Below are 230,686 nucleotides of genomic sequence, written 5' to 3'. Positions count from 1 at the left end.
CCACAGGCGCGTAATACCAGGAGCCGCCCAGCGCGGCCAGCCACACGCCGCCTGCCAGCAGCACGGCGCCCAGCACTCCAATCACGCCTCCCAACGTCGCCAGCGCCCAGTGGCCGCGACGGGAAGGACGATGCAATGTCGTCATCAGTTGTTCCTCTTCGATCTGCGGCGACGCAACGCCGCCGCACCACCCCCAACCTTCGACCCGCCGCGGTGAAAAAACCGCGTTCTTTGCGAACGCCGCCGAAAAACACTGCGTTGCAGATGTCACCGCGTGCAATAAAAAACGCCGGCTGTGCGCCGGCGTTTTTCTTCAGCTGCGTTGCTCGCCAGATGCGATCACGCTTCGGTCGGTGGCAGGTCGCCTGCACTTGCTGCCGGTGCAACCGCTGCATCGTCCAGCACGTCCTCGGCCTCATCCAGCGAGGCATCCAGGCGTTCGACCGCCTGCAGCTTTTCGCCCTTGGACAAGCGGATCAAGGTCACGCCCTGGGTATTGCGACCCACGCGCGAGATCTCCGAACCGCGGGTGCGCACCAGCGTACCGCCATCGGAAATCAGCAGCACTTCGTCGGTGGCGCCCAGCAGCACCGCACGCACCAGCTTGCCGTTGCGCTCGGTGGTCTGGATGCCGATCACGCCCTGCGTGCCGCGGCCCTTGCGCGGGTACTCGGTCAGCGGGGTGCGCTTGCCGTAGCCGTTCTCGGTGGCGGTGAGGATGTAGGCCATGTCGTCGCTCTCGGCGACGTCGATCACTTCCGCCTCGACACCGTCCGTGCTCTCCACCACGTCCTCGACACCCTCGTCCTCGACATCGCCTTCGATGCCGCCGGCGCGCTCGGCCACGATCAGGCTGACCACTTCTTCGCCCTTGGTCAGACGGATGCCGCGCACGCCGGTGGCGGTACGGCCCATCGAACGCACGGTGGATTCGCCAAAGCGCACGGTCTTGCCGTTGGAGGCGAACAGCAACACGTCGCGGTCGCCATCGGTCAAGGCCACACCGACCAGCGCATCGCCCTCGTCGAGGTTGATCGCGATCTTGCCGCGTGCCAGGCGGAACGCGAATTCGCTCAGCGGGGTCTTCTTGACCGTGCCGTTGCGCGTGGCAAAGAACACATAGCGGTTGTCGGCGTATTCGCGCACCGGCAGCACCGCCTGCACACGCTCGCCGGGTTCTAGCGGAATCCAATTGATGATCGGACGGCCACGCGCATTGGAGCCGGCCTCCGGCAACTGGTACACCGGCAGCCAGAACACCTTGCCGCTGCTGGTGAAGGTCAGCAGCGTGTCGTGCGTATTGACCAGCCACAGCTGGTCGATGAAATCCTCTTCCTTGGTCGCCGCCGCAGACCGGCCACGGCCACCACGGCGCTGCGCACGATACGCGCTGACCGGCTGGCGCTTGGCATAGCCGGCATGCGAGAGCGTCACCACCACGTCTTCCGGCGAAATCAGGTCCAGGATGTCCAGATCTTCTTCGCTGTGACGGATCTCGGTGCGGCGTTCGTCGCCGTACTCCTCACGGATGTTGATCAGCTCGTCGCGGATCACCTGCAGCAGCACGTCGGGGTTTTCCAGGATGCGGATCAGGCCCTGGATGACCTCTAGCAACTGCTTGTACTCGTCGGTCAGCTTTTCCTGCTCCAACCCGGTCAGGCGATGCAGGCGCATTTCCAGGATCTGCGAGGCCTGCACTTCACTGAGCTGATAGAAGCCATTGGCCAGGCCCACGCCCGGCGCCAGATCTTCCGGCTTGGAGGCCTCGGCACCGGCGGCGCCCAGCAGCGCACCGACCAGACCCGGTTCCCAGGTCTTGGCCAGCATGCGCTCGCGCGCTTCCTGCGGGTTGGCCGAGGTCTTGATCAGCTCGATCATCTCGTCGATGTTGGCCAACGCGACGGTCAGGCCTTCCAGCACGTGCGCACGCGCACGCGCCTTGCGCAGTTCAAAGATGGTGCGGCGGGTGACCACTTCGCGGCGGTGGCGGATGAACGCCTGCAGCATCTGCTTGAGGTTCATCAACTGCGGACGGCCGTCGATCAGCGCCACCATGTTGATACCGAACACCGACTCCATCTGGGTCTGCTGATACAGGTTGTTGAGCACAACCTCGGCCGACTCGCCGCGCTTGACCTCGATGTAGATGCGCATGCCGTCCTTGTCGGACTCGTCGCGCAGCTCGCTGATGCCTTCGAGCTTCTTTTCCTTGACCAGCTCGGCGATCTTCTCGATCAGCCGCGCCTTGTTCACCTGATACGGAATCTCGGTGACGATGATCGCTTCACGGCCGTTGTCGGCCACTTCCACATCGGCCTTGGCGCGCATGCGCACGCGGCCACGGCCGGTGCGGTAACCGGCAGCGATGCCGGCGGTGCCGTTGATGATGCCGGCGGTGGGGAAATCCGGGCCGGGGATGTATTCCATCAGGCCTTCGACATCCAGCTCCGGCGTGTCGATCAAGGCGATGCAGGCGTTGATCGCCTCGGTCAGGTTATGCGGCGGGATATTGGTGGCCATGCCCACCGCGATACCGGCCGAGCCGTTGACCAGCAGGCTCGGGAACCGGGTCGGCATGACCGTCGGTTCCTGTTCCTTTTCGTCGTAATTGGGCTGGAAATCGACGGTTTCCTTGTCGATGTCGGCCATCAGCTCATGCGCCAGCCGCGACATGCGCGACTCGGTGTAACGCATCGCCGCGGCGGAGTCGCCATCGACCGAACCGAAGTTACCCTGGCCGTCCACCATCATGTAGCGCAGCGAGAACGGCTGCGCCATGCGCACCAGCGTGTCGTACACCGACTGGTCGCCGTGCGGGTGGTATTTACCGATGACGTCGCCGACGATACGCGCCGACTTGAAGTAGGCCTTGTTGCTGTGTGCGCCCAGCTCGTGCATGGCGTACAGGACGCGGCGGTGCACGGGTTTGAGGCCATCACGGGCATCGGGGAGTGCGCGGCCCACGATCACGCTCATCGCGTAATCGAGATAGCTCTTGCGCATCTCGTCTTCCAGATTGACCTGGATGATTTCCTTGGCGGTTTCTGCCATTCGGGTTCCGTAAGTGAGGTGGCGGGCGAGCCGGAAAGCCGCGTCGGGGGCGCCCTGACAACAGGCTGCCGACCCCACGCTCCCGCCGATCGATTCAAGCCCCGGATTGTATCACGAAGGGGCACCACGATGCCGCCGGTTTACCGGCCAGAAACAAGCACTTGCAGGATTTTGACGGGACGATGCGGCGATAGTGCGCCGCACTGGCCTCAGCCGCCGAACGCCGCCTGCATGCGCGCCAGGTCCGGCTGCGCGATCACCCCGCGTTCGGTGACGATCGCATCGATCAGGCTGCCGGGGGTGACATCGAACACCGGGTTCCAGGCGTTGATGCCATCGGCCACCGTGCGCACGCCGCCGACCCCGAACAATTCGCCCGGATCGCGCTGCTCGATCTCGATCTGATCGCCGCTGGCGGTGTCCATGTCCACCGTGGACGACGGTGCCACCACCATGAACTTGACGCCGTGGTGGCGCGCGGCGATCGCCAGCTGATAGGTGCCGATCTTGTTGGCGGTATCGCCGTTGGCGCAGATGCGGTCGGCACCGACGATGACCCACTGCACCAGCCCGGACTTCATCAGATGCGCGGCGGCCGAATCGGCGATCAGGGTCGCGTCGATGCCGTCCTGCTGCAGCTCCCACACGGTCAGGCGCGCGCCCTGCAACCACGGCCGGGTCTCGCCGGCAAACACCTTGGCGATGCGCTGCTGCGCCATGCCGGCACGGATCACGCCCAGCGCGGTGCCAAAGCCGGCGGTGGCCAGCGAACCGGTATTGCAATGGGTCAACACGCCGCTGCCGGTCTCGATCAACGACGCACCCAGCGCGCCCATATGCCGGTTGGCCGCCAGGTCTTCATCGGCGATGGCCTGCGCCTCGCGCGCGATCACCTCGCGCCAGTCGGCGCCGGCAGCGCCCAGCACGCGACGCATGCGCATCAGCGCCCAGGCCAGGTTGACCGCGGTCGGACGCGCGGCATTGAGCCGCAACAGCGCCGGTTCGAGCTTCTGCAGGGCCGCACTGCCGTCGTCGGCAGCGACGTCGCGCGCGGCCAGCACCACGCCCCACCCGGCCGCAATGCCGATCGCCGGCGCGCCGCGTACGGCCAGCGAATGGATCGCCTCGGCCACGGCATCGCTGGTGTCGCAACGCACATGCTCGACCACGAAGGGCAGCTTGCGCTGGTCGAGCAGTTCCAGGGCATCGCCCGTCCACAGCAGCGGGCGGATATGGTCGTAGCGGGCGTAATCGATATGGGCGCTGTCGTTCATCCGGACATTGTAAGGCGCGCGGGCAGCCCAGTCAGTGGCCGCATCGCTCGGCCCGCCGGCGATGCCGCAAACCGAGCTGGTCGAGTGCGCGGTGCCCGCACCGCGCCAGAACGTTGGCCGGCCGCTTCTTGGAAGCCCGTTGCGCAGCCTGCGCGAGGCGGATGAGAAGTTGGCAGGTGGCGTGTTGAACGCCTTTCAGTTGCCCGGCTTGCAATGGCAAGGCAAAGAGAAACTGGCCGACGCACAGTGATCCAACCAGCGCACGTCATGCCCAGCTTGCACCACGCACACCGACCACCCCGACGGGTCCTTGCCCGCCTACCGTCGCGGGACCTTACGCGGCATGGATGCCGCGTAAGAGCCTACAAGGACGTACTCGCGGCGTGTCCCGCGATGGTGGGCGGGCAAGGGCCCTGCAGAAAACCCGCAGATCGCCCGCTCCACACCCGACGCATCCGCAACCCGTTCAATCACATCTCAAGACAACTGGGAGCTTGAGCTTCAGCGTGGTCTGGATGTTCCAAGCAGAGCTGGTTGAGGGCTAGACACCCTCACCAGCCTGGTCGCGTGCTGACGGGGCCACGGCGCCGGCTACGCCCACCTATGCGATGGAGAGCAGCGGTTTCGTCAGTCCATCAGTCGACGATGAACTCGGCGCGGCAGCCGTCGTTGACCCACACGCCGTCGCGGCTCCAGCCCCAGGTCTGGCCTTCCACGCATTCCTTCTTGGAGATCTGCCGGCCTACCCGCACCTGGCGCTCCACCGAGATCCCGCAGGTGCGGCGCGCGCCCTTCTTCGATTCGCAGGTCACCATGCGTGGCATGGCCACGAACCCGGAACCGTCCTCGGCAGCGACCTCGAATTCGCCATCGCAGCCGCGCGAGACCCAGATTTCGTTACGGCGCGCGCCCCAGCTGCGGCCTTCCTTGCACGGCCACACCGAGCGCTGGCGCAGCAGGCGCACCGGCGCACCACGCAGCACCACCGGGCACACCACCTTGCCGCCGTTGGAATCGCAGCGCACCACGCGGCGCATCTGCGGAGCGCTCAGCGCCCGTGCGGTCGCAAACTCTGCACGGCAGCCCTGTTCGACCCAGACGCCACCGCGTTCGATGTCCCACTCGCTGCCACGGATGCAACTGGTCTCGGACAGCTGGCGTACCAGCTGGACGCCGTGCTCGGTATCCATCGCACAATGCACGCGCGCCATGTCCTTGGACTCGCAGCGCACCACGCCGGCGGCGCGATCCGCTGCACGCGCATCGGCCAGCATCAGCAGCGGCAAGCACCACAAACCGCATAAGCTGATCAGCCACTTCATGCCGACAATCCTCACCCAAACACACTCTGCGCCGCGCCCCCGTGGACGCAACGATGAGAGCATCATCGATGTGAAGATAGCAATACGGTGGCGATGACAGCGGGATGGCACCGGGCGCGCGCCCGGTGCCGCGCAGACACTGGGTACCGCCGTGGGTCAGGCGCGGGCGAAGGCGAAGGCCAGCACATCGGCAATCTGCGTGGTGCCACGCATGGCCATCAACAGCCGGTCCACACCGACCGCCACCCCCGCGCAATCGGGCAGTTGCGACAACACCGCCAGCAGCCGCTCATCCACCGGCAGCTGCGGCAACCCGCGCGCCGCACGCACCGCGTTATCGCGCATGAAACGCGCCCGCTGCTCCTGCGCATCGTTGAGCTCGTGGTACCCGTTGGCGACCTCGTAAGCGCCCAGATACAGCTCGAAGCGCTCGGCCACCGGCGGCTCGTCGGGGCGGATGCGCGCCAACGCGCACTGGCTGGCAGGCCAGTCGTGCACTACGGTCAGCGTGTCGCTGGCAAAGCCCGGCTGGAGGCGATGGGTCATCAGCAGATCCAGCCAGTCGTCGCGGGTCAGGCCATCCGGATCGATGGCGATGTCGTGTAGCGGTGCGCGCAGCGTTTCGATCGGATCGCGCAACGGGTCGATGCCCAGCGCCTGCACGAACAGCGCGCGATAGCTCAGCACCTGCACCTGCGCCTGGCGCCCGACCAGCGCAAGCGCGCGGCGCACCAACTCAACGGTCTCCTGCGCCAGGGCGCGATCGTCCCAACCCACCCGGTACCACTCGAGCATGCTGAACTCGGGATTGTGGCGGCCGCCGGCCTCGCCATTGCGGAACACCCGCCCCAGCTCGTAGCAATCGCCCACCCCAGCTGCCAGCAGCCGCTTGAGCGGATATTCCGGCGAGGTGCGCAACCAGCGCACCGGCGCGCCGGCATCGACATGGCCGCTGAAGCGCGTGCTGAAGCTCTCGATATTCGGCTCGGTGTTGCCGGCCTCCGACAGCACCGGCGTCTCCACTTCCAGCACGTCGCGCTCGGCGAAGAAAGCGCGGATCAGCGCGTTGAGCCGCGCGCGCAACCGCAACGCGTCCAGATCGACCTGCGTCGCGGTCATGGTTGCTGGCCGTGCTCGCCGAGGAAGGCCAGCAAGCGCGCCTCGTCCCAGATCTCCACGCCCAGCGACTGCGCCTTGTCCAGCTTTGAGCCGGCTTCTTCGCCGGCCACCAGAAACGCGGTTTTCTTGGAGACGCTGCCGGCGACCTTGGCACCCAGCGCTTCCAGCCGTTGCTTGGCCGCATCGCGGGTGAGCGCGGCCAGGGTCCCGGTGATCACCACGGTCTGGCCGTCGAGCGGGCCGGTTTGCAGCGCGTCGGCGTCGGGCAGACGCGACAGCACCGTTTCCATCGCCTGCTGCGCAGCGCTTGCCAAGGCCGCATTTTCCGGCCGCTCCAGCCATTGCAGCAGCGACGCCATCACCGGCGCGGGAACGCCGGCCTGCAACAAGGCATCGGACCCGGCGCTGCGCAGCGCATCGAAGGAGGCCACCGCGGCAGCCAGCTGCTGCGCACGCACCGGCGTCACCTTGGGGATATCCATGTCCTGCAGCACGCTGGCAAAGCTCAGCGCCTCGCGCAGTTTAGGTGATGGCGGATGCGCATCGCCGATGCGCACGCCACGTTGCAGCAGGTCGTCGATGGCCTGCTGATTGCCGGGCTGGTCGAAGAAGTGCCCGAGCGAGCGCGCCACCTCGCCACCGATGTCGGGCACGCGCTTGAACAGCGGCCACGGCAGATGGCGGATCAACTCCAGATCGCCGAACCACGCCGACAAGGCCTTGGCGGTGCTCTCGCCGACATGCTCGATGCCGAGCGCAAACAAGAAACGCTCCAGCGTGGTATCGCGCGATTGCTCGATCGCCTCGATCAGGTTTTCCGCCCATTTGGTGGCGATCTTCTTGCGGTTCCAGTCGAACGCCGGCAGCCCGGCGCGCAACAGATCCGCCTGCCAGGTGTGCGGCGCCTCGCGCTCGCCGGCCAGGTCCACACCGATGCCGACCACGGTATTTTCCAGCTGGCCGTACGCACCGCTGGCCAGATGCTCGCGCGCCTCGCGCAGGAACGCGTGCGGGCTTTCGGCGGTGCTGATCATGCGCAATTGCAGCAGCTGGTCCACGTTGAGCAGATACAGATCGGCCACGCCCTGCACCACGCCGCTGTCGACCAGCACCTCGATGAATTTTTCGCCCAGGCCATCGACATCCATCGCGCGGCGCGAGACGAAATGCCGGAACGCTTCCTTACGCTGCGCCGGGCAGGTCAGCTCGCCCGAGCAGCGCCACACCGCCTCGCCTTCCTCGCGCACGATCTCCGACCCGCAGACCGGGCAGTGCGTGGGCATCTGCCATGGCTGGGTGCCGGGCGGCCGTTGCTCGGCAACCACGCCGGCCACTTCGGGAATCACATCGCCGGCACGCCGCACGATCACCGTATCGCCCACGCGCACATCCAGCCGCGCGATCTGGTCGGCGTTGTGCAGCGTGGCGTTGGTGACGATCACCCCGGCCACGTGCACCGGCTTGAGCCGCGCCACCGGCGTGGCCGCACCGGTGCGGCCGATCTGGATCTCGATCGCCTCCACCGTGGTGGACTGCTCCTGCGCCGGGAACTTGTGCGCGATCGCCCAGCGCGGCGCGCGCGAGACAAATCCCATCTCGCGCTGCCCGGCCAGATCGTCGAGCTTGTAGACCACGCCGTCGATATCGAAGGGCAAGCCGTCGCGCGCCTCACCGATGCGTTGGTAGTACGCCAACAGGCCGTCGCTACCCTGCACCACCTCGACCAGGGCGCTGACCGGGAAACCCCATGCGCGCAACTGCGCCAGGATCGCCGAATGCGTCTGCGGCAACGCACCTTCACTCACTTCGCCCACGCCATACGCAAAGAAACTCAACGGGCGCTGCGCAGTGATGCGCGCATCCAGCTGACGCAGCGAACCGGCAGCGCCATTGCGCGGATTGGCCAGCACCTTGCCGCCCTGCAGGCGCATCTGCGCGTTGTAGGTCTCGAAGGCGGCGCGCGGCATGTACACCTCGCCGCGCACCTCCAGTACCTGCGGCCAGCCTTCGCCACGCAGGCGCAGCGGAATCGCCTTGACAGTGCGCAGATTGGCGCTGACATCCTCACCGGTGGCGCCGTCGCCCCGCGTTGCGCCCTGCACGAACTCGCCGTTTTCGTAGCGCAGGCTGATCGCCAGGCCATCGAGCTTGGGCTCGGCCGAGAACAGCGGCTGCTTCACCTCCAGCCGCTCGCTGATCCGCCGTACGAACTCGGTCACTTCCTCGTCGCTGAAGGCATTGCCCAACGACAGCATCGGCAGGGCATGCCGCACCTCGGCAAAGCGCGACGCGGCCAGGTGGCCGACGCGCTGGGTCGGCGAATCGGCGCTGGCCAGCTCCGGGTGCGCAGCCTCCAGGGCTTCCAGTTCACGCATCAGGCGGTCGTAGTCGACGTCGGCCATCTGCGGCTCGTCGAGCACGTGATAGCGGTAGTTGGCGTCCTCGATACGATGACGCAGGGCGTCGATGCGCTGAGCGGGATCCGGGCTGACAGTCATACGATCGCTGGGCTGGCTCTGGGCCGCCCATTCTAACGGGCCGTGCCGGTGTGCAAGTGCTGCCCGACCGCCGACCAAACCGCGCGACAGCGAGCCCGGCAGCGATTTCCCGATAGGCAGACAGGCACAAACCCGCTAGCGTGGCGCCCTCTTTGCCTGCTCGCCTGGAGCTCACCGTGCCGTTGCCCGTCTCGCGCCGTTCGTTTCTCAGCCTTGCCAGCGTTGGCGTGGCGATCTCCGCACTGGGACTGGCACCCGCGGCCGAGGCAGCCCGCAAGCGTGCCGCTGCGCCGGCCAAGCCCGGTGTGGCGCCGGCAACGGGCGCGGTGTTTCTCAATCTCAACGAGCATCCGCTCGGCCCCTCGCCCGCCGCAGTGGACGCGGCAACGCGTTCGCTGGCACGCGCAGGCCGCTATCAGTTCGAGATGGAGCAGGACCTGCGCAACCTGATGACCGGCGAGCTGCAACTGCCCGGCGACCATCTGGCCTTCTTTCCTGGTTCCAGGGACGCACTGCTTCGTGCCGGCAGCCTGTTCACCTCGGCACGTGCCGGGCTGGTGGTGGCCGACCCGAGCTTCGACCCGATCATCGACAGCGCCACCGCCCGCGGCGTGCCGGTACGCAAGGTGCCGCTGCGGGCCGATGGCGCGCACGACGTCAAGGCGATGGCCAAGGCCGACCCGTCCGCCGGCCTGATCTACCTGTGCAACCCCGGCAACGCCAGCGGCGCCATCACCCCGCGCGCCGATATCGAGTGGCTGCTGGCCAACAAGCCGGCCAGCGCGGTGCTGGTGGTGGACGAGGCGTATATCCACTACAGCAACGAGCCGTCCATGGCGGACCTGGTGCGTCAGCGCCAGGACCTGATCGTGCTGCGCAGCTTCTCCAAGCTCTACGGCATGGCCGGCCTGCGCCTGGGCGCCGCGCTGGCGCCGCCGGGGCTGCAGACCAAGCTCGCCAGCCTGGGCAGCAATCCGTTGTCGGTACCGGCAATGGCCGCCGGCATCGCCAGCCTGCGCGACCCGCAACTGGTGCAGACCCGCCGCGCGGAGAACGCCCGCGTGCGCGACGACACCATCGCCTGGCTCAAGAGCAAGGGCTACACCTGCCTGCCCACGCAGGCCAATTGCTTCCTGCTCGACGTCAAGCGCGACGCCGGCGTGTTCGCCGACTCGATGCAGAAACAGGGCGTCATCGTCGGCCGCAGCTGGCCGATCTGGCCCAAGCGTGTGCGTGTGAGCGTCGGCACCGAAGCGGAGATGCTGCGCTTTCGCGAGGCCTTTACCAAGGCCAAGCGCTGATCGCCAAGCACAGAGTGGCCATCACTTCCCCTCTCGGGAGAAGGTGCCCCGAAAGGGCGGATGAGGGTGCGCCTAAGAGATCTACCATCACCTGTAATGACAAACGCGTCGCCACGCGCCATCAGACCTGAATCACCGACTGCTGCACTGCTTCGCCTCCGTACCCTCACCTCAACCCCTCTCCCGCCGGAGAGGGGCTTTGATTTCCTATCGCGTGGGAGCTGGAAGCGGCGCGGCAGCATTCGGACGCAACATGCGCCGGATCCACACGTAGCTGAGCGCAAACGTCAGCGCCATCGACACCGCAATCCACACCAGGAGCTGGCGCAGCATCGGCGGGCCCTGAAAGATGCGCGCGTAGTAGCTGGCATCCAATAGCGCGATCGCATGCGGCAGGAAGACAGTGACGATAGGCGTTGGCACTGGCGCAACCAGCAGCGTCACCGCAACAGCAAACCCGATCGAGCTCCATTGCGCGCGACGTGGGCTTGTCGACGCGCCTTTGCGCAAACGCAGCGCAATCCGCGACACCATCCATAGCAGCGGTGCGGCCAGGATGGCCCACACCGCCAGCAACATCAGCACCGCCAGCGCGCCCTGCAAGCTCCACATCGTTCACCTCACGCTAGAACGCGTCCTGCGGCAGGTCGCGACTCAGACTGCGTATGGATGACTCGCGGTCGGGATGGCTCACGGTCAACGGCTCGTAATCACTGACTCAGCGACGCTCGATCACCAGCGGTGCGCAATCACCACCCACGCACATCACCAGCAGCGCGCACTTAAAAGCAATACGCACTCACCAGCGCGGCGACTTGGTCAGCGGCGGTGCCTGGTGCTGGCGATCGTAGGCGCGCAGTTCGTCGCGGATATGCGCCACGCGCTGGCGGCCCAGCGCATTGCGGCTGTCGTCCAGCACCACGCCGTCGAGCAGTTCGGCCATGCGCTGCACGGTCGGCAGCATCTTTTCCCAGGCATCCAGCGCGGTCATCGGCGCCGGCAAGGTGAGGAAGAACGCAATCGCCGGGGTCTGCATCTCGCGGATGTTGGCCATGTCGAAGCTGCCGGGCTTGAGGATGCTGGCCATGCTGAAGATCGGCCCGCGCTCCGGGTGCCCCTCCACCAAACGGTGGAAGACATTCATGTGACCGAACACCAGCCCGGTCTTCTCCGCAGCGACCACCACATCTTCGCCGCGCAGCACCTGGCCGGCCTTGGCGGCCACGAACAGCGAGACGATCTTGTCGAAATCCTGGTTGGGCCGCTTGCCGACATCGTTGCCGCCGGCCGTATCGGCATCGTCCAGGTTCAGTTCGCTTTGCTCGGCGCCTTCATTGCGCTCGAACGGGTCGCCCTCCACGCCAGGCTCGCTGGAGATCACCGGCTCGCGGCGCTCGCGCGGTTGCCCGTCGTCCTTGTCGACCCGACGCCCTTGCGGCGATTTTTTCGGGCGACCAAACAGGAAGATGGCCGCGACCAGCAGCAGTCCAGCGATCAGGATCCCGATCCGGATCATGGCCATGTCGGACATTCAGCGTGCCTCCGCATAAGAGTGACAGGTGTCGATATTCCGACAAGCATGGCACGTCATGCCGCACCCGCCAAACGTGCGGCCTCTTCCAGGTCCACGCTGACCAGGCGACTGACGCCCGGCTCGCGCATGGTCACGCCGGAGAGCTGGCGCGCAGCCTCCATCGTGGCCTTGTTGTGGCTGACGAACAGGAACTGCACCTTCTCGCTCATTTCCCGCACCATGTTGGCCAGGCGGCCGACATTGGCTTCGTCCAGCGGCGCGTCCACCTCGTCGAGCAGGCAGAACGGCGCGGGATTGAGCTGGAAGATCGCAAACACCAGCGCCACCGCGGTCATCGCCTTCTCGCCACCGGACAGCAGCGAGATGCTGGACACGCGCTTGCCCGGCGGGCGCGCCATGATGGTCACCCCGGTATCGAGCAGGTCTTCGCCGGTGAGCTCCAGATACGCGTGGCCACCGCCGAACAGGCGCGGATACAGCGCCTGGACCCCGGAATTGACCCGGTCGAAGGTGTCCTTGAAGCGGCCGCGGGTTTCGCGGTCGATCTTGCGGATCGCCTCTTCCAGCGTCTCCAGTGCGGTGTTGAGATCCAGATTCTGCGCGTCCAGATATTCCGAGCGCTGCGCCGCTTCGCCGTACTCCTGGATCGCGGCCAGGTTGACCGGTTCCAGCCGCCGCATGCGGCCGTCGATCTGGCCGACTGCGGCTTCCCACTCGGCCACGTTCGCGGCTTCCGGCAATCCATTGACGACGTCCTCGAGCACGAAGCCGGCTTTCACCACGGCGGCCTCCAATTGCTCTGCGCTGAGCACCAACGCCTGCTGATCGAGCTTGCGCTGGGAGATGCGCTCGCGCTGGGCCAGCGCCTGTTCGTCGCGCTGCTGGCGGGTCTGCTCGTAGCTGCGCAGCTCGCCATCGATGCTCTCCAGCATGGTGCGCGCTTCGCTCAGCACGCGCTCGGTGCGCACACGCTCACTCAACGCGGCCTGGTGCTCGTGCTCCAGCGTTTCCACCGGCGAATCGCCGTCGCTGAGCTGGGCGACCAGGTCCTCCAGGCGCGTATCGAGCTGGCCGCGCTGGCTGTCCATGCGCTCCAGCGTCTGGCTCAGCGAGGTGATCTGTGTGCGTTGCGATTCCAGCGTCAGTGCCAATGCATGCATCGCATCGCGCACGCCACGTGCGGCATCGCGGGCCTGATCGCGCGCATCGGTGAGCTGACGGCGTTCGTTCTCCAGCGCCTCGCGCGTGCCTTGCAGGTCGCCCATCAGGGTCACCGCGTCTTCGAGCTTGGCGCGTGCCTCGCGTGCCTGCTCGCGGCTGGTGTCCAGTGTTTCCAGCAGCTGCGACAATTCGTTTTCGATGCGTTCGATGCGCGTGCGCGCGGCATCGACCTTGCCCTGCTGACTCTGCAGCTGGCCGGCCAGCTCGGACACGCTGCGGTGCGCCATGTACAACTGGCGCTGCGCATCTTCGCGTTGCTGTTCGGCCGCCAGCAATTGCTCGCGGAAGCTGCCCAGGCGCTGCTCGAGTTCGGCCTCGCGCTCCTGCAGCGTTTCGATCTGCGCACGCAGCTCCTGAATCTCGCGCTCGCGCAGCAGGGCGCCCTGCTTGGCGGCACCGGAGCGCGACACCCGCACCCAGCCCTCGCCCAGCCGCTCGCCGCTGCGGGTGATGACCGAATCGCCTTCGGGCAGGCTGCGCTGCAGCGTGCGCGCGGCCTCCAGATCCTCGGCCGCGTGCAGGCGCGCGAGCAGGCGACGGATCGCGATCGGCCCCTGCACCTTGGCCGCCAGCGAGGTCGGCGCGAAGCTCGCGTTGTCGCTGGCACCGGACACCAGCGCGATGCGGCCCTCGCCCAATTCGCCCAGCGCATCGACCAGTTGTTCCGGCGCATCCACCAGCACGCCTTCGATCAACTGCCCCAACGCGCCTTCCACCGCGTTTTCCCAGCCGCTTTCGACCGTGATGCGCTCGCCGACACGTGCGGCAGAATCCAGCCCGCGCGACTTCAGCCACGCCACTGCGGCGCCCTGCTCCTGGCCGAGTGCGGCCTGCTGCAGGGTTTCCAGCGACGACAGCCGACCACGCGCGGCCTGCGCCTGCTTGCGCACGTCGGCCAGTTCGCCCTGGCTGGCGCGCTGTTGTTCCTGCAGCCCGCCGAGCGCGTGCTTGCGCGCTTCGACCTGCTCGGTTAGCCCGTCCAGCGAGGTCTTCTGGGTTTCGTGGCGCAGCTCGATCTGCTCGAACGCCTCGGCCAGCGCATCCAGGTCCAGCCCGGCGCGCTCGTTGACCAGCGCTTCGCGGCGGCGCTCGGCCTCCAGCGACTGGCGATCGAGATAATCGACGCGCGTGCGCTCCACTTCGCCGGCACGCGAGGCTTCGCCGGTGTCGCGGTTATGGGTTTCCCAGCGCTGCTGCCAGTCGGCCAGACGCGCTTCGGCCTCGCGTAGCGACTCCTGGCGGAATTCGTGGTCTTCGCGCAGCTGTTCCAGTTGCGGTTCGGCAGCGTCCACCGCCTCGCGCAACACCGCCAGCCTGGCCGAATCGCCGCTGATGTGCTGGGTCAGCTCCTGCAACTGGCTCTGCGCCTCGTCGCGCGCCTTGTGCAGGCGATGCGAGAGTTCGCGCTGATGCTGGATCTGCTGCTCGATGCGCGCCAGTGCGCCACCGACCTGATAGACATCCGCCTGCGCCTTGGCCACCGCTTCGGCGGCTTCCTCGCGACGCGCGCGCCCGGTTTCGATCCGCGCCTCGGCATCGCGCTGTTCGGCGATCAATTGCTGCAGCCGGGTCTCTTCCTGATTCAGTTTTTCGCGCAGGCCCTGCAGCCGACCATCCAGGCCGCGGTACTCCAGCGCCTTCCACTCGGCGTCCTTGACCCGGCGCTCTTCCTGCAAGGCCTGATACTGCTCGGCCTGGCGCGCCTGGCGCTGCAGATGCGCCAGTTGCTTGGTAATCTCTTCGCGCAGGTCGCCCAGGCGATCGAGGTTCTCGCGGGTGTGCCGGATGCGCGTTTCGGTTTCCTTGCGGCGCTCCTTGTACTTGGAAATGCCGGCGGCTTCTTCCAGGTACACGCGCAGGTCTTCCGGGCGCGCCTCGATGATCTGGCTGATCATGCCCTGCTCGATGATCGAGTAGCTGCGCGGCCCCAGGCCGGTGCCCAGGAACAGGTCGGTGATGTCGCGGCGCCGGCACTTGGTGCCGTTGAGATAGTAGGCGCTGTTGCCGTCGCGGCTGACCAGGCGCTTGACCGAGATCTCGTTGAACGAGGCGAACTCGCCGCTGATGGTGTGATCGGAATTGTCGAAGATCAGCTCCACCGTCGCCTGCGACACCGGCTTGCGCGCCGAGGAGCCGGAGAAGATCACGTCGGTCAGCGAGTCGCCACGCAGGCGGCTGGCCGAACTTTCGCCCATCACCCAGCGCACCGCGTCGATGATGTTGGACTTGCCGCAGCCGTTGGGACCGACGATACCGGTCATGTTGGTGGGCAGGTGCAACGTGGTCGGGTCGACGAACGACTTGAAACCGGACAGTTTGATCGTGGACAGGCGCATGGGACTGAAGGTTCCGGGCACCGCACGGGCGGGGCCGGCAGGCGCTTTTTCCTGTGAAGCCGCCCCCTAAGCCCTTGATCCACAAGATCTATGGGCCGTGGAACCGGCAATGGAGCATGAGTATAGCGGCCCTGGCATCGCTGGCGTGGCCGCAGAAAGACGAAGGGCGCCTAACCAGGCGCCCTTCGGGTACAGCATGCAGCGTGGATCAGGCGTCGGATTCGACGATGACCTTGACCGAGGTTTCCACATCAGCATGCAGGTGCAGCACAACGTCGTACTCGCCGACATTGCGGAATGCGCCTTCGCCCAGGATCACTTCGCTCTTTTCCAGCGGCAGGCCGGCGGCGGTGAACGCCTCGGCGATGTCGCGCGGGCCGACCGAGCCATACAGCTTGCCTTCGGTCGACGCATGCGCGCCGATGGTGACGCTGGCGCCTTCGAACTTGCCGGCGCGGCTCTGTGCGTCGGCCAGGATGGTGTTGGCCTTGGCTTCGTAATCGGCACGCTTGGCTTCAAACGCTTCAACGTTGGCAGCGGTGGCCGGAACGGCCTTGCCCTGCGGCACGAGGAAATTGCGGCCGTAACCCGGCTTGACGCTGACCTTGTCGCCCAGGCCGCCGAGGTTGGTCACTTTCTGCAGAAGAATCAGATCCATGGTGGTGCTCCGTTATTCGTTAGCGCCGGCACTTTGGCCGACGCAACGTTTGCTGTCCGAAAAGACGGGATTCGGGAATCGGGATTTGGGAATCGCAAGAGCACGATCAACACCGCATCTCGAATGACCGGCCTCTATATTTTTAATAACCCGCACATGGATGTGCGGGCTCTTGTGAGGGACTCACATACAACCGTGCGGGCTCTTGTGAGGAACTCACATCAACGACTCGGATTAAACGTCGTGATTGTCCGTGTACGGGATCAGCGCCAGGAAACGCGAGCGCTTGACGGCCGTGGCCAGCTGACGCTGGTACTTGGACTTGGTACCGGTCACGCGGCTCGGCACGATCTTGCCGTTCTCGGTGAGGTACTGACGCAGGGTGTTGAGATCTTTGTAATCGATCTCTTTCACGCCCTCGGCGGTGAACTTGCAGAACTTGCGACGACGGAAGAACTTGGACATGACAGCGCTCCTTAGGCGGCTTCGGCGTTGTCGCCGTCGGTATCGGTGGCGGCAGGTGCAGCATCGCCCTCATCGTCATCACGACGACGACGCTCGCTACGCTCGGGCTTGTCGCCCTTCTCGTCCTTGCTCTTCATGATCAGCGACTGCTCAGTGTCCGGGCCATCGCGCTTGACGACCAGGTGACGCAGCACCGCATCGTTGAAGCGGAAGCTTTCCACCAGCTCGCTCAGCACGGCCTGGTCGACTTCGATGTTGAGCAGCACGTAGTGCGCCTTCACCAGGTTCTGGATCGGGTAGGCCAGCTGACGACGGCCCCAGTCTTCCAGACGGTGGATGGTGCCGTTACCGCCCTCGATCAGCGACTTGTAGCGCTCGATCATGGCCGGGACCTGCTCGCTCTGATCCGGGTGGACCAGGAACACGACTTCGTAATGACGACTCATGTTGTATTACCTTTCGGATGTGGCCACGTGGGCCGGACAGCTCCCCGGTGACCCGCGCAAGGCGGCCGGTGGAGCAAGGATTCCCGCCCGGAACCGGGCAGGAAGCAGGAAAGTATGGCAGTTCAGGCGCTTAGCCGCAACCTGGCCGAGCCAGCGGGCGAGCCCACGGACAGGACATCTGCGCAGCGACTGCTTGAGCCCGTCTCCCACCGGGGCGATAAGGCACCGCCGGCGCGCCACTGGCGCGCGTGCCTTGGAGCGCCCGCGCCGCAAGCGCGGGCCGGGGCGCGGAGCGGGGGTTGGGGTGAGGGTCCGCGGCGAAGCCACCGGTGACGTCTAATCGCGCGAGGCTTCGCCCGCCCCCTCATCCGCCGTCAGGGCACCTTCTCCCGGTGGAAGAAGGAATAGCGCGCACCAGCGAGCTCAGCGATGCTCGGCTTCGGTCGTAAAGCTCTCCCCGCAGCCGCACTCGGCAGTCGCGTTGGGATTGCGGAAGGTGAAGGTCTCGCTCAGGCCGTGCTTGCCGAAATCGATGCAGGTGCCATCGACCAGCGGCAGGCTGACCGGGTCGACGAAGATGCGCACGCCCTCCTGCTCGAACACCGCGTCATCGTCACGTTTCTCGCGCGCCAGGTCGGTGACATGGCCCCAGCCCGAGCAACCGGTCTTGGTCACGCCAAAGCGCAGACCCAGCGTCCCCGGGGTCTGCTGCACGAAACGCTGCACGCGCTCCAGCGCGGCGGGGGTGAGGCTGATGGCCATGGGGGGTGCTCCGGAAACGATGGTGGCAAGTATAGCGAGGCTGCAATCACCGGGGCTGCACCCGCTGCGACGACGTGTTCCCCAGATGGGGCCATGTCCGGCCTTGGACAAGCGCAACCATCCGCAAGCGGTTCAGATGCTCGCGCCAGCGCGCCCGCAGCCAGTAAACTCGCAGACCATTCAAAGTCGCTACGGCGAGGACAAGTCATGACGGTGGTCAGCGTTGAACATGCGCTTGCGGGAAAACTCCCGGAAGGCGGCGAAGTCACGGTACGGGGGTGGGTGCGCACGCTGCGCGGATCTGCCGGACTGGCCTTCATCAACGTGACCGATGGCTCCTGCTTCGCTCCGATCCAGGTGGTGGCCAACGACACCCTGCCCAACTTCGACGAGATCAAGCGCCTGACCAGCGGTTGCTCGCTGATCGCCAAGGGCGTGCTGGTGAAGTCGCAGGGCAAGGGTCAGTCGTTCGAGATCCAGGCCAGCGGCGTGGAGATCGTCGGCTGGGTCGAAGACCCGCTGACCTACCCGATCCAGCCCAAGCCGATGTCGCCGGAGTTCCTGCGCGAAGTGGCGCACCTGCGCCCGCGCACCAACCTGTTCGGCGCGGTCACCCGCATCCGCAACTGCCTGGCGCAGGCGGTGCACCGCTTCTTCCACCAGAACGGCTTCAACTGGATCAGCACCCCGATCATCACCACCTCCGATGCCGAAGGCGCCGGGCAGATGTTCCGCGTTTCCACGCTGGACATGGTCAACCTGCCGCGCGATGCCAGCGGCGCGGTGGATTTCAGCCGCGACTTCTTCGGCAAGGAAACCTTCCTGACCGTGTCCGGCCAGCTCAACGTGGAGGCCTACTGCCTGGCGCTGAGCAAGGTCTACACCTTCGGCCCGACCTTCCGCGCCGAGAACAGCCATACCACGCGCCATCTGGCCGAATTCTGGATGATCGAGCCGGAAATCGCCTTTGCCGATCTGGCCGAAGACGCGCGCCTGGCCGAGCAGTTCCTCAAGTACCTGTTCCGCGCGGTGCTCGATGAGCGTGGCGACGATCTGGCATTCCTGGCCGAGCGCGTGGACAAGAACGCGATCGCCAAACTCGAGGCCTTCATCAATGCCCCGTTCGAGCAGATCGACTACACCGAGGCGGTGAAGCTGCTGCAGAACTCGGGCAAGAAATTTGACTTCCCGGTCGAATGGGGTCTGGACCTGCAGACCGAGCACGAGCGCTGGCTGACCGAGGAACATATCGGCCGCCCGGTGGTGGTGACCAACTACCCCGAGCACATCAAGGCGTTCTACATGCGCCTGAACGACGACGGCAAGACCGTCGCGGCGATGGACGTGCTGGCGCCGGGTATCGGCGAGATCATCGGCGGCAGCCAGCGCGAAGAGCGCCTGGATGTGCTGGATGCACGCATGGCGCAGTTCGGCCTGGACCAGGAGCACTACAGCTGGTACCGCGATTTCCGCCGCTACGGCTCGGTGCCGCATGCCGGCTTCGGCTTGGGGTTCGAGCGCCTGGTGGTTTACGTGTGCGGGTTGAGCAATATCCGCGACGCCATCCCCTACCCGCGCGCGCCGGGCAGCGCCGAGTTCTGATGTGAGCCTGCTGGCCGCCGCCACGCTGCAGTTGCTGGCCTTCGCGGCGGCGTTGCTGGGCGCCGCCATCGCCGGAGTGCGCGGCGTCCGGCTGGCGCAGCTGGCAGCCGCACATCCGGGCGCAAGCGCGTGGTGGCAGGGTGACACCGCACGCAGGGCGATCATCCACGCCGTGCGTCCGCTATGGTGGACCATCACTGCGCTGGTGATCGGCGCAGCACTTCCCCAACTTGCACTGATGCTGGCGGGCACATGACCCTGTTCTTCGCACTGTGTTTTGTCGGTGTGGCCGTCGCCGGGCTCACCGCCTTGCTGATCTTCTGGCCGCTGACGCTGGTGCACTTGCGCGACCGTCATCCCGAGGCGCTGGCCGGCTTCGGCGAGCCGGCCTTCATCAGTCCTGCCGCGCTGCGCTGGTTGCTGGCGCGGCGCTACCGCAACCATCGCGACAGTGCGCTATCCGGCCTGGCCACGCCGGCCTGGCTGTCGCTGCTGACCATCTTCTTCGGCCTGGGCATGGCAGCCCTGCTCGGCCTGCTTTCCAAGGTAATGCCATGACTACACCGCAAGACACCGCACATGACGACCACGATTCGTGGTGGCTGGCCACGATCGGCCGCACGCTGATCTGGGCGCGCCTGCGCGTCAAGCAGGCCGGTACCGCCGAAGTCCTGGACAGCGACGGCAAGATCCTGCCCTACGACAGCGAAGACAGCGCCCGCGCGGCCTTGTTCGATGCCGAATTCGTCGCGCTCGACGGGCTGGACGAAGAAGACGCGCTGATGCGCGGCTTCTCGCTCGATGAGGTCTCGCCGCCGCGTGGCGACGACGATGCGGACCTGCGCGAACGCATGGTGCTGACCCTGGGCGGTCGCGCCTGACATGTACGCCCCACGCGCGTTCGCGCAGACCGATCTGGCACTGCTGGACTGGCTGATCGCGCGCGACCCGTTCGTCACCCTGATCAGCCACGGCGAGGACGGACAGCCGGCGATCTCGCATCTGCCGGTGCTGTACCGACGCGATGCGCACTCCGTGGTCATCGAAGGCCACTGGGCGCGCCCCAATCCGCAGGCACGCAGCCCCGGCGACGCGGTACTGGTGGTGCAGGGCCCGCATGCCTATGTGTCGCCGAGCTGGTATCCGGACAAGGAAGCGGCCGCACGCGTGCCGACCTGGAACTACGCCGTGGCGCATCTGCATGGACGCTGCGAGCAGGTGAGCGATGAGGCGGCGCTGGGCGAGCTGATCGGCCGCATGAGCACCCACTTCGAACAACGCGTCGGCAGCGACTGGCTGTTCGAGATGCAGCGCGACAGCCACCGCCGCCAGTTACGCGGCCTGGTCGGCTTCCGCTTCGTTCCCAGCCGCATCGAGCTGACCTTCAAGCTCAGCCAGAACCATCCGGCCGCTAATGTGGCGGCCGTGAGCGATGCATTGCAGCAACAGGCATCGGCCGACTCCCGCGAGGTGGCGTCGCTGATGCGCGATGCCCTGCTTGTACGCGACCGCGCGGTCTGAGCGGCGCGGCACACCACCGATTTCTGCAACACCGCTTCTCGCTCATCTGTCGATCACACACTGCCCTCCTTCCTCTGGAATACTGCGCGCATGAACGAGCTCAACCATTTGCTTGAAAACAACCGTGCCTGGTCCGAGCGCATCCGCCGCGAGGATCCGGAATTCTTCTCCAAGCTGTCCACCCAGCAGACGCCCGAGTACCTGTGGATCGGCTGCTCGGACTCGCGCGTGCCGGCCAACCAGATCATCGACATGGCCCCGGGCGAGGTGTTCGTCCACCGCAATATCGCCAACGTGGTGGTGCATACCGACCTGAACTGCCTGTCGGTGATCCAGTTCGCCGTCGACGTGCTCAAGGTCAAGCACATCCTGGTGGTCGGCCATTACGGCTGCGGCGGCGTGTTTGCCAGCCTGACCCAGAAGCGCATGGGCCTGGTCGACAACTGGATCCGCCACGTCACCGATGTGGCCGACAAGCACGAGGCCTGCCTGCACGACGCGGGCGACCTGCCGGTGCAGCACGCGCGCCTGTGCGAGCTCAACGTGCTCGAGCAGGTGGTCAATGTGTGCCGCACCACCATCGTGCGCGACGCCTGGGACCGTGGCCAGGCACTGCAGGTGCATGGCTGGGTCTACAGCCTGCGCGACGGACGTGCACACGACCTGGGCATGTCGATCGACCGCCCGGAGCTGCTGCAGGAACGTTACGACGCCGCACTGGCGCGCATCCAGGCCGATCACGCCGAACGCTGAGCCGCACCCGCACGCCATCCAGCCGCGGCGCCCATCGGCGCCGTCGGTTGGCTATGCTGGACGTCTTCTTTGCCGAGGAACGTCGATGCTGGTCCCGCCGATCAACCTGCAAGCCTGGATCGAGCAACACCGCCACCTGCTCAAGCCGCCGGTGGGCAACAAATGCATCCAGCAGGACGGCTTCATCATCATGATCGTCGGTGGGCCGAACGCGCGCACCGACTATCACTACGACGAAGGCCCGGAGTGGTTCTTCCAGCTCGAAGGCGAGATGGTGCTGAAGGTGCAGGACGAAGGCGTGGCACGCGACATCCCGATCCGCGCCGGCGAGATCTTCCTGCTGCCGCCGAAGGTGCCACATTCGCCGCAACGCGCGGCCGGCTCGATCGGCCTGGTGATCGAACGCGAGCGCTTGCCCAATGAGCAGGACGGCCTGCAGTGGTATTGCCCGCAGTGCAATCACAAACTGTACGAGGCGATGTTTCCGCTGCAGGACATCGAAACCGATTTTCCGCCGGTGTTCGATCATTTCTATCGTTCGCTCGCGCTGCGCACCTGCAGCCAGTGCGGACATCTGCACCCTGCGCCGGAGCGCTATGCCACTGTCGAGGCATGAGTGGACGATGGCCGAGCCAATTCCAGGCACGCGTCGCACAGGTCTTCGAGCGCATTCGCTCGGCGGTGGCCATCGGCGCGCCGCCGCGCCCTCGCAATGCCGCGCAACGCAATGACGATGCAGCAGCTGTGTGCAGCGCGCCGTGTTTCGAGCGTGTGCACGCGCCGCAGCCGCGCCGTGCGTCCGCATTGAACCCCATGCCATGCTGCGCACGCTGATCGACCTCAAGCCGCGCGACGTGCCATTGCGCGTTGCGTTGCGTAACACCGCCGCGGTGGTGCTGCCGCTGGCGGTCGGCGTGGCCACCGGGCATGTCGCCGCCGGTCTGGCCGTGTGTACCGGCGCGCTCAACACCATGTTCACCGACCAGCCCGGCCCGTACCGTGCGCGTCTGCAGCGCATGCTGATGGCCGCGCTGGCAGCGGGCCTGGCTGCGTTGCTCGGCATCTGGGTCGGCCACAACACCCCGGCATTGGTGATCGCCGGGCTGCTGCTCGGCCTTGGCGGCGGCTTGCTGGTGGCACTGGGCCCGGTGGCAGCGCGGGTGGGGCTGACCAGCATGATCCTGCTGGTGGTCAGCGCCGACATGCGCCTGCCGGTGCAGCAGGCCGCGGGCGTGGCGGCATTGATCTTCGCCGGCGGCCTGCTCCAGGTAGTGCTGGCACTGGCGGCCTGGCCATTGCAACGCTATCGCCCGGAGCGCTTCGCGCTGGCCGACCTGATGCGTCAACTGGCCGGCATCGCACGCCAGCGTCCGGAAGCCAGCGCCCCGCCACCGGCCACCCAGGAAGTGCTCGATGCGATGGTGATGCTGCATGGCGAGCATCGCTCGCGCGCGATCGCCGTGCAGAGCTTCCGCATCATCGCCGAGCTGTGCGAGCGCGTACGGCTCGAGCTGCTGTCGCTGGCCGATGTCGATACCCGCCTGACCGACTCGCAGGCGCGCCCGGCGATCGAGCGCGTGCTCGAACGCAGCGCCATCGTGCTGGAACAGCTCGCGCATGCGATGACGGTGGGCGAAGACCCGCTCGCCGCCAATGCCTCGATGACCGGCTTCGACGATCTGGTCGCCGCACTGGCGCAGTTCCAGCACGACAACGCCGATACCCGCGAGCGCCGGCTGGTGCGCGTGGCGGTGGCGCGCGCGCAAGGCCTCGGCGGCCAGCTGCGCGCCCTGATCCGCAACGCGCATTGGGCCAGCAGCCGTGGCGAGATCCAGGCGCAGCTGGCCGAAGCGCGCCTGCCGGCGGCCCTGCGGCCCGCAGCGACCTGGGCCACGCTGCGCGCGAACCTGGATCTGTCCTCGGTGGCGTTCCGGCATGCCTTGCGCTGCGGCGTGTGCCTGGCGCTGGCGATCGCCTTCCAGCGCTGGCAGCAGATCCCGCACGGCTTCTGGATTCCGATGACTACCGCCATCGTGCTCAAGCCGGATTTCGGCGGCACTTTCAGCTTCGGCGCCTTGCGCGTGGCCGGCACCTTCGTCGGCCTGCTGGTGGCGACCTTGCTGGCGCACCTGGCGATGGACGGCGCCAGCGTCCGCCTGGCGTTGCTGGCGCTGTTCTGCCTGGGCTTCCGTCTGCTGACGCAGGTGAACTACGGCATCGGCGTGGCGTTTCTGACCGGCATGCTGGTGCTGCTGCTGTCCTTCGAAGGCGTGGCACCGGGCGAGGCCATCGGTGCGCGTCTGCAGGCCACGGTCGCCGGCAGTGCCTGGGCGTTGATCGCCTACGCGGTGTGGCCCACGCGCGAGCGCCGGCATATCCGCGCGTCACTGGCACAGTTGCTGAGCGCCTATCGCGATCATCTGCGCAATCTGCTGCTCGGCAGGATGGACGATCTGGGCGACACCCGCGCTGCCGCACGCGTGGCGCGCACCAACGCGCAGGCCTCGATCGAACGCCTGCGCGGCGAGCCACGCAGCCGACGCAATCTGCACGAGCTCAAACTCGCCGAATCCTTGCTGGCCAACGGCAACCGGCTGATCCGCGCCACCCTGTCGCTGGAGGCGGTGCTGCGCGACGGCCATCCCCTGCCTGCGCTGGAAGCGCTGCCCGCCTTCGCGCAACAGGCCGACCAGGCATTGTCCGAGCTGATCGCCTGCCTGGTCGACGGCGGCATTCCCGCCGCGGCCACCTTGCGCAGCGCCGAGCGCCAGCTGTCCGATGCATTGGCCGCCCTGCCCGACGGCTCGCCCGCCACCGCCGCACTGGCCGACACCATCGACCGCATCACCGACAGTATCGGCACCTTGACGCATCTACTGCGCCCTGCCCGGCCAGCCTCGACCAGCGCTGCAGCCGAGCCAGCGGCCGTGCATGACGGCGCACACGGTGCCGGCGGGTAAACTGCGTCACTGACCTGCGTTGCGAGCCGTGATCATGACCGACCTGCTGTCCCGCGCCCATGCCGTTGCCCTGGACGCCGCCGACCCGCTGCGCCACCTGCGCGATGACTTCGTGTTCCCGCAGCATGCCGGCCAGGACCAGACCTATTTCGTCGGCAATTCGCTGGGCCTGCAGCCGCGTGGCGCACGTGCGATGGTGGCCGAGGTGCTCGACCAGTGGGGCGCGCTCGCGGTGGAAGGCCACTTCACCGGTCCCACCCAGTGGCTGACCTATCACCAGCTGGTGCGCGATGGCCTGGCGCGCGTGGTCGGCGCACAGCCCGGCGAAGTGGTCGCGATGAACACGCTGAGCGTCAACCTGCATCTGATGATGGCCAGCTTCTACCGGCCCACGCCCGAACGTGGCGCCATCCTGATCGAAGCCGGCGCGTTTCCGTCCGACCGCCATGCGGTGGAATCGCAACTGCGCCTGCATGGGCTGGATCCGGCCACGCAGCTGATCGAAGTGGAAGCCGACCAACCCAATGGCACGGTATCGATGGCGGCGATCGCCGATGCCATCGTACGGCACGGTCCGCGGCTGGCGCTGGTGCTGTGGCCCGGCATCCAGTACCGCACCGGCCAGGCCTTCGAGCTGGGCGAAATCGCGCGGCTGGCACGCGCGCAGGGCGCGATGGTGGGTTTCGACCTGGCGCATGCGGTCGGCAATATCGCGTTGACGCTGCACGACGACGGCGCGGATTTTGCGGTGTGGTGCCACTACAAATATCTCAACGCCGGCCCCGGCGCGGTGGGTGGCTGTTTCGTGCACGCACGCCATGCCAACAGCGACCTGCCGCGCATGGCCGGTTGGTGGGGACACGAGCAGCAGAGCCGCTTCCGCATGGAGCCGCAGTTCGTGCCCTCGCCTGGCGCCGAAGGCTGGCAGCTGAGCAATCCGCCGGTGCTGGCGCTGGCGCCGCTGCGTGCGTCGCTGGAGCTGTTCGATCAGGCCGGCATGCCGGCGCTGCGTGCCAAGTCCGAACAACTCACCGGGCACCTGGAACAGCTGATCCACGCCCGCGTGCCGCAGGTGCTGCAGATCGTCACCCCTGCCGAGCCGGCGCAACGCGGCTGCCAGCTGTCGTTGCGGGTGGCCGGTGGCCGCGCGCAGGGGCGCTCGCTGTTCGAGTACCTGCAGTCGGTCGGCGTACTCGGCGACTGGCGCGAGCCGGACGTGATCCGCATCGCACCGGTGCCGCTGTACAACCGCTTCAGCGATCTGCATCGGTTGGTCGAACAGGTGGAAACCTGGGCCAGCGCCTGAGTACGCACGGCACAGACTGTGCCATCGACCAGATCGGTGCGTGGGCCGGAACCGGCACACGCGCACGTACACTCCGAACCCGCACCTGGCTGATCGCGGCAGGTGCCGTTGCCAGCCATCCCCGTTCCCCCCTTCGCCGGCACTTGCGTCCGGCCGCTGCCGGATACCGCATTGAGCGCAGTCTCTCCCCGTTCCCTGACTTTGATCGGCGCTGGCCTGGCCGGTTGCCTGCTGGCCATCCTGTTGTCGCGTCGCGGCTGGCAGGTCACCGTCTACGAGCGCCGCGGCGATCCGCGCATCAAGGGCTACGAGTCCGGCCGCTCGATCAACCTGGCGCTGGCCGAGCGCGGCCGCCATGCGCTGCGCCAGGCCGGTGCCGAAGACGCGGTGATGGCCAAGGCGGTGATGATGCGCGGGCGCATGGTGCATCCGTTGATTGGCGAACCGCAGTTGCAACGCTATGGACGCGACGACAGCGAGGTGATCTGGTCGATCCACCGCGCCGCGTTGAACGTCGCACTGCTGGATCTGGCCGAACGCGCCGGCGCACGCGTGCATTTCTATCGCCGCCTGCACACGGTGGACTTCGATGCCGGCTATGCGCGCTTCATCGACGACCGCGACGACCAGCCGCACGAAATCCACTTCCAGAGCCTGATCGGCAGCGATGGCGCCGGCTCGGCGCTGCGCGCGGCGATGCAGCGCAAGTCGCCGCTGGGCGAGCGCACCGAATTCCTCGATCACTCCTACAAGGAGCTGGAAATTCCGCCATTGCCCGGTGGCGGTTTCCGCATCGAAGGCAACGCGCTGCATATCTGGCCGCGCGGGCGCTACATGTGCATCGCGCTGCCCAACGACGGCGGCACCTTCACCGTCACGCTATTCCTGCCCAACGCCGGCGAGCCCAGCTTTGCCACCACGCGTACCGGCGACGAAGCGCTGGCCCTGTTCGCGCGTGATTTTCCCGATGCCCTGCCGCTGATCCCGCAACTCAAGGAGCATTGGGAAGAACATCCACCCGGCCTGCTCGGCACCCTCACCCTGGACCGCTGGCATCTGGGCGGCCGCGCACTGCTGATCGGCGACGCCGCGCACGCCATGGTGCCGTTCCACGGCCAGGGCATGAACTGCGCGTTCGAAGATTGCGTGGCGCTGGCAGAGCAGTTGGATGCGCACGAGGATCTGGAAACCGCGTTTGCCGCGTTCCAGGCCGCACGCCGTGACGACGCCGGAGCGATCCAGCAGATGGCGCTGGAGAATTACCTGGAAATGCGTGACCGCGTCGACGATCCCGATTTCCTGCTGCAACGCGCGCTCGAACAGCAATTGCAGGCGCGCTGGCCCACCCGCTTCGTGCCGCATTACACGATGGTGACCTTCCTGCGCACGCGCTACTCGATCGCCCTGGCGCGCAGCGAGATCCAGCGCCAGATCCTGGTCGAGGCCACGCGCGGGCACAGCGACCTGTCGCGCATCGACTGGGCCGCGCTGGAAACGGTCGTGCATGCGCGTCTGCAGCCGCTGGAAGGCGCGCACTGATCCATCCGCACAGGCCGGCGTCAGCAGGCGTAGGCGCGAATAAGAGATACTAGGCAGCATTGGCGGCGCCCGCGCAGTGCGCCGCGGATCTGGATTTCATACGGCATGCCTGACAGCTTTCTCTTCTACGACCTGGAAACCTTCGGCCAGGATCCACGCCGCACGCGCATCGCACAGTTCGCCGCGGTGCGTACCGATGCGCAACTGCGCGTGATCGAAGAGCCGATCAGTTTCTACGTGCAGCCAGCCGACGATCTGCTGCCCTCGCCGTACGCGACCATGGTCACCGGCATCACCCCGCAACACGCACTGCGCGAAGGCGTGAGCGAGGCCGAAGCGTTCGCGCGCATCTCTGAGCAGATGAGCCGGCCGCAGACCTGCACGCTGGGCTACAACTCGATCCGCTTCGACGACGAGTTCGTGCGCTGCGGGCTGTTCCGCAATTTCTACGACCCGTACGAGCGCGAGTGGCGCGGCGGCAATTCGCGCTGGGATCTGCTCGACGTGTTGCGGCTGGTGCATGCGCTGCGCCCGGACGGCATTGTCTGGCCGCAGCGCGAAGACGGCGCCACCTCATTCAAGCTCGAACACCTGGCCGATGCCAACGCAGTGCGCGAAGGCGACGCGCACGAGGCGCTGTCGGACGTGTACGCCACCATCGGCATGGCACGCAGGTTCCAGCAGCATCAACCCAAATTGTGGGACTACGCGCTGCGTCTGCGCGACAAGCGCTTTGCGGCGACGCTGCTGGACGTCATCGCGATGCAGCCGGTGCTGCATATCTCGCAGCGCTATCCCGCCTCGCGCATGTGCGCCGCCGCGGTGCTGCCGTTGACGCGCCATCCGCGCATCGACAGCCGCGTGATCGTGTTCGATCTGGATGGCGACCCTGAAGTGCTGTTGCGCCTGAGCCCCGACGAGATCGCCGACCGGCTGTATATCCGCGCTGCCGACCTGCCCGAGGGCGAGCAGCGCATTCCGCTCAAGGAAGTGCACTTGAACAAGTCGCCGGCGCTGGTGGCCTGGCAGCATCTGCGCGCAGCGGATTTCCAGCGCCTGGGCATCGACCACGACGCGGTGCTGGCCAAGGCTGCACGCCTGCGCGAACTCGGCCCTGAATTGGCCGAAAAAGTGCGCCAGGTGTACGGCAACGAGCGTGCTGCGGCGCCGGCGGTCAACGATGCCGATGCCTCGCTCTATGACGGCTTCCTGGCCGAAGGCGACAAGCGCCTGCTGGCGCAGGTGCGCGCCAGTGCGCCGGCCGAACTGGGCGCGCTGGAGTCGCGCTTTCGCGACCCGCGCCTGGTCGAGTTGCTGTTCCGCTACCGCGCGCGCAACTGGCCGCAGACGCTGTCGTTCGAAGAGCAGGAACGCTGGAACGTCTACCGTCGCCAGCGCCTGCTCGAAGACCGTGGCCTGGGCGAGGTCACGCTCGATCAGTTCCATGCGCAGATCGCGGATTTACGGCTTGCTCACCCCGACGATGCTACCAAGCAGTCCCTGCTCGATCAGCTCGCCGCCTGGGGTTTGGACCTCCAACGCACGCTATGACCACCTATTTTTCCGACGCCAGTTTCAAGTTCCTGCGCGCACTGGCGCGCCACAACGACAAGACCTGGTTCAACGATCACCGGCATCAGTACGAGGCGCATGTGCGCCAGCCGTTCCTGCAGCTCATCACCGACCTGCAGCCGGCCCTGGCCGAGGTCAGCGAGCACTATCGCGCCGACCCCAAGACCCAGGGCGGCTCGCTGTTTCGCATCTACCGCGATGCGCGTTTTTCCAACGACAAGTCGCCGTACAAGAACTGGCAGGGCGCGCGCCTGTTCCATGAGCGCCGCCGCCAGGTGCCGGCGCCGTCGTTCTACATCCATCTGCAGCCGGGCGAGAGCTTCGTCGGAGCGGGCCTGTGGCATCCGGAGCCGGACACCCAGCGCAAGCTGCGCCAGTTCATCTTCGACAATCCCGCCAACTGGAAAGCGGCCGCCTACGAACCCAGACTGCGCCGCAAGTTCGCGCTGGACGACAGCGAGAAACTGGTGCGTGCACCGCGCGGCTTTCCCAACGAGTTCGAGTTCATCGACGATCTCAAGCATCGCAACTGGGCGTACCTGCGTCATCTCGACGATGCCGTCATGACCGGCCCGCGCCTGCGCCAGACCATCGAGGCCGACCTGGTGGTGCTGGCGCCGTTCGTCGATTACCTGTGCGCCGCGCTGGATCTGGAATTTTGATGGATCGCGCGGCGCCGACGGCCATCGACGCGGCGCCGGCGGTCGGCACACCGAAGCGATCTCTCGCTGCGCGGCGCTGTGCATCGCTGCGTCTTGCACCAACCACCGCGATGGACTGCACACCATGAACAAACGCTGGTTGCTGTTGCCCGTACTGGCCGTGCTGCTGCTTGTCAGCTATGTGGTTGCAGGCCCGTACCTGGCCATTCGCGGCATCAGCCAGGCCGTAGCCAATCGCGACACGGCGCAACTGGAACGCCATGTGGATTTCCCCAGCCTGCGGGTCAACCTCAAGGCGCAGCTGGACGATTACCTGGTCCGCCAGGCCGGCAGCCGCATGCAATCGAGCCTGCTCGGCGGGTTCGCCCTGCAGCTCGCCAGCGGTATCAGCGGTGCCGGCGTGGACACGCTGGTGACGCCGCTGGGCATCGGCGCGCTGCTGCAAGGCCATAGCGTGTGGAATCGCGTCACCGGCACCACCGTCAGCCCGGACACCTATGCGGCCCCGGCGCCGGCGCGTCCGCTGCAAGGCGCCGAGCAGCGCTTCGAATCCACCCGCCGCTTCACCGCCACCACCCGCACCGCGACCGGAGCGCCGGTGGTGTTCGTGCTGACCCGCCAAGGGCTGCGCTGGCGGCTGACCGATATCCAACTGCCGCTGGCAGATGCGGAAACTCCGCTGCCCCCATGACCGCGCGCCTGCGAGCGCGGTCGAAGTGTTCTCCTTCGCAGGCTGACGCCGCGCGCCGGACAGCGGCTTACGAAAACCGCCAGGCCCGCTCCATCCACGCTGCCTGCAGCCGCAGCATCGACGGCCGCAGCTGCCGGCGCGCCGGCCACGGCAACGTCGCCAGCGCCTGCTCCGCAGTGCCCGGCGTGCGTTTGCCGTTCCAGGCATACAGCAACTGGTTGCGCGGATCCGGCTCGGGCAGCAGCAGCACCCGCCCATCGAATACCTCGCGCAGCGCGGCCAGATGCCCGGCCAGCGGCACCTGGAACAGGTTCAGCGCCAGCACACCGCCTGGCGTCAGCGCAGCGCGGCAATCGGCGTAGAACTCGGGCGTGCACAACGCCGGTGGGATGCCATCGGCATCGTAGGCATCCAGCAGCAACAGGTCGTAGCGCCCGGCACGCGTGCCGATCCATTGCGCACCGTCGCCGTGCGTAACCTCAAGCCGCGCATCGTCGCGCGGCACGCCAAACGCATCGCGCAACGCCAGCACCTGCGCATCGGCGTCCACCGCCTCGATACGCGTGCTGCGCAGATAGCGGTGGCAGAACTTGGCCTGCGCGCCGCCGCCGAAGCCGATCAGGCCGATGCGTTCGGGCCGCGGCTGCAGCCACAGCGCCGCCAGCATGCCGCGCGTATATGGCAGCATCAGCCGGTACGGTGCCCAGCGCGACATGCGGGTCTGCACGGTGTCGTCGGCGAAGTACAACTCCAGCTGGCGCCAGCTGGAGCGCAGCGCGGCGCGTCCGGCCGGCTTCGGTGCCTCGCTCACCTGCCCGGCGGATCGTTGGCCACGCCATGCGGTACGTGGCCGGCCGCCACGTGCTGGTGCTGGCGCGCACTGTCGATGTTGTGCTGCGAATCGTCGAAGAAGATGTCCGCGCCAAACGCCTCCAGGAACGGCCCCTTGTGCCGCCCACCGAGGAACAGCGCCTCGTCCAGACGCACGCCCCACTCGCGCAGGGTGCGGATCACCCGTTCGTGCGCCGGCGCCGAGCGCGCGGTGACCAGCGCGGTGCGGATCGGCGAGGCCTCGCCCGGCGGGAATGCCGCCTGCAGCGTATGCAGCGCCGACAGGAAATTGCGGAACGGCCCCACCGACAACGGCTCGCGCGCACGTTCGCGCTCGTGGCGCCCGAATGCCTCCACGCCCTGCTCGCGCGAGATGCGTTCGCTCTCGTCGCCGAAGATCACCGCATCGCCGTCGAAGGCGATGCGCAGTTGGGTCGACAGGCGGCTTTCGTCGTTGTCCACGATCGCCGCGGCGGCCTCGGCGCGTTCGCCCGGCGCGCGCGGCATGATGGTCGCCGCCGCAATGCCATGGGTCAGCGCACGCCGTACCGACTCCGGGTTGGCCGACAGGAACAGGTCGGTGCCGAACGGCTTCACGTACGGCCAGGTCGGCTGACCCGAGGTAAAGGTCGCCCGCACGATGCCCAGGTTGTAGTGCTGGATCGAATTGAAGATGCGCAGCCCGGTGTCGGCGGAATTGCGCGACAGCAGGATCACTTCCACACGCGGGGTTTCTTCGGGCACATCGTGGTTGAGCGCCAGCAGCTTGCGCACCACCGGAAAGGCCACGCCCGGCTCCAGGATGTCGTCCTCATGCTCGCGCTGGAACGCCGAATACGCTTCCACGCCATCGGCCTCGAACAGCGCGTGGCCTTCTTCGAGATCGAACAGCGCGCGCGAGGTCACTGCGACGGTCAGGAGTCTTGGGGAGTTATCAGCCATAGGGGTGCCGGGAATGGAGAATCGGGATTGGGGAATGGGTTGGAGCAACAACGAATGTTCTGGGATTTGAGATGGTTACTTGCACTGCATCGTACCTTGGGCACGCGCAGGCTCGGCTGCACGTCGCGCTGCTGCCGTTGCCAATCCCAAATCCCCACTCCCCAATCCCCGCTCCTCAAACCGCAAACTGTTCGCTGAAGATGCGTTCTTCCAGATTGTGTTCGGGATCGAACAGCAGCGTCACCTGACGCTGGGTGGATTCGCGGATGGTCACTTCGACCACGTCGCGGATCTCGTGCGAGTCGGCGGTGACGCTGACCGGGCGCTTGTACGGGTCCAGCACGCGGAAGCACACTTCGGTGTCGGCCTTGAGGATGGCGCCACGCCAGCGGCGCGGGCGATACGGGGCGATCGGCGTCAGCGCCAGCGTGTGCGAGCCCAGCGGCAGGATCGGCCCGTGCGCGGAATAGTTGTAGGCGGTGCTGCCGGCTGGCGTGGCGACCATGACACCGTCGCCGATCAGCTCGGCGATGCGGGTCTGGCCATTGAGATCCACGCTCAGGTGCGCGGCCTGGCGGGTCTGGCGCAGTAGCGAGACCTCGTTGTAGGCCAGCGACACCGTGCTGGCACCGGACTCGGTCTGCACCTGCATTTCCAGCGGGCGCAGGTGCGCCGGTTCGGCACGTTGCAGACGCGCGAGCAGGTCGTCCTCGTCGTCGCGGTACTGGTTCATCAAGAACCCGACCGAGCCCAGCTTCATGCCGAACACCGGCTTGCTGGCAGCGCCGTGCCGGTGCAGGGTCTGCAGCATGAAGCCGTCCCCGCCCAGGGCGCAGACGATGTCGGCGGTGTCCAGCGCATGATCGCCATAGCGCTGCACAAGACGCGCGCGCGCGGTCACCGCCGGCTCGGCGTGACTGGCGAGAAAGGCAATCCGGGGTGGTGCGGTCATCGTTGACTCCAGAGCATGCGAATCAGCATACCGCAGCGCTGTGGTGGGCTTGTTGGCTAGCCGCCCCGCCCTCGCCTGCGCGGACGCGCCTGCGCGATCGGGCGCCACCGGTGACACGGCGCACGTCAGCGCAACGGGCGCGGCAATCCCCCGCGCGCCCTGCGCGTACTGCCCGGCCAGACGTCACCGGGCCACTTCCTCAGGCGGTCAACCGCCAGGCGCGATGGATGCGCGCATGCCGCTCGAAATCCGGGTCGATGGTGCGCGGGCTGATTTCCTCGCACTGCGCAAACTCGGCCACCAGTTCCTCGTCGAGCTTGAAGCGGCGGAAGTTGTTGGAGAAATACAGCACCCCACCCGGCGCCAGGCGCGCCACTGCCGCGCGTAACAGCCGCACATGCTCGCGCTGGATGTCGAAGTCTTCGGCGCGTGCGGAGTTGGAGAAGGTCGGCGGGTCGCAGAAGATCACGTCGAAATGCGCGCGCTCGGCTTCCAGCCAGGCCAGCGCGTCGGCCTGCACCAGCTTGTGCTTGCTGCCGGCCTGCCCGTTCAGGGCCAGGTTGTCGGCGCACCACTGCAGATAGGTGCCGGACAGGTCCACGCTGGTGGTCGAGCTCGCACCGGCCACCGCCGCTTCCACGCTGGCCACGCCGGTGTAGCAGAACAGGTTGAGGAAGCGCCGCCCCTTCGATTGCATGGCCATGGTGCCGCGCAACGGGCGATGATCCAGGAACAGGCCGGTATCCAGGTAATCGAACAAATTCACCCGCAGCAGCGCGCCATGCTCGCGCACGTTGATGAACTCGTTGCGCTGCTCGAAGCGGCCGTACTTGCTGCCGCCCTTGCCGCGCTCGCGTGATTTGAGCGCCACGCGTTCGCCCGGCACCTCGAACACCTCGCGTGCGGCGGCCAGCAGTTCGCCCAGACGGCGGCGCACGTCGGCTTCCGGAATCGTCGCCGGCGCCGCGTATTCCTGCACATGCAGAAACACGCGGCGATCGCCATCGGCTTGCTGGTACACGTCGATGGCGGCGGAGTATTCCGGCAGATCGGCGTCGTAGACGCGGAAGCATTCGATGCCTTCGCGTGCGCGCCACTTCTTGAACTTCTGCAGGTTCTTGCGCAGGCGGTTGGCAACCATCTGTGCGCCTTCGCTGAGCGCGGTCGGCGCCGCCAGCGGGGTGCGCCGCGGCACCGCGATCGGGTCGCAGACGATCAACGCGCACTCGATCGCGCCATTGAACAACTGGTATTTCTTGCCCGCGCGCAGGCCGGTGGCATACGCCAGCTCGGCGTTGCCGCACAGCAGGCTGGCCCGCCATTGCGGCACGGCGCGCTGCAGGGTATCGCCCAGGCGGCGATACAGCGCCGCATCGGCGGCCAGACGTTCGTCGTAAGGCGGATTGCACACCACCACGCCGGTGGCCTGCGGCGGGGTCTGCAGGTCGCCCACCTCGCGCACGCCGAACCAGATGGCCTCGGCCACGCCAGCCACTTGCGCATTTTCTTTCGCGGCGCGGATCGCATGCGGGTCCATGTCGCTGCCGTGGATCACCTGCCGGAGCGCGGCGCGGCCGAGACTGTCGCGCTCGCGCGCTTCGCCCACCAGTTGCTGCCAGCCCTCGCGGTCGAAGCCGCGCCAGCGGCTGGGGAGATCGCTGCCATAGCGCTGCAGGCCGGGCGCCACGTCGGCGGCCATCAGCGCGCCTTCGATCAGCAGGGTGCCGCTGCCGCACATCGGATCCAGCAGGCCGCCGCCATCGGCGTAGGCGCGCGGCCAACCGGCGCGCAGCAACACCGCCGCAGCCAGATTCTCCTTGAGCGGCGCATCGTTCTGCGCCATGCGCCAACCGCGCCGGTGCAGCGGGCCGCCGCCCAGATCCACCGAAATGGTGGCGCGGCCCTTGCGCAGCGACAGGTTCAAACGCAGATCCGGGCTGTCCACGTCCACCGATGGACGTTCCAGGCCCTGTCTGCGCATGGTGTCGACCACCGCGTCCTTGATCCGCTGCGCCGCGTAACGGGCATGCGTGATCGCGGTGCCGGAGACATGCGCGTCCACCGACAGCGTGTGGCCGACGGACAAGTGCTCGTCCCACGGCAATTCGGCCACCCCGGCATACAGCGCGTCCTCGTCCGGGCAATCGAATTCGCTCAGCGGCCACAACACGCGGCTGGCCAGGCGCGACCACAGCACGGCGCGCTGCGCGTCGCGCAGGTCGCCTTCGACGTTGACGCCGGAGATGGTGGCGGTGGCCTTGCTGGCACCGAGCGACAGCAGCTCGTCGGCAAGCAGGTATTCCAGGCCCTTGGCACAGGATGCGAAGAATTTCACGTAGGCAGGTATCGATGGAGACGCTGGCCGTGGGGGCGAGCGTGGGAGCAGGACGCTGGGCCGGCGCCCGGGAGGGCAAAGCCGTGGCCGCCGCGGGCGGGGCGCAAATGGTCGGCCATCGGAGCCGGCTTTACCAGCCCGCCGGCCCGATCGCCCGCCGCGCGGTTCACCACGGCGCCAGCCGCCACTGCGGCTGCGCAGTCTCCAGGCGCTGCCGCAGGCCCAGCCGCTGCAGGAAGGCGGCATCGTGCGAGGCGACGATCAGCGCCCCCTGGTAGCTGCGCAGCAGCGCCTCGATCGCTTCCACCGCGGCCAGGTCCAGGTGGTTGGTCGGCTCGTCCAGCAACAGCAGTTGCGCCGGCTGCGCCCGGTACAGCGCACACGCCAGTGCCGCCTTGAGCCGTTGGCCGCCGCTGAGCTGGCCGGTGGGCAGGTCGGCACGCTGCTGGTCCAGGCCCAGCAGCGCCAGGCGCAGCCGCTGCGCGTGTGCTGGCGCGTCCGGAGCTGCATCCTGCAGCTGCGCCGCGGCCGAGCGCGCCGGATCCAGCAGCCCCAGGTGCTGATCCAGATACGCCGCCGGCACATGCACCTGGCAACGCCCCGCGCTGGGTTGCAGGTGCCCGGCCAGCAGCTGCAGCAACGACGACTTGCCGCTGCCGTTGGGGCCGACCAGGCCGATCCGCGGCTGCCCATGCAGCAGCAGGTCCACCCGCCGCCCGCCCAGCCGTCCGTCGGCCAGCTCCACCTGCTGCAGCGTGGCCAGCTGCCGCGATGCACCGGCGGGCGATGTCGGCGCCAGGAGCGCGATCGTGGGGTCGTCCTGCACCAGCGCTGCGGCCTGCACCACAGCCTCGCTCAGCCGCGCCTGTTCGGCCTGGCGTTGCTGTTGCAGCCGCCCCGCGCTGAGCTCGCTGCGCTGCTTCTGCGCGCCGAGCAGGATCGCGGCCTGGTTGGCCTGCCCTGCGGCACGCGCGCCGCGTGCCTGGCGTTGCTGTTGACGCTGCTGCTGTTCGCGCAGCGCCTGCTCACCGCGTGAACGCGCCTGTTTGCGCTGGGCCAGCAATTCGCTGGCCGCCTGCTGTTCGATGGCGCGCTGCTGTGCATAGAACGTGTAATTGCCGCCGTAGCTGCGCAGCCCCTGCGCGGACAATTCAACGATGCGCTGCATCGCATCGAGCAGGTCGCGGTCGTGGCTGATCACCAGCAAGCCACCGCTCCACGCCAGTAACTGATCCATCAGCCGCTGCCGTTGCGGGCCATCCAGGTGATTGCTGGGCTCGTCCAGAATCAACAGGTCCGGCCGGGTCAGAAACGCACCGGCCAGTGCCACGCGCGTCGCTTCGCCGCCGCTGAGCTGCGCGGCCGGTGCACGCGGATCGCGCCCACCCAGACCTTGTCGTTCGAGTTCTGCGGCAAATTGCGCATGGGCGGTCCAGCGCTCGCCGACCAGTTCAAAATCGGCGGGCGCAACGCTGCCGGCGGCGATACGGTCCAGCGCATCCAGCAGCGGCGCGACACCGGCCAGTTCGGCAATGCTCTGCCCCGGCGCCACGCGCACGCGCTGCGGCAGGTAATGCACGCTGCCGTTGCGCACGTAACGCCCTGCGCTGGGCAGCACCTCGCCGGCCAGCAGGCGCGCAAGCACGCTCTTGCCCACGCCATTGCGCCCGACCAGGCCGGTGGCGCGTTGGTCGATGTGGATGGACAGATCGGAAAATAGCGGGCTGCCATCGGGCAGCACATACGCAACGCTTTCCAGCGTCAGCGACGGACAGGTCATACGGGTCTCCATTGCATGCCAGCACACGCACCGATCCAGCCGGACCGGCAGCGGGTAAGGCCGTCATCACGACGGCGGCATCAATGGCGCATTGGACCAATCCTCAGACAGTGGGCAATGCGGCAAAGTGTAGGTCAGCCTGCGAGCCAGGCCAAATCGCAGGCGTGGCCGCGGTCAAGCCCAGCATGGCGAGCACCGGCGTTCAAGGCGGTTCACGCTCCTGCAGGCCAGCACCTCGCCGACCTCCTGGCGCCCCCGGAAACCGCGGCGAGCGCTCGCCGGTACGCAATTGCCGGGATCCGGTGTCCCTGCGTCCTCAAGCCCGCGGAAACCATCCCCTGCCGACCCAGTGCCTGGCGTGGATCATGCCAAGCGGTCGCCAACGGCTGGACTCAACCCAGCCCGAAGGCCGGGTGATAGGCGACATCGGCCAGCGGCAGCAGCCGGTCGCCGAACGCCAGCGCCTGCAGCTCGGACGCCGGGACGCCGGGCAATACCAGCCCCGGCTCCACCGCAAAGCCCAGACCCCGGAAAAAGGCCGGCTCGCCCAATGCCAGGCAACCGGCGGCGCCACGCTCGCGCAAGCTGCCCAGCGCCGCCTGCACCAGGCGCGTGCCCAGCCCCTGGCGCTGATGCCCCGGCCCGATCGCCAGCGGCCCCAATGCGTACCAGCCGGGCGAATCGTCCGACAGCGACACCGGCGATACCGCCAGGTGGCCGACCACATACCCGTCGTGGTCGGCCACCAGCGACAGCGCCAGCGCGCCGTCGTTGCGTAAGGCGGCGATCACATGCTGCTCGTCGTGGCGGCTATGTTCGTCGCGCATGAACGCGACCATCGTCAGCAGCTCGATCGCCGCAGCATCGCCATCGCTGGCTTCGCGAATCAGCACGTTCATCGCAGGCCCCGCGGCCCGCTTGTCTTCAGACCATTGCGCATCACAGGCTCTGCAACAGTTCGGCGAAGGCGCGCGCCGACGCATCCACATGCGACGCCAGCCGGTGTTCGTCGTCGACCAGCAGCAAGCGCGCATGCCGCGCCTGCGCCCAGGCGATCACCTCACCGGCCGGAATCAATTCATCGCGCCAGGCATGCACGATGGAAATCGGCACGCGCGCCGCATCCAGTGCCGGCAACGGCCCCATCCGGGTCGGCGGCACCATCAGGAACAGTCCGCGCGTGGGCACCTGCAACGACACCTGCGCAGCGATGTACGAGCCCAGGCTGGAGCCGATCAGCACCAGCGGGCCCTTGTCGGCCGCCGCCCGCGCGATCTCCAGCAGGCGTTGCAGCCGGCCCTGCACGTCGCCGAGCGAACTGACATCGCGGCGTGCGTCCAGATCGGTGTAGTCCGGGCGCTCGTGGGTCCAGCCCAGCTGCCCGGCGACATCGGCCAGGGCGGTGACCTTCAGCGCATCCGGGCCGCTCTCGAAGCCGTGCGACAGGATGCAGTGACCGCGGCTCATAGCGCCTGCACCGTATCGCCGATGCGCAGCACGCCGCCACGCAGGATGCGCGCGCACAAGCCGCCATGGCCGCGCATGGCGTTGTAGCCGCCCGCGCCCAGCGCATCTTCCATGCGCGAGCACGGATCGCAGGGGTCGGTGCCTTCCAGCTCGACATCGCCGATGCGGAAGCGCCGCCCCTTCAAGGCGATCAGCGGGATGCCGGACACCACCAGATTGCGGCGCAAGGTGGCCGGCGCAATTGCTGTATGACCGGCCAGCGCTGCGATCACCGGCAGATGCTCGGCCTGGATCAGGGTCACGCCACGCTTGCCGCTGCCGCCCTTGTAGCGGTCGCCGACCAGGCCGATGCCGGTGGTGGCCTGCGCCGCGTCCACCTCGATCATGTCCACGTCGCGCGCCGGGCGCACGCCGATCCAGGTCACCTGGCCGGTCTGCGGCAGGGTTGCCATCAATTTGCCCAAAGGGCTGTCGGGATTCAAAGCCATCGTCGAATGCTAGCATCCGCCCCATGTCCGATGCCGTCCTGCCGTCGCCACCGATCACCTACGCGCCGTTGTCCTACGAATCGCGGCTGGCGCGACGTGCGCTCACGCAGATCGACATGGTGGTCATCCATTGCACCGAATTGCCCGACATGGCGATGGCGCGCGAATACGGCGAACGCGTGCTCTACGACAGCGGCACCGGCAACAGCGGGCATTACTACATCGACCGCAACGGCAGCATCCAGCAGTACGTCGCGCTGGAGCGCGTCGCGCATCACGTACGCGGCCACAACCCGCATACGCTGGGCATCGAACTGGTCAACAGCGGCCGTTATCCGCACTGGCTGGACTCGCGCCATCAGTGCATGAACGAACCGTACCCGCAGGTGCAGATCAACGCGCTGATCACGCTGCTGCAATGGCTGCAACAACAGTTGCCGTCGGTACGCCGGATTGCCGGCCACCAGGCACTGGACACCACCCAGGAAGCGGCCAGCGACGATCCGTCGCGCAAGATCCAGCGCAAGCTCGATCCCGGCCCGCTGTTTCCGTGGCCGCAGATCGAAGCGGCGGTCAGCTGGTCGCATGCACCGCGCTAGCAGCGGTGCCCCCATCGAAACAGCATTCTGCCTTCGCTGGTACAGCGCTCAACGCTCGGCTGCGCGGTAGGTCTTCTCGCCCGCATTCACCGCAAGATCCAGGCGATTTTCCGGCGATGCGATCGGGCAGACCACATGCGGCGTCAACGCGCAGGGCGGATTTTCGGCCAGATTGAAGTCGAGCACGAGCCGGCCATCGTGTGGCGGCGCGGTGTAGAGATAACGCGCGCCGCCATAACTTTCCTTGCCGCTGGTGCGATCGGCGAACAGGAAGAACAGGCCCTCCCCGTCGTCGCTGACGATCGGCTGCAAGCGGTACTCCTGGCCATTGCGCGAGAACACCGCCTCGCCCGGTATCTCGACGGTAAGCGGCGTGCCGATCGACGTCAGCAGCGTGGTCGTGCGCGGGGTGGGATACGCCTGCCAGCGCGCCTGGATGCGCCAGTGCGGATCGGTCGGAAAATATTCCAGCCCGGCGAAATGGCTCAGCAGCGGCGCTGCCGGGTCGCGGAAACGCCAGCCGAACAAGCTGCCGGTCTGCACCAGATAGAACTGCCGCCCTTCCACATCGAGGCGATCGCCCCGCTGCCCTGCGCGCTCCGGCTCCAGGCGTACGCGATCGACGCGCTGCCCGTTCAAGTACACCGGTACATGTGCGGCGGCGTCGAAGTGCACGCGGCCGTCGCCATCCAGCGTCAGCTGCCCCAGCTGCGCAGGACCGGCCGGCAATACCAGATCGCTGCGCGGATCGCTGCCCACCTGGTAACGGCCTGCGCGCACACGCCCGGAGCCGGTGTAGCTCAGCCAACCGTCGGGCGCGCGCAAGCGCTGCAAGCGCTCGGCGCGTGCACGTTCGAGTTCGACCTGATACACCGCATGGCGGTCGCTCTGTCCACGACCGGCGATGCGCGCACCGTTGGCGTCGGCGGTCGATCCCGCCGAACAGGCCGCCATCGACAGCATCGCGACGCACAGCGCGCCGACCTGCAACTGCAACCGCATGAGTCACCCAGCACTGCGAGAAACTGCGCTCCGCGCAGCGAACCTGCGTCCCCACAGGTCACCGTTCCTGCCGCCATTGTGCCTGCAATCAGGGGCCGGTCGCGACCGGGCGTGTCGCATCCTGCAACCAACCGCTCCAGGAGCCGGCGTAAACGCGCGCGCCCGACAAGCCGGCCACTTCCAGCGCCAGCAGCAGATGGCAGGCGGTCACGCCCGAGCCGCACATCACCACTGCCTGCTCGGGGCGATACGCGCCCAGCAGCGTAGACAACTCGCTGCGTAGTTCCTCGGCCGGCTTGAAGCGACCATCGCGCAGGCTCACACCCAGCGGACGACTCACCGCACCGGGCACATGCCCGGCCACCGGATCGACCGGCTCCACCTCGCCGCGAAAACGCTCGGCGGCGCGTGCATCCAGCAACCAGCCCGGCGCCTGATCCAGCCGCGCCAGGATCTGCTCGGCCTCGACCACGGCATCGCCATCGAAGCTGCCCGGGTATGCCGCGCCATCGTGCAGTGCCGGCGGCTCGGTGCTTTCCGGCAACCCCGCCGCGCGCCAGGCGGCCAGCCCGCCATCGAGCACCGCCACGCGGCGATGCCCCAACAACCGCAGCATCCACCATGCCCGCGCCGCGGCCATGCTGCCGTCGGCGGCGTCGTAGATCACCACCTGGCTGTCCGGGTCGATCCCCCACTCGCCCAGCCGCCTGGCGAATGCCGCGCTGGTCGGCAGCGGATGCCGCCCTTGCGCAGGCTGTGACAGATCGGCCAGATCCTCGTCGAGATCGGCGTAGTGCGCGCCTGGCAGATGCCCCTGTGCATAGGCCTTGCGCGCTGCATCCGGGTCCGGCGCAGTCGGTGGCGCAGCGCGCGCGTCCAGCAGTCGCAACTGCGGATGCGGCAATGCCGCGGCCAGCGTGGCGCTGTCGACCAGCGTGGTCCAGTAGGGTTCCGCACTCATGCAACCTGCTCCAGACGACGACGAAGATTGAGGAGAATGGCCGCGGTGGCGCCCCAGATGCGGTGGCCGGGCCAGTCGTATTCCAGCACGCGGCGTGGCCGGCCGCGAAACTCCAGCTCCACGCTGCGCAGATTGTCCGGGTCCATCAGATAGGCCAACGGCACCTCGAACACCTCGGCCACTTCATCCGGCTGCGGCACCGCCACGAACGCCGGATCGATCACCGCCACCACCGGGGTGACGCGAAACCCGCTCACGGTCAGAAACGGATCCAGATATCCCAGCGCATGCACCTGGCCGGCGCCGAGCGCGATTTCCTCGCAGCTCTCGCGCAAGGCCGCAGCGGCCGCATCCGCATCCGACGGCTCGACCCGGCCACCGGGAAAACTGACCTGTCCGGCATGGTGACGCAGGCTGTCGGTGCGCCGGGTCAGCAGCACCATGGTGCCCTGCGCGCGCGGCACCAGACCGCACAGCACCGCGGCCTCGGCAGACGCGCCGCCTTCGGTCAGGTCGATCAATTCGGCATGATTCCAGCCCGGCCCGTCGGGCGCGGTGTCCAGCGCATACAACGCACGCTGCAGCTGCGCACATTCGGGCAGCCGCGCGGCCAACGCGCGCGCGGGCAGAACCGTGTGCAGATACTCCTGACGTTCGCCGTCGCTCATGCTCATCCAGCGTGCAATTTCATCCAGGCTGCGCAGGCAGCCGACACAGTGCGCCTGCGCGTCCAACGAACATACACCGATACACGGGCTGGGCAGGCCACTGCGGTTCGAATCCGTGTCGCTCATCGCTGGCTCCCGCCGCACCGCATCCTCACGCCGTCCGTCCATCCTGTCGCGCATCCGGTGGACCCAAACGACAACGCCGGCCTGGTGGCCGGCGTTGTCACAGCAACAGCAAACGCAATTACTTGACGCTGACCAGCTTGATCTCGAACTGCACGGCCACGTTCGGCGGGAACGGGGTACGCGGGTCGGCACCGTAGGCCTTCTCAGGCGGCAGGGTCACTTCCCACTTCGAGCCGGCCGGCATCTGCAGCAGCGTGTCGCGCATCGCCTGCATTTCGACTTCGCTGACCTTGATGGCCGGGATCTGCTGCGCAGGACGGGCCTTCTCGCGGTCGCCGAACGGGAACGGACCGGCCACTTCCAGCTGCACGGTGCTGGCCTGGGTCGGCTTGGCGCCCTTGCCGGCTTCGATCACGCGGTACTGCACGCCGCTCGGCAGCGTCTGCACGCCAGCGGTGCCCTTGTTCTTGGCCAGGAACTGGTCGCTCTTGGTCTTGTTGGCAGCAGCGGCCTTGTCGTATTCGGCCTTGGCCTGCTGGGCACGGCCCTGCTCACGCTTCTGGAACGCTTCGACAGCCGGCTTCAGCTGGTCGGCGGTGATCGCCGGCTGCTTCTTGGCATAGGCGTCCTGCAGACCCTTTACCACCGAGTTGATGTCGAGCTGCTCGCCGCGGCCGGTGAGTTCGGCAAGGTTGTTGCCGTAGTCATAGCCGAAGTAGTAGCTCAACTTGCCCTTCTCGGACGTCGTGTCCTGGGCCAGTGCATTGCCCGTCAGGGCCAGGGCCGCCACAGCGACCGCGATAGAACGCAACTTCATCAAACAATTCTCCAGGGTGGTGGCACAGGACGGGTCTGCCGCCTGAGATGACGCGCTAGGATAGCGGCCGCGATAGCGAACCGCTACTTATCACGAAAGCTATGACCAGCAAGGCTTTCGGAAGTTCCGCATTTACTAATTTTTTACGTTCGTAAGGATTTCCATGTCCAATCACGTCATTCTGATCGCCGACCACGCCAGTGTACGGACGATCACGGTCAATCGACCGGACAAACTGAACGCCTTGAACCAGGAAACGCTGCAGGCGCTGGATCACGCCTTCGCCGAGGCAGCGAGCGCGGACGACATCCGCGTGGTGGTATTGACCGGTGCCGGCCCCAAGGCGTTTGTCGCCGGCGCGGACATCGCCGAAATGCGCGATCTGTCGGCAATGCAGGGCCGCGAGTTCTCGCTGCTCGGCCAGCAGCTGATGCGCCGGATCGAGCGCATGCCCAAGCCGGTGATCGCCATGGTCAATGGCTTTGCACTTGGCGGCGGGCTGGAGCTGGCAATGGCCTGCCATCTGCGCATCGCCGCATCCAGCGCGCGTCTTGGGCAGCCGGAAATCAATCTTGGCCTGATCCCCGGCTTCGGCGGCACGCAACGGCTGTTGCGTCTGACCGGGCGAGCGGCAGCGCTGGAACTGTGCCTGCTCGGCCTGCCGATCGATGCTGCGCGCGCGTTCCAGTTGGGTCTGGTCAATCGCGTGGTCGAGCCGGAGGCATTGCAGGACGAAACCCTCGCCCTGGCACAACGCCTAGCCGCCGCCGCACCGCTCGCGCTGCGCGGCATCCTGGATGCGGTGGTGTTCGGTGGCGAATGCGCCATCGAGGAAGGCCTGCAGCTAGAGACCGCGCAATTTGCGCTGTTGTTCGCCAGCGACGACATGCGCGAAGGCACCGGCGCCTTTCTCGAAAAACGCCCCGCGCACTTTCTCAACCGCTGATCGGCCTGCCATGACGTTCGACCCCACATCGGCACCACGTCCACTGGCCCTGCAGCTGTTCGACTGCGTCCACGCCGACGATCTCGATCGTGCGTTGGCACTGGGCCTGATGGAGTACCGGCCCGATCCACGCGACGACCTGCTGGATCCGGCCTGCCCGCAACTGAGCGCGGTGCTGCTGGCCGCACAACAACGGCTACGCGATGCCTGGGCAGCACGCGACCGCTACCGTGCACGCGCCGCGCGCCTGCAACGTCGCGCTGCCGAACGCGATGCACGCCGGACGCCGGCAGCGGCGCCCAGCCAACCGGCGGCCGCCGCATTACCGCCGCTGGCTGCGGCCATCCTGACGCGCGCCAAGGCCAAGGCCGCTGGTGGAGCACAGCCATGAACGCGATCCACGTCACCGCGCCGGCACGGCGCGGCAGCAACATGCGCAAGCCCGAAATACAGGAGATGTTCGCGCGCCTGCGCGAGCTCAATCCGCACCCGACCACCGAGCTGGAATACACCACGCCGTTCGAGTTGCTGATCGCGGTGCTGCTTTCGGCACAAGCCACCGATGTCGGCGTCAACAAGGCCACCCGCAAGCTGTACCCGGTGGCCAATACCCCGCGCGACATTCTCGATCTGGGTGAAGAAGGCCTGAAGCGCTACATCGCCACGATTGGCCTGTTCAACGCCAAGGCCAAGAACGTCATTGCCACCTGCAGGATCCTGCTGGAGCAATACGGCGGCGAGGTGCCGCACGATCGCGCTGCACTGGAGGCCTTACCCGGCGTCGGCCGCAAGACCGCCAACGTCGTGCTCAACACCGCGTTCGGCGAGCCCACCATGGCGGTGGATACGCATATCTTCCGCGTCGCCAACCGCACCGGTCTTGCACCGGGCAAGGACGTGCGCGTGGTCGAGGACAAGCTGGTCAAGGTCATTCCGGCCGAATTCCTGCACGACGCACACCACTGGCTCATCCTGCATGGCCGCTACGTCTGCAAGGCACGCAAACCCGATTGCCCAGGCTGCGTGATCCACGACCTATGCCGCTACCGCGACAAGACCCCCGCACCCGGCGCACGGCCGACAACGCCAAAAGGCTAACCGCGCGTCTCAACAACCAACCAACCCGCAAACCGACGGCCAAGCAATCACGCCGGCAAGGCCAGCGTGCGCTTTTACGAATCCCAAATCCCGACTCCCCAATCCCCGCCCAAAAAAAAATCGCGACCGGGATGATGCGTCTTGCGGCGCCATGCATCACCCGGTCACGATAGATGTCACCCGGCGCGAGCGCCGGGCGTCTGCAGCAGGTCTACGCCGCCTTGGCTTGCTCCACGCGCTGTTCGACCAGCGCGCTTTCCACCGTCGGCTGGCCTTCCACGCGTCGATCCAGCTCTTTCCAGTCCACTACCAGCTCGCAGCCGCGCGAGGCCGCGTTCCGGCTCCAGTCGCGCAGCAACTCGATGCAGGCGTGGTCGACGTGATGCAGCTTGGCCACGTCCAGATGCAATGCGGTGTTCGGCGGCACGCTTTCCAGCGTACGCGCCATCGCCGGCACCTTCAGGAACGTCGCCGAACCCTGCAGGGTCAGATGCATCTCGTCCTTCTTGTGCTCGTGCTCACGCACGTCCACCTTCAGGCGCGAAGAATGCAGGGCCAGACGGAACAACGACAGGCCGAAGCCGATCAGCACGCCGGTCAGCAGGTCGGTCGCCACGATCGCGAAGGTGGTCGCCAGGTAGATCGCCGCGGTGCCACGGCCATAGGTCGCCAGCTCCTTGACCTGCCCGATCTTGATCATCTTCACGCCCGTGTAGACCAGGATGCCGGCCAGACACGCCACCGGCGTCATCCGCAACAGCCACGGCAGCAGCATTGCGAACACCAGCAACCAGCCGCCATGCAGCACCGTGGACATGCGCGTGGCCGCACCGGCCTGCACATTGGCCGCGCTACGCACGATCACGCCGGTCATCGGCAATGCGCCCAGGAAGCCGCACAGCATATTGCCCACGCCCTGCGCCGCCAGCTCACGGTCGTACTGCGTACGCGCGCCCTGATGCATGCGATCCACCGCCGCCGCCGACAGCAAGGTCTCTGCGCTGGCGATGAAGGCAAAGGTCACCGCCGACACCAGCAAGGTCGCATTGAACACGCCGAAGATGTCCGCGACGCTGGGGATGCTGATCGCCGAGAACAGATTGGTCGGCACGTCGACCTTGTTGACGTTCAGGCCCTGCAACTGCACCGTCGCCGTGACCACCACCACCGCGATCAACGCACCCGGCAAAAAGCGCAGACGCTGCGGACGCAGCTTGTCCCAGGCCAGGATGATGCCGATGGTGGCCAGGCCCACGAACAACGCGGTACGGCCGGTTCCTTCGGTGATCGCCTGCCACACCACGGCCGGCAAAGCAGCGAAGTTTTCCAGGCCGCGCGCCTTGGGAGCGGCATCCATCAGCACATGCGCCTGCGAGGCCACGATCAGGATGCCGATGCCCGACAACATGCCGGCCACCACGGCCGGCGACGTCATCCGGAACCACACACCTGCGCGGCACAGGCCGGCAATCAACTGAATCGCACCGGCCAGCAGGATCACCGGACCGAGGGCGGCAACGCCATGCTCGCGAACCAGCTCGAACACCAACACAGCCAGGCCGGCGGCCGGTCCGCTCACCTGCAGAGGAGAGCCCGCCAGGAAGCCGACGACCAGCCCACCGATGATGCCGGTGATCAGACCTGCGGCCGGCGGCATGCCGGAAGCGATCGCAATGCCCATACACAACGGGAGCGCGACGAGGAAGACCACGACAGACGACAACAAATCACGTCCGAACAGTCCCTGGCGGAAATATCCGCCGATACCTGATGTGTTCATGATGTGCTCCGTCAGGCGAGTTCAGCGCGCACGACTTGCTGCAGTCGCGGACGTGGGGTGGCTTCGGGGGTGTTGTCCGCCAACAACGGACGGAAGCCACCCTTCTCGGCATCGAAGGCGCGGATCTCGCCATGGGCGATGTCATAGATCCAGCCATGAATGCGCAAGGTGCCGGCCGCCAGACGCGCGGCGACCACCGGCTGCGTACGCAGATGGTCCAGCTGCGAGACCACGTTCTCTTCGGTCATGCAGCTCAGCGCTTCCTGGCTATGCGGATCGTGCCCGTGATGGGCAGTGACGTGACGCGCTGCATCGGTGTGCTTGAGCCAGGCCGCCACGGACGGCACGTCTTCCAGCGATTCCGGCTTGAGCACCGCCTTCATTGCGCCACAGTCGGTATGACCGCAGATCACGATGTGCCGCACGCCCAGTACGGCGATGGCGTATTCGATCGCCGCAACCACGCCGCTGACGTGCTGGGAGTAAGGCGGCACCACATTGCCGATGTTGCGATAGACGAACAGTTCGCCCGGCTGTGCGGAGAAGATCAGCTCCGGCATGACACGCGAATCGGCGCAGGTGATGAACAACGTATGCGGACTCTGGCCACCGGCCAGTTCCTGAAAGCGCGCACTCTGGCGCGGATACACTTCCTTACGGAAATGACGAAAACCTTCTAGCAAACTTTCCATGGGAGATACCTCTAGGCAACGGATGGCTCTCCGCGGCGCAAACCGCGAAGTGCAAAGACGAACAAGTCAAAGGAATCCGGTGCGCTGCACCGGTTGACGCGACTAACGGAGGATCAGGCGCGCACTGCGTTGGGAGGACGCAGTTGCGGGATCAAGTCGCGTTTTTGAGTTGCCGGCGCGTAATGCGCGTACCAAGAGGGGAAATAACGTGCGACCACCGGCCATGCCTGGGAGAGCAAGGGGATATCGTCTGCAGAATGGGTATCGACCTGGGTCTGTGCGTCCCCGTCGCCCTGCAGATCATCGGCTGCATCACGTTCTTCGCCAGCGTCCGCCATTACCGCCACGCCGTCGCCCACAAGCGCATCGTGGATGCGGCTGTGCGCATCGGCCGCCGACCACGCAGTGAGCGCGAGCAGGCAGACCAACAGCAACTGGAGGAATCGAGGAAACATGGCCTCGAAACTAACAATTTAGAACGCGCCTGTGCAAGTGGTGCGACGCACAAAGCGCTTGATACGCCGCAGTTCCACTTGGTTGGTTCAGGTCGCAATAAGCTTGAGCTCGCTGAAACGGTGAACTGCGCCACTGTCACATCTGTCATACGACGCGGTCTGTTCAGACTCATGACACACACTGACAAAAAACAAACGCGCGTAAATCTTTGTCTTTGTTGACAAAAATCAGATTGCAGCGCGATCTGAAGTTGTCACATTAACGCAACTTTCACGCCATAGCCTGCGCTCACTTTCTCAGGTCGCAAGGCACATATGAAACTTTCTCCCACCCTGCTTGGCTCCGCCCTGCTGCTGGCGCTGGCCGCACCCGCCGCGCACGCCGAAATCGCCATCGACGTGATCGGCGGCTCGGAGATGTCGCTCGAAGGCCTGGTCCAGGCCGACGGCAACTGGTTCCACAACGATGTGCAGGACCTCAATGGCCCGATCGGTGCCAACGGCGACAATTCCGAATTCAGCATCCGCCGTGCCGAGCTGGTGCTCAAGGGCAAGGGCCCGGGCAATTTCGAATGGGTGGCCGGTTACGACCCGAGCGTGCTGAAGGAAGTCACCATCCGCGGCACCACCATCCGCAGCACCGGGCGTTTCCTCGACAACAACATCAAGTACAAGTTCGCCGGCAACGCCAACAACTATCTGCAGGTCGGCCAGTTCAAGCAGCCCAACAGCCTGGAAGAGCTGTCCAGCACCAAGAACAACGACTTCGTCTCCAAGGCCGCAGTGACCAACACCTATGGCATCTCGCGCCGGCTGGGCGTGGCCTACGGCATGGGCGACAACGACTGGAGCATTACCGCCAGTGCGTTCGGCCGCGAACTGACCCGCAACCAGGCACACGGCAGCGGCTACGGCGCGCGCGGCACCTGGGCGCCGATCAACGAGAGCGGCAACGTGCTGCACTTCGGCCTGAGCTACCTGGGTTACGACACCGACGACGACACCCTGCGCCTGCGCGCACGCCCCGACGCCGACCTGACCACGGTGCGCCTGATCGACAGCGGCGCCATCACCAACGTGGACCGCGTGGGTGTGGCCGGCGCCGAGGCAATGTGGATCACCGGCCCGTTCAAGCTGCAGAGCGAGTTCTTCCAGGAAAACGCCAAGCGCATCGGCAACAACGCCAACGATTACAAGAGTGACGGCTGGTACGTCAGCGGCGTCTGGAACATCACCGGCGAGACCTGGGGCTACAAGGCCGGCGTGCCGACCACCCCGCTGCCGAACGCGCCGGCCTCGGGGATGTGGCAGCTGGCGGTGCGCTACGACACCCTGGACCTCAACGACGGCCACCTGGTCTCCAACGGCACCACGCCGTTCGTGGACGGCGTGCTGGGCGGCAAGATGGATGTGTGCACGATCGGTGCCAACTGGTACTGGCGCTCCAACTTCAAGTTCGCACTCGACTACGCGAAGGTGGAAAGCACCCGTTACAACAGCGCCACGCGTGGCCTGGTCGACGACAACCCGTCGATCATCGAGGCACGTGCGCAGTTCTATTGGTAAGTGCGCGCTGGATCGGCTGCCGTGCTGCGCTCCCGTGAGCGTGCCACGGCGGCAATCACCCTGATCCCACCCGGCAACGCGCCCCGCCGCAACGCCGTCATCTGCATGTCATCTCCCGGACATCGCGCAGTCATGCCCCTGCCCTGCAATGGCACGACCGCGGGACGTCCTCATCCCTTCGCTACAGGAGCTGTTCCGTGATCCACTCTCTGAAGACCCGTCTGGCCGTCGGCGTGCTCACCGCCTCGCTGGCCTTGTGCGCCCAGGCCGCCGATGTCACCGGCGCCGGTGCGTCGTTCATCTACCCGGTGATGTCCAAGTGGTCGGCCGACTACAACGCGGCCACCAAGAAGCAGGTCAACTACCAATCGATCGGTTCGGGCGGCGGCATCGCCCAGATCAAGGCAGCCAGCGTGGATTTCGGCTCGTCCGATGCGCCGCTCAAGCCGGAAGAACTGGCCGCGGCCGGCCTGGCGCAATTTCCGTCGGTGATCGGCGGCGTGGTGCCGGTGGTCAACGTGCCCGGCGTGGCGGCAGGCGCGCTGAAACTGGACGGCAAGACCCTGGGCGACATCTTCCTGGGCAAGGTCAGCACCTGGAACGACCCGGCGATCGCCGCGCTCAACCCGGGCGTCAAGCTGCCCGACGGCAAGATCACCGTGGTGCATCGCTCCGACGGTTCGGGCACCAGCTTCAACTTCACCAACTACCTGTCCAAGGTCAACCCGGACTGGAAGGGCAAGGTCGGCGAAGGCACCGCGGTGCAGTGGCCGACCGGCATCGGCGGCAAGGGCAACGAGGGCGTGGCTGCGTACGTGAAGCAGATCAAGGGCGGCATCGGCTACGTCGAGCTGTCGTATGCGCTGCAGAACAAGATGGCCTACACCGCGATGAAGAACGCCGCCGGCAAGTTCGTGCAGCCTTCCGACGAGACCTTTGCCGCCGCCGCCAACAGCGCCGACTGGGGCAACAGCAAGGACTTCTACCTGGTGATGACCAATGCCTCCGGCGACAACGCTTGGCCGATCACCGCCACCAACTTCATCCTGGTGCAGAAGAAGCCCAAGAACGCGGCCGGCCTCAAGAACACGCTGGAGTTCTTCCGCTGGGTCTACAGCAAGGGCGATGCGCAGGCCAAGCAGCTGGACTACGTGCCGCTGCCGGACAGCCTGGTAACCCAGATCGAAAGCTACTGGGCCAAGAACCTGCCCAAGTAACGCCAGCCACAGCGACAGGAACGACGCCGTCTCTCTCCCCGGCGTCGGCACCGGGACGCGGCCCCCACGGGGTCGCGTCTTTTTTGTGATGCCTTCTTCAAAAGGCACTGTCATGCACGTGTAACAAAAACATCATTTCATAGCGTGGTCTGCCGGGTCCCCCGGCCAACCCAGCCTCGGAGCTTCCATGAAACTGCAGTCGGCCAGCCTGACCGCCCTGTCTCTCACCATCGCCCTCGCCCTAGCCGCCTGCTCGCCCGGCAAGGATGCGCAGTCCGGCGATACCGCCAAGGGTTCCCCCAGCGCAGGCGCCACCGCCGGCGACAGCAAGAGCGCCGAGATCTCCGGCGCCGGTGCCTCCTTCATCTATCCGCTGGTCTCCAAGTGGTCGGCCGACTACAACGCCGCCACCGGCAACAAGGTGAACTACCAGTCGATCGGCTCCGGCGGCGGTATTGCGCAGATCAAGGCCGGCACGGTGGACTTCGGTTCGACCGACAAGCCGCTGGACAGCGCCGAACTGCAGCAAGCCGGCCTGGGCCAGTTCCCGTCGGCGATCGGCGGCGTGGTGCCGGTGGTGAACCTGGAAGGCATCGCACCGGGCAAGCTGCGCCTGACCGGCGCGCTGCTGGGCGACATCTTCCTGGGCAAGGTCACGATGTGGAACGACGCGGCGATCGTCGCGGCCAATCCGGGCGTGACGCTGCCGGCGACCAAGATCAACCTGGTGCATCGCTCCGATGGTTCGGGCACCACCTTCAACTTCTCCAACTACCTGTCCAAGGTCAGCCCGGAGTGGAAGAGCAAGGTCGGCGAAGGCACCTCGGTGCAGTGGCCAGGTGGCGTCGGCGGCAAGGGCAATGAAGGCGTGGCCTCGTACGTGCAGCAGATCAAGGGTTCGATCGGTTATGTCGAACTGGCCTACGCCCTGCAGAACAAGATGCCCTACGCCTCGCTGCAGAATGCGGCCGGACAGTGGGTGGAGCCGAATGCGGAAAGCTTCGCCGCCGCTGCCGCCAGCGCCGACTGGGCCAACGCCAAGGATTTCAACCTGGTGATCACCAACGCACCGGGCGAGAAGGCCTGGCCGATCACCGCGACCAACTTCATGCTGATGCACAAGCAGCCCAAGGATGCCGCGCGCAGCAAGGCAACGCTGGACTTCTTCAAGTGGGCGCTGGACAACGGCCAGGCCCAGGCCAGCGAACTGCATTACGTGCCGCTGCCGCCGGAACTGGTCAAGCAGATCCAGGCCTACTGGGCCAGCGAGTTCAAGTGATGCCCTGCACCCGCTGTCATGGCGGGCTGCGCTGCGGTGAGGTGCCTGCGGGCGCCTCGCCGTTCCTGCTGTCTCACGCTCCCGCCAGTGCGCGGGTGACGAGTCCAATCGAATGAATGCCACCGCCATTCCCGAAGCGATGACCGCCCCGCGCGGCCGCGACCTGCGCGATGCACGTGCCGATCGCCTGTTCAAGCTTGCGCTGGCCGCCACGGTCGTCTTCGTCCTGTTGGCGCTCGGCAGCGCCGCGCTGTCGATGCTGTGGGGCGGGCGCCATGCCTTGCAGATGCAGGGCCTGAGCTTTTTCTATTCCGCCGACTGGAATCCGGTGGAAAACAAATACGGCGCGCTGGCGCCGATCTACGGCACCCTGGTCACCGCATTGATTGCGATGGTGATTGCGGTGCCGGTGAGTTTCGGTATCGCGTTCTTCCTCACCGAGGTGGCGCCGCGCTGGTTGCGCGGCCCGGTCGGCACCGCCATCGAACTGCTGGCCGGCATCCCGTCGATCATCTACGGCATGTGGGGCCTGTTCGTGCTGGTGCCGGTGATGACCGAGCACGTGACGCCCTGGCTCAACGATCACCTGGGCACGCTGCCGCTGATCGGCCCGTTGTTCCAGGGCCCGCCGTTGGGAATCGGGTTGCTGACCGCAGGCTTCGTGCTGGCGATCATGGTGATTCCGTTCATCTCCTCGGTGATGCGCGAGGTGTTCCTGACCGTGCCGACGCGCCTGAAGGAATCGGCGTATGCGCTGGGGTCGACCAAATGGGAAGTCAGCTGGGACATCGTGCTGCCCTATACCCGCTCTGCGGTGATCGGTGGCGTGTTCCTGGGCCTGGGCCGTGCGCTGGGCGAAACCATGGCGGTGGCGTTCGTGGTCGGCAACACGGTGCGGCTGTCGCCGTCGCTGCTGGAGCCCGGCACCACCATCGCCGCGCTGATCGCCAATGACTTCGGCGAGGCCACCGAAACCTATCGCTCGGCATTGCTGCTACTGGGCTTTGTCTTGTTCATCGTGACCTTCATCGTGCTGGCGATTGCGCGCTTCATGCTGATGCAGCTGTCGCGTCGGGAGGGCAACTGATGTCCTCGGTCTCGCAATCGCTGTACAACCGCCGCCGCGTGACCAACGCGATCGCACTGTTGCTGTCCTGCGTCACCGCGGTGTTCGGCCTGTTCTTCCTGGCCTGGATCCTGTGGACCTTGTTGTCCAAGGGCGTGCCGGGCATCGACGTCAACCTGTTTACCAAGATGACACCGCCGCCGATGCAGGAAGGCGGCCTGCTCAATGCCTTCTTCGGCAGTGCGGTGATGTGCGGCCTGGCGCTGGCGATCGGCACGCCACTGGGCATTGCCGCCGGCACCTGGCTGGCCGAATACGGCAATGCACGCAAGGCCGGGTTGGTGGTGCGCTTCGTCAACGACATCTTGTTGTCGGCACCGTCGATCGTGCTGGGGTTGTTCGTCTACACGCTGTACGTGATGCAGACCGGCGGGCGCTTCTCCGCGTTTGCTGGCGCGCTGTCGCTGGCCTTCATCGTGCTGCCGGTGGTGGTGCGCACCACCGACGAAATGCTGCGCCTAGTGCCGGCGCAGATGCGCGAAGCGGCGTTGTCGCTGGGCATCCCGCAATGGAAGGTCACCGTGCAGGTGCTGTATCGCGCCGCATCGGCCGGCATCCTCACCGGCATCCTGCTGGCCCTGGCCCGCATCAGCGGCGAGACCGCGCCGTTGCTGTTCACCGCCTTCGGCAATCAGTACTGGAACAGCAACGTGTTCCAGCCGATGGCCAGCGTGCCGGTGATCATGAATCAGTTCGCCGGCAGCCCCTACGAGACCTGGCAGACCCTGGCCTGGTCCGGCGCGCTGGTGCTGACCGTGTTCGTGCTGCTGGTGAGCCTGGGCGCGCGCGCCCTGCTATTGCGCAACAAGATTTCCAATGACTGACCTCTCCCTCCGGACACCCGACATGAACGATCTCCAAAACGCCATGCCGATGCATCGCATCGCCGTTCCGGCCGCCAAGGGAGCACCGGCCGCGCAGGCGCCGGTGAAAGTGGCCGCACGCAATCTGGATTTCTATTACGACAAGTACCACGCGCTCAAGGGCATCAACATCGAGATTCCGGAAAAGCGCGTCACTGCGCTGATCGGGCCGTCGGGTTGCGGCAAGTCCACCCTGCTGCGCATCTTCAACCGCATCTATGCGCTGTATCCGAAGATGGAAGCGCGCGGCGAAGTGCTGCTGGACAACGAAAACATCCTGTCGCCGAAGTACCCGATGAACCGGCTGCGCAGCAAGGTCGGCATGGTGTTCCAGAAGCCGGTGCCGTTTCCGATGACGATCTTCGAAAACGTCGCCTACGGCATCCGCCACCACGAAAAACTGTCCAAGGCCGACATGCAGAACCGGGTCGAGCAGGCGCTGCGCCAGGGCGCGCTGTGGGACGAGGTCAAGGACAAGCTGGGGCAAAGCGCGCTGGGCCTGTCCGGCGGTCAGCAGCAGCGGCTGTGCATCGCACGCGCGGTGGCGCTACGCCCGGACGTGTTGCTGCTGGACGAACCGACCTCGGCGCTGGATCCGATTTCCACCAGCCGTATCGAGCAGCTGGTGGAAGAACTCAAGCGCGAATACACCATCGTGATCGTGACCCACAACATGCAGCAGGCGGCACGTGTCTCCGACTACACCGCCTTCATGTACCTGGGCGACCTGATCGAGCATGACCGCACCGAAACGATTTTCTCCCAGCCGTCCAAGCAGCAGACCGAGGACTACATCACCGGCCGTTTCGGTTGATGTAAGGCGGGCCATCGCAACGCCGCATTGACGCAGCTCCGCCGCACTGCCCGGCACGACATTTGCATCACTCGCGATGTCGCCAGGGGTACGGCGGACATCCACCACCGCCACGAATCGAGATCACGATGAACCAGCACCTCAACGACCATATCGTCAAAAGCTACGACGAGGAGCAGCACCGTCTTGTCGCCGAGATCGTGCGCATGGGCGACACGGCGGTGGCGCAGCTGGAAGCCGCACTGGATGTGGTGGAGCGTCGCGACGACAACGCCGCGCATCGCATCGTGGTCAACGACGAGGCGATCGATGCGTTGGAGCATGCGATCAGCCACGACGTGATGCGGCTGGCGTTGCGTGGGCCGATGGCGCGCGACCTGCGCGAGATCCTGGCCGGCCTGCGCATTCCCGCCGATATCGAACGCATCGGCGATTACGCGGCCAATGTCGCCAAGCGCTCGATCGCGCTCAATTCCGCACCGCCGCTGCCGCAGACGGTGGGCCTGCGTGCGCTCGGCCAGATGGCCGCCGATGCCGTGCGCGAAGCGGTGCAGGCATACCGCAACAAGGATGCCGATGCGGCCATCCGCGTACGCGATGAAGATGCACGCCTGGATGCGCAATACACTGCGCTGTTCCGCGAGTTGCTGACCTACATGATGGAAGACCCGCGCAACATCACTCCCTGCACGCACCTGCTGTTCATGGCCAAGAACCTGGAGCGCATCGGCGACCACGCCACCAACATCGCCGAGAACGTGTGGTTCCTGGTCCACGGCGAACAGCCGCTGCCGCCGCGCCTGAAGCGCGACGACACCAGCACCACCGGCGTCATCTGATCGCAACAAGTGCCGGCGGCATCTACCGGCACAGGTCGCAACGCCTTATTTCATTACGTATTCAGCTCCAAATGCCTACGGTGAACTCGCACAGGCTGTTCCTGTGACGCAGGAGTAGGCAGATGAAACGCATCATCGGATCCCTCATGGTTGTATCGCTGCTCACGTCCGGCGCAGCGTTCGCCACGCCGCAGCAGCATGACGACCGCGACCGCAGCGCGCAGCACCACGACGCGCATGGCCCGGACCGCCGCGACGATCATCGCGACGACAGACACGATGACAAGCGTGACCACCGCCCCAGCGCGCACAACGACGACCACCGCAACGATCGTCGCGGCCCGCCGTACCGGCGTGGCGAACGTCTGGCACCGGATCATCGCGGTACGCGGGTGGCCGACTACCGCAAGCATCACTTGAACACGCCGCAGCGCGGGCACGAATGGCGCCGCGTGGACAACAACTACGTGCTGATTGCGGTGGCCACCGGGCTGATTGCAAGCGTGGTCGCCGCCCGCTGACGCCAGCGGTGTAGCACAGCTTCCGGGCCCGATCCGTGGCAACACGGGTCGGGCTTTTGTTTGCCGGATCGCCGCTCAGTACACGCGGGCAGGCCGCCAGCTGCCACGATCGGGCCGGCCGTACGACCTGCTAGGCTATGCCGATGAACGAACCGGTCGACCTGCAACCTGCCCCCTCCTTCCTGCCCATGTCGCGGCGCTTCCGCGGCTATCTGCCCGTGGTGGTGGATGTGGAAACAGGAGGTTTCGACTGGAACAAGCACGCCCTGCTGGAAATTGCCTGCGTGCCGATCGAAATGGATGCCGACGGGCGGTTCTTCCCCGGCGACACCGCCAGTGCCCATCTGGTGCCGGCGCCAGGACTGGAGATCGACCCGAAGTCGCTGGAGATCACCGGCATCGTGCTCGACCACCCGTTCCGCTTCGCCAAGCAGGAAAAGGACGCGCTGGACCATGTGTTCGCGCCGGTGCGTGCGGCAGTGAAGAAGTACGGCTGCCAGCGCGCGATCCTGGTCGGCCATAACGCGCATTTCGACCTGAACTTCCTCAACGCCGCAGTTGCGCGCGTGGGCCACAAACGCAACCCGTTCCATCCTTTCAGCGTGTTCGACACCGTGACCCTGGCCGGCGTGGCGTACGGGCAGACCGTGCTGGCGCGCGCGGCACAAGCCGCAGGCCTGGAATGGAACGCCGCCGATGCGCATAGCGCGGTCTACGACACCGAGCAGACCGCGCGGCTGTTTTGCACGATCGCCAATGCCTGGCCGGGGCCTGTTTGAGCGGGGATTGGGCATTGGGGATTGGGGATTCGCAAAGGCACGCTGCCTGACGCGTCCCTTCTGCTGAGCCACGATGCTCCGCACGCAATGGCACAGCCAGTCGGTGGGTTCTAAAGCAGACCAACGCACTGCCCTTGCCAATCCCCAATCCCGATTCCCCAATCCCAGCACCTATCCCACCCCGATGCGATCGCGCCCCGCGCTCTTGGCCTGGTACAGCGCCTGATCGGCGCGCTGCATCAGCGATGAGCCGGTGTCGTCGTCGCGCAACTGGGCCACGCCGGCACTGAAGGTCACCTGCAGGCCTTCCACGCCGCCCCAGCCGTGGCGCGCGTGGAACAGCGCGCGGATGCGCTGGCACAGCGCCTGTGCATCCTCCAGCGTCGTGTCGGCCAGCAGCAGGGCGAACTCTTCGCCGCCCAGGCGCGCCGGCAGGTCCGACGCGCGCGCGGCGGCGGTCAGCAGCACACCGACTTCGTGCAATACCGCATCGCCACTGGCGTGCGAATAGTGGTCGTTGATGCGCTTGAAATGATCGATATCCAGAATCGCCAGCACCAACGGCCGCCCGCTGCGGCGTGCGCGGCTGATGTCGCGCGCCAGCGCCTCGTCGAAATGCCTGCGGTTGGGCAGCCCGGTCAGGGCGTCCTCGTGCGCCTGGCGCTCGAACACATCCGACTTGATGCGCAGCCGTGTCAGCAGCTCGCTCTTTTCCTGGTTGGCCTGCAGCAAACGCTGCGCCTGCAGTTGCAGATCTTCGGTGCGTTTGCGCACCAGTTCGGCCAGGCGTGCGTTATGGCTCTTATAGCGGCGTAGCAGGAACCGATACACCAGCGCCAGCAATAAAATCGCACCCAGTACCGCGGCAAGACGCACGTCCTGGCGCTGCCACCACAGCGGCAGCACCTCGAACGCCCACACCGCCTCGTGCGGACTCCATGCACCGCCCGGGTGACGGGCCGCTACATGCAGACGGTAGCGCCCCGGCGGCAGGCCGATGAATTCCACGCTGCGTTGCCGGCCACGCTCGGTCCAGTCGCTGTCCAGGCCTTCCAGGCGCGTGCGGTACTCGATCCGCTCCGGCAGCAGAAAGCTCATGCCGACATAGGACACGTTCAGGCGGTGCCCGCCCGGCAGGCGTGCCTGCTGCCGCCATGTCAGCGGACGTGCGTCCTGCTGCACGCTTTCGATCACCGCCGGCGGCGCGCGCCGCTCGCGAAAGCGCTGCAGGCGCGCCGGGTCGACCGTACTCACGCCGCCGGCGGTGACCACCCAGATCGAGCCATCGGCACGCGCGATCATGCTCGGCCCGGAGCTGCCGTTGGCCTGCGCGTTGCCCATGCCGTCGATCTCGCCATAGCGTTCGATGACCAGCCGGGCGCGTCCATCGGCAACCGCGTTGAGCAGGGTGAGCTGCGTGCGCAACACGCCGCGATTGCTGCTGATCCAGGCATTGCCGAACCGGTCGCCGACCAGCTGGAACACCGTATCGACCGGCATGCCCTGCTCCAGCCCCACGCGTGCGAGCCTGCCGTTGCGCACCCGGTACAGGCCGCGATCGGTCGAGATCCAGACAGCGTCACCGATGCGCTGAAAACCGAACACGCTCCGCGCGCCGCCCAGGGCTTCAAGATTCAATTGCTGCAGTTTTCCGGCGCGCAGTACCGCCGCGCCGTCGACCGAGCCGATCCACAGCGCACCATCGATGCTGGCCAGCGCGGTCACCACGCCATCGGGCAGGCCGTCGACCGCCAGGGGCACCCGCTTGCCGTTCACCAGCTTCACCACGCCGCGCTGCGTGGCCAGCCATACCACGCCTGAGTCGTCGATCACGATGGCGCGGATATGCCCGCTGGGAATGCTCTCGGCGTCGCCGTAATGCCGCAGCAGGCGTCCGTCGTGCAGCACGAAGACGCCATCGGCATACGTGCCCACCCACAGATCGCCGTGCCGATCCAGCGCCAGGCTGAGCACCGAGAGCTTGCGCCCGGATGGCGTGGCCACCGCCACCGGCACGATGCGCCCGTCCGGCAGCATCCGATCCAGGCCGGCGGTGCTGGCGATCCACAGGCTGCCGTCGCGGTCTTCCAGCACCGCGCGGGCGTAGTCGCCGCTCAGCCCATCGCGTTGGCTGTAACTGCTGAATAGGGTTTCGCGCAGCCGAAACAGCCCGCCGTTGGCGCCGACCCAGATGCTGCCTTCGGCATCCTCGCGCAGGCTGACGATGCGCCCGGTCGGCAGGCTGCGACCAGCCGGCAGATGCTCCACTCCATGACTGCCGATGCGCAGCAGCCCCTGATTTTCGCTGCCCAGCCACAGGTCGCCATGGTGGTCCTGCAGCATCGCGGTGAAATGGCCCTGCCCGGGCACCCGCCGTACCAGCTCGGCAGTCTCGCCCCGCAGCCGATACAGCTGCTCGCCGGCGACGACCCACAGCGTGCCGTCCGGCGCGCGGTATGGCCACGCCAGCCCGGGTGGCAGGCCGAACGCGGCCGGGGCGCGATGCATGCGTCCGTCCGGTTCGCGATAGATCAGGCCGTCCAGCGTGCCGATCAGCAGCCGGCCTTGGTCGTCGAACGCCATGCGCGGAAAGCTGCTCTGCAGCGGCACGCCATCGCGCGGCGGAAAATACTCGAAGCGCCCATCCGGCCACAGGCAGCCCAGCCCGTGGCCCTCGAACAGCAACCACATGCGACCGCGCGCATCCATGGTCATTGCATGGATCAGCGCCTGCGGCCACTGTCCCTGCCGCTGCCAGTGCCGCCACTGCCCGTCGCTGCCGTGCCGCACCAGATTGCCGCGCGCATCGCTGAGCCACAGCGCCCCGTCGTGGTCGACGTACAAGGCGCCGACGCCATTGTCGGGCAGGCCGGGACGCGTGCTGCGGTCGATGATGCCGAATTCCAGGCCGTTGTAACGCACCAGGCCTTCCCAGGTGGCGAACCACAGGTAGCCATCGCGGGTCTGGGCGATATCGCGCAAGGAGTTGTGCGGCAGGCCGTTACGCGAGCTCCAGCTGTCGATCGCGTAGTCGCGCAATGGCGCCGTGCCGGCCGGTGCAGCCAGTGCCGCGAGTGAGCACAGCGCCAGCAGCATGCAGACGACGGCACCGAGCCAGCGCTGCGGCCGCTTGTCTCCCCGTGCCGACGCCTTGGCATCGCATCCGTTCTCGCCCGTCGACCAGGCCCCCGCCCCATCTCTCATCAGACATAACACGCCGTTCGCTGGCGATATGGTAGGCAAAAACGGGCACGCGCGCCGGTCAATCGTCGCACGCCTTGGTCAACGTCATGCGCGGCGGGCCACCTGCGCGCCCGGCACTGCAGCGGCAAGCGCACCGGCGCCGTTGTTTGCGCAGATCGGCCACTGCGTGGGTGCGCGGATCGAACCGCGCCGCATGCGCGATCTCGCCATGCCGATCGACCTGCGCTCGCCATTGGCACGCACGTGCGATGCAGAGTGGTTGGCGACACAGAGCGAACAGTCGCCAGCTGGATGCGGACGACGCGCAGCAAGCGCAGTGCACGGGTGGTGCGTGCCGAGTCGGGGCATCGGCCACGCCCGCGCCCACCTGGCGGTGAGCGCAGTCGTTTCGGTGGCCGCCTCAGGCGCCCAGGCGCTGGCGTACCGCTTCGAACAGGGTCACACCGGCGGCCACTGACACGTTGAGGCTTTCGATATCGCCCGGCATCGGGATCTTGACCAGACCATCGCAATGCTCGCGGGTGAGACGACGCAGGCCGTCGGCCTCGCCGCCGAGCACCAGCCCGACGTTGCCGCGCAGGTCCACGCTGTACAGCGACGCCTCGGCTTCACCGGCCAGGCCATACAGCCACACGCCCTGCTTCTGCAGATCGCGCAGGCAACGCGCCAGATTGGTCACCGCGACCACCGGAATACGGTCGGCCGCACCGGCCGAGGTCTTGCGCACGGTCGCGTTGACCGTGGCCGACTTGTCCTTGGGAATGACCACTGCAGTGACGCCGGCCGCGGCCGCGCTGCGCAGGCATGCGCCGAGATTGTGCGGGTCCTGCACGCCATCGAGGATCAGCAGCAAGGCACGTCCCTCGGCGGCGGTCACCAGCGCTTCGAGCTCGTTTTCGGCCCACAGCCGCGCTGCGGCATAGCGGGCGACCACGCCCTGGTGGCGCACCTGCCCACCGACGCCATCGAGTGCCTGGGTATTGACCCGGCGCACGTCGATGCCCTTGCGGCGGGCCTGCTCTTCGATTTCGATCAGGCGCGGATTCTTGCTGCCGGCCTCGATCAAGACCTCGCGCACGTTGTCGGCGTCGTTCTCGACGGACGAGGCGACGGCGTTGACGCCGACGATCCACTGATTCTGCTTGCTGCTCATTGCGCCGGATACGAAGAGATAAAGGGGAATGGTAGGGCCTGCGGCCTGCCACGTCACGGCCGGAGCGCAGACGGCGCTGGCGGCAAGGAGATCGCGGTGCTCCTGGGCCACGGCCAGAACTTCAGCACGCTGTACGGCCGATTGCGGGGATCGAAGATGGCGCTCGTACCGTTGTGATGGTGCCGGCACCTGCACGCACCCCGCTGTCGCGCGCCCCTGCGGTAGGCACTCACGCCTGCGGGCGCGGACTCACACTGGCCACTGCGCGGTATCGTGATCCGGGTGCTGCCTTGACACCACATCGGCCAGAAAGGTCAATGCGGCGACATCGTCCTCGGTGGTGCGCGCCGGTAGATCGGCCAATGCATCGACAAACGGCAGCTTGCGCTCCACCCCGTACTGGATCACCGGAGGCAACCGCTCGGGCGTATCGAACGCACCGGCAGCAATCGCCAGGCCGTCGGGCGCTTCATAGGTCAGCGGCGTTCCACATTCGGCGCAGAAGCCACGCAACACCAACGATGAAGAGGCGAAGCGCTTCGGCTCGCCGCGTGTCCAGCTGAACTCGGTACCGCGCACCGAAACCAACGGCGCGTAGTAGGCACCGAAGGCCTTTTGACACATGCGGCAATGGCAGATCGAGGCGTCCGTCAGCCTGCCGCGCACGTGGAAACGCACGGCACCGCATTGGCAGCCACCGCTGTACTCGATTGCTGCGTCCATCGTCGCCTCAAGCCTTGAAAGTGGGTATCCAGCGCGCGTTGCAAGCGTCTGCCCGCAACGACCTGCCGCTCATATCCGGCGGTCCGCACGCATCGCGAGCCGCCGTCGGACGGCGGCTCGCGGTCCTGAAGACGCGCTTAGTACTGCCTCTTCTTGCGCTTGGCCGGCTGAGCACTCGGCGGCGGCGGCGGTTCGGGCGAATCGCCGCGATCCTCTGCCAGGCGGAAGTCGATCTTGCGCTCCTCCATGCTGGCTTTCAGCACCAGCACCCGCACCGGATCGCCCAGACGGAACGTGCGGCCACGGCGCTCGCCACTGAGCGTCTTGCGAATCGGATCGAACTGGTAATAGTCCTGCGGCAGCTGGGTGACATGCACCAGGCCATTGACCTTGGACTGGGTCAACTCCACGAACAGGCCGAACCCGGTCACGCCGCTGATCACGCCATCGAACTGGCCGCCGACATGCTTTTCCATCCACGCGGCGCGATACCGCTCGTCGACTTCACGTTCGGCTTCGTCGGCACGCCGACCACGCTCGGAACACTGCAGCGACAAGGCCGCCATCTGACGCGGGGTATAGATGTATTTTTCCGGGCTGGCGCCGGTCAGGGCGTGCTTGATCGCGCGGTGCACCAGCAGGTCCGGGTAACGCCGGATCGGCGAGGTGAAGTGCGCATACGCCTCCAGCGCCAGACCGAAGTGACCGTTGTTGTCCGGCGAATACACCGCCAGGCTCTGGCTGCGCAGCAGCACCGATTCCAGCAGCGCCGCATCCGGGCGCGCACGCACCTTCTTCAGCAACTTGGTGTAGTCGCCGGGGCGCACCTTGCTCCATGCCGGCAGGCTCAGCTGGAATTCCTTGAGGAACTCCAGCAGGTCTTCGTACTTGCTCTCCGGCGGCCGCTCGTGCACGCGGTACGGCGCCGGCACATGCATGCTCAGCAGGTAACGCGCGGCCTCGACGTTGGCGGCGATCATGCATTCTTCGATCAACTTGTGCGCATCGTTGCGCACCAGCATGCCGGCCTGGGTGACTTCGCCGGTGTTGTCGAGCACGAAGCGCACTTCGGAGGTTTCGAACTCGATCGCGCCACGCTGCGTGCGCGCCTTGGACAGCACGTTGTACAGCTGGTGCAGGCGCTGCACCTGCGGCAGCAACGGGCCGATGAAGGCCTTGGTGTCGGCGTCGTCTTCGCCCACCGCCTTCCAGACCTGGTTATAGGTCAGGCGCGCATGCGAGTTCATCACCGCTTCGTAGAAACGCGAACCGGTGACTTCGCCGTCGCGCCCCACCTGCATGTCGCAGACAAAGCACATGCGGTCGACCTTGGGCATCAGCGAGCAGATGCCGTTGGACAGCGTCTCCGGCAGCATCGGCACCACGAACCCCGGGAAATACACCGAGGTGGCACGCTTCTGTGCTTCATCGTCCAGCGGCGTGCCCGGACGCACATAGTTGGACACGTCGGCGATCGCCACCACCAGACGGAAACCGTCGACATTGGGCTCGCAATACACCGCGTCGTCGAAATCCTTGGCGTCTTCGCCGTCGATGGTGACCAGCGGCATCTGCCGCAGATCCACGCGCCCGCCGATCATCTGCGGCTCGACCACCAACGGCACTGCCGCGGCCTCGTCCAGCACTTCCTGCGGAAATTCGTGCGGCAGCTCATGGCCGTGGATGGCCATCTCCACCACCAGCGACGGGGTGAGCTTGTCGCCGAGCACCGCGATGATCTTGCCGATCGCCGGGCGCCGCGCGTCCGGCGGCGCGATCAGTTCGCACACCACCAACTGCCCTTCGCGCGCCTCGCCGATACCGTCAGGTGCGATCTGCACGTTGCGTTGCACGCGCTTGTCGTCCGGGTCGACATAGGCCACGCCATGCTCGTAGAAGAAGCGTCCGAGCATGCGCGACATGCGGCGTTCGAGCACGCGGGCGATCGCACCTTCGCGACGGCCGCGGCGGTCGATGCCGGTGACGTTGGCCAGCGCACGATCGCCGTGCATGACCTTGCGCATTTCATAAGGCGGCAGGAACAGGTCGTCGCCACCCTCGTCCGGCTTGAGGAAACCGAAGCCTTCCGGATTGGCGATCACCACGCCGGCGATCAGGCTGGTCTGCTGCACCGGCGCGTAGCCGCCGCGACGGTTCTGCACCAGCTGCGCTTCGCGCACCATCGCTGCAAGGCGCTTGCCCAGCGCGTCGATGCGGTCGCTGAGATTGAGTTGTTCGGCGATTTCCTCGGCGGTCTGCGGGCCATCGCAGGCGTCGAGCAACTGCAGGATGGCCTCGCGGCTGGCGATCGGCTCGGCGTAGCGCAGTGCCTCGCGGTCGGCATGCGGGTCCTTGAACTCCGCCGCCGGCGCGGACGCTTCGGTCGGCGCCTGCTGGAAGCGTTCCGGCGGCGGCGCCGGCGGACCGCTCTTGCGCGGATGCGGTGCGCGTGGTGCCGGCGGCGTGGGCAGCGCAGGCGCTACCGGCAGCTCTGGCGAAGCGTTGGCGGCCTTGTCGGCAGCGCGTTTGTTGGCGGACTTGGTCGACGCACCGGCGGCGGCGCGGACCAGGAAGTCCGGCATCCAGCCCGGCAACTTCTGCTTTTCGGCGGTGGTGGACTCGCCCGGGCTGGTGGACTTGCGGCGACTGGGCCGATCGGAATCTGGGGTGTTTTTCTTTGTCATTGCTTACATGGTACCCCTTGCGGCCGCGCCATGGGCGGCACGCCTCGCCTGGCCGGTCGCAATTGCCTGCCACCAGGCATTGACAAGCCCGCCGGGAGTCTGCAAAATTCGCGGCTCACCTGCCCAGGTGGCGGAATTGGTAGACGCACTAGCTTCAGGTGCTAGCGGGGGCAACTTCGTGGAGGTTCGAGTCCTCTTCTGGGCACCAGTTTAAAAAGACCTCCGAGCGATCGGGGGTCTTCTGGTTTCTGGGGTCCGAAAAGTTCTGCTGGTAGCCGTGCGCCTGCGTTGCCGGCCGATGGCAGCCCGCTATTGATCGGCGGCCGGCGCTTCATTCCGCTCACGCCATGACGCGGCAACCGTGCAACCGGATAGCCTGCTACACGACAGCAGCGCCCTCTTCGACGCCGCTGCCCTGACTCCGCAGCGCAGGACGGCCTATGGCGTTGCCGTGATGCCTGCCTCGCGCAGCGCCGTGGCCCAGATCGCGTACCCGGTCTCACTGGGATGGGTGCCGTCGGGCATCAGCGCCTCGGGCAAGGTCCCGTCCGGCTGCAGCATCCGAGGACCGATGTCGACCAGACGCACGGACCGATCCTTGCCATAACGCGCGGCCAGCAGCCGATTGGTCTCGGCAATGGGCGCGCGCTGCGCATCCCCGGCATCGCGGCCGCGCGGCATGATCGCCATCAGGATCAGCTGACTCCTGGGCAAACGGCGACGCACCTCGCTCACCACCGCCTCCACGCCCTGGGCGGTCTCGGCCGGCGTGGAGGCGCGCGCTTGCGCGGTGCCGGTGAGGTTGTTGGTGCCGATATGCAGCACCACCCAGCGCGGATCCAGGCCGTCGAGCTCGCCCTGGCGGATGCGCCACAGCACGTTCTGGGTGCGGTCCCAGCCAAAGCCCAGATTCAGCACCGGGACCCTGCCGTACAACCAGCTCCAGGACTCGGGGCCACTGACACGCGTGGCCTGCGGTGTGCCGGCCCAGAAGTGCGTGATCGAATCGCCGATCATCACCACCTCGGGCTTGAGCGTGCGCGCTGCGGCCAGCGCCGCATGGTGACGCGCATACCAGTCGTAGGAGTCCTGCTCCAGACGGTCGACCGGAATCAGCGAGGTCGCAAAATCGCGGCCCAGCGCGGCAACCGGCTTGACCGGCGGCTCGCCCAGCAGGCGCGCCAGGGTCGGCTCGATCGCCTCGGCCAGCATGCGCTGACCTTGCGTGTCCGGATGCAGGGCAGCAGCCGGCGGGCGGAAGCGGGTGTCGTAAAACAGCTCGGTGCGCAGCTTGCCGTCGCGCTGGAAGATCGACCCCACATCCAGATAGGTCACGCGTGGATTGTCGCCATAGCGCACCGCCAGGCCCTGGTTGATCTGCGCATCGCGGCGCGACTTCTCGCCGGAGATGTCGCTGGGCAGCACACCCACCAGCAAGATCTGGGTGCGCGGCAATTTTTGTTCGATCGCCGCCACCACCGCATCGATACCGAGCTGGGCCTGCTCCGCGGTCTGGCCGAGGTGGCCGGTGTTGTTGGTACCAATCAATACCAGCGCGACCTTGGGCTGCAGGCCATCGACCTCACCATTGGCCAGCCGCCACAGCACGTTCTCGGTGCCGTCGCCGCTGAAGCCCAGGTTGAGCGCGCCACGGCTGCCGTAGAAGGTCTGCCAGGTCGGCTGAAAATCCTCGTCCGGTGCCTTGGCTTTTTCGTAGTTCTGGGTGATCGAATCGCCGATCAACAACAGCGGCGTGTCGGCGTGCTGTTTCACCTGCTCCAGCACCTGCGCATGCCGCTGCGCCCACCAGGCTTCCTGCAGGCGGTCGGTGGGCACGATCGAAGGCGGTGGCGTTTGCGCACTTGCCGCAGCGCAGACCAGCAACAGCCCCCAACACACCAGCACCGGAACACAGGCCGACAACGAAAGGCGGGAAAACACAGCGTGCAAGGACCGGGGCATGCGCGCACCAGAGGCCAGAGAAGCTGCGATTGTGATCCGCGCGCGCCGCGCGCGACAAGGTCGGGCGCAACTACGCGCGATGTAAGACTGTGACGTTGCTTGCGGTGTGCCGGCGCCAGGCCAATGACACGGTGCCTCTGTGACATCTGAGCGCCCACGTTTGCGTAGGAGCGCGCTTGCGCGCGATGGGGCGTTATCGAGAACGCCGTTTCGCGCGCAAGCGCGCTCCTACACAGGGTGAGGCAATCGCCAGCGTCACGGTGCCGGATCGACTGCTGCGCAGCTCGGGCCGATGGTGTCGACCGCGGCGTACTGCCGGATCAGGCCCTTCAGCGCAAGCCGGTCTCGCCACGCGCGATCACCAGGCGCTGGATTTCCGAGGTGCCTTCGTAGATTTCGGTGATCTTGGCGTCGCGGAAGTAACGCTCCAGCGGCATTTCCTTCGAATAGCCCATGCCGCCGTGGATCTGCACCGCCTGATGGGTGATCCACATCGCCGCCTCCGAGGCGGTGAGCTTGGCCACGGCCGCTTCGGTGCCGAACTTCTGGCCCTGCCCCTTCAACCAGGCCGCGCGCAGCGTCAGCAGCAGCGCTGCATCCAGCTTGCACTTCATGTCGGCGATCTTGGCCTGGGTCATCTGGAAGGTGCCGATGGCCGCACCGAAGGCCTTGCGCTCCTTGACGTAGGCCAGGGTCGCCTCATAGGCCGCACGTGCGATGCCGACTGCCTGCGAAGCGATGCCGATACGCCCGGCGTCGAGCACGCTCATCGCGGTCTTGAAGCCCTCGCCTTCCACGCCCAGCACTTCGTCGGGCTGGGCGATGTAATCGGCAAACTCGATCTCGCAGGTAGCCGAGGCACGGATGCCGAGCTTGGGCTCGGTCTTGCCGCGATGGAAGCCGGCGCGATCGGCGTCGACCATAAAGGCAGTGATGCCGCGCGAGCCCTTGTCCGGCTCGGTCACCGCAAACAACACGATGTACTTGGCGACCGGGCCGGAAGTGATCCAGCTCTTCTTGCCGTTGATCACGAAGCTGCCATCGGCCTGCTTGACTGCGCGGCAGCGCATCGCCGAGGCATCCGAACCGGACTGCGGCTCGGTCAGTGCGAACGCGCCGATCTGCGCGCCTTCGGCGATCGCGCGCACGTACAGCTGTTTCTGCGCCTCGCTGCCGTTCTTCAGGATGCCGGTGCAAAACAGCGAGTTGTTGACCGACACGATGGTGGAATGCGCGCCGTCGGCGGCGGCGATCTCGATCATTGCCAGCGCATAGCTGATCGGGTCCATGCCGGCCCCACCGTACTCGGCCGGCACCTCGATGCCCATCAGGCCGTTCTCGCCGAGCAGGCGGATGTTCTCCAGCGGAAACTCGCCGCTGCGATCGAACTGCTCCGCGCTGGGGGCGATCTTTTCCTGGGCGATGCGGCGCGCCACATCCTGGATCATCAATTGTTCTTCGGTAAAGCTGAAATCCACGTCGCACCCCTCCAGGCCTAGGCTGAGCGCCCATTGTAGCCCCAACCATTCGCATGCGTATGTAGTTGACCCCACACCCTGCCCGGCCGAAAATATCTCCATATCGCGATATAGAGATATTCATGGATCTGGAAGACTGGTCGGCGCGCCTGAAGGTATTTGCCGACGCCACCCGCGTCCGCCTGCTGACCTTGCTGGAGCAGGAAGAACTCACCGTGGCCGAGCTGTCGGCGATCACCCGCCTGGCCCAGCCGCGCGTGTCCACGCACCTGGCCAAGCTCAAGGAAGCCGGGCTGGTGCGCGACCGCCGCGCCGGCGTGTCGGCTTACTACCGTTTCGATGAGGTGTCGCTGGACCCGGCGCAGCGCGCCCTGTGGCTGGCATTGAGCACCGGCAGCGACGACCCGCTGCTGCGTCAGGACGCCGAGCGCGTGGCGGCAGTACTGGCCAACCGCGCCGCCGACCAGAACTGGGCCGATTCGGTGGCCGGCGACATGGAACGGCACTACTCCCCGGGGCGCACCTGGGAGGCGCTGGCGCGCACCGCCCTGCCCTTGCTGGAAACCGGCGACGTGCTCGACATCGCCTCCGGCGACGGCGTGCTGGCCGAGCTGGTGGCACCACATGCCACCCGCTACATCTGCATCGACACCAGCGCACGCGTGGTCGCCGCCGCCAGCGAGCGCCTGCGCAAGCTGCGCAATGTGGAAGTGCGCGAGGGTGACATGCATGCGTTGCCGTTTCCCGATGCCAGCTTCGACCTGGTGGTGCTGATGCATGCGCTCACCTACGCAGCCAAGCCGGCGCAGGCAGTGGCCGAATCCGCGCGCGTGCTGCGCCCCGGCGGCCGCCTGTTGCTGTGCAGCCTGGCCAAGCACGAACACCGTGCCGCGGTGCATGCCTATGGCCATGTCAATCTCGGCTTTGCTGCCAAGGAACTGCGCAGGTTTGCCGAGAAAGCCGGGCTGGACGTGTCCAGCCTGGAGACGGTGACGCGCGAGAAGCGCCCGCCGCATTTCGAGGTGATTTCATTGATTGCGGTGAAGCCGGGAATTGGGAACCGGGAATCGGGAATCGTTGAAAGCAAAGGCGCTGCTTCGCGGAGAGCTGAATCATGACGCAGGTATCCAATCCCCAATCTCCAATCCCGTTTGCACTGCCCTGGCTGCATCCCGAGCGCGCCGCCAGGCTCACTGCCGCGCTCGCCGAACGCATCCTCATCATCGACGGCGCGATGGGCACGATGATCCAGCGCCACGATCTGCAGGAGCGCGACTACCGCGGCAGCCGCTTTGCCGACGGTTACGACAGCGCGCAGGTGCACGTACATGGCCCGGGCTGCGATCACGCACACGCGCCGGAAGGCCACGACCTGAAAGGCAACAACGACCTGCTGTTGCTGTCGCGCCCGGAGATCATCGCCGGCATCCATCGCGCCTATCTGGACGCCGGTGCCGACCTGCTGGAAACCAATACCTTCAACGCCACCTCGGTGAGCCAGGCCGACTATCACCTGGAACATCTGGTCTACGAATTGAACAAGGCCGGCGCGCAGGTCGCGCGCGCCTGCTGCGACGAAGTCGAGGCGCTGACCCCGCATAAACCGCGCTTCGTGATCGGCGTGCTCGGCCCCACCAGCCGCACCGCCTCGATCAGCCCGGACGTCAACGACCCCGGCTACCGCAACACCAGCTTCGATGCCTTGCGCGACACCTACCGCGAGGCCATCGACGGCCTGATCGACGGCGGCGCCGACACGCTGATGGTGGAAACCATCTTCGACACGCTCAACGCCAAGGCCGCGCTGTATGCGATCGAGGAAGTGTTCGAAGCGCGCGGCGGGCGCCTGCCGGTGATGATCTCCGGCACCATCACCGATGCCTCCGGACGCACCTTGTCCGGCCAGACGGCCGAGGCGTTCTACGCCTCGGTCGCGCACGGGCGGCCGATGTCGGTGGGCCTGAACTGCGCGCTCGGTGCCAAGGACCTGCGCCCGCATGTGGAAACGCTGGCGCAGATTGCCGACGCCTACGTCAGCGCGCATCCCAATGCCGGCCTGCCGAATGCTTTCGGCGAGTACGACGAAACCCCGGAAGAAATGGCCGAAACCCTGCGCGAATTCGCGCAGGCCGGCCTGCTCAATCTGGTCGGCGGCTGCTGCGGCACCTCGCCGGATCACATCCGTGCGATCGCCCAAGCGGTCGCCGACCTGCCGCCGCGGCAATTGCCTGGCGCGCAGGAGCTGGCAGCGTGATGCAGAGCGATGCCACTCATCCGTCCTTCGGGCACCTTCATCCGCATGCGGGGGAAGCAGGCGTGCAGCGCCGGATGATTGCGGACGACTGCGTCCCGTCACTTCCTTTTCCGATCCGGGCTAGCAACGCGGCCGCCCCTCTTCAGAGCATCGCATGAGCACTCCCCGCCACACCCGCCTGTCCGGCCTGGAACCGCTGGTCATCACCCCGGACCTGTTGTTCGTCAACGTGGGCGAGCGCACCAACGTTACCGGCAGCGCGCAGTTCCGCAAGCTGATCAAGGAAGAGCGCTACGAAGAGGCGGTGGAGGTGGCGCGCCAGCAGGTCGCCAACGGTGCGCAGATCCTCGACGTCAACATGGACGAGGGCCTGATCGATTCGGAAAAGGCGATGACGCGTTTTCTCAACCTGATCATGTCCGAGCCGGATATCGCGCGCATTCCGGTGATGGTGGATTCGTCCAAGTGGAGCGTGATCGAAGCCGGGCTGAAGTGCCTGCAAGGCAAGAGCGTGGTCAATTCGATCTCGCTCAAGGAAGGCGAAGCGCTGTTCATCGAACAGGCGCGCAAGGTGCTGCGCTATGGCGCCGCCGCGGTGGTGATGGCCTTCGATGAAGTCGGCCAGGCCGATACCTGCGCGCGCAAGGTCGAGATCTGCACGCGCGCCTACAAGGTGCTGACCGAGCAGGTGGGCTTTCCGCCGGAAGACATCATCTTCGACCCGAACATCTTTGCCGTGGCCACCGGCATCGAGGAGCACGACAACTACGCGGTGGACTTCATCGAAGCCACCCGGCAGATCAAGCGCACGCTGCCGCATTGCCATGTTTCCGGCGGCGTTTCCAACGTGTCGTTCTCGTTTCGCGGCAACGAGATGGTGCGCCAGGCGATCCACTCGGTGTTCCTGTTCCATGCGATCAAGGCCGGCATGGACATGGGCATCGTCAACGCCGGCGGCATGCCGATCTACGACGAGCTCGACCCGGAACTGCGCGAACGCGTGGAGGATGTGATCCTCAATCGCCGCAAGGACGGCACCGAACGCTTGCTCGAAATTGCAGAGCGCTACAAAGGCAGCAAGGGCGCGGCGAAAGTCGAAGACCTGGCTTGGCGCGAGAAGCCGGTGCGTGCGCGGCTGGCGCATGCGCTGGTGCACGGCATCGATGCGTTCGTGGAAACCGATACCGAGGAAGCGCGCCAGCAGTCCACCCGCCCGCTGGACGTGATCGAAGGCCCGCTGATGGACGGCATGAACGTGGTCGGCGACCTGTTCGGCGCCGGCAAGATGTTCCTGCCGCAGGTGGTCAAGTCCGCGCGTGTGATGAAGAAGGCGGTGGCGTACCTGCTGCCCTTCATCGAAGCGGAAAAGCTGCGGACCGGCGATGTCGGCAAGTCCAACGGCAAGATCATCATGGCCACCGTCAAGGGCGATGTGCACGACATCGGCAAGAACATCGTCGGCGTGGTGCTGGCATGCAACAACTTCGACGTGGTGGATCTGGGCGTGATGGTGTCGGCGCAGGTGATACTGGACCGTGCACGCGCAGAGAATGCGGACCTGATCGGCTTGTCCGGCCTGATCACGCCGTCGTTGGAAGAGATGTCGCATGTCGCACGCGAGATGCAGCGGCAAGGCTTCGAGATTCCGCTGTTGATCGGCGGCGCCACCACCTCGCGCGCGCACACTGCCTTGAAGATCCACCCGCATTACGCCGCCCCCACCGTGTGGGTGAAGGACGCCTCGCGCGCGGTGGGCGTTGCGCAATCGCTGATCTCGCGCGACCTGCGCCAGGCCTTCGTCGCCGCCAACGATGCCGACTACGCAGAGATCCGCGCGCGCCATCGCAATCGCGGCGACGCCAAACGCCTGGTGTCGCTGGAAAAGGCACGCGCACAGCGTTTCGACGGTGATTGGGACACCTACACACCGCCCGCCCCGCGTCAGCCAGGCCTGCACGTGTTCGACGACTATCCGCTGCAGGAGTTGATCGAGCTGATCGACTGGACCCCGTTCTTCCAGGCCTGGGAGCTGGCCGGCAAGTTCCCGGCGATCCTCAGCGACGAGGTGGTCGGCATCCAGGCCAGCGAGTTGTACCGCGATGCACGCAAGATGCTGCGCACCATCGTCGCCGAAAAATGGCTGACCGCGAAGGCGGTGTTCGGGCTGTGGCCGGCAAACAGTGTGGGCGATGACGTGGAAGTGGTGCTGACAGACCACCGGGATTCGGCAAACGGGATTGGAGATTCGCAGCAGCCCGGCCAATCCCAAATCCCGAATGCCCAATCCCGGCAGCTCTTGCACTTCTTACGCCAACAAGTCGACAAACCCGTCGACCGCCCCGACTTCTGCCTGGCCGATTTCATTGCGCCCAAGAGCAGCGGCAAGCAGGACTGGATCGGCGTGTTTGCGGTCACCGCCGGCATCGGCATCGAGCCGCATGTGGCGCGGTTCGAAGCCGCGCACGACGACTACAATTCGATTCTGCTCAAGGCCCTGGCCGACCGTCTGGCCGAGGCGCTGGCCGAGCGCCTGCATCAACGCGTGCGTACCGAATTCTGGGGCTATGTGGAGGATGAGACGCTGGACAACGAGGCGCTGATCGCCGAGCGCTATCGCGGCATTCGTCCGGCACCGGGGTATCCCGCCTGCCCCGAGCACAGCGAAAAGCGCACCCTGTTCGACCTGCTCGATGCCGAGCGTCATACCACGATGACGCTGACCGAAAGTTTCGCGATGCTGCCCACCGCAGCGGTCTCCGGCTATTACTTCAGCCATCCCAAGAGCCAGTACTTCGTGGTCGGGCGCCTGGGTAAGGAACAGGTGGCCGACTACGCCAAACGCAAGGGCATCACCGTGGCACTGGCCGAACGCTGGCTGGCATCGAATCTGGATTACGACCCGGAATAAGCACAGCCGCAAACTGCAGATATCGCAGGAGCGCACCCGGGCGCGACGAGGCTTTACCGGTAAAGCCTCGTCGCGCCCGGGTGCGCTCCTACGTGGCGCCGACGCATTGCGCGGCGGCGCCCTTGATCACGCCAGCATCAAGCAGCCGGCCGCAACACGTTCAAGACCTCGTAGCAGGCGCCCATGGTGTGGTAATCGGTCTTGCCGGCGGGGCTCTTTTCGTCGCTGTACTTGCGGTTGTCCGCATCCAGAATGCGGTACCACGCACCATAGCGGTGGTCGATCATGTGCTCCCAGCAATACGCCCAGAGCTTGTCGTACCACTGCCAATAGCGCGGCTCGCCGCTGCGCTGCGCCAGCAATGCCGCCGCCGCCAGCGATTCGGCCTGCACCCAGAAGTACTTGTCGTCATCGCAGACCTTACCGTCCGGGTCGAAGCCGTAATACAGCCCGCCACGCTGCGCATCCCAGGAGCGCTCCACCGCCACATCGAACAGGTGTTGCGCGGTCGGCAACAACCAGTCGGTCGGTGCGTAGCGATCCAGCAGCATCAGCAGCTTGGCCCATTCGGTCTGATGGCCCGGCTGGAAACCCCAGGGGCGGAACAGGTGCTTGGGATTGTCGCGGTTGTAGTCCCAGTCGATGTTCCAATGCAGATCGTAGTGTTCCCACACCAGACCGTCGGCCTTGGCTGCCTGGCGCCGGGTCATGGTGTCGGCCAGCGACAGCGCACGGTCCAGGTAGCGTTGCTCGCCACTGGCTTCGTACGCGGCGATCATCGCCTCGCACATGTGCATGTTGGCGTTCTGGCCGCGGTAGCTGGTGAAGTTGAATTGCGCATCGGCCTCGTCGCGGTACAGGCCGAATTCCGGCTCCCAGAAGTGCTTTTCCAGCAGCTGCCAGGTCTCGTCCATCCATGCGCGCGCCTCCTCGACACCCGCCTTCAGGCCGCACGAATACGCCAGTAGCACGAAGGCCACGCCGTAGCAGTGATTCATGTCGTCTTCGACCACGCCGTCACGCAGGGTCCATGCGTAACCGCCGGTGGCCGGATTGCGATGCACGTTGCGCAGATAGTCCAGGCCGTGACGCACCGCCTGCAGGTACTGCGCATCGCCGAATTCGCGATACGCCATCGCGTAGTTGAAGACGAAGCGCGTGCTGCTGACCAGATGCCGATGCCCGGCATCGTAGATCGAACCATCGTCGCGGAAATACTGGAAAAACCCGCCCGCCGGGTCGATCGCGCGCGGGTGGTAGAACGCCATGGTGTCGGCGATATGCTGACGCAGTACATCGGCCGAACGGAAATCGGGTGCGGGGCTCGCAGGCAAACGGCTCATGATTGTTCCTGGATCAGGGAATGGACTTCATCGACGCTCGGCATGGCCGCAAACGCGCCCTTGCGCGTCACCGCCAGCGCGCCGACCGCCGCGGCAAAGCGGATCACCTCGGTGATCGCAGCGGCATCGCCGGACAGCTGCTCCAGCGTGGATGCACGCGTCGCCAGCTGAAACAGCAAGCCACCGACGAACGCATCGCCCGCTGCCGTGCTGTCGCGCACCTGCACGCGGAAGGCCGGTACCTGACCCGAATCGGTGCGTGTCTGCCAGTGCACCGGGCCACCACCGTCGGTGACCAGCAACCAGCTGGCCTGGCCCTGCCAGAGCTTGCGGGTGACCGCGCTGGCGTCGCCATCGAGCGTGCCGGCCAGGTAATCGAGTTCTTCGCGCGAGAGCTTGACCACATCGGCAAGCGCCAACGCCTCCCACAGCAGTGCAGCCGGGTCCACATCCTGCGGCCACAGCATCGGGCGCAGGTTGAGATCCAGGCTGACGATGGCGCCATCGGCGCGTGCGCGGCGCATGCCGTCCAGCGTGCATTGCGCGATCGCAGGCTCGGTCATGCTGTTGGAACACACATGCAGCACGGCAGCCTGCGTGAAGCCGTCCGCGGCGAAATGCTCCGGCCGGAACAGCAGATCCGCCGCAGGCGGACGATAGAAACTGAAACTGCGTTCGCCGGCTTCATCCAACGCCACGAAGGCCAGCGCGGTCTTGGCCTCATCGGTGCGCACGATGCCATCGGTGGCGACACCGGCCTGCTGCAGGCTCTGCAGCAGAAAATCGCCGAACATGTCGCGCCCCAGCATGCCGACGAAATGCGCTGCGCCACCCAGGCGCGCCACCGCGACTGCGACATTGGCCGGCGCACCGCCGGCGTATTGCGCAAACGTGCGCGCCTCATCCGGACCGGCCTGCGGCAGTGCCAGCATGTCGATCAAGGCCTCGCCAAAACATACCACCCGGTTCTTCAAGGCATTCATGCGCGTGCCTCCGCCAGTGCGCCGCGCAGACGCGAGCCCCAGATGCCGTAGAACACGATGTACAGGTAGCACACCAGCGGCAACACGAACGACTCGTGCAGACCGATGCTGTCGGCCAGCAGGCCCTGCAGATACGGCACGATGGCGCCGCCGACGATGGCCATGATCAACAGGCTCGAGGCGCGGCCGGTCAGCGGCCCAAGCCGCTCGATGCCCAGCGTAAAGATGGTCGGGAACATGATCGAATTGAACAGACCGATCGCCACCAGCGCATACACCGCCAGCATGCCGCCGCTGGCCATGGTCAGGCCCAGCAGCAGTGCGTTGATCCCGGCGAACACCGACAACAGCACGCGCGGCGACAACTTTGCCAGCAAGGCCGAACCGATGAAGCGGCCGATCATCGCCAGCGTCCAGTACGCCGACACGTAGTGGGTCGCTTCGCGTTCGGTGAACCCGCCGATCTGCGGCAACGAGAAATAGTTGACCATCAGGCTGCCGATCGCCACTTCCGCACCGACATAGAAGAAGATCGCCAATACACCAAAACGCACATGCGGATGCGCCAGCGCATCCAGCAGCGAATGCCTGCTTTCATCCTTCTGCGCGCCCGCATCGGTCAGGGCCGGCAGACGGAACAGGAACACGAAGATCGCCAGCAGAAACAGCACGATGCCCAGACCGATGTACGGCCCCTGCACGGCTTGCGCTTCCTGCACGCGATAGGCCAGTTGCTCGGCTTCCGGCAGCACCTTGAGCTGGTCGCCGCTCATCACCGTGTTGGACAGGATCAGCCAGCCACCGAACAGCGGCGCGATCGCGGTCCCCAGCGAATTGAGCGCCTGCGCCAGGGTCAAGCGGCTGGACGCACTGCGCTCCGGACCCAGCAGCGCAACATACGGGTTGGCCGCCACCTGCAGGATGGTGATGCCGGTGGCCAGCACGAACAGCGCGCCGAGAAATGCGCCATAGACGCGCAGTTCGGCTGCGGGCCAGAAGCCCAGCGCACCGACCGCGGCAACCGCCAGCCCGGCCACGATGCCTTGCTTATAGCCAAGCCTGGCCACCAGCCAACCGGCCGGCAGCGACATCAGGAAATACGCGCCGAAGAAGGTGAACTGCACCAGCATCGCCTGCGCGAAGTTGAGTTCGAATACCGCCTTCAGATGCGGGATCAGGATGTCGTTGAGGCAGGTGAGAAAGCCCCACATGAAGAAGATCGTGGTGACGACCGACAACGCAACGCCGTTGTTGACGGGCGCCTTGTTGCCGCTAGGCGCTGTGGACTGCGTGGAAAGGGAAACCATAGGAATTGCCTGGTCAGCGGCCTGAGGCCTTGGTGGGGGAATGGGCGGGAGAATCGCTGGGGGAGTGAAGCGGAACCACGGAGCTCAACGCGCTGGCGCTGCTGGCGCGGATCTTCAATTCGACTGCGGCGGTCAGGCGCTGCGATGCAAGGGTGGGACTCCCGATACGCTGCAACACCAATTGCGCAGCCTGGCGCCCGCGCGCGCGCGGATCTGCGGCCAGCGTGGTCAGCGCGGGCGTGAACAACGCGGCTTCGGCGATATCGTCGAAGCCGGTCACCGCGAAATCGCGCCCCGGCACGATGCCATGCATCGCCAGCGCGGCCATCAGGCCCAACGCGACGCTATCGTTGTAGCAGACCGCCGCAGTTGCGCGATCGTGATCGGCGCTGTCCAACATGCGACCGGCGCACAGCGCAGCATCCTGTCGATTCGGTGCGGATTCAACGTAATGCACGGCCAGACCGGCGTCGGCCATCGCGCGCGCGTAACCGGCACGGCGTTGCCGGCAGGAACTGGATTCGGCATGGCCACCGAAGAACACGATGCGCCGATGGCCTTGCGCGATCAGATGCGCGCAGGCAAGCAACGCGCCCTGCTCGTTGTCCAGCGCCAGCAGATCCCAGCCCGCGCCCTCCACTTCGCGGTTGAACAACACCACGTTGTGCTGACGTCCCAGCACCTGGGTCAGCGCCTGTGCCTGGCTGCCTTCGGCCGGCGACAGGATGATGCCGGCAGGGGTGTGCTCCATCAACGAGGTCAGCACCGCCTGCTGGCGCTGCGTCGATTCGCCGGTGCTACCGAGCAGGGTCACATAACCCGCCGCGCCCAGCGCTTCGTCCACGCCTGCGGCGAATTCGGCAAAGAACGGATTGGACAGATCGTTGATGACCAGCGCGATGCTGGATGAGGTGCGGCAGCGCAGATTGGCCGCAGCACGGTTGTAGACGTAGTGCTGCCGATCCAGTTCGGCCTCCACGCGCGCGCGCGTGCTCGCATGCACCAGCGGGCTGCCGCGCAGCACCAACGACACCGTCGCGCGCGATACGCCGATGGCACTGGCGATATCGCGCAGGGTCACCGCCCCGCGTCCGTTACGGCGCGCGTCGCCGTCCTCCGAAGCGGAGGGCGCCGGTTTGGCACGCGTCACGTTGCCGACCTTGCAATGGGAGAAGTGCGCATGCATCTGGCGTCGATTGGATCGATCCAATTAGGCCTTTTCCGGGCACTCAATGCATGCGGCAGTGCAACATGGAAAGCGGCCGCGACGCTGCCGCCGCCTTCCATCTTGCCATCACTGAAAGGCAATCGACAGGCCGATCCCGCCCTGCCAGTCCGGGCTCTCCGAGGTCAGCCCGCGCAGCACCGAGACATCCAGCTGCATCGCATGCGGCAACTGCCAGGCACCGCCGGCGCCGGCCACGCGCGAATGCTCGCTGCCGGTATCGAAGCCTGCCTCGACATAACTGCTGAAACGCTCGCCGGAAAAGAACGTGTAGTTGGGCGAGAAGGTCCAGGTATGCCCGTCGCTGTCGCGCGCATAGTTGACGTATAGCGCCAGTGCGCGCTGCTGGGCCAGATCCCAGGACGCGGTCACGCCCAGTTCGCGCGCGTAGCCATCGCTGAAGGCAGCGCTGCCGGTCGGCACGCTGTAGCTGCCGAGCGCGGCCCAATGAAAGCTATCCGACTGCGACGGCAATGCCACCTTCAGGCCGATATGGCTATCGCCTCCGCCACGCACATGCGCACCGCCACCGTGCTGCCAGTTGTAGCTGTCGCTGCCGACCTGCAGTTCCACGTTCTGGAACAAGCCCAGGCGCAGCACCGTATCGGCGGTGTACTGGGTGATTCGCTGCCCGTCGCTGCGATCGGTACTCGCATCCGGCAGACCCTGCTCCCAGGCGAACACGCCTGGCTGCAGCACTTCGGCGGCAAACGGGATGCCGGGACGGTCGAACGCAGGGGCATCCTCCGTCTGTGCAGCGGCCTGCCCACTCATCCCGCATAACGCAAACATGGCAGCGGCCAACACCGTGGCGCGCGTCGCCTGCAAACCCGAAGCGCCACGCGCGGTGGAGGCAACCGACGCAACGGCACGGGACTTCAACACGTTCGACAACATGGACATACGCGGCACCATCGGCAGAAGTGGGCAGTGACGCAGTGGGCACCATGCCCGGCTGCGTCGACAGTAACGCGGCGATGGTGCCGCGCGCGCCGTGACCGGCCCGTGTATCGCCAGCGGCACGTCAACCTTTGCTGAGCAGCCGGTCCTTTATTGAGCCACCGGTGCCGACGCCGGCAAGCCGCGCAGATGCGCCGCGAAACCCGGCAGCAGCACACGGTTGCCATACCCGCTCAAGTGGTCGGCATCGAAGAACAGCGGCCGGCCATGCTGTGTCGGCGCGCACGCCTGCGCATCGCACAGCGATGGCAGCGGGTCCCAGATGCTGGCGCCCCCTAGCCCGGATGCGATGCGACGCAATCCATCAAGTGCCGGCGCGCGATAGTCTTCCATCGCCTTGCGCTCGATCTGCATGCCGTTGGCGCAGATCGCATTGCCACGGTTGAACCAGTCCGAACACCGGTAAGGCGGTGCCCTGAGCACCGGTTTGGGCGCTTCGAACACGACCAGAACGCCCCGCGCCTGCACCGGTGCCAGCAATGCGATCGTCGCCGCCACCGTCGCATCGCGCTCGCGCTGTGCCGGCTCGCTCTGCAGCGTGGCGATATTGCCGTGCAGGTCGAACAACACGTCCTGCTCGGCCAGCCGCGGCACCCGCAAACCAGGCAGGAACAGCACATCGCCCGCACGCGCCCTGCCCGCCACGTCCTCCAGCGCCGGTCGCAGGAACGCGTCGCAACCTGCGCCCTGACCACCCGGCTGCATCGATGCGACCGCACACCCGGCCATGCCATACATGCGCACGCTGCCGCCTTCCAGCAACGGAAAACGCCGCAGCATTTCGTTGTAGGCCAGCGCATGCGAATCGCCGATCACAAAGACCTGGCGCTGACTGGCCGCAGGACGCGAACACTGCCCGCGCGCGAAGATGCGCACCGGCTGCCCGCCCACCGATGCGTTGCTGGCGATCAGGCGGCAGTCCGGCAGCTCCTTGCGCAAGCCGCGCGCATACGCATACCAATCCAGCGGGTGGCGGCTGACCACACTCAACGAGGTATACGGCGTCGACTTGATCACTGCCGATTGCCCGCCGACGGCCAGCACCAACGCAGCGAGGCCGGCCATCACCACGCGCACGTTCGACCAGCCACCCATACGCCGATTGCGCCAGGGCAGTTCCACCCAGCGATACGACGCCGCCGCGCAAACAACCGTCAGCACCAGCGCCAGCAGCTTGGCCGCCACCGCATCCAGCCCGATCGTCCAGCGCAGCAGCACCAGCACCGGCCAGTGCCACAGATACAACGAATACGAGATGCGCCCGATCGTCACCACCGGCCTGGCGGACAACACGCGCCCGATCCAGCCCTCGCTGTGCCGATGCAGCAACGCCAACACCACCAACGTGCCAACCACCGGCCACAGGCCATCGCTCCAGGGCGAATGCCCAGGCCGCGCATTCCACAGTCCGTTGCCGATGCCTGCCAAGGCCAACAGCAACAGCACTGCGCGCAACGGTGCAGGCAGGCCGATGCCTGCTGCGAACACACGCTGCCCGTCGCGGCGGCGCAGCAGTGCCATCAGCTGAAACAACACCACGCCGGCACCCAGTTGCCAAAAGCGTGCGGTGGTCAGATAGAAGGAAGTGACCTCGTGTCCCGGCACCTGCGTGCGCTGCCAGGCATAGCCCAGCGAGGCCGCGCTGGCGAGCGCGAACAGGCCCAGCGACCAGGCACGTCCGGCACCGCCACGCATCCAGGCCAGGAACATCCACGGAAACAGCAGATAGAACTGCTCCTCCACGCCCAGCGACCAGGTCTGCGTATACGGATTGAACTCGGCACGCGGCGAGAAATAATCCTGGCCGACGCTGGCCAACACCCAGTTGCTCAGCCCGAGCAAGGCCATGCGTCCAGTCTTGGTGCTGGCTTCGCTCAGCCACGACTCGGGAATGAACAAGGTCGAAAACAGCGCGGTGACCAGCACGCAGACCAGCAAGGCCGGTGCGATACGCCGCAAGCGGCGCGCATAAAACCGCGCCAACTCGGCGGCCACCGCAATGCGCGGCAATCGATCGACAGACGCACTGACCACAAACCCCGAGATAACGAAAAATATATCGACGCCGGTGAAACCACCGGGCAACCAGCTGGCGTCCAGGTGATAGGCGATGACCGACAGCACCGCCAATGCACGCAATCCGTCGATATGCGCGAAGTAAGCATTCCCTGTCGCCGAGCGCGTCATCCTGATCCTCGAAGTTTCGTCACTTGCACATAAGCGGCCGCCCCTCATCGCGAACGGCCGAGCGGCGCACTCTAAAACGCATACGGGCCGCCATGCAGGAAAACTACATCTCCCGCCTTGACGCATCGACCGCATCCACTTGGCGGCCACGCAATCGGGTTGACCACCACTCAACAGATGGGCACCCATCTGGTGCCCATGTGCCAACGCAAACCTATCTACGCAGCGTTACCAGACCAGGTCGTCGGGCACCTGGTACTGGGGATCGGCATACGGGTCTTCGCCAGCCGGCGCATTCGGGTCCACCTTCAATGCCACCGATGGCGCGAATACCGCTTCGGCTTCGGCCAGTACCTCGGCAGTCACCAATAGGTAACGACCGTTGAGCTGCAGCACGCCAAGCTCGCCGGCGTTGAGCGCCTTGAGCTGATCGGCAGTCACGTAGATACGCTTGATCTTGCCGCCATACGGGAAATGCCGGGCGATATCCGCATCGGCATGATTGAGCCCCTTGTCCTTGAGCAGCTCTTCGAGCTTGGCCTTGGCCTCGCGACGCAGGCGTGCTTCTTCCTGTTTCAGCCGCTCGGCTTCGATACGCTCGTCCTTCTCGCGTTGTGCGCGGATCGCATAGGCCTTGGCCAGGTCGATGTCCTCACGCGTGCGTGCCGGCCTGGGTCCGCGGCGGTCGGCCGTGGACTGCGGCGGACGTTGCGATCCTGCCGGCTTGCCATCGTTGCGACGCTCCGGCCTGCCGTCATTCCTGCGCTCGCCCTTGCCGTCGGTCGCCGCAGCGGCATGCGGCCGCTGCGGTCCCCTGGCCTGGCCGCCCGGCTTGTTGCCGCCGGGCGCAGGCCTGCCACCGTTGCCATGTTGACGGGCGGCAGGCCGTGCGTCGGGTTTGCGTTCGGGCTTGGGCGCGGACTTGAAGCCCAACCCAAGCAACTGGTCACGTAAGGTATCGCTCATGGCGGTGGCAATCTGCAATCAATAATGCGGAGGCGGCGGTTCATCCGCTGCGTCGGCAAACAACGTGGAGCGCACCTTGCCCAGATCCTCGAGCAGGTGGCGGATCAGTTCGGCATTGCGGGCGCCCGTCAAACGGGCGTCCGCAAGTGCTTCACTCAGTTCATTGAGCGCCTGCTCCTGAAAGGACAGGCGCGTTTCCAGTTCAACCAACCGCGCGTCCAGTTCCTGGTCGCGCGGCGAGAGTTGCTCATGCATGCAACGAACGGCCTCGTCCGATGGCGTAGTAGGCCAGACCTGCGGCTTCGATTTCCTGCGGGTCGTAAAGGTTGCGGCCGTCGAACACGACGTCGTCCTTCAAGGCCTGCTTGATCTTGCCGAAATCCGGGCTGCGGAACTGCTTCCACTCGGTGACCACAACCAGGGCGTCGGCGCCTTCCAATGCGGCAAATGCCTCATCGCAGAAGGTCAGGTCGTCACGCTCGCCGAAGATGCGCTTGGCTTCATGGGTCGCTTCCGGGTCGTAGGCACGCACGGTGGCACCGGCTTCCCACAACTGCTCCATCAAACGGCGGCTGGACGCGGCACGCATGTCGTCGGTATTGGGCTTGAACGCCAGGCCCCACACCGCGAAGGTCTTGCCGGCAATGCTGCCGGTGCCTTCGGCGCCGTAATGCCGCTGCACCAGTTCGAACAGGTGCCCCTTCTGCGCGTTGTTGACGCTTTCCACCGCGTTGAGCAGGGTTGGCTCCATGCCGTACTGTTCGGCGGTCTTGGCCAGTGCCTGCACATCCTTCGGGAAGCACGAGCCGCCATAACCGGCGCCGGGGTAGATGAAGTGCCAGCCGATGCGCGGATCCGAACCGATCCCGTTACGCACGTGCTCGACGTCCGCGCCGACACGCTCGGCAATATTGGCGATCTCGTTCATGAAACTGATCTTGGTCGCCAGCATTGCATTGGCCGCGTACTTGGTCAGCTCGGCCGAACGCACGTCCATCTCCACGATGCGGTCGCGGTTGCGGTTGAACGGTGCATACAGACGACGCATGCGGGCAATGGCCGCCGGCTTCTTGGCGCCGATCACGATGCGATCCGGACGCATGCAGTCGGCCACGGCGTCGCCTTCCTTGAGGAACTCGGGGTTGGAGACCACATCGAACTCATGGTCCACGCCGCGTGCGTCCAGCTCTTCCTGGATCGCCACGCGCACCTTGTCGGCGGTGCCGACCGGCACGGTGGACTTGTTGACGACCACCGAGGGGCCATCGATATGGCGACCGACGGTACGCGCAACCGCCAGCACGTACTGCAGGTCGGCACTGCCATCCTCGTCCGGCGGCGTGCCCACGGCGATGAAGGTGATTTCGCCGTGCGCAATCGCCTCGGCCGCATCGGTGGTGAAGCGCAACCGGCCAGAGGCGTGGTTGGCTTTCACCATCGGCTCCAGGCCGGGTTCATAGATGGGAATCACCCCACGATTGAGACCATCAACTTTCGCCTGGTCGATATCCACGCAGATAACGTGATGACCTACTTCCGCCAGACAGGTACCGGTGACAAGACCAACATAGCCGGTACCAAAGATCGCAACTCGCATGGGTGGGGGTACTCCTGTGGGGGATCAGGGAAGGATACCCATCAGTTCGACATCGAACGTCAACGTTGCGTCTGGTCCGATCGGCCCCCCCTGCGTGCCGTTCGGGCCATAGGCCAAGTTGGATGGAATCCAGAAACGGTATTTCGAACCGACCGGCATCAACGCGACGCCCTCGGTCCAACCTGCAATGACTTGATTCAGACCGAATTCGGCCGGCTGGCCGCGCTGGTAGGAGCTGTCGAACACCTGCCCGTTGAGCAGCTTGCCTTCGTAGTTCACGCGCACCGTGTTGGTGGGCATCGGACGCTCCCCGCTGCCCTGGCGCAGCACCATGTACTGCAGGCCCGACGCGGTGGTGATCACGCCCTTCTCGGTCTTGTTCTTGGCCAGGAAGGCATTGCCTTCCTCGCGATTCTTGGCACCGGCAGCGCCCTGCTTGGCAGAGGCGAACGCCTGCATGGTGGCAGCGGCTTCCTGCTGGGTCAGACGCGTGGTGCCCTTGGCGAACACGGTGCGCACCGCTTCCATCAGGATCGACAGGTCGATCTCGTCCTTGATGCCGGCCAGCGACGGACCGACCGCGCGATCGCCGAGCATCAGGCCGACATTTTCCTTGGACGGCGCGGCCGGCGCGCTACCCGGCGCCATGCCCGGAACCTGCTGGCCGTTACGCGCCGCCAGCGCGGTGCGCAGTGCGGTGTCGGTAGCCTGGGTCTGCTCGTCGGACAACAGCGGCTTGCCGCCCTTGAATGCATTCTCGATGGCGCGTTGCAGTGCGCTCACATCGATGTCCTGGGCAATCGGCTCGAACGAACGTGCCACGTCCATACCGATGGCGTAGCTGACGTTGTCGCGCGTGCTCTTCTCAGACGATGCATTCAAAACTGGCTTCTCCTTGGTGGCCGCTGCGGCCGGTTGCTGCGACATCGCCGGCATCGATGCCGACAGTGCCACCATCAGTAGCGACGCCGCCGCGCCGCGCTTTCCCATCTTCATTCGATGCACTTCCCGAAAGTGAAAAGACACGCCGACGCCGGCGCTGAATGCGCATTGTCGCATGTGCGCGTGGCCTTGCGAGCGCCGTGCTCAGCGCGACGGCGCGTTGAGCTCGCGTTCGATTGCCGCCAGCACGCTCGGATCGTCCGGTTTGATCTTGCTGGGGAACTGCGCCACCACCCGTCCATTGCGCCCGATCAGATACTTGTGGAAGTTCCAGCCCGGCGCCACACCCGTGGCCTGGGTCAGGCGCTGATACAGCGGCGTGGCCTGTGCACCCAGCACATGCACCTTCTCAAACATCGGGAACTTGACGCCATAGGTCAGCGTGCAGAATTCCTGGATCTGCTTCTCAGATCCGGGTTCCTGCCCCTGGAAATCGTTGGACGGAAAGCCCAGCACCGAAAAACCGCGGCTGCCGAAGCGCTGGTTGAGCGCCTCCAGCCCTTCGTACTGCGGCGTGTAGCCGCACTTGCTGGCGGTATTGACCACCATCAGCACCTTGCCGCCGTAGGTACGGTTCAGGTTGATTGGCGCCTTGCCGGCCAGCGGCCGGTAATCCAGATCCAGCACCGGCGCGCCGGCGGCCAGCGCCGAGGCGGAGAAAAAGCCAGCGAATACAACGACCAGCAGACGCTTGAGCAACATGAGCGATCCCTTTCGATAGGTCCGGGCCACCCGCCGACGCGGGGTGCCATCAGTTGGGTATGACAGGCAGTTGACTGCCTGCGTGTCGGTGTTATAGTTGAATACAACACCAGTCATCCAACGCAGGGGAAAGCATGAACAGCACACGCTTCACGCGACCAGCTCCATTGCTGCTGTTCGGCAGCGCCCTGTTCGCCATTGGTTGCCTGGGAGCCGCTTCCAGTCAGGTCACGGAATCCGGCGCCGATTATGGCGTGTCGGAGGCGGTTACGGAAAACGCGACAACTCCCCCCGAGGCGCGCACCCGGCCCAGCCGGCACCTGCGCGCTTCGCTGTCGATGCCCTATTTCTCCTTCGCGCAGGTTCTGCGCCCACGGAGCTGACCATGAACGACATCCAATGGAGCGACGGCGCTCCTATCTACCGCCAACTCAAGGAACGGGTGATTGCCATGATGCTCGATGGAATCCTCAAGCCTGGCGACGCCCTGCCCTCGGTACGGCAGGTGGCGGCCGACTACCAACTCAATCCCATCACCGTCTCGCGCGCCTACCAGGAACTGGCTGACGAGAACCTGGTGGAGAAACGCCGCGGCCTGGGCATGTTCATGACCCCGGAGGCCGCACAGAAATTGCGCGGCAGCGAGCGCGAGCGTTTCCTGAATGAAGAATGGCCCGCAGTGCTGGAACGCATCCAGCGCCTGGGACTGTCCATCGACGATCTGTTGCCACAGGGAAAAACACCATGACCGCCGTCTCCTCCGACCATGTGGTCGACGCACGTGGCCTGCGCAAGGCTTACAAGCATCGGCTCGCGCTGGACAACACCAGCTTCACCATCGCCGCCGGGCGCATCGTCGGCCTGATCGGCCCCAACGGCGCCGGCAAGACCACTGCGCTCAAGGCGGTGCTGGGGCTGACCGATTTCGATGGCGACCTGAGCGTGCTCGGCATGGATCCGCGCACCCAGCGCAACGCACTGATGAACGAGGTCTGCTTCATCGCCGACGTGGCGGTACTGCCGCGCTGGCTGCGGGTTGGCGAGGCGATCGACTTCGTCGCCGGCGTGCACCCGCGCTTCGATCGCGCCAAGTGCGAGCGCTTCCTGGCCAATACGCAGCTCAACCGCAAGTCGCGGGTGCGCGAGTTGTCCAAGGGCATGATCGTGCAGCTGCATCTGGCGCTGGTGATGGCCATCGATGCCCGCATCCTGGTGCTGGACGAGCCGACGCTGGGCCTGGACATCCTGTATCGCAAGCAGTTCTACCAACGCCTGTTGGAGGACTACTTCGACGAGCAGAAGACCATCATCGTCACCACCCATCAGGTCGAAGAGATCGAACACATCCTCACCGATGTGATGTTCATCCGCGACGGCCGCATCGTGCTGACCGCCGACATGGAAAACGTGGCCGAGCGGTACACCGAAGTGCTGGTGGGTGCCGAGCATCTCGACGCCGCCAGAGGCCTGCAGCCGATCGACGAGCGCAGCCTCCCGTTTGGCAAGACCGTGATGCTGTTCGATGGCGTGCCGAAAGCGCAGCTCGCCCGTTTTGGCGAAACCCGCAATCCCGGCCTTGCCGACCTGTTCGTTGCGGTCATGAAGGGGACCTACGCATGAATGCACTCACCCACCAAGCTTCTCCCGCACGCACGTTCGGCTGGCTGCTCAAACGCGAGTACTGGGAACACCGTGGCGGTTTCGTCTGGGCACAGATCATCACCGGCGGCATCGCGGTGTTCTTCGCGCTGCTGGGCGCGGTGATCGGCGCGATCAGCGCGCGTCGCAACATGATCGGCGACAGCATCACGATGGACGATCTGGCCGAATACACGCGCACCCTGGGCCAGGTCGGCGACGGCCTGCTGCTCGGCGGCATCGGCATCGCCTCGGTGGTCCTGGCGTTCGTGGTGTTCTTCTATTCGCTGGGCAGCCTGTACGACGACCGCCGCGACCGCAGCGTGCTGTTCTGGAAATCGCTGCCGGTGTCCGATGTGCAGACGGTGCTGTCCAAGGCCGCCTGGGCGCTGCTGCTGGCGCCGCTGATTTCCATCGTGATCGGCGTGCTGGTCGGCCTGGCACTGTGGCTGATCGCCATCGTGGGCGCCTCGATCGCCGGCGTCCCCAGCCCCTGGGCCCTGGCCACCCATTCGCACCCGTTCGCGTTGCTGTGGCTGTTGCTGAAGACCGTGCCGATGAGTCTGCTGTGGGCGTTGCCGACAGTGGGCTGGCTGATGTTCTGCTCGGCCTGGGCCACCAGCAAGCCGTTCCTGTGGGCGGTGCTGTTCCCGCTGCTGGCCTGCGTGATGCTGAGCATCCTCTCGGCGATGCCGGGTATCTCGCTGCCGATCGGCTGGATCTGGTACATCGTCGGCTACCGCGGCCTGCTCAGCGCCCTGCCCGGCACCTGGTCGCCGCGCGCGGTCAGCGGCAACCTCGACAGCAGCGCGATGCAGAACCCCAGCGATCTGGTGCAGTGGGCGCTGCAGCACACCGACAGCGCACGGGTCTACGGCAATCCGGACATCTGGATCGGCGCTGCAATCGGCGTTGCCCTGATCGCCGCCTCCATCTACCTGCGCCGTCGGCGCTCCGAAGCCTGAAGGACATCCCATGCGTCGTCTGCTGAGTCTGGCCATCCTGTTCGCCGTGCCCGGCGCTGCGTTCGCCGAGGAGCAATGCAAGTTCTCCGAGCCGCGCAGCCTGGAGTTGAAACTGAGCGGAGTGAAGTCGGTGCTGTTCGAGGTCGGCTCCAACGATCTGCATCTGGACGCTGCGCCGGGCAACGGCGGGCGTTTGGGCGGCCGCGCCTGCGCCGCCAGGGCCGAGCTGCTCAAGGGCCTGACCGTCACCCAGAAGCGGGTCGGCGACAAGCTGGTGGTGACGCTGGCCGATGACCGCCCGCTGCGCATCTCCATCGGCGACAGCTATTCGTACCTGGACCTGCGCGGCAGCGTGCCGGACACGCTGCTGGTGCAGTTCGACGTGGGCTCCGGTGACGCCGAGATCAGCGGCGCTGCGGCCGTGAGTGCCGATGTCGGTTCCGGCGACATGGCCATCCGCCGCACCAGGGGCCGGGTCACCGCCAAGGTCGGTTCCGGCGATATCGAACTGGAAGAGATGGGGTCGCTGCGCGTGCTGGCGGTCGGCTCGGGCGATCTCAAGGCCAGGCAGGTGCATGGCGCGGCGGAGGTCGGCAAGGTCGGTTCGGGCGACGTCAAGCTGCGCGGCGTAGCAGGCAACGTCAAGTTCGGCACGATCGGCTCCGGCGATGTCGACATCGATGATGTGCAAGGCGATGTCGGCGTGGAAGCGGTCAACTCCGGCGCCCTGAGCGTGCACAAGGTGCGCGGCGACGTCAGCGTCGCGCATAAGGGCAGCGGCGATATCGACGTCAGCGATGTGGCCGGCACCACCCGCGTGCCGACCGACAACTGACCACTGCATTGACCATTCAAGAGGGGGACGGCTGATGAAACTGTTGATTTGTGCGGTACTGGTGGGCGCGCTGCTGGTCGGCTGCGGCAAGTCCGAACCCACGGTCGTGGTGTCGGGCAAGACCAACGCGAACGGGGTGATCTTCAACGGCAAGAGCCTGACGCTCCACCGCGACGGCCTGCCCGCAGCCACCATCGGCGCGGATGGCGCGCTCAGCATCGCCGGCAAGCCGGTGAGCCTGAACGATGCGCAGCGGCAGGCGATGCGCGCTTTCTACGTGCAGATCCAGGGCGTCGCCGATAAAGGCATCGACATCGGCACGCAGGGCGCGGCCTTCGGTGCGCATGCCGCCGGCGAAGCGCTCAAGGGTGTGCTCAGCGGCAACACCGACCAGATCGGCGACAAGATCGAAGCGCAGGCCGAAACCTTCAAACACACTGCGATGCAGATCTGCGATCAGCTGGCCAAGCTGCGCAACGCGCAGGACGCCGCCGCGCAACTGGTGCCGGCATTCGCGCCGTACTCGACGCTCACCCAGCACGATATCGACGACTGCCGCAAGTAAGCGCGGCCTTGATCGCCGCTGCGCCCGCATCGACGGGCGCAGCGGCTGACCGGAACCTTATGGATCGTCACGCCGATTGCTGCGCGCACGCTAGGTACCCGATACCGCCTGCGACATCTTGTCAGCCGCGCCATGTGCCGCAGGCACCGATCGGCTGGCCGGAGCGGGATTACACTAGTGCGCTCCCCTGAATCCGGCGACCCCATGAACAAGTTGGTGATGCTCTGCATGGCGCTCCTGCTATGCGCCCTGACCGCCTGCGGCGACCAGTCGTCGCGGCGCGCCGAACGCGGCAAGCCGCGCGTTGCCATCACCACCCAGTCGGTGATGATCCGCCGCCCACCGGCCGCCAATGCGGAAATCACCCCGGACGGCACGCTGAAGATCGACGATATCGCGCTGCCGCAGAAAGAACCGACGCGCGCCAAGTTGCAGCTGCTGTTCGGGCACCTGCAGATGCTGCGCCAGCAGGCCGTCAACGAGGCTGGCGCGGACCCGGAATACAAGTCGATCAAGCTGACGGCCACGCCGGAGATCCAGAAGCTCAGCGGCGAATTGCTCGATGAAATCCCGTCGCTGCAGCCGTATCGCGAGAGCTTCGGCAACGTGCAGGCCGAGCGGCACTGAGTCCTGGCGACGCCGCGGATTCGCGCAAACCCATGTAGGAGCGCACCTGGGCGCGACGGGGGCTGTATCGACAACGCCCATCGCGCCCAGGTGCGCTCCTACGCACGCACGCTGCGGTGGTCAGCCACCGCCGCCCGTGCTGCCGGCCTGGATGCCACCGCGGGTCAGCGCAGCCGGGTCCAGCAAACGGCGCAGATCCGCCTCAGTGAGCCCGCTGTCTTCCAGCGCCACGTCCAGCACCGGGCGCTGTTCCTTGTAGGCACGCTTGGCGATCGCCGCGGCCTTCTCGTAGCCGATGATCGGGTTGAGCGCGGTGACCAGGATCGGATTGCGGTCCAGCGCCTCGCGCACACGCTCCTGGCGCACCTTCAACCCGGCAATCGCGCTATCGGCCAGCAGCCGCGCCACATTGCCCAGCAAGTTGATCGAGTCCAGCAGGTTGTAGGCGATCAACGGCAGCGTTACGTTCAACTGGAAGTTGCCGGTCTGCCCGGCCACGGTGATCGCGGTGTGGTGGCCGATCACCTGCGCGCAGGCCATCACGGTGGCTTCGGGAATCACCGGGTTGACCTTGCCCGGCATGATCGAACTGCCCGGCTGCAGCGCCGGCAACTCGATCTCGCCCAGCCCGGCCAGGGGGCCGGCATTCATCCAGCGCAGGTCGTTGGCGATCTTAATCAATGCCACCGCCAGCGCATTGAGCTGACCGGACAACTCCACCGCGTCGTCCTGCGCAGCCAGGCCTTCGAACTTGTTGTCGGCACTCTCGAACTTGAACTTGCTCAGGCCCGACAAGGCCTTGGCCACCTTGCCGCCAAAACGCGGATCGGCATTGATGCCGGTGCCGATCGCGGTGCCGCCCAGCGGCAGCCGGCGCAGGCGCTTGAGGGCATCGTCGATGCGCTCCTGCGCCGAACTCAGCTGCGCCGACCATGCACCGAATTCCTGGCCAAAGGTCAGCGGCATCGCATCCATCAGATGCGTGCGCCCGGTCTTGACGACCTTGTCCAGCCCCTTGCCGCGCTTGTCGATGGTCTTGCGCAGATGCTTGAGCGCCGGCTGCAGGTGCTCCTGCACCGCCAGCAACGCCGACACCCGGATCGCGGTGGGCACCACGTCGTTGGAACTCTGCCCGAGATTGACGTGATCGTTGGGATGCACCGCGTCCTTGCCGGCGCGCGTGGCCAGCGTGGCGATCACCTCGTTGGCATTCATGTTGGACGAGGTGCCCGAGCCGGTCTGGTAGACGTCGATCGGAAACTGCGCGTCATACGTGCCGTCGGCGACCTGCAGTGCTGCGTCCTGCACGGCCTTGCCGATCGACTTGGGCAGCAGGCCGAGTTCGGCATTGACGCTAGCAGCAGCGGCCTTGATCAGCCCCAGCGCGCGGATGAAGCCGCGCGGCATCGGCTGGCCGGACACCGGGAAATTCTGCACGGCACGCTGGGTCTGCGCGCCCCACAAGGCATCGGCGGGCACCTGCAGCTCACCCATGCTGTCGTGTTCGGTCCTGAAACGTTCGCTCATCTGCACTCTCCGCACATGGTTGGTTTGTGGTGATGGATGGCTGGCAGCGGGCGTGCCCACGCTGGCGAGGCTGCCTACGATACTCGCTCGCGGCGTTGCGACCGTGTCGTCGCAAGCCGTGGGCTAGACTGCCCAATGATCCATACGAGGTACCACGCCGCCATGGGCGACGACCCTGATTGTAGAAACGCATCGTTTGCGTCTTGCTTGCTTGCACACTGCCCCGGCACTTGCGCGCAGCGGCTGACAGGCAGCGTCAACGCTGTTACGCGACAAGGGGGCCGACGCCATGTTGGGTAACGTGCTGCTGTTGTTCGTCGCATTGCTGCTGGTGCTGTTGAACGGCTTCTTCGTCGCCGCCGAGTTCGCGCTGGTCAAGCTGCGCCACACGCAGGCGGTGGGCCTGGCGCAGAACAACGGTTGGCGTGGGCGGTTGTTGCTCGGGGTACATGCGCATCTGGATGCCTACCTGTCGGCGTGCCAGCTCGGCATCACCCTGGCCTCGCTCGGCCTGGGCTGGGTCGGCGAGCCGGCCTTCGCGCATCTGCTGCAGCCGTTGTTCGATACCGCCGGCCTGTCGCCGGAAGCGGCACAGTTCACCGCACTGGCGATCGCCTTCAGCCTGATTTCGTTCCTGCACATCGTGCTGGGCGAACTGGCGCCCAAGACCATGGCGATCCGCCGCCCGGAGCGGATGTCGCTGTGGACCGCCGCGCCGCTCTACGTGTTCTATTGGCTGATGTACCCGGCGATCTGGGTGCTCAACACCAGCGCCAACCGCCTGCTGCGGGTGCTGGGCTGGGGCGATGTGGAGCACCAGTCGCATCGCTATTCGCGCGAGGAGCTGATGCTGATCGTCGGCCGCCAGGATCCCAACGCCGCCACGCCCGATCACGGGCTGGCCCTGATGAGCCACGCCCTGGAACTGCCCGACCTGGTCGCCGGCGACCTGATGCGTCCGCGCGAGCACCTGCGCAGCCTGCGCGAAGGCATGACGCTGGAATCGGTGCTGGCCGAGTTCAGCGAGTCGCGCTACAGCCGCTACCCGTGGTTCGACGCCGATGGCGAGCAGGTGCTGGGCATCCTGCATACCAAGGATCTACTGGTGGCGATGGCACGCAGCCAGGATCTGGACGATCTGCGCCCGTTGCTACGCCCGCCCACCCTGCTGACCCTGGAAACCCCGATCCCCAGCGCGCTGGAGCAGTTCCGCACCGGCACCACCCATCTGGCGCTGTGCGTGGAGGAGGAGGGCCGCATCCTGGGCTTCTTCACCCTGGAAGACCTGCTGGAAGTGGTGGTCGGCGAGATCGAGGACGAGCACCGCCACGTGGTGCGCGATGCCCCGATCCGCAGCCAGGACGGCTCGCTGCTGGTGGCCGGCAGCACCTCGATCTTCCGCCTGGAACGTCTGCTGGGCCAGGACCTGAGCGCGCCGGACCACGTCAATTCGGTCGGCGGGCTGATCGTGCACCAATTGCAGCGGCTGCCCGAAGAAGGCGAAACCCTGGAGCTGGACGGCCACGCACTGACGGTGCGGCGCATGGCCGGGCACCGGATCCAGGCCATCACGGTGCGGCCAATCGGCGAAGCCGGCGCCGGGGCGGCGTAGAATACGCACCCCCGCCAGCCTCCCAGTGCCCTGCCCATGTCGGATTCCGCCCTGCTCGCCCTGTCCCCGCTCGACGGCCGCTACGCTTCCAAAGTGGATGCGCTGCGCCCGATCTTCTCCGAATACGGCCTGATCAGGGCGCGGGTCAAGGTCGAGATCGAATGGCTGCTGGCGCTGGCCGCCGAGCCGGGCATCGCCGAGCTGGCGCCGTTCTCGGCCGCCGCCACCCAGACCCTGCGCCGCCTGGCCGACGACTTCAGCGTCGGCGATGCCGCGCGGGTCAAGCAGATCGAGCGCACCACCAACCACGACGTCAAGGCGGTGGAATACTTCATCAAGGAACAGCTCAAGGACGATGCCGAGCTGGGCCCGGCGCTGGAATTCGTGCATTTCGCCTGCACCAGCGAGGACATCAACAACCTCAGCTATGGCCTGATGCTGGAACAGGCGCGCCGCGAGGTGCTGCTGCCCACGCTGGACGGCATCACCGCCAGCCTGCGCACCCTTGCCCATGCCCAGGCCGGCCAGCCGATGCTGTCGCGCACGCATGGCCAGACCGCCTCGCCCACCACGCTGGGCAAGGAAATCGCCAATGTGGTCGCGCGCCTGGAGCGGCAGCGCAAGCAGATCGCCGCGGTCGAACTGACCGGCAAGATCAACGGCGCGGTCGGCAACTACAACGCGCACCTGGTGTCGTACCCGGAGCTGGACTGGGCCGGATTTGCGCAGCGCTTCGTCGAGAGCCTGGGCCTGGTGTTCAACCCCTACACCACCCAGATCGAGCCGCACGACAATGTGGCCGAAATCGGCGACGCCAGCCGCCGCGTCAACACCATCCTGATCGACCTGTCGCGCGACATCTGGGGCTACATCTCGCTGGGCTACTTCAAGCAGAAGCTCAAGGAGGGCGAAGTCGGCTCCTCGACCATGCCGCACAAGGTCAACCCGATCGACTTCGAAAATGCCGAAGGCAATTTCGGCATCGCCAATGCGCTGTTCGAACATTTTTCCGCCAAGCTGCCGATCAGCCGCTGGCAGCGCGACCTCACCGACTCCACCGTGCTGCGCGCGCTCGGCACCGCGTTCGGCCATACCCAGGTCGCGCTGGATTCGCTGGCCAAGGGCCTGGGCAAGCTGACCGTCAATCCGCAGCGCCTGGATGCCGATCTGGATGCGGCCTGGGAAGTACTGGCCGAAGCCGTGCAGACGGTGATGCGTCGCCACGGCCTGCCCAACCCCTACGAACAGCTCAAGGCGCTGACCCGCGGCCAGGGCATCACTGCCGCGTCCATGCAGGCCTTTGTCGAGAGCCTGCAGTTGCCGGAGCAGGACAAGCAGCGGCTGCGGGCGCTGACACCGGGTGCCTACACCGGGCTGGCCGAACAGCTGGCGCGCGCGATCTAAGCAGCGGTATCCATCCACCGGTATCACGCCCTTGTATCCAGCTGTCAGGAGTATTGCCATGGCATTGCGCGCGCTGCTGTCTGTCTCCCTGCTTGCGTCGGTGGCCTGCGGATTGCTGGCCTGCGGGAAGCAGGCCGCTCCCGACTCGCAGCCCGACCCTGCCGCGCCGCACGCGCCGGCCGGCGTGGCGGCCGCACCGGTTCCGCCGGTTCCGTCAGTTCCGTCAGTTCCGAGCATGGACGGCGCCACCCAGGTCGCCAGCAATGGCGAGCGGCCGACACTGATGGTCACCTCGACCAGCGGCACGGTCAGCTGCGACGGCCATAATGTCGATCTGACCGGCCAGAGCGCCAATCTGGTCCTCAAGGGTGACTGCGGCACGATCGCGGTGCTGGGCCAGCATGCGATCGTGCAGATCGAGCGCGCCGAGGCAGTGCGCATGGTCGGCAACGATGCCCAGGTCACCCTCGCCGGCGATGCCAGCACCATCGAACTGTTCAGCCGCACCTCCACGCTCAAGGCCGGCCGCATCGGCACGCTGCTGGTGCCGGGCGACGACAACCAGGTACAGGCGCAGGCGATCGCCTCCGCCACGCTGCACGGCCGCGGCAACCGCATCACCCAGCAATCCGGCACTGCGATGGTCAACGACTACGGCAGCAACAACCAGATCTCCACCCGCTGATCTGCTGACACCGAGACACCCAGCTGCATCCCCGGCCCTGCATGGCCCGGACGCGCACCGCAACCTCACCGCGACACCCGCATGCAAGGCAGCGCATGGCGGGCTGGGCGACAATAAGCCACCTCGCCGGCCGCACCGCGCCGGCCCTCCAGTCGGACCCGTGACACCATGAAAAAGACCCCCGCAAAAAAGATCGCCGCCAGGAAAGGCGCGCCACTGGCCTTCGAGATCCATGCCACCCGCGACCAGCCGCTGGGCATGCCGGTCGAGCGCTTCCTGCGCAACTACTGGCACAAGCACCCGCTGCTGATCCGCAACGCGTTTGCGGACTTCCAGTCCCCGCTGCAGCCCGAAGACCTGGCCGGCCTGGCCTGCGAAGACGGCGTGCTGGCACGCCTGATCAGCCACGACCGCGCCACCGACGACTGGAACGTGCGCACCGGCCCGTTCCAGGAAACCGACTTCCCCGGCCTGCCCGACCATGACTGGACCCTGCTGGTGCAGGACGTGGACAAGTGGGACGCCGACGTCCGCGCGCTGCTGGAACAGTTCCGCTTCCTGCCGCGCTGGCGCATCGACGACATCATGATCAGCTTCGCCGCCACCGGCGGCTCGGTCGGCGCACACGTCGACCATTACGACGTGTTCCTGCTGCAGGGCCAGGGCCACCGCCGCTGGCAGATCGACGCGCGTGCGCAGCAGGGCCGCAAGGCCGCGCCGCTGGCGTTCCGCGACGATGTCGAGCTCAAGCTGCTGCGCGACTTCAAGCCCACCCACGACTGGGTGCTGGGCCCGGGCGACATGCTGTACCTGCCGCCACTGGTGCCGCACCACGGCGTGGCCGAAGACGCCTGCCTGACCTTCTCCATCGGCACCCGCGCGCCGTCCTCGGCCGAGCTGATCGGCGACTACCTGGACACCTTGATCGCCGATGCCGACGAGGCCGTGCGCTATCACGACGAAGACCTCAAGGTGCCGGCCGATCCGTACGAGATCGACGTCACCGCGATGAACCGCGTGGTCGAAGCGCTCAACGCGCTGCGCATGAACGACCCGGATCGCCTGGGCGACTGGTTCGGCCGCTTCATGACCACCTACCGCGCCTCCGGCGACGTGATGCCGGCACCCGAACCGATTCCCCGCGAGGCCGTCGAGCAGGCGCTGGAAGAAGGCGTGCTGCTGCACCGTCACCCCTGGTCGCGGCTGGCCTGGCGGCGCGCCAAGCGTGGCGCCACCCTGTTCTGCAGCGGCCTGGAATTCGCGCTGTCGGCCAAGGATGCCGCACGCCTGGCCGCAGCCGAAGAGATCGACGGCACGCTGTATGCGCAGCTGTCCAACCGTGGCCGCGAGGTGGTGCTGGAGCTGCTGGCGCAGGGCCATTACCAGCGCGCCCACGAGGACCCGGAGGACGACATCGAGGACATCGACGACGACCAGGGCCACGTCCTGAGCCTGTCGGGCGACCACGACGATGCCGACGCCGGGGCCGACACGCCGGACGCGGACGATGACATCGACGCCGAGGCCGACGTCGAGCAGGTCGCCGATGCCGCTGACGGCCCGGCCCAGGCTGAGGAGGCCGAACAAGGCGAGGATGCCGACCAGGACGACGACAGCGGGCTGGCCGACGACGACGCGGCATCGGACGCTGGCGACGACGACGGGTCCGACCAGCGCGCATGAGTTCCCAGGCCGGGCTGCAGATCGTTTCGCTGGAGGCGGCGTCCGACGCCGCAGCCCTACGTGCGCTGCGCCTGGCCTGCGGCACCGGCAGCACCGAGGACAGCGCTGCCGACTGGGACGCCCTGGACCCGCTCAGCCTGCACCTGGCGCTGCGCAGCGAGGACGGCCAGTTGATCGGCTCGGTGCGGCTGACGGCGGATCGGCGCATCGACCGGCTCGGCGTGCTGCCGGGCTGGCGCCGCCGCGGCCTGGCCGACCGGTTGCTCGCAGCCGCCGTCGCCAGCGCGCAACAACGCGGCTGGCCCGGCCTGCAAACCCGTGTGAACACAGACGCCGAGGCCGTGTTCGCACGCCTGGGCTTCCTGCCGGACACCTCTTCCGACCGGCACCCCGCTAGCGCGGCAACGGCGGACGATCGTCCGGGCAGGCCGCTGCACCGCCGTCTCGACGGCCCGATGGCGGTGGACGACCTGCGCGCGGCCCTGGCCGCCACCACCGGCCTGCTGTACGCCGCACGCCGCCAGGTGCTGATCTATACGCGGGCACTGGATCCACCGCTGTTCGACAACCCCGCAGTGCTCGATGCGCTGCGCCGCTTTGCCACCGCCCGCCACGACAAGCGCGTGCAGGTGCTGGTGCAGGACACCGCCGTCGCGGGCGCCAACAGCAGCGCGATGCTGCGGCTGGCCCAGCGCCTGCCCAGCGTGTTCCGCTTCCGTGCGGTCAGCGATCCGGTCGATGCCAGCTATGCGTCGGCCTATGTGGTGGGCGATGACGCCTACTACTTTCGTCCAACAGGCCATCGCTTCGACGATGGCGAAACCTGGCTGTCGGGCGCGGCGCGCAGCCGCCAGCTGGAGCGCGAATTCGCGCAGATATGGGAGCGCAGCGCGCTTTGGAACGAACCGCGCGCACTCGGCATCTGAGACCGCAGCGCCCTTCGCACGTAGGCGCCAGGCGCTTGCACCTACCCGTCCGGTCAGCTGGCAGACGCCCCCTCACTAGCGCAAGGGGGTATAATTTTTCGAGATTTGAGACCGACCGACAGGGCATCTCGCCCCGCCGCTTCCGCACAATCATCCCCACAGCAGACCCGACTTACCATCGTGGATAATCTCCTAAAGCAGTTCGCACAGTCATCGCAGCTCGCCGGCGGCAACGCCGCCTATATCGAGGATCTGTACGAGCAGTACCTCGTCGCCCCGGACAGTGTTGACCCGAAGTGGAAGAGCTATTTCGATGGCTTCAAGGGTCGCGATGCCGGTGATGTGCCGCACTCGGCAGCCATTGCCCACATCCTCACCGCCTCCAAGCAGGCTGCCAACGCGGGCACCGGCGCAGCGGCCAGTGACGAGCGCGAGCGCAACGTCGGCCGCCTGATCACCGCCTACCGTGCACGTGGCCACCTCGGCGCGCAGCTCGATCCGCTCGGCCTGACCCCGCCGGTCAACCCGCCCGACCTGGACCTGCCGTTCCACAGCCTGTCGCAGGCGGATCTGGACAGCGAGTTCAGCACCGGCGGCGTCGGCGGCCAGCCGCGCATGAAGCTGAAGGACCTGCTGGCCCGCCTGAAGGCGACCTACGCCAGCACCATCGGCGCAGAGTTCATGCACATCCAGGAATTCGACCAGCGCCAGTGGATCTACAAGCGCCTGGAAGATGCCGGCGGCAAGATCGCCGGCGACGCGGCCAGCCGCAAGCGCACGCTGGAGCGGCTCACAGCCGCCGAAGGCCTGGAGCGCTACCTGCACACCAAGTACGTCGGCCAGAAGCGCTTCTCGCTGGAAGGCGGCGACGCGCTGATCCCGATGATGGACGAGATCATTCGCCAGTCCGGCAACGATCAGGTCAAGGACATCGTGATCGGCATGGCCCACCGCGGCCGCCTCAACGTGCTGGTCAATACGCTGGGCAAGAACCCGCGCAAGCTGTTCGACGAGTTCGAAGGCAAGTTCGAGCACGCCCACGACGACCGCGCCCACACCGGCGACGTCAAGTACCACATGGGCTTCTCGGCCGACATCGCGGTCGGTGGCGACAAGCAGGTGCATCTGGCGCTGGCCTTCAACCCCTCGCACCTGGAAATCGTCGACCCGGTCGTGGTCGGCAGCGTGCGTTCGCGTCAGGAACGCTTCGGCGATGCCGAGCGCAAGAGCGTGCTGCCGATCCTGATCCACGGCGATGCCGCATTCGCCGGCCAGGGCGTGGTGATGGAACTGTTCCAGATGTCGCAGGCGCGCGGTTTCGCCGTCGGTGGCACCGTGCACATCGTGGTCAACAACCAGATCGGCTTCACCACCAGCGCCCGCGACGACGCCCGTTCCACGCTGTACTGCACCGACGTGGCCAAGATGATCGGCGCGCCGGTCTTCCACGTGAACGGCGACGACCCGGATGCGGTGATGTTCGTGTCCAAGCTGGCCTACGAATTCCGCCAGCAGTTCAAGAAGGACGTGGTCATCGACCTGGTCTGCTACCGCCGTTGGGGCCATAACGAGGCCGACGAACCGGCAGCGACCCAGCCGGTGATGTACCAGACCATCCGCAAGCACAAGACCACCCGCGAGCTGTACGCCGCCAAGCTGGAAAGCGACGGCGTGCTGAGCGCCGACGAGGCCAAGGCTCTGGTCGACGGTTACCGCAACAAGCTCGATTCGGGCGAATACACCACCGAACTGGCGACGCGCAAGCCGGACGAATTCGCCATCGACTGGTCCAAGTATCTGGTCGGCACCGCTGCCGATCCGGTCGACACCCGCGTCAAGCGCGAGCAGCTGGACCGTCTGGCCAAGCTGATCACCACGATTCCGGAAGGCGTCGAGCTGCATGCGCGCGTCGGCAAGATCTACGACGACCGCGTCAAGATGGCGGCCGGCGAGCAGGCCGGCGACTGGGGCTTTGCCGAAAACCTGGCCTATGCCACCTTGCTGGCCGAAGGCCACAAGCTGCGCCTGGTCGGCCAGGACGCCGGTCGCGGCACGTTCTTCCACCGTCACGCGATCCTGCATGACCAGAAGACCGACAGCTATCACCTGCCGCTGCGCCAGCTGGTGCAGAACCCCGAAGACGCCACCATCATCGACTCGCTGCTCAGCGAAGAAGCGGTGATGGGCTTCGAATACGGTTACTCCACCACCGACCCGAATGCGCTGTGCATCTGGGAAGCGCAGTTCGGCGACTTCGCCAACGGCGCGCAGGTGGTGATCGACCAGTTCATCGCCGCTGGCGAAGCCAAGTGGGGCCGCATCGCGGGCCTGTCGCTGTTCCTGCCGCACGGCTATGAAGGCCAGGGCCCGGAGCACAGCTCCGCGCGTCTGGAGCGCTTCCTGCAGTTGTGCGCGCTGGAGAACATGCTGGTCTGCGTGCCGACCACGCCGGCGCAGTGCTTTCACATGATCCGCCGCCAGATGCGCATGACCACCCGCAAGCCGCTGGTGGTGATGACGCCCAAGTCGTTGCTGCGCCACAAGCTGGCGGTATCGAGCCTGGAAGAACTGGCCGAGGGCGAGTTCCAGCATCTGATTCCCGACGCCAAGGCCGATGCCGGCAAGGTCAAGCGCGTGGTGCTGTGCTCGGGCAAGGTCTATTACGACCTGCTCGAAGACCAGACCAAGCGTGGCCAGGACGACGTCGCCATCCTGCGCGTGGAGCAGCTGTATCCGTTCCCGCGTGCGCAGCTGGCCGCCGAGCTCAAGGCCTATGCCAACGCCACCGACGTGGTGTGGTGTCAGGAAGAACCGCAGAACCAGGGTGCGTGGTATCAGATCCGCCACCACCTGAACTTCTGCCTGGCCAGCGGCCAGAGCCTGCATTACGCCGGCCGTGCCCGTTCGCCCTCGCCTGCCGCCGGCCATATGGCCGACCACATCGTCGAACAGCAGAAGCTGGTCGCCGATGCGCTCCTCAATCCGTTCAACGACCAAGTCGCTGAATAACTCACCTTCCCCAAAGAACGAAAACCCTAGGACGCTCCCCGAATGGCCACCGAAGTCAAAGTTCCGGTACTGCCCGAATCCGTTTCCGACGCCACCATCGCCAGCTGGCACAAGAAGGCCGGTGAAGCGGTCAAGCGCGACGAGAATCTGGTCGACCTGGAAACCGACAAGGTCGTGTTGGAAGTTCCTTCGCCGGTCGACGGCGTGCTGAAGGAAATCAAGTTCGAAGCCGGCAGCACCGTCACCAGCAACCAGATCCTGGCGATCATCGAAGAAGGCGCCGTGGCTGCGGCCGCACCGGCCGACGAGAAGAAGGCCGAGGCACCGGCGCCGGCCGCTGCTGCCCCGGCCGCCGCGCCGGCCCCGGCTGCTGCCGCTGCGCCTGCCGCTGCATCCAAGTCCGCTGCCGATGCGCTGCCGCCGGGTGCGCGTTTTTCCGCGATCACCCAGGGCGTGGATCCGGCGCAGGTCGAAGGCACCGGCCGTCGTGGCGCGGTGACCAAGGAAGACATCGTCAACTTCGCCAAGGCTGGCGGCGTGGGCAAGGCGTCCGGCGCCCGTCCGGAAGAGCGCGTGCCGATGACCCGCGTGCGCAAGACCATCGCCAAGCGCCTGATGGAGTCCAAGAACTCCACCGCGATGCTGACCACCTTCAACGAGGTCAACCTGGCCAAGGTCTCGGCCGCACGCAAGGAGCTGCAAGACGAGTTCCAGAAGGCGCACGGCATCAAGCTCGGTTTCATGAGCTTCTTCGTCAAGGCCGCCGCCAACGCGCTGCAGCGCTTCCCGCTGGTCAATGCCTCGATCGACGGCGACGACATCATTTATCACGGCTACAGCGACATCTCCATCGCCGTGTCCACCGACAAGGGCCTGGTCACGCCGGTGCTGCGTAACGTCGAGCGCCAGTCGTTTGCCGACGTCGAACAGGGCATTGCCGACTACGCCGCCAAGGCCCGCGCCGGCAAGCTGGGCCTGGACGATCTGCAGGGTGGCACCTTCACCATCACCAACGGCGGCACCTTCGGCTCGCTGCTGTCGACCCCGATCATCAACCCGCCGCAGAGCGCCATCCTGGGCATGCATGCGATCAAGGAACGCCCGATCGCCGAGAACGGCCAGGTCGTGATCGCCCCGATGATGTATCTGGCGCTGTCCTACGACCACCGCATCATCGACGGCAAGGACTCGGTGCAGTTCCTGGTCGACATCAAGAATCAGCTAGAAAACCCGGGCCGGATGTTGTTCGGTCTGTGATGAAAGCCGGGATTGGGGATTCGGGATTGGGGATTGGCGAGAGCCGCCCTTTCCCAAGCATCCCGCTTTTACGAATCCCCAATCCCCAATTCCCAATCTCGTGAGCGAAGAATGAGCGAACAAGAACAATTCGACGTCGTCGTCATCGGTGCCGGTCCGGCCGGTTATCACGCTGCGATTCGCGCGGCCCAGCTGGGCATGAAGGTCGCCTGCATCGACGCGGCTATCGGTAAGGATGGCAAGCCGGCGCTGGGCGGTACCTGCCTGCGCGTGGGCTGCATTCCGTCCAAGGCACTGCTGGATTCCTCGCGCCAGTTCTGGAACATGGGCCACCTGTTCGGCGACCACGGCATCAGCTTCAACGACGCCAAGATGGACGTGCCCACCATGATCGGCCGCAAGGACAAGATCGTGAAGCAGTTCACCGGCGGCATCGCGATGCTGTTCAAGGCGAACAAGATCACCCCGTACTACGGCTTCGGCCAGCTGCTGCCGGGCAACATCGTCAAGGTCGCACAGCACGAAGGCGGCGAGATCGAACTCAAGGGCACCAACGTGATCCTTGCGGCCGGCTCGGAATCGATCGAGCTGCCGTTCGCCAAGTTCGACGGCGACACCATCGTCGACAACGTCGGCGGCCTGGACTTCACCTCCGTGCCCAAGCGCCTGGCCGTGATCGGCGCCGGCGTGATCGGCCTGGAACTGGGCAGCGTGTGGAAGCGCCTGGGCGCCGAGGTCACCATCCTCGAAGCGCTGCCGGATTTCCTGGCGCTGGCCGATGCCGAAGTGGCCAAGACCGCGCTGAAGGAATTCAAGAAGCAGGGCCTGGACATCAAGCTCGGCGCCAAGGTCAGCAAGACCGAGATCACCGGCAGCGGCGATGCCAAGCAGGTGGTGCTCAGCTACACCGACAGCGCCGGCGAGCAGACCCTGACCGTGGACAAGCTGCTGGTGGCCGTGGGCCGCAAGGCCGCCACCAAGAACCTGCTGGCTGACGGCACCGGCGTCAAGGTGACCGACCGCGGCCAGATCGAGGTCGATGGCCATTGCCATACCGGCGTCGACGGCGTGTGGGCCATCGGCGACTGCGTGCGCGGCCCGATGCTGGCGCACAAGGGCTTCGAGGAAGGCATCGCGGTCGCCGAGCTGATCGCCGGCCTGCCCGGCCACGTCAACTTCGACACCATTCCGTGGGTCATCTACACCGAGCCGGAGATTGCCTGGGTCGGCAAGACCGAGCAGCAGTTGAAGGCCGAAGGCGTCGCCTACAAGGCCGGCAGCTTCCCGTTCGCGGCGATCGGCCGTGCCGTGGCCATGGGCGAGCCGGCCGGCTTCGTCAAGGTCATCGCCGATGCCGAAACCGACCGCGTGCTGGGCATGCACCTGGTCGGTGTGGGCGTCTCCGAGCTGGTCCACGAAGGCGTGCTGACGATGGAGTTCAACGGCTCGGCCGACGACCTGGCACGCATCTGCCACGCCCACCCGACGCTGTCCGAAGCGATCCACGATGCCGCGATGGCAGTGAGCAAGCGCGCGATTCATAAGGCCAACTGACCGGGATTGGTGGATTCGGGATTGGGGATTCGCAACTGCGGCTCTCCGTCCCGGCCCTCTCCGGCAATGACATGGCGCCGGGTGAAAACCCGGCGTTATGTTTTTCAAGCCAGGCAATAACTCAAACAATTCAGCGCGCCCCCTGCCGATGGCATCACCTGCAATCAGCAGCGCTGCCTCGCTTTTACCAATCCCCAATCCCAACTCCCGAATCCCATGAAAAGCATCTGCGTCTACTGCGGTTCCAATGCCGGCAACAAACCCGCCTACGCCGAGCGCGCCACTGCGCTGGGCCAGCGCATCGCCGAGCAGGGCCTGCGGCTGGTGTATGGCGGCGGCAATGTCGGGCTGATGGGCACCGTGGCCAATGCGGTGCTGGCGGCTGGTGGCGAGGTGACCGGGGTCATTCCGCAGCAGCTGGCCGATTGGGAAGTGGCGCACCGTGGGCTGACCACGCTGGAAATCGTTGGCTCCATGCATGAGCGCAAGATGCGCATGTTCGAGCTGTCCGATGCCTTCGTCGCCCTGCCCGGCGGCTTCGGCACCATGGAAGAGATCTTCGAGATGCTGACCTGGCGCCAGCTCGGCATCGGCAACAAGCCCTGCGCGTTCCTGGATATCGAAGGGTTTTACGCACCGCTGATCGGCATGATCGATCGCATGGTGGAAGAGCGCTTCCTGCATCCGGACCAGCGCAGCGACCTGTGGTACGGCGCCGATATCGAACAGATGCTGGAGTGGATGCAGCACTACACGCCGGCGCAGGCCTCCAAGTGGATCGACGAGAAGCGCCGCTCCACGCTGGTGTGATGCGGGGCGACGCCCGCTCCCTGTCCCATCGCCTGCCAGGCCCGGCGTCAGGCACGCGCCTCAGTAGGCACGCAGCGGCGCTGTAGTCATACGTCAGCTGCGTGGAAGTAGCCACGCACCGGGCCATGTCCCACTTATGCGGCCATCGCTCCGGCGCGATGCCGCACCCGGCGGCGCTGCCGTGTCAGGCACCGCGTCACGTTGTTCACCAAGTCGACAGAGCAACGACAGCGCCCTGACGCAACTGCCCGGGAGCTCGCGCGCTCATTGCACATCCGTCCAGACGCAACGCGCTGCCCAACCCCTGCCGATCTGCAAGCTTGCAACGGCAGTCACGATGGCTGCAGCGTCCGGCACGAGCGGCTCGCATAGAATGGCGATGATGCTCGATACCCTCGCCGCTGACGCGCACCACAGCCTGGACATCAAGCACAGTCGCTTTCTGGCCAATGCTGCGGCACTGGACTCTCCCGCGCAGGCGCTGGAGATCGTGCAGCGCGTCTCCGTTGCCGATGCCACCCACAACTGCTGGGCCTACCGATTCGGGCAGGACTACCGTTCCAGCGACGATGGCGAGCCCAGCGGCACCGCCGGGCGGCCAATTCTCGCGGCCATCGATGGCCAGGGCTACGACCGCGTGGTGGTGGTGGTCACACGCTGGTATGGCGGCATCAAGCTCGGTGCCGGTGGGCTGGTGCGTGCCTACGGCGGCGCTGCGGCCGAATGCCTGCGACTGGCGGCGCGACAGCCGTTGATTGCGTTGTCGCTGCTCGACCTGCAATGCCGGTTCGACGACCTGGGCCTGGTGCATGCTGCCTTGAGCGCCTTCCACGCCGACAAGCTGGACGAGCACTTCGACGCGCAGGGCGCGGCACTACGCGTGCAACTGCCGGCCGATCAGCTGGCCGGCTTGAAAACGCGCCTGTGCGACGCCACTCGCAACCGTGTCCATCTCTCATCACCGGAAGCCGCATGAACCAGCCAGCCGCCGCCAGGCCCAACCCGTTGCGGAAGCTTGGCAGCCTGCGCACCTTGTGGCCGTTCGTGCAGCGCCAGCGTGGCCTGTTCGCCGCCTGGCTGATCGCACTGGCCATTTCCTCGGCCGCCACATTGAGCCTGCCGGCGGCGGTCAAGCAGATGATCGACCATGGTTTCTCCGGCGGCTCGCAGATCAACCACGCCTTCGCGCTGTTGTTAGCGGTGGCGGCGGTACTGGCAGTGGCAACGGCCGCGCGCTTCTATTTCGTCGAGCTGCTAGGCGAAAAAGTGGTGGCCGACCTACGCGGCCGCCTGTATGCGCATCTGATCGGGCTGGACGCCGGCTTCCATGATCGCAGCCGCAGTGGCGAGCTGGTGTCGCGCCTGTCGGCCGACAGCGAGCTGCTGCGCGGGATGATCGGCACCACCATGTCGGTGGCATTGCGCAGCTTGGTCACGGTGATCGGCAGCATGGCGATGTTGTTCGTCACCAGCCCGCGGCTAGCCGGCTTCACCCTGATCGGCATTCCGCTGGCGGTGATGCCGATCGTGCTGGGCGCACGCCGCCTGCAGAAGATCTCGCGCGCCAGCCAGGACCGCGTTGCCGATGCCAACACGCTGGCGGCCGAAACGCTGGGCGCGGTGCGCACCGTGCAGGCGCATGCGCGCGAGCGCTACGAGAGCCAGCGTTTCAGCCAGGCCCTGTTCGCCGCGATCGATACCGCACGGCTGCGCATCCGCACCCAGGCCACTGTGACGGCGGTGGCGATCATGCTGATCTTCGGCGCCATCGTCGGTGTGCTGTGGCTGGGCGCGCACGATGTCATCGCCGGACGCATGACCCCCGGCACGCTGGGACAGTTCGTGTTGTACGCGCTGATCGGCGGCGGCTCGGTCGGTGCCTTGGCCGAGGTCTGGAACGAGTTGCAGCGCGCGGCCGGCGGCATGGGCCGGGTCGGCGAACTGCTCGACGAGCGGCCGGCGATCGTCGCGCCGGCCACGCCGCAACCCTTGCCACAGCCGCTGCGCGGCGCGATCCATTTCGATCAGGTGGTGTTCCATTATCCGCAGCGCCCCGATGCGCCGGCGCTGGATGGCTTCGACCTGCATGTCCATCCGGGCGAAACCGTGGCGCTGGTCGGGCCCTCCGGCGCCGGCAAGAGCACGGTGCTGGCGATGTTGCTGCGCTTCCACGACCCGGTCAGCGGCAGGCTGCGTATCGACGAGGTGGACCTGCGCGATACCGACCCGGTACTGCTGCGCGAACGCATCGCCCTGGTGCCGCAGCAACCCACGCTGTTTGCCGCCAGCGCCGCCGACAACATCCGCTATGGGCGCCTGGATGCCAGCGATGCGGAGGTGCAAGCCGCCGCCGCGGCCGCCGAGGCCGACAGTTTCATCCGCGCGCTGCCGCAGGGCTACGCCAGCGAACTCGGCGAACGTGGCACGCGCCTGTCCGGCGGCCAGCAGCAACGGGTGGCGATCGCGCGCGCCTTGCTCAAGGACGCGCCGATCCTGCTGCTGGACGAGGCCACCAGCGCGCTGGATGCGCAGAGCGAACGCGCCGTGCAGCAGGCGCTGGACCGGCTGATGGAAGGCCGCACCACGCTGGTCATCGCCCATCGCCTGGCCACCGTGCTCAAGGCCGACCGCATCGTGGTGATGGATGCCGGCCGCATCGTCGCGCAGGGCACGCACGCGCAGTTGATCGCCGAAGGCGGCCTGTACGCGGAGCTGGCGCGGCTGCAGTTCATCGATCAATGACGCCTGGGTGACACCGGCGTGTGCTGTCATGCCAGCGTGTCCGCGGCAGCGGCCCGGGCCGATCCTGCGCCCCCACGCGCCCCCACCTGACGACGTCACGCATGCCCCGCCCCCGAACCACCATTCGCCAACTCAGTTATTTCGTCGCGCTCGCCGACACCGGCAGCTTCACCCGCGCCGCCGAGCAGATGGGCGTGTCGCAACCCTCGCTGTCGCAGCAGATCCGTGCGCTGGAAACCATCGTCGGCGCCGCGCTGTTCGAACGTGGCGTGCCGGCCATCCTGACGCCGTTGGGGCGCGACCTGCTCGAGCGCGCGCGCAGCATCCTGCTGGACGTCGCCGATCTGGAAGAGGTGCGCGCCACCTCGGCCGACACCTTGATCGGCACCATCCGGCTCGGCGTATCGCCCACGCTGGGCGCCTACCTGATGCCGAGCCTGGTGGCGCGCCTGCACCGCGAACATCCGGCACTACGCGTACACGTGCGCGAAGGCCTGCCGACCGCGCTCGCCAGCGGCCTGACCAGCGGCGTGCACGACCTGATCCTGGCGCAATTGCCGGTGGCCGGGCGCGGCCTGCACAGCGAGCGGCTGTTCCGCGAACCGCTGCACGTGACCATGGCCGCCGATCATCCCTTGCGGGCCAAGACCTGCATCACGCCGGCCGATCTGCGCGGCGCCAACCTGCTCACCTTGATGCCAGAGTACCGCCTGGCCGAACAGGTGGCGGCGATCGCCATGGACGTCGGTGCCAATGTGCTGCGCGATTACGAAGGCACCAGCCTGGATGCGATCCGCCAGATGGCCGGGATGGGCATGGGTCTTGCACTGCTGCCAGAACTGTATGTGCGCCAGGAAATCCGCGAGGGCGACGATGTCGTGGTCCGGCCGATCAAAGGCGGACGCTACTATAGGGAGATAGGGCTGTTGTGGCGGCAGGGCGCAGGACGCGCGCCGGCCTTCGGCCTGATCGCCGATCTTCTGCGTGCGGTGGCCGCATAGGAAAATCCTATGCCTCGAATAAGTGCTGCGGCCTTGTTCGCCAGCTGCAACTCGTCAATGCTTCATTGAACTCATCAACGGAAATCGAATGGCGGGCAAGCAGATCGGATGGCGGGAAGCGGGAGCCTGGCTGGCGGAAATCGTCGGGCCGGACATGCCCTATGTGCGCCTGGCCATGGTGTACGGAGTCGCGATCAGCCTGCTGTCGCTGGCCACGCCGATCTCGGTGCAGTTGCTGATCAACAGCGTGGCCAATACCGCGCTGGCGGCGCCGCTGTGGACCCTGTCGAGCCTGTTGCTGGGCCTGTTGCTGCTGGTCGCCGGCCTGAGCGCGATGCGGGTGTGGATCATGGCGCTGTTCGAGCGCCGGCTGTTCGCACGCGTGGTGTCGGAAATCACCGTGCGCGCGGTGCATGCGCAGAATCCGTTCTTCGCCGACCAGAACCGCGGCGACATGTTCAACCGCTACTTCGATCTGGTGGTGGTGCAGAAAGCGGTGCCGAGCCTGGCCATCGGCGCCTTCACCATCGTGCTGCAATCGGCGGTCGGGCTGATACTCACCAGCTTCTACCACCCGTTCTTCCTGGGCTTCAATGCCTTGCTGCTGCTGGTCATCTTCGGCATCTGGATGATCTGGTCGCGCGGGTCGATCCGCACCGCGGTCGACCTGAGCCATGCCAAGCACGAGGCCGCGCGCTGGCTGGAAAGTGTCGGCGGCTCCAACGGCTTCTATAAATCCAGCCGCCACCTCAACTTCGCGATGGACCGCTCCGAGTCCGTCACCGCCGCCTATGTCGACCGGCATCGGCGCCACTTCCGTTACAGCTTCACCCAGACGGTGGCGTTCCTGCTGGTCTACGCGATCGCCAGCGCGGCGCTGCTGGCGCTGGGCGGCAACCTGATCCTGCGGGGCGAGCTGTCGATCGGCCAGCTGGTGGCAGCCGAGCTGATCCTCAGCGCGGTCTTTTACGGCATCTCGCAACTCGGTGCGTACCTGGACGCGTTCTACGACCTGGTGGCCAGCTCCGAGGAACTGTCGCTGCTGTTCGCCATCCCGCAGGAACGCGCGGTCGTGGCACCCGGCAAGACGCCCGGCAACAGCGCGGTGCGCCTGGACGGGGTGGTGATCGACGGCGCGCGTTTCGATTTTTCGCTGGCTGCCGGCGAGCAGTTGGTGACGATCGCCGATGGCGGCGCGGAGCGGCTGCTGGCGATGATCCTCAAGCGCCACGTGGTCCCCGATCGCGGGCTGGTCATGGTGGGCGGTGCGGACCTGGCCACCTTCGACATGTATCTGCTGCGCTCGGAAGTGACGGTGCTCGACCGGCCGACCATTGTCGAGGTCACCATCCGCGAATATCTGGCGCTGGCGTCGGCCGATGTGAACTCCGAAGCGATGCTGGAGGCGATCGATGCGGTGGGCTTGCGCACCCGTATCGCCGCGCTGCCGCAGGGCCTGGACACGCGGCTGGCCGCCTCCGGCTACCCGCTGTGGATCGGTGAAGTGATGGCCTTGAAGCTGGCCAATGCGCTGCTGGTGCGCCCGCGCGTGCTGATGCTGTCGCAGCTGTACGACCTGATTCCCGCCGACCGCCTGGCCGGCGTGCTGCGACGCCTGAAGGCGGCCGGCACCACGGTGCTGCTGTGCACCGGGCGGCCGGAAGACATCACCCTGGATGGCTGGTTCCACCTGCAGCCCGAGCGACAGCAGCGCTTTGCCACCCGCACCGAACTGGTCGCCTCCACGCAGGAGGCAAACGATGCAGCACGCTACTGATCGCAACGCGCACTTCCCCACCCTGGCGGCGATGCGCCCACCGAGCATTGCCAAGGCGCTGGCCTGGATGCTGCTGATCGGCATTGTCATTGCCAGCGCGATCCTGGCGCTGGCGCCGTGGGTGCAGACCGCCAGCGGCAAGGGCCAGGTGGTGGCGCTGGATCCGGGCGACCGCCAGCAGCAGGTCACCGCCTTCGTGCCCGGCCGGGTCGAGCGCTGGTATGTGCACGACGGCCAGCATGTCTCGCGCGGCGATCCGATCGCGCGTGTCGGCGACCTGGACCCGGATCTGCTCGCCCGCCTGGCCAGCGAGCGGGCCCAGGTGCAGGCGGAAATCACCGCGATCCAGCAATCGCGCGCGGTTGCCAGCATCGATGTGGCACGCAGCAGGCAATTGCTCGCCGAGGGGCTGGCCGGCCGCCGCGACTTCGAGCTGACCCAGATCAAGGTCGCTGAGGCCGATGCCAAGCTGGCCGAATCGCGCGCCAAGCTGACCCGCATCGACATCCAGTTGAACCGCCAGTCGGCGCAGTTGGTGCGCGCACCGCGCGATGGCCGCGTGCAGCAGCTCAACGCCGCCAGCGGTAGTGCGATGGTCTCGCCCGGCACGGTGCTGGCGGTGATCGCGCCGGAGCGGGTGGAGCGCGCGGTCGAGCTATATATCGACGGCCGCGACGTGCCGCTGATCCGCCCCGGCCGCCCGGTGCGGCTGGAGTTCGAAGGCTGGCCGGCGATCCAGTTCAGCGGCTGGCCGTCGGTGGCGCACGGCATGTTCGATGGCCGCGTGCGCGCCATCGACCCCAATGCCGCGCCCGACGGCCTGTTCCGCATCCTGGTCGAACCGCAGCCGGGCAAGCCGGCCTGGCCGGCGCAGGAATTCGCCCGCCAGGGCGGCAAGGTGCGCGGCTGGGTGCAGGGCGAAACGGTGAAGGTGGGCTACGAACTGTGGCGCCAGCTCAACAATTTCCCGCTGGAGTTTGGCCGCCGTCCGGCAGCGACGACGACGCAGGATGAGGGCAAGGCCAAGGCGGCGCCCAAGGCCGAAGACGACGAGACCGGCAAGAAATGATCCGCCGTCTTGTCGCCTTGCTGATCGCGCTCGTACCGGGCATGGTCGCCGCCCAGACCACCCCGCTGATGCTGGACGAAGTGCTGCGCTCCTCTGCACGCTCTTCCCCGCAGATCGTCGAAGCGCTGGCCAAGGTCCGCCAGGCCGAAGGCAAGGGCATCTCGGCCGATGGTGCGTTCGATACCGTGTTTGATCTCGACGGCCGTTCGCGCGAGGCCGGCTACTACGACGGCAGCACGATCGAAAGCACCGTCAAGCGTCCCTTCGATGACAACGGCGGCTACTACTACGGCGGTTACCGCTCCTCGCGCGGCGCGTTCCCGGTCTACGAAGACAAGTCCTACACCGACCGCGGCGGCGAAGTGAAAGTCGGCGCGCTGTATGCGTTGCTGCGCGACCGCGTGGTCGACGAACGCCGCACCCGCCGCAGCGTTGCCGGTGGCGATATCGATGTCGCCCAGTACGAAGCGCAAATGGTCGCCATCGGTGTGCAACGCCGCGCGGTGGATGCCTACCAGAGCTGGGTCGCGGCCGGCCTGAAGCTGCGCGCGTACAACGACCTGCTGCAGCTGGCCGAGCAGCGCCGCAATGCGATTTCCCGGCAGGTGACGCTGGGCGCGCGGCCCACCATCCTGCTGACCGAGAACGACCAGAACCTGGTCCGCCGGCGTGCCCTGGTGGTGCGCTCGGAGCAGGACTTCGCCAACGCCGCCAATGCCTTGTCGCTGTACCTGCGCGACGATGCCGGCATGCCGTTGATCGTCTCCACCGAGCGCCTGCCGGCCGATACATCGGCGCTGGAAGGTCTGGCCGGTGCCAGCAGGATCACCGCGCCGGTGGAGCGCCCCGATTACCGTGCGGTGCTGACCCGGATCGACCAGGCCACCGCGCGGCTGATGCTGGCGCAGAACGATCTCAAACCACGCCTGGATGTCAGCTTCGAGGTCAGCAAGGACCTGGGGGCGCCGGGTGTGGGTGGCCCGAACCGCTCGCCGACCGATGCGATCATCGGCTTCCGCTTCAGCGTGCCGCTGGAAAACCGCACCGCCAAGGGCAAGGTCGCCGAAGCACGCGCCGAGATCGAGGCGCTGGATCAGCGCAGCCGCTACCTGCGCGACCAGATCACGGTGGAGGTCGAGTCGATCGTCATTTCGCTCACCGCTGCCGAGCGGCTGGCCAAGATCGCCGACGAAGAACGCAGCCTGGCCGACCGCCTGGCCGTGGCCGAGCGCCGACGCTTCGAACTGGGGTCGGGCGATTTCTTCCTGGTCAATCAGCGCGAAGAAACCGCCAACGATGCCCGCGTGCGCCTGATCGATGCGCAGGCGCGCATTGCCTCGGCGCGTGCCGAGCTGGCAGCGGCAACGGCCGACCGGGACGCGTTGCAGCTGAGCCGTTGAGCAGGCTTCTGGCCGGCTCGCCAAACGGTGCCGCAGTGCGCAATGACGCCCGGGTAACACCTGCCTGCGCATGCTCGCCTGCACCGGCCCGGCGCCGGGCGTGCGGTCCCTGGCGGCTCGCACTGCGACCCTGAAATCCTTCGGAGGTGCGTATGTCTTTCCGGCAATTTCCCGCAATCGGTGCAGATGGCGAGTCCTACGTCATCATCGAATTCCGCGACGAGCTCGAATCCCGCAACGGGCAGCAAGGCCGCATGCAAGCGCATACGGCGCCACGCTACGAACTGCCCGATGGCCGCCGCCTGCAACGGCAGGGCCAGCGCTTCATCACCGATGGTGGCGAGCTGCGCCTGTCGACGCCCTGAAATAGCACTGGTCATTTTTTGACCAACCCGTCCGTAGCCGTTGCAGCGCAAAGGCTGCGCACAGTTATCCACATGCTTGTGCAGGTTTCATCCACACCCTATGTGGATGAAACCGGTGCGCGTTATTTGGCATTGCGCCGAGCGACAATCACCCTCGCCCTCGATGCATCGCATGCGGTATCGCTCGGCCAGCACATGATCGGCGCCTGACATCTGCACCCTGCTGCGGCCATCGACAGTGGGCAAGCCCACGGCCGCCCTGCACTGTTGCTACCCGTTGCGGTCGGAACGCTCCAGCACCCGTCCGATGCCGCTGCGGTCGATTTCGCTGGCCGCCTGCGCCAGCGCCGCGCGATCGCTACCCGGCTCGAACCCGATGCGGAAATGCAGCTCGCCCACCGGCGTGCGCGAGGAATGGATCGACGACAGGTTCACCCCATGCTGCTCGAACACATGCAGCAAGGCACGCAACGAGCCGGGCTGGTCTTGCGGCAGATACACGCTCAAGGTCAGCGGTTCGGTGAGGTCAGCCAGCAGGTAGCCCACGCGCTCATAGGTGTAGTTGCCGGCCGCGAGCGATTCGCCCTGCAGCGCCTGCGCGTTGTCGTCCAGGAACCGGGCGCGAAACTGCGCGCGCGCCGCATCGTCGCCCTGCGCGACCAGGGCGCGCAGCTCCTGCAGTTGCAGCAACAGCCGATCGAGCATCTCGCCGACATAGGGGTTGCCGAACTGGATGTCTTCGTAGATCGCCGGATTGAGCGAGAGGATGCGTGCGATCACCGCGGTATCCAGCTCGAACGAGGCCGAGCGATACGGCATCAGCGCGCGCAGCTCGCCGAGCAGTGGCGCGTAGTCGCGCAAGGTGCCGGCCTGCGCCAGATGGGTGGCGTGCACCATTGCCTGCACCAGCGCCATCACGCGGTCGTGGTGCTCGGGCGTGGCGTACACGCACTCGGCCTGCAACGCGGTACACAGCGCCTGTACCCACGTGGACCAGTGCTGCACGCGTGCCTGGCAGACCACCATCACCCGACCTTTCAAGGTGGGCGATTTGGGCGGTGCGGTCATCGGATGCAGGCCGACGACCTCGGCCGGCGAGGCCAGCATCGCGGCGACCGGTGCCTGCTTGATCGAGGTGACATCCATCCACAACTGCGACGCGGCACGCGGGCCGGCAAGATCCACATAGCGCTCGATCAAGCCGGCGGTGTGGCGGATCGGTGCAGAAAAAATCAGCACGTCCGCACGCTGCGCCAATGTGGCTTCGTCGATGTCGCCATCAACGGCCGGATCGAAGCCGATCACCTCCAGCCGCATGCGCGTGCGCAGGAACTGCGCCAGCCAGCGTCCGTAGGCGCCGGCGATGCCGACGATGCCGACCACCGGCTGCGCCATCACGCCAATCGCTCGACGGCAAAGCGCGGTACGGCCGCGAGTGCGGCCGGCGCGGCGGCCAGCACATCGAACTCTTCGAAGCCTGCAGCCAGGGTCGCTTCCAGCGCGCTGTGCACGCCGCTGAGCGCATGCCCCACCGCCAGCTCGAACGGCACCTCGCGCAGCAGCAAACCAATCAGCAAGGCCATCAGCACATCGCCGGTGCCGGCCACATCCACCGGCAGATGCGGCGTGGCCCATCGATACACCGCCGTGTCGCTGACCGCCAGGGTCACCAGCTCACCGGCCGCACCGGCCACGCTGTGCGCAAGCACCCATTGCGGGCCGCGCGCCAGCAATGCGCGCGCGGCGACGATGGCATCGTCCTGCTGCAGACTCGGCAAACCGGTCAGGCGCCCGAGCTCGAACGCATTCGGCGTCACCAGCCAGGCATGCGGCAACAGCCGCTCGGCGAAGACGCGCTCCAGTCCAGGCTCGACATACGGGCCGGTGTGCGTGTCGCCGATCACCGGGTCCAGGCAATACCGCAGCTGCGGCGCCAGCGGCAGGGTCTGCTCGAGCCAGTCGGCGAATGCCTCGCCATTGGCCAGGCTGCCGAAGTAGCCGGAGACCAGCATGCGCGCACGCTGCGGCAGGCCGCGCTCGGTGGCACCCAGCAACAGGTCGGCCAACCAGTCGGCCGGCAGGATACGGCCGCGCAAGGTGGCGTAGAACGGCGCGTTGCTCAGCAGCGTGGTTGGCACTTCCGCCACCCGCAGGCCCAGCGCACGCAACGGCGGCACCGCCGCGCTGTTGCCGGCATGGCCGTAGACCAGTTGCGATTGCACCGAGATCACATCGATCGGCGAAGGACCATCCGGGCGCTGGCGGCGACCGTGGACGAGGTGACTGTCGGGGGCATTGTTCATCGCCGCATTTTACGCCAGCGCCACCGCGCGCCCGGCGTCGATCGATGCGCCCACCGTCCGCTCGCCGCTGCACGCGCCGCCACCAGGCCGGTCTGTGCGCCGGCAGCAGTCGCTATCGCTCTTACCTTTACGGGCTCCCGCCGCACAAACGCAAATGCCGGCCCCTGGGGCCGGCATTCGTAGGGAGAACTTCGCTCAGCCGTGCAACTCTCCGGGCATTCGGAAGCGGGCATCCGCTCCCACGAATCCCGAATCGCCACACTGGCGCACTACCCCGGCAGGCCGGGCCACACCGCCCTTACGATTCCCCAATCCCGATTCCCGACCCCCGGCCTCAGGACGTCATCCGATCCCAGAAGCCCTTGACGCCATCGATGAACGTGGCCGACTTGGGCGAATGCTTGCGGGCATCCTCACCGGTGAACGTGGCCTCGAACTGCTGCAGCAACGCGCGCTGGTCGGCGGTCAGATTCACCGGCGTTTCGACCACCACGCGGCAATACAGGTCGCCTTCGGTACGGCTACGCACCGAGCGCACGCCCTTGCCGCGCAACCGGAACAGCTTGCCGGTCTGGGTTTCGGCCGGAATGCGGATTTCCGCCTCGCCGCCCAGGGTCGCCACACGCACGGTGTCGCCGAGCGCCGCCTGCGAGATGCGGATCGGCACTTCGCAATGCAGGTCGTCGCCGTCGCGCTGGAAGATCGCATGCTCGCGCACGCGCACCTCCACATACAGATCGCCCGGCGGCGTGCCAGCCGGACCGGCCTCGCCCTCGCCTGCCAGACGGATGCGGTCGCCGGTATCCACACCGGCAGGCACCTTGATCGACAGCACCTTGTCTTCTTCCACGCGACCGGCGCCGTGGCAGGTCTTGCACGGATTCTGGATCAGCGTGCCGCGCCCGTCGCAATGCGGGCAGCTCTGCTGCATGGCGAAGATGCCGCGCTGGATGCGTACCTGGCCGCGTCCGTGGCAGGTCCCGCACACTTCCACCTTGCCGTCTTCCGAACCGCTGCCGTGGCAGGGCTCGCACTCGATCAGGGTCGGGATCTCGATGCGGCGCTCGATGCCAGCGACGGCTTCTTCCAGATCCAGTTCCAACACGTAACCGACGTCGGCGCCACGTCGCGCAGCGCGCGGACCGGCGGCGCCACCGCCGAAAATATTGCCGAAGATATCGCCAAAGATATCTCCCATGTCCGGGCCACCCGGCCCACCACCACCGCCCATGCCGTGCTCGAACGCAGCGTGGCCATGCGCATCGTAGGCACGGCGCTTGTTGCCATCCGACAACACTTCATAGGCTTCCTTGCACTCCTTGAACATCGCCTCGGCAGCAGCGTCGCCTGGATTGCGGTCCGGGTGGTGCTTCATCGCACAGCGCCGATACGCCTTCTTCAGCTCCTCGTCGCTGGCGCCACGGGCAACGCCCAGCACTTCGTAGTAATCGCGTTTGCTCATAAGCCGGTATTGGGGATTCGTGATTTGAGATTCGTTGAAACGCAAAAGCGGACAGCATGCGCTGGTCCGCCTTGGCGACGCGACGCGTAAAGGATATCGGGATGGGGATCGGCACCTTTAGCGGCTGCCAATCCCCACTCCCGACTCCCAAATCACGGCTTACTTCTTGTCGTCCTTGACCTCGGTGAACTCGGCGTCCACCACGTCGTCGGCGGCCTTGGAGGCCTGCGCGTTGCCGCTGGCCGCATCGGCGTTGCCGCCCTGCTCTGCCGCGGCGGCGGCGGCGTACAGCGACTGGCCGGCTTCTTCCAGGGTCTTGCTGCGGGCCTCGATCTGCGCCTTGTCGTCGCTCTTCATGGCGGTTTCCAGATCCGACAGCGCCGCTTCCACCTTGCCGATCACATCGCCACCGACCTTGCTGCCATGCTCGGTGATCGCGGTGCGGGTGGCGTGGATCAGGCCATCGGCCTGGTTACGGGCCTGCACCAGTTCCTGGAACTTCTTGTCTTCCTCGCGGTTGGCTTCCGCGTCGGCGACCATGCGCTGGATCTCTTCGTCCGACAGACCCGAACCGGCCTTGATCTCGACCTTCTGTTCCTTGTTGGTCTTCTTGTCCTTGGCCGACACGTGCAGGATGCCGTTGGCGTCGATGTCGAAGGACACTTCCACCTGCGGCATGCCGCGCGGCGCCGGCTCGATGCCGGACAGGTCGAACTTGGCCAGCGACTTGTTGAAGCGGGCCTGCTCGCGCTCACCCTGCAGCACGTGCACGGTCACGGCCGACTGGTTGTCCTCGGCAGTGGAGAAGGTCTGCGAGGCCTTGGTCGGGATGGTGGTGTTCTTTTCGATGATCTTGGTGAACACGCCGCCCATGGTTTCGATACCCAGCGACAGCGGGGTCACGTCCAGCAGCAGCACGTCCTTGACGTCGCCGGCCAGCACGCCGCCCTGGATCGCAGCGCCCACGGCCACGGCTTCGTCCGGGTTGACGTCCTTGCGCGGTTCCTTGCCGAAGAAATCGGCAACCGCCTGCTGCACCTTCGGCATGCGGGTCTGACCGCCGACCAGGATCACTTCGTTGATGTCGCTGGCGCGCAGGCCGGCATCGTTCAACGCGGTGCGGCACGGCTCGATCGACTTCTTGACCAGGTCTTCCACCAGCGCTTCGAGCTTGGCACGGGTCAGCTTGATATTGAGGTGCTTCGGGCCCGAGGCATCGGCGGTGACGTACGGCAGGTTCACTTCGGTCTGCTGGCTGGTCGACAGCTCGATCTTGGCGCGCTCTGCGGCGTCCTTCAGGCGCTGCAGTGCCAACGGATCCTTGCGCAGGTCGATGCCCTGATCCTTGTTGAATTCGTCGACCAGGTACTCGATGACACGGTTGTCGAAGTCTTCGCCGCCCAGGAAGGTGTCGCCGTTGGTGGCCAGCACTTCGAACTGCTTCTCGCCATCGACTTCAGCGATTTCGATGATCGACACGTCGAAGGTACCGCCGCCCAGGTCGTACACGGCGATCTTGCGGTCGCCGCCGTTCTTGTCCAGGCCATAGGCCAGGGCGGCCGCGGTCGGCTCGTTGATGATGCGCTTGACGTCCAGACCGGCGATGCGGCCGGCGTCCTTGGTGGCCTGACGCTGGCTGTCGTTGAAGTAGGCCGGCACCGTGATCACGGCCTCGGTGACCTTCTCGCCCAGGAAGTCCTCGGCGGTCTTCTTCATCTTTTCCAGCACGCGCGCAGAGATTTCCTGCGGCGCCATGCGCTTGCCATCGCTGGTCTGCACCCAGGCATCGCCGTTGTCGTGGGCAAGAATGCCGTACGGCACGTGCGAGATGTCCTTCTGCACTTCGGCGTCGGTGAACTTGCGGCCAATCAGGCGCTTCACCGCGTAGAAGGTGTTCTTCGGGTTGGTCACCGCCTGGCGCTTGGCCGAGGCACCGACCAGCACTTCGCCGTCCTTGGTGTAGGCGACGATCGAAGGCGTGGTGCGGTCGCCCTCGGAATTTTCGATGACGCGGGCCTTGCCGCCGTCCATGATCGACACGCACGAGTTCGTGGTGCCGAGGTCAATACCAATGATCTTGCCCATGGATACGCTCCTGATGATTCTGTAGCTGTGTCCGGCGACGCCGGGTCTGGCTGAGATGTGGGGGTGGTGCGCAGGTGTTCAAGCCACCTGCACGAATCTGCGTTTCGCGCATGCGCCCGGCAGTTCAGCCGGGCGCTGCGGTTCAGTCGTGCTTGGCCACGACCACCAGGGCCGGGCGCAGCAGACGCTCGTTGAGCAGATAGCCTTTCTGGAACACCTGCACCACGTGGCCCGGGGCGATGCCCTCGGCCTCGCCCTGGCTGATCGCCTGGTGCTGGTCCGGGTTGAACGGCTGGCCGACCGGGTCGAGCAGGGTCAGGCCGTTGTCGGCCGCAACCTTGAGCAACTGCTTGTAGGTCATGTCCAGGCCATCGCGCAGCGGGCTGGGCTCGGTGCCGGCCGCAGTCAGCCCGGCATCCAGGCTGTCAAACACCGGCAGCAGCTCGCCCAGCAGCTTCTCGTTGGCGAACTTGCGTGCGTTCTCGACATCGCGGGCGATGCGCTTGCGCTGGTTTTCCAGATCGGCCCGCTCGCGCAGGGCATCGGCCTTGACCAGCGCGATCTCGCTGCGCAGCGACTCGATCTCGGCCTTGAGCGGATCGGTCTCGGGTGGGTTCTGGGACAGGTCTTCGGAGTCGAATTCGGGGTGGTCTTGGTTCATGTGCAGTTCCCGGGCAAGCGGAACGCCCGCCCCAACGTCACCCCGTATGTGGGCGCGCGCGCGCGTTTCAAGCAAAACGATCGTATCGATCGCTGCCGCTTATCGCGTGCCGGGCGGCTCCATGGCCGCGCCCAGCACCTGGGCGGCGGTCTGCACCAGCGGAATCACCCGGTCGTAGGCCATGCGTTTGGGCCCGATCACGCCCAGCACGCCCAGCACCTGGCCATTGGCGGCATACGGCGCGGTGACCAGCGAGACATCGTCCAGCGACAGCATGCCGGTCTCTTCGCCGATGAAGATGCGCACGCCCGGCGCCTGGATGGTGCGTTCGAGCAGCTGCAGGATCTCGCGCTTGCTGGCGAAGGCCTCGAACAGCTCGCGCAACCGGTCCAGGTCCGACAGGTCCTGCACGCCCATCAGGCGGGTCTGCCCGGCCATCACCATGTCGTCGGCGTCGGCCGGCACCAGCGCCTCACTGGCCAGATCCACGCTGTGGGCCAGCAGCTGCTCCATCTCGTTCTTTGCCATGCGCAGCTCGCGCAGCAGCGAAGCACGGATGTCCGACAGCGCGCGGCCGGCAAATTGCGCATTGAGGTAATTGGCCACCCGCTCCAGCTCGGCCGGTTCGTAGGCCCGGCGCGGCTCGATCACCCGGTTCTGCACCTCGTTGTCGGCAAACACCAGGATCGCCAGCACCCGGCGCGCGTCCAGCGCCACAAAGTCGATATGCCGGAACGCAAACTGCTCGCGCCGCGGCGCACTGACCACGCCGACGAAATGGCTCATCGCCGACAGCATCTGCGAGGCGCTGCCCAGCAGCGACTGGGTGCCGTTGCCGCTGGCAAGCTCCGCGCGCAGGCGGCGCACTTCTTCCTCGCCGGGCGGCTGCATCTGCACCAGGCTGTCAACGAACACCCGGTAACCGTGCGCGGTGGGCACCCGCCCGGCCGAGGTATGCGGAGAGCTGAGCAGCCCCACATCCTCCAGATCGGCCAGGATGTTGCGGATGGTGGCTGGGCTGACGTCCAGCCCGGCGTGCTGGGCCAGCGTCTTGGAGCCGACCGGCTCGCCATCGCGGATATAGCGGGCAATCAGCGTCCGCAGCAGTTGGCGTGCGCGGGGATCAAGCGTTGGGGACTGGGACGCGCGCATGGGATCATCCGGTGAGACTGGGCATAGATAATGTCTGGCCCTGCGGTTGGCAAGCGTCTTATTCCCTGCCCGCCGCTCCCACCCTAAGCTTCCCCAAAGCGTTCACACTCGATCCCATGCTCAGACACCTCTCCATCAAGGATTTCGCCGTCGTCCGCGCCACCGAACTGGAATTCGGGCCAGGCATGACCGTGGTTTCCGGCGAAACCGGCGCCGGCAAGTCGCTGATGGTGGACGCGCTGGGCTTCCTGTCCGGGCTGCGCGCCGACAGCGGCGTGGTCCGCCACGGTGCCGACCGCGCCGAACTGTCGGCCGAATTCCAGCTACCGGCCCAGCACCCGGGCCTGACCTGGCTGTCGGACAACGAACTCGACGACGACGCGCAATGCCAGCTGCGCCGGATCATCCGTGCCGATGGCGGCTCGCGTGCCTGGATCAACGGCCGCCCGGTGACCTCTTCGCAACTGGCGGAGCTGGCCTCGCGGCTGGTGGAGATTCACGGCCAGCACGAACACCAGGCCCTGATGGCCCGCCACAGCCAGCTCGCCCTGCTCGACGCCTACGCCCGCAACGGCGCGCAGCGCGAGCAGGTGCGCCAGGCCAGCCAGCGCTGGCAAGCCCTGCTGGACGAACGCGATGCGCTGTCCGCGCAGGGCGATGTCTCCGACCGCATCGGCTTTCTGGAACACCAGCTCAGCGAACTGGAACGCGAGGACCTGGACCCGGCCGCGATCGCCGCGCTGGACGTCAATCATCGCCGCCAGGCGCACGCCACCGCATTGATCGGCGCCTGCGACAGCGTGGCCCTGCAGCTCAATGGCGACGACGGCGCCTGCGCGCTGGGCCTGCTGCAGGACAGCCGCCATGACCTGGCGCGCGTGGCCGAGCACGAGTCGCGCCTGGGCGAGGTCGATGCACTGCTGGACAGCGCGGTCATCCAGATCGAGGAGGCGCTGGCCCTGCTCGACCGCGTGCGCGACGACCTGGAGGCCGACCCGGCCCAGTTCGAGGCGATGGAGCGCCGGCTCGGCCGCCTGCACGATCTGGCCCGCAAGCACCGCGTCACCCCGGACGAACTGGCCGCCCAGCGCGACCGCATGAGCCTGGAAGTGGAGAGCCTGCGCGGCGCCGACGAGCGCCTGCAGCAGTTGGACAAGCATATCGAGGCGGCGATCGGCGTCTGGCGCAGCGCGGCCAGCAGCCTCAGCGCCAGCCGCACCACCGCTGCCGAGGCCTTGTCGGCCGCCACCACCACGCTGATCGGCGAGCTGGGCATGGGCGGCGGGCAGTTCCTGATCCAGCTGCAGCCGCAGGACACCCTGCGCCCTGACCCCAACGGCGCCGAGCGGGTGGAATTCCTGGTCGCCGCCAACGCCGGGCAGCCACCGCGCGCATTGCGCAAGGTCGCCTCCGGCGGCGAGCTGTCACGGATTTCGCTGGCGATCGAGGTCGCCGCGCTCGGGCTGGACAGCGTGCCGACCATGGTCTTCGACGAAGTGGATTCCGGCATCGGCGGCGCGGTGGCCGACATCGTCGGGCAAAAACTGCGCGCCCTGGGCGAAGAGCGCCAGGTGCTGTGCGTGACCCACTTGCCGCAGGTGGCCGCCAAGGGCCACGCGCACTATCGGGTCAGCAAGGCGCCGGTGGACGGCATGACCCAGAGCGCGGTCGAACTGCTCGGCCCGCAGGCGCGCCAGGAAGAACTGGCGCGCATGCTGGGCGGGGTGGAAGTCAGCAAGGAAGCCCGCGCGGCGGCACGCAAGCTGCTGCAGAGCGCCTGAGCCGCCGGGCGCTGTCTCGGCCGCCATCGGGGGTGACCAGGCAGCCGATGGCGGCAAACGCACAAGGCGGCCGAAGCCGCCTTGTCGTTGCCGCACTACCACCGGCTTGCCGTCAGCGCGGACGCTTCTTGCGCACGTACAGCACCAGCGAGTGCTCTTCCAGCTCATAGCCATGCTGGGCGGCGATCTGCCGCTGCAAGGCCTCGATCTCTTCGCTCTCGAACTCGATCACGTGGCCGGTATCCACGTCCACCATATGGTCGTGATGGCCGCCGCGATCCAGCTCATAGACCGCCTGGCCGCCTTCGAAATTGTGCTTCAGCACCAGACCGGCGGCCTCGAACTGGGTCAGCACCCGGTACACCGTGGCCAGACCGATTTCGTCGCCATGGTCGAGCAGCTGCCGGTAGATGTCTTCTGCGCTGAGATGGTGCTGGTTGCTCTTCTGCTCGAGCAACTCCAGGATCCGCATCCGCGGATGGGTCACCTTGAGCCCGACTTTGCGCAGGTCGTGGGTTTCCATATGTTCTCCGTTCATTGGCGATTTAGCGCCAGCTGCCATCAAACGGGTCGCGGCGACCGGCGGGAGTGTATCATCGGCGTGATTTCCTCAGCACTTAATCCCCGATGCGTAATCTCCTGCTGGTCGCCGCCGTTGCTCTCTCCACCGCTGGCTGCGGCATCATCTACAAGCAGCCGATCTACCAGGGCAATCTGATCAAACAGAATGCCGTGGAGCAACTGCAGGTAGGCCAGAGCAAGCAGCAGGTCAGCGCGTTGCTGGGTACCCCCTCGATCCCCGATCCATTCCATTCGCAGCGCTGGGACTACACCTCCACCCAGCGTGTGGACCGTCTGGCGCGCACCGAGATCAAGAACTTCACCGTGTTCTTCGAAAACGAGCAGGTCGTTCGCTGGGAAGGCGATTATTTCCCCTCGCAGGACGAGCAGCTGGCCAAGTCGGCACCCAAGCAGTTCGGTCGCAATCTGGCCCGCGACAAGAAAAAGCAGCGCGGCCGTTGATGCGCTCGGTCGCGCACTGCGCGATCGCCTGAGTGTCGCCGCACCAGAAAACGCATCCGTTTGAACGGATGCGTTTTTTATTTGCCTGGTCGCAGAGACGTGTTCGGTCAGGAACTGCAGCGCTGATCTGGATATCGACATCCGCGGTTTTCCGTCAGCCGTCTTGCGGCGACAGGCGCCTGCCCAAGCCACAGGCTGCGCTCGCTAGCCCAGATCATTCAACAGAAGAGCTCGCTGTTGCGCACGGCGCACATGCATCGCAGTGCCGGCCAACAGCTATCCGTTGGGACCGGCCTTTTTGCTCGGTCCGGCACGGCGACGCCGTGCCTCCTTCGGATCCAGCAGCAGCGGCCTGAGCAATTCCACCCGGTCGCCGTCGCGCAGCACCTGATCCGCGCGTGCAATCAGCCCATGGATCGCCTGCGCGGCAGGCGGTCGATCCGGTGCCAGACCGGAGGCGGCAATCGCCTCGGCCACGGTAGCGCCCTCGGCCAGCTCCAGCGATACCGAACTGCAGCGGTCCGGCCAGGCCAGCACGACGTCGATCCGCATGCTCAGACGTCGCCGCGATCGGCGACCCGCACGAAATCGTTGACCATGCGGTCGGCCAGGCCTTGAAAGCCCAGCGCTAGCGCCGGACCCAACAGCCGCGAGCTGGTTTCCACTTCCAGGGTCAGGCTGACCTTGCAGGCGTTCTCGCCCAGCGACTGAAACTCCCACAGGCCTTCCAGGCGCTTGAACGGCCCGTCGCGCAGATGCATGACGATGCGCTGCGGACGTTCGAGCACGTTTTCGGTGGTGAACCAGGTGCGGAACGACCCCAACCCCAGATCCAGCCGCGCCACGATATGCGCCTGGTCCTGTTCAAGCACCTGCGCAGCATCACACCAGCCGAAACGGCGCGGATAGGCGGCAACATCATTGACCAGATCGAACATGCGGGTGGCGCTGTGTTCGACCAGGGCGCTGCGACGGATGGTAGGCATTCGCTAACTTGTGAAAGACAGAAGATCGTTTGATGACGCCGAATCGGCGACAATGGCGGCATGAGCAAGAAACCAGCCAAGGATAAAGCAAACGGCGCGACGGCCACGAAAACCATCGCGCTGAACAAGCGTGCGCGCCATGAATACCACCTGGAAGAGCGCTACGAAGCCGGCCTGGCCCTGCAGGGCTGGGAGGTCAAGGCGATCCGCGCCGGCCGCGCCAACATCATCGACGGCTACGCCTATGTGCGCTCCGGCGAGATCTTCCTGATCGGCGCCCAGATCACCCCGCTGATCCAGGCCTCCAGCCACACCGTGCCGGTGGAACGCCGCGATCGCAAGCTGCTGCTGCACCGCCGGGAAATCGACAAGGTGCTGAGCAGCGTCGAACGCGACGGCTACACCCTGGTGCCGACAGCGCTGTACTGGAGCAACAACAAGGTCAAGCTGGAAATCGCGCTGGCCAAGGGCAAGCAGAACCACGACAAGCGCGACGCCGCCAAGGACCGTGACTGGCAACGCGACAAGCAGCGCGTGATGCGGCGGCATAACCGGGATGCGTGAGTAGCCGGGATTGGGGATTCGGCATTGGGGATTGGTAACGGCAAATCCATTCGCAGCCGGCGTTTGCATGGCTCTCGGCCCCGGCGAGCAACGCGGCGCGTAGAACCCATGCTCTTGCGAATCCCCAATTCCTAATCCCGAATCACGTCGCTCCAAGCATCCGCATCAAATTCGGCACTCCCCTGCCCTGCACATAGCGATCGCGTTGCAGGTCGGTGCTGGTGTCCAGCATCAGCTGCTTGACCCGATCCGGGAAGCCGATGAACTCGCGGCGGGCGGAGAGGAAGCCGGCCAGCACGCCGGAGACGTGCGGTGCGGCCATGCTGGTGCCACTCATCTCCACCATCAGGCTGGCCGGATCTTTCGGGTCGAAATCGTAATAGGCCGACAGGATCTTTTCGCCCGGCGCCACGACATCCGGCTTGCCGCGTCCATCGGCGGTCGGCCCGCGCGACGAAAAATACGACACGCCGTAATTGTGCGGGCTGCTCTTGTGCACCGAGCCGACCACGATGGCGTCTTCCAGATTGCCCGGGTCGCTGATCGACAGATCCATGTTGGCCGGATATGCATCGCCGTCGTTGCGCATCAACCAGGCCAGGCCTTCGTTGCCGGCGGCCACCACCACCAGCACGCCTTGCCGCCATAGCCGCCGCAACTCGTTGCACAGCGGCGTAAAACCGCAGCCGTAGCTCTCCGGATCGAAGTAGCCGCCCAGGCTCAGATTGACGCCATGGATGACCAGCTCGCCGGCGCGCTCGTTGATCGCTGCGACCTGCTGCACCGCCTTGATCATCCAGGAATCACGGCCGTTGCCGGCATCGTCCAGCACCTTGAACCCGTACAGCTGGGTGTCCGGCGCCATGCCGGCAAACTCCAGCGGTTTGCCCGGGTTGCCCTGCGCGTCGGGAATCACCGCGCGGCTATGGCCGGCGATGATCCCGGCGATATGCGTGCCGTGCCCGTGCCGATCCAGCCGAGCGAAGGCATCGCCGTCGGCGCGCGTCAATCGCCTGGCTGCCCCCCGCCGCGTGCAATCCCATTGCGCCACCACCGTGTCGCGCTCCCCCTTTACGAAGAAATGCGGGTGACTGGCTGCGATACCGGTGTCCAGCACCGCCCAGCCGATCTGTTGCCCGCGCGCGCGATACGCGGTGCGCGCCGCATCGGCATGCAGGACGTTGCCGGACACGTTGATCAACGCGCGCTTGCCGGCATCGCGCCACACGCGCCGGAATCCCAGCGCGCGGTAGCGGTCCTGCAGCGATTCGATCTCGAACCGCGTCAGCCGCGCCGACACAAACCGCTGCAAGCCATCTTCCAGCTCGATCGCCTCGTCCAGCGCATCGCCGCTCAAGCCGGTGGTCGCCGCAGCGGTCTGGCGCAACTGCGCCAACAGCAGCGCACGCGTGGCGGCCGGGTCGTCGCCCAGCAACCGGCGATCCAGCTCGATCAGCACCTCATGCCGGTACTCGGCGCCATGCGCTTCCAGCTGCTCGCTGAGATCCTTGATCAGCACCGCATTGGAGACCGGTTGGTCGAAGCCGACGCCCACCGCTTCGCGCACCGCCGCGCGCACCTGCGGAATCGACAGATAGCCCGAGCCCGAATGCGCGTTGTGCTGCCAGTCCGGATTCAGGCGCGCGCCCGCGAGGTTTTCGAAACGCCCCTTGGCGTTGGCGATGTCGTCGCCGAGATCCGGATCCAGCGCGATCGGGTCGCGCGTGTCGGCCACGTTGATCCAGCGCCGTACGCACGCGGGAAACGGCAGCTTGCGTGTGCCGGTCCAGCGCTTGAACATGCTGCGCACCTGCGGCAGGCCCAAAGGCGAGCCCAGGGTCAGGAACAGGCTGACCTCGCACTCGGCCGCCTGGAGCTGACGCAGCACGTCAAAGGCGATCATCGAGCCCTGGCTGTGCGCCACCACCACAAACGGCCCGCCACCCGAGCGCAACCGCTGCGTCAGGCTCTCGCGCATCAACGCCGCACGCTCGGGCACGAAGAACAAATCGTGCACGTCCTGCAGCAGCGCGGCGGAGATCAGCCGCAGCAGTACGCGGTTGATCGCATCGATCGGACCTTTGGCCTGCACCTGGCCCGCCGCCGGCATCGCGGGCGCGGCATCCAGTTCGTCCAGCAAGCGGTGCAGATCGACACGCTCTTGCTCGCTCTGCGCCAACGCATCGGCAAGCAAATGCAGATCCTGCTCGCCTGGCACCAGCCCAAGCGTGCTCAGGGCGCGCTGCACGCTCTGATTGAGCGCCGGGCCGACATCGCGCGCATCGCAGTTACCGGGTTCGGCAACCGGATAGCGCTCGCGATTGACCCAGTACGCCAGGCGCGTGCGCTCGCCCATCGGCCGCCCGAACAAGGCCTTGTCCCACTGACAGCGCAGCACCTCGGCCGGCGGCTTGTTGCCGATGCCATGGATGTAGATCACGGTGCGCGCCTTGCCCTGCACGCGCGTCAGTACGGTGTCCTGCGCTTGCTGCTGCGCAGCCTTGGCTGCGCGTCGAGGCCTGGGGGCGTCGACGCCCGATGCGCGTTTGCGGGGCGTGCTGCGTGCCTGCCGCGGACCTGGGGACTTGCCTGTCGCCATCGTTTGGCTCCTTGATTACCAGACTTTTCCGTCCGATAGGACTGAAGCCACTGTAAGCGCTGCACGTCTCACCACTTGTGACAGGGCGCTCCGATCCCTACACTGACCAGGTCAGCGTTTTGATGCTTTCCCCGGGGGTGCACTGGTTTCGACGGGGGTCGCGAAGTCGCTTGGCGCATGCCGAGGGGGCAGCTTTCCTCGTTAATCCAGCAGCAAACTTTTAGTTGCCAACGATGACAACTACGGTTCGGACTTCGCTATCGCCGCTTAATTGGCTTTAGTTGTAGTTCTACAGCCGCCTTAGGCGAACCCCCGAACCTACTTGTGCCCGTGCTCGTAGGTGTAGGGTCATTATCACGGAACCATCGGTAGTGGCTGCCTGTCAGCTACCGGTTAGATAAAGCAGGCTGGTTTCCAGGTGCGCTTTGCCAACCGTGCTGCCTGGGAATGAGATCCAACGGAGGGCTAAGCATGTAGTGCTGGGGATGGAGTGCTTCCGGACGGCGGTTCGATTCCGCCCACCTCCACCAAACAACGGTCCTAAGACGACCGACTAAGGCCGGGACTCCTCGATGCAGAGGGCTTCCGGCCTTTTTCATGGGCGATACCCTGCCGTGGTGACGCATGATCGGCAGCGACATGGCGCTGACAGAATGCCGCATCGCGTCTCGCCCGACAGCCCCTGCATCGCAGACGGCGGCGGGCTTACCTGCTGAGTCAATTAGTGACGTGGGCGGTCTGTTCGGTGCATTCGGCGGATGCGGCTGCGACGACGCTGTCCGCGTCATGCGCAGGCACTGCATCGCCACGCAGTTGATCGAATAGCGCGAGCAGTTCGGTGGCTTCCTGCTGCAGCAGGGCCAGGGCACTTTTGTTGGGCTCTTGCATGTCGCTTCCGTCCAAGACGCTCCCCAGCGTTGTTCAGGGCTGAAAGCAAACCGTATGCCAGCTGGTGCGGTGCCGGCATGGTCGATGCGACCGGGCACGCATGCCGCTCACGCGGACTCGAGCTGCCGCTGCGCTTCGGCATGCATCGCTTCCAGCGTCACCATGCCGGCAACCCGGGCGGCGGCCATGGCGCTGCGGTGGTCGGGAAACGTGGCAGACAGGGCGCTGCCCGCCAGGTCGCCGGCGCTGCCGGCCCCAATCTGGGCGATCTGCCAGTCGGCGACCCAGCCGCGGCTGGGGCCATCGCCCCGGGCAGCGCGACAGGTCAATCGATAGCTACCAAGGAAAATGACCACTCTGTTGCCCGGCTCGGTGACGAGCATGAAGGATACCGTCGTGCCGGCGCCGGAGCGACCTCAAGCCCGTCCCGCAGCTGACTGACAAGCGAAGTGGAGCATGGGCACGCGACTTGCATCAGCCTCAACCAGACAATCGATGTCAGGGGAACACGGTGTTAACCAGGAACGCAAAACGTCACGCCGCCGGCGCCTTGTTGCTTGGCGGGGTGATCTTCGTCCTGATCGGCGTGGGCGGTTATTTCACCACGCAGCGCTCGCTGGCCGATGCCGGCTGGGTGACGCATACGCAGGAAGTGATCGCCAGCATCGACGAGATCCAGGCCGGGATGCTGTCGGCAGAGTCGTCGGTGCGTGGCTATGTCCTGACCGACAATGAAGCGTTTCTCGGGGTGTACGCCGATGCGATCGGGCGGCTTCCCGAGCGCATCGTGCGGCTGGATGCCCTGGTGCAGGACAACCCGGTGCAGCGGCGCAACGTCGTGGCGCTCGGACGCCTGGTGGACATGCGCCTGGTCCAGATCAATGACCTGTTGCACAGCTATCGCAAGCAGGGCCTGGATGGCGCGCGCGCCTCGATCGCACGCGGCGTGTTCCAGACCTCGTCGTCGCTGCGCCGCCAGGTGCAGACCATGACGGAACTGGAGCGCCAGCAACTGGTGAAGCGTACCGACACCAATGCGCGCAGCGCGCAGTGGGTGCTGTGGGTGACGGTGGTCGGGATTTTCAGCGGCTTGCTGGTGATGTTGCTGGCCTACCGGTTGCTGTCGCGCGAACTGGAACGACGCGTGCTCGCCGAAGACGCGGCCAGCACGACCAGCGAACGCCTGATCGAATCGTTCGCTACGCTCGAACGCACGTCGGCCGGGCTGGAGGCGCTGGCACGTTACTCGGGCCTGCTGCAGAACTGCCGCAATGCCGAGGAAGCGCTGGAAATCACCGCCCGCACGATCGCCCCGCTGATCCCGGGCGCGGCCGGCGCGGTCTATTTGCTGCGCGCCTCGCGCGATCGTGCCGAACAGGTGGTGGCCTGGGGCACGATGGCCGACGACGACAACGCCAGCATCGCCCCGGACACGTGCTGGGCCTTGCGCCGCGACCGCACGCATGTGGTGGAAGACGCCAGCCAGGGCATGCTCTGCCAACACATCGGCGCCAATCTTCCGGCGCATGCGAGCACCGCCTGCATCCCGCTATCGGCTCAGGGCACGCAACTGGGGATGCTGGCGCTACGCAGCGAGGATCCGCGCGATCTGGCCTCGTTGACCGTGGCCGAGGCCGCAGCCGAACAACTATCGCTGGCGTTGCACAACCTGCGCCTGCGCGAGACGCTGCGCCAGCAATCCATTCGCGATCCGTTGACCGGTCTGTACAACCGCCGTTATCTCGAAGAAGCGCTCAATCACGAACTGGCGCGCTGCACGCGGCGGGCCCTCCCCTTGTCGGTGCTGATGCTGGACGTGGACCACTTCAAGCAGTTCAACGATCTGCACGGCCACAGCGGCGGCGACCGCGTGCTGGCGGCGATCGGCGAATTCCTGCTGGCGCAGACGCGCGGCGAAGACATCTGCTGCCGCTATGGCGGCGAGGAGTTGACGATCATCCTGCCGGAAGTGGATCTGGCGACCGCCTGCAGGATGGCCGAGAAGCTGCGTGCCGGCATCGAAACGCTGCAGGTGATGGCCGATGGCGTGTCGTTGCCGAAGGTCAGCGCCTCGTTCGGTGCGGCCAGCTTTCCCCAACATGCGGGCAATATGGCGCAGTTGCTGCGTCGCGCGGACGAGGCGCTGTACCGCGCCAAGCAGGCCGGACGCAATCAGGTAGTGAGTGCGGGCGCCGCAGCCGCAGGCTGAGACATGCCGTTATCAGATTGGACCTGCGTCTGCGGGCATACCGACGCGCCACGCGCGCCCGCAATGCAGGCGTTGCACTGACCGCGCACAGCGGGCATCAAGCGCAACTGCGCCCATCCGCATCGGTTGGAATCAGGCCGGCACCCGCCAGCATGTTGTCGACGCGGGTCCGCACATAGGCCGCGTCCTCGGCCGCGGCACTGCTGAGCACGGCCTGGGCACGCGCCTGAAAATCGAGATAGTCAAAATCCGCGTCTTCATCGGCCGATAGCTGCGGCAGTTCGTCCTGCAGCGCGTCCAGGCGCATGTCGAGTTCTTCGCGTGTGGGCATGGCAGACTCCGACGGCAAAGACGCTACGGTTGCGGCACGGCCGTCAAGGATGTGCGAAGCCCGACCCGGCAACGCTTCATTTTCCGACCCGCTGCCGCGGCGCGTGCACGCTCAACTTTCGCAAGGCTCCGCCGATAATGATGCCGACTCCTATAGAACCTTCCCTGTGATCCTCCACCTGCGGCGGGATTTCCGTCTCGGCATCGTCAAGATGCTGGGGCCGATCACCGCGCTGTTGCTTTGCCTCTATGCGGTGTACCTGGCCATTACCGGTCAGGCGCTGGCCTGCCTGATCACCGCATCGCTCGGTGTGCTTGCGATATGGCGTGGCTGGAAGATGCGCGATGCAGAGCGCACCGGCGCTGGCGGCGTGTGGCTGGCCTCGATCAATGTGGGCGGCTGTCTGGTGGCCTGCTGGACCGGCGGCGATGGCGCCCTGCCCTGGCTGTTTCCAGTGCTGGCCACCAATTACTTCCTGTGCGGCCCGCAACGCGCCGTGCTGCTGAGCCTGCCGCTGCTGGCGGCGCTGCTGCTGTTGCCGGGCCTGATCGTCAGCCCCGGCCAGGGCGTGTCGACGGTCGTGGTGACGCTGGTGACGCTGGCGGTGGGGTATGCGTTCTCGCTGCGCATGCAGGACGACCGCGTGCATCTGGAAGAGCTGGCCTCGCTGGATGCGCTGACCGGCCTGCCCAACCGGCGCATGCTCGAGCGTGCGCTCACCCATCAGATCGACCGACGCCAGCCGAATGAACGGCTCAACAGCCTGATCATTCTGGATCTGGACCATTTCAAGGAGGTCAATGATCTCTACGGGCATGCCGCAGGCGACGCCGCGTTGTCGGATCTGGCCACGATCCTGCGCTTCGAAGTGCGCGAGCCACACCAGGTGTTCCGCTTCGGCGGCGAAGAATTCGTGGTGCTGTTGCGTGCCGGCTCCCTGCAGGAACTGGAAGCTGCCACCGAGCGCCTGCGCAAGGTGATCCGCAACGGGCTGCGTGGCCCGGGTGGGCGGATCACGGTGTCGCTGGGCGCGGCCCGCCATGACGGCGAAACGCATTGGCAGGACTGGTTTTCGCGTGCCGATGCGGCGCTGTATCTGGCCAAGAACGGCGGCCGCGACAGCGTGCGGGTTGCCGACTGAGCGCAGCCCTCGTGTGATCGGCCGGTCGGCAGGCGTTCCGACGGTCGCCCGGAATCCAGCCGCCGTATCGGCCGACGAAGCGTTGGCGCAGCCGGGTGCCTGCAGGACGACCTGACGGCCGCCCTGCAGGCCTGCCTCACCGATTGAGCACGGCCACCGGTGCCGCAGGTGCTTCGCCCTGCTTCCAGCCGCCCAGCGCCTTGTACACACCGACCACGCCGACATTCACCGCGGCCTCGGCCTGCGCCAACGCATCGTCGGCGGCCAGCTGGGTGCGTTGCGCGTCCAGCAGGGTCAGGAAGTCTTCCGAGCCCTCGCGGTAGCGGATCTGCGCCAGTTGTTCGGCACGTCGCGCCGCATTGGCCTGCTCCACCACGATCGCCAGGCGTGCCTGCTGGCGGCCGTAGCCGATCAAGGCGTTCTCGGTGTCTTCCAGCGCCAGCAACACGGTCTGCTGGTATTGCGCCAAGGCACCGTCGGCCTGCGCCTTGCTGGCACGCAGGCGGGCACGCACGGTGCCAAAGTCGAATGCCGCCCAGCTGATCGACGGGGTGATCGACCAGGCCTTGCCGCTGCCCTCGGTCAGCCTGGCCGCGTCGCCGGACAGGAAGCCGACAAAGCCGCTGACGCTGATGCGCGGGAACAGATCCGCGGTGGCCACGCCGACCTGCGCGGTGGCAGCTGCCAGGCGACGTTCGGCGCTGCGCACGTCCGGGCGCTGACGCAGCAATCCGGCGGTATCGCCCAAGGGCAACGCACGTGCGAACGCCGGCGTGGTGCGCGCCACCAGGGTGGCGTCCAGGGCATTGGGCGCCTGGCCGAGCAGCACCGCCAGGCGATGGCGGTACTGCGCCTCGGCGGTTTCCAGCAACGGAATGTCCGCCTCGATCGCCTTCAGGCGCGCCAGGCTGCTCTGCACATCCAGTTCGCTGCCGGCGCCCAGGTCCCAACGCGTCTGCGTCAGCCGCTGGGTGTCGTGCAGGTTGGTCAGCGTGCGCTTGGACACCTCCAGCTGCTTTTGCGTACCGCGCAACTCGAAGTAGTTGCGCGCCACTTCGGCAGCGACGGTGACCTGCACGTCGAGCAGGCTGGCCTGCTCGGCTTCCAGATCCGCACGTGCCGCTTCCGAGGCGCGCCGCTGGCGGCCGAACAGGTCCAGCTCCCAGGCCGCATCCAGACCCAGGGTGGTCTGCTCGGTGAGGAAGCGCTGGTTGCCGGCAACCACCTGCTGTTGTTCGCGTCGATCGAAGCTGCCCTGCGCGGTGATGTGCGGGGCCTGGTCGAGGCGACGCTCGACGAACACCGCGCGTGCCTGCTTGACGCGCGACACGGCGATGCGCAGATCGTGGTTGGCGAACAAGGCATCGCGCACCAGTTGTTCCAGCACCGGGTCGTCGAACTGCGACCACCAATTACCGACCGGTGATTCGCCGCTGAAGGCCGCATCCTGCGCGCCCTGCAAGGTCACCGCGGCCGGCGGGTCGGGCCGGTAATCCGGCCCCACCGCGCAGCCGCTGAGCACCAGCGCAGCCAGTGCCACGCTCAGAAAGGTTCTTACCATGGCAACACTTCTCCCAGATGCGTAAAGCTGCCGGTGGCGCCGTGCGCGTCGAGCAATGCCATTTGCACGCTGCTGTGCGCGCCCTGCTCCACCTCGATCTCGCCGCCGCCACCGTTCATGTCGGTTTTGACGTAGCCCGGATGCACGGTGTTGACCTTGATGGCGGTGTCGCGCAGCTCATGGGCCAGGTGCACCGTCCAGCTGTTGACCGCGCTCTTGGAGGCGTCGTAGGCGGGAATCTTGAAGTCGTAGATCGGCGAACCGGGCTGGGTATGCAGGGTCAGCGAGCCGAGCATGCTGGACACATTGACGATGCGCCCGGCCAGCGAGCGACGCAGCAGCGGCAGGAACGCCTTGGTGACGCTGACGACCGCGAACAGGTTGGTGTCGAAGGTGCGCTTCCACACCTCCAGGCTCTGCTGCGACGGCGTGCGCTGCATGTCCTCGATCATGATGCCGGCGTTGTTGATCAGGATGTCCAGGTGGCCATGGCGCTGCTCCACCGTGCCGACTGCCGCAGCGATGCTGATGTCGTCGTTGACGTCGAGCTGGATGGCCTCCACCGGCAGGCCTTCGGCCTGCAGCTTGAGTGCGGCGGCGACGGCATCGTCGCGCTTGCGCCCGGCCAGCAGCGTATGCACGCCGGCCTGGGCCAGTTGTCGAACGGTTTCCAGGCCGATGCCGCGGGTGGCGCCGGTGACCAATGCGATCTTGTGGTTGCTCATTTCAATGTCCTTGTACTGCGAATGGGAATTGGGGACGACGCACTCACGCCTTGAGGTGATCGTGCGCGACGGTGGCCGGTGCAGCGGGTTCGCGACGGGTGACCCACTTGCGCAGCGCCACGTAGAACACCGGGGTCAGGAACAGGCCGAACAAGGTCACACCGAGCATGCCGGCGAACACGGTGATACCGGTGACCGAGCGCACTTCGGCGCCGGCGCCATGCCCGAACACCAGCGGCACGGTGCCGGCGATGAAGGCGATGGAGGTCATCACGATCGGACGCAGACGCAGGCGGCAGGCTTCGAGCGCGGCCTCGACGATGCCCTTGCCGTGCATTTCGAGTTCGCGGGCGAACTCCACGATCAGGATCGCGTTCTTGCACGCCAGGCCCATCAGCACCACCAACCCCACCTGCACGAACACGTTGTTGTCGCCGCCGGTGAGCCACACGCCGAACAAGGCCGACAGCAAGGTCATCGGCACGATCAGGATCACCGCCAGCGGCAGCGTCCAGCTCTCGTACAACGCAGCCAGCACCAGGAACGCCAGCAACACCGCCATCGGGAACACGATCAACGCCGAGTTGCCCTGGGTGGATTGCTGATAGCTCAGGTCGGTCCACTCGATGTTCATGCCGTTGGGCAACACCTTGGGCGCCATGCCGGCCAGCGTCTGCATCGCCTGGGTGGAGGAGAGCACGCGCGGGTCCGCTTCACCGATCAGGTCGGCCGCCGGGTAGCCGTTGTAGCGGATCACCGGATCCGGGCCGTAGGTCTGGCCCAGTGTAACCATGCTGCCGATCGGCACCATCTGCCCACGATCGTTGCGGGTGCGCAGGTTGGCGATGTCTTCGACACTGTCGCGGAACTGTCCGTCGGCCTGGGCGATCACCTGATAGGTGCGACCGAAGCGATTGAAGTCGTTGATGTAGGACGAACCCAGATAGGTCTGCAAGGTGTCGAACAGGTTGGTCAGCGGCACGCCCTGCGCCTTGGCCTTGTCGCGATCGACCTTGGCGTCGAGCTGCGGCACATTGGCCTGATACGTGCCGATCGGGAACTGCATGCCCGGCGTCTGCGAGATCGCACCGGACATCGCATTGACCGCACTCTGCAACTGGCCATAGCCCAGGCCGGCGCGGTCCTGGATGTACAGCGAGTAGCCCGAGCCCTGCCCCAGGCCCAGGATCGGCGGCGGCATGAACGCAAACGCAAAGCCCTGCTGGATCTGGCTGATGCGGGCGTTGATCTCCGCGTTGATCTGCGCCGCAGTGCGGCTGCGCTGGCTGAACGGCTTGAGCGTCAGGAACACCGTGCCGGTATTGGGCGTGTTGGTGAACTGCAGCGGGTTCAGGCCCGGGAACGCAATCGCGTGGTCCACGCCTTCGGTCTGCAGCGCGATCTGGGTGATCTGACGGATCACTTCGTTGGTGCGTTCCAGCGAGGCGCCTTCCGGCAACTTGGTTCCGGCAATCAGGTACAGCTTGTCCTGGGTCGGAATGAAGCCGCCCGGCACCACCTTGAACATGAAGCCGGTGACCACCAGCAGCAGCACATACACCGCGAACACCGCGCCACGCTTGCCCAGGGTGCGCGAGACCGCGCCCTGGTACTTGTGCGAACTGCTGTTGAAGAAGCGATTGAACGGACGGAACAACCAGCCGAACAAGCGATCGATCAACCGCGACGGGCCATCCTTCGGTGCGTCATGCGGCTTGAGCAACATGGCGGCCAGTGCCGGCGACAAGGTCAGCGAATTGATCGCCGAAATCACCGTGGAAATGGCGATGGTCACCGCGAACTGCTTGTAGAACTGGCCGGTCACGCCCGATAGGAACGCCATCGGCACGAACACCGCGCACAGTACCAGCGCGATGGCGATGATCGGCCCGGACACCTCGCGCATCGCCTGATGCGCAGCAGCCAACGGGGCCAGTCCTTCTTCGATGTTGCGCTCGACGTTTTCCACCACCACGATCGCATCGTCGACCACGATGCCGATCGCCAGCACCAGGCCGAACAGGCTCAGCGTGTTGATCGAAAAACCCAGCAGGTAGAGCGCGGCGAACGTACCGACCACCGACACCGGCACCGCCAGCAACGGAATGATCGAGGCGCGCCAGGTCTGCAGGAACAGGATCACCACCAGCACCACCAGCAGCACCGCTTCCAGCAGCGTGTGCACCACCGCGCTGATCGAGTCGCGCACGAACACGGTCGGGTCGTACGCAGCCGACCACGCCATGTCCTGCGGGAACTGCTTTTCCAGCTCGGCCATCTTGGCGCGCACCGCATCGGACAATTCGATCGCGTTGGCACCCGGCGACTGGAACACGCCCATGCCCACCGCGTTCTTGTTGTCCAGCTGCGAGCGCAGGGTGTAGTTGCCCGCACCCAGTTCCAGGCGCGCCACATCCGACAGGCGCACGATCTCGCCGCTGTTGCCGCTGCGGATCACGATGTTGCCGAACTCTTCTTCGGTGGTCAGGCGGCCCTGCGCATTGATCGACAGCAGGAAGTCGCTCTTGTTGGGCATCGGCTCGGCACCGAGCTGGCCGGCGGAAACCTGCACGTTCTGCTCGCGGATGGCCGCCACAACGTCGCTGGCGGTCAGCCCGCGCGCGGCGACCTTGTCCGGATCCAGCCAGATGCGCATGGCGTAATCGCCGGCACCGAAGATCTGGATCTGGCCCACGCCCGGCAGGCGCGACAGTTCGTCCTTGACCTTCAAGGTGGCGTAGTTGCTCAGGTACAGCGAGTCGTACTTGCCCTTGGGCGAGGTCAGATGCACGACCATGGTCAGCGTTGGCGATTGCTTCTGCGTGGTCACGCCCTGGCGCCGTACGTCCTCGGGCAGACGCGCCTGCGCCTGACTGACGCGGTTCTGCACCTGCACCTGCGCCTGGTCCGGATCGGTGCCCGGCTTGAAGGTCACGGTGACCACCAGCACGCCATCGGAGCCGGCGACCGACTTCATGTACATCATGTCTTCCACGCCGTTGATGGCTTCCTCAAGCGGCGTGGCGACGGTCTCGGCGATGACCTTGGGGTTGGCGCCCGGATACACCGCACGCACCTGCACGCTCGGCGGTACCACTTCCGGGTACTCGCTGATGGGCAGCAGCGGCATGGCGATCAGGCCGGCAGCAAAGATGATGATCGACAGCACCGCGGCAAAAATCGGCCGGTCGATAAAAAAACGGGAAAAGTCCATTGGGGTGGTCCTGAAAGAGGTTGCCGCCGGGTGGCGGCGCGGCACAGCGGGCCCGGACCGGCCTTGTTTCAAGGCCGGTTGTCACGGGTGCGATGCAGCGATGAATCAGTTCGACGCGGTGCGCTTGTCCGGTGCGGCGGCCATGGCCACGGTCTTGGCATCGACCGGCATGCCAGGCATGAAGATCTTCTGCACGCCATCGACCACCACGCGGTCGCCGGCGGCCAGTCCCTTGCGCACGATGCGCAGGCCGTCGGCATTGCGGCCCAGCTCGATGTCGCGCCGTTGCGCCTTGCCGTCCTTGTCGACCACGTACACGTACTTGCGGTCCTGATCGGTCAGCACGGCCTTTTCGTCGACCAGCATGGCCTTGAACTGGCCGCTGCCCAGCAACTGCACGTGTGCATACAGGCCTGGCGTGAACTGGCGCTGCGCGTTGTCCAGCACCGCGCGCACGCGGATGGTGCCGGTGCTGCGGGTCACCTGGTTATCCAGGAAATCCACGCGCCCGGTATGCGGGAAGCCCTGCTCGCCGACCAGGCCGATGCGCACCGGCAACTCGCCGCCGCGCGCATCCGGACGCTCGCCGTTGCGGGCCATCTGCGAATAACGCAGGAAGGTGCCTTCGTCGGCATCGAAGTACACGAACACCTTGTCCAGCGACACCAGCGTGGTCAGCACGCTGGCACTGTCGCTGGCGGTGACCAGATTGCCGGCGGTGACCATCGCACGCCCGGCGCGGCCATCGATCGGCGCACGCACGCGGGTCCAGTCCAGGTTGAGCTTGGCGGTATCCAGCGCGGCCTGTGCGGCCAGCAGATCGGCGTCGGCCTGATCGGCGGCAGCGCGGCGCTGCTCCCAGGTCTCGGTCGAAATGGCCTGCTGGTCGGACAATTTGCGGGCGCGTGCCGCTTCGCTGCGGGCCAGCGTGGACTGCGTGCGTGCACGCACCAGCGCCGCGTTGGCACGCGCGAATTCGGCACGGTAGCTGCGGTCGTCGATGCTGAAGAGCACATCGCCCTTCTTCACTTCGGCGCCTTCGACGTAGTTGACCTTGTCGATATAGCCGGACACGCGCGGGCGCAGCTCGACGCTTTCCACCGGCTCGATGCGGCCGCTGAATTCGTCCCACTGGCTGATCTCCTTCAGCAACACCGGGGCGACGCTGACGCTGGGCGGCGGCGGCGCGCCGGTCTCGGCAGCCTTGCTGCCGCAACCGGCCAGCACAACCGCGAGTACGGCGCCCGTCAATACAGTACGCAAGGGAAAACGGAACGGGGTGGCGTTCGGGGTCATGGGGAAATCTCTCGGGTGGGGATGGGAAAATGCAGACCGGCGAGCCGGTCGGCCGAAGGAGCGGCGTGCAGGCGACGGCTGACGGTCACGATGGCTTGCCCGGGCTGGCCAGGCCCGGCGATCAGTGAAACTGCGGCACGGCCGACATCCACGGCGCGGATCCATTCCGGACACGCGTCCTTGGCGCGGCCCGGCGTACACACCGGCTGCTCGACCGACAGCAGGTGCACGCGGACGCCGAGCGGCTTGGCTTCCTCGTGCAGGACCTGGGCGAGCATGCGGGTGGCGGCAGCAGCAATCGAGGTATCGCCGTGCGCGGCCCAGGCACGCAGCGCGCAGGGGCTGCCCAGCAACAGGTAGCGGCCACCGCCCTCGGCCTCGGCCAGCAGCGGCAGCAGATGCCGCGCGGCCGCCAGGTGCGGCAGCACATCGCGCTCGATGCGGCGACGCAGCGCAGTGACCGGGCGGTCCAGCAGGCGGCCGGCCTTGAGCGGGCTGCCCACGCTGGCGATCACCGCCGCCAGCGGACGCGGGCGCTGGGCCAGTTCGCCGGCCAGCGCCTGCGCCGAAGCGTCGTCGGCGACCGAGCCCTGCAAGGTTTCCAGCAGCGGTGTATTGCCATGCTGCGCGCGCAGCGCGTCGAGCTTGGCGGCGTCGCGTCCAATCACCAGCACCGGCATCCGGGCATCGAGCAAGGCGGCGACGATACCGGCGCCGACATTGCCCGCGCCGCCAATGACGGCTGTCTCGGATTGGACCATCCCGGTCATGGGACTTTCACTCCCGACATCGGGACAATTCCGCGCTGCGCCAGACGCGCCGACAGTCCAGTCCGCTGTGTCGGAGCGCCGCCGGCCTGACGCCGGGGCGATGCCGAAAAAGCGCGCGAAACGCCGGTACGCGGGCTTCTCGCCGTGGAAACCACTGGATCGAAGGCACCTTCGATGGCGCTACGCGATGTCGACGACAAGCCGAAAACATTGCACAACCACATGGCCGTGCTCCTGCATGGAGGGGATGCCGCATAAGTTAGGCCCCAAACCAGCACTTGATTAGTCCGGATTTAGGGGAATAATCGTCCCGTAAGCGGTCTAATCCCTCCTGACCCCCGGAAGGCAGTCCCCATGACTCACGATCTCAACGACACCCTGATCTTCGTCAAGGTGGTCGAACAAGGCAGCTTCATCGCCGCCGCCAACGCGCTCGGCCTGCCCAAGACCACCGTCAGCCGCAAGGTGCAGGAACTGGAAACCCGCCTGGGTGCCCGCCTGCTGCACCGGACCACGCGCCGCATCGGCCTGACCGAAGCCGGCTCGGTCTATCACGAACATTGCCAGCGCATCGCACGCGAACTGGAAGAAGCCGAGAGCGCCGTCGGGCAATTGCAGTCCGGTCCGCGCGGCTGGCTGCGCTTCACCGTGCCCTACTCGCTGGGCATCACCTGGATCGCGCCGTTGCTGGGCGAGTTCCATGCGCAATACCCGGAAATCCAGCTGGACATGCATCTGGGCAACGAGAAGCTGGACCTGATCGGCGGCGAAGCCGATCTGGCACTGCGCGTCGGCGCGCTGCCCGATTCCAATCTGGTGGCGCGCAAGCTCGGCAGCCTGCGCACGCAGGTCTTCGCCAGCCCGTCCTACATCGAGCGCTATGGCGAGCCGCTGCATCCGGACGAGCTGCAGTTCCATCGCACGCTGGCGCTGCGCAAGAACCGCAACGTGCACAACAACCGCTTTTTCTGGTCGCTCAGCGACGGCAGCGATGTGCGCGATTTCCCGGTCAATCCGTTGATGGTGGCCAACGATCCGGCTGCGCTCAATGGCGCGGTGCTATGCGGCGAAGGCTTGCTGTTGACCGGCGATGTGATGGCCAAGCCCTTCGTGCAATCGGGTCTGGTGCGCCGGGTGCTCGCGGGTTGGACCGGGCCGGAGGTGGACTTCAACGCGGTGTTCGCCGGCGGCCGCCTGGTCTCGCCGAAAGTGCGCGCTTTCGTGGACTTCCTGGTGACGCGGATGAACTTCGACGCGGACTACATGATGGCGCAGTGCCCCGCGCGTCTGGCCGCGCAAAAGGCCGACAACGATGCAAAGATCGAGGTCGGCGCAGACGCGGAACTGCGTGCAGAAGGCAAGCGCATCCTGGAAAACGTCACGGCGTAGTCCGTAATCAAATAGTCGCCTAATGGGGCACCCTCCCTCGGGACAAGGTGCCCGAAGGGCGATGGGGAGACGTTGCCCGTACAAGCGAAAACGTCCCGGCTGCTACAAATCCCGAATCCCGAATCCCGAATTCCTGCAGGGGTGTCGGGGCCATCCGGCGCCGGTACTGCTTGTCGCGGCGAATCACCATGACCGTTGTCGACCGATGCAATCCTGAAGCGACCGCGCGCGCGCTTTAGCGTGGTCTGGAGATCCGAAGCTGCGTTGGTCAATGCCTAGCGATAACGTCTAGCTGCAAGTCAAAAGATCAGTCGGTCGAGTGCGCGGTGCCCTCACCGCTTGCGGGACACGCCGTGAATCCGTCCATGGAGGCTCCTCGGCGGCATCCATGCCGCCGAGGGTCCCGCAACCGGCAAGGACACCGCACCAGAGAGTTGGTCGGCTGCTTTTTTAAGGATTGTTACTCGGCTTGCGATAGCAGATGCGACGTTTGTAGCTTGCGTGTTGAAAGCACGTTTGTTGCTCGGTTTGCGATGGGAAAATGGCGAGAGGTTGATCGAACACTTAGTGCTCCGAGCAACCTACGGCTTGCCTTGCTTGCAACCACGCACACCGACCATCCCGACAGGTCCTTGCCCGCCCACCGTCGCGGGACCTTACGCGGCATGGATGCCGCGTAAGAGCCTACACGGACGTACTTGCGGCGCGTCCCGCGATGGTGGGCGGGCAAGGGCCCTGCAGAAAACCCGCAGATCGGCAGCTTTGCACCCGATGCGCGCCTGATCAGAAATTCGTAGCGCAAAAAAACAGGCCGCTTTCGCGGCCTGTCTTGCTTACCCATCGCGGCTCGTCAATCGACTCGCCACGATTCAGTGAGGCAGACTCAACGCATGCCCGTGTTGTTCCCGGCACCCTCCGAGCGCAGCGGGATCAGGCGGATTTCGACGCGGCGGTTCTGTGCGCGGCCGGCATCGGTGCTGTTATCGGCGATCGGGTAACGCTTGCCGGCGCCCATGGTTTCCATGCGCTCACGCTGCACGCCTTGTGCGGTCAGATATTGCGCGACCGCGCCGGCGCGTTCTTCGGACAGACGCTGGTTGACCGCGTCGCTGCCGACGCTGTCGGTGTGACCGACCACTTCCACCATGGTCTGGTTGTACTCGCGCAGTGTGGACGCCACGCCATTGAGCGCGCTGTAGAACTGCGGCTTCAATGCAGACTTGCCGAAGTCGAAGGTGATGCCGTCGGGCAGGTTCAGGGTGATGTTGTCGCCCTGGCGCTGCACTTCGATCCCGGTGTTGGCGGTGCGCTCGCGCAGTGCGCGCTCCTGGCGATCCTGGTACTGGCCAACCGCCGCGCCACTGAGCGCGCCGATGCCGGCACCGACCATCGCATGCTGACGACGCTCGGTGGCGCTGTCGCCGGTCAGCAGACCAGCGGCCACGCCGATCGCTGTGCCGATCAGCGCATTGCGGCCGGTGCGGTTCTGCTGTTGGGTCTGCTCGCCGTACTGGTCGCGCTGCACATACGAGCCGCCGGTGGCGCAGGCGGACAACGCAATGGCGCTGGCCAGGGCAACGGCAAGGCTCTTGGTGGCTGCTGGGGACATGGTGTTCTCCTGTGGCCGGACCATCCGGCACTCAATCGTGTCGGCGAGGATAAACAGGCCAACGCGACTGGCGCATGATGAAACCGACCGCCGATCGCGCGCGGCTAGTGTTGCATTCAGGAAAACGTTTTCTGCTCGGACAGCGGCATGCCCACACATAACGCATTCGGTGATGTGCGAAACAAGCGTCGCAGCGCACGCATGCAACGCTGCAGCCTTGTAGAAGAGAACACGCAGAAGCGAGCATCAGCTGACCACGCAATCAGGATGTCGCTCGCGCTTAGCCGCGCGTTTTTGCATACGCCGCCAGCGCCGCATCGCGGCCTTCGGCCAGGCCGATGATCGGCGTGCGCGGATACTTCGGTGCCAGACGCGCCAGCGACAACGGATGCAGCCACGGTGCGAAGCGCTCCTTCACCGCAAGCTTGCCGAGCTCAGGTACCCAGCGCGTGATGTAGGCGGCCTGCGGATCGAACTTCTCCGCCTGCGTGACCGGATTGAACACACGGAAATACGGCGCTGCATCGGCGCCGGTACCGGCCACCCATTGCCAACCCAGGGTGTTGTTGGCCAGGTCCGCATCCACCAGGGTGTCCCAGAACCAGCGCGCGCCTTCGATCCAGTGCACGCGCAGATGCTTGCACAACAGGCTCGCCACGATCATGCGCACGCGGTTGTGCATCCAGCCGGTGTGCCAGAGCTGGCGCATGCCGGCATCGACGATCGGAATGCCGGTGCGGCCCCGCTGCCAGGCCTGCAATGCGACCGGGTCCAGCTTGGCCCAGTCAAAGCCTTCGAAACGCGGGTTGAGATTCTGGTTTGTGGTGTCGGGAAAATGGTGCAGCAGGTGATACGCAAAATCGCGCCAGCCCAGTTGGCGGATATAGCCGTCGATCTCGGCACCGTTGCGTGCGTTGCGATTGGCTTCCAGCGTGCTGGCGATCCGCCAAGGCGCAATCTCGCCGAAATGCAGATGCGGCGACAACTGCGAGGTGCCGACCCGGTCGGGCCGGTCGCGGTTTTCGCGATACCCGGACAGCGCGCCGTCGATGAAGATTTCCAGCATCTCGTGCGCGCCGGCCTCGCCGGGCTGCCAGTGTTCCCAGAAGCCTCGGTCCCAGTCCAGCGCCGGCAGCAGCCCCAGCGTGTCCAGCGCAGCGCTCTTCAAGTGCGCAGGCAACGGCGGCAGGCTGCGCGGTGCCGGCACGGCAGCCGGCAATTGCAGCTGCGTAAGCGCATTGCGCCAGAACGGGGTGAACACCTTGTAGGGGCCGCCCTGCTGCGTCGTCAACTGCCATGGTTCGACCATCAGTGCGGAGTTGCAGCTCTGCACTTCGATCCCGCGCTCGCGCAGGCTGCGCTTGATCTGCGCATCGCGCGGCTGCGTGGCCGGCTCGTACTTGCGGTTCCAGTACACCGCCACCGCCTTGGTCTGCGCGATCACCTCATCCAGCACCTGCGCACTGTCACCGGCGCGCATCACCAGACCGCTGCCGAGCGCGCGCAGGGCCGCATCCAGCGCCGCAAGCGAGCGATGCCGCCAGCTCCGCGAGGCGGCGCCCGGCGTCCACTCGCCCTCTTCGTGCGGCGCATCGATATACAGCGGAATCGGCTGGTGCCCTGCATCCAGCGCAGCCTGCAAGGCCGGGTTGTCCTGCAGGCGCAGATCGCGACGGAACCAGACGATGGCGTAGGACATACAAGCTCGGCAGCGGCGATGAGGCGCGCAGCATAAGCCAGCAGATGCAAGGATGGCGCGATGCCGCAGCGACGGATTGTCGCCCGGCATCACGCAGGGGGTTTATTCGAAACTGCCCACCGAATCGTGGGCCAGATTGTCGAATCGGGTGTATTCGCCGAAGAACTTGAGCTTGCACGACCCGGTCGGTCCACCGCGGTGCTTGCCGATGATGATCTCGGCCAGGCCCTTGTCCGGCGAATTTTCCTTGTTGTAATAGTCGTCGCGATAGATGAACACGATCATGTCCGCGTCCTGCTCGATTGCGCCGGATTCGCGCAAGTCGGCCATCACCGGGCGCTTGTCGGTCCGTGTTTCCAGCGAGCGGTTGAGCTGCGACAACGCAATCACCGGCACGTTGAGCTCCTTGGCCAGGCCCTTGAGCGAACGCGAGATTTCCGAGATTTCGGTCGCGCGGTTTTCACTGTTGCCCGGCACCGACATCAGCTGCAGGTAGTCGATGACGATCAGGCCCAGGTCGTGCTCGCGCTTGAGTCGGCGGCACTTGGAGCGCAGCACTTCCGGCGACACGCCCGGCGTGTCGTCGATGAAGATCTTGGTTTCCTTCAGCATCTTGATCGCGCCGGTCACGCGCGCCCAGTCCTCGTCTTCCAGCGCGCCGGTACGCAGGCGTTGCGCATTGATGCGGCCATTGGACGAGATCAGGCGCATCGCCAGCTGCGATGCCGACATTTCCATCGAGAATACCGCCACGCCCTTCTTGGATTTGATCGCGGCATATTCGGCGATATTCAGCGCGAACGTGGTCTTGCCCATTGCCGGACGCGCGGCCAGGATGATCAGGTCGGTCGGCTGCAGGCCGGAGGTCATCGCATCGAAATCGTTGTAGCCGGTCGGCAGGCCGGTGATGTTGCCGCCGTTTTCGAAACGGCTGCGCAATTCCTCGAAGGCGTCCTTCAGCGCGCCCGGCATCGCCACGAAGTCGGTGCGCCCGCGCGCGCCGGCCTCGGCGATCTTGAACACCGCTTTTTCCGCCGACGACAGCAACTCCACGCTGTCGCGCCCCTCCGGCTGGAAGCCGTCGTTGACGATGGTGGTGCCCACTTCGATCAGCTGCCGCAACACCGCCTTGTCACGCACGATCTCCGCGTATGCGGCGATATTGGCTGCCGAAGGCGTGGTGCTGGCCAGCTCGATCAGGTAGGCGCCATCGCCGACCTGCTCCAGCTTGCCCTGCGATTCGAACCACTCGCCCAGGGTTACCGCATCGAAGGGGCGGTCCTTCTCGTTCAGTTCGCGAATCGCACGGTAGATCAGCCGGTGATCGCGGCGGTAAAAGTCGTTTTCGGTCAGCTGGTCATTGACCCGGTCGAACGCATCCGGCGCCAGCATCAACCCGCCGAGCACGGCCTGCTCGGCCTCGACCGAATGCGGCGGTACCCGCAACTGGTCAAGCCGCGGCTCGGGACGATCGTAATCGTCGTCGTCGCGATCGCGATTGCGCTTGGAACGGAAACCAGGACGAGCGGACATGGACAAACAGACCTGACGCGAGGGAGACGAGGGCAGGAAGCATAGTCATCGGCGGCGCCGACGACCATGCACAACTCTGTGGATAACTGGTGGACAGCCGGTGCATCACCGTTCTACGCGACCGCTGTCGCAACCACCGAGACGCTTGCTGCGCCTGGGTTTGCGCCGCATTACCGGTGCCGGTTGACAGCTGTCTCCAGGCCCAACGCCGCTGTGGTCAACTCAGTGCTTAGACTGTTCGACCAGGCCCAGGAAGGCGTCGACGAAGCCCTGCAGGAACTTGCGGCTGTCGGCATTGGCAACCTGGTCGTCGGCACCAAACAGGCCCTCCTTGTACTGCAGGAAGACTTCCGGCTGGCCAAGCACCCGCATGTCCAGATACGACAGCACATTGCGCAGGTGCTGCTGCGCGGTGGCGGTGCCGATCGCCCCGACCGAGATGCCGACCACGGCGGCCGGCTTGCCCGCAAACGCGCTATCGCCGTAGGGGCGCGAGCCGGTATCGAGGGCGTTCTTGAGCACGCCGGGAATCGAGCGGTTGTACTCCGGGGTGACGAACAGCACCGCGTCAGCAGACCGGATCTGTTGCTTCAGCCGCGTGCCTTCTGCCGGGTAATCGCCATCATGGTCCTGGTTGTACAGCGGGATGTCGCCGATCTCCACATACTCGAACACGGCCTTGTCGCCGGCCAGATGCTCCAGCGCGCGCGCCAGTTGGCGGTTGTAGGACGCTGCACGCAGGCTGCCGACCAGCACGGCGATGGTGATCTTGCTCATGGGGAACGCTCCATTGGGGGAATCAGCGCCCGACTCTAGTGAGCCTGGCGCTCAGACCCGGTGAAGCGCGGCTGCCTCAGCGGCCGATCGCGGCGCGTTGGGCGCGCCAATGCACCTGCCAGGCCTGGAACATCAGCACCGTCCACAGATGCGTATGCCATTTGCGCTCGCCGCCGTTGAAGTCCCTCCACAGCCCGGCGACGGTGTCGGCGGCGAACACGCCGTCGCGCTCGAGCGTGGCGTGCGCCAGCAGATCGTCGGCCCAGCCGTGCAGGTCGCCACGCAACCAGGCACTGACCGGCGCACCGAAGCCGCGCTTGCCGCGGTAGACCATCGGGTCGGGCAGATAGCGGCACAGCACGCGCTTGAGCAGGTACTTGCTGACCCCGTCGCGGTACTTCAGCGACAGCGGCAGCGACCAGGCGAACTCGGCCACCCGCCAGTCCAGCAACGGTGCGCGCGCTTCCAGCCCCACCGCCATGGTGGTGCGGTCCACCTTGCACAGCAGATCGTCGGGCAGATAGGCGGCGAAGTCGGCCAGCATCATCGCGTCGGCCGGCGTGCCGGAACCGTGCAGTGGGTCGGCCAGGCTGTAGAAACTGTCGGGCTCGGTCGCGCCCAGCACCACCGCGGCCGGATCGCGCCAGCGCGAGATGCGGTTGCGGTAGATGTCGCCGATGCCGCGTGCGCCGGCCTCGGCCACCAGCGCGGCCAAGCCGCCGGTGCGCGAAGACTCGCCGTTGCGGCGCGCCGCCAGCGCCATCAAGCGCCGCAGCGGCCCCGGCACCAGCCCATGCATGCGCCAGTTGCGCAGCGCACGCTGGTAACGGCCGTAGCCGAAGAACAATTCGTCGCCGCCATCGCCGGACAGCGCCACCGTCACCCCGCCGCGCGCCAGCCGTGCGACCAGCGCGGTCGGCACCTGCGAGGCATCGGCGAAGGGCTCGTCGAACATGTCCGGCAGGGTCGGCACCACCGCCAGCGCGTCGGCGCCGCTGACATACAGCTCAGTGTGGTCGGTGTGCAGATGCGTGGCCACTTCGCGCGCCAGCGGCGCTTCGTCGTGATGCGAACCTTCGAAGCCGATGCTGAAGGTATGCACCGGCTGGGCGCTCTGCGCCTGCATCATCGCGGTGACGATCGACGAATCGGTGCCGCCGGACAGGAACACGCCCACCGGCACGTCGGCCACCATGCGCAGCGCCACCGCATCGCGCAGCACGGCATCGAGCTGTTCCTCGGCCTGTGCATCGCTGCCGGTGAACGGCGCCGCCAGCGCGCGCTGCATCGCCTCGCGCGCATTCCAGAACGGCTGCTGCGCCTGGTCCGGCCGATGCGCCGCCGCGCCGGCCGCCACCATCTGCGCATCCAGCCGCAGCACCCGCCCGGGCATCAACTTGAAGGTGCGCTCGTGGATGCAGGCCGGCGCCGGGATGTAGCCCAGCCGCAGCAGCAAGGTCAGCGCATTGCGATCGACCCCGTTATCGAAGTCCGGGTGCTGCCACAGCGCCTTGAGTTCGGAGCCGAACACCAGGGTGTCGCCGGCCCAGCCGTAGTACAGCGGCTTCTTGCCGACACGGTCGCGGGCCAGATACAGGCAGTTGTCGCGCTCGTCCCACAACGCCAGCGCGAACATGCCGTTGCAGCGGGTCAGGGTGTCGTCCAGCCCCCACTCCACCACCGCCGCCAGCAGCACTTCGGTATCGGAATGACCGCGGAAGCGGTGCCCGAGTGCGGACAGCGCCGCGCGCAGCTGCGCGAAGTTGTAGATCTCGCCGTTGTAGGCCAGCACATACCGGCCATCGGCCGAGCGCATCGGCTGATGGCCCAGCGGAGACAGATCCAGGATGCTCAAGCGTTGATGCGCCAGCGCCACGCCGGCCTGCGCATCGCACCAGGTGCCGGCATCGTCGGGGCCGCGATGACGCAAGGCCGCGCCCATCGGCCGCACCAGCGCATCGAGTTGTTCGCCATGCATGCGTGGCGAGGCCAGCAGCAGTCCAGCCAATCCGCACATCGTCAGTGCTCCTGCCGGCAGCGCATGCCGCTCATGCCGTCACCGCGCCGGGCGCAGGCGCCGGCATTGCGATAAAACCGGGTACTGCCTGCACGCGCTGCAGCCAGGCACCGATCGCCGGCCAGCGCTCCAGATCGAAGCCGCCGTCCTCGGCGCAATGGGTGTAGGCAAACAGCGCGATATCGGCGATGCCGTAGTCGCTGCCGGTAAACCAGCGGTGCTGCTGCAGATGCTGCTCCATCACGGCCAGCGCCTGCTCGCCGCGGGCGCGCAGCTGCGGCAGTTCGGCGCGGCGCGCGGCATCGCGCGGCGTCCACAGGCTGATGAACCGCGCCACCGCGACATACGGCTCATGGCTGTATTGCTCGAAGAACATCCAGCTCAAGGCCTGCGCGCGCTGCCACGCGTCGGTGGGCAGATACGGAGTGCCTTCGGCCAGCCAGAACAGGATCGCGTTGGATTCGGTCAGCACGCGGCCGTCGTCGCGCTCCACCATCGGCACCTTGCCGTTGGGATTCTTGGCCAGATACGCGGGCGTGCGGGTTTCGCCGGCGACGCTGTCGACCTCGACCCAGTGATAGCGGCTGCCCAGTTGCTCCAGCAGCAGGCGCACCTTGTAGCAGTTGCCGGAACTGGACATGCCATGGACGGTCAACGGGGGACGCACGGTCGACATCAAGCTGGCTCCGCGGCAGCAACGAGGGGCTGGCAGTGTCACAGCCCCGGGGGCCTTTGCAAAGCCCTGCACCGATTCTGCTGCAAGGCGTGGCCGCGGTTGCGTGCGCTGCCGGCAGCGCGGCTCAGCGCATCACCACCAGCGCCACCGGCACACCCAGCACGGCGACCAGCATGCCCAGCACCGACAACGTCAATGCCAGCGCACCGAAGGCCCGCGCGCGTGCGCAGCCGGTCGCACCGGCAACCGCCTGGACCGCAGCGATCGACCACCACAGCCCGCCCAGCAGCAGCATCAGCACCGCCATGGTCACCTGCGCCAGCCCGGCCGGATCGTGCACACCGGTTCCGAACAGGACGATATCGCCGCCAACCGCGGCCAGTGCCGCCAGCAGGCAGACCAGCCATGGCAAGGCACTGCCCAGCAGCGCCGGCAGCAACACCGCAAACTCCGCAGTGCCGCCCATCCAGCGCAGCATCCACTGCAACAGCACACAGCCCACCAGCGCAATGGCCAGCATGATCGCCACGGCGATGGCATGCACCCACAACGGCTGCGGAGACACCCACATCCAGCTCGAGAGCACCAGGATCAGGCCGAACACGCACCACGCGCTCCAGCGCGCGCCGGCCTGCGTGTGCAGGCGCTGCGCAACGGTGTGCGGATCAAACAGCATCCCGCCCAAGCCGCCGCCGCGCCACCAGGCCAGGCATGCCAGCACCAGCACGATCAGCGCCAGCAGCGCGGCCAGCGGATAGACGAAGACGTGCATCTCCAGCGGCTGTCTGCGCGGCTGCGGCTTGAGGTCGTGATTGAAGTACAGCAGGTCGCGGGCACGCTCCATGTCGGCGGCTGCACGCTTCACGCCGCTGGCGGGAATGCGGTCGGACAGCCGTTGCCATTCGCCGACGATGACGATGCGTCCTTCGTGCGTGGAGACCGTGCGCGAGAACCGGAACCACGGGTTGGCGACCACCTGCGTATCGGCTTGCACCCGCACCGCCGGGTCGACCCGCACCCGCACGGTCTGCCGCGCCAGCCGCGGGCCGCCCAGCGCCAGCGGGCTCTTGCGCGCCGCCGTGGGCAGGGCGTCCATCCATTCGCCGAGCTGGAACAGCGGAAAGCCCAGCTCGTCGCCCTCGTCGGTCGGCCACTCCAGGCGGTAGGCCTCGTGCGTGCGCACGTTCAACACATCGGCCGCGTCGATGGTCGGCACGCCGACCTGCGTCAGCGCGGTGTAGTACTGCTGCATGAATTCCAGATAGTGCTCGCCGACCGCCTGCGCACCGTTGTCGTCGAAGCTGGTCGCCACGCGCTCGCCGCGTCCCTGGCGATACGTGGTGTCCACGGTGAAGGTCGCCACGCGCTGCGGCTTGCGCAGCGAGATCACGACCTCCTCGTCCACCTCGACCTGCGGCAGCGTCGGCATCGGCGATGGCACCGCCACCAGATCGCGCTGCCCGGCCACGACCGGCAGGCCAAGCACGAACGGCAACGGCCGGCGTTGCGCCAGCGGGCCCTCTTCGCGGTCGCGCGTGGCATCCACCCATACCTCGCCCTGCGGCAGGTGCGCGCGCACCACCACGTGGTCGAACGCGTAGGGACTGGGCAAGCGCAGATCCAGCCCGTGGCCCTTGTCGCTGCTGACCAGCACCGGCTCGGCGCGGATGCCGGCCAGCTGCAGCAGCGCGATCAACAGCGTCGCCTTGTCCTTGCAGTCGCCGTAGCGATTGCGCAGCGTCACTTCCGGTGTATGCGGCGCGTGGGAGTTCTCGCCCATGTCCAGGCCGACGTAGCGGATCTCGCCCTGCACGAAGGCCACTGCACGCAGCAGTGCGCCCTGCGGGTCGTCGCGGCGCAGCTGCAGGTTCTGCACCATCCCGTCGGCAACGCGCGCGTCCTTGAACGCGTGCGGATACAACTGCGCTGCCCATGCCGCCACTGCCGCCCAGTTGCCGGCAGTGGAGACTTCGATCCGGCCATACGGATCGACATCCTCCGGGGTATCCTTTTCTTCCTGCACGGCGGGCAGGTCGCGTGCGGCGATGTCCAGTGTCGCCACATCGCCGGTGCGGCTGACGTTGCGGCTGAAGCCGGGAGCAGTCACCCGCCACTGCAATCCCATGTCGGCCGGATGCCGCACGCGCACCCGGCGCTCGCCCAGCGCTACGCCATAGCGCGCATCGAACACGTCGTAATAGCCCTTGCCGAACACCGGATTGCTGCCGGTGATGGTCACGCCGTAATCGACCCGGTCGCCCACGCGCAGGTCCGGCAAGGTGATCGACAGCGTCAGCGCGCCATCGATCAGCCCGTCTTCCAGTCCGCTTTCGCGGCGCAACCGGGCGTAGTGCGCCTGCTTGCGCATGTCGATGCGCTTGCCGTCACGCCAGACCTCCAGGCTGTTGAGCGCCAGCTGCTGGTACTGCGGCTGGTAATCGATGGAGATCTGCCCGGCCTCGTCCAGACTTTTCGCACGCTGCACGGTGTAACTGAGGCGGCGATAGGCCTGCGGCGCCGCGCCGGTCAGATCAACCTGGTCGGATACCAGCTCATAGCGCAACCCGCTGGCACCGGGCACCTTGTCGGGCACCGCATCGGCGATGACCCAGGCCGGTGGCGGCGCCATGCGCGGCGCCTCGCTGGCCTGTGCCGGTGCGATCACGCTCGCCACCACCGCCAGCACGCAGCGCATCCAGAACACGCCACGCAGGCGTCGCCTCCCATCCCTGTCGATCAACACCCACTCCTCGTCAAAACGCATTGAGTCCCGTCAGCGCACGCCCGACCACCAACTGATGCACGGTCTCGGTCCCCTCGTAGGTGATCACCGATTCCAGGTTCAGCGCATGCCGGATCGCCACATGTTCGGTGGTGATGCCGGCCGCGCCCAGCAGATCGCGGCACTCGCGCGCCACATCCAGGGCCATGCGGCAATTATTCCACTTTGCCAGCGAGATCTGTTCTGGCCGCAGCTGGCCGGCCTGCTTCAGCCGCCCGAGCTGCAGCGCCAGCAGCTGCGCGGTGGAAATCCGCCGCGCCATGTCGGCCAGCTTGATCTGCGCGCTCTGCGTGGCCGCCAGCGGCCGGCCGAACAGGATGCGCTGCCCGCTGTAAGCCAATGCCTCGCGCAGACAGGCCACCGCCGCGCCGATCGCGCCCCAGGCGATGCCGTAGCGCGCCTGATTGAGGCACCCCAGCGGCGCCTGCAGACCGGCCGCGTTCGGCAGGCGCATTTGCTCCGGCACGTAGACGTTGTCCAGGAACAAGCCCGAGGTCACCGATGCGCGCAGGCTCATCTTGTGCGCGATGTCCTGTGCACTGAAGCCGGCGCTGCCGGTCTCCACCAGAAAGCCGCACACGCCGTCATCGGTATGCGCCCAGATGATCGCCAGGCCGGCAATGCTGCCGTTGGTGATCCACATCTTGGCCCCGTTCAAGCGCCAGCCGTCGCCCTGCCGCACCGCGCGCGTGGTCATCGCGGCCGGATCCGAGCCGCCCTGCGCTTCGCTCAGCCCGAAACAGCCGATCAGTCGGCCGGCTGCCATCTCCGGCAACCAGCGCTGGCGCTGCTCGTCGCTGCCGTAGGCATGGATCGGGTACATGCACAGCGAGGACTGCACGCTGACGAAGCTGCGCAGGCCGCTGTCGCCGCGCTCCAGTTCCTGGCAGATCAATCCGTACGCCACCGCGCCCAGGCCCGCGCCGCCATCGCGGACCGGCAGGCTGGCGCCCAGCAGGCCGAGCTCCGCCAGTTCCGGTACCCATTCGCGCGGAAAGCGCCCTGCATCGAAGGCATCGCCGATCGCCGGCAGCACCCGCGTATCGGTGAAGCGCGCCACCGCATCCTGCACTGCCCGCTCTTCGTCGGTCAGCAGCGCACGTACATCGAACAGATCATCGGGGCGCACCGGCATGTCGGCTTCCACTCCAGGAGAAGTGGCGATTATCAGCCAGTTGCCGGCCGAACATGGCGGCGACCTGTTCAGCGCACGGACGTCGTCACCGGCGCCTGAAAACGAAAAGAGCCGGCAATGCCGGCTCTTTTCCTGCCAACCAGCGATCCTGGGCGGATCGCTGCCAGCGGTTTACTGACGCGTGCTGCCCGCATCCACACGAACGCCCCTGTCACCGGCGGTCGAAGCGGTCTGGGTCACCAGCTGACCGTCGACCACCGGCAGGCGATCGCTGGCCGGCTTGTCGTTCATGCGCACGGTCTTCTCGAAACCGTCGTAGCGGTAGGTCACGTCGTAGGCCACCACGTTGTCGGCATCGCCCAGCGAGATGCGCTCGCCCGGCTTGCTGTCCATGCGCATGGTGCCAGTGGTGCCGTCGGCATTGCGGTAGGTCACGTCGTAGCCGACTACGCGCGAGGACTGCGAATTGGCATTTTCGGTATGGCACTGGCGCTCGGTGCGATCCACCACGCGGCCGCCGACATGATTGCGGTCCACGCGGTTACCGACCATGCCGCCACCGACCGCACCGGCCACCGTGGCTAGCTTGCGGCCGTTGCCGCCGCCGACCTGGTTGCCGAGCAGACCGCCGATCACCGCACCGGCGACGGTGCCGCCAACATTGCCGTCGCGCTCGGGCAGACGTTCCTGCACCACCACGTCGCGGCAGACTTCGCGCGGCGAGGAGCTGGTGGTGGTTTCGCGGATGGCCGCGCTGTTGACGACCTGCGCATACTGCGGCTCGCGCTCGGTGATCGGGGCGACCTTGACCACGTCGGCATATTCCAGACCACGTGGTGCCGGCTCGCCGTTGGCGACGAAATCGCCGGACGACGGGCGATTGTTCATGAAGGCGGCCGTGGCCACGCCTCCAACCAGCAACGCACCAGCAGCGACCAGTATAGTTGTCGTATTGCTCTTCATGATCCAGCTCCGTGCGGACACGCCGCGTTGTTGACGGCGTGATTCCAGCACGCGAACCCTGAACAAAAACGCCCTCGCTCATGAACGCCGCAGTTAAGTTCAGCTAGCGGTTATTTCATGCACTTCTAACAGCCGGAGCATCCGCATGCGCAATCCCATCACCTCGCGCGCCCTGGAGTGGGCCAGCACCCTGCGCTACCCCACCTTGTTCAAGCTGGCGGCGGCGCTGTTTCTTGTCGACCTGGTGATGCCCGATCCGATCCCATTCCTGGACGAGCTGCTGTTCGGTCTGACCACGCTGCTGCTGGCCAACTGGAAGACCCGCAAGGCACCGCTGCCAGCGCCGGTGCGCCGCGATTGATGCAGTTGGTCGATAGCCACTGCCATCTGGATGCCGGCGAGTTCGACCACGACCGCGCCGCGGTGATCGCACGCGCGCGGGCAGCCGGTGTCGTACAGCAGGTGATCCCGGCGATCACCGCCGCCAGCTGGCCGGCACTGCGCTCCGTCTGCACCCTGGCCCCCGGGTTGCACCCCGCCTACGGGCTGCACCCGATTTTTCTCGATCAGCACCGCCCCGAGCATCTGGAGCTGCTGGCCGAGTGGATCGAGCGCGAGCGGCCCTGCGCCATCGGCGAGTGCGGGCTGGACTTCTATCTGGACGGGCTGGACGCGCAGATGCAGCGCGATTATTTCGACGGGCAACTGCAGCTGGCCAAGCGCTTCGAGCTGCCGCTGATCGTGCATGCGCGGCGCGCCACCGAAGAGGTCATCGCCCGCATCAAGGCCGTGGGCGGTCTGCGTGGTGTGGTGCACAGCTTTGCCGGCAGCCCCGAACAGGCGCAGCAATTGTGGAAGCTGGATTTCATGATCGGCCTGGGCGGCCCGGTCACCTACCCGCGTGCCAATCGCCTGCGCGGCCTGGCCGCAACGATGCCGCTGGACTGGCTGCTGCTGGAAACCGATGCGCCGGATCAGCCCGACGCCAGCATCCGCGGCCAACGCAACGAGCCGGCCTACCTGCGCACGGTGCTGGACTGCATCGCACAGCTACGCGGCGAGGCGGCCGAGCACATCGCCGCGCAGACCACCGCCAACGCGCGGCGGTTGTTCGGGTTGCCGGGCTGAGCGCACTGCCCGTTGCCGCATGACACGGCAACGCGCACTCACCCCGCCGAGGCAGCCTCGGCAACAGGCCTGGCAGCAGCCACCTTCGGCTTGAGCAACATCTCCAGCGCCTTGCCCACCGCGACAAACGCAAAGGTGCCGGTGATATGCGTGGCTGCGCCCAGCCCGGCTCCGCAATCCAGCTTGAGCGTGGCGTCGGCATCCAGCTGCGGACGGATGCCGCAGACGCTGCCATCGGCCTGCGGGTATTTGACGTTCTCCAGCGAGTACACCGCCGGCACGCCGAAATAGCGCTGCGGATTCTTGGGGAAATTGAACTCGCTGCGCAGCTTCTTGCGGATCAGCGCCAACATCGCGTCGTGTTCGGTGCGCGAGACATCGCGTACCCGCACCAGGGTGGGATCGGTGCGCCCGCCCGCGGCACCCACCGTCAGCAAGGGCAACTTGCGTCGGCGACACCAGGCGATGGTTTCCACCTTCACCCGGAAGCTGTCGCAGGCATCGATCACCAGGTCGAACGCATCGCCGAGCAGCTGTTCGATATTGCCGGCGGTGAGAAACGACTCCACCGCGTCGGCGTCGATTTCCGGGTTGATCGCCACGCAGCGCTCGGCCATCGCGCGCGCCTTGTTGCGTCCGTACTGCCCGGCCAGCGCCGGCAATTGCCGGTTGGTATTGGACACGCACAGGTCGTCGGCATCGATCAGGCGGATATGGCCGACGCCGGTACGCGCCAGCGCCTCGACCACCCACGAGCCCACGCCGCCCATCCCCACCACCGCCACGCGGCAGGCGGCCAGCCGCTCCACCGTGCCGACTCCGTATAGCCGGTCGATACCGGCAAAGCGTTCACGCCATTGTGCTTTCATCGGCCTATTTTACGCGCGCCGCTCAGCGCGCGCCCATCGACCTATTGAAGCTCGTGTCCACCGGAGTTCCGTCCATGCCCGCCCCACCCACCGAACAATCGCGCGCGTCCCGCTATGCCTTCCTGCTGGTGCTGGGCATCCTGATCGGGCTGGTGTGCACGGTGATGGTGGCGCGCGTGCTGCAGGCCAGACGCAACCCGGTGCCGGACAGCCTGATGCAGGTGATGGCTTACCAAGTGCGCGCCCTGCAAGCCGATACCGATGGTGGCTGCAACTCCACACGCCAGCGAGCGCGACTGCAATCGTTGCGCCTGCTTGCCGGCGAACTGGAGCCGGCCTTTCCGGACATCGGCGAGGACCGCCGCTTCGGCGAGCATGCCAGCGCCCTGCGCACGGTCCTGGACCAGGCACAGCGCACGCCGCCAGCGGATTGCGCCGCGCTTGCCGCACTCAGGCCACAGATCAATGACGCCTGCGAGGCCTGTCATCGCGACTTCCGCTAACCCGCCATTGCACCGCCGCATCGATGCTCACGGCGGCGGTGGTGAACAGGACGCTCGGGTTTCGTTAAGCCTGGAGTGATCCAGTTGGCAGACCGTTCACCCTGACCAACCCAGGATGACGTCGCCGCGGCCCTGACCGCTTTTTCGAACCACCCCGGAGAGACCTCATGAAGACCCGACTGCTCGTCATTGGCCTGGCTGCAACCGCGACGCTGGTTGGCTGCGCCACCTCCCAGCCCCAGTACGGCAGCTACCGCGGCGACCGCGGCTACGACCAGGGCTACTCGCAGCCGCAGGCACGCTGCGTGGATTGCGGCATCGTGACCCGCATCGATGAAGTCGGCCCGACCCGCAGCGCTCCCACCGGCACCGGTGCGGTGCTCGGCGGCATCGTCGGCGCGGTGGCCGGTCGCCAGATCTCCAAGGAGACCGGTGGCAGCAAAGGCAACAAGAACGTCTCGGCCGTGGCCGGTGCCGCCGCCGGCGCGCTGGCGGGCAATGCGATCCAGAACAACGTCACCAGCGACAGCTTCGATGTGCAGGTGCGCATGGACGACGGCCGCGTGATCGTGGTGAACCAGCGCGACCTGGCTGGCGTGCGCGAAAACGCCTACGTGCGCGTGGTCAACGGCAAGGTCGTGCTGCGCTGATCGGCGCGCTTACCAGTAGCGGCCAGTAAAACCACTGCGCTCACCGCTAGATCCGCGCAGTCGGCACCCGGAATCGACATGCATCCACGTGTACTTCGATTTCTTCGTGCCCGCCTGACCACTGCTCGCTACGTTCAATTCGCCAGTGTTGGCGAATGACAGAAAGGCCCGGCGACGGGCCTTTCTGCTGTCTGCACGATGGCCGCGGTGTCGCACCGCGCTCAGACCACCTGCACTGCATCGGCCTGCAGGCCCTTCTGTCCCTGCACCACGGTGAAGCTGACCTTCTGGCCTTCCTTGAGGCTCTTGAAGCCCTGGATCTGGATCGCACGGAAGTGGACGAAGACGTCCTCGCCGTTTTCGCGACTGATGAAGCCAAAACCCTTGGCATCGTTGAACCACTTCACGACACCATTCTCGCGTTCGATATTGGACATCTCGACTGACTCCCTACGACACTGTGATGGACTGACGGTGGTGGCTGTGATTGCAAGGAGGAAGCGAGGTACAAGGATGTAGCGGATCGAACGATCTACCGCATCAGGCCACGATTCACGGTGACCGCTGCAAACAGCAGCGCTGGCAACTTAACCCGCACCAAACGAATTTTCAAGCACCTCTTGCGCAATTTTGTCAAGCCTGAAACAGGACATTTTTAAACATCATGGACATCACCGTCGTCTACTACATCCTGGCTGGCGTGCTGGTCCTGATCGGCCTTGCCGGGGTCGTCCTGCCGGCGCTGCCAGGCCTGCCACTGGTGTTCGCGGGACTGCTGGTGGCCGCCTGGGCCGATGGCTTTGCCCATGTCGGTTGGGTGGCGCTGGTGATCCTGGGCCTGATGACGGCGTTGTCGTTTGCGATCGACTTCCTTGCCACCGTGTACGGCGCCCAGCGGGTCGGCGCCAGCAAGGCGGCACTGTGGGGCTCGGTGATCGGCTCGGTCGTCGGCATCTTCTTCATGCCGATCGGCTTGTTCGTCGGGCCGTTCGCCGGCGCGTGGCTCGGCGAGTATTGGCAGACCCGCAAATCCGACCAGGCCACCAAGGTCGGCTTCGGCACCTGGCTGGGCATCGTGTTCGGCACCGCGACCAAGCTGGCACTGGGCCTGTGCATGCTGGGCGTGTTCGCGATCGCCTGGTTTTTCTAGCGGATTTCCAGCGCTCACAGACGGTGATTGGGTCGACTGGTCTCCCGGACACTGACGACGCAGGCAGCCACGCGGTCGCAGACAGCTGCCGATTGCAGGCGTCGCCCGGATGTTATGCCACCGTGTACACACCGCGTATGCAGGCGCGACCGTTAAGCTTCGCATCTGACGCGCCTGCCTGGCGCCTTTATTCGGCCAGACTGCCCATGTCCAAGCACCGCACCCGTCCCTTGATGCTGATTGCCCTGGCGGCCGCGCCGCTGGCGCACGCACAGGAAATCGCCCCCACCCCCGCCTCGCCGCAGGCCTGCACTTCCGTCACCTCGGATGCGGCACGGCTTGCCTGCTACGACCAGGCGCTGGGCTATACCCCGCAGCTGACCGCCGAGGCCGATGCCGCCGCGCAGATCGCCAAGCAGAAAGAGTCCAAGCCGCAGGACGAGCGTGCCATCAGCCGCGTCGGCGACTTCTTCCGTGCCGACGGCCAGGATCAGCCCAAGGCCGAGGCGGTCGCCAATGCTGGCCGCGGTTCGTTGCTGGACCGCCGCTGGGAGCTGGCCAAGGACTCCAAGCTGGGCACCTTCCAGTTGCGCGGCTACAAGCCGGTCTACCTGCTGCCGGCATTCTGGACCAGCGACTCCAACCGCGCCCCGCAGTCGCCGAACCCGGCCAACTCGGTGTCCACCCCGCAGCAACTGGACAGCACCGAACTGAAATTCCAGCTCAGCTTCAAGACCAAGGTGGTCGAGGATCTGTTCGGCGACAACGGCGACATCTGGATGGGCTACACCCAGAGCTCGCGCTGGCAGGCCTACAACACCGATGCCTCGCGCCCGTTCCGCGAAACCAATTACGAGCCGGAAGCGATGCTGGTGTTCCGCAACAACTACAGCCTGTTCGGCTGGAAGGGCCGCATGAGCGGCATCAGCATCAACCACATGTCCAACGGCCGCGAAGATCCGCTGTCGCGCTCCTGGAACCGGGTCATCCTCAACATCGGGCTGGATCGCGAGAACTGGGCACTGACGCTGCGCCCGTGGTTCCGCATCAAGGAAGACCGCGCCGACGACAATAATCCCGATATCGAGGATTACATGGGCCGTGGCGACGCCACCCTGGTCTACAACAAGGACGGGCATGAAGTGGCGTTGATTGCGCGGCATTCGCTGCGCGGCGGCGACCGCTCGCATGGCTCGGTGCAGCTGGATTACGGCTTCCCGATCACCAACCTGCTGCGTGGTCACGTGCAGGTGTTCGACGGCTACGGCGAAAGCCTGATCGACTACAACCACAAGGCCACCTACATCGGCCTGGGCGTGTCGTTGCTGGAGTGGTTCTAAGCACATCGCACCGCTGCGCTGAGCAACGTCGAGACCATTGAAAAGCCGGCATGCGCGCATGCCGGCTTTTTTGCGTCCGGGATTGCAGGCCTGGAGCGGTAGACGTGGCAGGCAGTCGTCAGCTCGGCGCGCAGGAATTGCAGCGCATGCCGATTCCGGACATGGCCCACGCCTGCCTGGCGGTGAAAGCAGCAGCTTGATAGCCGCTTCTGGTTCCGCAGCGCTGACGATCACGCTGCCCCGCGCATATATAGGCTGCTCCGCACCCTCCGCACATATAAAAAAGACAGCGCAGGAGATCATCCTGCGCTGTCTTCATGAAACGGCTTTGGCAGCGATCAGACGTCGAAGAAATCGACCTTGCCGTCCTTCAAGGTGTAGTACGCACCGACGACGCGGACATTGCCCGCGCGCAGCGGTTCGAGCAGCGCCGGCTCGGACGCGCCGCGCAGGCGGTCGACGGTGCGCTTGACGTTGGCCTTGACCGAGGCCGCCAGCAGGTCGTCGCCGCCCTTGCTCTTGGCGGTCAGCACGGCCGGGACGATCGGCTCGATCATCGCGCCGATCGCGCCCGGGAAGAATGCGTTCTTTTCCACCACCGACACCGCCGCGGCGACCGCGCCACAGCTCTCGTGGCCCATCACCACCACCAGCGGCACGCCAAGCTGGCTGACCGCGTATTCGATCGAGCCCAATGCCGTGGTGTCGACGGTATTGCCGGCATTGCGGACGATGAACATCTCGCCCAGGCCGCGCCCGAACAGCAGCTCCGGCGGCACGCGCGAATCCGAGCACGACACTAGAATCACGAACGGGGTCTGCCCCAGCGCCAGTTCCAGACGGCGCTTGCTGTCGGAAATGACCTTCTTGGGGCGGTTTTCCACGAAGGCGGCGTTGCCGTCACGCAGCACCTGCAATGCCTGCTCGGCATTGAGATCGGTCTTCTTCGACGGCGCCGCGCCTGCGGCGAACGGCAGTGACGCGGCGGCGGCCGCGATCGGCGCACAACAGGCACATTGCAGCAGTTTTCGACGGGATGCGGAATGCGACATGGACGAGCCCCTGCTCTCTGGTTGTGCCGCGATCGTACACCGCGGCAGGCGCGGCACCACGGCGTGGCTGGACCTTATGTCGACACGATTTCGCAGCCCGCGCCCCCCCGGGTTCAGGTCCAGTCCTTCAGCCCCTCGCGGCGATAGGTTTCCTGAAATGCCGGGCGGGCTTTCATTCGCTGCGCATGCGCCTGCAAGGCCGGCCAGCTATCGCTGGGACGGGGCATGTTGCGCGACCAACGCATCATCATGGTCAACATGAAATCGGCCGCCGACAGGGTCTGCCCGAGCAGATACGGGCCGTTGGCCTGCAGGTGCGTATCGACCCGGGCCCAGGCCGCCTCCAGTCTGGCGCGCGCCTGGGATTGCGCGGCTTCGGCGTGCGCGGCACCGGCCGGCTCGTCCGGATAGAACCAGGCCCGGTACGCCGGCTGCAAGGTGTTGGCGCAGAAGAACATCCACTGGTAGTACGCCGCACGCTCGGGAGTGCCGAGCGGCGGTGCCAGCCCTGCTTGCGGATGCAGGTCGGCCAGATGCAGCACGATCGCGGCCGCCTCGGTCAGCACGTGTCCGTCGAGCACCAGCGTCGGCACCACGCCGGCCGGATTGAGCGCCAGATACTGCGGGGATTTCTGTTCGGCACGTTCGAAATCCAGCGGATGCAGTACGTGCGGTACGTCGAGTTCGATCAGCAGCCAATGCACGACCAGGGCTGCGGTGCTGGGGGTGTGGTACAGCGTGGCGCTCATACGGATTCCTGAGTCGGTTGGTGCAGGCGAGCTTGCGTGGTTCACAGCGATTGTCCTCGCCCTGGTGGATGCCATCGAAGACCCGCGCGAGGGCAGTTGGCCCGCTGCGACGGATTCCGTACATCGTCGCAGCGGTTTCAGCGCGGCGCCACCGCGGCGCTGCACCTGCGCTCGCCGGCCCGGTCGGCGCGGCATTGCCTGGCACTCTGGTTGCACTGCGCGATGCAACAGCCCGCACTGCGGGCGCGCTGGCTGGCGCCCTTATTCCACCACCACCGGAATCTTGCCGATGCGCGATTGCCATTGCCGCGGGCCGGTCTTGTGCACCGATTCGCCGGTGGAATCCACCGCCACGGTGACCGGCATGTCCTTGACCTCGAATTCGTAGATCGCTTCCATGCCCAGGTCTTCGAATGCCAGCACGCGTGCGGCCTTGATCGCCTTGGACACCAGGTACGCCGAGCCGCCGACCGCCATCAGATACACGGCCTTGTTGTCGCGGATCGCCTCGATCGCCGCATCGCCGCGCTCGGACTTGCCGACCATGCCCAGCAGGCCGGTCTGCTCCAGCATCTGGCGGGTGAACTTGTCCATGCGCGTGGCGGTGGTCGGGCCGGCCGGGCCGACCACCTCATCGCGCACCGGGTCGACCGGGCCGACGTAATAGATGAAGCGGTTGGTGAAGTCGACCGGCAAGGTTTCGCCCTTGTTGAGCATGTCGATCATGCGCTTGTGCGCGGCGTCGCGGCCGGTCAGCAGCTTGCCGTTGAGCAGCACCACCTCGCCCGGCTTGAAGCTGGCCACTTCCTCACGGGTGATGGTGTCCAGGTTGACCCGGCGCGCATTGGTCGGGTTGTAGGTGAGCTTGGGCCAGTCTTCCAGCGACGGCGGGTCCAGCATCACCGGGCCGCTGCCGTCCAGGGTGAAGTGCGCATGGCGGGTGGCCGCGCAGTTGGGAATCAGCGCCACCGGCAGGTTCGCCGCATGGGTCGGGTAATCCTTGACCTTGATGTCCAGCACCGTGGTCAGGCCGCCCAGGCCCTGCGCGCCGATGCCGAGCGCGTTGACCTTTTCGTAGAGTTCCAGCCGCAGTTCTTCGGCGCGATTGGACGCACCGCGCGCCTGCAGGTCGACGATGTCGATCGGCTCCATCAGCGCTTCCTTGGCCAGCAGCATGGCCTTTTCGGCAGTGCCGCCGATGCCGATGCCGAGCATGCCCGGCGGGCACCAGCCGGCGCCCATGGTCGGCACGGTCTTGAGCACCCAGTCGACGATGGAGTCGGACGGGTTGAGCATGGCGAACTTGCTCTTGGCCTCCGAACCGCCGCCCTTGGCCGCGACGATCACTTCGACATGGTGGCCAGGCACGATCTTGGTGTTGACCACCGCCGGGGTATTGTCGCGGGTGTTGGTGCGCTTGCCGGCCGGGTCGGCCAGCACGCTGGCGCGCAGCTTGTTGTCGGGGTGGTTGTAGGCGCGGCGCACGCCTTCGTTGACCATGTCTTCCACGCCCATCGTGGCGTCGTCCCAGCGCACCTGCATGCCGATCTCCAGGAACACGGTGACGATGCCGGTGTCCTGGCAGATCGGGCGATGGCCTTCGGCGCACATGCGCGAGTTGATCAGGATCTGCGCGATGGCGTCCTTGGCCGCCGGCGACTCTTCGCGCTCGTAGGCAGCGGACAGGTTCCTGATGTAGTCGACCGGGTGGTAGTAGCTGATGTACTGCAACGCGTCGGCGACGGACTGGATGAGGTCTTCCTGCTTGATCGAGGTCACGGCTGGCTCTACGGCTGGCGGGGGCAATCCGGCCATTTTAGTCGAAACTCCCGGCGTGTCCGGGCGTTGCGTCAATCGAGGCGATTGATCGGGCCTGCGATCGCGCGCGGGGGCTGCCCCGCGGTACGGGCACACTGCAGGCCATCGACCGCATTGCCTTGCACGCGTGCAGTCGGCAGCGCACGCAGTCCGCCGTGGGCGCGGTGCACCTCCAACACCCCGCGCCGACGCGTGGCGCTGCACACTAAGCCGATGTCAGCCTCCCGTTCCGGCGCCCCTGCGCCTGCCGCTCCCCGTACCGGCCCCACCCTGCGCGAGCGCCTGGATGCGCTGCGCAACCTGCCGCCCTTCCTGCGCCAGATCTGGCAGACCAGCCGCTGGCTGAGCGCCAGCAGCATCGGCTTGCGCGTGCTGCGCGCGTTGATGCCGGTGGCCTCGTTGTATATCGGCAAACTGATCATCGACGAGGCCATCCACCTGGTCGGTCAACCGCCGGCCTTCGACTCGCTGACGCAGGCGCTGGGCAGCGGCCGGCTGAACCGGCTGCTGGAATTGCTGGCGCTGGAACTGGCCCTGGCGATCGGCTCGGACCTGCTCGGCCGGCTGGTCGGCTACGCCGATGCCTTGTTGTCGGAGCTGTTCAACAACGCCGCCAGCGTGCGCCTGATGGAGCATGCCGCGCAGCTGGATCTGGAGGACTTCGAAGACCCCGACCGGCAGGACAAGCTGGATCGCGCGCGGCGCCAGACCATGAACCGCATGAACCTGATGAGCCAGCTGTTCGGCCAGGTGCAGGACGCCATCACCGTGGTCAGCCTGGCGGTGGGCCTGGTGGTGTACGCGCCATGGTTGATCCTGCTGCTGGCGATCGCGCTGATCCCGGCCTTCATCGGCGAGGCGCATTTCAATGCGCTGGGCTATTCGCTCAACTTCCAGTGGACACCGGAGCGGCGCCAGCTCGACTACCTGCGCCAGGTCGGCGCGAGCGTCGAGACCGCCAAGGAAGTCAAGATCCTCAACCTGCACCGCTTCCTGATCGCACGCTATCGCCGTCTGGCCGACAAGTTCTTCCAGGCCAACCGCGCACTGGCGCGCAAGCGCGCGTTGTGGGGCGCATTGCTGGCCGCGCTGGGCACGCTGGGCTACTACATGGCCTATGGCTACATCGCCTGGCGCACCGTGCGCGGCGATTTCAGCATCGGCGATCTGACCTTCCTGGCCGGCAGTTTCCTGCGCCTGCGCCAGTTGCTCGAAGGTCTGCTGATCGGGTTCTCGCAGGTCGCCGGCCAGGCCTTGTATCTGGACGATCTGTATTCGTTCTTCAACATCGTGCCGGAGATCCGCTCGCGCCCGAACGCGCTGCCGGTGCCGCGACCGATCCGCCAGGGCTTCGTGTTCGAGGACGTGGGCTTCCGCTACCCGGATGCCGAGCAGTGGACGGTGCGGCATCTGGATTTCGAGCTGCGTGCCGGCGAAGTGCTGGCGCTGGTCGGCGAAAACGGCGCCGGCAAGACCACACTGGTCAAGCTGCTGGCGCGGCTGTACGACCCGGACGAGGGCCGCATCCTGCTCGATGGCCGCGACCTGCGCGACTACGACCTGGACGATGTGCGCGCCAACCTGGGCGTGATCTTTCAGGACTTCGTGCGCTATCACCTGAGCGTGGGCGAGAACATCGGTGTCGGCCAGGTCGATGCGATGGACGATGCGCCACGCATCCGCGCCGCTGCGCAGCGTGCGATGGCCGGCGAGCTGATCGACAGCCTGCCCGATGGCTACGACCAACTGGTCGGGCGCCGCTTCAAGAACAGCGTGGACCTGTCCGGCGGGCAATGGCAGAAGATCGCCATCGCCCGCGCCTACATGCGCGATGCGCAGCTGATGATCCTGGACGAACCCACCGCCGCCCTGGATGCGCGCAGCGAGTTCGAGGTGTTCCAGCGCTTCAAGGAGCTGTCGGACAACCGCACCGCGGTGCTGATCTCGCACCGCTTCTCCAGCGTGCGCATGGCCGACCGCATCCTGGTGCTGGCCGCGGGCCGCATCGAGGCCAACGGCACCCATGCCGAACTGATGGCCCAGGGCGGGCGCTATGCGGAGCTGTTCGAATTGCAGGCGGCGGGGTATCGGTGAGGCCGGGGATTGGGCATTCGGGATTGGGGATTGGTAAGAGCTGCTGGCTCATGCGCGAGCCCGGCGCGTCCGGGACCCAGGATCTGCTCTTGCGAATCCCCAATCCCGACTCCCGAATCCCAGCCGGCCAAATGAGAGCCCCTCTCATTTGGCCTGCTTGAGGTAGAATTGCCGGGTACTCTTCCCACGACACTTACCGGTATGTCTTCCGCTTTCGGCACCGAAACGGTGCTTGAGGTCCGTCACTGGACCGATGCCTACTTCAGCTTCACCACCACCCGCGATGCCGGCTTCCGCTTCGAGAACGGGCAGTTCGTGATGATCGGTCTGGAGACCGAGACGCGGCCGCTGCTGCGCGCTTACTCGATCGCCAGCGCCAACTGGGAAGAACACCTGGAGTTCTTCAGCATCAAGGTGCCGGACGGCCCGCTGACCTCGCGGCTGCAGCACATCCAGCCGGGCGACAAGGTACTGGTCGGCAAGAAGCCCACCGGCACGCTGCTGATCAGCGACCTGCACCCGGGCCGCAACCTGTACCTGCTGGGCACCGGTACCGGTCTGGCGCCGTGGTTGTCGGTGATCAAGGACCCGGAAACCTACGAGCGTTTCGACAAGGTGATCCTGACCCAGGGCGTGCGCTTCGTGCAGGATCTGGCCTATCGCGACTACTTCGAGCGCGAGCTGCCGCAGCACGAATTCCTCGGCGACATCCTGCGCGAGAAGTTGCTGTACTACCCGGCGGTGACGCGTGAGGCGTTCGCCAACCAGGGCCGCCTGACCGAGCTGATGGCCGACGGCCGCATGCAGCAGACGCTCGGGTTGCCGCCGCTGGATCCGACCAACGACCGCTTCATGATCTGCGGCAGCCCGCAGATGCTGGCCGACCTGCGCAGCTTGCTGGATGCGCGTGGCTTCCAGACCTCGCCACGCATCGGCACGCCGGGGCATTACGTGTTCGAGCGCGCCTTCGTCGAGAAGTGATGCGGCGCGCGCGAAACGCCCGCGCGATGCGGCGTTTACGCAGACCGCGACGCCGGCATGCACTATCGTAGGAGCGCACCCGGGCGCGACGAAGCGTTCCCGGGAATGCCTCGTCGCGCCCAGGTGCGCTCCTACGATTCAACTAGCGCGCGCTCGATGTCCGCAGCCAGCGCGTCCGGTTTGGTGGTCGGGGCGTAACGCTCCAGCACCGCGCCATCGCGGCCGATCAGGAACTTGGTGAAATTCCACTTGATCGCCTCCGATCCCAGCACGCCGCGCTGTTCGCGCTTGAGCCATTGCCACAGCGGATGCGCGCCGCTGCCATTGACTTCGACCTTCTCGGCCAGCGGAAAATCCACCGCGTAATCGAGCGAGCAGAACTGGCGGATCTGCGCGGCATCGCCCGGCTCCTGATGACCGAACTGATCGCAGGGAAACCCGATCACCACCAGACCACGCTCGCGATAGCGCTGCCACAGCGCCTGCAGGCCTGCGTACTGCGGAGTAAATCCGCATTTCGAAGCGACATTGACCACCAGCACCACCTTGCCGGCGTAATCGCGCATCGAGCGGGGCCGGCCTTCCAGGTCGGTGAATGCGAACGTGGAGATATCGCTCATGGCTGCCCTGAAGTATGCGAGGTGGGCAGCGTAACCCAGCAGCCGGCAGCGTCGCATCGCGGTCGCCGAGCGCGTCATCCGGAAGAGGCGTTTTTCAACGCATGCGTCGCCGCAGCCATCTGACCCTTCCCGCTGGTTCCGACCGTTGCCGGCCGCTACCACGGCGCGCTACCGGCCAGCATCCGTCAGGCGGACTGATCGAGACATCGCTGCCCGCCGAGCAGCCGGAATGCAGCCGGGTGGAACACGCCGCACCGTAGACAGGCAGCGCCCGCCCGGCGGCGGCATGCGCATGGTGTCATCGGTCGTGTGCACACAAGACCAGCAACGCTCGTGCCCGCCTGATGGCATCGTAATGACCGTGCAGCCATGCCTTTTGTCACACGCCTGTCCGGCCCGGCTGGGGTAGCCTCGGCGGTTCGCACTTTGGAGCCATCCTCTTGACCACCCGTCTCGCCTTTGCCCTGGCCGCCTCCCTGGGACTTGCCATGCCGTCCTACAGCATCGCCGCACCCGCCACCACGCAGGCCGCCACCCAAGCCAACCCCTTCTTTGCCGACAGCACGCTGCCGCTGCACTACCCGCAGTTCGACAAGATCAAGGACAGCGATTTCGCACCCGCTTTCGACGCCGGCATGACCGAGCAGTTGAAGGAAGTGGAAAAGATCGCCAACCAGAAGGCCAAGCCGAGCTTCGACAACACCCTCATCGCGCTGGAAAAAAGCGGCGCCACGCTGGATCGCGCCACCACGGTGTTCTTCAACCTGGTCGGTGCCGACACCAACGACGCGCGCAAGAAACTGCAGGCCGACTATTCGGCGAAGTTCGCCGCGCACCGTGATGCAATCTCGCTCAATGGCAAGCTGTTCGCGCGTATCCAGACCCTGTACGACCAACGCAGCAAGCTGGGCCTGGACGCCCAGGGCGTGCGCCTGGTCGAGAAGTACTACAGCGATTTCGTACGCGACGGCGCCAAGCTCTCCGATGCCGACAAGACCACGCTCAAGGCGATGAATGCCGAGCTGGCCAACCTGGGCACCACCTTCAGCCAGAACGTGCTGGCGGAAGTGAATGCCGCCGCCGTTGTCGTCGATGACGTCAAGCAGCTCGATGGCCTGTCCGAGGAGCAGATTGCCGCTGCCGCCGAAGCCGCCAAGGCGCGCAAGCTCGACGGCAAGTACGTGATCGCGCTGCTCAACACCACCGGCCAGCCGCCGCTGACGCAGCTGAAGAATCGCGAACTACGCAAGAAGATCTACGATGCCTCGGTGTCGCGTGGCAGCCACGGTGGCCAGTACGACAACACCGCACTGGTGGCGCGCATCATGAAGCTGCGTGCCGACAAGGCCAAGCTGCTCGGCTTCCCGACCTACGCTGCCTATTCGCTGGAAAACCAGACCGCCAAGACACCAGAGGCGGTCAACGCGATGCTGGGCAAGCTGGCGCCGGCGGCGGTGGCCAATGCCAAGCGCGAGGCCGCCGATCTGCAGGCGATGATCGACAAGGAGCAGAAGGCCGCGCGCAAGCCGACGTTCAAGCTCGAAGCCTGGGACTGGGCCTACTACAGCGAGAAGGTGCGCCAGGCCAAGTACAACTTCGACGAATCCCAGCTCAAGCCGTACTTCGAGCTGAAGAACGTGCTGGAAAACGGCGTGTTCTATGCGGCCAATCAGGAATACGGCCTGACCTTCAAGCAGCGCACCGACCTGCCGACCTACCGCGACGACATCACGGTCTATGACGTGTTCGACGCCGACGGCAAGCAGCTGGCGATCTTCATCGCCGACATGTATGCACGCGAATCCAAGCGCGGCGGTGCCTGGATGAACTCCTACGTGTCGCAGTCGGCGCTGACCGGTTTCAAGCCGGTGGTCGCCAATCACCTCAACATCCCCAAGCCACCGGCCGGCCAGCCGACGCTGCTGACCTGGGACGAGGTGACCACCATGTTCCATGAGTTCGGCCATGCGCTGCACGGCATGTTCTCGGACGTTAAATACCCGTATTTCTCCGGCACCAGCGTGCCGCGCGACTTCGTCGAGTTCCCCTCGCAGGTCAACGAGATGTGGGCCGACGAGCCGTCGATCCTGAAGAACTACGCCAAGCATTACCAGAACGGCACGCCGATGCCGCAGGCGCTGCTGGACAAGGTGATTGCCGCCTCCAAGTTCAACCAGGGCTTTGCCACCACCGAGTATCTGGGTGCGGCCATGCTCGATCAGAACTGGCACCAGATCAGCGCCAGCCAGGTGCCCGATGCCGCCGGCGTGATGGCATTCGAAGCCAAGGCCCTGCAGCAGGACGGCATCGCCTACGCGCCGGTGCCGCCGCGCTACAAGACCCCGTATTTCAGTCACATCATGGGCGGTTACGCGGCCGGTTATTACGCCTACATCTGGTCGGAAGTGCTCGACGCCAACACCCAGCAGTGGTTCAAGCAGCACGGCGGGCTGAGCCGCGCCAACGGCGATCGCTTCCGTCAGACCCTGCTCTCGCGCGGCGGCAGCGTCGATGCGATGGAACTGTTCCAGAACTTTGCCGGCCATGCGCCGCAGATCGAGCCCCTGCTCGAGAAGCGCGGCCTGAGTGCGCAAGGTGGCGATGGCGCCACGCCGGAAGTGCCGCAGTCCAAGCCGTAATCGCACTGCGTTGAAACCAAGACGCCACCCGGAGCGATCCGGGCGGCGTTTTTGATGGTCGCGATGAAGCGGGCTGCGCGAGCCGCAGCCGCCGCGCTCAGAGCTCGACCGAATCCACGCCCTCGAGCAATTTCCTCAACAGCTTTTCCAGCCGCACCTGCTCGGCATCGCTGATGCTGGAGGTCTCTGCATTGAGCAGCGTGCAGGCGTCGGGAAGCAGGCTGTTGATCAACGCCAGGCCTGCCGGCTGCAAGGTCAGCATGATCTTGCGCCGATCGTCCGGGCTGCTGCCACGCGCGATCAGGCCCTTCTCGCACAACTGATCGGTGAGCCGGGTGATGTTAGCCGGCTTTTCGCTGGCGGCTTCGGCCACTTCGGTGGGCGTGATCGCCTGCTCCGGGGTGCCGTAGAGCATCATCAGAATCTCGTATTCCGGCGGGCTGATGCCGTATGGCTTCAACCGCGCGCACCCCTGCGTATGCAGTCGCTTGTAGAGGTGCTTGATCAGCCGCACCAGAACGGCCGGTTCACGCGGAAACGCCGGATAGCGCACACAGGTGTGGTCCACGCGACTTGCGGTTGGATCGAAACTACTCATATCACCCGTTTGCTTACATTACTGAATGGCCAAGCCATTCAATCACATCATCTGTGGGGTGACACCTCAGCGTGCGAAGAGATGTACATATTCCGGCGCGACCGAGGCCAACACTGTCGAGGCAGCGACCTCGGCCGTTTGCGTCCCATCCGAATACGGCCCGACCTGATACGGCGGAAACACGAACCGAAGCGCGGTGATCTGCCCTGCCGGATTGAGCACCGGTACGAACTGGGCAAAGTTGTCGACCTGCGCGGCAGTGCCTTCGGCAATCATGCGATCGGCAGAGGCCAGCTGCTCGGCCTGTTCTTCGACCGGCACGCGATCGGCCTCCACGCGCTGGCTGGCGGCGTTGTGCAATTGCACGGCCACCTCGCGCCCGATCCTTTCCCAGCCTGCCGGATCCGGAATCAAGGCCTGCGCGGTCAATTGCTTGCGCTCCTTGACCAGCCAGACGAAGCGCGCCACCAACGGCTCGCCATGCGCACCACCGGTATAGCGGCTGCCGTCGGCGGACACGACGATCAGGTCCGGTGTCTGCAACACGGTCTCGAACGCCAGCGACAACTCGTAGGGTGCGGCCGGCTTGTCGTTGCCGAGCCCGGAGACCGCTTCCATGAGCTCGGTACGTGCTGCCTGCGCATAGCTGCGGATCAGTGCGGTCAGCTCGGGAAACGCGTCCAGCCCGCGCGGATAACTGATACCCACCATATAGGCGGGCGCGTGCTCGATCACATCCTCCAGCGGGCCGCTTTGCACCAGCACGGGCTCGGCCGGCGGTGCCGCGGCGGCGGCGGCGTCAGCGGCCGGCTGTGCCGATTCGGCCGTCGTCGGCTCGCGCTGCGTACATCCTGCCAACACGGCCAGCACCAGCAAGCCCCGGACTGCGTTCACTCCTGACAACCGCCCCATTCCCACCTGCTCCCCATCGATACATCTGCAAAGACACGCTGCCGGCGATCAGGCCAGCAGATCCTGAAACTGTTGGTGCCGCCGGATATACGCCTCGGCATAACTGCAGGCAGGTACGACCTTGTAGCCCTGCTGGCGCGCATGCGCCAAGGCAGCCTCCACCAGCACTGCGGCAATGCCGCGTCCACCGATCGCGTCGGGCACATGCGTATGGGTGATGGTCATGCGCTCACCTTCCAGACGGTATGCCAGTTCGGCATGCTGTCCATCGGTGTCTACGCTGAAGCGCTGCTGCGTGGAATCGTGGTCTGCCTGCACTGTCGCTGCCTCCATGGTGGTCTGCACGAGGCAGTGACGATGGCGAGCAGTGTGACCAGCGCGGCGCCGCGCCTGCGTGAAAATGAATCGATGCTGTGACCGCCCGCGCAGCCTGCCGAACTGGCACTTAAGTTCGCTCGCGCCGCGCCGATAGCTGAGCCGAAGGCGCCCGTTGCAAGCTGGGCCGGCGCGATCGCCGATGCCTTCGCCTTATCTACGAGGAGTCACCGCATGCACAACGATTCGGCAGGACACGGCGCAGACAGCGATAGCTCGCTGCTGGAAGGCCTGTTCCAGTTCGCCATCAAGGGCGACACCCACAACCCCGACTTCGCGCAGCTCAACGACACGGTGTACCAGCGCCTGCAGCAGGCCTACGGGTCGGTGCCCACCGGCAGCGTCGCTGGCGACCAGAACCGCGACGCGGCCTGAGCCGGCATCGCACCACTCGCCAGGACCGCTCGCGCACTCGCCGCGATGGTCCTGGTCCGGTCGCCCGACGCGACCTGCCCATCCCGACACCTTTGACCTAACCGCGCGTGCCACCGGTTGCCGGCGGTCGGTTTGCCAACCGGTCAGCCGAAACGCGGATGGGACAGCTGCTCCATGAATACCTGCAGCACGCGCGGCTCCATGATCAGCATGAACATCACGCCGAACGCGGCACCGGCCAGGTGCGCGCTGTGGTTGATGCGATCGCCGCCGCGGCGGTCCATCCACAGGCTGTAGCCGACATAGAACACCGCGTAGATGATCGCCGGCGCCGGAATGAACAGCACCAGGATGATGGTCCACGGCTGCAGCAGGATGAAGGCGAACAACACCGCCGACACCGCGCCGGAGGCGCCCAGGCTGAGATAGTTCGGGTTCTTCTGGTTCTTCAGATAGCTGGGCAGGATCGAGACCACCAGCGCCGCCAGATAGAACAGCGGATAGGTCAGCACGCTGCCGGTCAGCTGGGTCATCACGTTTTCGATCACCCGGCCGAAGAAGAACAGCGTGATCATGTTGAAGACCAGGTGGCCCAGGTCGGCATGGATGAAACCGTAGGTGACCAGGCGGTCGTACTGCTTGTGCTTGTCCAGCGCCGGCGGCCACAGGATCAGGCGGTCGGCCAGCTTGCGGTTGTTGAACGCCATCCACGAGACGATGCCGGTGATGGCGATCAGGATCAGGGTAATCATGCGGACCTCAGGCAGAACGGTAATTGTCGACCATGCGATACCCGCGCGCGTACAGGCCGAAGGCCAGTGCCGCCAGGAACGCGAAGGCCGCGAAGAAGAACATCAAAAATGCCGCTTCGCTGAGCCCAGTATCGGCGATGTGGGAGGTCACCGTGGCGTTGCGCACTGCCACGTTCGACAGCAGCACCCATAGATTGCCCACCGTGGTGGTCAGATACCAGAAGCTCATCACCACGCCCTTCATGGACGGCGGCGCCTGGCTGTAGGCGAACTCGATCCCGGTGGCCGACACCAGCACCTCGCCGAAGGTCAGCAGCGCATAGGGCAGGATCTGCCAGGCAATATGCATCGGCTCGCCGCCGTCCATGCTGATCTGGATGGCACCGACCGCGATCCAGGCCAGGCTGCTGAACGCGATGCCGCAGGTCATGCGGCGCAGCGCGGTGGGCTCCCAGCCGCCACGCCGCAGCAGCGGGTACAGCACCAGATTGTTGAACGGGATCAGCAGCATCACCAGCAGCGGATTGAGCGCCTGCATCTGCGAGGCGGTGAACCAGGCCGGCATCGTCATCTCGCGCCCCTGCAGGACCCAGGTCGAGGCCTTCTGGTCGAACAGTGAAAAGAACGGCGTCACCAGCGCGAAGATCACCAGCACCCGCAGCAGCGCGCGCACGCCTTCGACCGCGGTATCGGGATGGATGCCGCGCGCGCGCTCCAGCTGCCACCAGGTGCCGCCGCCGATGCCGGCCAGCAACAGCACCAGCGCCATGCACAGGCAGATGACGATGCCGAGCTGGTCAACCAGCGCAAAGCAGGCCAGCGCCAGCAGTACCGACAGCACTGCCAGCATCAGCCCCGGACGTCCCTGCCCCGGCGCCTGTGTCAGCAATGCGGTGCGCACCACCGCACCGAAGCCGTGCGGGTCCTTCGGCGGCAATGGCACCCGCACATAGCGCCTGCGGCCCAGCCAGAACACCAGCGTGGCCACGAACATCAGGATGCCGGGAATGCCGAATGCCCACGCCGGGCCCAGATTCTTCAGCGCCAGCGGGATCAACAACGAGGCGAACAACGAGCCGAAGTTGATGATCCAGTAGAAGCCGTCGAACACCACCTTGGCCAGGTGCTTGTTGGACTGGTCGAACTGGTCGCCCATGAACGAGGCCACCAGCGGCTTGATGCCGCCCGCCCCCAGCGCGATCAGGCCCAGCCCGAGGAAGAAGCCGTTGCGGCTGCCTTCGAACAGCGCCAGGCAGGCATGCCCGGCGCAATACACCAGGCTGAACCACAGGATGGTGTTGTATTTGCCGAAGAAGCGATCGGCCAGCCAACCGCCGAGCAACGGGAAGAAAAACACCCCGATCATGAAGCTGTGCAGGATGTGCTTGGCCTCCGCCTCGCGGCCGGGTCCGCTGACCTCCTGCAACAGCAGCGAGGTGATCAGGAACTGCACCAGGATGTTGCGCATCCCGTAGAAGCTGAAACGCTCGCAGGCTTCGTTGCCGATGATGAAGGGTATCTGGCGCGGCAGCCGCGCACCGGCAGTGGGGCCCGGCAAGGTGGAAGTGGTCAAGGGCAGTCCGGTCGAGCAGAAAACACGCGCTATCGTACCGGCGGCCGCCGGTTGGCCGCCATCGCGACCATTGGATAAGGCCCAAGGTGCACCGCTGCATGCATCGAAGTCGGCGCGCTCGTTGCCACCGTTGCGGTGCGCCTGACACGTCCTCCGGCCCAGGCGTGCCAAAAAAACCTGTCGGTACGCCGCAACCACGCCGATCACACGCAAGTCATGACGCAGTGCAGATTGGCCTGCTGCGCCGGCTCGGCTACATTGCAAACGTTTTCCTGGAACACTGGACCGCTGGATGCCCCGCTTCACCCGCCTGGCCCTGAGCCTGTTGCTGCTGACCACCGCCCCTGCCGCACTGGCCGCCGAACCGCTGACCACCCAGGCCGAGCGCAGCGGGTTTGCGCAAACCGGACGCTACGATGAAGTCATCGCGCTCTGCGATGCCTTTGCGCAGCGCTACCCGCAGGCGGTGCGCTGCATCGAGTTCGGTACCACCCCGGAAGGCCGGCCGATGAAGGCGCTGATCGTCTCCACCAGCGGCGCACTGGATGCCGACAGCGCTGCGCAGCGCAAGTTGCCGGTGGTGCTGGTGCAAGGCGGCATCCATGCCGGCGAGATCGACGGCAAGGACGCGGGCTTTCTGGCCTTGCGCGAATTGCTGGACGGCAAAACCGGCAAAGGTGTGCTCGACAAACTGGTCTGGGTGTTCGTGCCGGTGTTCAACGTCGACGGCCACGAGCGCTTCGGCGCCTGGAACCGACCCAATCAACGTGGCCCCGAGCAGATGGGCTGGCGCACCACCGCGCAGAACCTCAATCTCAATCGCGACTACCTCAAGGCCGACGCGCCGGAAATGCAGGCGATGCTGCGGCTGGTGCAGCAGTGGGATCCGTTGATGTACGTGGACCTGCACGTCACCGATGGTGCCAAGTTCGAGCACGACGTATCGGTGCAGGTGGAGCCCGTGCACGCCGGCGATGCCACGCTGCAACGCGACGGCACGCGCTGGCGCGATGCGGTGATTGCCGACCTGTCCAGACAGGGCTCGCTGCCGCTGCCGTATTACCCCTCATTCGTGCACGAGGACGACCCGACCTCGGGCTTTGCCGACGACGTGTCGCCGCCGCGGTTTTCGCATGGCTATTTCCTGTTGCGCAACCGCTTCGGCATGCTGGTGGAAACGCACTCGTGGAAGACCTACCCGGTGCGCGTACGCGTCACCTGCAACGCCATCGTGTCCGTGCTGCAGCAGGCCGCGCGCAACGGCGCCCGCTGGCGCGCCGATGCGCTGGCGGCCGATCAGCGCGCCACCAGGCTGGCCGGCGAGATGGAGCCGTTGAGCTTCGCTGCCGGCCCGGCCGCACGCACCGTGGCCTTCCGTGGTTACGCCTACACGCGGACGCCCTCGCCGATTTCCGGCGCGTTGATGACGCGCTACGACGAGACCAGGCCACAACTCTGGAAGGTGCCGTTACGCGATCAGATCAAGCCGGACGTGGTGGTCGATGCGCCACGCGGCGGCTACCTGGTGCCTGCCGCGCAAGCGGCGCTGGTGGCGGAGAAACTGCGCCTGCACGGCATCGCCTTCGACACCATCGCCACCACTGCCGCCCATCCGGTGCAGAGCTTCCGTGCCGACAAGGCAACGTTTGCCGCGCGTTCCAACGAAGGCCACCAGAACCTGGAGATCACCGGGCAATGGCGCGATGAAACCCGCACCGTGCCGGCCGGCTCCTTGTTCGTTCCGATCGCCCAGGCCAGGTCGCGCCTGGTGATGGCGATGCTGGAACCGCAGGCGCCGGATTCACTGCTGCAATGGGGCCTGTTCAACACCGCATTCGAGCGCAAGGAATACATGGAGGACTACGTCGCCGAAGAGGTCGCGCGCGACATGCTCGAGCGCGACCCGGCAGTGAAGGCGCAATTCGAACAGCGTCTGGCCAGCGATGCGGCCTTCGCGGCCGACCCGAAGGCACGCCTGGAATTCTTCGCGCGCCTGCACGCCTCCTGGGACGAGCGCTACCGCCTGTATCCGGTGCTACGCACGGCACAGACGCAGTTCTGAGCCGGCGCCCGCTTCCGGCAAACACCTGATTCGGCGCGCACGCGCGCCTTTCGAACCCGGGCACCGCGGTGCCCTCCCTGATTGCAACCGCACCACAAGGACCACCCGTGCCCCATCTCGATATGAAACCGTTTACACACTCCAGTCCACGCCGTCTTGCGTTGGCCATCGCCCTTGGCGTCAGCACCGCGTTTGCCGCCCCGCTCGGCGCACAGACCGCCGCCGCAGCGCAGCCGTGGATGGACACCGCGCTGACCGCGGACCAGCGCGCCGACCGTCTGCTCGCGCAGATGAGCGAGGACGAAAAATTCCAGATGCTGCGCAGCTACTTCGGCCTGGGCACCGACAAGATTCCCAAGCCCGAGGGCGCGCTGGGCTCGGCCGGCTATGTCCCCGGCGTCCCACGGCTGGGCATCCCGGCGCAGCAACTGGCCGATGCCGGCGTGGGCGTGACCAATCCCGGCGGCATCCGCAAGGGCGACTTCGCCACCGCGATGCCGTCCGGCCCGTCGACCGCGTCGAGCTGGAATCCACAGCTGGCCTATGCCGGCGGCAAGACCATGGGCCGTGAATCCTGGCAGCAGGGCTTCAATGTGCTGCTGGCTGGCAGCGTCAACCTGCAGCGCGACCCGCGCAACGGACGCAATTTCGAATATGCCGGCGAAGACCCGCTGCTGGCCGGCACCATGGTCGGCGAGTCGATCCGCGGCGTGCAGAGCGAGCACGTGCTGTCGACGATGAAGCACTACGCGCTCAACGACATGGAGACGCGACGCAATTTCCACAGCGCCGAGATCGGCGAGCAGGCGATGCACGAATCGGACCTGCTGGCGTTTGAGATCGCCTTGAAGATCGGCGACCCGGCCTCGGTGATGTGCTCCTACAACAAGATCAACGGCATCTACGGCTGCGAGCACGATTACCTGCTCAACCAGGTGCTCAAGCAGGAATGGAAATACCCCGGCTACGTGATGTCCGACTGGGGCGGCGTGCATAGCGGCTCCAAGGCGGCCCTGGCCGGACTCGATCAGCAATCGGCTGGCGAAGTGTTCGACGCGGCGGTGTTCTTCGACGCGCCGTTGCGCATGGCGGTGTCGGCCGGCGTGGTGCCGCGCGCGCGCTTTGACGACATGGTCAAGCGCGTGCTGCGCAGCCTGTTCGCGCATGGCGCGTTCGATCATCCCACCCAGCGCCAGCCGATCGATGGCAAGGCCGGGCAGCTGTCCGCGCAGCATGTTGCCGAGGAAGGCAGCGTGCTGCTGCGTAACGAGCAGGCCACTTTGCCGCTATCCAAGGAGGTGCGCCGCATCGCGGTGATCGGTGGGTATGCCGACAAGGGCGTGATGTCCGGCGGCGGTTCCTCGCGTGTGGACTACACCATCAACGGTGGCAACGCCGTACCCGGCCTCAATCCGACCACCTGGCCCGGCCCGGTGATCATCCATCCGTCCTCGCCGCTGCAGGCGCTGCGCGCCGCGTTGCCGAACGTGCAGATCGATTATGTCGACGGCAAGGACCGCGCTGCCGCGGCACGCGCGGCCAAGGCTGCCGATGTGGCGATCGTGTTCGCCACCCAATGGTCGGCCGAATCGGTGGACCTGCCGGACATGCAATTGCCCGACAACCAGGATGCCTTGATCGAGGCGGTGGCCAAGGCCAACCCCAAGACCACCGTGGTGCTGGAAACCAACGGCCCGGTGCGCATGCCCTGGGCCGAGCGCGTGCCGGCGGTATTGCAGGCGTGGTATCCCGGCATCGGCGGCGGTGAGGCGATCGCCAACCTGCTGACCGGCGCGGTGAACCCTTCCGGCCATCTGCCGGTGACCTGGCCGGTGGACGAATCGCAGCTGCCGCGTCCCTCGATCCCGGGCCTGGGCTTCAAGCCGGCCAAGCCGGGCGAAGACAGCATCGACTACGCCATCGAAGGCGCCAACGTCGGCTACAAGTGGTTTGCCGCGCGCAAGCTGACCCCGCGTTATCCATTCGGCCATGGCCTGTCGTACACGCAGTTCCGCATGGGCGGGCTGCGCGTGGAAGCCAACGGCAGCCAGCTCACGGCGAACTTCGAGGTGGAAAACATCGGCCAGCGCGAAGGCGCCGCCGTGCCGCAGCTCTACGTCACCCTGCCCGACGGCCATGCCACCCCGCTGCGCCTGATCGGCTGGCAGAAGCTCACGCTCAAGCCGGGCGAAAAGCGCGCCGTGCAGGTGATCGCCGAACCCAAGACGCTGGCCGACTTCGATGCCAAGGCGCGTCACTGGACGATTGCCGCCGGCACCTATCGCGTGCAGCTGGCACGTTCGGCAGGCGAACCGGTGCAGAGTGCGGAGGTCAGCTTGCAGGCGGCGCAGCTGCCGTAATCCGGTGTGGTGGCGGGCATGCAGTGCGCATGTCCGCCACGCTGTCTTCTCCCGTCGCCGGCAGGCACCGGCCACCACGAAAAATTTGTGCCGGATGCGTTGACAGCGTCGCGCGCAACTTGCACAATTCGCGTCCTGAGTCGCCCAGGTGGCGGAATTGGTAGACGCACTAGCTTCAGGTGCTAGCGGGGGCAACTTCGTGGAGGTTCGAGTCCTCTCCTGGGCACCACGACTCACGGTAGATCGTAAAAAACCCCGCTCTGGCGGGGTTTTTTGCGTCTGGGCCATACGATTCACGATGGTGTGCGGCATCGGTGATGTCTGCCGATCGGCAGCGTCGCAAGGGCGCGGCGTCAGTGACTTTCGACACGCGACCACCTGTTGCCGCTGTGGCGACCATGCGCAACGCCTCCACGACGGCAGCACGCGCCATGCGCATCCTCCTCTGGCTTGCCCTGCTGCCGGCCGTTGTCAGTCCGCATGCACGGGCACAGCAGACCGACAAACACGATGCCCCGCGCCATCGCGCGCAGGTGTCTTCGCAGCAATGCGGTCTGGGCACGCCGTTCAACGTGCTCGCCGACAGCGGCGGCATCTGGCTTTACCGCGACAGCGATTGGCCACGCGAAATTTTCTTCCACGGCGGCGAACTGAGCATCGACCACAAGCTGCAGCAGACCAGCACGGCCGATGCACGACGCCTTGGGGAGATGGAACAGCGCACCCGCGCACTGATGCCGCAGGTTGCCGGCATTGCCTATCAGGTGATCGACCTCAGTTACGACGCACTCGGCGGTGTCATCGAGGTCATGACCGGCAGTGCGCTCAACGCCCGCAAGATCGAACGGCTGCGCAAACGCGCACGCGCGTATGTCGACGGCACCCTGGGCAAGGGGCGTTGGGAGCAGAAGGCCTTCGACGGCAACTTCGCAAACTACGTCGAACACGAAACCGAGCAATTCAAGGGCAGCATCGCGCGCCACATGCTCTGGCAAATCGTCACCGGGCGTTCGGACGGAATCGACAAACGCGCCCAACAGATGGAGGGCCAACTGGATGCAAGGCTGGATGCCCAGGCGTCCACCATCGAGGCCAGCGCCAACGCGCTATGCACCCAGGTGCAGGCACTGCGTCAGTTAGAGGACGCGCTCGAGTTCCGTTACCAGGGCAAGCGACTGCAACTACTCGCTCCCCTGCAGGACGACACGCCGCGCCATGATACCGAACATGCCGAACCGAAGCCCGACAACGGCGACGCACCACCGAACCGCGCAGTCGGGCTGCAACCAGCAACAAACAGCTGAGGCCTCACGCCCTCGGTCGGATCATTGTTCCCCTGGCGGGGCGGGCATGTCCTTGATGCCCTGCCGGATGGCGCTTGAACGGGCGAGATCTCCGCTTGCCTCATACGCCTCGGCAAGGCTGTCCAGCATTGCGGGACGCCGGAAACAGCAACACATTGAGCGCGAACACACGAATCTCCGCATCTGCGTCGGTCAAGGCCGCAGCGCCCTCACCGCTCCAAACGGTTTGCTGGTTGCTCTGCGAAGCGCTACGCACGCCGACCATATTGACTGGCTCTTGCCCGCCCACCGCCGCGGGACCTTACGCGGCATGGATGCCGCATAAGCGCCTACAAGAACGTACTTGCGGCGTGTCCTGCGAGGGTGGGCGGGCAAGGGCCCTGCAGCCAAGTCGCAGATCACGCGCTCTGCACTAGACCGGCATGAAGTCGTGGTCTTAGCCGACGTTAGAGCGGCCAAGCACCTTGTCACCCGCGCCTAATGCCCACCCGCCGCCGCTGCACCACCGGCACCCGCACCGAACGGCGGTTTGGCCAGCCACAGGAAGAAGATGATCGCCAGAAACGTCCAGCCGAGCAGGTAGAAGATGTCGTTGAAGCCCATCTGCGAGGCCTGGTGATTGATCATGTTGTTGAGCGAGGCCGCGCCGCGTTGCAGGTCGCCCTGCCCCATCGCGGTGACCTGCTCCTGCATGCCCGGGGTGTAGACCGAGATGTGTTCGGTGATGTGCGCGTGGTGCACCTGGGTGCGGCGTGCCCACAGATAGGTGGTCAGCGATGCGGCGAAGCTGCCGCCCAGGGTGCGCAGGAAGGTGGCCAGGCCGGAACCTGCGGCGATCTCGCGACCGTCCAGGTCCGAGAGCAGAATCTGCAGCACCGGCATGAAGAACAAGGCCACACCCACGCCCATCACCAATTGCACGGTGGCCACATGGCTGAAGTCCACCTGCAGGTTGAAGTTGGAGCGCAGGAAGCTGGTGAACGACAGGAAGATAAAGGCGACGGTGGCGAGCATGCGCAGGTCGAAACGCAGCGCGTACTTGCCCACGAATGGCGTCATCAGCACCGGCAGGATGCCGATCGGCGCGGTGGCAAGGCCGGCCCAGATCGCGGTGTAGCCCATGTCGCGTTGCAGCCATTGCGGAATCAGCAGGCTCACGCTGAAAAACGCCGCATAGGCCACCACCATCGCCAGTGTGCCGGCGCGGAAGTTGCGATGCCGGAACAGCTTGAGATCGACGATGGGATCCTTGTCGGTGAGTTCCCAGATCACGAACACCACCAGCGCAACAGCAGCGACGCAAGCCAGCACCACGATCTTGTCGGAAGAGAACCAGTCCTCGTCGTTGCCCAGGTCCAACACCAGCTGCAGCGCACCGACGCCGACCACCAGCAGGATCAAGCCGATGTAGTCCATGCGCGGCTTTTCCAGCTGCTCGGGGCGATGGCGCAACTGCGAACCCACAATACTGCTGGCGATGATGCCCAACGGCACATTGATCAGGAAGATCCATTCCCAGCTGTAGTTGTCGGTGATCCAGCCACCCAGGATCGGCCCGGCGATCGGCGCCACCACGGTGATCATCGCCAGCAAGGCGAGCGCCTGCCCGCGTTTTTCGCGCGGGTAGATCGACACCAGCAGGCTCTGGGTGATCGGGTACATCGGCCCGGCAACAAACCCCTGCAGCGCGCGCGACACCACCAGCATGCCCATGCTCTGGGCCAGGCCGCACAGCAACGAGGCCACGGTAAAGGCCAGCGTCGACCACACGAACAACTTGGTCTCGCCGAAGCGGCGGCTCAGCCAGCCGGTCAGCGGCAGGGCGATCGCGGTGCTGACCGCGAACGAGGTGATGACCCAGGTGGCCTGCTGCGAGCTGGCGCCGAGATTGCCGGCGATGGTCGGCAACGAGACGTTGGCGATGGTGGTGTCCAGCACCTGCATGAACGAGGCCATCGCCAGGCCCACGGTGCACAGCGCCACGCTCGCCGGGCGAAAGCCGGCGGCGGGTGCAGGTGCCGAGGGACCGCCTGGCGCGGTGGGAGCTTGCGAAGACATGCTGGCTTAGCCCGCCTTGGACGCAGCCTGCGCAGGCAGGTTGTCCTGGATGATGCGTTGGATGTCCGCGTCGGCGGCCTGCAACTGCTGCGCATACACGTCGGTGGAGAACACCGCGCCATTGGCGAACTTGGTCGGCAGCACGCTGCCCTGCTGGTCGTGCAGGTTGACGTCGACCTTCATCGACAAACCGATGCGCAGCGGATTGCCGGCCAGTTGCTTGGCATCCACCGCGATGCGCACCGGCACGCGCTGCACGATCTTGATCCAGTTGCCGCTGGCGTTTTGCGCCGGCAACAGCGAGAACGCGCTGCCGGTGCCCAGGCCCAGGCTTTCGATGCGGCCGGTGTAGTCCACGCCGCCGCCGTACAGATCCGAATGCAGTTCCACTTCCTGGCCCAGGCGCATGTGCTTGAGCTGGGTTTCCTTGAAGTTGGCTTCCACCCACACCTGCTCCAGCGGCACCACTGCCATCAGCACGCTGCCGGGCTGCACACGCTGGCCCAGCTGCGCCGAGCGACGCGCCACGTAGCCGGACACCGGCGCGATGACACCGGTGCGCGCATGGTTGAGATAGGCCTGACGCAGCTGCGCGGCGGCAGTCTGCACGTCCGGCTGGTTGGCCACCGCACTGTCGTCCACCAGTGCGCGGTTGCGTTCGAAGCTCTCGCGCGAACCGCTCACCGCCGCTTCGGCAGCGGCCAGTTCCTCGCGGGCATGCGCCAGTTCTTCATTGGAGATCGCGCCGCTGGCGGCCAGATCCTTGCGGCGTGCGAAGTCGGCACGTGCGCTGCGCAGGCTCACCTCGCGCGAGGACAGTTCGGCCTGCGCGCCTTCCACGCTACGGTACAGACCACGCACCTGGCGCACGGTCTTGGCCAGATTGGCCTCGGCCTGCTGCAATGCGACTGCGGTGTCGGCCGGGTCCAGCTGCACCAGCAACTGGCCGCGCTCCACGCGCATGCCGTCTTCGGCGCCAATGCTGACCACGGTGCCGCCGACCATCGGGGTGATCTGCACCTGGTTGCCCTGCACGTAGGCGTCGTCGGTGTCCTCGTGCCAGCGGCCGACCAGGAAGTACCACACCACAAGACCGATGATCGCCAGGATCACCACAATGGCCACGATGCGCAGCGCCGCACGGCGCTTGCTGGGCGCGGCCGGCGCAGGTTGGGAAGAAGTTGGAGTCGTCTGGCTCATCGTCGCTGTCTCAGGAATTCGGTTGTGCGGAAGTGGTCGCGGCGTGTGCGGTATCGCGCGCAGGTTCCGGCGTGAATCCGCCGCCCAGGGCACGCTGCAACCTCACCGAGGCCAACAGTTGTTGCGATTGCAGGCTGGCCATGCGCTGGCGTGCGAGCAGCAATTGCTCCTGCACGCTGAGCACTTCCAGGTAGCTGCCGATGCCGGCGCGGTAGCGCTGCTGCGCCAGTTCGAAGGCGGCGGTCACGGTCTGCACGGCGTCGTCCTGCGCGCGCGCACGCTGCTCCAGCGAACGCACGGCGTTGACCTGGTCTGCAACCTCGCGCAGGGCGTCGATCACCTTCTGGTTGTAATCGGCCACCGCCAGGTCGTATTGCGCATCGCTGCCGGCCAGATTGGCGCGCAGCTTGCCGCCATCGAAGATCGGCAGGCTCAGCGCCGGCGCAACCACGCCGAACACCGAGGCGCTTTCCAGCAACTGGCCGACATCGCGATTCACCACACCGCCCAGCGCCGTGATGTTGAAGCTGGGGTAGAAGCGGGTCTTGGCGGCGGCGATATCCTGATCGGCGGCCTCCACGCGCCAGCGCGCGGCGACCACGTCGGGGCGGCGGCCCAACAGGTCGGCAGGCAGGTTGCTCGGCAGCTGTGTGGCGATGGCCGCCCCCAGCGTCGGGCGCGCGATCTCCAGCCCGCGATCCGGGCCCTGCCCGGCCAGCGCGGCCAGGGCGTTGCGGGCCTCGTCGATCTGCTGCTGCGCGGACTGCAACTGCTGCTGCGCCGACGGTACGCGGGCCTGCGCCTGGCGCACCTGCAGATCGCTGTCGATGCCGGCGCCGCGGCGTTGCCGGGTGAGCTCCAGGGTCTTCTGCACGCGGGTCAACTCATCGTTGGCCACGTCGTGCAGGCGCCATGCGTAGTCGAGCTGCGCATAGGCTTCGGCGATCGCCGCCGACAGGTTCAGGCGTGCCGCCTGTGCGTCCACCTCGGCCGCATGCGCCTGGTCCACCGCCGCTTCCCAGGTGGCGCGCTTGCCGCCCCACAGGTCCACGCCATAGCGGAAGTCCAGCACCAGTTGGCCGTTGCCGCCGAACTTGCCGCCGCGCTCCTCGCCCACCATCGATTCGGGCAACTGCACGCCCGCATAGCCGCCGGACACCGACAGGCTGGGGCCGCGATCGGCCTGCGCGCTACCGATGCGCGCCTGCGCCTGACGCAGGCGCGCATCGGCCGCCGCCAGGCTGGGACTGTGCTGCAGGCCTTCGGCGATCAGCGCGTTCAATTGCGCATCGCCCAGTGCGCGCCACCAGTCGCTGGCCGGCCAGGCGGCCGGGCTCAGGTTGGCCTGCGCGAGGGTGCGCTCGGCATGCAGCGCGCCCGGCTCCAGCATGGTGCCCTGCGGGGCAAGCCCACGGCTGCTGGCGCAGGCGGCCAGCGCCAGCGTCAGCGCAGTGAGGACGAGCGGCCGCGCAAGCTGCGTGGAGCGCAGGCACAGCATCTGGATCGGGGAACTAGCAGCGTTCATGAGTTGAGTGCATCGCGGACACGGATGAGAAGAGAGGTGAGTTGTTCGCGCTCGGGCGGGGCCAGATCGCGCAAGCCATGCTCGATGGCGCGCTCGCCGCGCAGCTTCAGGCGCTCCCACAGCGCCACGCCCTGCTCGGTCATGACGATCTGCAGCGCGCGCCGGTCCTGCGCATGTGGCTCGCGTCGCACCGCACCAAGCGCTTCGAGCTTGTCGAGCAGGCGGGTGACCGCGCTCGGGGTCTGGTCCAGCGCCAGCGCCAGTTCGTTGGCCGTGCAGGGCGAGCGCACCGCCAGGATCTTCAGGCCGACGTAGTGGCTGAAGCCGAAGTCCGGCAGCTCGCCCTTCATTTCGGCATCGAGCTGACGCATCAGCGCATCGCGCACCTGGCGCAACAGCAGGCCGAACGACGGCGAGGCGGTGGAGAGGTCATTCATGGCGGGCTATTTTCTTCCGAAAAATATATTTGTCAACGCAAATATTTCTAACGGGATTAAACCGCCAGCAAGGATCGTCACCTTACCCGCCTCTGGCGCTGGCCTGGTAATACAATTGCGCCAATGATTGTCGAAAATCCGCCAACCACACGCGATGCCCTGCCGCCCGGCGTGCGCGACAGCTTCGAATGGGCCGACGGACCGGAGGTGATCGCGTTCCTGGCCGACCTGCGCGCGGTATGGGCGCCGGAGACGGTTCGGCATGCGCATGTCCGCGGGCAGCTGATGTATGTGGAGCACGGCGTGCTGACGGTGCACACCGAGCAGGGAACCCTGTCGCTGCCGCCGGGCTGCGCCGGCTGGATGCCGCCCGGCCAGCAGCACACCGTGGAACTGGCCGGGCCGCTGCGCGGCTGGGGCGTGGTGGTCCGGCCGGACGCCTGTGCCGCGTTGCCCGCGCAAGGCGGGGTGATCCGCCTGACCGGGCTCGCCCGCGAGGTGATCATGCGCGCGGCCGACTGGCCGCTGGGCCAGCCGCTCGACCCCGCCCGGCAACGCCTGGCCGCGGTGCTGCTGGACGAACTGCACCAGGTGCAGATCGACCACCTGCACCTGCCGATGCCGGCCGACCGGCGGCTGCTGCGCATCGCCCGGCAGTTGCTCGATACCCCGGCCGACCCGCGCCCGCTGGACGCCTGGGCCGACTGGGGCGGGCTGTCGGCGCGCAGCCTGAGCCGGCATTTCCGCAGCGAGACCGGGCTGAGTTTCGCGCAGTGGCGGCAGCAGGCCCGGCTGGCAGAGGCGCTGCGGCGGCTCAGCCAGGGCAGCCCGGTCGCCGAGGTCGCCGACCAGCTCGGATACAGCAGCCCCAGCGCCTTCGTCAGTGTGTTTCACCGCCATTTCGGCGCTCCACCCACGCGTTATCTGGCCGGCACGCATGCGCGCGGCTTGGCATCCCCCGCCGCATCCGGATAATCGGCGCTCTTCGAGCTCGCGCCACGGCGCGGGCTCCTCTTTCGTAGGACCTGGCTTTACATGACCGATCTGACCCGCCCCACCTTCCACGGCTTCGAGCAGCTGCCGCTGCGCGAGTACGCCGAACGCGCCTATCTCGACTATTCGATGTACGTGGTGCTCGACCGCGCCCTGCCGTTCCTGGGTGACGGCCTGAAGCCGGTGCAGCGGCGCATCATCTTCGCGATGAGCGAGCTGGGCCTGAATGCCGCTGCCAAGCCGAAGAAATCCGCGCGCACCGTGGGCGATGTGATCGGTAAGTACCATCCGCACGGCGACAGCGCCTGCTACGAAGCGCTGGTGCTGATGGCGCAGCCGTTCTCGTATCGCTACCCGCTGATCGAGGGCCAGGGCAACTTCGGCTCCACCGACGACCCCAAGTCGTTCGCGGCGATGCGCTACACCGAATCCAAGCTGACCCCGATCGCCGAGGTGCTGCTGGGCGAAATCGGCCAGGGCACCACCGATTGGGCGCCCAACTTCGACGGCACCTTGGAAGAGCCGACCTGGCTGCCGGCGCGCCTGCCGCACCTGCTGCTCAACGGCACCACCGGCATCGCGGTGGGCATGGCCACCGACGTGCCGCCGCATAACCTCAACGAGATCGTCAGCGCGCTGCTGCGCCTGCTCGACAACCCCGATGCCACGGTCGCCGAGCTGTGCGAACACGTGCTCGGCCCGGACTACCCGACCACCGCCGAGATCATCACCCCGGCGGCCGATCTGCGCGCAATCTACGAGACCGGCCACGGCAGCGTGCGCGCACGCGCCACCTACAAGAAAGAACACGCCAACATCGTCATCGATGCGTTGCCGTACCAGGTCTCGCCGTCCAAGGTGATCGAACAGATCGCCCAGCAGATGCGCGCCAAGAAGCTGCCATGGCTGGAAGACATCCGCGACGAGTCCGACCACACCAGCCCGGTGCGGGTGGTGCTGGTGCCGCGCTCCAACCGTGTCGATGCCGAGCAGCTGATGGGCCACCTGTTCGTCACTACCGACCTTGAGCGCAGCTACCGCGTCAATCTCAACGTGATCGGCCTGGATGGCCGCCCGCAGGTCAAGAACCTCAGGCATTTGCTGAGCGAGTGGCTGAGCTTCCGCAGCGACACCGTCACCCGCCGCCTCAACCATCGCCTGCAGAAGGTCGAGCGCCGCCTGCACCTGTTGGAAGGGTTGTTGATCGCCTTCCTCAACCTGGACGAAGTGATTCGCATCGTCCGCAGCGAGGACGAACCCAAGCCGGTGTTGATCGCGCGCTTCGCGCTCAGCGAGGAACAGGCCGAATACATCCTGGAAACCAAGCTGCGCCAGCTGGCGCGCCTGGAAGAAATGAAGATCCGCGGCGAGCAGGAAGCGCTGGCCAAGGAACGCGCGCAGATCCTGGCCATCCTGGAAAGCAAGACCAAGCTGAAGAAGTTGATCAAGGACGAGCTGACCGCCGACGCCAAGAAGTTCGGCGATGCACGTCGCTCGCCGCTGGTGCAGCGTGGCGCCGCGCAGGCGATCGACGAAACCGAGATGGTCGCCAGCGAACCGATGACCGTGGTGCTGTCGGAGAAGGGCTGGGTACGCGCGGCCAAGGGCCACGAGGTCGACCCGGCCGGCATGTCCTACCGCGAAGGCGACAGCCTGCTGGCGGCGGTGCGCAGCCGCAGCACCCATCAGGTGGCGTTCCTGGATTCGGAAGGCCGCGCCTATTCGACCGCGGTGCATACCCTGCCCTCGGCACGTGGCAATGGCGAACCGTTGACCGGCCGTTTCTCGCCGGCCTCGGGCGCGGCGTTCCAGGTCATGGCCAGCGCCGACAACGCCACCCGCTTCGTGCTGGCGTCCTCGCACGGCTACGGCTTCGTCACCCGCTTCGAAAACCTCACCGGCCGCAACAAGGCCGGCAAGGCGATGCTCAACCTGACCACCGGCGCGCATGTGCTGACGCCTGCGCAGGTGACCAATCCGCAGAGCGACCGCATCGTCGCTGTCACCAGTGCCGGCAATCTGCTGGCGGTGACCGCCAGCGATGTGCCCGAGCTGGACAAGGGCAAAGGCAACAAGATCATCGACATCCCCAAGGCCAAGCTCGGCACCGAGCGCGTGGTCGCGGTGGTGGCGGTGGCTCCGGGCAACACGCTGCTGGTGCGCAGCGGCGCACGCACCATGAGCCTGTCGTTCAAGGATCTGGATAGCTATGTGGGCGCGCGTGCGAGTCGCGGTGCATTGCTGCCGCGAGGGTGGCAAAAGGTGGACGGGCTGGAAGTGCAGTAACGGCTGTTCACCGACGTGGCGCGCAGCGGCGCGTTCGACGCTGCCGCTGCCTCGATTTACTGAGGCGCGGCAAAAGGTGGACGGGCTGGAAGTGCAGTAACGGTGATTCGCTGACGCGCCGCGCGATGGCGCGCTGGCCGTGCGGTCTTGAGCGACCCACAAATCTACCGCCAGCTGGACGCTGCCGGCGTTAGGGCATCGCGCCCTCGGCCAGGTTGGCTTGCAACGGCGAGGTCACGCTGAGGCTCAAGCTCTGCATTGCCTTGAGAGGTAATCGAACGGTGCGGATGCGTCGGCTGTAGAGCGAGAGACTGCGGCCTTGCTGCAGGGCCCTTGTCCGCCCACCATCGCAGGACACGCCGCAAGTACATCCCTGTAGGCTCTTACGCGGCATCCATGCCGCGTAAGGTCCCGCGACGGTGGGCGGACAAGGACCGGTCGAGATGGTCGGTATGGGTGGTTGTGAGCGCGGCGTGCGTGGTTGTGCGCAGTGCATGGCGCGCGGCGGTGTGGTGTGATCGCTTCCTTTCGATCTGCAGTGTGAGTGCCATTGGCTGCATCACGGCACTCGCCAACGCAAACCAACAAGACAACATCATGGACACAGATTTCTGGCTGCAACGTTGGCAGAACGGTCAGACCGGCTTCCATCAGGACCAGGTGATGCCGTTGCTGCAAAAGCACTGGCCGGGGTTGCAGCTGCCGCAGGCTGCCCGCGTGCTGGTGCCGTTATGCGGCAAGACGCTGGACCTGCACTGGTTGGCCGCACAAGGCCATCGCGTGCTGGGCGTGGAGATATCGCCGCTGGCGGTGACGCAATTCTTCGCTGATGCCGGCCTGCAACCGCAGCGCCACAGCAGCCGCGCGGGCGAGCACTTTATCGCCGGCCCGATCGAAATCATCTGCGGCGACGCGTTTGCACTGGAGCCAAGCGTGCTGGCCGATTGCAGCGCCGTCTACGACCGCGCCGCATTGATCGCCCTGCCGGCCGGCTTGCGCCAACAGTATCTGCACACCACGTACGCGCGCCTGCCTGCGGGATGCCGCGGGCTGTTGATCACCCTGGAATACCCGCAGGCCGAAAAGGCCGGGCCGCCGTTTTCGGTGGACGCTGCCGCGGTGCACGCACTGTTCGACACGCAATGGCAGGTGCAGCAACTGGAACGCCGCGACATCCTCGATCAGGAGCCGCGCTTCCGTGCCGATGGCGTCACCGCCCTGTCGACCGGCGTCTATCGTCTGCAACGCAACTGACGGTCGCGGGCGAACTTTGTCATCGACGATCGCTGCCGCCGGCGCAGCAGACGTTGCACAGGCAGCGCAGCGCGCGCCGATCAGGACCGCGCGGCGTTGCGCCACGCAATGGTTCGCACAACAGCGAAATGCGCGAGCAACACCGCCGCAGACCGCCGGCAGCTGACGCAGACCACGCAGCAAGGCAACGCACCGGGCGGCACCTGCCGATTGCAACCCTGCACTGCGCCTGCTCGGCGGCTGCGCAGTGCCCAGTCACCGGGCTCAGCCGGCGACGTGGCCCTTGTCGATCTTCGAGGTCTGATACAGCTCCAGGCCGATCCGCTTGATCAGGCCAAGCTGCTGCTCTAGCCACCAGGCGTGGTCTTCTTCGGTGTCCTGCAGCTGCTTGAGCAGGATGTCGCGGCTGACGTAATCGCCGTGCTCTTCGCACAGCTTCATGCCAGCGGCGAGATTGGCGCGCACTTCGTATTCCACGACCAGGTCGCGCTCGAGCATCTCCACCACGGTCTTGCCTGGCGCAAACTCGGCCGGCCGCATGTCCGGGTCGCCTTCCAGGAACAGGATGCGCCGCAGCAGCGCATCGGCGTGCTCGGTCTCCTCTTCCATTTCGTGGTTGATGCGCTCGTACAGCGCCATCAGGCCCTGGTCCTCGTAACGGCGCGAGTGCAGGAAATACTGGTCGCGTGCCGCCAGTTCGCCGCGCAGCAGCTGCTTGAGGTAGTCGACGACTTCGGGATGGCCTTTCATGATGTGCTCCAGCGACGCAATGCGCGCATGGTGCCCTAAGCCGCAGCGCAATGATCTAATCGGAATCACTTTCAGTTGCGCTTGCGGCCGGACCCGCCACGGTCATGACCGGCCACCACACTGTGACCGAACTCAAGGACTCGACAATGCGCAAATGGCTGGGCCGGCTGCTGCTGGCAATCGTGGTGTTGATCGTGGCGGCCGTGCTGGCCGTGTATCTGCTGATGCGTGGCAGCCTGCCGCAGCTGGATGGCAACAGCGCATTGCAGGGCCTGGCGGCACCGGTCAGCGTGCAACGCGACCGGCGTGGTGTGGTCACCATCGATGCGGCCAGCCAGGTCGATGCCATGCGCGCACTCGGCTATGTGCACGCGCAGGAGCGCTACTTCGAGATGGACCTGATGCGCCGCGCACCGGCCGGCGAGTTGTCCGAGCTGTTCGGCGCCGCAGCGCTGGACCTGGACAAACGCAATCGCGTGCACCGGCTGCGCGCCCGCGTGCATGCCAGCCTGGATGTCGCCGCCGGCAGCCAGCGCGCCGCGCTGCTGGCCTATACCGAGGGCGTCAATGCCGGGCTGGCTGCACTGCGCGTGCGCCCTTGGCCGTACCTGTTGCTGCGGCAGACACCGCGCGCGTGGACGCTGGACGACTCCATCCTCACCGGCATGGCGATGTATGCCGACCTGCAGGACAACGACAACCAGACCGAACTGGCTGCCGCCCGCATCCGTGCGGTGGTGCCGGCGGCGCTGGCGGCATTGCTCGACCATCAAGGCTCCAGCTGGGATGCGCCGCTGTTCGGCCCCGCGCAAGGCGACGCCGTGCTGCCCGACGCCGCCACGCTGGATCTGCGCCGCCTGCCGCATGCAGCCGCCACCGCAGGCGCCGAGCCGCCGACGCCGGGCAGCAACAACTTCGCCGTGGACGGCAGCCTCACCAGCGACGGCCGCGCCATCGTCGCCGACGACATGCACCTGGGCATGCGCGCGCCCAACATCTGGTTCCGCGCACGCCTGCGTTACCCGGACACCAGTGCGCCCGACGGCAAGGTGGACGTCACCGGTTTCACCCTGCCCGGCTTGCCGGCGGTGGTGGTCGGCAGCAACGGGCATGTGGCCTGGGCCTTTACCAACAGCTACATCGACACCGCCGACTTTGCGCGGATTGCGCCGGCCACGCCGGGTCATCCGCAAGCGCTCACCACCCATGTCGAGACCATTCGCGTGGCCGGCGCCGCGCCGGTGCGTTTTGCGGTGCGCGAGAGCGCCTGGGGCCCGGTCCTGCACGACAACGCCGATGGCAGCCTGCTCGCACTGCGCTGGGCTGCGCAGCTGCCCGGCGCGATCCGGCTGGACTTTGCGCAGATGAGTACGGCGGCCGATGTGCAGGCCGCCTTTGCAGTGGCCGATCGCTCGGGCATTCCGGCACAGAACCTGTTGCTGGCCGATCGCAGCGGGCGTATCGCCTGGCGGTTGATCGGTGCGCGCCCGGTGCGCAATGCCGGCTGTGGCCCGGGCGGCATCGCCGAACTGGCAAGCTCGGCGCAGGGTGCGGACGCGGCATCGCCTTCGGTTGCGGCAACGGCGGCATCGGCGCAGGGCGGCTGCCTGCCCTGGCCGGTGCGCAGCGACGCTGCCCCCGCCCTGATCGATCCTCCCTCGCACCGGCTCTGGACCGCCAACAGCCGCGTCGTCGATGCGCAGCAGTTGGCCACGCTCGGCAATGCCGGCTACGACCTGGGTGCGCGTGCGCAGCAGATCCGCGACGACTTGTTCGCCAGGCAACGTTTCAACGAGCTGGACCTGCTCGCCATCCAGCTCGACGATCGCGCCGTGCTGCTCACGCGGTGGTGGCAGTTGTTGCGCAGCGTGGTCGAGCACAGCAAGGACCCGGCCTTGCAGCAGATCGAAGCCGCCACCCGGCAGTGGGACGGGCACGCATCCACCCGCTCGACCAGCTACCGCATCGTGCGCGGCTTTCGCGGCATGACCATCGATGCAGTGGAAGCCGGCCTGCTGGCGCCGGCAAAAGCCGCGCTCGGCAAGGACTTCCTGCCGCCGCGTCGCGCCCAGCTGGAAGGCATCGTCTGGCCGTTGCTGCAGCAGCGGCCGGCGCATCTGCTGCCGCCCGCCTACGCAAACTGGGATCAGCTGCTTGCCGAGGCTGCACGCAATGCGCAGACCGATCTCGCTGCGCAGGACGGCGCCTTGAGCGAACGCACCTGGGGCGAACGCAACACCGCTGCCATCTGTCACCCGATCGCGCGCGCATTGCCTGCGCTCGCCAAGCGCTGGCTGTGCATGCCGCCCGACCAACTGCCAGGCGATCGCGACATGCCGCGCGTGCAAGGCCCGGCCTTCGGCGCCTCCGAACGCATGGTGGTGTCGCCCGGCCACGAACAGGACGGCATCGTGCACATGCCGGGCGGCCAGAGCGGACACCCCTTGTCGCCGTTCTGGGGCGCAGGCCACGACGATTGGGTACACGGCCGGCCGACCCCGTTCCTGCCGACCGCGACCCGCTACACGCTGCAATTGCAGCCGAAATAGGCGTGGTCATTGCTGTCTCGAGCGTCGACACAGGTTTCGACCGTCGTTGGGGCTGGACGAACGCAAAATCGGTGTCTGCGTTCTGCCGATCGCACCTCGCACCTCGCACATCTGGATACCCAAGTACCCGCAGCCACGCCCGCCTACCGATCTGCCCAATCAAGCGAGCACAACATGCTAAGATGCATTTGATAACCATTCCCATTAGTGACCAATGCGCCCCACGCTCCTTGTCACCGCGCTCGCCGCTGTCTTGGCGTTACCTTCGCCCTGCGCCTTCGCCCAACAACACACCAGCACCTCGGCAACCGTCACCGACCTCGATGGCGTCGACGTCGTCGGCCGTGCGCAGACGTTGTACAAATCCGACGACGCCGCGGTGGCCACACGCACCGATACGCCGTTGTCGCTGGTGCCGCAGTCGGTGCAGGTGCTGCCGCGCGAACTGATCGACGACCAGGCCGCGCGCCAGATCACCGACCTGTATCGCAGCATCAGCGGCATCAGTTTCTTCAGCTATGCCGGCGTCACCCTGCGCGGATTCCGCCAGGAAAACGTGCTCTACGACGGATTGCGTGGCGATCCGTATGCCGGCTTCTCGGTGCCGCAGCTGTTCAATATCGAACGCGTGGAAGTGCTCAAGGGCCCGGCCGGTGCGTTGTACGGCGGCGGCGAACCCGGTGGCGTCATCAATTACGTCACCCGCAAGCCCGGCCATCAGGCCGCGCGTCGGGTGGAGCTGCAGGTGGGCAATCAATCCTTCGGGGCGGCCTCGTTCGAGGCCACCGGGCCGGCACGCGAAGACGGGCGCATTCGCTACCGCGTTGGCGCCTATGCCGATGGCGAGGATGGCTTTCGCCGCAACACCGATAGCCAGAGCCAGATCGGCGATGCGTCGGTGGCGTTCGACATCGGCCAGACCGGCGAGCTCACGCTGCAGTACACCGACATCACCCAGAACCTGGGCGGCAATCGCCTGCGCGGCGTGCCGGTGGACGACGACGGCAACTTCCTCACCGACCGTCGCTGGAACCACAACGAGCCCACCGATTTCCTCGACATGCGCGCCAAGGTGGCGTTCGCGCAGTACCGCTTTGCGCCGTCGGATGCATGGGATGTGGACATGGCGATGCGCTGGTTCAAGAACGACGAGCATCAGATCTATCACGAGCCGATGGGTCTGATCGACCGCGATGGCGACGGCACCGCCGAATGGATGACGCGGCAGCTGCGCAACCAGTTCCGCGACAACGATGCGATTTCCAGCAACGTCAATGCGGTGTTCCGCACCCGCATCGGCGCGATCGAGCACAAGCTGCTGATGGGCGCGGACTACTATCGGCTGGATGCGGATTTCCGCGCGCAGACCGCCAACACCGCAGACACCGGCCGCGTGCGTGGGCCGGTGCAGGGCATCGACCTGTTCAACCCGGTGTATGGACGCAGCGGCTTCTACGACTACGGCCTGGACAGCCTGCCCTGGCGCGCCACCAGCACCCGCAGCCAGCGCTATGGGGCGTATCTGCAGGACGAACTCACGCTGACGCCGCGCTGGTTTGCGATGGCCGGACTGCGTTGGGACGGCTTCAAGGACGACAACCGTCTGGACGGCTCGCGCGTCACCGGCAACGATCTCAGCTGGCGTGTGGGCAGCACCTTCGTGCTGCGCGATGGCATCAACGCGTATGCGAGTTATGCCAGCGGCTTCCTGCCGCAGGATGCGGCCAATCAGGACAGCAGCGTCGGCGGGCCGTTCGATCCCGAGCGCAGCACACAGTGGGAAGTGGGCCTGAAGACCGCGCTCAACGATGGCGGGCTGACGCTCAACACCGCGCTGTATCGCATCGAACGCAGCAATATCGTGCAGGCCAACGGCAGTATCGTCGATGGCGTCAATCAGCTCTCCGCGCTCGGCCTGGTACGCAGCGAGGGCCTGGAAGTGGATCTGCTGGCCGACCTCACCGAACGCTGGGTGCTCAACCTGACGTACGCCTACAACGATGCACGCGTGCTTGATGCGGGCACCAACGGCATCACCAATGCGTCCGGCGACCGCTTCGCCAATGCACCGCGCAACACCTTCGGTCTGTGGACGCGCTACGACCTGCCGGCCTGGAACTCGGCAATTGCCTTCGGTGCCGACTACGTGGGCGAGCGGGTCAGCCTGGAAGGCCAGCGCGTCAAGCCGTACGCCATCTTCGACATCAGCTGGCAGACGCAATGGGAAGCCTGGAAACTGCAGGTCAACGTCAAGAACCTGTTCGACAAGGTCTACGCCGCCAGCGGGTTCACCGAACGCACCGGGCACTTTCCTGGCGAACCGCGCCGTATCTACGCGCAGCTGGCCTACAGCTTTTAAGCGGGGCGAACAGGCGCCTGCCCGGGCCTTGGGCGATGCTGCAACTGTGACGCTGGTCGGCCAAAGCGGCCGCTGCACGCACAGTTGCGACCTCGACCACGGCCGTGCAATGAACCTGCGCCGAATCAGGCAGGCCGGAATCAGCCAGACTTTAACGTCCGGTGGGACACACTAGAGGCCGTCGCGATCTGCAGCGTGTTTGCGCACGATCGCCCTCCTCCCCCCACTGACCGGAATCCGCATGCCTCAGCTTGCCCGCTCCGTTTCCGCCCTGTTGCCCCTGCTCGTTGCCACTGCCTGCTCGGCAGCGCCGCCCGCCAAATCCGGCCCACCGGATGCGCCGGTCGCCGCCTGTACCGCCAAGCTGCGCCCCGGGCAGGATCTGCAGAAAGCCATCGACAAGCTCCCGCAAGGTGATGCACCTGCGGTGCTGTGCCTGGAAAAAGGCGAATTTCCGCTCAACGGCCTGGTCTCGATCCACCGCGGCAATCTCGTCTTGCGCGGCAAGGGCCCGACCACGGTACTGCGCATGGCTGATGGCGTGCAGCAACCGGCGCTGGTGGTCGGCGACTACGAAAACCAGCAGCCGACCGGCGTGATCCGCAATGTCAGCATCGAAGACATGCAGATCGTCGCCAGCACCGGCGACAAGGAATTCATGCCCGAGCGTCCGTACCTGAGCAATAGCGCGGTGGTGGTGCGTTCCGGCCAGGGCATCCGGCTGGCCGGCCTGCAGGTCAACAAGTGCCGCAGTGCCTGCCTGCTGAGCGAGTACGACACCCGCGAGATCACCATCGAAAACAACGATGTGTCCGGCGCGATCTGGGACGGCGTGTCGTTCAACCGCACCGCCAAGGTCACCATGGTCAACAACTACATCCACGACAACGTGGCTGCAGGCCTGACCACCGAGCATCTGGAAGACAGCGAGATCCGCAACAACCGCTTCGAGCGCAACGGCAGCCAGGGCATCTATCTGTCCGACGCGCGCCGCAACCGCTTCAGCAACAATCAGTTCGACGGCAACAAGGTCGCCGGCGTGTTCCTGGCCTGCGCCATCCGCTATCGCACACCGGAAATCCTGTGCTGGGACAACAGCATGAGCCAGGACAACGTGTTCGAGAACAACCGCTTCTCCAATACGCCGTTCACCTACACCATCGGTGTGGACCGCGCTGCCAACTGCACGGCGGCCGACTTCAAGCCGAACCTGTGGCGCAACAACCAGGCCGACGTGGCAGGCGTGGATATCGAGCCGCAGCGCTACGGATACTGCGTGCGCCACGAGTAATCGCCACCGCGGCCGGCAGCGCGTGAGCGCATGCGGGCCGCTGGAGTTTCAACTCCGATGCAGCAGCGTTATGACGCCAAGGCCTGCTCGTGCACGCCGGCAATCGCACGGCCGGACGGGTCGGCCATCGCGGCGAAGCTGGCATCCCAGGCGATCGCAGTCGGCGACGAACACGCGATCGACTTGCCGCCCGGCACCGTCTCCGCAGCCGCCTGGCTGGGGAAGAACTGTTCGAACAGCGTGCGATAGAAATAGGCTTCCTTGGTCTGCGGCGGATTGACCGGAAAGCGCTTGGAGGCGGCGGCCAGTTCGCGGTCGCTGACATGCGCGGCGGCATGCGCCTTGAGCCCATCGATCCAGCCATAGCCCACGCCATCGCTGAACTGCTCTTTCTGCCGCCACAGGATCGATTCGGGCAGATAGCCGGCAAACGCTTCGCGCAACACGCCCTTTTCCATCCGCGCAGCGCCGCTGCTGGTCTTGTCGATCATCTTGAAGCTGGCGTCCATGCGCATGGCCACGTCAAGGAACTCGCGATCCAGGAACGGCACGCGTGGCTCCACGCCCCAGGCCATCATCGACTTGTTGGCGCGCAGGCAATCGTAGTTGTTGAGTGCATCCAGTTTGCGTACCAGTTCCTCATGGAATTCGCGTGCGTTGGGTGCCTTGTGGAAATACAGATAGCCGCCGAAGATTTCATCGCTGCCTTCGCCCGACAGCACCATCTTCACGCCCATCGCCTTGATGCGCCGCGCCAGCAGGAACATCGGCGTGGAGGCGCGAATGGTGGTGACGTCATAGGTCTCGATATGGCGGATGACCTCGGGCAGCGCATCCAGGCCCTCCTCGAAGCTGTACTCGAAGCCGTGATGCACGGTGCCCAGTGCGGCGGCGGCGACTTCGGCGGCGGCCAAGTCCGGCGAGCCTTTCAAGCCGATTGCGAAAGAATGCAGGCGCGGCCACCAGGCTTCGGTGGTGTCGTTCTCCTCGATGCGATGACGTGCATAGCGTGCGGCCACCGCGGCGACCAGCGACGAATCCAGTCCGCCGGACAGCAGCACGCCGTACGGCACATCGGTCATCAACTGACGGTGCACCGCACGCTCGAAGGCCTCACGCAATTCCTGCAACTGCACCTGCACGCCTTCCACCTCGGCGTATTCGCGCCAGGAGCGCTCGTAATAGCGACTCAGTGCGCCGGTGGCGCTGTCGTACCAATGGCCGGGCGGGAACTGCGCCGCATCGGCGCAATCATCCACCAGCGATTTCAGTTCGGAAGCCACCCGCAAGCGGCCTTCACGATCATGGCCCCAGTACAGCGGCACCACGCCGATCGGGTCGCGCGCGATGATCACCCGCCCGGCCGCCTTGTCCCATAGCGCGAACGCAAAGATGCCGTTGAGGCGGTTGAGGTAGGAGGCTGGCGCATCCTCGCGGTACAGCGCGTTGATCACCTCGCAATCGGAGCCGGTCTGGAAGGCGTATGGCTGCACCAGCTCCTGCTTGAGCTCGCGATGGTTGTAGATCTCGCCATTCACCGCGAGCGCAAGCGCGCCATCTTCTGACAACAAGGGCTGCGAGCCGCCAGCCGGGTCGACGATGGCCAGCCGCTCGTGCACCAGGATCGCACCGGCGTCGACATACACGCCGCTCCAGTCCGGGCCGCGGTGACGCTGCCGCTGCGAACATTCCAGCGCCTGCCGGCGCAATACCTGCAGATCGTCACCGGGTTGCAGGCCGAAAATACCGAAGATGGAACACATGGAAACACTCCTGGATGAAACTGCGGGGGTTGGCGGCCGGTGGAAGAGCGTGCTGCACGAGAATGACACCCATAAAAAAACCCGCATCGGCCGATGCGGGTTTTCTGATTCCTGGGCGTTTGGTTTTACTTCGCCTAGTCGCAGACCCGCATCGGCCGCGCACGATTGTTCGCGCGCAGATTGTTGCGGTTGGCGTTATTGACGAGGTTGGGCAGGAGCGATGACATGACTCGACCGTATCCCGCTTTCGATGGCGGCGCAACTGTTGCGATGGCAACCAAGCCCGGCATCGCAGACCACGCCGCGGTCGCACCGGCGTATTGCGAGGATAATGACCGCCCCAACAATCGGCAGTAATGGAATGACCCCACGCATCGGACGCATGCCGCCCCTGGCCCTGTTGCTTGCAGTGTTGCTGCAGGCCTGCAGCAGCGCCCCTCCACGCACCGATCCAGTCTATCTGCAGCAGCTGGAACAACACGCGGCCGATGGCAGTTTCGACAGCGCGTGGAATGCGGCCGAACGCCTGGAGGCACGCAACGACCCGCGCGCCATCCACTGGTACGAACGTGCCGCTGCGATCGCCCCGTGGACGTTCCGCAACACCCGCGCCGAACTGGCGCTGGGACGGATCTGGGCAAGCGGGACGCTCTTCCATCCCGACAGCCCGTACATCGACCAACGCGTCGCATTACGTGCGTCGCCGCGCAAGGGCGAGCACTGGTACCTGGCAGCGGCCATGCATGGAAACCCGTATGCCATCGCCGAGCTCGCCAAGTTTCACCGCGACCGTGGGGAGGCGGCTGCGGCGTTGCGCTGGGATCTGCGCGCGACGATCTATGAGCGCTCCGCATCAGGATCGTCGGGGCTTCCCGCCGCCATCGCGCCAAGTGAAGGTGCATTGCACCCGCTGGTACGCGACATCCAGCGCCGCGCCCGTAACGGCGATGCCGAGGCGCAGGTCGATCTTGGCGCACTCCATGAAAAAGGAATGGGTGGCGTGGACAGAGATGGTACGGAGGCGCTGCGCTGGTACCGGCGCGCGGCGGACCAGGGCAATGTGTATGGTCAGTATTTCTCTGGTCTGCTGCTCGGACGCGGCAGCAGCGGCGTGACGCGCGACGTGGAGACGGCGGCAACCTGGTTTGCCAAGGCGTCCGCACAGACGTTCTATATCGCGGACGAATCGCATTGGCGCGAGGCGATCAAACCGCCGTTCTGGACGTTCGACTAGCCCCCCGAGCCTTGTGCGTCCATGCCACCTAGCAATGCAATGCAATGCAATGCAATGCAATGCAAGCGCGATGCTGCTGCAATCCCAAAGATCTTAGTGCAGCTTGGCGATGCCCGCGTCGCGCAGCAGCATCGGCATGCCGCAGCTGAACGCATGCCGTGCGCTGGCTGCGTAGTGTGTAAACCAGCGCGTGGCATGGGCATGTCCTGGCAACTCAGACCAGCAGGCGTTCGATCAGCGTGCGGTACAACGCCGGCAGCGCTTCCAGATCGGCCACGCGCACATGCTCGTCGACCTGGTGGATGCTGGCGTTGACCGGGCCGACCTCGATGCATTGCGCGCCCAGCGGCGCGATGAAGCGCGCATCGGAGGTGCCGCCGCCGGTGCTTTCTTCCGGCGGTGCGCCGGCAAACTGCCCCAATACCTCGCGTGCGACGCTGCGCAGGCGGCCTTCCGGTGTGTAGAACGGCTCGCCGCTGCGATGCCAGCGCAGCGCATAGTCCAGCCCGTGGCGATCCAGCAATGCGGTGATTTCCGCTTCCAGCCGCGGCGCATCCCACAGCGGGGTGTAGCGCAGATTGAAGGCCACCTGCAGCTCGCCCGGAATCACGTTATTGGCGCCGGTGCCGGCATGGATGTTCGACACCTGCAGGCTGGTCGGCGGAAAACTCTCGAAACCCTCGTCCCACTGCCGCGCCACCAGCTCGGCCAAGGCCGGCGCGGCCAGATGGATCGGATTGCGCGCCTTATGCGGATACGCCACGTGCCCCTGCACGCCTTTCACCGTCAGCGTGCCGGACAGACTGCCGCGGCGGCCCACGCGCAGCAGGTCGCCCAGCCGTTCGGTGGACGACGGCTCGCCGGTGATGCACCAGTCGATCGCCTGCCCGCGCGCACGGAACAGCTCGGCCACGCGTCGCACGCCGTCGATGGCATCGCCTTCTTCATCGGAGGTCAGCAACACCGCCAGCGTGCCGGCATGCTGCGGATGGGCGGCGACGAACTGTTCGGCAGCGATCGCGAAGGCGGCCACGCTGCCCTTCATGTCGGCCGTGCCGCGTCCGTACAGCACACCATCGCGGATCTGCGGATCGAACGGATCGCTGGTCCAGGCCTCGCGCGGCCCCGGCGGCACCACATCGGTGTGGCCAAGCAGCACCAGCACCGGCGCACCGCTGCCATGCGTGGCCCACAGATTGTCGACCTGGCCCAGGCGCAGATGCTCGCAAGCGAATCCGGCAGCCTCCAGGCGTTGCGCGAGCAGCACCTGGCAGCCGGCGTCGTCCGGTGTCACCGAGGCACGTGCGATCAGCTCACAGGTCAGTTGCAGTACGTCGCTGGTCATGCTCGTCCTTCCTATAAAAGATGCAGCTGGGCCGCGGGCATCAGCAGGTCGCCTGCCGTCCACGCCCCCGCCCCGCACAGGCCTGTACGGACCGATGACGCGGTGGCACCATCAGGCGATGTTGAAGCGTGCCTTGAACCCGTTGTCGGAGAAGCCCTGGCTGAGCGCGCCATCGTCGCTCACCACCACCGGGCGGCGGATCAATTGCGGGTATTCGCGCAGCAGCAGCTTCCATTCGGCGTCCGAACCCGGCGTCTTCTTGTTGTCGGGCAACTGGCGCCAGGTGGTCGAGGACTTGTTGATCAAGGCCTCGAATCCGCCGGCCTTGCCGGCCCAATCCAGCAACGTCTCCGGCGCGGGCGTGTGCTCGCGGTAGTCGACGAAGCTGTAGGCCACGCCGAAGCGGTCCAGCCACTTGGTCGCCTTCTTGCAGGTGTCGCAGTTCTTCAATCCGTAGAGCGTGGTCATGTCGTCGCCTTTTCGACTCCGCGGCGCGCGCTTGCACGCGCCAACAGGGTGGTTACCAGTTGATCGTGTTCCTGCCCATGGGCGGGCAGGAACACCACATCGGCACGTGTGCCGTGGAATTTCAGCGCCATCCGCCGCGGCGGGATCAGCCATGCGGCATCGACCGAGCGCAGCTCGGCCAGGTCCACACGCTGCGATCGTCCCTGCTGCACGATCTCCAGCGCATCGCCCGCATCGCGGACCTGCGCCCAGCGGCTGGATGCCCATGCCAGACGCAGGGTCATCAGCACCACCAGCGCAGGCGCCAGCCAACGCAGGACCTCCAGCTGCTGCGGCACGCCATCGCGCAACAGCGAGCCGGCCACGTAGAGCGCCACCCATCCCAACCACAGGGCCGGGATGCCCCAACGCACCCAGCCACTGAGCGGCCGCGACAGCATGGTGCCGCGTGCAGGCTGCGCAGTGCTCAATCGGCCAGGCCGCGCAGCAACTCGTTGACGCTGGTCTTGCTGCGCGTCTTGGCATCCACCTGCTTGACGATCACCGCGCAATACAGCGAGTGCGAGCCATCTTTCGACGGCAGCTGGCCGGACACCACCACGCTGTAAGGCGGCACGTAGCCGTAGGAAATCTCGCCGGTGGCGCGGTTGTAGATGCGCGTGCTCTGGCCGATGAACACGCCCATGCCGATCACGCTGTGGTGCCCGATGACCACGCCTTCGACCACTTCCGACCGCGCACCGATGAAGCAATGATCCTCGATGATGGTCGGGCTGGCCTGCAGCGGTTCGAGCACGCCGCCGATGCCGGCGCCGCCGGACAGATGGCAGTGCGCGCCGATCTGCGCACACGACCCCACCGTGGCCCAGGTATCGACCATGGTGCCTTCGCCCACATACGCGCCGATATTGGTGAAGCTCGGCATCAGCACCACGTCCTTGCCGAAATAGCTGCCGCGCCGCGCCACCGCACCCGGCACCACGCGCACGCCGGCCTTGCGGAACTCGGCTTCGCCGAAGCCGGCAAAACGCGACTCCACCTTGTCCCAGAACGGTGCCGGCTGCGCGTCGATCACGGCCATCTCGTTGACGCGGAAATACAGCAGTACGGCCTTCTTCAACCACTCGTTGACGCTCCAGCCGCCCTGCCCGTCCGGCTCGGCGACGCGGAACTCGCCGCTTTCCAGGCCGTCGATGACGCGGGTGACGATGGCACGGGTGGAGCCGTCGATCTCGTCGACGGTCAGGCTGGCGCGGCGCTCGAATGCACTTTCGATGCCGAACTTGAGTTCGTCAGCACCCACCGGCGTTGCAGCGCCGCGCACCGCCTTTTCGGCGATCGGCAGTTTCTTCGCGGCTGCAGCCTTCTTGGCAGCCGGTGCGGACACCACGCTGGCCGGCTGCTTGGCCACACGCGGGGCCGCACTGGTCGCCGGCTTGGTGGCGCTTTTCCTGGTGACCTGCTTGGTAACGCTTTTGCTAGCGGCCACGGGCTTGGCAGCCGCCGTGGTGGCCTTGCGCTTGTCGACGGCCGGCGCCTGGGGCGCCTTGCCGCTCTTGCTCGGCGCGCGCTTGGGCGCTGCGCCGGTGGGGGTCGCGCCCTGCTTGCGCGCGGTCTTCTTGCTGGTGGCCATGGGGGGTCTCCGAACGGACTACTCAGGTGGGATCGAGGCAGGCGCACAGCGCATCGCGCAGCGCCTGCCGGGCGGATTCGGGCAACGGGCGGTCGTGCTCGTCGGTGATCTGGAACTGGTCTTCGGCGCGCTCGCCGAAGGTGGCGATGCGCGCATCGTGCACACGCAGGTGTTGCAGGCGCAGCACATTGGCCACATCGGCCAGCAAGCCTGGGCGATCGGGCGCAACCAGACTGATGCGGGTGCGGCGGCCACCGGCGCTTTCGCTGAACTCCACGCGCGGCGCAAAGCGGAAGTGGCGCAGCTGGCGCGGCACCGCACGCCGCGAGGGACGCACCTTGTGCAGGTCGCCGGCCAGCACCTGGCGCAAGGCCGCGGCCAGGCGCTGCGGGTCGCCATCGGCGGAACTGTCCTGCGGCAGCACCTCGAACACGTCGAAGATCGCATCGTGCGGCGCATCCAGCACGCGGGCGCGATGGATGCCATACCCCTTGCGATCCAGCGTGGCGACGATCGCGGAGAACAACCCATCGCGATCGGGCGAATACACGAACACTTCCAGCGCGTCGTTGTCCGGTACCGCGCGCCGCGCCTTGACCAGGGTCTGGCCGATCTGCACCTCGATCAGCGACACCGCCTGCCAGGCCAGTTGCTCGGGACGGAAGCGCAGGAAGTTTTCATCCGGCATGCCGGCGAACTGGCGGTCGATGGTGGCATCGTCGTGGCCCTGCGCCTGCATCAGCGCGCGGGCGGACTCGCGCGCTTCGCGCAGGCGCTCTTCGCGCGGCGGCGGATGCTCCAGGCCCTCGCGCAGTGCGCGCCGCGCGGCGAAATACAGGTCGGCCAGCAGCCGGTCCTTCCACGCGTTCCACAGCTTGGGGCTGGTGCCGGCGATATCGGCGCAGGTCAGCAGGTACAGGTAATCCAGGCGCTCGCGCGTGCCGACCAGGGTGGCGAAACGGTGGATCACCTCCGGGTCGGAGATGTCCTGCTTCTGCGCGGTCACCGACATGCGCAGATGCTGCTCGACCAGCCAGGCCACCAGCGCGGTATCGCCTTCGCTGAGCCGGTGCGCCTGGCAGAACGCGCGCGCATCCACCGCGCCCAGCTCGGAGTGATCACCGCCGCGGCCCTTGGCGATGTCGTGAAACAGGCCGGCCAGCAGCAGCAATTCCGGCTTGCGCAGGCGCGGCCAGACTTCATGGGTGATCGAAAAACGCTCGTCGGCGCGACCGGCGGCAAACAGCGAGATGTTCCGCAGCACCATCAAGGTGTGCTGGTCCACCGTGTAGACATGGAACAGGTCGAACTGCATGCGCCCGGACACGCTGGCGAATGCCGGAATCCACTGGCCCAGCACGCCCAAACGCGCCATGCGGTTGAGCGACTCCACCGCCCGCGGGCCGCGCAGCAGCGCCATGAAGCGGTCGCGCGCGGTCGCATCGGCGACGTCGTAGGCCGGCAACTCGCGCAGCACCTCGGCCAGCGCGCGCGCCGTCAGCGAATGCAGCCCGCGTACCTCGCGATGCGCCGCCCATTGCGCGAACAGCGCAAAGACCTGCAGCACGTCGCCGCCCGGCCAGTCCTCTGCATCCGCAGCCAGATAGCCGCGGCGCAGACTGAAGCCCTCCCCGAGCGGCTCCGGCACCGCCTCGCCGTCGAACTGTTCTTCGAAACGCTGCAGCAAGCGGTCGCTGATGCGGCGGATCAATGCAGCGCTGCGGTAGAAGCGCTGCATCATCTTTTCCACGCCCAGGCTTTCCGGGTCGTCGGCAAAGCCCAGCCGCTCGGCAAGCGTCTTCTGGTAATCGAACCCCAACCGCTCTTCCGGCCGGTTGGCCACCAGGTGCAGGCCGAAGCGCAAGCGCGCCAGCTCCTCGCGCTCGCGCCGCAGCGCTACGGCCTCGTCGAAACCGACATGGCCCAGCCCGACCAGGGCCTCCAGATCCTTGACCCCGAACGCGCGCAGCGCCATCCAGCCCAGCGTCTGCAGATCGCGCAGGCCGCCGGGGCCGTCCTTGATGTCCGGCTCCAGATTGTCGGCGGTATCGCCGAAGCGCTGGTGCCGCGCCAGCAGCTCTTCGCGCTTGGCCTGAAAGAATTCGCGCGCCGGCCACACCAGTTGCGGCGAGATCGCTGCCGCCAGCGCGGCGCGCGCCTGGCTGCCGGCCACCAGCGGGCGCGACTCGATCAAGGCGGTCAGCACCGTCTGATCGGCCGCCGCGGCGGTGCACTGCGCCGGCGAGCGCACCGCGTGGCTGATCGGCAGGCCCACATCCCACAGCAAGGCGAACAGCCGCGCCAGGGCCTGCTCGTGCTGTTGCTGCACGCCGCTCTCGCCCAGCACCAGCACATCCACATCCGAGCGCGGGAACAGTTCGCCGCGCCCATAGCCACCCACGGCATGCAACGACAGCCCGGCATCGGCCGGAATGCAGCGCGTCCACGCATTGCGCATCAATTGATCGACCGCGCGGGCGCGCAAGGCCACCAGGCGCTCGATCGGCTCGCCCTGGTCGAAGCGCTTGCACAGCCGCATGTCGGCATGCACCAGCAGCGGGCGCGCTTGCGCGGCCCACTCGGCATCGCCGGCGACACCCGGGTCGGGTCGGTCCGCCGGCGTGGCCGTCATACCGGAGCGGGAGCGTTCGGCGACAGCGTCAGCACATCCACGCCGTCTTCGGTCACCGCGACCATGTGTTCCCACTGCGCGGACAACTTGCGGTCCTTGGTCACCACGGTCCAGCCGTCCGGCAGGGTCTTATGGTGGTAGGTGCCTTCGTTGATCATCGGCTCGATGGTGAAGGTCATGCCGGGCTTGAGCACCAGGCCTTCGCCGGGGCGGCCGTAATGCATTACCTGCGGCTCGTCGTGGTAGACCTTGCCAATGCCATGGCCGCAGTAATCGCGCACCACGCTGAAGCGCTCGGCTTCGGCAAATTTCTGGATCGCGTGGCCGACATCGCCCAGCGTTGCACCCGGCTTGACCGCACGGATGCCGCGCCACATCGCCTCGTAGGTGGTTTCCACCAGCCGCTTGGCCATCACCGACGGCGTGCCCACGTAATACATGCGGCTGGTGTCGCCATGCCAGCCGTCCTTGATGACGGTGACGTCGATATTGACGATGTCGCCGTCTTTCAGGACCTTGGCCGCGCTCGGGATGCCGTGACAGATCACGTTGTTGACCGAGGTGCACACGCTCTTGGGAAAGCCGCGGTAGCCGACGTTGGCAGGAATGGTGCCCTGCACGTTGACGATGTGGTCGTGGCAGATGCGGTCCAGCTCGGCCGTGGTCACGCCCGCCTGCACGTACGGCGCCACGACATCGAGCACCTCGGCGGCCAGACGGCCGGCGACCCGCATCAGTTCGATTTCTTCTTTGGTTTTCAGATTGACGCTCATGGCAGCGATTATCGCCGATTCGGGCTGAATCTGAACGACCCGCGCGGTTGTTTTTCATGCCGCAGCCGATCAGGCGCTCAGACGGACCGGGCAGCAGGAATCTGGCGGTACCGCGCATTCATGTGTGACGCACTACCGCGCGCGTCAAAAACTCAATGAACGGGGTCATCCGAGAGACATCGCAATTTCGGGAAAACTCTGAGGATAAACAGCGAGATAGCCAAATCATTCAGGGTAATCTTTGGCACAGCTGATGCATTGGAGGCAGGGCGACGAGTCGTCGCGTCACCAATGACCAGACCGGTCAAGGAAATGTCCATGCGTACTGTCCGCCCTGTCCTGCTGTCCCTCGGCCTGCTCTCGACCATTGGCGTTGCCACCGCAGCAGATACCACCACATTCAACGTCAAGATCGCCGTCACCAAGGCCTGCACCATCACCGCTGCCTCGGCGACGGACGTCGACTTCGGCTCGGTGTTGTCCACCTCCACCGCCAATGCCGACGCCAACGGCAGCGTGACCGCGCAATGCACCGCACTGACGCCGTACAACATTGCGTTGAGCGCGGGCAGCAATGCCGGCACCGCCAACGACGTCACCACCCGCCGCATGAAGAACACCGATGCGCTGGTCACCACCAACAACTTCATCGCCTACCAGCTGTACCAGGATCTGGGCCGCAGCACGGTATGGGGCAGCACCACCGGCACCAATACGCTGAGCCGCACCGCCACCGGCATCAACCAGGTCTATCCGGTCTACGGCCGCGTGACCAACCCGTCGGCCAACAATCCCGCGACCGGTACCTACCAAGACACCATCACCGCCACGATCGTCTACTGAGCGCGCGCATGCCATTGCACCACCGCCTGTCGTACCGGATGCCGGCCTGGCTGGTCACGGCCGGATTGAGCCTGACGCTGGCGCTTGGCAGCGGCGTGCCGTTGCAGCCGGCCCATGCGGCCAGCCTGCAGCTGGCGCCGACCTCGCTGACGCTGAGCGCACAGCAGTCCGCCGACGGGCTCTGGTTGAGCAACAGCGGCAGCGCGCCGGTGCAGGTCCAGACCCGCGCCTATCGCTGGACCCAGCGTGACGGCAAGGATCAACTCGACCCGACCCAGGAACTGCTGGTCAGCCCGCCGATGCGCACGCTGGCCGCCGGCGAGCGCCAGCTGATTCGGGTGATTCGCGCCGGGCCTGCGCCGACCGGCGAGGAAGCCTGCTACCGCATCATCGTCGACGAATTGCCCAACGCCGATGCGGATCGCAAGGGCATGCAGTTCGTGTTGCGCTACTCGGTGCCGATCTTCCTGCTGCCGCCGGGCAAGACCGAATCCACCCCGACCTTGAGCACGCAGGTGATTGCCGGCAGCGACGGCAATGCGCAGATCCAGATCAGCAACACCGGCAATGGGCACGCCCAGGTCGCCGACCTGCAGCATCGGGTCGATGGCACGACCAGGACGGCATTGAACGGGCTGGTGGGTTATGTCCTGCCCGGCCAGACCATGCGCTGGTCGCTGGGGGCACCGCTGGCCCAGTTCGGCCGCGGCACCATCATCGCAAGGATCAATGGTGAGGCGGACGAACGCACCTTGTTGGCCGCGCCAGCAGCGCCGTGATGCGGGCCGGCTGGCGATGACGCTGCTTGCGACCGCCACCTGCCTGGCACACGCCGCCTCCGGCGATCTGGCCGACATGGCGCCACTGTCCGATCAGGCGCCGCAGAACGTGGCGGCCCTGCCGCAGACGCTGTACCTGGATGTCAGCCTCAACCAGGCCGAGCGCGGCCTGGCACCGTTCGAACTGGTGAACGGCCACCTGCGCGGCTCCGTCGACACGCTGCGCAAGCTGGGCTTCCTCCTGGCCGACCGCCCCGCCAGCGAGCTGGTCGATCTGGATCGCCTGCCCGACGTGGAGGTGCGCTACGACGCTGCGCTGCAACGGCTTGCGTTGCAGGTGCCGCTGGCGCAGCTGTCGCTCTCCACTACGGTACTGAAGGCCGAACAGGTCTCACCGCCCAGCGCCACCGCCTCGCCGGGCATGCTGCTCAATTACGACCTCTATGCCACGCGCAATGCCGGGGCCAGCAGCGTGTCGCTGGCCACCGAAGTGCGCGGCTTCGGCATCGGCCGCGGCATGGTCGACACCACCGCGGTGTTCCTGGCCTACGACCGCCCGCAGGACCAGCGCTGGCGCAGCGAAGCGGTGCGCCTGGACAGCGCCTGGCAGATGGATTTCCCCGACAGCACCACCAGCCTGACGGTCGGCGACTTCTACAGCGGCTTTGTCGACTGGAGCCGCTCGATCCGCCTGGGCGGGATACAGATCGGCCGCAATTACGCCTTGCAGCCGTACCGCGTGCTCACTCCCACGCCAAGCTTCCTGGGCGAGGCGGTGGTGCCGTCGACGGTGGAGCTCTACGTCGACGGACTGCGCCAGTACAGCGGCCAGGTGCCGGCCGGCCCGTTCCAGCTGGCCGCGCAACCCGGCATCAGCGGCACCGGGCAGGCGCAGATCGTAGTGACCGATGCGTTCGGCCAAGTGCGCCGGTTGGACTTCGCCTTCTATGGCACGCCGCAACTGCTGGCGCGCGGCATTTCCGAATGGTCGGCCGGCATCGGCCATCTGCGCCAGGACTACGGCGTGCGCTCGTTTTCCTACGAGTCGCGCACGGTCGCCAGCGCCACGCTGCGCAAGGGCCTGCGCGATGACTTCACCATCGAAGCGCATACCGAGGCCGGCGGCGGCGTGGTCAATGCCGGTGCCGGCGGCGTGTGGCTGCTCGGCGCGGGCGGCGTGGTCAACGCGGCCTACGCGCATAGCCGGATGGATGCGCTGCGCGGCGGCCAGTACGTGCTGGGGTATGCCTGGAACAACCGTCGCTTCAACTTCACTGTCGGCACCCAGCGCACCCACGGCGACTATCGCGACCTGGGCGCGCTGCAGGGCGCGTTGCCGGCGCGCATCAGCGACCGCGCGGTGTTCGGCGTCAACGTCAATCCGATCGGCTCGCTGGGCACCAGCTATGTGCGGCTGAGCTACCCGCAAGGCGACACCTCGCGGTATGCGAGCCTGTTCTGGTCGCGCAGTTTCGGGCGCAACTGGGCGGCCAATCTGTCCGGCAACCAAAACCTGGATGTGCGCAGCGACCGTAGCCTGTACCTGTCGCTGTCGACCACGTTCGGCGAGTTGCGCCAGGCCAGCGCCTCGATGCAACGCAACGGCAACCGCACCGGATTCGTGGCCGATCTGAGCCAGCCGCTACCCGGCGACGGCGACCTGGGCGGGATCGGTTGGCGCCTGCAGGGGCGTGCCGGCGACGATGCCAACGGCGGCCTGGCCGAGCTGGGGTGGTTGAACCGCGTCGGCCGCTACAACCTCGGCGTCGCCAACCAGGATGGCGCCAACTTCGGCTATGCCAGCGCCAGCGGCAGCCTGGTGTGGATGAACGGCCGCGGCTTTGCCGCGCGCGATATCCAGGATGCCTTCGCGGTGGTCTCCACCGACGGCCAGCCCGGCATTCCGGTGCGGCTGGAGAATCGCCTGATCGGCGTCACCGATGCGCGCGGGATGCTGCTGGTCACCCCGCTGCAGTCGTGGCAGCGCAACCAGCTGTCCATCGACACCTTGAATCTGCCGGCGGACCTGCGCGTGGACCGCGTCGATACCGCGGTGACACCGCGCCAGCAGTCCGGGGTGGCGGTGCGCTTCGGCATCACCCGGGTGCGCGCGGCCATGATCGTGCTGCACGACGCCCAGGGCGTGCCGTTGCCGGTCGGCAGCGTGGTGCAACGCGAGGGCAACGCCGAACGCGTGGTGGTCGGCTACGACGGCGAAACCTATCTGGACAACCTGCAGACCGACAACCGCATCCTGGTGGAGCTGCCGGATGGCCGCTGCAGCGCGCGCTTCACCTACCCGACCAACCCCGGCGGCATTCCGCGGGTCGGCCCGCTGCCCTGCGTTCTCGAGCAGCAAACACCATGAGCCTGCCCGCACTGTGGCGCCTGGTCGTTGCGCTGGCGATCGCCACGTTGTGGCTTGCCCCCTGCCAGGGCGCGCACGCGGACACCACCTGCAGCGTCACCCTCGGTACCCCGCTGGCGTTCGGCAACGTGGCGGCCAACGGCACCACCGATGCGGTGGCAACGCTCAACGTCTCCTGCGCGACCGCAGCGCTCAGCGTGCTCGGCTATGCCCAGGTGAGTCTGTGCCTGGACCTCGGGCCGGGCAGCGCCAGCAACGGGCTGTACGCGCCACGCCGCATGCTCAACCCCACCAGCGACAGCCTGGACTTCCAGATCTACAGCGAGGCCACGCGGACCCAGGTCTGGGGCGCCACCGGGTCGACGACGCCCTCGCCGCGCCTGGTGACACTGTCCTACGGCGTTCCGGTGGTCACCGGCGGCTCGCAGACGGCCAGCATTACCCTGTACGGGCGCATTCCGGCCAACCAGACGCTGTCGGTCGGCAACCACACCAGCAGCTTCGGCGGTGCCGACACCGTGCTGCGCTACTCCTACAACGAAAGCGTCATCGGTATGCCGCCGGCGCCGAGCAGTTGCACGGCCGGCGGCAGCGGTGCCAAGACCGCCAGCAACGCCTTTCCGTTCACGGCCTCGGCCAACGTGCCGGCACGCTGCAGTACCTACGTCACCACCGACCTGGATTTCGGCAGCATCGCCGGCATCATCGATACCGCCATCGACCGCACCTCCACCATCAGCCTGTCATGCACCAACCGCACTGCCTGGAATATCGGGCTGGGCGATGGCATCAATGCCGCCGGCAACGTCCGGCGCATGCGCCACGCCAGCAGTGCCAACTACATCGCCTATGAACTGTATCGGGACGCCGGCCGCGGCAACCGCTGGGGCACCAGCATCGGTGTGGATACGCTCAGCGGCACCGGCAACGGAGTCGCGCAGACGGTGACCGTCTATGGCCGCGCGCCAGCACCGCAACAGCCCATCGCGGGTGCCTACAACGACACGGTGACCGTCTCCATCACTTACTGACAGTTAATAAAGTTCGCATTGGGGGCGTCGCTATTTGTTACGTCTCCAATGCAAACGATTGCCTTCATGACGCTGGTCACTTTGTTGAAGCGCCTGACGCTGGTCGCCCTCGTCTGCAGCGCGAGCTCTACCGCGGCCAACGCGGCCACCGCGCCTGGCCCGGAAAACTTCACCCTGCACATCGGCCTGCGTCTGCTCAGCGGCTGCGAACTGCGCACTGCGCCGCCGCGCGCCAGCTGTTCCAGGGGCACGCCGATGGCGATCGCCCCGCCGGCCGGCAGCGCCGACACCCCAGCCGCCGCCAGCACCGGGCAGGATGCCAGCGCACTCGCCGGGCCAACGCCTGCCGGCAGCGCGCCCATCACCACGATCGCGTTCTGACCATGGCCGCGTCTCGCTCCTGTTGCGGCCTGCTGGCGTTGGCGTTGGCCGGCCTGGCCATCGGTGGCAGCGCCGTTGCCGCCGAGATCGCCATCGCCCCGACCACCGCCCGCATTCCCGCCGACAGCGACCAGACCACCGTCTGGCTCTACAACCAGGCGGCCCTGCCATGGCGCGCCGAAGCCAAGCTCTACCGCTGGCGCCAGGATGGCGACCGCGAACTGCTTGAACCGGCCACCGCCGCCACCGTCAGCCCGGCACAATTCGAAATTCCTCCGCAAGGCCGGCAATTGCTGCGGGTGATCCGCCTGGGCCCCAGCCCGGTGCAGAGCGAAGACAGCTACCGCCTGGTAGTGACCCAGCATGCCTCCGGTAGCGACACCGCACTGCTGCGTTATTCCACGCCGGTGTTCGCCCTGCCCAGCCAGCCCGGCGACCTTCGCCCGCTGCTGCAGGCCAGCCTGTCCGGCCAGGGCAGCGGCCGCGCGCTGAAGGTCCACAACGCCGGGCTCGGCCATGCCAGGCTGGCCGACCTGGCCTACATCGATGCCGGCGGCACCCGCCGCAGCATCCGCGACGACCTTGCCGGCTATGTGCTTCCCGGCCAGACCCGCCAATGGTCGCTGCCCGCCAACGTGGCCGCCGACAATGGCCGCTTCGTGGCGCGGATCAACAGCGATATCGAGACGACGCTGGCGTTGGAGCCGTGAGCTCTGGGGATTGGGAATTCGGGATTGGGGATTCGGGATTGGGGATTCGCAAGAGCTGGCGCTTTGACCATCCTGGACCGACAGCGAACAACTGCCGCGACACACGGCCCGCCAATCCCGAATCCCGAATCCCGAATCCCGAATCCCTATTCCCCAATCCCGATTCGCCAATTGCGCCCGCCCGCTCAGCCAGCTATACTCCGCCGGCTGTTTTGCGTCTCTTGCGCATTGCGTCGTTCACGTCGGACGTCACCGACGAATTCACACCTGCCGCCGCCATCCGTGCCGGGGTGCCCCGCGAGGGGTTCGTCACGGAGGCGACAGGGAAGCCCAACCCCGGAATCGTTTGTGCGCATCCTTTCGCAAGGGCCCGCACATCCATGTGCGGACTCTTCAAAGCCCAGTCCGCGCACGTAGATTCCGCTATCAGGAGTTACTTCAATGCCCCAAGTCACCATGCGTCAGATGCTGGAAGCCGGCGTCCATTTCGGTCACCAGACCCGCTACTGGAACCCCAAGATGGCGCCGTACATCTTCGGCGCGCGCGGCAAGATCCACATCATCAACCTCGAGAAGACCGTTCCGCTCTTCAATGACGCGATGAACTTCCTCTCCTCGATCGCGCAGAAGCGCGGCACCGTGCTGTTCCTGGGCACCAAGCGCAGCGCGCGCGAGTCCATCAAGGAAGAAGCCGAGCGTTGCGGCATGCCGTTCATGACCCAGCGCTGGCTGGGCGGCACGCTGACCAACTTCCGTACCGTCAAGCAGTCGGTTGCCCGCCTGAAGGAACTGGAGTCGGCCGAGACCGACGGCACCTTCGACAAGCTGGTCAAGCACGAAGTGCTGGGTCTGCGTCGCGAGCGCGAGAAGCTGGACGCCTCGCTGGGCGGCATCAAGGAAATGAACCGTCTGCCCGACGCGATCTTCGTGATCGACATCGGCCATGAAGACATCGCCATCAAGGAAGCCAAGAAGCTCGGCATCCCGGTGATCGCAGTGGTCGACACCAACTACGACCCGGCCCTGGTCGACTACGCCATCCCGGGCAACGACGACGCCATCCGTGCCGTGCAGCTGTATGCACGTGCCGCCGCCGACGCCGTGCTGGAAGGCAAGGCTGCTGCGCCGAACTCCGCTTCGGTCCGCGAAGAAGAGTTCTCGGCCGAATCCGCCGACGAAGGCAAGGGCCGTCGCGCTCCGGCCAAGAAGGGCGACAAGAAGGCTGACGCACCGGCCGACGCTGCCGCTCCGGCTGCCGAGTAATCGGCCTGCAATGCGGCCGCACCATGCTGTGCGGCCGCAGCCCCGACGGGCCCAGCGCGGCCCGTCGCCGAGGCCACTGAACATTTCTACGGGGGCGGCCGGCCTGGCTGCGCCGTCTCCTACTGGCGGAACCCTCCGCCGCACGCATTCGTCCATATGAGGTAATTCCATGGAAATCACTGCTTCCCTGGTCAAGGAACTGCGCGAGCGCACCGGCGCCGGCATGATGGAGTGCAAGAAGGCACTCGTCGAAAACGCAGGCGACATCGACGCCGCTGCCGAATGGCTGCGCAAGTCGGGTCTGGCCAAGGCCGACAAGAAGGCTGACCGCGTTGCCGCCGAAGGCCGCATCGCCACCGCACAGGCCGGCGGCAAGGCCGTGCTGGTCGAAGTCAACTCCGAAACCGACTTCGTCGCCAAGGATGAGAACTTCCTGGCCTTCACCGAGACCGTGGCCACCGCCGCGCTGAACTCGGATGCCGCCGATGCCGAAGCGCTCAAGAGCGTCAAGCTCGACAGCGGCGAGACCATCGAAGAGCGTCGCGCCGCAGTCATCGCCAAGGTCGGCGAGAACCTGCAGGTGCGTCGCCTGGTCCGCATCGACAGCGCCAACAACGTCGCGGCCTATGTGCACGGCGGCCGCATCGGCGTGCTGGTCGAGCTGAAGGGTGGCGACATCGAGCTGGCACGCGGCATCGCCATGCACATCGCCGCGATGAACCCGCCGCACGTCAAGGCCTCCGATGTCCCGGCCGAGTTCATCGCCAAGGAAAAGGAAATCGAACTGGCCAAGATGTCCGAGAAGGACAAGGCCAAGCCGGCCGAGATCCTGGAAAAGATCATCAGCGGCAAGATCAGCAAGATCGTCAACGAAGTGACCCTGTACGGCCAGCCGTACGTGCTGAACACCGACCAGACTGTCGAGCAGGCCGTCAAGGCTGCCGGTGCCGAAGTGGTGGGCTTCCAGCGCCTGGCCGTTGGCGAGGGCATCGAGAAGGTGGTGGAAGACTACGCCGCCGAAGTGATGAAGCAGGCCGGCCTGGCCTGATCCTCGCCACTGCATAGAGAAAGCCGCGGCCTGCCGCGGCTTTTTTTTTGGCCCGACACTGTCGCGCAGGCCCCTGAAAGCGCGAAGCTGAAGCGAACGCATCCGCCGGGCCCGCGACCGGCCTCAACTCTACAGATGTGGTGGCGGTTGCCGCTAGAACTGCATGCCGACCAGGCTTTTCCGCCCCCCATCGCGCACGCGTTGCCGCGCGGCGACGGCGGAGCATGGCGTGCCCCATTAACGAGCGCAGCGGTATGCTTGCGCCCACCGTCGGCGATGACCCATGCAACCAGATCTACAGGCCGCCCTGCACTACTGCCGCAACCTGCCATCGCCCCCGGGCGTTGCGCTGCGCGTCATCGAGCTGGCGCAGGACCCCGACGTGGACATGACCACCACCGCCAACGTCATCGGCATGGACATGGCCCTGAGCGCGCGCATGCTGCGGGTGGCCAATTCGCCGCTGTACGCCAGCCGCCGCCGCATCGACAACCTCGGCCAGGCGCTGACCATGCTCGGCCTCAACGCGACCCTGAGCCTGGCGCTGGGGTTTTCGATGGTGCATGGCGTGCGCAGCACCTTTACCGCGCATCCGCTGCATGAGCGCATCTGGCGCCGCGCCGGCCTGTGTGCGCTGGCCAGTCGCATCCTCGGCCAGGCCTACGGCATCCGCAAACCCGAAGAACTCATGCTGGCCGGCCTGTTGCAGGACATCGGCAAGCTCGCCCTGCTGCAGGGCGCGCCCGAGCTGTATGCACCACTGCTGGAACAGGCGCCCGACAACGCCGCGCTGATCGAGGCCGAACGCGCGCATCTGGGCGCCACCCATGCCGAAGTCGGCGCCTGGCTCGCGCATCAATGGCAACTGCCGCCGTACCTGCAGAACGCCATCGCGCAGAGCGAGGAAGAGCCCGCCAGCCTGGAGCCGTTCATGGCCTGTGTCGCGCTGTCCGGACGCCTGGCGGACATCTGGCTGTCGGCCAGTGCCGTGGCCGCCACCGAACACGCGCAGCGCCAGGCGCAGGACGTGCTGGAACTGGATGCCGAACGCTTCGAAAAGGTGATCGAACGCATCGCCGAGTCGCTGCCCGAACTGGAAGCCCTGTTCGACATCCGCGTGCCGCAGCCCGAGCACATCCAGATGATCTTCGAGCAGGCCCGCGAGCTGGCGATGCTGCGCAGCCTGCGCGAGCTGCAGGACGTGGCCGAAGCGCGCCGGCATGCCGACGAATCGGAAAACCGCATGCGCCATCTGGCCGAACAGGCCAGCCGCGATGCATTGACCGGCGTGTTCAATCGCCACCAGCTCGGCACCGCGCTCGCGCACGAGTTCGAGCTGGCATCGCGCCAGAACTGGCCGCTGTCGATCGCCTTCATCGATCTGGACGACTTCAAGCGCGTCAACGATGCGCATGGCCATCTGGTCGGCGACGAGGTGCTGCGCAACTTCGCGCAGACGCTGCAGCGCATGGTGCGCACCAGCGACCTGGTCGCCCGCTATGGCGGCGAGGAATTCCTGGTGATCCTGCCCAACACCGCGGCCGAGGCGGCGTTGATGGTGGTCGAGCGCATCCTGGCCGAGACCGCACGCACGCCGATGGCGCAACTGCAGGGCGGCCCGCTGCACATCACCTTCTCGGCGGGACTGGCCACCCACGGCGGTGGCGACCGGCAGTTCGAGAGCATCGAGCATCTGCTGCAGGCCGCCGACAGCACGCTGTATCGCTCCAAACATCGCGGCCGCAACCGCGTTACCGCCTACGATGCGACCGACATGCCGACGCCGCAACCTCCGCGCGCGCACTGAGCAACGCATCACGGCATCGCCAACTACCGAATTTTTACCACGCCCGGTGACAGGCTTCCGCTAGACTTGCCGGCGTTTGCCGATCCCCCACACCGAGGTCTCCCCCATGTCTGAACTTGCCTATCGCCGCATTCTTCTCAAACTTTCCGGGGAGGCGCTGATGGGGGACGGGGATTACGGCATCGATCCCAAGGTCATCAACCGCCTCGCCCATGAAGTGATCGAAGCCCAGCAGGCCGGCGCGCAGGTCGCGCTGGTGATCGGCGGCGGCAACATCTTCCGCGGCGCCGGCCTGGCCGCCAGCGGCATGGACCGCGTCACCGGCGACCACATGGGCATGCTGGCCACCGTGATCAACGCGCTGGCGATGCAGGACGCGCTGGAAAAGCTCGGCGCCAAGGTACGCGTGATGAGCGCGATCAAGATCAACGATGTCTGCGAGGACTTCATCCGCCGGCGCGCGATCCGCCATCTGGAAAAGGGCCGCATCGCGATCTTCGCCGCCGGTACCGGCAACCCGTTCTTCACCACCGACTCGGGCGCGGCGCTGCGCGCGATCGAGATCGGTGCCGACCTGCTGCTCAAGGCAACCAAGGTCGACGGCGTGTACGACAAGGACCCGAAGAAGCATTCTGACGCAGTGCGTTACGACAGCCTGACCTACGACCAGGTCATCCTGCAGGGCCTGGAAGTGATGGACACCGCCGCCTTCGCGCTGGCGCGCGACAGCGACCTGCCGCTGCGCATCTTCGGCATGAGCGAGCCCGGCGTGCTGCTGCGCATCCTGCATGGCGAGCAGATCGGCACGTTGGTGCAGGGCCGGAGCTGAGGCCGGGAGTGGGGAATCGGGATTCGGGAATCGCAAAGGCGCGGTCCCGGAGACTGCGCTGACGCCTGACCGATGGCGATGCCGGGCGTGGAGTGGCACCCCAGGTGAACCGGCTGCGCAGGACTCTGCCGGCCGGCAAGTCTCAAAACGCAGTCCCGGCTATAATCTCCGGATTCAGCTCCACACGGATTCCGGCGATGCTCAACCAGATCAAACAAGACGCGCAGACGCGCATGACCAAGAGCATCGATGCTCTGCGCCATTCCCTGACCACCGTGCGCACCGGCCGCGCCTCTCCGGCGCTGCTGGACGGCATCAAGGTCAAGGCCTACGGCACCGACACCCCCCTCAACCAGGTCGCCAGCATCAGTGTCTCCGAAGGCCGCTCGCTGGTCATCAGCCTGTTCGACAAGGGCATGATCAAGGACGTGGAAAAGGCGATTTACGCCTCGGATCTGGGCCTGACCCCGACCGTGGTCGGCACCGTGATCCGTCTGAACCTGCCGCCGCTGACCGAGGAGCGCCGCAAGGAGCTCAGCAAGGCCGTGCATGGCGAGGGCGAAGACAGCAAGGTGGCCATCCGCAACATCCGTCGCGATGCCAACCAGCAGGTCAAGGATCTGCTCAAGGACAAGGCGGTCACCGAAGACGAGGCGCGCAGCGCCGAAGACGACATCCAGAAGCTCACCGACAAGGCCATCAAGGATGTGGATGAGGTCGTCAAGGCCAAGGAACAGGAACTGATGACGGTCTGATCGTGGCATCGCCTGCCATGCATCCAGCACCTTCCGCTGCCGCCGTGCCGCGCCACATTGCCATCATCATGGATGGCAACGGGCGTTGGGCACAGCGTCGGCGGCGTCCGCGCATGATCGGTCATCGCGCCGGCGCGCGTGCGGTCAATCGCACCATCGATTTCTGCCTGGAAAAAGGCGTCTCGGCGCTCACCCTGTTCGCGTTTTCCAGTGAAAACTGGGGCCGCCCGCAGGAGGAAGTCGATGCACTGATGAAGCTGTTCCTGCACGCGCTCGATCGCGAGGTCGACGAACTGCAGCGGCGCGGCGTGCAGGTGCGCTTCATCGGCGATCGCAGCCGTTTCGCTACGCCGCTGCGCGAACGCATGGCCGCCGCCGAGCGCGTCACCGCCGCCAATGCGCGGCTGGTGCTGAGCATCGCCGCCAGCTATGGCGGCCGCCAGGACATTGCGCTGGCCGCGCGGGCATTGGCCGAAGAAGTGGCCGCCGGCCGCCTGCAACCGCAGCAGATCGACGAAGCGCTGCTGGCCAGCCGCGTCGCGTTGGCCGATCTGCCGGCGCCGGACCTGTTCATCCGCACCGGCGGCGACACCCGCATCAGCAATTTCCTGCTGTGGCAGCTGGCTTATACCGAACTGTGGTTCACCGAAACCCTGTGGCCGGAGTTCGATGCCGGCGTACTGCAGCAGGCACTGGATGACTATGCCGGGCGCGAACGTCGCTTCGGCCTGACCAGCGCCCAGATCGCCGACAAGGCGACGGAGAGCTCCTCCGCATGACCAAGACCCGCGTGATTGCCGCGCTGATCATGGCGCCGCTCGCCATCTGCGCGATCGTGCTGCTGCCCACGCAATGGCTGGCGGCGCTGGCGGCGATCCTGTTCCTGACCGGCCTGTGGGAGTGGCTCAAGCTCTCCGGCATCGACGACAGCCTGCCGCGCACCGTGCTGCTGATGCTCAATCTGCTGCTGATGGTGCTGATGGTGTGGGCCTCGGCCGGCTCCATGGTGCTGTTCCAGATCGCCGCCCTGGTGGGGGTGGTCTGGTGGCTGCTGGCGCTGCTATGGCTGCGCTTTTTCACCTTCGGTGCCGATCACGGCAACGGCCAGGCGCGCGCGCTCAAGCTCGCCGCTGGCACCCTGGCGGTCCTGCCGGCCTGGGCCGCGCTGGTGCTGCTGCACGCCAACCCGGACAAGGGCAACCTGTGGCTGCTGACCGCGCTGACCATGGTGTGGGCGGCCGATTCGGGCGCCTATTTCGCCGGCCGCGCGTTCGGCAAGCACAAGCTGGCGCCGCGGGTCAGCCCGAACAAGACCATCGAAGGCCTGCTCGGCGGCCTGGTCGCCGGCATCGTGGTCGCCTGCGCATTCGGCTGGCTGGCCGGGCTGACCCTGGCGCACGTGCCGCAGCTGGTGCTGGTCTCGGCGGTGGCGGTGCTGGCCTCGGTGCTGGGCGATCTGTTCGAGAGCCTGCTCAAGCGCCACGCCGGCGCCAAGGACTCGGGTGCGGTGATTCCGGGCCATGGCGGCGTGCTGGATCGTATCGACGGCGTGCTCGCCGCCCTGCCGGTGTTCGCACTCGGCAAGGAAATTCTCGGATTCTAGGCATGGCTGGCTCCCCTCTCCGTCAGGTCGCCGTGTTCGGCGCTACCGGCTCGATCGGTGCGTCGGCACTGGATGTGATCGCCCGTCATCCGCAGCGGCTGCGCGCCAGCGTGCTGTCGGCCGGCAGCAAGGTCGACGAGCTGCTGGCGCTCTGCGTCACCCATCGCCCTGCGCATGCGGTGATCGCCGACCCATCCCTGTATCCGGCACTGCGCGACGGTCTGCGCGCGGCCGGATTGGCCACCCAGGCGCACGCCGGCTCCGACGCCCTGGACGCGCTGGCTGCCAGCGATGCCTGCGACACCGTGGTCGCGGCGATCGTGGGAGCGGCCGGCCTGCCCTCCACGCTGGCCGCAGCCCGCGCCGGCAAGCGCCTGCTGCTGGCCAACAAGGAATCGCTGGTACTGGCCGGCGAGCTGCTGACCCGCACCGCGGCGGCGGCCGGCGCCGAGATCATCCCGATCGACAGCGAACACAGCGCGATCTTCCAGTGTCTGCGCTCCTGCGACGCCAGTCGCGGCGTGCGCCGGGTGATCCTGACCGCGTCCGGCGGGCCGTTCCGCGGCTGGGACCGCGCCGCGCTGAGCGCTGTCACCCCCGCGCAGGCGGTTGCCCATCCCAAATGGTCGATGGGGCCGAAGATCTCGGTGGATTCGGCGACGCTGATGAACAAGGGCCTGGAAGTGATCGAAGCGCATCACCTGTTCGGCCTGCCCGGCGCGCAGATCGATGTACTGGTGCATCCGCAGAGCCTGGTGCACTCGCTGGTGGAATTCGTCGACGGCTCCACCCTGGCCCAGCTCGGCCTGCCGGACATGCGCACCACGCTGGCGGTCGGCCTGGCGTGGCCGGAGCGGGTCGAGTCCGGGGTTGCCGGGCTGGACCTGCTGACCCAAGGGCGGCTGGATTTCGAGGCGCCAGACACCGCCGCATTCCCATGCCTGCGCCTGGCCTGGGAGGCGCTGGAGGCCGGTGGAACCGCCCCTGCGATCCTGAACGCGGCCAATGAAGTGGCTGTTTCAGCGTTTCTTCAGGGCCAGGTGGGTTTCCTAGCGATTCCCGCGTTGGTCGAACACACACTGACAACGCTCCCACGGCACAATGCCGACTCCCTCGACACCCTGCTTTCTGCCGATGCGCAAGCGCGGCAGATCACCGAACGTGCCCTCGCCCATCACCGCCTTCATGCCTGATCGATTTACGCAGACGAGTTGCATCCATGGGTGATTTCATCGGTTCGGTCTGGTGGATGATCGTCAGCCTGGGCGTGTTGGTGACCTTCCACGAATTCGGCCACTTCTGGGTCGCGCGCCGCTGCGGCGTCAAGGTGATGCGCTTTTCGGTTGGCTTCGGCAAACCCCTGTGGAAGCGGCGCGACCGTCACGGCACCGAGTTCGTGGTGGCGGCCATCCCGCTGGGCGGCTACGTCAGGATGCTCGACGAGCGCGAAGGCGACGTGCATCCGGCCGAGCAGGACCAGGCCTTCAACCGCAAGACGGTGTGGCAGCGCATCGCCATCGTGGCCGCCGGCCCGATCGCCAACCTGCTGCTGTGCATGGCGATGCTGTGGGCGATGTTCGTGGTCGGCAAACAGGATTACTCGGCCACCGTCGGCCGTGCCGATGGCCTGGCCGCAGAAGCCGGCCTGACCCCGGGCGAGCGCATCGTGCGCATCGATGGGCGCGATGTCAGCAGCTGGAGCGATGCCAGCATGCAGCTCACCACCGCGGCGATGGACAAGCGCGATATCCACGTGCTGACAGCCACCGACGGCGCCGGCAACCGCGAGCACACGCTGCGGCTGTCGCAGCTGCCGGCCGGCTTTGACGAGCGCCGCGTGGCCTCGCTGGCCGGCATCGGCTGGCAGTTCATGCTGCAGCCGCCGGTGGTGGGCCAGGTGGTCGCCGGCTCCGCGGCGCAGGGGCTGCTGCAGCCGGGCGACCGCATCGTCGCCATCGACGGCCAGCCGATTCGCTCAGCCGACGAGATTCCCGCCCAGCTGCAGGCACTGGGCGCGCAAGGCGATACCGGCATGATCGAGGTCGCGCGCGGCGAAGACCGGCTGGCGCTGGAAATCGCCCCGCGCCGATCGCCGCAGGGCCAGTGGCTGCTGGGCGTGGGATTTGCGGCGGCTCAGGCGCCGGCCTACGACAGCCGCCAGCAGTACGGCGTGTTCGCCGCGGTGCCGGCGGCGATCCGTGAAACCGGCCGGATGACCGCCGATTCGCTGGGCATGATGAAGCGCATGCTGACCGGCCAGGCCTCGGTCAAGAACATCTCCGGGCCGGTCACGATCGCGCGCGCGGCCAACGCCTCGGCCGAACGCGGGCTCGACTGGTTCCTGTATTTCTTGGGATTGCTGTCGCTCAGCCTGGCGATCATCAACCTGATGCCGATCCCGATCTTGGACGGTGGGCATCTGCTGTATTACCTTATCGAGTTGGTCAAGGGCAGCCCGATCAGCGAACGGGCCATGATTGCCGGGCAATATGTCGGCCTGGCGGTCCTGGCCGGGCTGATGGGACTGGCGTTCTACAACGACATCCTCGGCCTGGTTCCACGATGAAGCTGCTCCACTCTTTCCGCCTGTTGTCGTCGTCATACGTCGGCATCCAGCAACACCCGAAATCGACTCCAACCGGATGTGACATGACGCGTCTTCCCACTCGCCGCCTGCTTGCCCTCGCTCTTGCCGCCGGCCTCAGCCTGCCAGTCGTTGCCCTGGCCGCAGAGCCGTTCGTTGCCAGCGACATCCGCGTCGACGGCCTGCAGCGCATCGCCTCCGGCACCGTGTTCACCTATCTGCCGGTGAACCGCGGCGACACCGTGGACGATGCCAAGGTCGCCGACTCGATCCGTGCGCTGTACCGCACCGGCTTCTTCGAGGACGTGCAGCTGGATCGCCAGGGCAACATCCTGGTGATCACCGTGAAGGAGCGTCCGGCGATCAACAAGCTCACCGTGACCGGCAACAAGGACATCAAGTCCGAGGAGCTGCTCAAGGGCCTAGGCGACATCGGCCTGACCGAAGGCGGCACCTTCGATCGCCTGAGCCTGGACCGCGTGACCCAGGAACTGACCCGCCAGTACAACAACCGCGGCAAGTACAACGTCGAGATCACCCCGACGGTGAGCCCGCTGGACCGTAACCGCGTGGATGTGGCGATCGCGATCAAGGAAGGCAAGGCGGCCAAGATCCGCCACGTCAACCTGATTGGCACCGAAAAGTTCGCCAACGAGGACATCCTGGAAAACTGGGAATCCAAGGAGCACAACTGGGCCTCGTGGTACCGCCGCGACGACCAGTACTCCAAGGAAAAGATGTCCGGCGACCTGGAGAAGCTCAACTCCTGGTACCTGGACCGCGGCTACGTGGACTTCAGCATCGACTCCACCCAGGTGTCGATCAGCCCCGACAAGCGCGACATGTTCGTCAGCGCCGGCGTCACCGAGGGCGAGCAGTACAAGATTTCCGAGATCAAGGTCACCGGCGACACCGTGCTGCCGCAGGCCGATATCGAGCGTCTGGTCATCCCCAAGGCCGGCGACATCTTCTCGCGTGCGCTGCTGGAGTACACCTCCGATGCGATCACCAACACGCTGAGCAACGTCGGTTACGCGTTCGCCAAGGTCAACCCGATCCCGACTCCGAACCGCGAGGACCGCACCGTTGCGGTGAACCTGCAGTTGGTGCCGGGCCCGCGCGTGACCGTGCGCCGCATCCTGTACAAAGGCAATAGCCGCACCTCCGATGAGGTGTTGCGCCGCGAAATGCGCCAGTTCGAAAATACCTGGTACTCGCAGGCGGCGATCGACCGTTCCAAGATCCGTCTGCAGCGCCTGGGCTACTTCGAGAGCGTGGACGTGGAAACGCCGGCGGTGCCGGGCAGCAACGACCAGGTCGACGTGGTCTACAACGTCAAGGAAACCACCTCCGGCAGCTTCGTGTTCGGCCTGGGCTACTCGCAGAGCTTCGGTGTGACCACCTCGGTGCAGTTGTCGCAGAACAACTTCCTGGGCGGCGGCAACCGGGTGGCGGTGGAAGCCTCGCGCAGCAGCTACCAGCAGCGCTACGCGTTCTCCTATACCAACCCGTTCTTTACCGACGACGGCGTGTCGCTGGGCTACAACCTGTCGTGGCGCTCGCTGGACTACTCGGACTTCAACACCGCGCAGTACAACAGCAAGAATGGCTCGGCGCAGGTGGTGTTCGGCGTGCCGATCACCGAGAACGACACCGTCTCGGCGATGGTCGGCATCGACAGCAACCAGATCAACACGTTCCAGGGCCAGACCCCGCAGGCGATCATCGACTACATCGATGCGGTCGGCACGCGCACCTTCCATGCCTGGCGCACCGAGCTGGGTTGGGCACGCGACACCCGCAACGACTTCTTCATGCCGACCCGCGGCATGTACCAGCGCGTCGGCCTGGAGACCACCCTGCCCGGCTCCACGGTCGAGTACTACAAGCTCAACTATCAGATTTCCAATTACTGGCCGATCATTCCGGCAATCGTGTTGAACACCCGCTTCGAGCTGGGCTATGGCGACAGCTACGGCAATGACAGCACGCGCGTGGTGACCGACGCCAATGGCGTGTCGCGCACCATCACCGCCACCGGCCTGCCGTTCTACGAGAACTTCTACGCCGGCGGTACCAATTCGGTACGCGGCTTCGAAGACAACACGCTGGGTCCGCGTTCGGAACGGACGGTGAACTATTCGCGCGGCCAGCCGCTGGGTGGTTCGTTCAAGACCGTCGGTTCGGTGGAAATGTATTTCCCCAAGCTGTTCGACAGCCCGTCGGCACGCGTATCGGCGTTCTTCGACTTCGGTAACGTCTACGACGGCGTGGACAACTTCAAGGCCAACGAGCTGCGTGCGTCCACCGGCGTGGCGCTGTTGTGGCGCGCACCGGTCGGCCCCATCTCGATCAGCTACGCGTTCCCGCTGAAGAAGGAAGACAACGACGAGATCGAACGTCTGCAGTTCACCTTCGGCGGCCAGTTCTAACAGCCAACGGCAACAAAAAGGCGGCCCGCGCGTGCGGGCCGCCCGTGTATCGCAGGTGGAGTGTCGGCCGGTCAGAACCAGCTGTCGAACCAGGTGGACACGGTGTTGGACAGGCAGCTGGCGATGTCGCCGGCAGGCAGGCTGAGACACTGCAGCTGCTGCTCACCGATCGCCTTGCCCTGCTCGATATCGAAGGATTGGGCCGATGCACTCGCGACCGCGCCCATCATGACCAGACCACCAAGGATGGAAAGAACGGTTTTCATATGCTTGCTCCTGGATTCGCCGCTTGATTGCGACAGGACCCTAAATACGCAGGCTTTGTTGGGAACTGTTTAATGGTGTTTTTTCCCCGTTAAAGCGGCGCTCCCACATTTACAAGAGGTTCACCCCGATGCGCTTGACCGCCAGTGCAATTGCCGAACAATTTGGGTTGACCGTCGTTGGCGATGGCGCCGTCGAAGTCAGTGGCGTCGCCACCCTGGCGCATGCCGGCGCCGGGCAACTGAGCTTTTTGTCCAATCCGCGCTACCGGCCGCAACTGGGCCAGAGCCAGGCGGCCGTGGTGGTCCTGCGCGCCGACGATGCGGCGGATGCACGCGGCACCGCGCTGGTCGCCAAGGATCCCTATACCGCCTTTGCCAAGATCGCGGCCTTGTTCGACGTGGCGCCGGTGCGCGAACCGGGGATCCACCCTTCCGCGGTGATCGATTCCAGCGCACAGGTTTCGCCGAACGCCCACGTCGGCCCGTTCGTCAGCATCGGTGCGCGCAGCCGCGTGGGCGATGGCTGCGTGATCGGCACCGGCAGCATCATCGGCGAGGACTGCATGGTCGATGACGGCAGCGAGCTGATCGCCCGCGTCACCCTGGTCACCCGGGTGCGCCTGGGCAAGCGCGTGCGTATCCATCCCGGTGCGGTGATCGGTGCCGACGGCTTCGGCCTGGCGATGGATGCCGGGCACTGGATCAAGGTCCCGCAACTGGGCGGCGTGGTGATCGGCGACGACTGCGAGATCGGCGCCAACACCTGCATCGACCGCGGTGCACTGGAAGACACCGTGCTGGAAGAAGACGTGCGCGTGGATAACCTGGTGCAGATCGCGCACAACTGCCACATCGGCGCGCATAGCGCCATCGCCGGCTGTACCGGGATCGCCGGCAGCGCCAAGATCGGTCGTTACTGCCTGCTCGGCGGGCATGTCGGCGTGGTCGGGCATCTGGAGATCTGCGACAAGGTGGTGATCACCGGCAAGTCGGTGGTGCGCAATTCCATCCATGAGCCGGGCGAGTATTCGTCCGGCACCCCTCTCACCGACAATCGCACGTGGCGCAAGAATGCCGCGCGCTTCAAACAACTCGATGTGCTGGCAAGGCGCATCCTGGCTGTGGGCAAGGAGAAAGAATGAGTCACCCCACTTACGAGCTGCCGATCGACGTCAACCAGATCCAGACGCTGATCCCGCACCGCTATCCGTTCCTGCTGATCGACCGGGTCATCGAGCTCGACCTGGATGCCAAGCGCATCGTCGGGCAGAAGAACGTCAGCATCAACGAGCCATTTTTTCAGGGCCATTTCCCCACCCGCCCGGTGATGCCCGGCGTGCTCATCATCGAGGCACTGGCGCAGGCCGGTGGCGTGATGACCCAGCTCGGCCTGGGGCGCGACGCGCTGTCCAAGCTGTTCTACATGGTCAAGGTCGACAACGCCCGCTTCAACAAGCAGGTGGTGCCGGGCGACGTGCTGATGCTGGAAGTGCAGATGAAGCGCCTGATCCGCAACATGGGATGCTATTACGGCGAGGCCAAGGTCAACGGCGAAGTCGTGGCCAGTGCCGAAGTCATGTGCGCCGGCGCCAAGGAATAACCGTTTTGGAGGTGAGACACGATGCGTGATCAAGCACCCTTGATTCATCCCACCGCCGTCATCGATCCGTCGGCGCAACTGGCCAGCGATGTGCGCGTGGGCGCGTTTTCGCTGATCGGCGCCGATGTGCAGATCGATGCGGGCACCGAGGTGGGGCCGCATTGCTCGATCCACGGCCCGACCCGGATCGGCCGCAACAACCGCTTCATCGGCCACGCCGCGATCGGCGGCGAACCGCAGGACAAGAAGTACGCCGGCGAGCGCACCGAGCTGGTGATCGGCGACGGCAACGTGATCCGCGAATTCGTCACCATCAATCGCGGCACTGGCGGCGGTGGCGGCATCACCGTGGTTGGCGACGACAACTGGATGCTGGCCTACACGCACGTGGCGCACGACTGCCATGTCGGCAACCACTGCGTGTTCTCCAACAACACCACACTGGCCGGCCACGTCACCGTGGGCGACTACGTGATCATCAGCGGCTTTGCCGGCGCGCATCAGTTCTGCCGGATCGGCGCGCACGCCTTCCTGGGCATGGGCGCGCTGACCAACGGCGACGTGCCGCCGTTCACCATGGTCGGCAGCGAATCGCTGGGCCGCCCGCGCGGCATCAACAGCGAAGGGCTCAAGCGGCGCGGCTTCGATGCCGAGCGCATCACTGCGATCAAGCGCGCCTACCGCACGCTGTACGTCGCCGGCCTGCCGCTGGCCGAAGCCAAGCTGCAACTGGCCGAACAGGCCAAGAGCAGCGAAGACGTGCGCGGGCTACTCGAGTTCATCGAGGCGGCGGAAAGGCCGTTGTTGCGATGAAGGCCGGGATTCGGGATTCGGGATTGGGGATGCAAAGCGTCCACACCACACCGGGCGAAGTCGTGCACGACGCGCTGGCCAATCCCCAATCCCCAATCCCCAATCTCCGCTCTCCACGCATCGCGCTGATCGCCGGCGAAGCCTCCGGCGACATCCTGGGTGCGGGCCTGATCGAACAGCTGCGTCGCCGCTATCCGGGCGCTGAATTCGTCGGCATCGGTGGCGATGCGATGCGTGGTGCCGGCTGCCAGACCTGGTTCGATGCCAGCGAACTGGCGGTGATGGGGCTGACCGAAGTGCTGCAGCATCTGCCGCGGCTGTTGAAGCTGCGCCGGGCCTTCCGCGAGCGGGTGCTGGCGTGGAAGCCGGACGTGTTCATCGGCATCGACGCACCCGATTTCAATCTGTCGGTCGAGCGCTGGCTCAAGCAGCGCGGCGTGCGCACCGTGCATTACGTCAGCCCCTCGGTCTGGGCCTGGCGCGAGAAGCGTGCGGAAAAGATCGGCGCCAGCGCCGACCTGGTGCTGTGCCTGTTTCCGATGGAACCGCCGATCTATGCCAAGCACGGCATCGATGCGCGCTTTGTCGGCCACCCGATGGCCGACGACATCGCCTACCAGGCCGATCGCGCAGCCGCGCGCGCCAATCTGGGCCTGTCCGCGTCCAGCACGGTGCTGGCGGTGTTGCCCGGCAGCCGGCATGGCGAAATCAGCAAGCTCGGCGATACCTTCTTCCAGGCCGCCTGGCTGGTGTCCGAGCACCTGCCCAACCTGCACGTGCTGGTGCCCGCGGCCAACCCCGGCTGCAAGCAGTTGCTGGCCGAACAGTTGTCGCGGTCGTCGCTGCCGGTGCTGCGTTCGCACCTGCTCGATGGCCAGGCGCGCACCGCGATGCTGGCCGCCGACGTGGTGCTGCTGGCGTCGGGCACCGCCACGCTGGAGGCGATGCTGGTCAAGCGCCCGATGGTGGTCGGCTACAAGGTCGCCCCGCTCACCTACCGCATCGTCAGGACGCTGGGCCTGCTCAAGGTCAACCGCTACGCGCTGCCCAACATCCTGGCCAACGACGACCTCGCCCCCGAGCTGATGCAGGACGACTGCACCCCGGAACGGCTGTGCGTGGCCCTGCTGGACTGGTTCAAGCACCCGGAAAAGGTCGCCGCCCTGCAACCGCGCTATCTCGCCCTGCACGCCGAACTGCGCCGCGACGCATCGGCACGCGCGGCCGATGCGGTGGCTGGGCTGCTGGAGGGCCGGGATTCGGGAGTGGGGAGTGGGGATTCGGCAGGAGCAAAAGCGTGAAGATCATCGCTGCGGGCGCTCAAGCCGAGGCGCGCCAGTCGCCCTTGTTCGGCCAATCCCAAATCCCGAATGCCGAATCCCGGCGTTTGATTGCCGGTGTCGACGAAGCGGGCCGCGGCCCGCTTGCCGGGCCGGTGGCGGTGGCGGCGGTGGTGTTCGACCCGAGCAAGCCGCGCATCAACGGGCTGGACGATTCCAAGCAGCTGAGCGCGCAGCGGCGCGAGCAATTGTATGCGCGCATCGTCGAGCGGGCGCTGGCGTGGTCGGTGGTGCTGATCGACAGCGAGGAGATCGACCGCATCAACATCTACCAGGCGACCATGCTGGGCATGCGGCGTGCGGTGGAGGGCGTGGCGCATGTGGCCGGGTTTGCGCGCATCGACGGCAACCGGGTGCCCAAGGGCCTGCCCTGCCCGGCCGAGGCATTGATCGGCGGCGATGCGCTCGATCGCGCCATCATGGCGGCCTCGATCGTGGCCAAGGTCACCCGCGACCGCCTGATGCACGCCCTGCACGCCCAGCATCCGGAATACCGCTTCGACCAGCACAAGGGCTACGCCACGCCAGTGCATCTGGCCGCGCTGCGCAGCCACGGACCCTGCCCGCAGCACCGCCGCAGCTTCGCCCCGGTGCGGCGTGCGTTGGGCATCGAGGCGACGCAGTCGCCGTGGGACGTGCCCTGCGCGGCCCCGGCCGATGACCTGCTGCTGGCCGACTGATCGACCGCCCTCCGGGCGAACCTGAAACGGTAATGGCGTCCTCCTTCGCTTGGCGTGCATGCCGCCGCTGCGGCCATGGCCTGGAGCGTCGCGTCCCGCACACGCAGCCCCGCACGCCTGCCGATCCGCGCAATCGCCACCGTCGCGCTGCGCGCAGCTAGCCAAAGCCTGAATCGGCCGCACCGCCCAGCCCCCGTGGCAGCT

Annotated in this window: 203 protein-coding genes, 2 tRNA genes and 2 other RNA genes (1 of these 207 cut by a window edge); 107 read left to right on the top strand and 100 right to left on the bottom strand. The window is 66.3% G+C overall.

Going from position 1 to position 230,686, the window contains the following annotated elements; all coding sequences use genetic code 11:
• From DYQ94_RS02695 to mtnA, 3 genes are all read right to left on the bottom strand, one after another.
• A protein-coding gene (locus tag DYQ94_RS02695; RefSeq protein WP_160954989.1) for a membrane-bound PQQ-dependent dehydrogenase, glucose/quinate/shikimate family crosses the window boundary here: on the bottom strand, positions 1-145 show its beginning. It extends 2,333 nt beyond the left edge of the window; the window shows 145 of its 2,478 coding nt (coding positions 1-145); the start codon lies at positions 143-145; its stop codon lies off the left edge, out of view.
• A gap of 194 nt (positions 146-339) precedes the next feature.
• On the bottom strand, positions 340-3,051 hold the full coding sequence (gyrA, locus tag DYQ94_RS02690; protein WP_039520640.1) for a DNA gyrase subunit A: 2,712 nt from the start codon (positions 3,049-3,051) through the stop codon (positions 340-342).
• Positions 3,052-3,260: 209 nt separating this feature from the next.
• Entirely contained in the window at positions 3,261-4,325 is a 1,065-nt protein-coding gene (gene mtnA, locus DYQ94_RS02685; RefSeq protein WP_054592260.1) for an S-methyl-5-thioribose-1-phosphate isomerase, read from the bottom strand.
• A gap of 34 nt (positions 4,326-4,359) precedes the next feature.
• Here mtnA and DYQ94_RS02680 point away from each other — a divergent pair, with 34 nt between their 5' ends.
• Positions 4,360-4,575: a hypothetical protein gene (locus tag DYQ94_RS02680; protein ID WP_160954991.1), complete on the top strand. Its 216-nt coding sequence runs from the start codon at positions 4,360-4,362 to the stop codon at positions 4,573-4,575.
• A gap of 385 nt (positions 4,576-4,960) precedes the next feature.
• On the opposite strand, the gene DYQ94_RS02675 is transcribed toward DYQ94_RS02680, so the two are convergent.
• The 3 genes from DYQ94_RS02675 to ligA all read right to left on the bottom strand — a co-directional run bounded on the left by DYQ94_RS02675 (position 4,961) and on the right by ligA (position 9,264).
• On the bottom strand, positions 4,961-5,647 hold the full coding sequence (locus DYQ94_RS02675; protein WP_024939845.1) for a DUF3011 domain-containing protein: 687 nt from the start codon (positions 5,645-5,647) through the stop codon (positions 4,961-4,963).
• Between the two features lie 156 nt (positions 5,648-5,803).
• Positions 5,804-6,766, bottom strand: coding sequence for an EF-P lysine aminoacylase EpmA (gene epmA / locus DYQ94_RS02670; protein ID WP_126965598.1), 963 nt, complete (start codon positions 6,764-6,766; stop codon positions 5,804-5,806).
• Complete coding sequence (gene ligA / locus DYQ94_RS02665; protein ID WP_126965597.1) at positions 6,763-9,264, bottom strand: NAD-dependent DNA ligase LigA; 2,502 nt, start codon at positions 9,262-9,264, stop codon at positions 6,763-6,765. The genes epmA and ligA overlap by 4 nt, the downstream gene beginning before the upstream one ends.
• Positions 9,265-9,440: 176 nt before the next feature.
• Between ligA and DYQ94_RS02660 the strand changes: the two genes are divergently transcribed.
• Positions 9,441-10,565: a pyridoxal phosphate-dependent aminotransferase gene (locus tag DYQ94_RS02660; RefSeq protein ID WP_024939848.1), complete on the top strand. Its 1,125-nt coding sequence runs from the start codon at positions 9,441-9,443 to the stop codon at positions 10,563-10,565.
• 207 nt (positions 10,566-10,772) lie between these two features.
• Here DYQ94_RS02660 and DYQ94_RS02655 read toward each other — a convergent pair whose 3' ends face one another.
• From DYQ94_RS02655 to DYQ94_RS02625, 7 genes are all read right to left on the bottom strand, one after another.
• Positions 10,773-11,177, bottom strand: a complete 405-nt coding sequence (locus DYQ94_RS02655; RefSeq protein WP_104608066.1) for a hypothetical protein — start codon at positions 11,175-11,177, stop codon at positions 10,773-10,775.
• A 187-nt stretch (positions 11,178-11,364) separates the two neighbouring features.
• Positions 11,365-12,096, bottom strand: coding sequence for a cell division protein ZipA (gene zipA / locus DYQ94_RS02650; RefSeq protein WP_065032401.1), 732 nt, complete (start codon positions 12,094-12,096; stop codon positions 11,365-11,367).
• A gap of 56 nt (positions 12,097-12,152) precedes the next feature.
• Positions 12,153-15,656, bottom strand: coding sequence for a chromosome segregation protein SMC (smc, locus tag DYQ94_RS02645; protein ID WP_126965596.1), 3,504 nt, complete (start codon positions 15,654-15,656; stop codon positions 12,153-12,155).
• Positions 15,657-15,864: 208 nt separating this feature from the next.
• The gene (gene rplI / locus DYQ94_RS02640; protein ID WP_016904199.1) at positions 15,865-16,314 is read right to left on the bottom strand and encodes a 50S ribosomal protein L9; all 450 of its coding nucleotides are present in this window, start codon (positions 16,312-16,314) and stop codon (positions 15,865-15,867) included.
• Between the two features lie 234 nt (positions 16,315-16,548).
• Positions 16,549-16,779: a 30S ribosomal protein S18 gene (rpsR, locus tag DYQ94_RS02635; RefSeq protein ID WP_005991243.1), complete on the bottom strand. Its 231-nt coding sequence runs from the start codon at positions 16,777-16,779 to the stop codon at positions 16,549-16,551.
• Between the two features lie 11 nt (positions 16,780-16,790).
• Positions 16,791-17,225, bottom strand: a complete 435-nt coding sequence (rpsF, locus tag DYQ94_RS02630) for a 30S ribosomal protein S6 (RefSeq protein WP_006451585.1) — start codon at positions 17,223-17,225, stop codon at positions 16,791-16,793.
• A 423-nt stretch (positions 17,226-17,648) separates the two neighbouring features.
• Entirely contained in the window at positions 17,649-17,987 is a 339-nt protein-coding gene (locus tag DYQ94_RS02625) for a HesB/IscA family protein (protein ID WP_016904198.1), read from the bottom strand.
• Between the two features lie 207 nt (positions 17,988-18,194).
• On the opposite strand from DYQ94_RS02625, the gene asnS reads away from it, so the two are divergent.
• The 13 genes from asnS (at position 18,195) to DYQ94_RS02560 (ending at position 30,593) form a co-directional block, all read left to right on the top strand.
• Complete coding sequence (asnS, locus tag DYQ94_RS02620) at positions 18,195-19,589, top strand: asparagine--tRNA ligase (protein ID WP_039511777.1); 1,395 nt, start codon at positions 18,195-18,197, stop codon at positions 19,587-19,589.
• 1 nt (position 19,590) lies between these two features.
• Positions 19,591-19,845, top strand: a complete 255-nt coding sequence (locus DYQ94_RS02615) for a hypothetical protein (RefSeq protein ID WP_104600683.1) — start codon at positions 19,591-19,593, stop codon at positions 19,843-19,845.
• Positions 19,842-20,147 carry a hypothetical protein gene (locus DYQ94_RS02610; protein ID WP_047128533.1) on the top strand — a complete coding sequence of 102 codons (306 nt, stop codon included), beginning with the start codon at positions 19,842-19,844 and terminating at the stop codon, positions 20,145-20,147. The genes DYQ94_RS02615 and DYQ94_RS02610 overlap by 4 nt, the downstream gene beginning before the upstream one ends.
• A complete protein-coding gene (locus DYQ94_RS02605; protein WP_039527975.1) occupies positions 20,144-20,470 on the top strand; it encodes a hypothetical protein in 327 nt (108 codons plus the stop codon). The genes DYQ94_RS02610 and DYQ94_RS02605 overlap by 4 nt, the downstream gene beginning before the upstream one ends.
• Position 20,471: 1 nt before the next feature.
• Positions 20,472-21,110, top strand: coding sequence for an FMN-binding negative transcriptional regulator (locus tag DYQ94_RS02600; protein WP_126965595.1), 639 nt, complete (start codon positions 20,472-20,474; stop codon positions 21,108-21,110).
• 90 nt (positions 21,111-21,200) lie between these two features.
• Complete coding sequence (gene can / locus DYQ94_RS02595) at positions 21,201-21,863, top strand: carbonate dehydratase (protein WP_016902447.1); 663 nt, start codon at positions 21,201-21,203, stop codon at positions 21,861-21,863.
• 85 nt (positions 21,864-21,948) lie between these two features.
• Complete coding sequence (locus DYQ94_RS02590; protein ID WP_024939857.1) at positions 21,949-22,479, top strand: 3-hydroxyanthranilate 3,4-dioxygenase; 531 nt, start codon at positions 21,949-21,951, stop codon at positions 22,477-22,479.
• A gap of 202 nt (positions 22,480-22,681) precedes the next feature.
• On the top strand, positions 22,682-24,823 hold the full coding sequence (locus tag DYQ94_RS02585) for an FUSC family protein (protein ID WP_126965594.1): 2,142 nt from the start codon (positions 22,682-22,684) through the stop codon (positions 24,821-24,823).
• Positions 24,824-24,857: 34 nt separating this feature from the next.
• Positions 24,858-26,129 carry a kynureninase gene (kynU, locus tag DYQ94_RS02580; RefSeq protein WP_065032423.1) on the top strand — a complete coding sequence of 424 codons (1,272 nt, stop codon included), beginning with the start codon at positions 24,858-24,860 and terminating at the stop codon, positions 26,127-26,129.
• A 171-nt stretch (positions 26,130-26,300) separates the two neighbouring features.
• Positions 26,301-27,668, top strand: a complete 1,368-nt coding sequence (locus DYQ94_RS02575; RefSeq protein ID WP_126965593.1) for an FAD-dependent oxidoreductase — start codon at positions 26,301-26,303, stop codon at positions 27,666-27,668.
• A gap of 105 nt (positions 27,669-27,773) precedes the next feature.
• Positions 27,774-29,219 carry an exodeoxyribonuclease I gene (sbcB, locus tag DYQ94_RS02570; RefSeq protein WP_065032408.1) on the top strand — a complete coding sequence of 482 codons (1,446 nt, stop codon included), beginning with the start codon at positions 27,774-27,776 and terminating at the stop codon, positions 29,217-29,219.
• The gene (locus DYQ94_RS02565) at positions 29,216-29,902 is read left to right on the top strand and encodes a DUF2461 domain-containing protein (protein WP_024940671.1); all 687 of its coding nucleotides are present in this window, start codon (positions 29,216-29,218) and stop codon (positions 29,900-29,902) included. Before sbcB ends, DYQ94_RS02565 begins: the two co-directional genes overlap by 4 nt.
• A gap of 124 nt (positions 29,903-30,026) precedes the next feature.
• The gene (locus tag DYQ94_RS02560) at positions 30,027-30,593 is read left to right on the top strand and encodes a DUF2939 domain-containing protein (RefSeq protein WP_126965592.1); all 567 of its coding nucleotides are present in this window, start codon (positions 30,027-30,029) and stop codon (positions 30,591-30,593) included.
• Positions 30,594-30,660: 67 nt separating this feature from the next.
• On the opposite strand, the gene DYQ94_RS02555 is transcribed toward DYQ94_RS02560, so the two are convergent.
• From DYQ94_RS02555 to DYQ94_RS02515, 9 genes are all read right to left on the bottom strand, one after another.
• Positions 30,661-31,404: a spermine/spermidine synthase domain-containing protein gene (locus tag DYQ94_RS02555; protein ID WP_024940673.1), complete on the bottom strand. Its 744-nt coding sequence runs from the start codon at positions 31,402-31,404 to the stop codon at positions 30,661-30,663.
• Positions 31,401-32,366 carry a 5'-nucleotidase gene (locus DYQ94_RS02550; RefSeq protein ID WP_024940674.1) on the bottom strand — a complete coding sequence of 322 codons (966 nt, stop codon included), beginning with the start codon at positions 32,364-32,366 and terminating at the stop codon, positions 31,401-31,403. The genes DYQ94_RS02555 and DYQ94_RS02550 overlap by 4 nt, the downstream gene beginning before the upstream one ends.
• Before the next feature lie 175 nt (positions 32,367-32,541).
• The gene (locus DYQ94_RS02545) at positions 32,542-33,318 is read right to left on the bottom strand and encodes an NAD kinase (RefSeq protein ID WP_016902458.1); all 777 of its coding nucleotides are present in this window, start codon (positions 33,316-33,318) and stop codon (positions 32,542-32,544) included.
• Between the two features lie 199 nt (positions 33,319-33,517).
• A complete protein-coding gene (gene rlmKL, locus DYQ94_RS02540; RefSeq protein ID WP_024940675.1) occupies positions 33,518-35,653 on the bottom strand; it encodes a bifunctional 23S rRNA (guanine(2069)-N(7))-methyltransferase RlmK/23S rRNA (guanine(2445)-N(2))-methyltransferase RlmL in 2,136 nt (711 codons plus the stop codon).
• The gene (locus DYQ94_RS02535; protein WP_126965591.1) at positions 35,650-35,841 is read right to left on the bottom strand and encodes a hypothetical protein; all 192 of its coding nucleotides are present in this window, start codon (positions 35,839-35,841) and stop codon (positions 35,650-35,652) included. The genes rlmKL and DYQ94_RS02535 overlap by 4 nt, the downstream gene beginning before the upstream one ends.
• On the bottom strand, positions 35,820-37,433 hold the full coding sequence (locus DYQ94_RS02530) for an ABC-F family ATP-binding cassette domain-containing protein (protein ID WP_126965590.1): 1,614 nt from the start codon (positions 37,431-37,433) through the stop codon (positions 35,820-35,822). The genes DYQ94_RS02535 and DYQ94_RS02530 overlap by 22 nt, the downstream gene beginning before the upstream one ends.
• Before the next feature lie 392 nt (positions 37,434-37,825).
• Positions 37,826-38,332, bottom strand: coding sequence for a GNAT family N-acetyltransferase (locus DYQ94_RS02525; RefSeq protein ID WP_126965589.1), 507 nt, complete (start codon positions 38,330-38,332; stop codon positions 37,826-37,828).
• Positions 38,333-38,372: 40 nt separating this feature from the next.
• Positions 38,373-38,900: an alpha/beta hydrolase gene (locus tag DYQ94_RS02520; protein WP_126965588.1), complete on the bottom strand. Its 528-nt coding sequence runs from the start codon at positions 38,898-38,900 to the stop codon at positions 38,373-38,375.
• Entirely contained in the window at positions 38,897-39,388 is a 492-nt protein-coding gene (locus DYQ94_RS02515) for an MOSC domain-containing protein (protein WP_024940679.1), read from the bottom strand. Before DYQ94_RS02515 ends, DYQ94_RS02520 begins: the two co-directional genes overlap by 4 nt.
• 23 nt (positions 39,389-39,411) lie before the next feature.
• Here DYQ94_RS02515 and DYQ94_RS02510 point away from each other — a divergent pair, with 23 nt between their 5' ends.
• Positions 39,412-39,987: an N-acetylmuramoyl-L-alanine amidase gene (locus DYQ94_RS02510; RefSeq protein ID WP_115043289.1), complete on the top strand. Its 576-nt coding sequence runs from the start codon at positions 39,412-39,414 to the stop codon at positions 39,985-39,987.
• 48 nt (positions 39,988-40,035) lie between these two features.
• On the opposite strand, the gene DYQ94_RS02505 is transcribed toward DYQ94_RS02510, so the two are convergent.
• From DYQ94_RS02505 to DYQ94_RS02490, 4 genes are all read right to left on the bottom strand, one after another.
• Complete coding sequence (locus DYQ94_RS02505) at positions 40,036-40,989, bottom strand: DUF1684 domain-containing protein (protein WP_024940681.1); 954 nt, start codon at positions 40,987-40,989, stop codon at positions 40,036-40,038.
• Positions 40,990-41,077: 88 nt separating this feature from the next.
• Entirely contained in the window at positions 41,078-41,950 is an 873-nt protein-coding gene (locus DYQ94_RS02500; RefSeq protein WP_024940682.1) for a sulfurtransferase, read from the bottom strand.
• Positions 41,947-42,744 carry a CoA pyrophosphatase gene (locus tag DYQ94_RS02495; RefSeq protein ID WP_039511746.1) on the bottom strand — a complete coding sequence of 266 codons (798 nt, stop codon included), beginning with the start codon at positions 42,742-42,744 and terminating at the stop codon, positions 41,947-41,949. Before DYQ94_RS02495 ends, DYQ94_RS02500 begins: the two co-directional genes overlap by 4 nt.
• 118 nt (positions 42,745-42,862) lie before the next feature.
• Complete coding sequence (locus DYQ94_RS02490) at positions 42,863-43,561, bottom strand: FKBP-type peptidyl-prolyl cis-trans isomerase (protein ID WP_016902469.1); 699 nt, start codon at positions 43,559-43,561, stop codon at positions 42,863-42,865.
• Between the two features lie 163 nt (positions 43,562-43,724).
• On the opposite strand from DYQ94_RS02490, the gene DYQ94_RS02485 reads away from it, so the two are divergent.
• The 3 genes from DYQ94_RS02485 to nth are packed head-to-tail and all read left to right on the top strand — an operon-like array spanning position 43,725 to position 45,605.
• Positions 43,725-44,507 carry an enoyl-CoA hydratase-related protein gene (locus DYQ94_RS02485; RefSeq protein ID WP_102256278.1) on the top strand — a complete coding sequence of 261 codons (783 nt, stop codon included), beginning with the start codon at positions 43,725-43,727 and terminating at the stop codon, positions 44,505-44,507.
• A gap of 10 nt (positions 44,508-44,517) precedes the next feature.
• The gene (locus DYQ94_RS02480; RefSeq protein WP_126965587.1) at positions 44,518-44,898 is read left to right on the top strand and encodes a hypothetical protein; all 381 of its coding nucleotides are present in this window, start codon (positions 44,518-44,520) and stop codon (positions 44,896-44,898) included.
• Positions 44,895-45,605, top strand: a complete 711-nt coding sequence (gene nth, locus DYQ94_RS02475) for an endonuclease III (protein ID WP_126965586.1) — start codon at positions 44,895-44,897, stop codon at positions 45,603-45,605. The genes DYQ94_RS02480 and nth overlap by 4 nt, the downstream gene beginning before the upstream one ends.
• A 211-nt stretch (positions 45,606-45,816) precedes the next feature.
• Here the strand turns inward: nth and DYQ94_RS02470 are convergent, their stop codons facing one another.
• The 3 genes from DYQ94_RS02470 to DYQ94_RS02460 all read right to left on the bottom strand — a co-directional run bounded on the left by DYQ94_RS02470 (position 45,817) and on the right by DYQ94_RS02460 (position 48,436).
• Positions 45,817-47,385 (bottom strand): SulP family inorganic anion transporter, encoded by a 1,569-nt coding sequence (locus DYQ94_RS02470; RefSeq protein WP_024940435.1) that lies wholly within the window; start codon positions 47,383-47,385, stop codon positions 45,817-45,819.
• Between the two features lie 11 nt (positions 47,386-47,396).
• A complete protein-coding gene (locus DYQ94_RS02465) occupies positions 47,397-48,077 on the bottom strand; it encodes a carbonic anhydrase (RefSeq protein ID WP_016902474.1) in 681 nt (226 codons plus the stop codon).
• 113 nt (positions 48,078-48,190) lie between these two features.
• Entirely contained in the window at positions 48,191-48,436 is a 246-nt protein-coding gene (locus DYQ94_RS02460) for a hypothetical protein (RefSeq protein ID WP_226427117.1), read from the bottom strand.
• On the opposite strand from DYQ94_RS02460, the gene DYQ94_RS02455 reads away from it, so the two are divergent.
• The 10 genes from DYQ94_RS02455 to rnt all read left to right on the top strand — a co-directional run bounded on the left by DYQ94_RS02455 (position 48,335) and on the right by rnt (position 57,536).
• Positions 48,335-48,754, top strand: coding sequence for a hypothetical protein (locus DYQ94_RS02455; RefSeq protein ID WP_241235237.1), 420 nt, complete (start codon positions 48,335-48,337; stop codon positions 48,752-48,754). The two genes, DYQ94_RS02460 and DYQ94_RS02455, sit on opposite strands and share 102 nt — an antisense overlap.
• A 93-nt stretch (positions 48,755-48,847) precedes the next feature.
• Complete coding sequence (locus DYQ94_RS02450) at positions 48,848-50,098, top strand: OprO/OprP family phosphate-selective porin (RefSeq protein WP_065032418.1); 1,251 nt, start codon at positions 48,848-48,850, stop codon at positions 50,096-50,098.
• Between the two features lie 197 nt (positions 50,099-50,295).
• Positions 50,296-51,315 carry a phosphate ABC transporter substrate-binding protein PstS gene (gene pstS / locus DYQ94_RS02445; RefSeq protein WP_024940437.1) on the top strand — a complete coding sequence of 340 codons (1,020 nt, stop codon included), beginning with the start codon at positions 50,296-50,298 and terminating at the stop codon, positions 51,313-51,315.
• A gap of 187 nt (positions 51,316-51,502) precedes the next feature.
• Positions 51,503-52,594, top strand: coding sequence for a phosphate ABC transporter substrate-binding protein PstS (gene pstS, locus DYQ94_RS02440; RefSeq protein ID WP_046342269.1), 1,092 nt, complete (start codon positions 51,503-51,505; stop codon positions 52,592-52,594).
• A gap of 112 nt (positions 52,595-52,706) precedes the next feature.
• Positions 52,707-53,681 (top strand): phosphate ABC transporter permease subunit PstC, encoded by a 975-nt coding sequence (pstC, locus tag DYQ94_RS02435; protein ID WP_006450306.1) that lies wholly within the window; start codon positions 52,707-52,709, stop codon positions 53,679-53,681.
• Positions 53,681-54,544, top strand: coding sequence for a phosphate ABC transporter permease PstA (gene pstA / locus DYQ94_RS02430; protein WP_039511726.1), 864 nt, complete (start codon positions 53,681-53,683; stop codon positions 54,542-54,544). Before pstC ends, pstA begins: the two co-directional genes overlap by 1 nt.
• A gap of 22 nt (positions 54,545-54,566) precedes the next feature.
• Entirely contained in the window at positions 54,567-55,397 is an 831-nt protein-coding gene (pstB, locus tag DYQ94_RS02425) for a phosphate ABC transporter ATP-binding protein PstB (protein WP_016902480.1), read from the top strand.
• Between the two features lie 128 nt (positions 55,398-55,525).
• A complete protein-coding gene (gene phoU, locus DYQ94_RS02420) occupies positions 55,526-56,236 on the top strand; it encodes a phosphate signaling complex protein PhoU (RefSeq protein WP_005994733.1) in 711 nt (236 codons plus the stop codon).
• Positions 56,237-56,358: 122 nt separating this feature from the next.
• Positions 56,359-56,757: an RcnB family protein gene (locus tag DYQ94_RS02415; RefSeq protein ID WP_126965585.1), complete on the top strand. Its 399-nt coding sequence runs from the start codon at positions 56,359-56,361 to the stop codon at positions 56,755-56,757.
• A gap of 137 nt (positions 56,758-56,894) precedes the next feature.
• Entirely contained in the window at positions 56,895-57,536 is a 642-nt protein-coding gene (gene rnt / locus DYQ94_RS02410; RefSeq protein WP_102584351.1) for a ribonuclease T, read from the top strand.
• 171 nt (positions 57,537-57,707) lie between these two features.
• Here rnt and DYQ94_RS02405 read toward each other — a convergent pair whose 3' ends face one another.
• The 5 genes from DYQ94_RS02405 to rnr form a co-directional block, all read right to left on the bottom strand.
• Positions 57,708-60,740 (bottom strand): ligand-binding sensor domain-containing diguanylate cyclase, encoded by a 3,033-nt coding sequence (locus DYQ94_RS02405; protein WP_160955089.1) that lies wholly within the window; start codon positions 60,738-60,740, stop codon positions 57,708-57,710.
• Between the two features lie 257 nt (positions 60,741-60,997).
• Positions 60,998-61,073: non-coding RNA, sX9 sRNA (locus DYQ94_RS02400), on the bottom strand.
• Between the two features lie 67 nt (positions 61,074-61,140).
• Entirely contained in the window at positions 61,141-61,893 is a 753-nt protein-coding gene (rlmB, locus tag DYQ94_RS02395) for a 23S rRNA (guanosine(2251)-2'-O)-methyltransferase RlmB (RefSeq protein ID WP_024940443.1), read from the bottom strand.
• Between the two features lie 249 nt (positions 61,894-62,142).
• Entirely contained in the window at positions 62,143-62,616 is a 474-nt protein-coding gene (locus tag DYQ94_RS02390) for a GFA family protein (protein ID WP_126965583.1), read from the bottom strand.
• 137 nt (positions 62,617-62,753) lie between these two features.
• Complete coding sequence (rnr, locus tag DYQ94_RS02385; RefSeq protein WP_160955090.1) at positions 62,754-65,300, bottom strand: ribonuclease R; 2,547 nt, start codon at positions 65,298-65,300, stop codon at positions 62,754-62,756.
• A 121-nt stretch (positions 65,301-65,421) separates the two neighbouring features.
• On the opposite strand from rnr, the gene DYQ94_RS02380 reads away from it, so the two are divergent.
• Positions 65,422-65,508 (top strand) — tRNA-Leu (locus DYQ94_RS02380).
• A gap of 230 nt (positions 65,509-65,738) precedes the next feature.
• Here DYQ94_RS02380 and DYQ94_RS02375 read toward each other — a convergent pair.
• Positions 65,739-67,262: a platelet-activating factor acetylhydrolase IB subunit gene (locus DYQ94_RS02375; protein WP_104574966.1), complete on the bottom strand. Its 1,524-nt coding sequence runs from the start codon at positions 67,260-67,262 to the stop codon at positions 65,739-65,741.
• Between the two features lie 329 nt (positions 67,263-67,591).
• Positions 67,592-68,710, bottom strand: coding sequence for an acyl-CoA dehydrogenase family protein (locus DYQ94_RS02370; protein ID WP_225874194.1), 1,119 nt, complete (start codon positions 68,708-68,710; stop codon positions 67,592-67,594).
• Between the two features lie 152 nt (positions 68,711-68,862).
• Between DYQ94_RS02370 and DYQ94_RS02365 the strand changes: the two genes are divergently transcribed.
• The 3 genes from DYQ94_RS02365 (at position 68,863) to metH (ending at position 73,902) form a co-directional block, all read left to right on the top strand.
• A complete protein-coding gene (locus DYQ94_RS02365; RefSeq protein ID WP_024940812.1) occupies positions 68,863-69,858 on the top strand; it encodes an ArsR/SmtB family transcription factor in 996 nt (331 codons plus the stop codon).
• Entirely contained in the window at positions 69,855-70,994 is a 1,140-nt protein-coding gene (locus DYQ94_RS02360) for a homocysteine S-methyltransferase family protein (protein WP_160955091.1), read from the top strand. Before DYQ94_RS02365 ends, DYQ94_RS02360 begins: the two co-directional genes overlap by 4 nt.
• 154 nt (positions 70,995-71,148) lie before the next feature.
• A complete protein-coding gene (gene metH, locus DYQ94_RS02355; protein ID WP_160955092.1) occupies positions 71,149-73,902 on the top strand; it encodes a methionine synthase in 2,754 nt (917 codons plus the stop codon).
• A gap of 137 nt (positions 73,903-74,039) precedes the next feature.
• On the opposite strand, the gene DYQ94_RS02350 is transcribed toward metH, so the two are convergent.
• The 11 genes from DYQ94_RS02350 to DYQ94_RS02300 form a co-directional block, all read right to left on the bottom strand.
• Entirely contained in the window at positions 74,040-75,245 is a 1,206-nt protein-coding gene (locus DYQ94_RS02350) for an AGE family epimerase/isomerase (RefSeq protein ID WP_160955093.1), read from the bottom strand.
• Entirely contained in the window at positions 75,242-76,228 is a 987-nt protein-coding gene (locus DYQ94_RS02345; protein WP_065048867.1) for a carbohydrate kinase family protein, read from the bottom strand. Before DYQ94_RS02345 ends, DYQ94_RS02350 begins: the two co-directional genes overlap by 4 nt.
• Positions 76,225-77,535 (bottom strand): L-fucose:H+ symporter permease, encoded by a 1,311-nt coding sequence (gene fucP / locus DYQ94_RS02340; RefSeq protein WP_039511711.1) that lies wholly within the window; start codon positions 77,533-77,535, stop codon positions 76,225-76,227. Before fucP ends, DYQ94_RS02345 begins: the two co-directional genes overlap by 4 nt.
• Before the next feature lie 13 nt (positions 77,536-77,548).
• A complete protein-coding gene (locus tag DYQ94_RS02335) occupies positions 77,549-78,721 on the bottom strand; it encodes a LacI family DNA-binding transcriptional regulator (protein WP_160955095.1) in 1,173 nt (390 codons plus the stop codon).
• 108 nt (positions 78,722-78,829) lie between these two features.
• Positions 78,830-79,675, bottom strand: a complete 846-nt coding sequence (locus DYQ94_RS02330) for a transporter (RefSeq protein ID WP_126965575.1) — start codon at positions 79,673-79,675, stop codon at positions 78,830-78,832.
• 135 nt (positions 79,676-79,810) lie between these two features.
• A complete protein-coding gene (locus DYQ94_RS02325; RefSeq protein WP_184428993.1) occupies positions 79,811-81,907 on the bottom strand; it encodes an acyltransferase family protein in 2,097 nt (698 codons plus the stop codon).
• Between the two features lie 228 nt (positions 81,908-82,135).
• A complete protein-coding gene (locus DYQ94_RS02320) occupies positions 82,136-82,873 on the bottom strand; it encodes a DUF2058 domain-containing protein (protein ID WP_326520553.1) in 738 nt (245 codons plus the stop codon).
• Positions 82,874-82,891: 18 nt separating this feature from the next.
• A complete protein-coding gene (locus DYQ94_RS02315) occupies positions 82,892-83,128 on the bottom strand; it encodes a SlyX family protein (protein ID WP_024939344.1) in 237 nt (78 codons plus the stop codon).
• Positions 83,121-84,470 (bottom strand): UDP-glucose dehydrogenase family protein, encoded by a 1,350-nt coding sequence (locus DYQ94_RS02310; protein ID WP_024939343.1) that lies wholly within the window; start codon positions 84,468-84,470, stop codon positions 83,121-83,123. Before DYQ94_RS02310 ends, DYQ94_RS02315 begins: the two co-directional genes overlap by 8 nt.
• Positions 84,471-84,494: 24 nt before the next feature.
• Positions 84,495-85,466 carry an FKBP-type peptidyl-prolyl cis-trans isomerase gene (locus tag DYQ94_RS02305; RefSeq protein ID WP_016901531.1) on the bottom strand — a complete coding sequence of 324 codons (972 nt, stop codon included), beginning with the start codon at positions 85,464-85,466 and terminating at the stop codon, positions 84,495-84,497.
• A 90-nt stretch (positions 85,467-85,556) separates the two neighbouring features.
• Entirely contained in the window at positions 85,557-86,114 is a 558-nt protein-coding gene (locus tag DYQ94_RS02300) for a glutathione peroxidase (RefSeq protein ID WP_016901532.1), read from the bottom strand.
• A 134-nt stretch (positions 86,115-86,248) separates the two neighbouring features.
• Between DYQ94_RS02300 and DYQ94_RS02295 the strand changes: the two genes are divergently transcribed.
• The 7 genes from DYQ94_RS02295 to DYQ94_RS02265 all read left to right on the top strand — a co-directional run bounded on the left by DYQ94_RS02295 (position 86,249) and on the right by DYQ94_RS02265 (position 90,744).
• The gene (locus tag DYQ94_RS02295; protein ID WP_024939341.1) at positions 86,249-86,497 is read left to right on the top strand and encodes a hypothetical protein; all 249 of its coding nucleotides are present in this window, start codon (positions 86,249-86,251) and stop codon (positions 86,495-86,497) included.
• 2 nt (positions 86,498-86,499) lie between these two features.
• Positions 86,500-86,862 (top strand): GntR family transcriptional regulator, encoded by a 363-nt coding sequence (locus DYQ94_RS02290; RefSeq protein WP_003483692.1) that lies wholly within the window; start codon positions 86,500-86,502, stop codon positions 86,860-86,862.
• Entirely contained in the window at positions 86,859-87,734 is an 876-nt protein-coding gene (locus DYQ94_RS02285) for an ABC transporter ATP-binding protein (RefSeq protein WP_046342254.1), read from the top strand. The genes DYQ94_RS02290 and DYQ94_RS02285 overlap by 4 nt, the downstream gene beginning before the upstream one ends.
• Positions 87,731-88,717: a hypothetical protein gene (locus DYQ94_RS02280; RefSeq protein ID WP_024939339.1), complete on the top strand. Its 987-nt coding sequence runs from the start codon at positions 87,731-87,733 to the stop codon at positions 88,715-88,717. The genes DYQ94_RS02285 and DYQ94_RS02280 overlap by 4 nt, the downstream gene beginning before the upstream one ends.
• A gap of 10 nt (positions 88,718-88,727) precedes the next feature.
• Positions 88,728-89,552 (top strand): DUF4097 family beta strand repeat-containing protein, encoded by an 825-nt coding sequence (locus tag DYQ94_RS02275; RefSeq protein WP_024939338.1) that lies wholly within the window; start codon positions 88,728-88,730, stop codon positions 89,550-89,552.
• Positions 89,553-89,586: 34 nt separating this feature from the next.
• Entirely contained in the window at positions 89,587-90,117 is a 531-nt protein-coding gene (locus DYQ94_RS02270; RefSeq protein WP_126965572.1) for a DUF2884 family protein, read from the top strand.
• Positions 90,118-90,321: 204 nt separating this feature from the next.
• Positions 90,322-90,744: a hypothetical protein gene (locus DYQ94_RS02265; RefSeq protein WP_016901538.1), complete on the top strand. Its 423-nt coding sequence runs from the start codon at positions 90,322-90,324 to the stop codon at positions 90,742-90,744.
• Positions 90,745-90,864: 120 nt separating this feature from the next.
• On the opposite strand, the gene DYQ94_RS02260 is transcribed toward DYQ94_RS02265, so the two are convergent.
• Complete coding sequence (locus DYQ94_RS02260; RefSeq protein ID WP_104593498.1) at positions 90,865-92,271, bottom strand: class II fumarate hydratase; 1,407 nt, start codon at positions 92,269-92,271, stop codon at positions 90,865-90,867.
• Between the two features lie 289 nt (positions 92,272-92,560).
• On the opposite strand from DYQ94_RS02260, the gene DYQ94_RS02255 reads away from it, so the two are divergent.
• From DYQ94_RS02255 to DYQ94_RS02175, 17 genes are all read left to right on the top strand, one after another.
• Entirely contained in the window at positions 92,561-93,883 is a 1,323-nt protein-coding gene (locus tag DYQ94_RS02255) for a hemolysin family protein (RefSeq protein WP_054591704.1), read from the top strand.
• 36 nt (positions 93,884-93,919) lie between these two features.
• Positions 93,920-95,287, top strand: coding sequence for an adenylosuccinate lyase (gene purB, locus DYQ94_RS02250; protein WP_126965571.1), 1,368 nt, complete (start codon positions 93,920-93,922; stop codon positions 95,285-95,287).
• 58 nt (positions 95,288-95,345) lie between these two features.
• Complete coding sequence (locus DYQ94_RS02245; RefSeq protein WP_126965570.1) at positions 95,346-95,972, top strand: DUF3060 domain-containing protein; 627 nt, start codon at positions 95,346-95,348, stop codon at positions 95,970-95,972.
• 192 nt (positions 95,973-96,164) lie between these two features.
• Positions 96,165-97,655: a ribosomal protein uL16 3-hydroxylase gene (locus tag DYQ94_RS02240; RefSeq protein WP_160955096.1), complete on the top strand. Its 1,491-nt coding sequence runs from the start codon at positions 96,165-96,167 to the stop codon at positions 97,653-97,655.
• Complete coding sequence (locus DYQ94_RS02235; RefSeq protein ID WP_126965568.1) at positions 97,652-98,581, top strand: GNAT family N-acetyltransferase; 930 nt, start codon at positions 97,652-97,654, stop codon at positions 98,579-98,581. Before DYQ94_RS02240 ends, DYQ94_RS02235 begins: the two co-directional genes overlap by 4 nt.
• A 180-nt stretch (positions 98,582-98,761) precedes the next feature.
• Positions 98,762-101,590: a 2-oxoglutarate dehydrogenase E1 component gene (locus DYQ94_RS02230; protein ID WP_065032436.1), complete on the top strand. Its 2,829-nt coding sequence runs from the start codon at positions 98,762-98,764 to the stop codon at positions 101,588-101,590.
• A gap of 42 nt (positions 101,591-101,632) precedes the next feature.
• The gene (gene sucB / locus DYQ94_RS02225) at positions 101,633-102,847 is read left to right on the top strand and encodes a dihydrolipoyllysine-residue succinyltransferase (protein WP_065048889.1); all 1,215 of its coding nucleotides are present in this window, start codon (positions 101,633-101,635) and stop codon (positions 102,845-102,847) included.
• A 111-nt stretch (positions 102,848-102,958) separates the two neighbouring features.
• Entirely contained in the window at positions 102,959-104,401 is a 1,443-nt protein-coding gene (gene lpdA, locus DYQ94_RS02220; protein ID WP_126965567.1) for a dihydrolipoyl dehydrogenase, read from the top strand.
• Positions 104,402-104,617: 216 nt separating this feature from the next.
• A complete protein-coding gene (locus DYQ94_RS02215) occupies positions 104,618-105,211 on the top strand; it encodes an LOG family protein (RefSeq protein WP_016901548.1) in 594 nt (197 codons plus the stop codon).
• Positions 105,212-105,584: 373 nt separating this feature from the next.
• A complete protein-coding gene (locus DYQ94_RS02210; RefSeq protein ID WP_160955097.1) occupies positions 105,585-106,187 on the top strand; it encodes an IMPACT family protein in 603 nt (200 codons plus the stop codon).
• Positions 106,184-107,953 carry an ABC transporter transmembrane domain-containing protein gene (locus DYQ94_RS02205; RefSeq protein ID WP_160955094.1) on the top strand — a complete coding sequence of 590 codons (1,770 nt, stop codon included), beginning with the start codon at positions 106,184-106,186 and terminating at the stop codon, positions 107,951-107,953. The genes DYQ94_RS02210 and DYQ94_RS02205 overlap by 4 nt, the downstream gene beginning before the upstream one ends.
• Positions 107,954-108,054: 101 nt before the next feature.
• Positions 108,055-108,954 carry a hydrogen peroxide-inducible genes activator gene (locus tag DYQ94_RS02200; protein WP_126965565.1) on the top strand — a complete coding sequence of 300 codons (900 nt, stop codon included), beginning with the start codon at positions 108,055-108,057 and terminating at the stop codon, positions 108,952-108,954.
• 88 nt (positions 108,955-109,042) lie between these two features.
• Complete coding sequence (locus DYQ94_RS02195) at positions 109,043-110,731, top strand: ATP-binding cassette domain-containing protein (RefSeq protein ID WP_104543065.1); 1,689 nt, start codon at positions 109,043-109,045, stop codon at positions 110,729-110,731.
• A complete protein-coding gene (locus DYQ94_RS02190) occupies positions 110,715-111,800 on the top strand; it encodes an HlyD family secretion protein (protein WP_024939322.1) in 1,086 nt (361 codons plus the stop codon). The genes DYQ94_RS02195 and DYQ94_RS02190 overlap by 17 nt, the downstream gene beginning before the upstream one ends.
• Positions 111,797-113,200 (top strand): TolC family protein, encoded by a 1,404-nt coding sequence (locus DYQ94_RS02185; RefSeq protein WP_104608027.1) that lies wholly within the window; start codon positions 111,797-111,799, stop codon positions 113,198-113,200. Before DYQ94_RS02190 ends, DYQ94_RS02185 begins: the two co-directional genes overlap by 4 nt.
• Before the next feature lie 152 nt (positions 113,201-113,352).
• Positions 113,353-113,565, top strand: coding sequence for a hypothetical protein (locus tag DYQ94_RS02180; RefSeq protein ID WP_024939320.1), 213 nt, complete (start codon positions 113,353-113,355; stop codon positions 113,563-113,565).
• Positions 113,566-113,583: 18 nt separating this feature from the next.
• Positions 113,584-113,775, top strand: a complete 192-nt coding sequence (locus tag DYQ94_RS02175) for a hypothetical protein (protein ID WP_160954873.1) — start codon at positions 113,584-113,586, stop codon at positions 113,773-113,775.
• Between the two features lie 60 nt (positions 113,776-113,835).
• Here the strand turns inward: DYQ94_RS02175 and DYQ94_RS02170 are convergent, their stop codons facing one another.
• The 6 genes from DYQ94_RS02170 to hrcA all read right to left on the bottom strand — a co-directional run bounded on the left by DYQ94_RS02170 (position 113,836) and on the right by hrcA (position 121,228).
• Positions 113,836-114,963 (bottom strand): prephenate dehydrogenase, encoded by a 1,128-nt coding sequence (locus DYQ94_RS02170; protein ID WP_126965562.1) that lies wholly within the window; start codon positions 114,961-114,963, stop codon positions 113,836-113,838.
• Positions 114,960-115,868 carry a pyridoxal kinase gene (pdxY, locus tag DYQ94_RS02165; protein WP_126965561.1) on the bottom strand — a complete coding sequence of 303 codons (909 nt, stop codon included), beginning with the start codon at positions 115,866-115,868 and terminating at the stop codon, positions 114,960-114,962. The genes DYQ94_RS02170 and pdxY overlap by 4 nt, the downstream gene beginning before the upstream one ends.
• 334 nt (positions 115,869-116,202) lie before the next feature.
• Positions 116,203-117,330, bottom strand: a complete 1,128-nt coding sequence (gene dnaJ, locus DYQ94_RS02160) for a molecular chaperone DnaJ (protein WP_024939317.1) — start codon at positions 117,328-117,330, stop codon at positions 116,203-116,205.
• Positions 117,331-117,489: 159 nt separating this feature from the next.
• Positions 117,490-119,415 (bottom strand): molecular chaperone DnaK, encoded by a 1,926-nt coding sequence (dnaK, locus tag DYQ94_RS02155; protein ID WP_016901561.1) that lies wholly within the window; start codon positions 119,413-119,415, stop codon positions 117,490-117,492.
• 142 nt (positions 119,416-119,557) lie between these two features.
• Positions 119,558-120,076, bottom strand: coding sequence for a nucleotide exchange factor GrpE (gene grpE, locus DYQ94_RS02150; RefSeq protein WP_010366360.1), 519 nt, complete (start codon positions 120,074-120,076; stop codon positions 119,558-119,560).
• Between the two features lie 99 nt (positions 120,077-120,175).
• Positions 120,176-121,228 (bottom strand): heat-inducible transcriptional repressor HrcA, encoded by a 1,053-nt coding sequence (gene hrcA, locus DYQ94_RS02145; protein ID WP_024939315.1) that lies wholly within the window; start codon positions 121,226-121,228, stop codon positions 120,176-120,178.
• A 116-nt stretch (positions 121,229-121,344) separates the two neighbouring features.
• Here hrcA and recN point away from each other — a divergent pair, with 116 nt between their 5' ends.
• Positions 121,345-123,009, top strand: a complete 1,665-nt coding sequence (recN, locus tag DYQ94_RS02140) for a DNA repair protein RecN (RefSeq protein WP_126965560.1) — start codon at positions 121,345-121,347, stop codon at positions 123,007-123,009.
• Between the two features lie 112 nt (positions 123,010-123,121).
• Here recN and fur read toward each other — a convergent pair whose 3' ends face one another.
• Positions 123,122-123,532 carry a ferric iron uptake transcriptional regulator gene (gene fur / locus DYQ94_RS02135; RefSeq protein ID WP_016901564.1) on the bottom strand — a complete coding sequence of 137 codons (411 nt, stop codon included), beginning with the start codon at positions 123,530-123,532 and terminating at the stop codon, positions 123,122-123,124.
• Between the two features lie 104 nt (positions 123,533-123,636).
• Between fur and DYQ94_RS02130 the strand changes: the two genes are divergently transcribed.
• A complete protein-coding gene (locus DYQ94_RS02130; RefSeq protein ID WP_039528130.1) occupies positions 123,637-124,032 on the top strand; it encodes an outer membrane protein assembly factor BamE in 396 nt (131 codons plus the stop codon).
• 276 nt (positions 124,033-124,308) lie between these two features.
• On the opposite strand, the gene DYQ94_RS02125 is transcribed toward DYQ94_RS02130, so the two are convergent.
• Together DYQ94_RS02125 and DYQ94_RS02120 are read right to left on the bottom strand one after the other, a co-directional pair.
• Positions 124,309-124,584, bottom strand: coding sequence for an RnfH family protein (locus DYQ94_RS02125; protein ID WP_126965559.1), 276 nt, complete (start codon positions 124,582-124,584; stop codon positions 124,309-124,311).
• Positions 124,585-124,586: 2 nt separating this feature from the next.
• Entirely contained in the window at positions 124,587-125,018 is a 432-nt protein-coding gene (locus tag DYQ94_RS02120) for a type II toxin-antitoxin system RatA family toxin (RefSeq protein WP_016901567.1), read from the bottom strand.
• A gap of 60 nt (positions 125,019-125,078) precedes the next feature.
• Here DYQ94_RS02120 and smpB point away from each other — a divergent pair, with 60 nt between their 5' ends.
• Positions 125,079-125,582, top strand: a complete 504-nt coding sequence (gene smpB / locus DYQ94_RS02115; RefSeq protein WP_006449452.1) for an SsrA-binding protein SmpB — start codon at positions 125,079-125,081, stop codon at positions 125,580-125,582.
• Positions 125,583-125,724: 142 nt separating this feature from the next.
• Here smpB and DYQ94_RS02110 read toward each other — a convergent pair whose 3' ends face one another.
• Positions 125,725-128,181: a S8 family peptidase gene (locus DYQ94_RS02110; protein ID WP_126965558.1), complete on the bottom strand. Its 2,457-nt coding sequence runs from the start codon at positions 128,179-128,181 to the stop codon at positions 125,725-125,727.
• Between the two features lie 133 nt (positions 128,182-128,314).
• Between DYQ94_RS02110 and ssrA the strand changes: the two genes are divergently transcribed.
• Positions 128,315-128,711, top strand: a transfer-messenger RNA (tmRNA) gene (gene ssrA / locus DYQ94_RS02105).
• Positions 128,712-128,898: 187 nt separating this feature from the next.
• On the opposite strand, the gene DYQ94_RS02100 is transcribed toward ssrA, so the two are convergent.
• Positions 128,899-129,069: a hypothetical protein gene (locus DYQ94_RS02100; protein ID WP_164498205.1), complete on the bottom strand. Its 171-nt coding sequence runs from the start codon at positions 129,067-129,069 to the stop codon at positions 128,899-128,901.
• Between the two features lie 107 nt (positions 129,070-129,176).
• Entirely contained in the window at positions 129,177-129,425 is a 249-nt protein-coding gene (locus tag DYQ94_RS02095) for a hypothetical protein (protein ID WP_065032450.1), read from the bottom strand.
• 155 nt (positions 129,426-129,580) lie between these two features.
• Between DYQ94_RS02095 and DYQ94_RS02090 the strand changes: the two genes are divergently transcribed.
• Entirely contained in the window at positions 129,581-131,278 is a 1,698-nt protein-coding gene (locus DYQ94_RS02090) for a sensor domain-containing diguanylate cyclase (RefSeq protein ID WP_126965557.1), read from the top strand.
• A gap of 97 nt (positions 131,279-131,375) precedes the next feature.
• Here the strand turns inward: DYQ94_RS02090 and DYQ94_RS02085 are convergent, their stop codons facing one another.
• Positions 131,376-131,681: a hypothetical protein gene (locus DYQ94_RS02085; protein ID WP_046342210.1), complete on the bottom strand. Its 306-nt coding sequence runs from the start codon at positions 131,679-131,681 to the stop codon at positions 131,376-131,378.
• 94 nt (positions 131,682-131,775) lie between these two features.
• On the opposite strand from DYQ94_RS02085, the gene DYQ94_RS02080 reads away from it, so the two are divergent.
• The gene (locus DYQ94_RS02080; protein WP_065032447.1) at positions 131,776-132,750 is read left to right on the top strand and encodes a GGDEF domain-containing protein; all 975 of its coding nucleotides are present in this window, start codon (positions 131,776-131,778) and stop codon (positions 132,748-132,750) included.
• A gap of 136 nt (positions 132,751-132,886) precedes the next feature.
• Here the strand turns inward: DYQ94_RS02080 and DYQ94_RS02075 are convergent, their stop codons facing one another.
• From DYQ94_RS02075 to DYQ94_RS02050, 6 genes are all read right to left on the bottom strand, one after another.
• Complete coding sequence (locus DYQ94_RS02075; protein ID WP_126965556.1) at positions 132,887-134,311, bottom strand: efflux transporter outer membrane subunit; 1,425 nt, start codon at positions 134,309-134,311, stop codon at positions 132,887-132,889.
• The gene (locus DYQ94_RS02070; protein WP_016904913.1) at positions 134,305-135,036 is read right to left on the bottom strand and encodes an SDR family oxidoreductase; all 732 of its coding nucleotides are present in this window, start codon (positions 135,034-135,036) and stop codon (positions 134,305-134,307) included. The genes DYQ94_RS02075 and DYQ94_RS02070 overlap by 7 nt, the downstream gene beginning before the upstream one ends.
• 43 nt (positions 135,037-135,079) lie before the next feature.
• Positions 135,080-138,250 (bottom strand): efflux RND transporter permease subunit, encoded by a 3,171-nt coding sequence (locus DYQ94_RS02065; protein ID WP_024938935.1) that lies wholly within the window; start codon positions 138,248-138,250, stop codon positions 135,080-135,082.
• Positions 138,251-138,355: 105 nt separating this feature from the next.
• A complete protein-coding gene (locus DYQ94_RS02060; RefSeq protein ID WP_039514498.1) occupies positions 138,356-139,546 on the bottom strand; it encodes an efflux RND transporter periplasmic adaptor subunit in 1,191 nt (396 codons plus the stop codon).
• Complete coding sequence (locus DYQ94_RS02055) at positions 139,543-140,316, bottom strand: SDR family NAD(P)-dependent oxidoreductase (protein WP_046342206.1); 774 nt, start codon at positions 140,314-140,316, stop codon at positions 139,543-139,545. Before DYQ94_RS02055 ends, DYQ94_RS02060 begins: the two co-directional genes overlap by 4 nt.
• The gene (locus tag DYQ94_RS02050) at positions 140,313-140,540 is read right to left on the bottom strand and encodes a hypothetical protein (protein WP_081008617.1); all 228 of its coding nucleotides are present in this window, start codon (positions 140,538-140,540) and stop codon (positions 140,313-140,315) included. Before DYQ94_RS02050 ends, DYQ94_RS02055 begins: the two co-directional genes overlap by 4 nt.
• Positions 140,541-140,670: 130 nt before the next feature.
• Between DYQ94_RS02050 and DYQ94_RS02045 the strand changes: the two genes are divergently transcribed.
• Positions 140,671-141,705 (top strand): XC_2801 family transcriptional regulator, encoded by a 1,035-nt coding sequence (locus DYQ94_RS02045; RefSeq protein ID WP_054592674.1) that lies wholly within the window; start codon positions 140,671-140,673, stop codon positions 141,703-141,705.
• Positions 141,706-142,588: 883 nt separating this feature from the next.
• Here DYQ94_RS02045 and DYQ94_RS02040 read toward each other — a convergent pair.
• The 8 genes from DYQ94_RS02040 to DYQ94_RS02005 form a co-directional block, all read right to left on the bottom strand.
• Positions 142,589-143,314 carry a YiaD family glycine zipper/OmpA-like lipoprotein gene (locus DYQ94_RS02040; protein ID WP_016902719.1) on the bottom strand — a complete coding sequence of 242 codons (726 nt, stop codon included), beginning with the start codon at positions 143,312-143,314 and terminating at the stop codon, positions 142,589-142,591.
• 280 nt (positions 143,315-143,594) lie between these two features.
• Positions 143,595-145,013, bottom strand: coding sequence for a cryptochrome/photolyase family protein (locus tag DYQ94_RS02035; RefSeq protein ID WP_126965555.1), 1,419 nt, complete (start codon positions 145,011-145,013; stop codon positions 143,595-143,597).
• A gap of 102 nt (positions 145,014-145,115) precedes the next feature.
• On the bottom strand, positions 145,116-146,546 hold the full coding sequence (locus DYQ94_RS02030; protein ID WP_047130779.1) for a replicative DNA helicase: 1,431 nt from the start codon (positions 146,544-146,546) through the stop codon (positions 145,116-145,118).
• Positions 146,547-146,768: 222 nt separating this feature from the next.
• The gene (locus DYQ94_RS02025) at positions 146,769-147,323 is read right to left on the bottom strand and encodes an NADPH-dependent FMN reductase (protein ID WP_047124238.1); all 555 of its coding nucleotides are present in this window, start codon (positions 147,321-147,323) and stop codon (positions 146,769-146,771) included.
• Between the two features lie 76 nt (positions 147,324-147,399).
• The gene (gene asnB, locus DYQ94_RS02020; protein WP_054591583.1) at positions 147,400-149,340 is read right to left on the bottom strand and encodes an asparagine synthase (glutamine-hydrolyzing); all 1,941 of its coding nucleotides are present in this window, start codon (positions 149,338-149,340) and stop codon (positions 147,400-147,402) included.
• Between the two features lie 31 nt (positions 149,341-149,371).
• Positions 149,372-150,016, bottom strand: a complete 645-nt coding sequence (locus DYQ94_RS02015) for a glutathione S-transferase family protein (RefSeq protein WP_054591584.1) — start codon at positions 150,014-150,016, stop codon at positions 149,372-149,374.
• 124 nt (positions 150,017-150,140) lie between these two features.
• The gene (locus DYQ94_RS02010; RefSeq protein ID WP_126965654.1) at positions 150,141-152,711 is read right to left on the bottom strand and encodes a DUF3857 domain-containing protein; all 2,571 of its coding nucleotides are present in this window, start codon (positions 152,709-152,711) and stop codon (positions 150,141-150,143) included.
• 58 nt (positions 152,712-152,769) lie between these two features.
• Entirely contained in the window at positions 152,770-153,945 is a 1,176-nt protein-coding gene (locus DYQ94_RS02005; protein ID WP_184428990.1) for an acyl-CoA dehydrogenase family protein, read from the bottom strand.
• On the opposite strand from DYQ94_RS02005, the gene DYQ94_RS02000 reads away from it, so the two are divergent.
• The gene (locus DYQ94_RS02000; RefSeq protein WP_126965554.1) at positions 153,932-154,111 is read left to right on the top strand and encodes a hypothetical protein; all 180 of its coding nucleotides are present in this window, start codon (positions 153,932-153,934) and stop codon (positions 154,109-154,111) included. The genes DYQ94_RS02005 and DYQ94_RS02000 overlap by 14 nt on opposite strands.
• On the opposite strand, the gene DYQ94_RS01995 is transcribed toward DYQ94_RS02000, so the two are convergent.
• On the bottom strand, positions 154,105-154,896 hold the full coding sequence (locus DYQ94_RS01995; RefSeq protein WP_006451921.1) for a glycine zipper 2TM domain-containing protein: 792 nt from the start codon (positions 154,894-154,896) through the stop codon (positions 154,105-154,107). The genes DYQ94_RS02000 and DYQ94_RS01995 overlap by 7 nt on opposite strands.
• Positions 154,897-155,041: 145 nt before the next feature.
• Here DYQ94_RS01995 and DYQ94_RS01990 point away from each other — a divergent pair, with 145 nt between their 5' ends.
• Together DYQ94_RS01990 and DYQ94_RS01985 are read left to right on the top strand one after the other, a co-directional pair.
• Positions 155,042-155,257 (top strand): DUF6116 family protein, encoded by a 216-nt coding sequence (locus DYQ94_RS01990; RefSeq protein WP_126965553.1) that lies wholly within the window; start codon positions 155,042-155,044, stop codon positions 155,255-155,257.
• On the top strand, positions 155,257-156,024 hold the full coding sequence (locus DYQ94_RS01985) for a TatD family hydrolase (RefSeq protein WP_126965552.1): 768 nt from the start codon (positions 155,257-155,259) through the stop codon (positions 156,022-156,024). Before DYQ94_RS01990 ends, DYQ94_RS01985 begins: the two co-directional genes overlap by 1 nt.
• Positions 156,025-156,062: 38 nt before the next feature.
• Here DYQ94_RS01985 and DYQ94_RS01980 read toward each other — a convergent pair whose 3' ends face one another.
• Complete coding sequence (locus DYQ94_RS01980; RefSeq protein ID WP_104570554.1) at positions 156,063-156,893, bottom strand: tRNA threonylcarbamoyladenosine dehydratase; 831 nt, start codon at positions 156,891-156,893, stop codon at positions 156,063-156,065.
• Between the two features lie 74 nt (positions 156,894-156,967).
• Between DYQ94_RS01980 and DYQ94_RS01975 the strand changes: the two genes are divergently transcribed.
• Both DYQ94_RS01975 and DYQ94_RS01970 read left to right on the top strand, forming a co-directional pair.
• Complete coding sequence (locus DYQ94_RS01975) at positions 156,968-157,396, top strand: hypothetical protein (RefSeq protein WP_046342197.1); 429 nt, start codon at positions 156,968-156,970, stop codon at positions 157,394-157,396.
• 167 nt (positions 157,397-157,563) lie between these two features.
• Positions 157,564-158,046 carry a glycine zipper 2TM domain-containing protein gene (locus DYQ94_RS01970; RefSeq protein WP_016902706.1) on the top strand — a complete coding sequence of 161 codons (483 nt, stop codon included), beginning with the start codon at positions 157,564-157,566 and terminating at the stop codon, positions 158,044-158,046.
• A 221-nt stretch (positions 158,047-158,267) separates the two neighbouring features.
• On the opposite strand, the gene DYQ94_RS01965 is transcribed toward DYQ94_RS01970, so the two are convergent.
• Positions 158,268-158,483, bottom strand: a complete 216-nt coding sequence (locus tag DYQ94_RS01965; RefSeq protein WP_003483561.1) for a cold-shock protein — start codon at positions 158,481-158,483, stop codon at positions 158,268-158,270.
• Between the two features lie 227 nt (positions 158,484-158,710).
• Here DYQ94_RS01965 and DYQ94_RS01960 point away from each other — a divergent pair, with 227 nt between their 5' ends.
• Together DYQ94_RS01960 and DYQ94_RS01955 are read left to right on the top strand one after the other, a co-directional pair.
• The gene (locus DYQ94_RS01960) at positions 158,711-159,196 is read left to right on the top strand and encodes a DUF456 domain-containing protein (RefSeq protein ID WP_046342196.1); all 486 of its coding nucleotides are present in this window, start codon (positions 158,711-158,713) and stop codon (positions 159,194-159,196) included.
• A gap of 206 nt (positions 159,197-159,402) precedes the next feature.
• Positions 159,403-160,536, top strand: a complete 1,134-nt coding sequence (locus DYQ94_RS01955; protein WP_126965551.1) for a phospholipase A — start codon at positions 159,403-159,405, stop codon at positions 160,534-160,536.
• A gap of 338 nt (positions 160,537-160,874) precedes the next feature.
• Here DYQ94_RS01955 and DYQ94_RS01950 read toward each other — a convergent pair whose 3' ends face one another.
• The 3 genes from DYQ94_RS01950 to DYQ94_RS01940 all read right to left on the bottom strand — a co-directional run bounded on the left by DYQ94_RS01950 (position 160,875) and on the right by DYQ94_RS01940 (position 164,116).
• A complete protein-coding gene (locus DYQ94_RS01950; protein WP_180969661.1) occupies positions 160,875-161,513 on the bottom strand; it encodes a carbonic anhydrase in 639 nt (212 codons plus the stop codon).
• Between the two features lie 188 nt (positions 161,514-161,701).
• Positions 161,702-162,337 (bottom strand): glutathione S-transferase family protein, encoded by a 636-nt coding sequence (locus DYQ94_RS01945; RefSeq protein ID WP_126965550.1) that lies wholly within the window; start codon positions 162,335-162,337, stop codon positions 161,702-161,704.
• A gap of 261 nt (positions 162,338-162,598) precedes the next feature.
• The gene (locus tag DYQ94_RS01940; protein ID WP_039528185.1) at positions 162,599-164,116 is read right to left on the bottom strand and encodes a fumarate hydratase; all 1,518 of its coding nucleotides are present in this window, start codon (positions 164,114-164,116) and stop codon (positions 162,599-162,601) included.
• Between the two features lie 252 nt (positions 164,117-164,368).
• Here DYQ94_RS01940 and DYQ94_RS01935 point away from each other — a divergent pair, with 252 nt between their 5' ends.
• Together DYQ94_RS01935 and DYQ94_RS01930 are read left to right on the top strand one after the other, a co-directional pair.
• Positions 164,369-166,249: an ABC transporter ATP-binding protein gene (locus DYQ94_RS01935; protein WP_054591591.1), complete on the top strand. Its 1,881-nt coding sequence runs from the start codon at positions 164,369-164,371 to the stop codon at positions 166,247-166,249.
• 201 nt (positions 166,250-166,450) lie between these two features.
• A complete protein-coding gene (locus tag DYQ94_RS01930) occupies positions 166,451-167,230 on the top strand; it encodes a ferredoxin--NADP reductase (protein WP_160954878.1) in 780 nt (259 codons plus the stop codon).
• A 131-nt stretch (positions 167,231-167,361) separates the two neighbouring features.
• Here the strand turns inward: DYQ94_RS01930 and DYQ94_RS01925 are convergent, their stop codons facing one another.
• Positions 167,362-167,850 (bottom strand): glutathione peroxidase, encoded by a 489-nt coding sequence (locus DYQ94_RS01925; protein ID WP_160954879.1) that lies wholly within the window; start codon positions 167,848-167,850, stop codon positions 167,362-167,364.
• A gap of 440 nt (positions 167,851-168,290) precedes the next feature.
• On the opposite strand from DYQ94_RS01925, the gene DYQ94_RS01920 reads away from it, so the two are divergent.
• Positions 168,291-170,489, top strand: coding sequence for a M3 family metallopeptidase (locus DYQ94_RS01920; protein ID WP_181097724.1), 2,199 nt, complete (start codon positions 168,291-168,293; stop codon positions 170,487-170,489).
• 97 nt (positions 170,490-170,586) lie between these two features.
• Here DYQ94_RS01920 and DYQ94_RS01915 read toward each other — a convergent pair whose 3' ends face one another.
• From DYQ94_RS01915 to DYQ94_RS01905, 3 genes are all read right to left on the bottom strand, one after another.
• Positions 170,587-171,087, bottom strand: coding sequence for a MarR family winged helix-turn-helix transcriptional regulator (locus DYQ94_RS01915; RefSeq protein ID WP_046342192.1), 501 nt, complete (start codon positions 171,085-171,087; stop codon positions 170,587-170,589).
• Positions 171,088-171,153: 66 nt separating this feature from the next.
• A complete protein-coding gene (locus DYQ94_RS01910; RefSeq protein WP_160954880.1) occupies positions 171,154-171,999 on the bottom strand; it encodes a PdaC/RsiV family protein in 846 nt (281 codons plus the stop codon).
• Between the two features lie 48 nt (positions 172,000-172,047).
• Positions 172,048-172,332, bottom strand: coding sequence for a GNAT family N-acetyltransferase (locus DYQ94_RS01905; protein ID WP_102252307.1), 285 nt, complete (start codon positions 172,330-172,332; stop codon positions 172,048-172,050).
• A 216-nt stretch (positions 172,333-172,548) separates the two neighbouring features.
• Here DYQ94_RS01905 and DYQ94_RS01900 point away from each other — a divergent pair, with 216 nt between their 5' ends.
• Complete coding sequence (locus tag DYQ94_RS01900; protein WP_046342190.1) at positions 172,549-172,749, top strand: hypothetical protein; 201 nt, start codon at positions 172,549-172,551, stop codon at positions 172,747-172,749.
• A gap of 143 nt (positions 172,750-172,892) precedes the next feature.
• On the opposite strand, the gene DYQ94_RS01895 is transcribed toward DYQ94_RS01900, so the two are convergent.
• Both DYQ94_RS01895 and DYQ94_RS01890 read right to left on the bottom strand, forming a co-directional pair.
• Positions 172,893-173,501, bottom strand: a complete 609-nt coding sequence (locus tag DYQ94_RS01895) for a rhomboid family intramembrane serine protease (RefSeq protein ID WP_102256128.1) — start codon at positions 173,499-173,501, stop codon at positions 172,893-172,895.
• A gap of 7 nt (positions 173,502-173,508) precedes the next feature.
• On the bottom strand, positions 173,509-175,074 hold the full coding sequence (locus DYQ94_RS01890) for a POT-type proton-dependent oligopeptide transporter (RefSeq protein WP_126965546.1): 1,566 nt from the start codon (positions 175,072-175,074) through the stop codon (positions 173,509-173,511).
• 292 nt (positions 175,075-175,366) lie between these two features.
• Here DYQ94_RS01890 and DYQ94_RS01885 point away from each other — a divergent pair, with 292 nt between their 5' ends.
• From DYQ94_RS01885 to DYQ94_RS01870, 4 genes are all read left to right on the top strand, one after another.
• A complete protein-coding gene (locus DYQ94_RS01885; RefSeq protein ID WP_160954881.1) occupies positions 175,367-177,136 on the top strand; it encodes a M14 family metallopeptidase in 1,770 nt (589 codons plus the stop codon).
• A 122-nt stretch (positions 177,137-177,258) separates the two neighbouring features.
• A complete protein-coding gene (locus tag DYQ94_RS01880; protein ID WP_126965544.1) occupies positions 177,259-179,496 on the top strand; it encodes a beta-glucosidase family protein in 2,238 nt (745 codons plus the stop codon).
• Between the two features lie 142 nt (positions 179,497-179,638).
• Positions 179,639-179,725, top strand: a tRNA-Leu gene (locus tag DYQ94_RS01875).
• A gap of 202 nt (positions 179,726-179,927) precedes the next feature.
• A complete protein-coding gene (locus tag DYQ94_RS01870; protein WP_126965543.1) occupies positions 179,928-180,800 on the top strand; it encodes a DUF2884 family protein in 873 nt (290 codons plus the stop codon).
• A gap of 477 nt (positions 180,801-181,277) precedes the next feature.
• On the opposite strand, the gene DYQ94_RS01865 is transcribed toward DYQ94_RS01870, so the two are convergent.
• Genes DYQ94_RS01865 through DYQ94_RS01850 form a run of 4 tightly spaced genes read right to left on the bottom strand, consistent with a single transcriptional unit; the run spans position 181,278 to position 186,020 of the window.
• Entirely contained in the window at positions 181,278-182,858 is a 1,581-nt protein-coding gene (locus tag DYQ94_RS01865) for a DHA2 family efflux MFS transporter permease subunit (protein ID WP_024938907.1), read from the bottom strand.
• Positions 182,859-182,864: 6 nt separating this feature from the next.
• Positions 182,865-184,058, bottom strand: a complete 1,194-nt coding sequence (locus DYQ94_RS01860) for an HlyD family secretion protein (RefSeq protein ID WP_024938906.1) — start codon at positions 184,056-184,058, stop codon at positions 182,865-182,867.
• Positions 184,059-184,068: 10 nt separating this feature from the next.
• Positions 184,069-185,556, bottom strand: coding sequence for an AdeC/AdeK/OprM family multidrug efflux complex outer membrane factor (locus tag DYQ94_RS01855; protein ID WP_160954890.1), 1,488 nt, complete (start codon positions 185,554-185,556; stop codon positions 184,069-184,071).
• A 23-nt stretch (positions 185,557-185,579) separates the two neighbouring features.
• Entirely contained in the window at positions 185,580-186,020 is a 441-nt protein-coding gene (locus DYQ94_RS01850) for a MarR family winged helix-turn-helix transcriptional regulator (protein WP_016904051.1), read from the bottom strand.
• Positions 186,021-186,143: 123 nt separating this feature from the next.
• Between DYQ94_RS01850 and DYQ94_RS01845 the strand changes: the two genes are divergently transcribed.
• The 3 genes from DYQ94_RS01845 to DYQ94_RS01835 all read left to right on the top strand — a co-directional run bounded on the left by DYQ94_RS01845 (position 186,144) and on the right by DYQ94_RS01835 (position 190,553).
• Positions 186,144-186,995, top strand: coding sequence for an AraC family transcriptional regulator (locus DYQ94_RS01845; RefSeq protein ID WP_160954882.1), 852 nt, complete (start codon positions 186,144-186,146; stop codon positions 186,993-186,995).
• Positions 186,996-187,055: 60 nt separating this feature from the next.
• A complete protein-coding gene (parC, locus tag DYQ94_RS01840) occupies positions 187,056-189,299 on the top strand; it encodes a DNA topoisomerase IV subunit A (protein ID WP_065031781.1) in 2,244 nt (747 codons plus the stop codon).
• A 597-nt stretch (positions 189,300-189,896) separates the two neighbouring features.
• Positions 189,897-190,553, top strand: coding sequence for a thiopurine S-methyltransferase (locus tag DYQ94_RS01835; protein WP_126965540.1), 657 nt, complete (start codon positions 189,897-189,899; stop codon positions 190,551-190,553).
• Positions 190,554-190,817: 264 nt separating this feature from the next.
• Here DYQ94_RS01835 and bfr read toward each other — a convergent pair whose 3' ends face one another.
• Positions 190,818-191,303, bottom strand: coding sequence for a bacterioferritin (bfr, locus tag DYQ94_RS01830; RefSeq protein ID WP_039511630.1), 486 nt, complete (start codon positions 191,301-191,303; stop codon positions 190,818-190,820).
• A gap of 146 nt (positions 191,304-191,449) precedes the next feature.
• Between bfr and DYQ94_RS01825 the strand changes: the two genes are divergently transcribed.
• From DYQ94_RS01825 to hpaM, 3 genes are all read left to right on the top strand, one after another.
• Entirely contained in the window at positions 191,450-193,852 is a 2,403-nt protein-coding gene (locus DYQ94_RS01825) for a penicillin acylase family protein (protein ID WP_184428988.1), read from the top strand.
• Positions 193,853-194,066: 214 nt separating this feature from the next.
• A complete protein-coding gene (locus tag DYQ94_RS01820) occupies positions 194,067-196,211 on the top strand; it encodes a TonB-dependent siderophore receptor (RefSeq protein ID WP_126965538.1) in 2,145 nt (714 codons plus the stop codon).
• A gap of 241 nt (positions 196,212-196,452) precedes the next feature.
• The gene (gene hpaM / locus DYQ94_RS01815; protein ID WP_046342179.1) at positions 196,453-197,502 is read left to right on the top strand and encodes a type III secretion-associated outer membrane-bound protein HpaM; all 1,050 of its coding nucleotides are present in this window, start codon (positions 196,453-196,455) and stop codon (positions 197,500-197,502) included.
• 68 nt (positions 197,503-197,570) lie between these two features.
• Here hpaM and asnB (DYQ94_RS01810) read toward each other — a convergent pair whose 3' ends face one another.
• The gene (gene asnB, locus DYQ94_RS01810) at positions 197,571-199,265 is read right to left on the bottom strand and encodes an asparagine synthase B (RefSeq protein ID WP_126965537.1); all 1,695 of its coding nucleotides are present in this window, start codon (positions 199,263-199,265) and stop codon (positions 197,571-197,573) included.
• A 361-nt stretch (positions 199,266-199,626) separates the two neighbouring features.
• Between asnB (DYQ94_RS01810) and DYQ94_RS01805 the strand changes: the two genes are divergently transcribed.
• Positions 199,627-200,499, top strand: a complete 873-nt coding sequence (locus DYQ94_RS01805; RefSeq protein WP_024938897.1) for a tetratricopeptide repeat protein — start codon at positions 199,627-199,629, stop codon at positions 200,497-200,499.
• A 214-nt stretch (positions 200,500-200,713) separates the two neighbouring features.
• On the opposite strand, the gene dapE is transcribed toward DYQ94_RS01805, so the two are convergent.
• From dapE to map, 6 genes are all read right to left on the bottom strand, one after another.
• The gene (gene dapE / locus DYQ94_RS01800) at positions 200,714-201,844 is read right to left on the bottom strand and encodes a succinyl-diaminopimelate desuccinylase (RefSeq protein ID WP_054591602.1); all 1,131 of its coding nucleotides are present in this window, start codon (positions 201,842-201,844) and stop codon (positions 200,714-200,716) included.
• Between the two features lie 111 nt (positions 201,845-201,955).
• Positions 201,956-202,312, bottom strand: a complete 357-nt coding sequence (locus DYQ94_RS01795; RefSeq protein ID WP_039528236.1) for an arsenate reductase — start codon at positions 202,310-202,312, stop codon at positions 201,956-201,958.
• Entirely contained in the window at positions 202,309-202,782 is a 474-nt protein-coding gene (locus DYQ94_RS01790; RefSeq protein WP_160954883.1) for a hypothetical protein, read from the bottom strand. Before DYQ94_RS01790 ends, DYQ94_RS01795 begins: the two co-directional genes overlap by 4 nt.
• Positions 202,779-203,945 carry a 2,3,4,5-tetrahydropyridine-2,6-dicarboxylate N-succinyltransferase gene (dapD, locus tag DYQ94_RS01785; protein WP_160954884.1) on the bottom strand — a complete coding sequence of 389 codons (1,167 nt, stop codon included), beginning with the start codon at positions 203,943-203,945 and terminating at the stop codon, positions 202,779-202,781. Before dapD ends, DYQ94_RS01790 begins: the two co-directional genes overlap by 4 nt.
• A gap of 22 nt (positions 203,946-203,967) precedes the next feature.
• Positions 203,968-206,577: a [protein-PII] uridylyltransferase gene (locus DYQ94_RS01780; RefSeq protein ID WP_126965533.1), complete on the bottom strand. Its 2,610-nt coding sequence runs from the start codon at positions 206,575-206,577 to the stop codon at positions 203,968-203,970.
• The gene (gene map / locus DYQ94_RS01775; protein WP_039520326.1) at positions 206,574-207,350 is read right to left on the bottom strand and encodes a type I methionyl aminopeptidase; all 777 of its coding nucleotides are present in this window, start codon (positions 207,348-207,350) and stop codon (positions 206,574-206,576) included. Before map ends, DYQ94_RS01780 begins: the two co-directional genes overlap by 4 nt.
• 318 nt (positions 207,351-207,668) lie before the next feature.
• On the opposite strand from map, the gene DYQ94_RS01770 reads away from it, so the two are divergent.
• The 16 genes from DYQ94_RS01770 to bamA all read left to right on the top strand — a co-directional run bounded on the left by DYQ94_RS01770 (position 207,669) and on the right by bamA (position 225,783).
• Positions 207,669-208,193: a Csu type fimbrial protein gene (locus tag DYQ94_RS01770; RefSeq protein WP_039530071.1), complete on the top strand. Its 525-nt coding sequence runs from the start codon at positions 207,669-207,671 to the stop codon at positions 208,191-208,193.
• 8 nt (positions 208,194-208,201) lie between these two features.
• Positions 208,202-208,972 (top strand): fimbrial biogenesis chaperone, encoded by a 771-nt coding sequence (locus DYQ94_RS01765; RefSeq protein ID WP_126965532.1) that lies wholly within the window; start codon positions 208,202-208,204, stop codon positions 208,970-208,972.
• A 16-nt stretch (positions 208,973-208,988) separates the two neighbouring features.
• Entirely contained in the window at positions 208,989-211,340 is a 2,352-nt protein-coding gene (locus tag DYQ94_RS01760) for a fimbria/pilus outer membrane usher protein (RefSeq protein ID WP_126965531.1), read from the top strand.
• Entirely contained in the window at positions 211,337-212,371 is a 1,035-nt protein-coding gene (locus DYQ94_RS01755; RefSeq protein ID WP_126965530.1) for a Csu type fimbrial protein, read from the top strand. Before DYQ94_RS01760 ends, DYQ94_RS01755 begins: the two co-directional genes overlap by 4 nt.
• Before the next feature lie 48 nt (positions 212,372-212,419).
• Positions 212,420-212,752 (top strand): hypothetical protein, encoded by a 333-nt coding sequence (locus DYQ94_RS01750; protein WP_054591608.1) that lies wholly within the window; start codon positions 212,420-212,422, stop codon positions 212,750-212,752.
• A 2-nt stretch (positions 212,753-212,754) separates the two neighbouring features.
• On the top strand, positions 212,755-213,462 hold the full coding sequence (locus tag DYQ94_RS01745; protein WP_126965529.1) for a fimbrial biogenesis chaperone: 708 nt from the start codon (positions 212,755-212,757) through the stop codon (positions 213,460-213,462).
• Between the two features lie 441 nt (positions 213,463-213,903).
• Positions 213,904-214,725 carry a 30S ribosomal protein S2 gene (rpsB, locus tag DYQ94_RS01740; protein ID WP_026064294.1) on the top strand — a complete coding sequence of 274 codons (822 nt, stop codon included), beginning with the start codon at positions 213,904-213,906 and terminating at the stop codon, positions 214,723-214,725.
• 169 nt (positions 214,726-214,894) lie between these two features.
• The gene (tsf, locus tag DYQ94_RS01735) at positions 214,895-215,773 is read left to right on the top strand and encodes a translation elongation factor Ts (protein ID WP_126965528.1); all 879 of its coding nucleotides are present in this window, start codon (positions 214,895-214,897) and stop codon (positions 215,771-215,773) included.
• A gap of 283 nt (positions 215,774-216,056) precedes the next feature.
• Complete coding sequence (locus DYQ94_RS01730; protein WP_024940373.1) at positions 216,057-217,580, top strand: sensor domain-containing diguanylate cyclase; 1,524 nt, start codon at positions 216,057-216,059, stop codon at positions 217,578-217,580.
• Between the two features lie 106 nt (positions 217,581-217,686).
• Positions 217,687-218,409, top strand: coding sequence for a UMP kinase (gene pyrH / locus DYQ94_RS01725; RefSeq protein ID WP_024940374.1), 723 nt, complete (start codon positions 217,687-217,689; stop codon positions 218,407-218,409).
• Between the two features lie 197 nt (positions 218,410-218,606).
• Entirely contained in the window at positions 218,607-219,164 is a 558-nt protein-coding gene (gene frr / locus DYQ94_RS01720) for a ribosome recycling factor (RefSeq protein WP_016902392.1), read from the top strand.
• Positions 219,165-219,181: 17 nt separating this feature from the next.
• Positions 219,182-219,943, top strand: coding sequence for a polyprenyl diphosphate synthase (uppS, locus tag DYQ94_RS01715; protein WP_024940375.1), 762 nt, complete (start codon positions 219,182-219,184; stop codon positions 219,941-219,943).
• Entirely contained in the window at positions 219,940-220,767 is an 828-nt protein-coding gene (locus DYQ94_RS01710) for a phosphatidate cytidylyltransferase (RefSeq protein ID WP_126965527.1), read from the top strand. The genes uppS and DYQ94_RS01710 overlap by 4 nt, the downstream gene beginning before the upstream one ends.
• Positions 220,768-220,769: 2 nt before the next feature.
• Entirely contained in the window at positions 220,770-221,960 is a 1,191-nt protein-coding gene (locus tag DYQ94_RS01705; protein WP_160954886.1) for a 1-deoxy-D-xylulose-5-phosphate reductoisomerase, read from the top strand.
• A gap of 26 nt (positions 221,961-221,986) precedes the next feature.
• Positions 221,987-223,333, top strand: a complete 1,347-nt coding sequence (gene rseP, locus DYQ94_RS01700) for an RIP metalloprotease RseP (RefSeq protein WP_126965525.1) — start codon at positions 221,987-221,989, stop codon at positions 223,331-223,333.
• Positions 223,334-223,416: 83 nt separating this feature from the next.
• Positions 223,417-225,783 carry an outer membrane protein assembly factor BamA gene (gene bamA, locus DYQ94_RS01695; protein ID WP_160954887.1) on the top strand — a complete coding sequence of 789 codons (2,367 nt, stop codon included), beginning with the start codon at positions 223,417-223,419 and terminating at the stop codon, positions 225,781-225,783.
• A 71-nt stretch (positions 225,784-225,854) separates the two neighbouring features.
• On the opposite strand, the gene DYQ94_RS01690 is transcribed toward bamA, so the two are convergent.
• Positions 225,855-226,049, bottom strand: coding sequence for a hypothetical protein (locus DYQ94_RS01690; RefSeq protein WP_046342163.1), 195 nt, complete (start codon positions 226,047-226,049; stop codon positions 225,855-225,857).
• 128 nt (positions 226,050-226,177) lie between these two features.
• Here DYQ94_RS01690 and lpxD point away from each other — a divergent pair, with 128 nt between their 5' ends.
• From lpxD to rnhB, 5 genes are read left to right on the top strand one after another with little or no spacing between them, the layout of a single operon-like run.
• Positions 226,178-227,191, top strand: coding sequence for a UDP-3-O-(3-hydroxymyristoyl)glucosamine N-acyltransferase (gene lpxD / locus DYQ94_RS01685; protein ID WP_126965524.1), 1,014 nt, complete (start codon positions 226,178-226,180; stop codon positions 227,189-227,191).
• A complete protein-coding gene (gene fabZ / locus DYQ94_RS01680; protein ID WP_016902400.1) occupies positions 227,188-227,649 on the top strand; it encodes a 3-hydroxyacyl-ACP dehydratase FabZ in 462 nt (153 codons plus the stop codon). The genes lpxD and fabZ overlap by 4 nt, the downstream gene beginning before the upstream one ends.
• A gap of 21 nt (positions 227,650-227,670) precedes the next feature.
• On the top strand, positions 227,671-228,462 hold the full coding sequence (gene lpxA, locus DYQ94_RS01675; protein WP_024940381.1) for an acyl-ACP--UDP-N-acetylglucosamine O-acyltransferase: 792 nt from the start codon (positions 227,671-227,673) through the stop codon (positions 228,460-228,462).
• Between the two features lie 29 nt (positions 228,463-228,491).
• Positions 228,492-229,763 carry a lipid-A-disaccharide synthase gene (lpxB, locus tag DYQ94_RS01670; protein ID WP_160954888.1) on the top strand — a complete coding sequence of 424 codons (1,272 nt, stop codon included), beginning with the start codon at positions 228,492-228,494 and terminating at the stop codon, positions 229,761-229,763.
• Complete coding sequence (rnhB, locus tag DYQ94_RS01665) at positions 229,760-230,482, top strand: ribonuclease HII (protein ID WP_024940383.1); 723 nt, start codon at positions 229,760-229,762, stop codon at positions 230,480-230,482. Before lpxB ends, rnhB begins: the two co-directional genes overlap by 4 nt.
• The last annotated feature ends 204 nt before the right edge of the window (positions 230,483-230,686 follow it).

Origin of the sequence: Xanthomonas sp. LMG 8993 (assembly GCF_009835065.2) — a bacterium.
Classification (GTDB): Bacteria; Pseudomonadota; Gammaproteobacteria; order Xanthomonadales; family Xanthomonadaceae; genus Xanthomonas; species Xanthomonas arboricola.
This window is presented reverse-complemented; position numbering and strand designations above follow the sequence as displayed.

Bases quoted from the DNA above. Each gene is read 5' to 3' on its own strand.
- gyrA (WP_039520640.1), bottom strand. From the start codon at position 3,051: ATGGCAGAAACCGCCAAGGAAATCATCCAGGTCAATCTGGAAGACGAG.
- mtnA (WP_054592260.1), bottom strand. From the start codon at position 4,325: ATGAACGACAGCGCCCATATCGATTACGCCCGCTACGACCATATCCGC.
- DYQ94_RS02675 (WP_024939845.1), bottom strand. From the start codon at position 5,647: ATGAAGTGGCTGATCAGCTTATGCGGTTTGTGGTGCTTGCCGCTGCTG.
- epmA (WP_126965598.1), bottom strand. From the start codon at position 6,766: ATGACCGCGACGCAGGTCGATCTGGACGCGTTGCGGTTGCGCGCGCGG.
- ligA (WP_126965597.1), bottom strand. From the start codon at position 9,264: ATGACTGTCAGCCCGGATCCCGCTCAGCGCATCGACGCCCTGCGTCAT.
- DYQ94_RS02655 (WP_104608066.1), bottom strand. From the start codon at position 11,177: ATGTGGAGCTTGCAGGGCGCGCTGGCGGTGCTGATGTTGCTGGCGGTG.
- zipA (WP_065032401.1), bottom strand. From the start codon at position 12,096: ATGTCCGACATGGCCATGATCCGGATCGGGATCCTGATCGCTGGACTG.
- smc (WP_126965596.1), bottom strand. From the start codon at position 15,656: ATGCGCCTGTCCACGATCAAACTGTCCGGTTTCAAGTCGTTCGTCGAC.
- rplI (WP_016904199.1), bottom strand. From the start codon at position 16,314: ATGGATCTGATTCTTCTGCAGAAAGTGACCAACCTCGGCGGCCTGGGC.
- rpsR (WP_005991243.1), bottom strand. From the start codon at position 16,779: ATGTCCAAGTTCTTCCGTCGTCGCAAGTTCTGCAAGTTCACCGCCGAG.
- rpsF (WP_006451585.1), bottom strand. From the start codon at position 17,225: ATGAGTCGTCATTACGAAGTCGTGTTCCTGGTCCACCCGGATCAGAGC.
- DYQ94_RS02625 (WP_016904198.1), bottom strand. From the start codon at position 17,987: ATGGCCATCAGCCTCACCCCCGCCGCGCTGGAGCGCGTGCAGCGTTTC.
- asnS (WP_039511777.1), top strand. From the start codon at position 18,195: ATGACGGTGGTCAGCGTTGAACATGCGCTTGCGGGAAAACTCCCGGAA.
- DYQ94_RS02610 (WP_047128533.1), top strand. From the start codon at position 19,842: ATGACCCTGTTCTTCGCACTGTGTTTTGTCGGTGTGGCCGTCGCCGGG.
- DYQ94_RS02605 (WP_039527975.1), top strand. From the start codon at position 20,144: ATGACTACACCGCAAGACACCGCACATGACGACCACGATTCGTGGTGG.
- DYQ94_RS02600 (WP_126965595.1), top strand. From the start codon at position 20,472: ATGTACGCCCCACGCGCGTTCGCGCAGACCGATCTGGCACTGCTGGAC.
- can (WP_016902447.1), top strand. From the start codon at position 21,201: ATGAACGAGCTCAACCATTTGCTTGAAAACAACCGTGCCTGGTCCGAG.
- DYQ94_RS02590 (WP_024939857.1), top strand. From the start codon at position 21,949: ATGCTGGTCCCGCCGATCAACCTGCAAGCCTGGATCGAGCAACACCGC.
- DYQ94_RS02585 (WP_126965594.1), top strand. From the start codon at position 22,682: ATGCTGCGCACGCTGATCGACCTCAAGCCGCGCGACGTGCCATTGCGC.
- kynU (WP_065032423.1), top strand. From the start codon at position 24,858: ATGACCGACCTGCTGTCCCGCGCCCATGCCGTTGCCCTGGACGCCGCC.
- sbcB (WP_065032408.1), top strand. From the start codon at position 27,774: ATGCCTGACAGCTTTCTCTTCTACGACCTGGAAACCTTCGGCCAGGAT.
- DYQ94_RS02565 (WP_024940671.1), top strand. From the start codon at position 29,216: ATGACCACCTATTTTTCCGACGCCAGTTTCAAGTTCCTGCGCGCACTG.
- DYQ94_RS02560 (WP_126965592.1), top strand. From the start codon at position 30,027: ATGAACAAACGCTGGTTGCTGTTGCCCGTACTGGCCGTGCTGCTGCTT.
- DYQ94_RS02550 (WP_024940674.1), bottom strand. From the start codon at position 32,366: ATGGCTGATAACTCCCCAAGACTCCTGACCGTCGCAGTGACCTCGCGC.
- DYQ94_RS02545 (WP_016902458.1), bottom strand. From the start codon at position 33,318: ATGACCGCACCACCCCGGATTGCCTTTCTCGCCAGTCACGCCGAGCCG.
- DYQ94_RS02530 (WP_126965590.1), bottom strand. From the start codon at position 37,433: ATGACCTGTCCGTCGCTGACGCTGGAAAGCGTTGCGTATGTGCTGCCC.
- DYQ94_RS02525 (WP_126965589.1), bottom strand. From the start codon at position 38,332: ATGAACGTGCTGATTCGCGAAGCCAGCGATGGCGATGCTGCGGCGATC.
- DYQ94_RS02520 (WP_126965588.1), bottom strand. From the start codon at position 38,900: ATGAGCCGCGGTCACTGCATCCTGTCGCACGGCTTCGAGAGCGGCCCG.
- DYQ94_RS02515 (WP_024940679.1), bottom strand. From the start codon at position 39,388: ATGGCTTTGAATCCCGACAGCCCTTTGGGCAAATTGATGGCAACCCTG.
- DYQ94_RS02510 (WP_115043289.1), top strand. From the start codon at position 39,412: ATGTCCGATGCCGTCCTGCCGTCGCCACCGATCACCTACGCGCCGTTG.
- DYQ94_RS02505 (WP_024940681.1), bottom strand. From the start codon at position 40,989: ATGCGGTTGCAGTTGCAGGTCGGCGCGCTGTGCGTCGCGATGCTGTCG.
- DYQ94_RS02500 (WP_024940682.1), bottom strand. From the start codon at position 41,950: ATGAGTGCGGAACCCTACTGGACCACGCTGGTCGACAGCGCCACGCTG.
- DYQ94_RS02495 (WP_039511746.1), bottom strand. From the start codon at position 42,744: ATGAGCGACACGGATTCGAACCGCAGTGGCCTGCCCAGCCCGTGTATC.
- DYQ94_RS02490 (WP_016902469.1), bottom strand. From the start codon at position 43,561: ATGAAGTTGCGTTCTATCGCGGTCGCTGTGGCGGCCCTGGCCCTGACG.
- DYQ94_RS02485 (WP_102256278.1), top strand. From the start codon at position 43,725: ATGTCCAATCACGTCATTCTGATCGCCGACCACGCCAGTGTACGGACG.
- DYQ94_RS02480 (WP_126965587.1), top strand. From the start codon at position 44,518: ATGACGTTCGACCCCACATCGGCACCACGTCCACTGGCCCTGCAGCTG.
- nth (WP_126965586.1), top strand. From the start codon at position 44,895: ATGAACGCGATCCACGTCACCGCGCCGGCACGGCGCGGCAGCAACATG.
- DYQ94_RS02470 (WP_024940435.1), bottom strand. From the start codon at position 47,385: ATGAACACATCAGGTATCGGCGGATATTTCCGCCAGGGACTGTTCGGA.
- DYQ94_RS02465 (WP_016902474.1), bottom strand. From the start codon at position 48,077: ATGGAAAGTTTGCTAGAAGGTTTTCGTCATTTCCGTAAGGAAGTGTAT.
- DYQ94_RS02455 (WP_241235237.1), top strand. From the start codon at position 48,335: ATGGGTATCGACCTGGGTCTGTGCGTCCCCGTCGCCCTGCAGATCATC.
- DYQ94_RS02450 (WP_065032418.1), top strand. From the start codon at position 48,848: ATGAAACTTTCTCCCACCCTGCTTGGCTCCGCCCTGCTGCTGGCGCTG.
- pstS (WP_046342269.1), top strand. From the start codon at position 51,503: ATGAAACTGCAGTCGGCCAGCCTGACCGCCCTGTCTCTCACCATCGCC.
- pstC (WP_006450306.1), top strand. From the start codon at position 52,707: ATGAATGCCACCGCCATTCCCGAAGCGATGACCGCCCCGCGCGGCCGC.
- pstA (WP_039511726.1), top strand. From the start codon at position 53,681: ATGTCCTCGGTCTCGCAATCGCTGTACAACCGCCGCCGCGTGACCAAC.
- pstB (WP_016902480.1), top strand. From the start codon at position 54,567: ATGAACGATCTCCAAAACGCCATGCCGATGCATCGCATCGCCGTTCCG.
- phoU (WP_005994733.1), top strand. From the start codon at position 55,526: ATGAACCAGCACCTCAACGACCATATCGTCAAAAGCTACGACGAGGAG.
- DYQ94_RS02415 (WP_126965585.1), top strand. From the start codon at position 56,359: ATGAAACGCATCATCGGATCCCTCATGGTTGTATCGCTGCTCACGTCC.
- rnt (WP_102584351.1), top strand. From the start codon at position 56,895: ATGCCGATGAACGAACCGGTCGACCTGCAACCTGCCCCCTCCTTCCTG.
- DYQ94_RS02405 (WP_160955089.1), bottom strand. From the start codon at position 60,740: ATGAGAGATGGGGCGGGGGCCTGGTCGACGGGCGAGAACGGATGCGAT.
- rlmB (WP_024940443.1), bottom strand. From the start codon at position 61,893: ATGAGCAGCAAGCAGAATCAGTGGATCGTCGGCGTCAACGCCGTCGCC.
- DYQ94_RS02390 (WP_126965583.1), bottom strand. From the start codon at position 62,616: ATGGACGCAGCAATCGAGTACAGCGGTGGCTGCCAATGCGGTGCCGTG.
- rnr (WP_160955090.1), bottom strand. From the start codon at position 65,300: ATGACAAAGAAAAACACCCCAGATTCCGATCGGCCCAGTCGCCGCAAG.
- DYQ94_RS02375 (WP_104574966.1), bottom strand. From the start codon at position 67,262: ATGCCCCGGTCCTTGCACGCTGTGTTTTCCCGCCTTTCGTTGTCGGCC.
- DYQ94_RS02370 (WP_225874194.1), bottom strand. From the start codon at position 68,710: ATGATCCAGGATGTGGCGCGCCGCATCGCCCAGGAAAAGATCGCCCCC.
- DYQ94_RS02365 (WP_024940812.1), top strand. From the start codon at position 68,863: ATGGATCTGGAAGACTGGTCGGCGCGCCTGAAGGTATTTGCCGACGCC.
- DYQ94_RS02360 (WP_160955091.1), top strand. From the start codon at position 69,855: ATGACGCAGGTATCCAATCCCCAATCTCCAATCCCGTTTGCACTGCCC.
- metH (WP_160955092.1), top strand. From the start codon at position 71,149: ATGAGCACTCCCCGCCACACCCGCCTGTCCGGCCTGGAACCGCTGGTC.
- DYQ94_RS02350 (WP_160955093.1), bottom strand. From the start codon at position 75,245: ATGAGCCGTTTGCCTGCGAGCCCCGCACCCGATTTCCGTTCGGCCGAT.
- DYQ94_RS02345 (WP_065048867.1), bottom strand. From the start codon at position 76,228: ATGAATGCCTTGAAGAACCGGGTGGTATGTTTTGGCGAGGCCTTGATC.
- fucP (WP_039511711.1), bottom strand. From the start codon at position 77,535: ATGGTTTCCCTTTCCACGCAGTCCACAGCGCCTAGCGGCAACAAGGCG.
- DYQ94_RS02335 (WP_160955095.1), bottom strand. From the start codon at position 78,721: ATGCATGCGCACTTCTCCCATTGCAAGGTCGGCAACGTGACGCGTGCC.
- DYQ94_RS02330 (WP_126965575.1), bottom strand. From the start codon at position 79,675: ATGGTGCCGCGTATGTCCATGTTGTCGAACGTGTTGAAGTCCCGTGCC.
- DYQ94_RS02325 (WP_184428993.1), bottom strand. From the start codon at position 81,907: ATGACGCGCTCGGCGACAGGGAATGCTTACTTCGCGCATATCGACGGA.
- DYQ94_RS02320 (WP_326520553.1), bottom strand. From the start codon at position 82,873: ATGAGCGATACCTTACGTGACCAGTTGCTTGGGTTGGGCTTCAAGTCC.
- DYQ94_RS02315 (WP_024939344.1), bottom strand. From the start codon at position 83,128: ATGCATGAGCAACTCTCGCCGCGCGACCAGGAACTGGACGCGCGGTTG.
- DYQ94_RS02310 (WP_024939343.1), bottom strand. From the start codon at position 84,470: ATGCGAGTTGCGATCTTTGGTACCGGCTATGTTGGTCTTGTCACCGGT.
- DYQ94_RS02305 (WP_016901531.1), bottom strand. From the start codon at position 85,466: ATGAAGATGGGAAAGCGCGGCGCGGCGGCGTCGCTACTGATGGTGGCA.
- DYQ94_RS02300 (WP_016901532.1), bottom strand. From the start codon at position 86,114: ATGTTGCTCAAGCGTCTGCTGGTCGTTGTATTCGCTGGCTTTTTCTCC.
- DYQ94_RS02295 (WP_024939341.1), top strand. From the start codon at position 86,249: ATGAACAGCACACGCTTCACGCGACCAGCTCCATTGCTGCTGTTCGGC.
- DYQ94_RS02290 (WP_003483692.1), top strand. From the start codon at position 86,500: ATGAACGACATCCAATGGAGCGACGGCGCTCCTATCTACCGCCAACTC.
- DYQ94_RS02285 (WP_046342254.1), top strand. From the start codon at position 86,859: ATGACCGCCGTCTCCTCCGACCATGTGGTCGACGCACGTGGCCTGCGC.
- DYQ94_RS02280 (WP_024939339.1), top strand. From the start codon at position 87,731: ATGAATGCACTCACCCACCAAGCTTCTCCCGCACGCACGTTCGGCTGG.
- DYQ94_RS02275 (WP_024939338.1), top strand. From the start codon at position 88,728: ATGCGTCGTCTGCTGAGTCTGGCCATCCTGTTCGCCGTGCCCGGCGCT.
- DYQ94_RS02270 (WP_126965572.1), top strand. From the start codon at position 89,587: ATGAAACTGTTGATTTGTGCGGTACTGGTGGGCGCGCTGCTGGTCGGC.
- DYQ94_RS02265 (WP_016901538.1), top strand. From the start codon at position 90,322: ATGAACAAGTTGGTGATGCTCTGCATGGCGCTCCTGCTATGCGCCCTG.
- DYQ94_RS02260 (WP_104593498.1), bottom strand. From the start codon at position 92,271: ATGAGCGAACGTTTCAGGACCGAACACGACAGCATGGGTGAGCTGCAG.
- DYQ94_RS02255 (WP_054591704.1), top strand. From the start codon at position 92,561: ATGTTGGGTAACGTGCTGCTGTTGTTCGTCGCATTGCTGCTGGTGCTG.
- purB (WP_126965571.1), top strand. From the start codon at position 93,920: ATGTCGGATTCCGCCCTGCTCGCCCTGTCCCCGCTCGACGGCCGCTAC.
- DYQ94_RS02245 (WP_126965570.1), top strand. From the start codon at position 95,346: ATGGCATTGCGCGCGCTGCTGTCTGTCTCCCTGCTTGCGTCGGTGGCC.
- DYQ94_RS02235 (WP_126965568.1), top strand. From the start codon at position 97,652: ATGAGTTCCCAGGCCGGGCTGCAGATCGTTTCGCTGGAGGCGGCGTCC.
- sucB (WP_065048889.1), top strand. From the start codon at position 101,633: ATGGCCACCGAAGTCAAAGTTCCGGTACTGCCCGAATCCGTTTCCGAC.
- lpdA (WP_126965567.1), top strand. From the start codon at position 102,959: ATGAGCGAACAAGAACAATTCGACGTCGTCGTCATCGGTGCCGGTCCG.
- DYQ94_RS02215 (WP_016901548.1), top strand. From the start codon at position 104,618: ATGAAAAGCATCTGCGTCTACTGCGGTTCCAATGCCGGCAACAAACCC.
- DYQ94_RS02210 (WP_160955097.1), top strand. From the start codon at position 105,585: ATGGCGATGATGCTCGATACCCTCGCCGCTGACGCGCACCACAGCCTG.
- DYQ94_RS02205 (WP_160955094.1), top strand. From the start codon at position 106,184: ATGAACCAGCCAGCCGCCGCCAGGCCCAACCCGTTGCGGAAGCTTGGC.
- DYQ94_RS02200 (WP_126965565.1), top strand. From the start codon at position 108,055: ATGCCCCGCCCCCGAACCACCATTCGCCAACTCAGTTATTTCGTCGCG.
- DYQ94_RS02195 (WP_104543065.1), top strand. From the start codon at position 109,043: ATGGCGGGCAAGCAGATCGGATGGCGGGAAGCGGGAGCCTGGCTGGCG.
- DYQ94_RS02190 (WP_024939322.1), top strand. From the start codon at position 110,715: ATGCAGCACGCTACTGATCGCAACGCGCACTTCCCCACCCTGGCGGCG.
- DYQ94_RS02185 (WP_104608027.1), top strand. From the start codon at position 111,797: ATGATCCGCCGTCTTGTCGCCTTGCTGATCGCGCTCGTACCGGGCATG.
- DYQ94_RS02180 (WP_024939320.1), top strand. From the start codon at position 113,353: ATGTCTTTCCGGCAATTTCCCGCAATCGGTGCAGATGGCGAGTCCTAC.
- pdxY (WP_126965561.1), bottom strand. From the start codon at position 115,868: ATGAACAATGCCCCCGACAGTCACCTCGTCCACGGTCGCCGCCAGCGC.
- dnaJ (WP_024939317.1), bottom strand. From the start codon at position 117,330: ATGAGCAAACGCGATTACTACGAAGTGCTGGGCGTTGCCCGTGGCGCC.
- dnaK (WP_016901561.1), bottom strand. From the start codon at position 119,415: ATGGGCAAGATCATTGGTATTGACCTCGGCACCACGAACTCGTGCGTG.
- grpE (WP_010366360.1), bottom strand. From the start codon at position 120,076: ATGAACCAAGACCACCCCGAATTCGACTCCGAAGACCTGTCCCAGAAC.
- hrcA (WP_024939315.1), bottom strand. From the start codon at position 121,228: ATGCGCGCGTCCCAGTCCCCAACGCTTGATCCCCGCGCACGCCAACTG.
- recN (WP_126965560.1), top strand. From the start codon at position 121,345: ATGCTCAGACACCTCTCCATCAAGGATTTCGCCGTCGTCCGCGCCACC.
- fur (WP_016901564.1), bottom strand. From the start codon at position 123,532: ATGGAAACCCACGACCTGCGCAAAGTCGGGCTCAAGGTGACCCATCCG.
- DYQ94_RS02130 (WP_039528130.1), top strand. From the start codon at position 123,637: ATGCGTAATCTCCTGCTGGTCGCCGCCGTTGCTCTCTCCACCGCTGGC.
- DYQ94_RS02125 (WP_126965559.1), bottom strand. From the start codon at position 124,584: ATGCGGATCGACGTCGTGCTGGCCTGGCCGGACCGCTGCAGTTCGGTA.
- DYQ94_RS02120 (WP_016901567.1), bottom strand. From the start codon at position 125,018: ATGCCTACCATCCGTCGCAGCGCCCTGGTCGAACACAGCGCCACCCGC.
- smpB (WP_006449452.1), top strand. From the start codon at position 125,079: ATGAGCAAGAAACCAGCCAAGGATAAAGCAAACGGCGCGACGGCCACG.
- DYQ94_RS02110 (WP_126965558.1), bottom strand. From the start codon at position 128,181: ATGGCGACAGGCAAGTCCCCAGGTCCGCGGCAGGCACGCAGCACGCCC.
- DYQ94_RS02100 (WP_164498205.1), bottom strand. From the start codon at position 129,069: ATGCAAGAGCCCAACAAAAGTGCCCTGGCCCTGCTGCAGCAGGAAGCC.
- DYQ94_RS02075 (WP_126965556.1), bottom strand. From the start codon at position 134,311: ATGGTAAGAACCTTTCTGAGCGTGGCACTGGCTGCGCTGGTGCTCAGC.
- DYQ94_RS02070 (WP_016904913.1), bottom strand. From the start codon at position 135,036: ATGAGCAACCACAAGATCGCATTGGTCACCGGCGCCACCCGCGGCATC.
- DYQ94_RS02065 (WP_024938935.1), bottom strand. From the start codon at position 138,250: ATGGACTTTTCCCGTTTTTTTATCGACCGGCCGATTTTTGCCGCGGTG.
- DYQ94_RS02060 (WP_039514498.1), bottom strand. From the start codon at position 139,546: ATGACCCCGAACGCCACCCCGTTCCGTTTTCCCTTGCGTACTGTATTG.
- DYQ94_RS02055 (WP_046342206.1), bottom strand. From the start codon at position 140,316: ATGACCGGGATGGTCCAATCCGAGACAGCCGTCATTGGCGGCGCGGGC.
- DYQ94_RS02050 (WP_081008617.1), bottom strand. From the start codon at position 140,540: ATGTGGTTGTGCAATGTTTTCGGCTTGTCGTCGACATCGCGTAGCGCC.
- DYQ94_RS02045 (WP_054592674.1), top strand. From the start codon at position 140,671: ATGACTCACGATCTCAACGACACCCTGATCTTCGTCAAGGTGGTCGAA.
- DYQ94_RS02040 (WP_016902719.1), bottom strand. From the start codon at position 143,314: ATGTCCCCAGCAGCCACCAAGAGCCTTGCCGTTGCCCTGGCCAGCGCC.
- DYQ94_RS02035 (WP_126965555.1), bottom strand. From the start codon at position 145,013: ATGTCCTACGCCATCGTCTGGTTCCGTCGCGATCTGCGCCTGCAGGAC.
- DYQ94_RS02030 (WP_047130779.1), bottom strand. From the start codon at position 146,546: ATGTCCGCTCGTCCTGGTTTCCGTTCCAAGCGCAATCGCGATCGCGAC.
- DYQ94_RS02025 (WP_047124238.1), bottom strand. From the start codon at position 147,323: ATGAGCAAGATCACCATCGCCGTGCTGGTCGGCAGCCTGCGTGCAGCG.
- asnB (WP_054591583.1), bottom strand. From the start codon at position 149,340: ATGTGCGGATTGGCTGGACTGCTGCTGGCCTCGCCACGCATGCATGGC.
- DYQ94_RS02015 (WP_054591584.1), bottom strand. From the start codon at position 150,016: ATGTCGACCGTGCGTCCCCCGTTGACCGTCCATGGCATGTCCAGTTCC.
- DYQ94_RS02010 (WP_126965654.1), bottom strand. From the start codon at position 152,711: ATGCGCTGCGTGCTGGCGGTGGTGGCGAGCGTGATCGCACCGGCACAG.
- DYQ94_RS02000 (WP_126965554.1), top strand. From the start codon at position 153,932: ATGTCGGCTTCCACTCCAGGAGAAGTGGCGATTATCAGCCAGTTGCCG.
- DYQ94_RS01995 (WP_006451921.1), bottom strand. From the start codon at position 154,896: ATGAAGAGCAATACGACAACTATACTGGTCGCTGCTGGTGCGTTGCTG.
- DYQ94_RS01990 (WP_126965553.1), top strand. From the start codon at position 155,042: ATGCGCAATCCCATCACCTCGCGCGCCCTGGAGTGGGCCAGCACCCTG.
- DYQ94_RS01985 (WP_126965552.1), top strand. From the start codon at position 155,257: ATGCAGTTGGTCGATAGCCACTGCCATCTGGATGCCGGCGAGTTCGAC.
- DYQ94_RS01980 (WP_104570554.1), bottom strand. From the start codon at position 156,893: ATGAAAGCACAATGGCGTGAACGCTTTGCCGGTATCGACCGGCTATAC.
- DYQ94_RS01975 (WP_046342197.1), top strand. From the start codon at position 156,968: ATGCCCGCCCCACCCACCGAACAATCGCGCGCGTCCCGCTATGCCTTC.
- DYQ94_RS01970 (WP_016902706.1), top strand. From the start codon at position 157,564: ATGAAGACCCGACTGCTCGTCATTGGCCTGGCTGCAACCGCGACGCTG.
- DYQ94_RS01965 (WP_003483561.1), bottom strand. From the start codon at position 158,483: ATGTCCAATATCGAACGCGAGAATGGTGTCGTGAAGTGGTTCAACGAT.
- DYQ94_RS01960 (WP_046342196.1), top strand. From the start codon at position 158,711: ATGGACATCACCGTCGTCTACTACATCCTGGCTGGCGTGCTGGTCCTG.
- DYQ94_RS01955 (WP_126965551.1), top strand. From the start codon at position 159,403: ATGTCCAAGCACCGCACCCGTCCCTTGATGCTGATTGCCCTGGCGGCC.
- DYQ94_RS01945 (WP_126965550.1), bottom strand. From the start codon at position 162,337: ATGAGCGCCACGCTGTACCACACCCCCAGCACCGCAGCCCTGGTCGTG.
- DYQ94_RS01935 (WP_054591591.1), top strand. From the start codon at position 164,369: ATGTCAGCCTCCCGTTCCGGCGCCCCTGCGCCTGCCGCTCCCCGTACC.
- DYQ94_RS01930 (WP_160954878.1), top strand. From the start codon at position 166,451: ATGTCTTCCGCTTTCGGCACCGAAACGGTGCTTGAGGTCCGTCACTGG.
- DYQ94_RS01925 (WP_160954879.1), bottom strand. From the start codon at position 167,850: ATGAGCGATATCTCCACGTTCGCATTCACCGACCTGGAAGGCCGGCCC.
- DYQ94_RS01915 (WP_046342192.1), bottom strand. From the start codon at position 171,087: ATGAGTAGTTTCGATCCAACCGCAAGTCGCGTGGACCACACCTGTGTG.
- DYQ94_RS01910 (WP_160954880.1), bottom strand. From the start codon at position 171,999: ATGGGGCGGTTGTCAGGAGTGAACGCAGTCCGGGGCTTGCTGGTGCTG.
- DYQ94_RS01905 (WP_102252307.1), bottom strand. From the start codon at position 172,332: ATGGAGGCAGCGACAGTGCAGGCAGACCACGATTCCACGCAGCAGCGC.
- DYQ94_RS01900 (WP_046342190.1), top strand. From the start codon at position 172,549: ATGCACAACGATTCGGCAGGACACGGCGCAGACAGCGATAGCTCGCTG.
- DYQ94_RS01895 (WP_102256128.1), bottom strand. From the start codon at position 173,501: ATGATTACCCTGATCCTGATCGCCATCACCGGCATCGTCTCGTGGATG.
- DYQ94_RS01885 (WP_160954881.1), top strand. From the start codon at position 175,367: ATGCCCCGCTTCACCCGCCTGGCCCTGAGCCTGTTGCTGCTGACCACC.
- DYQ94_RS01880 (WP_126965544.1), top strand. From the start codon at position 177,259: ATGAAACCGTTTACACACTCCAGTCCACGCCGTCTTGCGTTGGCCATC.
- DYQ94_RS01870 (WP_126965543.1), top strand. From the start codon at position 179,928: ATGCGCATCCTCCTCTGGCTTGCCCTGCTGCCGGCCGTTGTCAGTCCG.
- DYQ94_RS01865 (WP_024938907.1), bottom strand. From the start codon at position 182,858: ATGTCTTCGCAAGCTCCCACCGCGCCAGGCGGTCCCTCGGCACCTGCA.
- DYQ94_RS01860 (WP_024938906.1), bottom strand. From the start codon at position 184,058: ATGAGCCAGACGACTCCAACTTCTTCCCAACCTGCGCCGGCCGCGCCC.
- DYQ94_RS01855 (WP_160954890.1), bottom strand. From the start codon at position 185,556: ATGCTGTGCCTGCGCTCCACGCAGCTTGCGCGGCCGCTCGTCCTCACT.
- DYQ94_RS01850 (WP_016904051.1), bottom strand. From the start codon at position 186,020: ATGAATGACCTCTCCACCGCCTCGCCGTCGTTCGGCCTGCTGTTGCGC.
- DYQ94_RS01845 (WP_160954882.1), top strand. From the start codon at position 186,144: ATGATTGTCGAAAATCCGCCAACCACACGCGATGCCCTGCCGCCCGGC.
- parC (WP_065031781.1), top strand. From the start codon at position 187,056: ATGACCGATCTGACCCGCCCCACCTTCCACGGCTTCGAGCAGCTGCCG.
- DYQ94_RS01835 (WP_126965540.1), top strand. From the start codon at position 189,897: ATGGACACAGATTTCTGGCTGCAACGTTGGCAGAACGGTCAGACCGGC.
- bfr (WP_039511630.1), bottom strand. From the start codon at position 191,303: ATGAAAGGCCATCCCGAAGTCGTCGACTACCTCAAGCAGCTGCTGCGC.
- DYQ94_RS01825 (WP_184428988.1), top strand. From the start codon at position 191,450: ATGCGCAAATGGCTGGGCCGGCTGCTGCTGGCAATCGTGGTGTTGATC.
- DYQ94_RS01820 (WP_126965538.1), top strand. From the start codon at position 194,067: ATGCGCCCCACGCTCCTTGTCACCGCGCTCGCCGCTGTCTTGGCGTTA.
- hpaM (WP_046342179.1), top strand. From the start codon at position 196,453: ATGCCTCAGCTTGCCCGCTCCGTTTCCGCCCTGTTGCCCCTGCTCGTT.
- asnB (WP_126965537.1), bottom strand. From the start codon at position 199,265: ATGTGTTCCATCTTCGGTATTTTCGGCCTGCAACCCGGTGACGATCTG.
- DYQ94_RS01805 (WP_024938897.1), top strand. From the start codon at position 199,627: ATGACCCCACGCATCGGACGCATGCCGCCCCTGGCCCTGTTGCTTGCA.
- dapE (WP_054591602.1), bottom strand. From the start codon at position 201,844: ATGACCAGCGACGTACTGCAACTGACCTGTGAGCTGATCGCACGTGCC.
- DYQ94_RS01795 (WP_039528236.1), bottom strand. From the start codon at position 202,312: ATGACCACGCTCTACGGATTGAAGAACTGCGACACCTGCAAGAAGGCG.
- dapD (WP_160954884.1), bottom strand. From the start codon at position 203,945: ATGGCCACCAGCAAGAAGACCGCGCGCAAGCAGGGCGCGACCCCCACC.
- DYQ94_RS01780 (WP_126965533.1), bottom strand. From the start codon at position 206,577: ATGACGGCCACGCCGGCGGACCGACCCGACCCGGGTGTCGCCGGCGAT.
- map (WP_039520326.1), bottom strand. From the start codon at position 207,350: ATGAGCGTCAATCTGAAAACCAAAGAAGAAATCGAACTGATGCGGGTC.
- DYQ94_RS01770 (WP_039530071.1), top strand. From the start codon at position 207,669: ATGCGTACTGTCCGCCCTGTCCTGCTGTCCCTCGGCCTGCTCTCGACC.
- DYQ94_RS01765 (WP_126965532.1), top strand. From the start codon at position 208,202: ATGCCATTGCACCACCGCCTGTCGTACCGGATGCCGGCCTGGCTGGTC.
- DYQ94_RS01760 (WP_126965531.1), top strand. From the start codon at position 208,989: ATGACGCTGCTTGCGACCGCCACCTGCCTGGCACACGCCGCCTCCGGC.
- DYQ94_RS01755 (WP_126965530.1), top strand. From the start codon at position 211,337: ATGAGCCTGCCCGCACTGTGGCGCCTGGTCGTTGCGCTGGCGATCGCC.
- DYQ94_RS01750 (WP_054591608.1), top strand. From the start codon at position 212,420: ATGCAAACGATTGCCTTCATGACGCTGGTCACTTTGTTGAAGCGCCTG.
- DYQ94_RS01745 (WP_126965529.1), top strand. From the start codon at position 212,755: ATGGCCGCGTCTCGCTCCTGTTGCGGCCTGCTGGCGTTGGCGTTGGCC.
- rpsB (WP_026064294.1), top strand. From the start codon at position 213,904: ATGCCCCAAGTCACCATGCGTCAGATGCTGGAAGCCGGCGTCCATTTC.
- tsf (WP_126965528.1), top strand. From the start codon at position 214,895: ATGGAAATCACTGCTTCCCTGGTCAAGGAACTGCGCGAGCGCACCGGC.
- DYQ94_RS01730 (WP_024940373.1), top strand. From the start codon at position 216,057: ATGCAACCAGATCTACAGGCCGCCCTGCACTACTGCCGCAACCTGCCA.
- pyrH (WP_024940374.1), top strand. From the start codon at position 217,687: ATGTCTGAACTTGCCTATCGCCGCATTCTTCTCAAACTTTCCGGGGAG.
- frr (WP_016902392.1), top strand. From the start codon at position 218,607: ATGCTCAACCAGATCAAACAAGACGCGCAGACGCGCATGACCAAGAGC.
- uppS (WP_024940375.1), top strand. From the start codon at position 219,182: ATGCATCCAGCACCTTCCGCTGCCGCCGTGCCGCGCCACATTGCCATC.
- DYQ94_RS01710 (WP_126965527.1), top strand. From the start codon at position 219,940: ATGACCAAGACCCGCGTGATTGCCGCGCTGATCATGGCGCCGCTCGCC.
- DYQ94_RS01705 (WP_160954886.1), top strand. From the start codon at position 220,770: ATGGCTGGCTCCCCTCTCCGTCAGGTCGCCGTGTTCGGCGCTACCGGC.
- rseP (WP_126965525.1), top strand. From the start codon at position 221,987: ATGGGTGATTTCATCGGTTCGGTCTGGTGGATGATCGTCAGCCTGGGC.
- bamA (WP_160954887.1), top strand. From the start codon at position 223,417: ATGACGCGTCTTCCCACTCGCCGCCTGCTTGCCCTCGCTCTTGCCGCC.
- DYQ94_RS01690 (WP_046342163.1), bottom strand. From the start codon at position 226,049: ATGAAAACCGTTCTTTCCATCCTTGGTGGTCTGGTCATGATGGGCGCG.
- lpxD (WP_126965524.1), top strand. From the start codon at position 226,178: ATGCGCTTGACCGCCAGTGCAATTGCCGAACAATTTGGGTTGACCGTC.
- fabZ (WP_016902400.1), top strand. From the start codon at position 227,188: ATGAGTCACCCCACTTACGAGCTGCCGATCGACGTCAACCAGATCCAG.
- lpxA (WP_024940381.1), top strand. From the start codon at position 227,671: ATGCGTGATCAAGCACCCTTGATTCATCCCACCGCCGTCATCGATCCG.
- lpxB (WP_160954888.1), top strand. From the start codon at position 228,492: ATGCAAAGCGTCCACACCACACCGGGCGAAGTCGTGCACGACGCGCTG.